General features: G+C 71.8%; 173 protein-coding genes, 5 tRNA genes, 3 pseudogenes and 1 riboswitch. Of the genes and pseudogenes, 127 read left to right on the forward strand and 54 right to left on the reverse strand.

From position 1 onward, the window contains the following. Window positions 1–686: pseudogene (locus IH80_RS0106530) on the reverse strand (PucR family transcriptional regulator); the annotation flags it as partial. A gap of 159 nt (window positions 687–845) precedes the next feature. Between IH80_RS0106530 and IH80_RS0106535 the strand changes: the two are divergent. From IH80_RS0106535 to IH80_RS0106550, 4 genes are all read left to right on the forward strand, one after another. After that, window positions 846–1,772 carry a proline dehydrogenase family protein gene (locus IH80_RS0106535; protein WP_030958462.1) on the forward strand — a complete coding sequence of 309 codons (927 nt, stop codon included), beginning with the start codon at window positions 846–848 and terminating at the stop codon, window positions 1,770–1,772. 32 nt (window positions 1,773–1,804) lie between these two features. Next, entirely contained in the window at window positions 1,805–3,436 is a 1,632-nt protein-coding gene (gene pruA / locus IH80_RS0106540; RefSeq protein WP_030958464.1) for an L-glutamate gamma-semialdehyde dehydrogenase, read from the forward strand. 253 nt (window positions 3,437–3,689) lie between these two features. Next, window positions 3,690–4,583 carry a hypothetical protein gene (locus tag IH80_RS0106545; protein ID WP_051808881.1) on the forward strand — a complete coding sequence of 298 codons (894 nt, stop codon included), beginning with the start codon at window positions 3,690–3,692 and terminating at the stop codon, window positions 4,581–4,583. Next, entirely contained in the window at window positions 4,580–4,798 is a 219-nt protein-coding gene (locus IH80_RS0106550) for a hypothetical protein (protein ID WP_030958467.1), read from the forward strand. The genes IH80_RS0106545 and IH80_RS0106550 overlap by 4 nt, the downstream gene beginning before the upstream one ends. Here the strand turns inward: IH80_RS0106550 and IH80_RS0106555 are convergent. Next, complete coding sequence (locus tag IH80_RS0106555; RefSeq protein WP_030958468.1) at window positions 4,782–5,492, reverse strand: nitroreductase family protein; 711 nt, start codon at window positions 5,490–5,492, stop codon at window positions 4,782–4,784. The two genes, IH80_RS0106550 and IH80_RS0106555, sit on opposite strands and share 17 nt — an antisense overlap. A gap of 195 nt (window positions 5,493–5,687) precedes the next feature. Here IH80_RS0106555 and IH80_RS0106560 point away from each other — a divergent pair, with 195 nt between their 5' ends. Beyond that, window positions 5,688–6,224, forward strand: coding sequence for a GNAT family N-acetyltransferase (locus IH80_RS0106560; RefSeq protein ID WP_030958469.1), 537 nt, complete (start codon window positions 5,688–5,690; stop codon window positions 6,222–6,224). 273 nt (window positions 6,225–6,497) lie between these two features. Here the strand turns inward: IH80_RS0106560 and IH80_RS0106565 are convergent, their stop codons facing one another. Beyond that, window positions 6,498–7,511, reverse strand: a complete 1,014-nt coding sequence (locus IH80_RS0106565) for an NADP-dependent oxidoreductase (RefSeq protein WP_030958471.1) — start codon at window positions 7,509–7,511, stop codon at window positions 6,498–6,500. A gap of 66 nt (window positions 7,512–7,577) precedes the next feature. Here IH80_RS0106565 and IH80_RS0106570 point away from each other — a divergent pair, with 66 nt between their 5' ends. The 4 genes from IH80_RS0106570 (at window position 7,578) to IH80_RS0106585 (ending at window position 11,328) form a co-directional block, all read left to right on the forward strand. Continuing rightward, on the forward strand, window positions 7,578–8,495 hold the full coding sequence (locus IH80_RS0106570) for a LysR family transcriptional regulator (RefSeq protein ID WP_420708763.1): 918 nt from the start codon (window positions 7,578–7,580) through the stop codon (window positions 8,493–8,495). 260 nt (window positions 8,496–8,755) lie between these two features. Continuing rightward, complete coding sequence (locus IH80_RS46785) at window positions 8,756–8,884, forward strand: hypothetical protein (RefSeq protein WP_257856696.1); 129 nt, start codon at window positions 8,756–8,758, stop codon at window positions 8,882–8,884. A 91-nt stretch (window positions 8,885–8,975) separates the two neighbouring features. Then, a complete protein-coding gene (locus IH80_RS0106580; protein WP_030664725.1) occupies window positions 8,976–10,016 on the forward strand; it encodes a 3-isopropylmalate dehydrogenase in 1,041 nt (346 codons plus the stop codon). Between the two features lie 226 nt (window positions 10,017–10,242). After that, entirely contained in the window at window positions 10,243–11,328 is a 1,086-nt protein-coding gene (locus IH80_RS0106585) for a branched-chain amino acid aminotransferase (protein WP_030958474.1), read from the forward strand. A 77-nt stretch (window positions 11,329–11,405) separates the two neighbouring features. On the opposite strand, the gene IH80_RS0106590 is transcribed toward IH80_RS0106585, so the two are convergent. Further along, entirely contained in the window at window positions 11,406–12,830 is a 1,425-nt protein-coding gene (locus IH80_RS0106590) for a cytosine permease (protein ID WP_030958476.1), read from the reverse strand. 156 nt (window positions 12,831–12,986) lie between these two features. Here IH80_RS0106590 and ureA point away from each other — a divergent pair, with 156 nt between their 5' ends. From ureA to IH80_RS0106625, 6 genes are all read left to right on the forward strand, one after another. Continuing rightward, window positions 12,987–13,724 (forward strand): urease subunit gamma, encoded by a 738-nt coding sequence (ureA, locus tag IH80_RS0106595; protein ID WP_051808883.1) that lies wholly within the window; start codon window positions 12,987–12,989, stop codon window positions 13,722–13,724. Then, window positions 13,721–15,463: an urease subunit alpha gene (locus IH80_RS0106600; RefSeq protein WP_051808885.1), complete on the forward strand. Its 1,743-nt coding sequence runs from the start codon at window positions 13,721–13,723 to the stop codon at window positions 15,461–15,463. The genes ureA and IH80_RS0106600 overlap by 4 nt, the downstream gene beginning before the upstream one ends. A gap of 29 nt (window positions 15,464–15,492) precedes the next feature. Then, entirely contained in the window at window positions 15,493–16,542 is a 1,050-nt protein-coding gene (locus IH80_RS0106605; RefSeq protein WP_037879075.1) for an agmatine deiminase family protein, read from the forward strand. Window positions 16,543–16,572: 30 nt separating this feature from the next. Further along, window positions 16,573–17,193 carry a TetR/AcrR family transcriptional regulator gene (locus IH80_RS0106610; protein ID WP_030958481.1) on the forward strand — a complete coding sequence of 207 codons (621 nt, stop codon included), beginning with the start codon at window positions 16,573–16,575 and terminating at the stop codon, window positions 17,191–17,193. Between the two features lie 331 nt (window positions 17,194–17,524). After that, entirely contained in the window at window positions 17,525–19,153 is a 1,629-nt protein-coding gene (gene cimA, locus IH80_RS0106615; RefSeq protein ID WP_030958483.1) for a citramalate synthase, read from the forward strand. Between the two features lie 243 nt (window positions 19,154–19,396). Then, window positions 19,397–20,737: a hypothetical protein gene (locus tag IH80_RS0106625; protein ID WP_030958485.1), complete on the forward strand. Its 1,341-nt coding sequence runs from the start codon at window positions 19,397–19,399 to the stop codon at window positions 20,735–20,737. Window positions 20,738–20,769: 32 nt separating this feature from the next. Here the strand turns inward: IH80_RS0106625 and IH80_RS0106630 are convergent, their stop codons facing one another. Next, the gene (locus IH80_RS0106630; protein ID WP_030958487.1) at window positions 20,770–21,378 is read right to left on the reverse strand and encodes a YceI family protein; all 609 of its coding nucleotides are present in this window, start codon (window positions 21,376–21,378) and stop codon (window positions 20,770–20,772) included. Window positions 21,379–21,654: 276 nt separating this feature from the next. Between IH80_RS0106630 and IH80_RS0106635 the strand changes: the two genes are divergently transcribed. Both IH80_RS0106635 and IH80_RS0106640 read left to right on the forward strand, forming a co-directional pair. Beyond that, window positions 21,655–23,238, forward strand: coding sequence for an acyl-CoA carboxylase subunit beta (locus IH80_RS0106635; RefSeq protein ID WP_030958489.1), 1,584 nt, complete (start codon window positions 21,655–21,657; stop codon window positions 23,236–23,238). 23 nt (window positions 23,239–23,261) lie between these two features. Then, complete coding sequence (locus IH80_RS0106640; RefSeq protein WP_030958490.1) at window positions 23,262–23,462, forward strand: acyl-CoA carboxylase subunit epsilon; 201 nt, start codon at window positions 23,262–23,264, stop codon at window positions 23,460–23,462. Between the two features lie 169 nt (window positions 23,463–23,631). On the opposite strand, the gene IH80_RS45285 is transcribed toward IH80_RS0106640, so the two are convergent. The 7 genes and pseudogenes from IH80_RS45285 to IH80_RS0106670 all read right to left on the reverse strand — a co-directional run bounded on the left by IH80_RS45285 (window position 23,632) and on the right by IH80_RS0106670 (window position 33,746). After that, window positions 23,632–24,213, reverse strand: coding sequence for an ATP/GTP-binding protein (locus IH80_RS45285; protein WP_199819225.1), 582 nt, complete (start codon window positions 24,211–24,213; stop codon window positions 23,632–23,634). A 15-nt stretch (window positions 24,214–24,228) separates the two neighbouring features. After that, window positions 24,229–24,552 (reverse strand): annotated as a pseudogene (locus IH80_RS46790) (DUF742 domain-containing protein); the annotation flags it as partial. Between the two features lie 192 nt (window positions 24,553–24,744). Then, a complete protein-coding gene (locus tag IH80_RS0106650; RefSeq protein WP_030037347.1) occupies window positions 24,745–25,158 on the reverse strand; it encodes a roadblock/LC7 domain-containing protein in 414 nt (137 codons plus the stop codon). A gap of 10 nt (window positions 25,159–25,168) precedes the next feature. After that, the gene (locus IH80_RS0106655; protein WP_030958492.1) at window positions 25,169–28,369 is read right to left on the reverse strand and encodes a nitrate- and nitrite sensing domain-containing protein; all 3,201 of its coding nucleotides are present in this window, start codon (window positions 28,367–28,369) and stop codon (window positions 25,169–25,171) included. Between the two features lie 296 nt (window positions 28,370–28,665). Continuing rightward, window positions 28,666–29,544: an ATP/GTP-binding protein gene (locus IH80_RS0106660; protein WP_078906355.1), complete on the reverse strand. Its 879-nt coding sequence runs from the start codon at window positions 29,542–29,544 to the stop codon at window positions 28,666–28,668. A gap of 152 nt (window positions 29,545–29,696) precedes the next feature. Continuing rightward, window positions 29,697–30,110: a roadblock/LC7 domain-containing protein gene (locus IH80_RS0106665; protein ID WP_030846990.1), complete on the reverse strand. Its 414-nt coding sequence runs from the start codon at window positions 30,108–30,110 to the stop codon at window positions 29,697–29,699. Between the two features lie 9 nt (window positions 30,111–30,119). Further along, a complete protein-coding gene (locus tag IH80_RS0106670) occupies window positions 30,120–33,746 on the reverse strand; it encodes a nitrate- and nitrite sensing domain-containing protein (protein WP_030958496.1) in 3,627 nt (1,208 codons plus the stop codon). Window positions 33,747–34,323: 577 nt separating this feature from the next. Between IH80_RS0106670 and IH80_RS0106675 the strand changes: the two genes are divergently transcribed. The 9 genes from IH80_RS0106675 to IH80_RS0106715 all read left to right on the forward strand — a co-directional run bounded on the left by IH80_RS0106675 (window position 34,324) and on the right by IH80_RS0106715 (window position 38,342). Next, window positions 34,324–34,512, forward strand: coding sequence for a hypothetical protein (locus tag IH80_RS0106675; protein WP_030029864.1), 189 nt, complete (start codon window positions 34,324–34,326; stop codon window positions 34,510–34,512). A 97-nt stretch (window positions 34,513–34,609) separates the two neighbouring features. Next, window positions 34,610–35,398, forward strand: coding sequence for a fumarylacetoacetate hydrolase family protein (locus IH80_RS0106680; protein WP_030958498.1), 789 nt, complete (start codon window positions 34,610–34,612; stop codon window positions 35,396–35,398). Then, entirely contained in the window at window positions 35,391–36,866 is a 1,476-nt protein-coding gene (gene gltX, locus IH80_RS0106685; RefSeq protein ID WP_030958499.1) for a glutamate--tRNA ligase, read from the forward strand. The genes IH80_RS0106680 and gltX overlap by 8 nt, the downstream gene beginning before the upstream one ends. Before the next feature lie 173 nt (window positions 36,867–37,039). Further along, window positions 37,040–37,768: an HAD family hydrolase gene (locus tag IH80_RS0106690; RefSeq protein WP_030958500.1), complete on the forward strand. Its 729-nt coding sequence runs from the start codon at window positions 37,040–37,042 to the stop codon at window positions 37,766–37,768. Window positions 37,769–37,854: 86 nt separating this feature from the next. After that, window positions 37,855–37,926 (forward strand) — tRNA-Gln (locus IH80_RS0106695). Window positions 37,927–37,953: 27 nt separating this feature from the next. After that, a tRNA-Glu gene (locus IH80_RS0106700) sits at window positions 37,954–38,026 on the forward strand. Window positions 38,027–38,089: 63 nt separating this feature from the next. Further along, a tRNA-Glu gene (locus IH80_RS0106705) sits at window positions 38,090–38,162 on the forward strand. A gap of 21 nt (window positions 38,163–38,183) precedes the next feature. Next, window positions 38,184–38,255, forward strand: a tRNA-Gln gene (locus IH80_RS0106710). A 14-nt stretch (window positions 38,256–38,269) separates the two neighbouring features. Then, window positions 38,270–38,342: transfer RNA gene (locus IH80_RS0106715), tRNA-Glu, on the forward strand. Between the two features lie 158 nt (window positions 38,343–38,500). Here IH80_RS0106715 and ndgR read toward each other — a convergent pair. Then, window positions 38,501–39,217 carry an IclR family transcriptional regulator NdgR gene (gene ndgR / locus IH80_RS0106720; protein WP_007266782.1) on the reverse strand — a complete coding sequence of 239 codons (717 nt, stop codon included), beginning with the start codon at window positions 39,215–39,217 and terminating at the stop codon, window positions 38,501–38,503. Window positions 39,218–39,399: 182 nt separating this feature from the next. Between ndgR and leuC the strand changes: the two genes are divergently transcribed. From leuC to IH80_RS0106740, 4 genes are all read left to right on the forward strand, one after another. Next, window positions 39,400–40,824, forward strand: coding sequence for a 3-isopropylmalate dehydratase large subunit (gene leuC / locus IH80_RS0106725; RefSeq protein ID WP_030958502.1), 1,425 nt, complete (start codon window positions 39,400–39,402; stop codon window positions 40,822–40,824). Between the two features lie 3 nt (window positions 40,825–40,827). Beyond that, complete coding sequence (gene leuD, locus IH80_RS0106730; RefSeq protein ID WP_030958504.1) at window positions 40,828–41,421, forward strand: 3-isopropylmalate dehydratase small subunit; 594 nt, start codon at window positions 40,828–40,830, stop codon at window positions 41,419–41,421. 137 nt (window positions 41,422–41,558) lie between these two features. Then, window positions 41,559–41,786, forward strand: coding sequence for a hypothetical protein (locus tag IH80_RS0106735; RefSeq protein WP_030009267.1), 228 nt, complete (start codon window positions 41,559–41,561; stop codon window positions 41,784–41,786). Window positions 41,787–41,930: 144 nt separating this feature from the next. Then, on the forward strand, window positions 41,931–42,608 hold the full coding sequence (locus IH80_RS0106740; RefSeq protein WP_030958505.1) for an HU family DNA-binding protein: 678 nt from the start codon (window positions 41,931–41,933) through the stop codon (window positions 42,606–42,608). A 309-nt stretch (window positions 42,609–42,917) separates the two neighbouring features. On the opposite strand, the pseudogene cofC reads toward IH80_RS0106740, so the two are convergent. Beyond that, window positions 42,918–43,520 (reverse strand): annotated as a pseudogene (cofC, locus tag IH80_RS0106745) (2-phospho-L-lactate guanylyltransferase); the annotation flags it as partial. A 242-nt stretch (window positions 43,521–43,762) separates the two neighbouring features. Here cofC and IH80_RS0106750 point away from each other — a divergent pair. Genes IH80_RS0106750 through IH80_RS0106760 form a run of 3 tightly spaced genes read left to right on the forward strand, consistent with a single transcriptional unit; the run spans window position 43,763 to window position 46,719 of the window. Then, window positions 43,763–44,515 (forward strand): lysophospholipid acyltransferase family protein, encoded by a 753-nt coding sequence (locus IH80_RS0106750; protein WP_030958510.1) that lies wholly within the window; start codon window positions 43,763–43,765, stop codon window positions 44,513–44,515. After that, complete coding sequence (locus IH80_RS0106755; RefSeq protein WP_030958511.1) at window positions 44,512–45,522, forward strand: NAD(P)H-dependent glycerol-3-phosphate dehydrogenase; 1,011 nt, start codon at window positions 44,512–44,514, stop codon at window positions 45,520–45,522. Before IH80_RS0106750 ends, IH80_RS0106755 begins: the two co-directional genes overlap by 4 nt. Before the next feature lie 39 nt (window positions 45,523–45,561). Continuing rightward, window positions 45,562–46,719, forward strand: coding sequence for a D-alanine--D-alanine ligase family protein (locus IH80_RS0106760; protein ID WP_030958512.1), 1,158 nt, complete (start codon window positions 45,562–45,564; stop codon window positions 46,717–46,719). A gap of 70 nt (window positions 46,720–46,789) precedes the next feature. Here the strand turns inward: IH80_RS0106760 and IH80_RS0106765 are convergent, their stop codons facing one another. Further along, entirely contained in the window at window positions 46,790–47,284 is a 495-nt protein-coding gene (locus tag IH80_RS0106765) for a DUF3515 domain-containing protein (RefSeq protein WP_030958513.1), read from the reverse strand. A gap of 23 nt (window positions 47,285–47,307) precedes the next feature. Beyond that, window positions 47,308–47,541, reverse strand: a complete 234-nt coding sequence (locus IH80_RS0106770; RefSeq protein ID WP_030958514.1) for an Lrp/AsnC family transcriptional regulator — start codon at window positions 47,539–47,541, stop codon at window positions 47,308–47,310. 245 nt (window positions 47,542–47,786) lie between these two features. Here IH80_RS0106770 and IH80_RS0106775 point away from each other — a divergent pair, with 245 nt between their 5' ends. Both IH80_RS0106775 and thiD read left to right on the forward strand, forming a co-directional pair. Further along, entirely contained in the window at window positions 47,787–48,770 is a 984-nt protein-coding gene (locus tag IH80_RS0106775; RefSeq protein ID WP_030958515.1) for a thiamine-phosphate kinase, read from the forward strand. Next, window positions 48,767–49,567, forward strand: coding sequence for a bifunctional hydroxymethylpyrimidine kinase/phosphomethylpyrimidine kinase (gene thiD, locus IH80_RS0106780; protein WP_030958517.1), 801 nt, complete (start codon window positions 48,767–48,769; stop codon window positions 49,565–49,567). The genes IH80_RS0106775 and thiD overlap by 4 nt, the downstream gene beginning before the upstream one ends. 118 nt (window positions 49,568–49,685) lie before the next feature. Here the strand turns inward: thiD and rpmB are convergent, their stop codons facing one another. Then, the gene (gene rpmB, locus IH80_RS0106785) at window positions 49,686–49,871 is read right to left on the reverse strand and encodes a 50S ribosomal protein L28 (protein WP_007266795.1); all 186 of its coding nucleotides are present in this window, start codon (window positions 49,869–49,871) and stop codon (window positions 49,686–49,688) included. Between the two features lie 243 nt (window positions 49,872–50,114). Here rpmB and IH80_RS0106790 point away from each other — a divergent pair, with 243 nt between their 5' ends. The 9 genes from IH80_RS0106790 (at window position 50,115) to mutM (ending at window position 59,108) form a co-directional block, all read left to right on the forward strand. Beyond that, window positions 50,115–51,791 (forward strand): DAK2 domain-containing protein, encoded by a 1,677-nt coding sequence (locus IH80_RS0106790; RefSeq protein ID WP_030958519.1) that lies wholly within the window; start codon window positions 50,115–50,117, stop codon window positions 51,789–51,791. Window positions 51,792–51,817: 26 nt separating this feature from the next. After that, window positions 51,818–54,022, forward strand: a complete 2,205-nt coding sequence (gene recG / locus IH80_RS0106795) for an ATP-dependent DNA helicase RecG (protein ID WP_030958520.1) — start codon at window positions 51,818–51,820, stop codon at window positions 54,020–54,022. Between the two features lie 75 nt (window positions 54,023–54,097). After that, window positions 54,098–54,676 (forward strand): 16S rRNA (guanine(966)-N(2))-methyltransferase RsmD, encoded by a 579-nt coding sequence (gene rsmD / locus IH80_RS0106800; RefSeq protein WP_030958521.1) that lies wholly within the window; start codon window positions 54,098–54,100, stop codon window positions 54,674–54,676. A gap of 14 nt (window positions 54,677–54,690) precedes the next feature. Further along, on the forward strand, window positions 54,691–55,170 hold the full coding sequence (coaD, locus tag IH80_RS0106805; RefSeq protein ID WP_030958522.1) for a pantetheine-phosphate adenylyltransferase: 480 nt from the start codon (window positions 54,691–54,693) through the stop codon (window positions 55,168–55,170). A 103-nt stretch (window positions 55,171–55,273) separates the two neighbouring features. Further along, a complete protein-coding gene (locus IH80_RS0106810; protein ID WP_030958524.1) occupies window positions 55,274–56,308 on the forward strand; it encodes an ATP synthase F0 subunit B in 1,035 nt (344 codons plus the stop codon). A 69-nt stretch (window positions 56,309–56,377) separates the two neighbouring features. Continuing rightward, window positions 56,378–57,088, forward strand: coding sequence for a YceD family protein (locus IH80_RS0106815; RefSeq protein WP_051808887.1), 711 nt, complete (start codon window positions 56,378–56,380; stop codon window positions 57,086–57,088). Window positions 57,089–57,090: 2 nt separating this feature from the next. Next, window positions 57,091–57,264 (forward strand): 50S ribosomal protein L32, encoded by a 174-nt coding sequence (rpmF, locus tag IH80_RS0106820; RefSeq protein WP_003965982.1) that lies wholly within the window; start codon window positions 57,091–57,093, stop codon window positions 57,262–57,264. A gap of 19 nt (window positions 57,265–57,283) precedes the next feature. Continuing rightward, window positions 57,284–58,123 carry a ribonuclease III gene (gene rnc / locus IH80_RS0106825; protein ID WP_030958528.1) on the forward strand — a complete coding sequence of 280 codons (840 nt, stop codon included), beginning with the start codon at window positions 57,284–57,286 and terminating at the stop codon, window positions 58,121–58,123. Between the two features lie 115 nt (window positions 58,124–58,238). After that, window positions 58,239–59,108 carry a bifunctional DNA-formamidopyrimidine glycosylase/DNA-(apurinic or apyrimidinic site) lyase gene (mutM, locus tag IH80_RS0106830; RefSeq protein WP_030958529.1) on the forward strand — a complete coding sequence of 290 codons (870 nt, stop codon included), beginning with the start codon at window positions 58,239–58,241 and terminating at the stop codon, window positions 59,106–59,108. Here the strand turns inward: mutM and IH80_RS0106835 are convergent. After that, the gene (locus IH80_RS0106835; protein WP_030958530.1) at window positions 59,081–59,485 is read right to left on the reverse strand and encodes a winged helix-turn-helix transcriptional regulator; all 405 of its coding nucleotides are present in this window, start codon (window positions 59,483–59,485) and stop codon (window positions 59,081–59,083) included. The genes mutM and IH80_RS0106835 overlap by 28 nt on opposite strands. A 126-nt stretch (window positions 59,486–59,611) precedes the next feature. Here IH80_RS0106835 and IH80_RS0106840 point away from each other — a divergent pair, with 126 nt between their 5' ends. Next, window positions 59,612–60,223, forward strand: a complete 612-nt coding sequence (locus tag IH80_RS0106840; RefSeq protein WP_030958531.1) for a flavodoxin family protein — start codon at window positions 59,612–59,614, stop codon at window positions 60,221–60,223. Between the two features lie 112 nt (window positions 60,224–60,335). Here the strand turns inward: IH80_RS0106840 and IH80_RS0106845 are convergent, their stop codons facing one another. Next, window positions 60,336–61,292, reverse strand: a complete 957-nt coding sequence (locus IH80_RS0106845; protein WP_051808890.1) for a CAP domain-containing protein — start codon at window positions 61,290–61,292, stop codon at window positions 60,336–60,338. A gap of 137 nt (window positions 61,293–61,429) precedes the next feature. Between IH80_RS0106845 and IH80_RS0106850 the strand changes: the two genes are divergently transcribed. From IH80_RS0106850 to IH80_RS0106865, 4 genes are all read left to right on the forward strand, one after another. Further along, a complete protein-coding gene (locus IH80_RS0106850; RefSeq protein WP_030708499.1) occupies window positions 61,430–61,711 on the forward strand; it encodes an acylphosphatase in 282 nt (93 codons plus the stop codon). A gap of 348 nt (window positions 61,712–62,059) precedes the next feature. Then, window positions 62,060–62,278 (forward strand): hypothetical protein, encoded by a 219-nt coding sequence (locus IH80_RS0106855; RefSeq protein ID WP_030032603.1) that lies wholly within the window; start codon window positions 62,060–62,062, stop codon window positions 62,276–62,278. Between the two features lie 184 nt (window positions 62,279–62,462). Continuing rightward, on the forward strand, window positions 62,463–66,479 hold the full coding sequence (locus tag IH80_RS0106860) for an AAA family ATPase (protein ID WP_030958535.1): 4,017 nt from the start codon (window positions 62,463–62,465) through the stop codon (window positions 66,477–66,479). A 184-nt stretch (window positions 66,480–66,663) separates the two neighbouring features. Next, window positions 66,664–68,097, forward strand: a complete 1,434-nt coding sequence (locus IH80_RS0106865) for a sugar porter family MFS transporter (RefSeq protein ID WP_030958537.1) — start codon at window positions 66,664–66,666, stop codon at window positions 68,095–68,097. A gap of 40 nt (window positions 68,098–68,137) precedes the next feature. On the opposite strand, the gene IH80_RS0106870 is transcribed toward IH80_RS0106865, so the two are convergent. Further along, window positions 68,138–69,124 (reverse strand): LLM class flavin-dependent oxidoreductase, encoded by a 987-nt coding sequence (locus IH80_RS0106870; RefSeq protein WP_030958539.1) that lies wholly within the window; start codon window positions 69,122–69,124, stop codon window positions 68,138–68,140. Window positions 69,125–69,186: 62 nt separating this feature from the next. Beyond that, complete coding sequence (locus tag IH80_RS0106875; protein ID WP_030958541.1) at window positions 69,187–70,653, reverse strand: cytosine permease; 1,467 nt, start codon at window positions 70,651–70,653, stop codon at window positions 69,187–69,189. Window positions 70,654–70,794: 141 nt separating this feature from the next. Here IH80_RS0106875 and ftsY point away from each other — a divergent pair, with 141 nt between their 5' ends. After that, window positions 70,795–72,006 carry a signal recognition particle-docking protein FtsY gene (gene ftsY / locus IH80_RS0106880; protein ID WP_030958542.1) on the forward strand — a complete coding sequence of 404 codons (1,212 nt, stop codon included), beginning with the start codon at window positions 70,795–70,797 and terminating at the stop codon, window positions 72,004–72,006. A 73-nt stretch (window positions 72,007–72,079) separates the two neighbouring features. Here ftsY and IH80_RS0106885 read toward each other — a convergent pair whose 3' ends face one another. Next, entirely contained in the window at window positions 72,080–72,748 is a 669-nt protein-coding gene (locus tag IH80_RS0106885) for a bifunctional DNA primase/polymerase (protein WP_030958543.1), read from the reverse strand. A gap of 442 nt (window positions 72,749–73,190) precedes the next feature. On the opposite strand from IH80_RS0106885, the gene IH80_RS0106890 reads away from it, so the two are divergent. From IH80_RS0106890 to ffh, 5 genes are all read left to right on the forward strand, one after another. Continuing rightward, window positions 73,191–74,681 carry a negative regulator NsdA gene (locus tag IH80_RS0106890; protein WP_030958544.1) on the forward strand — a complete coding sequence of 497 codons (1,491 nt, stop codon included), beginning with the start codon at window positions 73,191–73,193 and terminating at the stop codon, window positions 74,679–74,681. Between the two features lie 362 nt (window positions 74,682–75,043). Continuing rightward, complete coding sequence (locus tag IH80_RS0106895) at window positions 75,044–76,387, forward strand: ammonium transporter (RefSeq protein WP_030958545.1); 1,344 nt, start codon at window positions 75,044–75,046, stop codon at window positions 76,385–76,387. Then, window positions 76,384–76,722 (forward strand): P-II family nitrogen regulator, encoded by a 339-nt coding sequence (locus IH80_RS0106900; RefSeq protein WP_030650922.1) that lies wholly within the window; start codon window positions 76,384–76,386, stop codon window positions 76,720–76,722. Before IH80_RS0106895 ends, IH80_RS0106900 begins: the two co-directional genes overlap by 4 nt. A 16-nt stretch (window positions 76,723–76,738) precedes the next feature. Continuing rightward, on the forward strand, window positions 76,739–79,168 hold the full coding sequence (locus IH80_RS0106905; RefSeq protein ID WP_030958546.1) for a [protein-PII] uridylyltransferase: 2,430 nt from the start codon (window positions 76,739–76,741) through the stop codon (window positions 79,166–79,168). A 150-nt stretch (window positions 79,169–79,318) separates the two neighbouring features. Next, window positions 79,319–80,890 (forward strand): signal recognition particle protein, encoded by a 1,572-nt coding sequence (gene ffh, locus IH80_RS0106910; RefSeq protein WP_030958547.1) that lies wholly within the window; start codon window positions 79,319–79,321, stop codon window positions 80,888–80,890. A 91-nt stretch (window positions 80,891–80,981) separates the two neighbouring features. Here the strand turns inward: ffh and IH80_RS0106915 are convergent, their stop codons facing one another. After that, on the reverse strand, window positions 80,982–81,668 hold the full coding sequence (locus IH80_RS0106915; RefSeq protein WP_030958548.1) for a hypothetical protein: 687 nt from the start codon (window positions 81,666–81,668) through the stop codon (window positions 80,982–80,984). Window positions 81,669–81,799: 131 nt separating this feature from the next. On the opposite strand from IH80_RS0106915, the gene proS reads away from it, so the two are divergent. The 18 genes from proS (at window position 81,800) to IH80_RS0107005 (ending at window position 96,439) form a co-directional block, all read left to right on the forward strand. Next, on the forward strand, window positions 81,800–83,212 hold the full coding sequence (proS, locus tag IH80_RS0106920; RefSeq protein ID WP_030958549.1) for a proline--tRNA ligase: 1,413 nt from the start codon (window positions 81,800–81,802) through the stop codon (window positions 83,210–83,212). A 210-nt stretch (window positions 83,213–83,422) separates the two neighbouring features. Next, window positions 83,423–84,019, forward strand: a complete 597-nt coding sequence (locus IH80_RS0106925; protein WP_030958550.1) for a hypothetical protein — start codon at window positions 83,423–83,425, stop codon at window positions 84,017–84,019. 303 nt (window positions 84,020–84,322) lie between these two features. Further along, complete coding sequence (gene rpsP, locus IH80_RS0106930; RefSeq protein ID WP_030031059.1) at window positions 84,323–84,760, forward strand: 30S ribosomal protein S16; 438 nt, start codon at window positions 84,323–84,325, stop codon at window positions 84,758–84,760. Window positions 84,761–84,762: 2 nt separating this feature from the next. Continuing rightward, window positions 84,763–85,002, forward strand: coding sequence for an RNA-binding protein (locus IH80_RS0106935; RefSeq protein ID WP_030011889.1), 240 nt, complete (start codon window positions 84,763–84,765; stop codon window positions 85,000–85,002). An 83-nt stretch (window positions 85,003–85,085) separates the two neighbouring features. Further along, window positions 85,086–85,652: a ribosome maturation factor RimM gene (gene rimM, locus IH80_RS0106940; protein WP_030958551.1), complete on the forward strand. Its 567-nt coding sequence runs from the start codon at window positions 85,086–85,088 to the stop codon at window positions 85,650–85,652. Next, window positions 85,652–86,473, forward strand: coding sequence for a tRNA (guanosine(37)-N1)-methyltransferase TrmD (gene trmD / locus IH80_RS0106945; protein WP_030958552.1), 822 nt, complete (start codon window positions 85,652–85,654; stop codon window positions 86,471–86,473). Before rimM ends, trmD begins: the two co-directional genes overlap by 1 nt. A 134-nt stretch (window positions 86,474–86,607) precedes the next feature. Further along, window positions 86,608–86,958, forward strand: coding sequence for a 50S ribosomal protein L19 (rplS, locus tag IH80_RS0106950; RefSeq protein WP_030823745.1), 351 nt, complete (start codon window positions 86,608–86,610; stop codon window positions 86,956–86,958). Window positions 86,959–87,002: 44 nt separating this feature from the next. Then, window positions 87,003–87,746: a signal peptidase I gene (gene lepB / locus IH80_RS0106955; RefSeq protein WP_030958554.1), complete on the forward strand. Its 744-nt coding sequence runs from the start codon at window positions 87,003–87,005 to the stop codon at window positions 87,744–87,746. Then, complete coding sequence (lepB, locus tag IH80_RS38955) at window positions 87,739–88,809, forward strand: signal peptidase I (protein ID WP_037879115.1); 1,071 nt, start codon at window positions 87,739–87,741, stop codon at window positions 88,807–88,809. Before lepB (IH80_RS0106955) ends, lepB (IH80_RS38955) begins: the two co-directional genes overlap by 8 nt. Window positions 88,810–88,921: 112 nt before the next feature. Further along, window positions 88,922–89,818: a signal peptidase I gene (lepB, locus tag IH80_RS0106965; protein WP_051808897.1), complete on the forward strand. Its 897-nt coding sequence runs from the start codon at window positions 88,922–88,924 to the stop codon at window positions 89,816–89,818. Between the two features lie 41 nt (window positions 89,819–89,859). Beyond that, complete coding sequence (gene lepB / locus IH80_RS0106970) at window positions 89,860–90,639, forward strand: signal peptidase I (RefSeq protein ID WP_030958558.1); 780 nt, start codon at window positions 89,860–89,862, stop codon at window positions 90,637–90,639. Further along, window positions 90,629–91,135, forward strand: coding sequence for an NUDIX hydrolase (locus IH80_RS0106975; protein WP_030958559.1), 507 nt, complete (start codon window positions 90,629–90,631; stop codon window positions 91,133–91,135). The genes lepB (IH80_RS0106970) and IH80_RS0106975 overlap by 11 nt, the downstream gene beginning before the upstream one ends. A gap of 55 nt (window positions 91,136–91,190) precedes the next feature. Beyond that, window positions 91,191–91,499: a DUF2469 domain-containing protein gene (locus tag IH80_RS0106980; RefSeq protein WP_005311352.1), complete on the forward strand. Its 309-nt coding sequence runs from the start codon at window positions 91,191–91,193 to the stop codon at window positions 91,497–91,499. A 109-nt stretch (window positions 91,500–91,608) separates the two neighbouring features. Then, window positions 91,609–91,980 (forward strand): YraN family protein, encoded by a 372-nt coding sequence (locus IH80_RS0106985; protein ID WP_030958560.1) that lies wholly within the window; start codon window positions 91,609–91,611, stop codon window positions 91,978–91,980. Beyond that, window positions 91,980–93,611: a YifB family Mg chelatase-like AAA ATPase gene (locus IH80_RS0106990; RefSeq protein WP_030958561.1), complete on the forward strand. Its 1,632-nt coding sequence runs from the start codon at window positions 91,980–91,982 to the stop codon at window positions 93,609–93,611. The genes IH80_RS0106985 and IH80_RS0106990 overlap by 1 nt, the downstream gene beginning before the upstream one ends. Next, complete coding sequence (gene dprA, locus IH80_RS0106995) at window positions 93,608–94,783, forward strand: DNA-processing protein DprA (RefSeq protein ID WP_037879094.1); 1,176 nt, start codon at window positions 93,608–93,610, stop codon at window positions 94,781–94,783. Before IH80_RS0106990 ends, dprA begins: the two co-directional genes overlap by 4 nt. A 209-nt stretch (window positions 94,784–94,992) precedes the next feature. Continuing rightward, window positions 94,993–95,829, forward strand: a complete 837-nt coding sequence (gene whiG / locus IH80_RS0107000; protein ID WP_030958563.1) for an RNA polymerase sigma factor WhiG — start codon at window positions 94,993–94,995, stop codon at window positions 95,827–95,829. Between the two features lie 52 nt (window positions 95,830–95,881). Next, on the forward strand, window positions 95,882–96,439 hold the full coding sequence (locus tag IH80_RS0107005; RefSeq protein ID WP_030958564.1) for a TetR/AcrR family transcriptional regulator: 558 nt from the start codon (window positions 95,882–95,884) through the stop codon (window positions 96,437–96,439). Here IH80_RS0107005 and IH80_RS38960 read toward each other — a convergent pair. Next, a complete protein-coding gene (locus IH80_RS38960; RefSeq protein WP_063757253.1) occupies window positions 96,393–96,980 on the reverse strand; it encodes a M23 family metallopeptidase in 588 nt (195 codons plus the stop codon). The two genes, IH80_RS0107005 and IH80_RS38960, sit on opposite strands and share 47 nt — an antisense overlap. Window positions 96,981–97,232: 252 nt before the next feature. On the opposite strand from IH80_RS38960, the gene rpsB reads away from it, so the two are divergent. The 9 genes from rpsB (at window position 97,233) to IH80_RS0107055 (ending at window position 107,119) form a co-directional block, all read left to right on the forward strand. Next, window positions 97,233–98,114 carry a 30S ribosomal protein S2 gene (gene rpsB, locus IH80_RS0107015; protein WP_030958567.1) on the forward strand — a complete coding sequence of 294 codons (882 nt, stop codon included), beginning with the start codon at window positions 97,233–97,235 and terminating at the stop codon, window positions 98,112–98,114. A 135-nt stretch (window positions 98,115–98,249) separates the two neighbouring features. After that, window positions 98,250–99,086: a translation elongation factor Ts gene (gene tsf / locus IH80_RS0107020; protein ID WP_030958569.1), complete on the forward strand. Its 837-nt coding sequence runs from the start codon at window positions 98,250–98,252 to the stop codon at window positions 99,084–99,086. A gap of 162 nt (window positions 99,087–99,248) precedes the next feature. Next, complete coding sequence (gene pyrH / locus IH80_RS0107025) at window positions 99,249–100,028, forward strand: UMP kinase (RefSeq protein ID WP_030958570.1); 780 nt, start codon at window positions 99,249–99,251, stop codon at window positions 100,026–100,028. Window positions 100,029–100,110: 82 nt separating this feature from the next. Continuing rightward, entirely contained in the window at window positions 100,111–100,668 is a 558-nt protein-coding gene (gene frr / locus IH80_RS0107030; protein ID WP_030028670.1) for a ribosome recycling factor, read from the forward strand. After that, a complete protein-coding gene (locus IH80_RS0107035; RefSeq protein ID WP_030958571.1) occupies window positions 100,668–101,744 on the forward strand; it encodes a phosphatidate cytidylyltransferase in 1,077 nt (358 codons plus the stop codon). The genes frr and IH80_RS0107035 overlap by 1 nt, the downstream gene beginning before the upstream one ends. 132 nt (window positions 101,745–101,876) lie before the next feature. Beyond that, window positions 101,877–102,992 (forward strand): 23S rRNA (adenine(2503)-C(2))-methyltransferase RlmN, encoded by a 1,116-nt coding sequence (gene rlmN / locus IH80_RS0107040; RefSeq protein ID WP_030958573.1) that lies wholly within the window; start codon window positions 101,877–101,879, stop codon window positions 102,990–102,992. Window positions 102,993–103,050: 58 nt separating this feature from the next. Beyond that, window positions 103,051–103,160, forward strand: a riboswitch (TPP riboswitch). A gap of 85 nt (window positions 103,161–103,245) precedes the next feature. Then, complete coding sequence (locus IH80_RS0107045; protein WP_030958575.1) at window positions 103,246–104,346, forward strand: thiamine ABC transporter substrate-binding protein; 1,101 nt, start codon at window positions 103,246–103,248, stop codon at window positions 104,344–104,346. Window positions 104,347–104,459: 113 nt separating this feature from the next. Then, window positions 104,460–106,076: an ABC transporter permease gene (locus tag IH80_RS0107050; RefSeq protein WP_030958576.1), complete on the forward strand. Its 1,617-nt coding sequence runs from the start codon at window positions 104,460–104,462 to the stop codon at window positions 106,074–106,076. Continuing rightward, window positions 106,076–107,119 (forward strand): ABC transporter ATP-binding protein, encoded by a 1,044-nt coding sequence (locus IH80_RS0107055; RefSeq protein ID WP_030958577.1) that lies wholly within the window; start codon window positions 106,076–106,078, stop codon window positions 107,117–107,119. The genes IH80_RS0107050 and IH80_RS0107055 overlap by 1 nt, the downstream gene beginning before the upstream one ends. Before the next feature lie 7 nt (window positions 107,120–107,126). Here IH80_RS0107055 and IH80_RS0107060 read toward each other — a convergent pair whose 3' ends face one another. The 10 genes from IH80_RS0107060 to IH80_RS0107105 all read right to left on the reverse strand — a co-directional run bounded on the left by IH80_RS0107060 (window position 107,127) and on the right by IH80_RS0107105 (window position 116,928). Then, complete coding sequence (locus IH80_RS0107060; RefSeq protein WP_030958579.1) at window positions 107,127–108,383, reverse strand: cytochrome P450; 1,257 nt, start codon at window positions 108,381–108,383, stop codon at window positions 107,127–107,129. A gap of 39 nt (window positions 108,384–108,422) precedes the next feature. Continuing rightward, window positions 108,423–109,826, reverse strand: a complete 1,404-nt coding sequence (locus IH80_RS0107065; protein WP_030958581.1) for an NAD(P)/FAD-dependent oxidoreductase — start codon at window positions 109,824–109,826, stop codon at window positions 108,423–108,425. Continuing rightward, window positions 109,823–110,080, reverse strand: coding sequence for a ferredoxin (locus tag IH80_RS0107070; RefSeq protein WP_051808892.1), 258 nt, complete (start codon window positions 110,078–110,080; stop codon window positions 109,823–109,825). The genes IH80_RS0107065 and IH80_RS0107070 overlap by 4 nt, the downstream gene beginning before the upstream one ends. Window positions 110,081–110,213: 133 nt before the next feature. Continuing rightward, window positions 110,214–110,849: a hypothetical protein gene (locus tag IH80_RS0107075; protein ID WP_030958585.1), complete on the reverse strand. Its 636-nt coding sequence runs from the start codon at window positions 110,847–110,849 to the stop codon at window positions 110,214–110,216. A gap of 114 nt (window positions 110,850–110,963) precedes the next feature. Then, window positions 110,964–111,869 (reverse strand): hypothetical protein, encoded by a 906-nt coding sequence (locus IH80_RS0107080; RefSeq protein ID WP_030958586.1) that lies wholly within the window; start codon window positions 111,867–111,869, stop codon window positions 110,964–110,966. Window positions 111,870–111,949: 80 nt separating this feature from the next. After that, entirely contained in the window at window positions 111,950–113,041 is a 1,092-nt protein-coding gene (locus IH80_RS0107085) for an LOG family protein (protein WP_078906358.1), read from the reverse strand. 26 nt (window positions 113,042–113,067) lie between these two features. Next, entirely contained in the window at window positions 113,068–114,138 is a 1,071-nt protein-coding gene (locus IH80_RS0107090; protein WP_030958588.1) for a hypothetical protein, read from the reverse strand. Next, entirely contained in the window at window positions 114,120–114,875 is a 756-nt protein-coding gene (locus IH80_RS0107095; RefSeq protein WP_030958589.1) for an ABC transporter ATP-binding protein, read from the reverse strand. Before IH80_RS0107095 ends, IH80_RS0107090 begins: the two co-directional genes overlap by 19 nt. Window positions 114,876–115,060: 185 nt before the next feature. Then, window positions 115,061–116,440: an aspartate aminotransferase family protein gene (locus tag IH80_RS0107100; RefSeq protein ID WP_030958590.1), complete on the reverse strand. Its 1,380-nt coding sequence runs from the start codon at window positions 116,438–116,440 to the stop codon at window positions 115,061–115,063. After that, a complete protein-coding gene (locus IH80_RS0107105) occupies window positions 116,425–116,928 on the reverse strand; it encodes an Lrp/AsnC family transcriptional regulator (RefSeq protein ID WP_030651035.1) in 504 nt (167 codons plus the stop codon). Before IH80_RS0107105 ends, IH80_RS0107100 begins: the two co-directional genes overlap by 16 nt. 169 nt (window positions 116,929–117,097) lie before the next feature. Between IH80_RS0107105 and IH80_RS0107110 the strand changes: the two genes are divergently transcribed. The 3 genes from IH80_RS0107110 to IH80_RS0107120 all read left to right on the forward strand — a co-directional run bounded on the left by IH80_RS0107110 (window position 117,098) and on the right by IH80_RS0107120 (window position 120,360). Further along, entirely contained in the window at window positions 117,098–118,537 is a 1,440-nt protein-coding gene (locus tag IH80_RS0107110) for a gamma-aminobutyraldehyde dehydrogenase (protein WP_030958591.1), read from the forward strand. A 93-nt stretch (window positions 118,538–118,630) separates the two neighbouring features. Continuing rightward, window positions 118,631–119,809 carry a polyamine ABC transporter substrate-binding protein gene (locus tag IH80_RS0107115; protein ID WP_030958592.1) on the forward strand — a complete coding sequence of 393 codons (1,179 nt, stop codon included), beginning with the start codon at window positions 118,631–118,633 and terminating at the stop codon, window positions 119,807–119,809. A 77-nt stretch (window positions 119,810–119,886) separates the two neighbouring features. Further along, window positions 119,887–120,360: a hypothetical protein gene (locus tag IH80_RS0107120; RefSeq protein WP_030958593.1), complete on the forward strand. Its 474-nt coding sequence runs from the start codon at window positions 119,887–119,889 to the stop codon at window positions 120,358–120,360. Here IH80_RS0107120 and IH80_RS0107125 read toward each other — a convergent pair. From IH80_RS0107125 to IH80_RS0107145, 5 genes are all read right to left on the reverse strand, one after another. Further along, window positions 120,350–121,582, reverse strand: coding sequence for a serine hydrolase domain-containing protein (locus IH80_RS0107125; RefSeq protein ID WP_037879096.1), 1,233 nt, complete (start codon window positions 121,580–121,582; stop codon window positions 120,350–120,352). The two genes, IH80_RS0107120 and IH80_RS0107125, sit on opposite strands and share 11 nt — an antisense overlap. Before the next feature lie 149 nt (window positions 121,583–121,731). After that, window positions 121,732–122,403 carry a response regulator gene (locus tag IH80_RS0107130; RefSeq protein ID WP_030958595.1) on the reverse strand — a complete coding sequence of 224 codons (672 nt, stop codon included), beginning with the start codon at window positions 122,401–122,403 and terminating at the stop codon, window positions 121,732–121,734. Beyond that, window positions 122,400–123,608, reverse strand: a complete 1,209-nt coding sequence (locus tag IH80_RS0107135) for a sensor histidine kinase (protein ID WP_420708764.1) — start codon at window positions 123,606–123,608, stop codon at window positions 122,400–122,402. The genes IH80_RS0107130 and IH80_RS0107135 overlap by 4 nt, the downstream gene beginning before the upstream one ends. Continuing rightward, window positions 123,605–124,294 carry a glycerophosphodiester phosphodiesterase gene (locus tag IH80_RS0107140; RefSeq protein WP_030958599.1) on the reverse strand — a complete coding sequence of 230 codons (690 nt, stop codon included), beginning with the start codon at window positions 124,292–124,294 and terminating at the stop codon, window positions 123,605–123,607. Before IH80_RS0107140 ends, IH80_RS0107135 begins: the two co-directional genes overlap by 4 nt. Before the next feature lie 21 nt (window positions 124,295–124,315). Further along, window positions 124,316–125,341 (reverse strand): adenosine deaminase, encoded by a 1,026-nt coding sequence (locus IH80_RS0107145; RefSeq protein ID WP_030958601.1) that lies wholly within the window; start codon window positions 125,339–125,341, stop codon window positions 124,316–124,318. A 109-nt stretch (window positions 125,342–125,450) separates the two neighbouring features. On the opposite strand from IH80_RS0107145, the gene IH80_RS0107150 reads away from it, so the two are divergent. Then, window positions 125,451–126,143, forward strand: a complete 693-nt coding sequence (locus tag IH80_RS0107150; protein ID WP_030958603.1) for a DUF4190 domain-containing protein — start codon at window positions 125,451–125,453, stop codon at window positions 126,141–126,143. On the opposite strand, the gene IH80_RS0107155 is transcribed toward IH80_RS0107150, so the two are convergent. Both IH80_RS0107155 and IH80_RS0107160 read right to left on the reverse strand, forming a co-directional pair. Continuing rightward, entirely contained in the window at window positions 126,128–127,744 is a 1,617-nt protein-coding gene (locus IH80_RS0107155; RefSeq protein WP_030958604.1) for a TROVE domain-containing protein, read from the reverse strand. The genes IH80_RS0107150 and IH80_RS0107155 overlap by 16 nt on opposite strands. 545 nt (window positions 127,745–128,289) lie before the next feature. After that, window positions 128,290–128,844 carry an NADAR family protein gene (locus IH80_RS0107160; protein WP_030958605.1) on the reverse strand — a complete coding sequence of 185 codons (555 nt, stop codon included), beginning with the start codon at window positions 128,842–128,844 and terminating at the stop codon, window positions 128,290–128,292. Between the two features lie 194 nt (window positions 128,845–129,038). Between IH80_RS0107160 and IH80_RS0107165 the strand changes: the two genes are divergently transcribed. The 8 genes from IH80_RS0107165 (at window position 129,039) to IH80_RS0107200 (ending at window position 138,802) form a co-directional block, all read left to right on the forward strand. Beyond that, window positions 129,039–130,553 carry a gamma-aminobutyraldehyde dehydrogenase gene (locus IH80_RS0107165; protein ID WP_030958606.1) on the forward strand — a complete coding sequence of 505 codons (1,515 nt, stop codon included), beginning with the start codon at window positions 129,039–129,041 and terminating at the stop codon, window positions 130,551–130,553. Between the two features lie 47 nt (window positions 130,554–130,600). Then, window positions 130,601–131,851: a polyamine ABC transporter substrate-binding protein gene (locus IH80_RS0107170; RefSeq protein WP_030958608.1), complete on the forward strand. Its 1,251-nt coding sequence runs from the start codon at window positions 130,601–130,603 to the stop codon at window positions 131,849–131,851. An 82-nt stretch (window positions 131,852–131,933) separates the two neighbouring features. Continuing rightward, window positions 131,934–133,082: an ABC transporter ATP-binding protein gene (locus IH80_RS0107175; protein ID WP_030958610.1), complete on the forward strand. Its 1,149-nt coding sequence runs from the start codon at window positions 131,934–131,936 to the stop codon at window positions 133,080–133,082. Then, complete coding sequence (locus tag IH80_RS0107180; RefSeq protein ID WP_030958612.1) at window positions 133,079–134,008, forward strand: ABC transporter permease; 930 nt, start codon at window positions 133,079–133,081, stop codon at window positions 134,006–134,008. The genes IH80_RS0107175 and IH80_RS0107180 overlap by 4 nt, the downstream gene beginning before the upstream one ends. After that, window positions 134,008–134,814, forward strand: coding sequence for an ABC transporter permease (locus IH80_RS0107185; protein ID WP_030844429.1), 807 nt, complete (start codon window positions 134,008–134,010; stop codon window positions 134,812–134,814). The genes IH80_RS0107180 and IH80_RS0107185 overlap by 1 nt, the downstream gene beginning before the upstream one ends. Window positions 134,815–134,843: 29 nt before the next feature. Beyond that, window positions 134,844–136,262, forward strand: a complete 1,419-nt coding sequence (locus IH80_RS0107190; protein ID WP_030958613.1) for an NAD(P)/FAD-dependent oxidoreductase — start codon at window positions 134,844–134,846, stop codon at window positions 136,260–136,262. A 147-nt stretch (window positions 136,263–136,409) separates the two neighbouring features. Beyond that, the gene (locus IH80_RS0107195) at window positions 136,410–136,874 is read left to right on the forward strand and encodes a hypothetical protein (protein ID WP_030958614.1); all 465 of its coding nucleotides are present in this window, start codon (window positions 136,410–136,412) and stop codon (window positions 136,872–136,874) included. Between the two features lie 119 nt (window positions 136,875–136,993). After that, window positions 136,994–138,802 carry a chitinase gene (locus tag IH80_RS0107200; protein WP_030958616.1) on the forward strand — a complete coding sequence of 603 codons (1,809 nt, stop codon included), beginning with the start codon at window positions 136,994–136,996 and terminating at the stop codon, window positions 138,800–138,802. Here IH80_RS0107200 and IH80_RS0107205 read toward each other — a convergent pair. Together IH80_RS0107205 and gabT are read right to left on the reverse strand one after the other, a co-directional pair. Further along, window positions 138,762–139,547: a phosphatase PAP2 family protein gene (locus tag IH80_RS0107205; protein ID WP_030958618.1), complete on the reverse strand. Its 786-nt coding sequence runs from the start codon at window positions 139,545–139,547 to the stop codon at window positions 138,762–138,764. The genes IH80_RS0107200 and IH80_RS0107205 overlap by 41 nt on opposite strands. A gap of 165 nt (window positions 139,548–139,712) precedes the next feature. Further along, on the reverse strand, window positions 139,713–141,059 hold the full coding sequence (gene gabT / locus IH80_RS0107210) for a 4-aminobutyrate--2-oxoglutarate transaminase (RefSeq protein WP_030958620.1): 1,347 nt from the start codon (window positions 141,057–141,059) through the stop codon (window positions 139,713–139,715). Between the two features lie 248 nt (window positions 141,060–141,307). Between gabT and IH80_RS0107215 the strand changes: the two genes are divergently transcribed. From IH80_RS0107215 to IH80_RS0107265, 11 genes are all read left to right on the forward strand, one after another. Continuing rightward, complete coding sequence (locus tag IH80_RS0107215; protein ID WP_030958621.1) at window positions 141,308–143,689, forward strand: hypothetical protein; 2,382 nt, start codon at window positions 141,308–141,310, stop codon at window positions 143,687–143,689. A 152-nt stretch (window positions 143,690–143,841) separates the two neighbouring features. Beyond that, complete coding sequence (locus IH80_RS0107220) at window positions 143,842–145,422, forward strand: PucR family transcriptional regulator (protein ID WP_030958622.1); 1,581 nt, start codon at window positions 143,842–143,844, stop codon at window positions 145,420–145,422. A gap of 264 nt (window positions 145,423–145,686) precedes the next feature. Beyond that, on the forward strand, window positions 145,687–147,132 hold the full coding sequence (locus IH80_RS0107225; RefSeq protein ID WP_030958624.1) for an aldehyde dehydrogenase family protein: 1,446 nt from the start codon (window positions 145,687–145,689) through the stop codon (window positions 147,130–147,132). Window positions 147,133–147,716: 584 nt separating this feature from the next. Further along, window positions 147,717–149,675: an acyl-CoA dehydrogenase family protein gene (locus IH80_RS0107230; protein WP_030958626.1), complete on the forward strand. Its 1,959-nt coding sequence runs from the start codon at window positions 147,717–147,719 to the stop codon at window positions 149,673–149,675. Between the two features lie 96 nt (window positions 149,676–149,771). After that, window positions 149,772–151,100 (forward strand): hypothetical protein, encoded by a 1,329-nt coding sequence (locus IH80_RS0107235; protein WP_030958628.1) that lies wholly within the window; start codon window positions 149,772–149,774, stop codon window positions 151,098–151,100. Between the two features lie 20 nt (window positions 151,101–151,120). Beyond that, window positions 151,121–152,374 carry a 1-deoxy-D-xylulose-5-phosphate reductoisomerase gene (gene dxr / locus IH80_RS0107240; protein WP_030958629.1) on the forward strand — a complete coding sequence of 418 codons (1,254 nt, stop codon included), beginning with the start codon at window positions 151,121–151,123 and terminating at the stop codon, window positions 152,372–152,374. Further along, window positions 152,371–153,672, forward strand: coding sequence for a M50 family metallopeptidase (locus tag IH80_RS0107245; protein ID WP_030958630.1), 1,302 nt, complete (start codon window positions 152,371–152,373; stop codon window positions 153,670–153,672). Before dxr ends, IH80_RS0107245 begins: the two co-directional genes overlap by 4 nt. 175 nt (window positions 153,673–153,847) lie before the next feature. After that, window positions 153,848–155,005 carry a flavodoxin-dependent (E)-4-hydroxy-3-methylbut-2-enyl-diphosphate synthase gene (ispG, locus tag IH80_RS0107250; RefSeq protein ID WP_030958632.1) on the forward strand — a complete coding sequence of 386 codons (1,158 nt, stop codon included), beginning with the start codon at window positions 153,848–153,850 and terminating at the stop codon, window positions 155,003–155,005. A 154-nt stretch (window positions 155,006–155,159) separates the two neighbouring features. Beyond that, on the forward strand, window positions 155,160–156,005 hold the full coding sequence (locus IH80_RS0107255) for a GNAT family N-acetyltransferase (protein WP_199819224.1): 846 nt from the start codon (window positions 155,160–155,162) through the stop codon (window positions 156,003–156,005). A 62-nt stretch (window positions 156,006–156,067) separates the two neighbouring features. Beyond that, window positions 156,068–156,610 carry a GNAT family N-acetyltransferase gene (locus IH80_RS0107260; RefSeq protein WP_030958636.1) on the forward strand — a complete coding sequence of 181 codons (543 nt, stop codon included), beginning with the start codon at window positions 156,068–156,070 and terminating at the stop codon, window positions 156,608–156,610. 43 nt (window positions 156,611–156,653) lie between these two features. Next, a complete protein-coding gene (locus IH80_RS0107265; RefSeq protein WP_030958637.1) occupies window positions 156,654–158,363 on the forward strand; it encodes a proline--tRNA ligase in 1,710 nt (569 codons plus the stop codon). Window positions 158,364–158,531: 168 nt separating this feature from the next. Here the strand turns inward: IH80_RS0107265 and IH80_RS0107270 are convergent, their stop codons facing one another. The 4 genes from IH80_RS0107270 to IH80_RS0107285 all read right to left on the reverse strand — a co-directional run bounded on the left by IH80_RS0107270 (window position 158,532) and on the right by IH80_RS0107285 (window position 161,473). Next, entirely contained in the window at window positions 158,532–159,500 is a 969-nt protein-coding gene (locus IH80_RS0107270; protein WP_078906360.1) for a slipin family protein, read from the reverse strand. Window positions 159,501–159,628: 128 nt separating this feature from the next. After that, window positions 159,629–160,531: an aminoglycoside phosphotransferase family protein gene (locus IH80_RS0107275; RefSeq protein ID WP_030958641.1), complete on the reverse strand. Its 903-nt coding sequence runs from the start codon at window positions 160,529–160,531 to the stop codon at window positions 159,629–159,631. Window positions 160,532–160,565: 34 nt separating this feature from the next. Beyond that, the gene (locus tag IH80_RS0107280; RefSeq protein ID WP_030958642.1) at window positions 160,566–161,006 is read right to left on the reverse strand and encodes a ferritin-like domain-containing protein; all 441 of its coding nucleotides are present in this window, start codon (window positions 161,004–161,006) and stop codon (window positions 160,566–160,568) included. Further along, window positions 161,003–161,473: a hypothetical protein gene (locus tag IH80_RS0107285; RefSeq protein ID WP_234432146.1), complete on the reverse strand. Its 471-nt coding sequence runs from the start codon at window positions 161,471–161,473 to the stop codon at window positions 161,003–161,005. Before IH80_RS0107285 ends, IH80_RS0107280 begins: the two co-directional genes overlap by 4 nt. A gap of 250 nt (window positions 161,474–161,723) precedes the next feature. Here IH80_RS0107285 and rimP point away from each other — a divergent pair, with 250 nt between their 5' ends. The 9 genes from rimP to IH80_RS0107325 all read left to right on the forward strand — a co-directional run bounded on the left by rimP (window position 161,724) and on the right by IH80_RS0107325 (window position 171,222). After that, complete coding sequence (gene rimP / locus IH80_RS0107290; RefSeq protein WP_030958645.1) at window positions 161,724–162,236, forward strand: ribosome maturation factor RimP; 513 nt, start codon at window positions 161,724–161,726, stop codon at window positions 162,234–162,236. Between the two features lie 2 nt (window positions 162,237–162,238). Continuing rightward, window positions 162,239–163,249, forward strand: a complete 1,011-nt coding sequence (gene nusA / locus IH80_RS0107295) for a transcription termination factor NusA (RefSeq protein ID WP_030844386.1) — start codon at window positions 162,239–162,241, stop codon at window positions 163,247–163,249. Between the two features lie 147 nt (window positions 163,250–163,396). Next, on the forward strand, window positions 163,397–163,684 hold the full coding sequence (locus tag IH80_RS41885; RefSeq protein WP_078906362.1) for a YlxR family protein: 288 nt from the start codon (window positions 163,397–163,399) through the stop codon (window positions 163,682–163,684). A gap of 149 nt (window positions 163,685–163,833) precedes the next feature. Further along, window positions 163,834–166,926 (forward strand): translation initiation factor IF-2, encoded by a 3,093-nt coding sequence (infB, locus tag IH80_RS0107300; protein ID WP_030958647.1) that lies wholly within the window; start codon window positions 163,834–163,836, stop codon window positions 166,924–166,926. Between the two features lie 185 nt (window positions 166,927–167,111). Next, window positions 167,112–167,405, forward strand: coding sequence for a DUF503 domain-containing protein (locus tag IH80_RS0107305; protein ID WP_030651158.1), 294 nt, complete (start codon window positions 167,112–167,114; stop codon window positions 167,403–167,405). Window positions 167,406–167,439: 34 nt separating this feature from the next. Beyond that, window positions 167,440–167,889 carry a 30S ribosome-binding factor RbfA gene (gene rbfA, locus IH80_RS0107310; RefSeq protein ID WP_030030356.1) on the forward strand — a complete coding sequence of 150 codons (450 nt, stop codon included), beginning with the start codon at window positions 167,440–167,442 and terminating at the stop codon, window positions 167,887–167,889. Then, a complete protein-coding gene (gene truB, locus IH80_RS0107315) occupies window positions 167,886–168,794 on the forward strand; it encodes a tRNA pseudouridine(55) synthase TruB (RefSeq protein ID WP_030958650.1) in 909 nt (302 codons plus the stop codon). The genes rbfA and truB overlap by 4 nt, the downstream gene beginning before the upstream one ends. Before the next feature lie 542 nt (window positions 168,795–169,336). Then, window positions 169,337–170,365, forward strand: a complete 1,029-nt coding sequence (locus IH80_RS47110) for a hypothetical protein (protein ID WP_030958651.1) — start codon at window positions 169,337–169,339, stop codon at window positions 170,363–170,365. Next, on the forward strand, window positions 170,266–171,222 hold the full coding sequence (locus IH80_RS0107325) for a bifunctional riboflavin kinase/FAD synthetase (RefSeq protein ID WP_030958652.1): 957 nt from the start codon (window positions 170,266–170,268) through the stop codon (window positions 171,220–171,222). Before IH80_RS47110 ends, IH80_RS0107325 begins: the two co-directional genes overlap by 100 nt. A 94-nt stretch (window positions 171,223–171,316) precedes the next feature. Here IH80_RS0107325 and IH80_RS0107330 read toward each other — a convergent pair whose 3' ends face one another. From IH80_RS0107330 to eccE, 3 genes are all read right to left on the reverse strand, one after another. After that, entirely contained in the window at window positions 171,317–173,728 is a 2,412-nt protein-coding gene (locus IH80_RS0107330) for an SCO5717 family growth-regulating ATPase (RefSeq protein WP_063757254.1), read from the reverse strand. 141 nt (window positions 173,729–173,869) lie between these two features. Then, window positions 173,870–174,568, reverse strand: a complete 699-nt coding sequence (locus tag IH80_RS0107335; RefSeq protein WP_030958655.1) for a hypothetical protein — start codon at window positions 174,566–174,568, stop codon at window positions 173,870–173,872. Continuing rightward, a complete protein-coding gene (gene eccE, locus IH80_RS0107340; protein ID WP_030958658.1) occupies window positions 174,565–175,839 on the reverse strand; it encodes a type VII secretion protein EccE in 1,275 nt (424 codons plus the stop codon). Before eccE ends, IH80_RS0107335 begins: the two co-directional genes overlap by 4 nt. A gap of 258 nt (window positions 175,840–176,097) precedes the next feature. On the opposite strand from eccE, the gene eccB reads away from it, so the two are divergent. The 4 genes from eccB (at window position 176,098) to IH80_RS0107360 (ending at window position 179,876) form a co-directional block, all read left to right on the forward strand. Further along, window positions 176,098–177,675, forward strand: coding sequence for a type VII secretion protein EccB (eccB, locus tag IH80_RS0107345; protein WP_030958659.1), 1,578 nt, complete (start codon window positions 176,098–176,100; stop codon window positions 177,673–177,675). An 11-nt stretch (window positions 177,676–177,686) separates the two neighbouring features. Further along, window positions 177,687–178,964, forward strand: a complete 1,278-nt coding sequence (gene mycP, locus IH80_RS0107350; RefSeq protein ID WP_234432147.1) for a type VII secretion-associated serine protease mycosin — start codon at window positions 177,687–177,689, stop codon at window positions 178,962–178,964. A 213-nt stretch (window positions 178,965–179,177) separates the two neighbouring features. After that, on the forward strand, window positions 179,178–179,525 hold the full coding sequence (locus tag IH80_RS0107355; protein WP_030958664.1) for a WXG100 family type VII secretion target: 348 nt from the start codon (window positions 179,178–179,180) through the stop codon (window positions 179,523–179,525). A 45-nt stretch (window positions 179,526–179,570) separates the two neighbouring features. Then, window positions 179,571–179,876, forward strand: a complete 306-nt coding sequence (locus tag IH80_RS0107360; RefSeq protein WP_030844360.1) for a WXG100 family type VII secretion target — start codon at window positions 179,571–179,573, stop codon at window positions 179,874–179,876. Between the two features lie 89 nt (window positions 179,877–179,965). Here IH80_RS0107360 and IH80_RS0107365 read toward each other — a convergent pair whose 3' ends face one another. Both IH80_RS0107365 and IH80_RS0107370 read right to left on the reverse strand, forming a co-directional pair. Beyond that, complete coding sequence (locus IH80_RS0107365) at window positions 179,966–180,211, reverse strand: DUF397 domain-containing protein (RefSeq protein ID WP_030844357.1); 246 nt, start codon at window positions 180,209–180,211, stop codon at window positions 179,966–179,968. Window positions 180,212–180,339: 128 nt separating this feature from the next. After that, window positions 180,340–184,296 (reverse strand): type VII secretion protein EccC, encoded by a 3,957-nt coding sequence (locus IH80_RS0107370; RefSeq protein ID WP_030958666.1) that lies wholly within the window; start codon window positions 184,294–184,296, stop codon window positions 180,340–180,342. A 196-nt stretch (window positions 184,297–184,492) separates the two neighbouring features. On the opposite strand from IH80_RS0107370, the gene eccD reads away from it, so the two are divergent. The 6 genes from eccD (at window position 184,493) to IH80_RS0107400 (ending at window position 191,618) form a co-directional block, all read left to right on the forward strand. Continuing rightward, window positions 184,493–185,998 (forward strand): type VII secretion integral membrane protein EccD, encoded by a 1,506-nt coding sequence (gene eccD / locus IH80_RS0107375; RefSeq protein ID WP_030958667.1) that lies wholly within the window; start codon window positions 184,493–184,495, stop codon window positions 185,996–185,998. Window positions 185,999–186,179: 181 nt separating this feature from the next. Further along, window positions 186,180–186,467, forward strand: a complete 288-nt coding sequence (gene rpsO / locus IH80_RS0107380; RefSeq protein ID WP_030011220.1) for a 30S ribosomal protein S15 — start codon at window positions 186,180–186,182, stop codon at window positions 186,465–186,467. 305 nt (window positions 186,468–186,772) lie between these two features. Further along, window positions 186,773–188,995, forward strand: a complete 2,223-nt coding sequence (locus IH80_RS0107385; RefSeq protein WP_030958668.1) for a polyribonucleotide nucleotidyltransferase — start codon at window positions 186,773–186,775, stop codon at window positions 188,993–188,995. Further along, window positions 188,992–190,371, forward strand: coding sequence for a M16 family metallopeptidase (locus tag IH80_RS0107390; RefSeq protein WP_030958671.1), 1,380 nt, complete (start codon window positions 188,992–188,994; stop codon window positions 190,369–190,371). Before IH80_RS0107385 ends, IH80_RS0107390 begins: the two co-directional genes overlap by 4 nt. Window positions 190,372–190,397: 26 nt before the next feature. Continuing rightward, the gene (dapB, locus tag IH80_RS0107395) at window positions 190,398–191,150 is read left to right on the forward strand and encodes a 4-hydroxy-tetrahydrodipicolinate reductase (RefSeq protein ID WP_030958672.1); all 753 of its coding nucleotides are present in this window, start codon (window positions 190,398–190,400) and stop codon (window positions 191,148–191,150) included. A gap of 15 nt (window positions 191,151–191,165) precedes the next feature. Beyond that, window positions 191,166–191,618, forward strand: a complete 453-nt coding sequence (locus IH80_RS0107400) for a hypothetical protein (protein ID WP_030958673.1) — start codon at window positions 191,166–191,168, stop codon at window positions 191,616–191,618. Window positions 191,619–191,669: 51 nt separating this feature from the next. Here IH80_RS0107400 and IH80_RS0107405 read toward each other — a convergent pair whose 3' ends face one another. Then, entirely contained in the window at window positions 191,670–192,233 is a 564-nt protein-coding gene (locus tag IH80_RS0107405) for a hypothetical protein (RefSeq protein ID WP_030958674.1), read from the reverse strand. A 48-nt stretch (window positions 192,234–192,281) separates the two neighbouring features. After that, window positions 192,282–192,521 carry a hypothetical protein gene (locus tag IH80_RS0107410; protein WP_030958676.1) on the reverse strand — a complete coding sequence of 80 codons (240 nt, stop codon included), beginning with the start codon at window positions 192,519–192,521 and terminating at the stop codon, window positions 192,282–192,284. A gap of 213 nt (window positions 192,522–192,734) precedes the next feature. On the opposite strand from IH80_RS0107410, the gene thyX reads away from it, so the two are divergent. The 3 genes from thyX to IH80_RS0107425 all read left to right on the forward strand — a co-directional run bounded on the left by thyX (window position 192,735) and on the right by IH80_RS0107425 (window position 196,410). Then, window positions 192,735–193,475: an FAD-dependent thymidylate synthase gene (gene thyX, locus IH80_RS0107415; RefSeq protein ID WP_030958678.1), complete on the forward strand. Its 741-nt coding sequence runs from the start codon at window positions 192,735–192,737 to the stop codon at window positions 193,473–193,475. Window positions 193,476–193,701: 226 nt separating this feature from the next. Then, window positions 193,702–194,601 (forward strand): 4-hydroxy-tetrahydrodipicolinate synthase, encoded by a 900-nt coding sequence (gene dapA, locus IH80_RS0107420; RefSeq protein WP_030958680.1) that lies wholly within the window; start codon window positions 193,702–193,704, stop codon window positions 194,599–194,601. A 123-nt stretch (window positions 194,602–194,724) separates the two neighbouring features. After that, window positions 194,725–196,410, forward strand: a complete 1,686-nt coding sequence (locus tag IH80_RS0107425) for a ribonuclease J (RefSeq protein ID WP_030958682.1) — start codon at window positions 194,725–194,727, stop codon at window positions 196,408–196,410. Window positions 196,411–196,768 lie beyond the last annotated feature (358 nt).

Consider the following 196,768-nt stretch of genomic DNA (forward strand, 5'->3'; position numbering starts at 1 on the left):
GCCGGCCCCCCCGCCCCGCCGGTACCGGGAGCGTCGCCCGGCTCACCCGCCCCGCCGCCCCGCCGGGGCACGACGCACACCGCCGCGGCGCCCGGCACCGACGCCGGGGCCTCGCCGGGCCACGGCGCCACGCAGACCGCCACGTGCAGGCCGTCCCCGGCCGGGCCGAGGGCGGCCCGCAGCGCGGCCACCGCCATGTCCTGCTGCCACCCCCGCCCTGCCGTGAGGACCGCCTGGAACTCCCGCGACAGGTCCGCCCCCGCCTTCGCCTCCTCGGCGAGCAGCACCCCGATCCGCTGGGCCACCTCCATGGCCGCGGACAGCGCCGCGGGATCGGGGCCGGGCGTGCCGGGCTCCTGGTCGAGCAGCCACACGTACCCCTGCACGATGCCCCGGTAGCGCACCGGCAGACAGATCCGGCCCCGGAACACCCCCGCGTCGGGTGCCGCCGGGATGCGGACGGGGCCGGTGGCGCGGGCGATGCCGAAGCCCTCGAACCAGGACCGCACGGCCGCCGTCGACTGCCGGGTCAGGATCGAGCGGGTGCGCACCGGGTCCATCGCGAGATCGTCGTCGCTGTCGTGGGCACCGAAGGCGATGAGGCGGAAGTCCCGGTTCTCCAGGGTCGCCGGGGCGCCGAGCAGCGCCGAGATCTCGTCCACCAGGTCCTGGTAATCGCCCTTCACCCGGACATTCTCCCACCTCCGGCCCCGTTCTTCAGACAGATGTATGAGATCGCGGACAGGGATGCGTGACAGCTGTCGATGGCAGAGGATCAAAGCGATCCTTAGGTTTCACGGTGGTTTTACTTGAGCTTTTCTTCTGCCACCCGCTGGAGGTGCCCCGTGCTGGGTCCCGTGATCCTCGCCGCTTCGCGCAGCGACAAGATGCGCCGTATCGTCTCTGCCGCCCCGGTGACCAAGCCCGTGGTGAACCGGTTCATCCCCGGCGAGACGGTCGATCAGGTCATCCCGATCGTCGAGGACCTCACGCGGGCCGGCCTCGAGGTCACCCTGGACGTCGTCGGTGAGGACATCACCGAGGTGGAGCAGTCCTACGCCGCCCGCGACGCCTACCTCCAGCTCATCGAGCGCCTCGCGGAGCTCGGCCTCGGCGAGAAGGCCGAGATGTCCGTGAAGCTGTCCATGTTCGGCCAGGCGCTGGAGGGCGGCCACGAGCTGGCGCTCGCCAACGTCCGCCCGGTCGTCGAGGCCGCCGCCGCCATCGGCACCACCGTGACGCTGGACGCCGAGGACCACACCACCCTCGACTCGATGTTCGCCATCCACGAGGAGCTGCGGAAGGACTTCCCGCAGACCGGCTGCGTGATCCAGGCCTACCTCTTCCGCACCGAGGCCGACGCCCGCCGCCTGGCGGCCAACGGCAGCCGCGTGCGGATCGTCAAGGGCGCCTACAAGGAGCCCGCCGAGGTCGCGTACCTGGACAAGGCGGAGATCGACAAGGCGTACGTCCGCATCCTGAAGATCCTGATGGACGGCGAGGGCTACCCGATGATCGGGTCCCACGACCCGCGTCTGATCGCCATCGGCCAGGAGCTCGCCCGCAAGGCCGGGCGCAAGCTGGACGAGTACGAATTCCAGATGCTGTACGGCATCCGCAGCGAGGAGCACCTCCGGCTCGCCGCCGAGGGCCACCGGATGCGCGTCTACACCGCGTACGGGACGGACTGGTACGGCTACTTCATGCGCCGCCTCGCGGAGAAGCCGGCCAACCTGCTCTTCTTCGTCCGCTCGATGATCACCAAGAACTAGCCAAGAACCAGGTCTAAGGAGTTATCAGCCCCATGGATGCTGTGACCCAGGTCCCCGCGCCGGTCAACGAGCCGGTCCACTCGTACGCCCCCGGGACCCCGGAGCGCACGCGGCTCGAGGCGCAGCTCAAGCTGCTCGCCGAGAACCCGGTCGACCTTCCGATGACGATCAACGGCGTCAAGCGGATGGGCGGCGGCGAGCGTTTCGACGTGGTCCAGCCGCACGACCACAAGTCGGTGCTCGGCACCTACGCGAACGCCACCCAGGCCGACGCCCAGGAGGCCATCGACGCCGCCCTGGCCGCCGCCCCGGCCTGGCGCGCGATGTCCTTCGACGACCGCGCCGCCATCATCCTGCGCGCCGCCGAGCTGCTGTCCGGCCCGTGGCGCGAGAAGCTCGCCGCCTCCACCATGCTGGGCCAGTCGAAGACCGCCCAGCAGGCGGAGATCGACACCCCGTGCGAGCTCGTCGACTTCTGGCGCTTCAACGTCCACTTTGCCCGCCAGATCCTGGCCGAGCAGCCGGTCGCGAACTCCGCCGGCGTGTGGAACCGCAGCGACCACCGCCCGCTCGAAGGCTTCGTCTACGCGATCACGCCGTTCAACTTCACGGCCATCGCCGGCAACCTGCCGACCGCTCCCGCCCTGATGGGCAACGTGGTCCTGTGGAAGCCGTCCCCGACGCAGACCCACTCCGCGGTCCTCCTCATGGAGCTCCTGGAGGAGGCCGGCCTGCCCAAGGGCGTCATCAACCTGGTGACGGGCGACGGCATCGCCGTGTCCGAGGTGGCCCTGAACCACCCGGAGCTCGCGGGCATCCACTTCACCGGCTCGACCAAGACCTTCCAGTACCTGTGGAAGACGGTCGGCAACAACATCGAGAAGTACAAGTCCTACCCGCGCCTGGTCGGCGAGACCGGCGGCAAGGACTTCGTCGTCGCGCACCCGTCCGCGGACCGCGCGATCCTGAAGACCGCCCTGACCCGCGGCTCCTTCGAGTTCCAGGGCCAGAAGTGCTCGGCGTCCTCGCGCGCCTACGTTCCGGCCTCCATCTGGAACGACGGCTTCAAGGAGGCCTTCGCGGCCGAGGTCGACGGCATCACCATGGGCCCGGTCACCGACCTGTCCAACTTCATCGGCGCCGTCATCGACGAGCGGTCCTTCGCGAAGAACAAGGCCGCGATCGACCGCGCCAAGGCCGACCCGACCTGCGAGATCGTCGCCGGTGGCACCTACGACGACTCCGAGGGCTACTTCGTCCGCCCGACGGTCATCGTCTGCACCGATCCGGAGAACGAGGTCTTCACGACCGAGTACTTCGGCCCGATCCTGGCGATCCACGTCTACGAGGACGAGAACTACGACGCCATGCTGGCGCAGATGGAGTCCGTCTCGGCCTACGCCCTGACCGGCTCGATCATCGCCGCGGACCGCTACGCGGCGGCGGACGCGATGGAGAAGCTCCGCTTCGCGGCGGGCAACTTCTACATCAACGACAAGTCCACCGGCGCCGTCGTCGGCCAGCAGCCCTTCGGCGGCGGCCGCGCCTCCGGCACCAACGACAAGGCCGGCGCCGCGTCGAACCTGCTCCGCTGGACCTCGACCCGCTCCATCAAGGAGACCCTGGTCCCGCCGACCGAGTACGGCTACCCCCACATGGGCTGATCTCCGGCCCCTGCTGAACCCCGCCCCCGTTCCGGTACCCCCAAGTCCGGAGCGGGGGCGGTATCCATTTCCCCACCGGACAACTCCTGCTAGCCTGGCCCCAGTTGTCGTGTACGGCGACCAGCTCCGCTACCCGGGCCCGGTGACCCGGGGGAGCCAAGGGCTCTGACGAGTTCCCGTACGGGGTGGGAAAGACCGCTGGAGACATGCAACCTCTACGCGCCCGTACCGGGACCGGCGCCCGGGGAGACGTATGTCCAGGCGCACCGACAACCGCCACCGAGCCGCAGCCATCTGCCGCGCAGCCACCGGACTGCCGCACCGTACCTGCCTCGGCTGGGCCGAAGCGGGGCTGATCGACCACCGCCAACCGGTCCCGGACGCCGAGGACGAGGGGCAGCGCGTCCTCGAGTCGCTCATCCTGGCCGAGCTCGCCGACGGGCTCCGGGAGGGCGAGCACCGCGACGGGGCCCTCTTCGGGTTCACCTCCGCCCGCCCGGGCCGCACCGGGCTGGCCCTCGGACTGCACCCGGCCATGGCCGACCGGGTCCTCGCCACGGTGCTGCCGCGCATCGACCAGTACCACGGCGGACTGCGCGGGGTGCCCGGGCTGCGCATCGTCCCGACGGGCCGGACCTGGGCGCTGACCCTGCTGCGCGACCGGGCCGCGGTCCATCTGCTGCACCCCGACCCGGACTGGCGTCCGGCGCTGCCGGAGCACGGTGACGGACTGACGCAACTGTGGCGGCGCAACCGCCACCGGCTGCACCCCGCCGAGGCGGCGGAGCTGAGCGGGCGCGCCGGCGCAGGGGGCGACCCCGGATCGGTCGCGGCGCAGGACTGGCTGAACAGCAGGCTCCTCAGGCGCCCGCGCCTGCTGGGCGCGGCCGGGGCCGCCCACGGATCGGCGAACGTCTACACCCATGGCGGCGGGGACGTGGTCGTCGAGTGGTGCTGCTCCGTGGAACGGGACGAACTCGAACGCAGGCTGCGCCGGAGCGGTCTGGCGCAGCGGCCGGGCCGGATCCCCGAGCGGCTGCGGGACCAGCCGTGGTTCCCCGGCGAGATCGCCATGGGCGGAGCCTTCGTCACCCTGCGGCGCGGCCCCTGCTACGCCCCGGAGGCTTCGGCGCGGAGGCACGGATGATGCTGACCGCGGTGATCGTGACGGCCGCCGTGCTCGGGGTGGCCAAGGTGGTGCGGGACTGGCTGATCCTGCGGCAGGTACGGGCCGCCATGGAGGCGGGTACGTCCGAGGACCGGGTGCGGATCGGGATGCGGCTCGCGGAGGCGCTCGGCGGCGGGCAGCCCGGGCCCTCCCCGGAGCCGCCCGCCGCGGAGGCCGTCACACCTCGACCATGACCTGGTCGAGGGACTTGCGGACCAGGTCCGGGACCTCGCAGTCGTCCGCCGGATATCCGACGGGGATGACCGCGAAGGCCTTCTCGTTCGCCGGCCGGTCCAGGACGTGGCTCAGGAAGCGCATCGGGCTCGGGGTGTGGATCAGGGCGGCGAGGCCGCTCAGGTGCAGTGCGGACAGGAGCATGCCGACCGCGATGCCGACCGACTCGTCCACGTAGTAGTGCTTGTGCTTCGTACCGTCCGGGCCGAGCCAGTACCGCTGCTGGAAGACCACGATCAGCGCGGGCGCATCCGTCAGATGGGTCTTGACGGCGTCCGTGCCGAGCGGGCGCAGGGCCGCCAGCCATTCGTCGCCGAGGCGGCCGTCGTAGGAGAGCTCCTCCTCCTGTTCCGCGGCGGCGCGGATCCGGCCGCGCACGGCCGGGTCCTTGACCAGGACGAAGGTCCACGGCTGTTGGTGCGCCCCGGACGGCGCGGTGGCCGCGCACGCGATGGCGTCCCGCACGACCTGCTCGGGCACCGGGTCGGTCGAGAAGTGGCGCACGGTCCGCCGCTCGTCCATCCGGGCGCGCAACGCGGCGGCCCGGGCCAGGGATTCGTGCCGCGGCATCCGCTCGGGCCGGTAGGCGGTGGGACGGTACGGCTGGCCGTGGGTGGGGGTCCATTGCTGGGTATCGGGGGTATCGGGCGACATGGGGCGAGTCTGCCGACGTATTGGTCCAGACCGCTAGAGCCGCTTCGGCCGATGGCGGCCGGTGTACGGCGTTCGGCGTCCGCAAAGCGGTTCCCGGTCCTTGGTACGTTCGCGGGACGAGCGGCCAGGCCTCGGGTCCTGTCCGCCCGCGAGCCCCGGCATCCGTACCCGGTACACCGACTGGCTGGAGCAGTGATGGACACGCGGACCGCGCACACCTCGGAGCTGACCGCAGGTGAGCTCCGTGCGATCCGGGCGCTGCTCGACGACGCCTTCGAGGGCGACTTCGCCGACGAGGACTTCGAGCACGCGCTCGGCGGGATGCACGTCCTGATCGGCGTGGACGGCCGGCTCGCAGCCCACGGCAGCGTCGTGCAGCGGCGGGTCGTGCACCGCGGGCACGCCCTGCGCACGGGATACGTCGAGGCCGTGGCCGTACGGGCGGAGCTGCGCCGGCGCGGCCTCGGCGGGCGGGTCATGGCCGGGCTGGAGCGGATCGTGGCCCGGGCCTACGTGCTGGGCGCGCTGTCGGCGTCGGAGGAGGGGGCCGGGCTCTACCTGGCCCGCGGCTGGTCGGTGTGGTCGGGCCAGGTGGGTGCGCTCTCGCCGGACGGGCCGGTACGGCTGCCCGAGGAGGAGGGCTCCACCTACGTGTGGGCACCGCCCGGCGGAGCCCGGCCGGACCCCGCCGCGCGGCTCGACTTCGACTGGCGCGACGGGGACGTCCTCTAGGAGCAGGACCTGCGACCCCGTGATGCCGGCCGAGCCCGTCTCGATGCCCGTGGAGCGGCGCGACCAGGTGCCGTCGGAGTCGGCCAGGATCGTGAAGCCGTACCAGCCCTGGTGGTACGCCACCGCGTTGAAGAAGTCCTCGCGGGAGGAGTTCGCCGGGACGTGGAGGTCCGCAGGTCGCCTGGCCGATCACCGCGCCGGTCGACGGGAGGCCGGCGGGGGCCCCGTACACGGGCCGCGTGAAGAGTTCGGTGAACTTCGGTACGGCCGCGATCAGCCGCCGGCCCGCACGAGCATCTTGCCCACGTTCTCCCCGCGGAGCATGCCCCGGAAGGCGTCCACCGTGTGCTCGAACCCCTGCACGACGGTGGTGTCGGTCCCGATCCGGCCGCTGCGCAGATGAGGGACGAGGAAGTCCTCCAGCTCGTCCTGCAGATGGGTGTGATGGCGGACCAATACGCCTTCCATGCGCAGCGACTTGTGGACCACCTCGAAGAGGTTGCGGGGCGCGGCGGGGGAGCGGTCGCCGTTGTAGGTCGATACGGCGCCGACCCAGGCGATCCGCCCGAACTCGCGCAGCGCGCCGATCGCGCCCTCCAGGTGCTCGCCGCCCACGTTGTCCACGTAGACGTCGATGCCCTCGGGGGCGGCCTTCGCGAGCTGCTCGCCGACGGGGGCGTCGTGGTAGTCGAAGGCCGCGTCGAAGCCGAGGACGTCCGTGAGGTGGCGGACCTTCGCCGCCGAGCCCGCGCTGCCGATGATCCGCCGGGCGCCCAGCAGCCGGGCGATGTGTCCGGTGGCGGTGCCGACCCCGCCCGCGGCGGCGGAGACGAACAGGTCCTCGCCCTCGCGCAGCGCCGCCGTCCGGGTCAGTGCGGCGTACGCCGTCAGTCCGGTACCGCCGAGGATCGAGAGGTACGCCTCCAGCGGGACGTCCGCGTGGTCGCGCAGCCGGCGCGTACCCGCCTCGCCGAGGGTGACGAGGGCGTGGGTGCGCCATCCCTCGCGGTGGAAGACCAGGTCGCCCTCGCGCAGCCCCGGGTCGCGGGAGGCGATCACGCGGCCCACCGAGCGGCCCTCCAGCGGGGTGTTCAGCTCGAAGCCGCCCTCCCCGCCGTCCATCAGACCGCGGTGGTACGGGTCCACGGAGAGCAGCAGGTTCTCCACCAGGGCGGTGCCGGGCCGCGGCTCGGGGACCGGGGAGGTGACGTACGCGAAGTCGGAGGCGGCGGGGAAGCCCTCGGGGCGGGCGATCTGGTGGACGGCGTGAGCGGTGTTCGTGGTCATGGCCACGACGCTAGGAAGGAATCCGGCGGCCGGGCAGGGGGTTGGGCTCATGGAAGTCACACATCCATGAACAGCACTCATACGACGAGGTGGGCCCCGGTGTCCGAACTCCTCCCGCAGGAACTGCGGATCCTGGTCGCCGTCGCGGAGGCCGGCTCCTTCTCCGCCGCGGCAGCGGCCCTCGGCGTCACCCAGTCGGCCGTGTCCCACTCGGTGCGCGGCAGTGAGGCCAAGCTCGGCGCCGTGCTCTTCGAGCGGGGGCGGTCAGGGGCGTCGCCCACGCCGGCGGGGGAGCGGGCGGTCGGTCACGCCCGCCGCATCCTGCGGTCGTACGAGGTCATGGGCGCGGAGGTGCGCGGCGCGGCCCGGGAGGGGGGCCGCGGCGCACTCGGGGGCGTACTGCGGATCGTGGCGTTCCGCAGCGCCGCCCTGCACCTGCTGCCGCCGGCCCTGCAACGGCTGGCGGCCCGGCACCCCGGGATCCGCCCCGAGGTCCGCGTGGTGCGCGAGATCGGCGCGGGTGCGGCCGGGGAAGTGGCGGCGGGCCGAGCGGACCTGGGCATCGCCACGCTGGGCGGTGTCAGCGACGATACGCCGCCCGGCCTGCTGACCGGGGTGCTCGCGCAGGAGGCGTACCACCTGGTGCACCCGGCCGGTCATCCGGACCCGAGGTCGCTGCCGTTCATGGACTGGGACGAGAACTGCGGCTCCTACACCCGCGCCTGGTGGCGGGCCCAGGACTGGATCCCGCGGGCGACGGTCAAGGCGGAGGACGACGCGATGGTGCTGACCATGGTCGGCCGCGGGCACGGCATGGCGATCATGCCCGAACTGGCGCTGAGGGACGCGACCGAGGCGGTGGAGATCACCGGTCTGGGCCCGCAGGGGCCTGTGAGGCAGGTGGGATACGTCACTACGGCGGAATCCGCCGCAACCCTCGCCGTCAGGGCTCTGATCAGGGAACTTCGCTCGGAGAAGGGCTGAAGCGGACCTCCGGAGGGAGGCTTTTCGAGGGGGTTCGCGTCTCAGATAGTAGGAAGTCCGAGTAATTGCCGAGACATACAGCGGGACCTGGCCTAGCTTGGTAGGAGCCGAACGTCTCGCCGATCGGGCGAATGGCGGTCGAGAGCGCGTGCCCCTGGCAGGCAACCCCTGCGGCGCGCTGCTCCCCGCCTCTTCCGGCGCCTTGAAGGAACCCCTCATCCGTGGCCCCGCCACGCCGTGATCTCAAGGAGTCGATCACCATGACCGCCACCACCGCCACCCGTCGCGTCCGCCACGCCTCCGCCTCGGCCGACGAACGCAAGAACGCCGCCGCGGCCCTGCAGCGCGCCCTCGACCGCCGTGACAACGGCGGCTCGACCGGCCACTGACCAGCCCCCGCACAACGCCCGTCCGGGACATTTCACGTCCACATCGTGGACGTGAAATGTCTGAGGGCTGGACACGGAGTACGGTTTCGCCATGTCGACCAGCATCAATCTCGCAGTGATCCCCGGTGATGGCATCGGCCAGGAAGTCGTGGCTCAGGGACTCAAGGTCCTTACCGCGGTCCTGCCCCAGGATGTGAAGCTGGAGACCAGGCAATACGACCTCGGCGCCCAGCGCTGGCACCGCACCGGTGAGACCCTCCCGGACGCGGAACTCGAGGCCCTGAAGCACCACGACGCGATCCTGCTGGGCGCCATCGGCGACCCCTCGGTCCCGTCCGGCGTGCTGGAGCGCGGCCTGCTGCTCAAGCTGCGCTTCGCCTTCGACCACTTCATCAACCTGCGGCCGTCGAAGCTGTTCCCCAACACCGCCACCCCGCTGGCGGGCCGTCCGGACATCGACTTCGTCGTCGTCCGCGAGGGCACCGAGGGCCCGTACACCGGCAACGGCGGCAGCCTGCGCACCGGTACCCCCGCCGAGGTGGCCACCGAGGTCAGCGTCAACACCGCGTACGGTGTCGAGCGCGTCGTCCGGGACGCGTACGAGCGGGCCAACTCCCGCCCCCGCAAGAAGCTGACGCTGGTCCACAAGAACAACGTCCTCGTGTACGCGGGCCACATGTGGAAGAACATCTTCGACAAGGTCGGCCAGGAGTACCCCGAGGTCACCACCGACTACCTGCACGTCGACGCGGCGACGATCTTCTTCGTCACCCAGCCGGAGCGCTTCGACGTCATCGTCACGGACAACCTCTTCGGTGACATCCTCACCGACCTGGCCGCGGCCGTCACCGGCGGAATCGGCCTGGCCGCCTCCGGGAACATCAACCCGACCGGCGCCTTCCCGTCCATGTTCGAGCCCGTCCACGGCTCGGCCCCGGACATCGCCGGCACCGGCAAGGCCGACCCGACCGCGACGATCCTCTCCGTCGCCCTCCTGCTGCGCCACCTGGGCTACGAGGCCGAGGCCGTCCGCATCGAGGACGCGGTCTCCGCCGACCTCGCGGAGCGCGACGGCACCTTCCGCTCCACCGACGCGATCGGCGACGCCCTCGCCGCGCGAGTAGCCGGCTGACCCGGCCGCTCCACCCCAGGAAGCCGCCGGGTCACAATGGGACCTGGCGGCTTTTCCTGTGCGGCCCCGGGTGCCACCATCTCCCCTGGGCCGCAATCCCCCGCTTCTCCGAAGCCTGCCCGCGCGCGATAATCGAACGCGAGGCCGCGGAATGCGGGGAAGCTCGGACGTCCTAGTACGCCGTGAGCGCGGTCCGCCATACACAACCGGTGAAGGACAAGCACTCATGACGACGCCCACGATCGAGCTCAAGCCCTCCTCGAACCCGCTGTCCGACGCGGAGCGCGAGGCGATCCTGGCCAGCCCCGGCTTCGGCCGCCACTTCACCGACCACATGGTGACGATCAAGTGGACCGAGGGCCGCGGCTGGCACGACGCCGAACTGGTCCCGTACGCCCCGCTCTCGATCGACCCGGCGAACATGACCCTGCACTACGCGCAGACGATCTTCGAAGGGCTCAAGGCCTACCGGCAGCCCGACGGCACCGTCGCCACCTTCCGCCCCGAAGCCAACGCCGAGCGCTTCCAGGCCTCGGCGCGCCGCATGGCGATGCCGGAGCTGCCGGTCGAGCTGTTCATCGAGGCCTGCGACGCCCTGATCAAGCAGGACCGCGCCTGGGTCCCGGACTCCGGCGAGGCCTCCCTCTACCTGCGTCCGTTCATGTTCGCCTCCGAGGTCGGCCTCGGCGTCCGCCCGGCCAACGAGTTCCTCTTCATCGTCATCGCCTCGCCGGCCGGCGCGTACTTCCCCGGAGGGGTCAAGCCCGTCTCCGTCTGGCTCTCCGAGGACTACGTCCGCGCGGTCAAGGGCGGTACCGGCGCGGCCAAGACCGGCGGCAACTACGCGGCCTCGCTGGTCGCGCAGGCCCAGGCCGCCTCGCACGGCTGCGACCAGGTCGTCTGGCTCGACGCCGTCGAGCACCGCTGGATCGAGGAGATGGGCGGGATGAACCTGTACTTCGTGTACGGCGACCGCATCGTCACCCCCGAGCTGACCGGCTCGCTGCTCCCCGGCATCACCCGCGACTCCCTCCTCACCATCGCGCGCGACCTCGGCTACACCGCCGAGGAGGGCCGCCTGACCACCGAGGACTGGCAGCGCGACAACGCCAACGGCACCCTCACCGAGGTGTTCGCCTGCGGCACCGCCGCCGTCATCACCCCGGTCGGCTCGGTCAAGTCCGAGCGCGCCGACTGGACCCAGGGCGACGGCGAGCCGGGCGAGGTCACCATGCGCCTGCGCAAGGCGCTGCTGGAGCTCCAGACCGGCCGTGCCGCCGACACCCACGGCTGGATGCACCCCCTGGGCTAGTCGCCACCCGCCTACGGGAACGGGCCCGCACTCCGGATCTCCGGGGTGCGGGCCCGTTCGTGTACGGGGGAGGGGCCTCAGGCGTTCGCGGGCTCCTCGGCGGCGGCCCCCGGGGCCGGGGCGGGCGCGCGGCGGGCGGTGAGCGCGGTGTACACGAGGCCGCCGGTGAGGCCGGAGAGGACGAAGGAGCAGTCCACGCCGCCGGTGAGGGCGAGCAGCGGACCCTCGTGGAAGGGGGTGGTCACGGCGAGCAGGCCGACGACCGCGCCGATCGCCCAGGAGGCGGTGGCCGCGACGTTCCAGCCGGAGCGGTACCAGTAGGCCCCGCCCACCGAGCGGCGGTTGAAGACCTGCAGCGCGTCGGCGTCGTAGACCCCGCGGCAGCGCACGTGGCCGATCAGGGTGATCACGGCCCACGGGGTGCCGATCGCGGTCAGCACCAGCACGAACGAGGTCATCGCGGACTGCACGTCCCACTCGAAGGACCCGACGAACACGAAGGCGGTCGCGACGGCCGCGGCGATCACGGTGGCCGTGGTGCGGGTCGCCCGGGGGACGATCGCGTCGAGGTCCAGGCCCATGGAGTAGAGCATCAGCCCGGCGTTGCCTACCGAGCCGGCCGCGGCCGCCACCAGCAGCGGGAGCAGGTACCAGAAGGGCGCGGCCTCGACCAGCGGCCCGGCGTAGTCCAGGCCCGCCCGGGCGGCCAGCGCGGTGAAGGTGCCGAAGAGCTGCGGGATCAGCAGACCGATCAGCAGGCCGAAGGCGGTGGCCCACAGGACCTTGCGCGAGGTGTGCCGGCGCGGGGAGATGTAGCGGGTGTAGTCGCCCAGCAGGGTGATGAAGGCGACGGGGCCGCTGAGCCCGGCGGCGACGGCGGCCAGCAGCCATGTCGGCCAGAAGGAACCGAGCAGGTACGGGGTCTCGGGCGGAGCCGCGGTGGTGAAGTCCGGGGCGTAGGCGACGAGGCCGGCCGCCAGCAGCAGCACCATGGCGATGGACAGCACCTTGCTCATGCGCAGCAGCAACCGGTAGCCGAAGACGGCCGCGACGACGGTACACGCGGCGAGCAGGCCGTACATGACGGCCCGCGAAAGGCCGGTGTCCGGGAGCCCGGTGAGCCGCGCGAGGGTGCCGACCATGACGTCGCCGCCGATCCACAGCGTGAGCGCGGTGTAGCCCAGTGAGAGCAGCAGCCCCACCACCGACCCCACGAGCCGGCCGCGCACACCGAACTGCGCGCCGCTGGAGGTGGAGAGGTTGGTCGCGGTGCGCAGGGAGACGAGCGCCAGCGGCGCGGTGAAGGCGATGCCGACGAGGGTGCCGGTCACGATGGCCGTGACCGAGGGCCACAGGCCCAGTCCGAAGGACGGGGGCAGCCAGCCGAAGACGATCACACCGAGGCACAGGTTGGAGCCGAGGAGGATCGAGATCAGGTCACGGGGACCGCTGGTCCGCTCCTCCTCGGGGATGGTGTCGACTCCGCGCTGTTCGATGGGCATGGGGGACTCCCTTGGCAGGGCGGGGGGTGGTTGCGCTTGTGTTTGAGCGACACTCAATGTGACTCAAGCCCCGTGTTCAGGTCAATGATTCCCAGCCACGAAATGAAGAGTTAGAGTGATGCTCTAAGTCTTCGACTCAAGAGGTGGTGGATCGGCGTGCGGCTGACCCCTACGGAGCGCGACCGGCTGCTGCTCCGCAGCGCTGCGGAACTGGCCAGGGCCCGGCGGGCCCGGGGTCTGAAGCTCAACGTCCCGGAGGCCACCGCGCTGATCGCGGACACGGTCTGCGAGGCGGCCCGCGACGGCAAACGGCTCGCCGAGGCCATCGAGGAGGCCCGGAGCGTGCTGGGCCCCGACGACGTCCTGCCGGGCGTCGCCGACGTGGTCACCGAGGTGCACGTGGAAGCCGTCTTCGACGACGGATCCCGCCTCGCGGTGGTCTCGTCCCCCGTCCGGGGTGCGGTGCCGCTCGGCGACGACGCCCCGGGCGCCGTCGTCCCCGGCCCCGGCGTCCCCCAGCCGGAGCCGGTCCGGCACCTGCACGTGCGCAACACCGCCGCCGTGCCGGTGAGCGTGACCTCCCACTTCCACTTCTTCGAGGCGAACCCGCGCCTGGACTTCGACCGCGCCGCCGCCTACGGCATGCGGCTGTGCGTGCCGGCGGGCTCCTCCGTACGGTTCGACCCGCACGGGGAGGGCGACGTCGGGCTCGTCCCCATCGGCGGCGACCGCATCGCGATCGGCTTCGCGGGCCTGGTGGACGGCCCCCTCGACGCCCCCGGGGCCCGGGAGGAGGCCCTGCGCCGCGCGGCGGCCTGCGGCTACCTGGGCGCCACCCCGGCCGGGGACGGCCGGGCCGACACCACCGACCGCCCGGAAGGGACGACGGCATGAGCAGGCAGACGCCGCACACCGATCACAGCGCGCACTGCGCGCCGGGGAGCCGGCACATCGATCCCCACGAGTACGCGGCCGTGTTCGGCCCCCGGGCGGGGGACCGGGTCCGGCTGGGCGACTCCGGGCTGACCGTACGGGTGGAGTCGGACGCGCAGAAGCCGGGGGACGAATTCCTGGCGGGCTTCGGCAAGACCGCCCGCGACGGCCTGCACCTGAAGGCGGCCGCAGTCCGCGGGACCTGCGACGTCGTGATCAGCAACGTCCTGGTCATCGACGCCGTCCTCGGCATCCGCAAGGTCTCCATCGGCATCCGCGAGGGCCGTATCCACGCGATCGGCCGGGCCGGCAACCCCGACACCCTCGACGGAGTCGACGTCGTCGTCGGCACCGGCACCTCGATCGTCTCCGGCGAGGGCCTGATCGCCACCGCCGGCGCCGTCGACACCCACGTGCACCTGCTGTCCCCGCGCATCATGGAGGCCTCGCTCGCCGCGGGCGTCACCACCGTCATCGGCCAGGAGTTCGGCCCGGTGTGGGGCGTCGGGGTCAACTCCCCGTGGGCCCTGAAGCACGCCTTCAACGCCTTCGACGCCTGGCCCGTGAACATCGGCTTCCTCGCCCGCGGCTCCTCCTCGGACGCCGCTCCCCTCGTCGAGGCCCTCGCCGAAGGCGGCGCCTCCGGCTTCAAGGTGCACGAGGACATGGGCGCGCACACCCGGGCCCTGGACACGGCGCTGCGGGTGGCCGAGGAGCACGACGTACAGGTCGCCCTGCACTCGGACGGCCTCAACGAATGCCTCTCCGTCGAGGACACCCTGCGGGTGCTGGAGGGCCGGACCATCCACGCCTTCCACATCGAGGGCTGCGGCGGCGGGCACGTCCCCAACGTGCTGAAGATGGCGGGCGTGCCGAACGTCATCGGCTCCTCCACCAACCCGACGCTGCCCTTCGGCCGGGACGCCGTCGCCGAGCACTACGGCATGATCGTCTCCGTCCACGACCTCAAGCCCGACCTCCCCGGCGACGCCGCGATGGCCCGCGACCGGATCCGGGCCGGGACGATGGGCGCCGAGGACGTGCTGCACGACCTGGGCGCCATCGGCATCACCTCCTCCGACGCCCAGGGCATGGGCCGGGCCGGCGAGACGGTCCGCCGCACCTTCGCGATGGCCGCGAAGATGAAGGGCGAACTCGGCCCGCTGGAGGGCGACGGCGAGGGCGACGACAACGCCCGCGTGCTGCGCTACATGGCCAAGCTGACGATCAACCCGGCCATCGCCCACGGCCTGGCGCACGAGATCGGCTCCATCGAGGTCGGCAAGCTCGCCGACATCGTGCTCTGGCGCCCCCAGTTCTTCGGCGCGAAGCCGCAGCTCGTCCTCAAGTCCGGGTTCCCCGCCTACGGCGTCACCGGCGACCCCAACGCCGCCACCGACACCTGCGAACCCCTCGTCCTCGGCCCGCAGTTCGGCTCGTACGGGGCCACCGCGGCCGACATCTCCGTCGCCTTCGTCTCGGCCGCCGCAGCCGCCCTGGGCGAAGACGCCATGCCGACCCGCCGACGCCGGGTCGCCGTCCGCGGCACCCGCGGCATCGGGCCCGCGGACCTGCTCCTCAACTCCCGGGTGGGCGCGGTCGACGTGGACGCGCGCAGCGGACTCGTCTCCCTCGACGGGGAACCCCTGCGCTCCGAAGCCGCCGCATCGGTCTCCCTCAACCGCCTGTACTTCCTGTAAGCCAGCACAGCCGTAAGGACCTGCCTGCCATGACCGCCAAGCCCGTGCACAACGGATTCCGGATGCCCGCCGAGTGGACGCCCCACGAGCGCACCTGGATGGCCTGGCCCAGCCCGAACCCGACCTTCACCACCGAGCAGGAGCTCACCGAGGCCCGCGAGGCATGGGGGGCCGTCGCCCGCGCGGTGCGCGCGTACGAGCCCGTGACCCTCGTGGTCCGCCCGGGCGACGCCGAGAACGCCCGGGCGATCGCCGGCGCCGGCGACGGCCACCCGCTCGACGTCGTCGAGCACGCGCTCGACGACGCCTGGATGCGCGACATCGGCCCGACCTTCGTCACCGACGGCGCCGGTGAGCTGGCCGCCGTCGACTGGACCTTCAACGGCTGGGGCGCCCAGGAATGGGCCCGCTGGGAGCACGACGCGAAGATCGCCCGGCACGTCTCGGACGTGCTCGGCACCCGCACGTTCAGCACCCCGCTGGTCAACGAGGGCGGCGCGATCCACGTCGACGGCGAGGGCACCGTCCTGCTCACCGACACCGTCCAGCTGGGCAAGGGCCGCAACCCCGACTGGACCCGCGAGCAGGTCGAGGCCGAGATCCACGCCCACCTCGGCACCACCAAGGCGATCTGGCTGCCGTACGGCCTGGCCGGTGACTACGGCACCTACGGCACGCAGGGCCACGTCGACATCGTCGCGGCCTTCGCCCGTCCCGGTGTGGTCATGGTCCACACCCAGCCCGACCCCTCCCACCCGGACCACGAGCGCTGCAAGACCATCGCGGCGATCCTGCGCGCGTCCACCGACGCCGCCGGCCGGCGGCTGGAGGTCGTGGAGATCCCCGCGCCGACCGTGCTGGAGGAGGACGGCGAGTGGGTGGACTACTCGTACATCAACCACTACCTGTGCAACGACGGCGTCGTGCTGTGCTCCTTCGACGACCCCCGCGACGAGGAGGCGGCCGAGATCTTCCGCGGCCTGTTCCCCGAACGGACCGTGACCCTCGTCGACGCACGTACGATTTTCGCCGGGGGTGGCGGTATCCACTGCATCACCCAGCAGCAGCCGAAGGTCTGACCTACGGCGGACCTCACGAAGGAGCGGCGCATGGCGGCGGGCGGAGTACCGGTACGGGCGGCGCGCAAGAACGCGCCCCCGCGCGAGGACGTACTCGTCGCCGCCATGGCCACGATCGCCGAGCGCGGCCTGGACGGCCTGACCATGGCCGGCCTGGGCCGCGAGGTCGGCATGAGCAGCGGCCACCTCCTCTACTACTTCCGCAGCAAGGACGAGCTCCTTCTCCAGACCCTGGAGTGGAGCGAGGCCGAACTGGGCAGTGCGCGCCGCGCCGTGCTGGCCCGCCGCGGCCCGGTGGCCGAGCGACTGCAGGCGTACGTGGACCTGTACGTGCCCACCCGGGCCCGCGACCCGCACTGGACGCTGTGGCTGGAGGTGTGGAACCGGTCCCAGAACGCCGGTCCCCAGGAACGCGACCGGCAGGCGGCCATCGAGGGCGCCTGGCACCGCGACCTGGTGGCGCTGCTCGCCGAGGGCATCTCGCGCGGGGAGTTCCGCCCGGTGGACGCCGAACGCGTGGCGACCCGCATCCGGGCCCTCCTCGACGGATTCAGCATCCAGCTGGCGGTGGGCCTCCCGACGCTCGACCGGACGGCCATCCTGGCCCACGTCCGCGAGTTCCTCACCGACACCCTGTCCGTGCGGCCGTAGCCGTTCCGCCACGGACGGGCACTGCCCGCATCGTGAGATGCCCGTCCATCCGCGGCGAGGGGTGTGGCACACTGCGAGCGTGCCTGCTCAGCTCATGATTATCGCCAGCAGCGCGCCGGTCCCCAGTGGCCGCTGAACCGTGGAAGAACTTCGCGGAAGCGGCCACCGTGCCTCGGACCCGCGTGCAGACCTCTCGCTACCCGCGAGAGGTTTTTTCGTTTCCCGGACCATCCCAGCCGGGACCGTACTGCGCGCGATGATGGGGGCAGTGGCGGCGGCCTTCCCATGGGCGGGTTTCCGGAACCACTCATCCGACAGGAGTCAGATCAGCATGACGACGACACCAGAGGCGGCAACAGCGCTGTCCGGAGGCCTGGACGACAGCTTCCACGTCTTCGACACCACCCTGCGCGACGGCGCCCAGCGTGAGGGCATCAACCTCACGGTCGCCGACAAGCTGACGATCGCGCGCCATCTGGACGACTTCGGAGTGGGCTTCATCGAGGGCGGCTGGCCCGGGGCCAACCCCCGCGACACCGAGTTCTTCGCCCGCGCCCGCGCGGAGATCGACTTCAAGAACGCCCGGCTGGTGGCCTTCGGCGCCACCCGCCGGGCCGGCGGCTCGGCGGACCAGGACCCGCAGGTGCGGGCCCTGCTGGAGTCCGGCGCCCCCGTGATCACGCTCGTCGCCAAGTCCCACGACCGCCACGTCGAGCTCGCCCTGCGCACCACTCTGGACGAGAACCTGGAGATGGTCAGGGACACCGTCTCCCACCTGGTGGCCCAGGGCCGCCGCGTCTTCGTCGACTGCGAGCACTTCTTCGACGGCTACCGCGCCAACGCCGAGTACGCGAAGTCCGTGGTGCGCACCGCGTACGAGGCCGGGGCCGACGTCGTCATCCTCTGCGACACCAACGGGGGCATGCTGCCCGCCCAGGTGTCGGCGACCGTCGCCACCGTCCTCGCCGACACCGGCGCCCGCCTCGGCATCCACGCCCAGGACGACACCGGCTGCGCCGTGGCCAACACCCTGGCCGCCGTCGACGCCGGCGCCACCCACGTCCAGTGCACCGCGAACGGCTACGGCGAGCGCGTCGGCAACGCCAACCTGTTCCCCGTCGTCGCCGCACTGGAGATCAAGTACGGGCGCAAGGTGCTCCCCGACGGCGCGCTCGCCGAGATGACCCGGATCTCGCACGCCATCGCCGAGGTCGTCAACCTCACCCCCTCCACCCACCAGCCCTACGTCGGCGTCTCCGCCTTCGCGCACAAGGCGGGCCTGCACGCCTCGGCGATCAAGGTGGACCCGGACCTCTACCAGCACATCGACCCCGAGCGGGTCGGCAACACCATGCGGATGCTGGTCTCCGACATGGCGGGCCGCGCCTCCATCGAGCTCAAGGGCAAGGAACTCGGCGTCGACCTCGGCGGGGACCGCGCGCTGATCTCCCGGGTCGTGGAGCGGGTCAAGGAGCGCGAGCTCCAGGGCTACACCTACGAGGCGGCCGACGCCTCCTTCGAGCTGCTCCTGCGGGCCGAGGCCGAGGGGCGGGCCCGCAAGTACTTCCGCATCGAGTCCTGGCGGGCGATCGTCGAGGACCGCCCGGACGGCACCCACGCCAACGAGGCCACGGTGAAGCTGTGGGCCAAGGGTGAGCGGATCGTCGCGACGGCCGAGGGCAACGGCCCGGTCAACGCGCTGGACCGGGCCCTGCGGGTGGCGCTGGAGCGGTTCTACCCGCAGCTCGCCAAGTTCGAGCTGGTCGACTACAAGGTCCGCATCCTGGAGGGCACGCACGGCACGGCGTCCACGACCCGCGTGCTCGTCGCCACGACGGACGGGGTCCGTGAGTGGTCCACGGTCGGCGTCGCCCCCAACGTGATCGCCGCCTCCTGGCAGGCGCTGGAGGACGCGTTCACCTACGGCCTCCTGCACGCGGGCGTCGAACCGGCGGAGTAGGCACCGTCGGCGCAGGTCAGCACTGGTCGTCGCGGTACTCGCGGAACTCCTTCCGCCTCATGTCCCGGTCGCCCGCCCACACCTCGCCGGGCTCCGCCCCGGCGAGGTCGTCGGCGTCGAAGGACACCACGCCGCGGACGGTCCACCAGCCGGAAGGGCAGGCGAGGAGCCACGCCGTCCGGACCTGGGCTCCCTTATGCCCCTTTCACACGGGAAAGTACTGGTTCGGGTAGCGTCATGGATATGAGGACCAGGCTGATATCCGTACGTTGGGGATCGTTGCTCTCCGGTCTGCTGCTGGCCCTCGGCGCGACCACCCTGGCGGCCGCGCCGCAGGCATCGGCCGACACCGGAGTAGCCGCCGTGGCGGAGGCCCTCAAGGAGGGTCCCGTGTACGTCGACCCCCGGGCCGCGGCACAGCTGCCGAAGGCCGAGGCCGACGCGCTCGCCGAGAAGATCAAGGACGCCGGGAAGCCGGTCTTCGTGGCCGTGCTCCCGGCCACCGCGGACTTCCCGCAGGACAAGGTGCTCGCCGCGGTCCGCGCGGAGACCGGCATCACCGGGCTCTACGCGATCCGGCTCGGCGACGGCTTCGACGCCGGCGCGGACCGGGCGGTCATGCCGGCCAACGCCGTCCGCAACCTCACCGAGGCGGTCAAGACCGGCGTCCCGGTCGACGCGAGCACCCAGCTCAACAACTTCGTGGACCAGGCCCTGTCCCAGACCCGGGGCAGCGCCCCCGACTCCTGGGGCACCACGGGCGCCGACGCCGGCGTCCCGGTGGGCGGGCTGGTGACCCTCGGGGCGGTGGCCGCGATCGGCGGCGGCGGCGCCTACGCGCTGGTCCGCCGGAACCGGAAGCAGAAGGAAGAGGCTCGGCGCGAGGCCATCGAGCGGCTGAGCGTGGTCGTCGACGAGGACATCACGGCCTTCGGCGAGGAGCTGGAGCGCCTGGACTTCCACCCCGGCGAGCCCGGCGCCGACGACGCCATGCGCGCGGACTACGAGCGAGGACTCGACTCGTACGAGAAGGCCAAGCAGATCATGGCTTCCGTCGAGCGCCCGGAAGAGGTCACCGGGGTGACCCAGGCCCTGGAGGACGGCCGGTACGCCCTGGCCTGCCTGGACGCGCGCCGGACGGGCCGGCCGGTGCCCGAGCGCCGCGCGCCCTGCTTCTTCGACCCGCGCCACGGGCCGAGCACCGAGGACGCGACCTGGGCCCCGGCCACCGGGGCGGCCCGTACGGTGCCCGTCTGCACGGCGGACGCGGTGCGGCTGCGGGACGGACTCGACCCGGCCGTGCGCACGGTCGACACCGATCACGGACCGCGGCCGTACTACGACGCCGGCCCGGCGTACGGACCCTGGGCCGGCGGCTACTTCGGCGGCGGCATCCTGCCCGGCCTGCTCATGGGCACGATGCTCGGTTCGATGATGTCCACCCCCGCCTACGCCGCGGACTACGGCGGCGGCACGGACGGTGGCTACGAGGGCGGGGACTTCTCCGGGGCCGACTTCAACCCGTCCGACTTCGGGGGCGGGGACTTCGGCGGCGGAGGCGGATTCGACGGGGGCGGCTTCTAGACCGCGCCGCCCCCGGGTCGCCGTGCGGCCGGTCAGGCCTGCTTGATGGCGGAGATGTCGAAGGTCAGCTTCACCTTGTCGCTGACCACGACGCCGCCGGTCTCCAGCGCCGCGTTCCAGGTCAGGCCCCAGTCGGAACGCAGGATGTCCGCGCTGCCCTCGAAGCCGACGCGCTGGTTGCCGTACGGGTCGGTGGCGGAGCCGTTGAACTCCAGGTCGATGGAGAGCGGCCGGGTGACGTCCTTGATGGTGAGGTCGCCGGTGATCCGGTAGGTGTCCCCGCCGAGGAACGCGGCCTCGGTGGAGCGGAAGGTCATCAGCGGGAAGGCCTCGGCGTCGAAGAAGTCGCCGCTGCGCAGGTGGCCGTCGCGGTCGGCGATGCCGGTGTCCACGGAGGCGATCTTCACGTCGATCGACGCGGTGGAACGGGACGGGTCGGAGCCGTCCAGGTGCAGGGTCCCCTCGTGGTCGGCGAAGGAACCGCGGACGTTGGTCACCATCGCGTGGCGGACGGTGAAGCCGATGCTGCTGTGGGCCGGGTCGATAGCGTAGTCGCCGGTGAGGGCGGCGAGCGCCGGGTCCACCTCCAGGGTGGCGACGGCGGCGGTGTTGTCCTGGTTGCGGCGGTTGAAGAGGCCCATGACCTGCTCCTCGATAGGGGTTCCTGTGCGGGGGACGCCGAAGCTGTTGAATGTTCAACGACTTCGACACCCACGACAGTAGAGCGATTATGTTCAAATTTCAACCACCTCCCTGGGTGGCGGCGATTTCTGTGAAGGTCCTACAAACGCGGATGGCCCCGTCTGGCGGAGTCCTTAATTCCCAGGGCTGTTCTGTGCGGGCCGGACAGCGGAAGACTCCCGAGACTGTGCGGAATGAACGGAGGTTTTTCATCACGATCTTCGTAAGGTCGGTACATGACCGTTGTGGACCAGATCCCGAGCGAGCCGACGGACGCCCGTGGGCGCGTGGCCGAGCTGCACTCCCTGCGCGAGCAGGCGCGGCGTGGACCGAGTGACCGTGCGACCGAGGCCCAGCACGCGAAGGGCAAGCTGACGGCGCGCGAGCGCATCGCACTGCTCCTCGACGAAGGGTCCTTCAGGGAGGTCGAGCAGCTGCGCCGCCACCGTGCGACCGGCTTCGGCCTCGAGAACAAGAAGCCGTACACCGACGGTGTCATCACCGGATGGGGCACGGTCGAGGGCCGCACGGTCTTCGTCTACGCGCACGACTTCCGGATCTTCGGCGGCGCCCTGGGCGAGGCCCACGCCACCAAGATCCACAAGATCATGGACATGGCCATCGCGGCCGGTGCCCCGCTGGTCTCCCTCAACGACGGCGCCGGCGCCCGTATCCAGGAGGGCGTCTCCGCCCTCGCCGGCTACGGCGGCATCTTCCAGCGCAACACCAAGGCCTCGGGCGTCATCCCGCAGATCTCGGTGATGCTCGGCCCGTGCGCCGGCGGAGCCGCGTACTCCCCGGCCCTGACGGACTTCGTCTTCATGGTCCGTGACACCTCGCAGATGTTCATCACCGGCCCGGACGTGGTCCGCGCGGTGACCGGCGAGGAGATCACCCAGAACGGCCTCGGCGGCGCCGACGTGCACGCCGAGACCTCGGGCGTCGCGCACTTCGCGTACGACGACGAGGAGACCTGCATCTCCGAGGTGCGCTACCTCATCTCGATGCTCCCCTCGAACAACCGCGAGAACCCGCCCGTCCACGAGACGAGCGACCCGGCGGACCGCCGCAGCGAGGTCCTCCTGGACCTGGTCCCCGCGGACGGCAACCGCCCGTACGACATGCACAAGGTCATCGAGGAGCTCGTCGACGACGGCGACGTCCTGGAGATCCACGAGCGCTGGGCCCGCAACATCATCTGCGCCCTGGCGCGCATGGACGGACAGGTCGTCGGCATCGTCGCCAACCAGCCCGCCCACCTCGCCGGCGTCCTCGACATCGAGGCCTCCGAGAAGTCCGCGCGCTTCGTCCAGATGTGCGACGCCTTCAACATCCCGATCATCACGCTGCTGGACGTCCCCGGCTTCCTGCCGGGCGTCGACCAGGAGCACGGCGGCATCATCCGCCACGGCGCCAAGCTGCTGTACGCGTACTGCAACGCCACCGTCCCGCGGATCTCGCTGATCCTGCGCAAGGCCTACGGCGGCGCGTACATCGTCATGGACTCCCAGTCCATCGGTGCCGACATCACCTACGCCTGGCCCACCAACGAGATCGCCGTGATGGGCGCCGAGGGCGCGGCCAACGTCATCTTCCGCAAGCAGATCGCGGACGCCGAGGACCCCGAGGCCATGCGCGTGCGCATGGTCAAGGAGTACAAGTCCGAGCTGATGCACCCGTACTACGCGGCCGAGCGCGGCCTCGTCGACGACGTCATCGACCCCGCCGAAACCCGCGAGGTGCTCGTCAGCGCCCTCGCGATGCTCCGCAACAAGCACGCCGATCTGCCGTCCCGCAAGCACGGCAACCCGCCGCAGTAACCGCGAAGGAGATCTGCCACCCCATGACCAACACCTCTGCCACCCTGCTCCGCGTCGAGAAGGGCACCGCAGCGCCCGAGGAGCTGGCCGCGATCACCGCGATCCTGCTCGCCCGAGCTGCCGCCACCCCCGAGCAGACCGCTGTCCGGATGCCGCGCCAGGCCGGCTGGCGCCGCCTGGAGCGCACCCCGGGCTTCCGCGCCCCTCACAGCTGGCAGGGCTGAGCCCCCGGCTCACGAAAGCCGCCCAGAAGGCCCCGCACCCGTCCAGGGTGCGGGGCCTTCCGCGTACCGTCGCGTGCCTACCACCGCCCTACTGGGCCCCGGGGGGAGCCACCCATGGCGAAGGCCCCCGCGTCGTGGACACAGGGGCCTGTCGGATGCGCGGCGGTTCCTACCGCAGGCGCGCCATGAGGGCGTGCTCGACGAGCGTGATGAGCGCGCTCTTGGCGTCCGCGCGGTGGCGGGCGTCGGTGGTGATGATGGGAGCGTCCGGGCCGATCTGCAGGGCCTCGCGGACTTCCTCCGGCGTGTACGGCTGGTGTCCGTCGAAGCCGTTGAGCGCGATGACGAAGGGCAGGCCGCTGTTCTCGAAGTAGTCGACCGCCGGGAAGCAGTCGGCGAGGCGGCGCGTGTCGACGAGCACGACGGCGCCGATGGCGCCGCGGACCAGGTCGTCCCACATGAACCAGAAGCGGTCCTGGCCGGGCGTGCCGAACAGGTACAGGATCAGGTCCTGGTCGAGCGTGATGCGTCCGAAGTCCATGGCGACCGTGGTGGTCGTCTTGTCACCGGTGTGGGTGAGGTCGTCGATGCCCGCGCTCGCGGACGTCATGACGGCTTCGGTGCGCAGCGGGTTGATCTCGGACACGGCTCCGACGAACGTGGTCTTGCCCACGCCGAAGCCGCCCGCCACCACGATCTTCGCGTCGTCGCCGCCGGGCTGGTGAATGGCGACAAGGCCCGCCTCCGCCAGGTCGGCTACGAGGATGCGGGCGACACCAAGAGGAATGGAGAGGAGTGCCGAGATCTCCGCGACGGATTTGATCTCCTGGCACAGGCGGCAGATGCGCTGGTGCTCGGGCAACTGCCCTTGCAGACGAGCGGGATCCGCCGTGGTACTGACCAGCGCCTCGATGGCGAGCTGGTAGCGCGGCCGAGTACGGCCGCCGGTCATCGCGTACGGGCGCACCAGCGGGTTGTGGGCCTTCGGGGCCGACTGCCGCGCGGCGCGCGGAGGCGCCTGCGCGGGCATCTGGGGCTGCTGGGGCTGCTGGTGCTGCCCGTACTGCTGGTAGGGGTTCTGCTCCGGCATGGGCCGACTCGGCGCGGAGGGGAAGTTGAAGCGGTTCTGGTCGTGCCCACCCTGCGGCTGCTGCGCGCCGCCATAAGGATGTCCTCCGGGTGTTGTCACGTCTCCTCCTCCGACTCCAAGAACGCAGTACTCCCTGTGGAACCGCGCCACCGCACCCTACGGTGCGATGGCGCGAAACGCACTGCCTGTTTGCTAGTTGAGAAGGCTTCCCTGCAGTTCGGCGCGCAGGTCCGGGGTCAGGACACTGCCCGCACGATCCACCAGAAGGGCCATCTCGTAGCCCACGAGGCCGATGTCGCACTCCGGGTGCGCCAGCACCGCGAGGGACGATCCGTCGGAGACGGACATCAGGAACAGGAAGCCCCGGTCCATCTCGACCACGGTCTGGTTGACGGCGCCACCCTCGAAAATGCGGGAGGCACCGGCGGTCAGCGAGGTCAGTCCGGAGGCCACGGCCGCCAGCTGATCGGCGCGGTCGCGCGGAAATCCGTCGGACATCGCCAGAAGAAGGCCGTCGGCGGAGACCACCACCGTGTGCGACACCCCGGGGGTGTTGTCCACGAAATTGGTGATCAACCAGTTCAGGTTCTGTGCCGCCTGGCTCATCGGGCTCACACTAACGCTCCTGGTCATAGCTGTTACTTGACTGCTCAGTACCCGCGCTGCGTCCCTGCTGGACACCCCGCCGCAGGTTGCTCAACCTGCCGCGGACGTCCTCCGGAGCGCGGGAGACCTGGGGGCCGCCCTGCGGGGTCGTCTCCGCTGCGCCCTCGACCAGGTTGGCCTTGGGCACGCGCCGAGGGAGACCGGACGGGGTGACCCCGCCCGCCTTCGGCTCACGGAGTTTGGCGGCCTGCTGCCAGCGCTCGTCGTTGCCCGAGCGCCAACCCGTGCCACCGTCCTGGTCCTGCCCCGGCGCCGCGGCCTGCCGCTGACGCTGCGGCCGCTGCTCGAAGAGGGACCCGGGGGACTCCGCTTCCTGCTGTGCCGGCTGCCACTGCTGCTGGCTGCCGCGTCGCGGCAGGCCCGCTCCGGTCATTTCGTGACCGGTGTCGGCAGCGGCGCCCGGACGGTCGAAGCCTACGCGGTCCGCGGCCGGTTCGGGGACGGCCTGGGATTCCGATTCAGTCCCGTAATCCTGCTGGTAGGCAGCCGGATACGTGTTCTGCTCGGGCCACTCGGCCTGCGCCGACTGGGCTTCGTAGCCGCCGTCGTAGCCCTGAGTGCCCGACTGCTGGTCCGGGTAGCCGTCTTCCGTATAGGCGTAGTCCTGCTGCGGGTACGCCTCGTACCCCTGGTCCGGGCCCTGTCCGTCGTACGCGGGTTCGTATCCCTGCTCGGACTGCTGCTCGTAGCCCTGGTACGGCTGGTAGCGGTGTTCAGGCTGGGGTTCCGGATAGTCCTGGCCGCCGTGGGTGCCCTGGCCGTCCTGGTCGGGGTACTGCTGCTCCTGCGGGAAGCCGACCTGGGCCTCCAGCGCGGCGCGCCGCTCCTCGCGGCCGAGCGAACGCCCGACCGGGTCGAGGCCGCGCGCCTCGCCGCCCTGCTCGTAGCGCGAGTCGTCGAAGCCGAGCTCCGCGGCCGTGCGCATCGGGGCGGCCTGCTGGGCCTTCTGCTCCGGAATGATCTGCGAGACCGTGAAGTCGTCGTCCGGGATGCCCTCGCCGCCGCCACCGTGCGTGATGGCGTCGGGAAGCATGATCAGCGAGGTGGTGCCGGCCGCCTCGCCCGAGGGGCGCAGCTGGACGCGGATGTTGTGGCGGTCCGCCAGCCGGCCGACCACGAACAGACCCATGCGCTGCGAGATCGCGGCGTCCACGGTCGGCGGGTTGGCGAGCTTGTGGTTGATGTCCGCGAAGTCCTCGGCGGTCAGGCCGATGCCCTTGTCGTGGATCTCGACCATCACGCGGCCGTCGGGCAGACGCGTGGCGTTGACGCGGACCTTGGTCTGCGGGGAGGAGAACGTGGTGGCGTTCTCCAGCAGCTCGGCGAGCAGGTGCACGAGGTCGGTCACGGCCTGGCCGTGGATCTCGGCCTCGGAGACCCCGGAGAGCTCGATGCGCTCGTACTGCTCCACCTCGGAGGAGGCGGCGCGGAGCACGTCCACGAGGGGCACGGGCTGGTCCCAGCGGCGTCCCGGCTCCTCACCCGCGAGGATGAGGAGGTTCTCGCCGTTGCGGCGCATACGGGTGGCCAGGTGGTCCAGGCGGAAGAGGTTCTCCAGCTGGTCCGGGTCGGCCTCGTTGTTCTCCAGGTCGGTGATGAGGGTCAGCTGGCCCTCGATCAGCGACTGGTTGCGCATGGAGAGGTTCGTGAAGATCGCGTTGACGTTGCCCCGCAGGAGCGCCTGCTCGGCGGCGAGCCGGACCGCTTCCCGGTGGACCTGGTCGAAGGCGCGGGCGACCTCGCCGATCTCGTCCTGCGAGTCGATCGGGATCGGGTGGACACGGGTGTCGACCTTGCCCGGATCGGTGCGCGAGAGCTGGTCGACGAGCGACGGCAGGCGCTGCTCGGCGATGTCGAAGGCGGCGGTGCGCAGGCGGCTCATCGCACGGCCCATCTGGCGGGCCATCATGCCGGCCAGAATGAAGGCGGCGAGGAGGGCCACGACCACGATGGCGCCGTTGGTGATGGCGTCGGTGCGGGCGTCGTCGGAGACCGCGACGGCGTCGGTGACGGCCTTCTCGAGGAGTTCCTTCTCGATCTCGTCGTAGCCGTCGAACTTCGCGGTGGCCGCGTACTGCCAGGCCGCCGGCGTGGTGCCGCCCTCGATGACCTTCTTCTTGGGCTCACCGCTGGCGATGGCCTCGGTCATACCGGTCAGGATCGACTTGTTGACCGGCGAGACCGGCGGGGACTTGAAGGGGGTACCGGCCTGCTCGGCGGCGGCCTTGGCCTCGGCGAGCTTGGCGGCGCCCTCTTCGGACTTCTTCCCCATGACCGTCTTCAGGCGGGTCACGTCCTCCTCGGTACCCGCCGCGACGTACTCGCCGATGGCGATTTCCTCGAGGTAGGCGTAGGAGGAGAAGGCGACGAGCTGGGCCTTGCGGGTGTTCTCGTCGTTGCTCGGGCGCACCAGCAGGTGCGTGCCGACGGAGCGCTGGAGGGAGTTCGCCGCCTTGGCCAGCTGGATCGCGTAGACCATGCGACCGTACGAGGTCACGTTGCCGGTGCCGAGACCGAGCTCGTTGGCGAACTGCATCAGGTAGTGCTGGACCGTGACGTAGCCCTCTTCGGTCGGGATGGGGCCGAACGAAGCGGGCGGGTTCTTCTTGGGGCTCTCGATCCCGGCCTGGTACGCCGTCTGACGGACGTCCGTCAGCTTGGGCTCCTCGGTGCGGAAGAGCTCCAGACGCCGCTCCATGCCCTGGTTCTCGGGCAGGTCCTGGACGACCTTGTCGAACTTCTCCTTGGCCGCGGTGGTCGCCGCGTAGGCCTTGGTGACCTTGTCGTCCTTGGTGAGGCCGTTCAGGAGCGGCTCGGCCGTGAGGTCACGCTCGTTGAGCAGTGCCTGGCTGTATTCCGAGGCTGCCTGGACGACCCGGGCTATCTGCTCGGCGTCCTTGGCCTCGTTCCACGTGTCGACCGAGCCCTTCACCTGGAACCCGCCCATGACCAGGCCCACGAGGGCCGGTACGAGCAGGATGGCGTTCAGGCGGGTCGGCACGCGCCAGTTGCGGGGGGAGAACCGGCTGGTGCTCCCGCTCTTCACAGGCGGTTCCACGGGCACGTCGGCGGGCGACGCGGCCGCTCGCGGCGGCGGGGTGAAGTTGCCGCGCGCGGGTTCATCCGCGGGGCTTGCGTTGCTTCGCCTCACTCGACCAACAACCTCTCGGCGGTGCTACTAGCTAGTTCGTTGAATTCCAGCACGGTTGACGGTCCTGTTCCAAACAGTTGAAATCCGCGGGTTCCAGAGACTTACGCCTCACATAAACCGGACATAAAGAGCGTCCTGCGGCAAAAGCCGGGGTGGTTGTGAGCGCAGCGGTACCGTCCGAACGCATCCCGTTGCCGATCGGCTTCAATTCTCTGTCGAAACGTTATGAACGACAGGGGCGGGCCGTGTCATACGACACAGCCCGCCCCTCCCGTGCGGCAGTTGGAGCTGCTCCGCTACTTGAGCCGTGCCATGAGGGCGTGCTCGACGAGCGTGATGAGCGCGCTCTTGGCGTCCGCGCGGTGGCGGGCGTCGGTGGTGATGATGGGGGCGCCGGGGCCGATCTGCAGGGCCTCGCGGACCTCCTCGGGCGTGTACGGCTGGTGTCCCTCGAAGCCGTTGAGCGCCACGACGAACGGCAGGCCGCTGTTCTCGAAGTAGTCGACCGCCGGGAAGCAGTCGGCGAGGCGGCGCGTGTCGACGAGCACGATGGCGCCGATGGCGCCGCGGACCAGGTCGTCCCACATGAACCAGAAGCGGTCCTGGCCCGGAGTACCGAAGAGGTAAAGGATCAGGTCCTGGTCCAGCGTGATGCGTCCGAAGTCCATGGCGACCGTGGTGGTCGTCTTGTCACCGGTGTGCGTGAGGTCGTCGATACCGGCCGAGGCGCTGGTCATGACGGCTTCGGTGCGCAGCGGGTTGATCTCGGACACGGCTCCGACGAACGTGGTCTTGCCCACGCCGAAGCCGCCCGCCACCACGATCTTCGCGGGCGTGCCGCCGGCCTCTCCGTTGCCCGGCTGGTGGATGGCCACCATGCCGGCCTCCGCCAGGTCGGCGACGAGGATGCGAGCCACACCGAGCGGCATGGAAAGCAGCGCGGAGACCTCGGCGACCGACTTGACCTCACGGCACAGCGTGCAGATGCGCTGGTGCTCGGGGAGCAGGCCGGACAGGTGCATCGGATCGGCGGTGGTGCTGACCAGCGCCTCGATGGCGAGCTGGTAGCGGGGCCGGGTCCGGCCGCCGGTCATCGCGTAGGGACGCACCAACGGCTGATCGCCTTCCGAGTACGAATCTCCGTACGCATCGGGGTAGGCGGGGGGCGGGGTCATGGATCCTCCGGGCTGGACAGCAGTGGTCAGCGTGCCGTCTGACGGGGCGGCCGGTGGGGGGAACGGTATGACGGCCTGGCGGTGGTACTGGATTCCGGGGCGGGGGCCCCGGTCTCCCGGCCGGTAGTACCGTCCGGCCGGGAGAGGGGAAGTCAGCCGAGCAGGCTTCCCTGCAGTTCGGCACGCAGGTCCGGGGTGAGGACACTGCCCGCGCGATCCACCAGAAGAGCCATCTCGTAGCCCACGAGGCCGATGTCGCACTCCGGGTGCGCCAGTACGGCCAGCGAGGATCCGTCGGAGACGGACATGAGGAACAGGAATCCCCGGTCCATCTCGACCACCGTCTGGTTGACGGCGCCGCCCTCGAAGATGCGGGAGGCACCGGCGGTGAGCGAGGTCAGTCCGGAGGCCACGGCCGCCAGCTGATCCGCGCGGTCGCGGGGGAATCCGTCGGACATCGCCAGAAGGAGGCCGTCGGCGGAGACCACCACCGTGTGGGACACCCCGGGGGTGTTGTCCACGAAGTTGGTGATCAACCAGTTCAGGTTCTGTGCCGCCTGGCTCATCGAACTCAACTATCGCTCCTGCTGGTAAGTGGGGTCGATGTGGTAACTGCCGGTCGCCTGGCTGTTGTTGCCAGCCTGACGGCCCTGCTGGATACCGCGTCGGAGGTTGGTCAGACGGCCGCGGACGTCGTCCGGCGCCCGGGAGACCTGCGGACCCGCCTGCGCCTCGGCCTGCTGCTGCGCGGTGCCGGCCACGAGGTTCGCCCGCGGGACCCGGCGGGGCAGCCCCGAGGTCGTGATTCCGCCGGCGGCGGGCTGGCGCACGCGCTCGGCCTGCCGCATCAGCTCGTCGTTCGGCGAGGACTTCCAGCTGACGGTCGGCATGGCGCCGGTCGCCGTCTGGGAGGACTCGGCCGCCGGCTCCTGGCCGCGCTGCGGCAGCTGCTGCTGCGGAGCAGGGGCCGACGGAGCGGACTGCTGCGGCTGCTGGGGTACGGCCGGGACCTGCGCGGGGGGCTGCTGACCCTCCTCGCGGAACCAGTTCGACTCCAGCGTGTCGAAGATCGGGCTGCGGGCGTCGCCGGCGTTCTGGGCCGGGGGCAGCGCCTCCGGCCGGTGCGCCTGCGGCAGCCGCGGGGCCTCGGGCCGCGCCGGCGGTACGGGTGCGTACTCGCCGCCCTGCGGGGCCTGCGGCTGCTGCGGGGCCTGCGGCTGGCGCGCGAACCCGCCGACGCCGGGGCCGCCCGGCCGCTGGGGCTGGTAGCCGGGGCGCTCGAACTGGCCGGTGGAGGACGGGTCGATGGGGCCCCGTACGTCCGGACGCTCGAACTGGCCGGTGCTGCTGCCCGTGCCGTCGCCCTGGGGCATCGGCGCGTTGAAGTCCGGGCGCGCGAACTCGGCCGTCGAGCCGGGGCCCGAGAGCTCGTCGTGGCCCCGGGCCTGGTCGGAACCCCAGCTGGTGGTCTGCGGGCCGGGCAGCTCCGGACGGGCGCCGGCGGCGCCACCCCGCGGCGGCAGCTGCGGCCGCGGACCGCCCGGGGCCGCAGCCCCGGGACCGGGCTGCTGCTGGGCCTGCTGGGCCTGCTGGGCCTGCGGCTGCTGCGGCTGCTGCGGACGCTCGAAGCCGTTGCCCTGCTGGAAGGCGGAGGCACCGGAGGGCGCCGGACGGCCCTGGGGACCGTTGCCGAATCCCACGCTGGGCACCGGACCGCGGGTCGGCAGCGGAGCACCGGCGCCGAAGGCGCCCTGGCCCTGGCCGGCGGTGGTCGGACCGCCCTGCTGGGGGCGCGCACCGGGAGCACCGGGAGCACCGGGACCGCCCTGCGGGCGTCCGCCCTGCGGACGCTGGCCGGCACCACCGTCGCGGCCGGGCAGCGCGGCACGCTGACCGCCGCCGACCTGACCGCGCTGCGGGCCCTGGCTCACGGAGGGGCGTCCGCCCGGACCGGGCACGGAGGCCTGGGCACCGGGGCCGCCCTGGGCGCCGCCCGGGCCGCCCTGGCCCGGCGTCGGGCCCGGCTTCTTGCCGCCCTGGGCGACGTCCACCGGGAGCATGACGAGGGCCGTCGTACCACCCGAGTCGGAGGGGCGCAGCTGGATGCGGATGCCGTGTCGCAGGGACAGGCGGCCGACCACGAACAGGCCCATGCGCCGGGAGACGGAGACGTCCACGGTGGGCGGCGAGGCGAGTCGCTCGTTGATCGCGGCGAGGTCCTCGGGGGAGAGACCGATACCGGTGTCGTGGATCTCGACGAGCACGCGGCCGTCGGGCAGCGCGTGACCGGTGACCTTGACCTTGGTCTGCGGGGAGGAGAACGAGGTGGCGTTCTCCAGCAGCTCTGCGAGCACGTGCACGAGGTCGTTGACGACGCGGCCGGCGACGTCGGTGCCGGGCACCGAGGCCAGCTCGACGCGCTCGTACTGCTCCACCTCGGACGCGGCGGCGCGGAGCACGTCGACCAGCGGGACGGGGCGGGTCCACCGGCGGCCCGGCTCCTCGCCCGCGAGGACGAGGAGGTTTTCGCCGTTACGGCGCATGCGGGTCGCGAGGTGGTCGAGCTTGAAGAGGGAGGACAGCTGGTCCGGGTCGGCCTCGCGCGACTCCAGTTCGGAGATGAGCGAGAGCTGACGCTGGATGAGGCCCTGCGAGCGGCGCGAGAGGTTGGTGAACATCGCGTTGACGTTGCCCCGCAGGAGGGCCTGCTCGGCGGCGAGGCGGACGGCCTCGCGGTGCACGTCGTCGAACGCCGCGGCCACCTGGCCGATCTCGTCGCGGGTGTGCAGGCCGACCGACTCCACGGACGTGTCCACGTCCTGCGGGTCGGACTCGGAGAGCTGCTTGACGAGCTCGGGCAGACGGTCCTGGGCGACGCGCGTCGCGGTGTCCTGCAGGCGGCGCAGCGAGCGGATCATCGAGCGGGCCATGACGAAGGCGCCGACGAGGGAGACACCGAGGACGAGGAGGATCAGGGCACCGTTGATGATGGCGTCCTGCTGGGCCTCGTTCTTCAGCTCACGGGCCTTCTGCTCCATCTCCTCGAGCAGGGTCAGCTCGATGACCTTCATCGCCTGGAGCTTGGTGCCGTCCGCGTCGTACCAGTCCAGCCAGGACCGGTTCTTCTCGCGGAGGAAGGCGTCCTGGCTGGCCAGCACGCGGCGTGCGTAGTGGTCGGCGCTGGAGATCTCGGAGTTGCTGTCGCCCAGACCGGCCAGGAGCTCCTCGGTGCGGCCCTGGTAGACGAGCTCGAAGGTGGTCTTCGCCTGCTGCTCGCCCTTCTGCGCGGAGAGGGCGTAGAGGCGGTCGTTCTCCTCCAGCTTGCCCTGCTTGTCCGAGGTCTCGGGGAGCGAGGCGGCGATGATCGCGCGCTGGATGGAGGCGTATTCCTTGGCGGCGGAGAACGCGGCCAGGGCACGCGTACGCTTGATCATCTCCGGGTTGGAGGTGGCCTGCGCCATGTCCTGGGAGAGGGAGAGCAGCGAGACGATCATCGCGTTGTACTCGCTGACGGTCTGCTGGGCGCCGTTGATGTACGCCTTGTCCCGGACCGTCTGGATGTTCGCGATCTGACGGCCGATCTGCAGCACGTTGTTGCGGATCGACTTGAGGGTGTCGTCCTTCTCGCCGGTGCTGTCGACCTTGTCGGTCGCGGCGGCGAAGGCCTTGGCGGCGGTGTCGGTCTGCGCGCGGGCACCGTCGACGCTGCTGTTGCTCTTGCCCTTGGAGAGCGAGAGCGGACCCGCGGAGAGGTCGCGCTCCTCCTGGAGCATGGCGGCCAGGTTGGTGGCCTGCCGCGTCATCGTCGTCAGCAGCTGCATGTGCTCGAGCTGCGCGATGTCATTGAGCGAGTCGTTGATGCGGAAGCCACCGAGCGTGGTGGCGGCGACGACCGGCAGGGTCAGCAGCGACACGAGTCGCGTGCTGATGCGCCAGTTCTGCATGGCGAGGCGGGAGCCGGGCCCACTGGGGGCCTTCGGTATCGCCGCGTCCTGCTCAGCCGGCCCGGCCTTGTCCTTGGACTTGGCCTTCAGGCTCTTCACGCGGCCCTTCGCCTTCACCGCTGCCGAAGCGTCGGGGCTCGCGCCTTCGACAGCCGGCCCGCGGTTCTGGGCGTGCTGGGGCGAGGAGCCACGGTCGGTCCCGCCACGCGGCTCCTGCTCCGCCGCAGCGCTGCCATCCCTCTTGAATCGTCCCTGCACTAGCGTCGCAACCTCTGGACCAGGCGTCCCGCCGGGTGACCGGCGGAACGGTGTCGAGTCGTGGGGCACTTTCGGCCCCATGGTGGTCGTCGGTGACCGGCGCGTCTCCCTTTCTCTCCGCCGCTCGGCGCTGAAGTCGCGCCACCTGCGCGCCGGACTGAGTCCCGCGGCGGTCCCGCGAATTCCAGCACAGTGGCGGATCTCCAACAAGGTGCGCGTGTCGGCCCGGAGAGTCGGTCACGGCTCGTAACAGACGCACTACGCGATGTGCGACCGCATTCGGTTGAAATCGGACTTACGCCATCCAAACAACACGGCTGGCAAGGTGTCCCAGTCGCGATGATCAGGAGCGGAATGGCGCATTCAGTGGTGCAATGTCCGTTTCGGCGGGTGTGATCGGCTGTCCGTTATGGAATTAATGTCCGGTCACGGGTGAGCAAACTCACATAGCCGTGGCCATTACTTCCCGGTTCGCCAGGGGATTCAGATGTTTAGCCTTGCCCCTTGAAGGGTTGGGCCAGGGCTGGTGCCCGCGCCGGCCGACATCCACAGACCGAACCGAGGACCCCGAACTCCGATGAAGACGACGACGATGTTCCGCAACATAGCCAACCCCCGCCGCACCACCCTCGCGCACCTCAAGGACGCCGAGGAGCTGCAGGCGGCCCCGGCCACCCCGGAGCACGCCGTCGAGCTGCCGACGCAGACCGCCAACCCCCGGCGCACGGTCCTGATGGACGCGCCGGTCGCCGCCGCCGCGCAGTAAGCCGCCCCGCACGGAACGTGAAGCGCCGCTGCCCGCCGCGTTAGCCTGGGGACCGCAGACTCCAGCCAGCGGAAATACAGAGGGGCAGACGCAACACGTGCGCATCGCCAGGTTCTCGATCGACGGCAATGTCGCGTTCGGCGCGGTCGAGGGCGACGCCGCCCCCGGCAACGAAGCGTCGCTCGTGCTCGACATCATCAAGGGCATCCCGTTCGCGGACTTCGAGCTCTCGGGTACGAAGGTCCCGCTGAGCAAGGTCCGCCTGCTGCCGCCCGTGCTCCCGAACAAGGTCGTGGCCATCGGCCGCAACTACGCGGAGCACGCGGCGGAGCTCGGCAACGAGGTCCCCGACGCCCCCATCACCTTCTTCAAGCCGTCCACCTCCGTGGTCGGCCCGGGCGACCCGATCACCTACCCCTCCTTCTCCCAGGACCTCCACCACGAGGCGGAGCTCGCCGTGGTCATCGGCCGCATGTGCCGCGAGGTCCCCAGGGAGCGCGTCAAGGACGTCATCCTCGGCTACACCTGCGCCAACGACGTCACGGCGCGCGACGTGCAGCAGCGCGAGAAGCAGTGGGCCCGCGCCAAGGGCTTCGACAGCTCCTGCCCCCTCGGCCCCTGGATCGAGACCGACCTGGACCCGGGCGACCTGACCATCCAGTGCACCGTCAACGGCCAGCAGCGCCAGCTCGGCCGCACCAGTGACATGGTCCGCTCCATCGAGGACCTGGTCGTCCACATCACCGAGGCCATGACGCTGCTCCCCGGCGACGTCATCCTCACGGGGACCCCGGCCGGAGTCGGCCCCCTCAACGTCGGCGACGAGGTCGCCGTCACCATCGAAGGCATCGGCACTCTCACCAACAAGGTGATCAAGCGTGGTTAACGGACCTGTCCGCGTACGTTTCTGTCCCTCCCCGACCGGCAACCCCCACGTGGGCCTGGTCCGCACCGCCCTGTTCAACTGGGCGTTCGCGCGCCACCACGGCGGCACGTTCGTCTTCCGCATCGAGGACACCGACGCGGCCCGCGACTCCGAGGAGTCCTACGACCAGCTGCTCGACTCGCTGCGGTGGCTCGGCTTCACCTGGGACGAGGGCCCCGAGGTCGGCGGTCCGCACGCGCCGTACCGCCAGTCCGAGCGCATGGACATCTACGCGGACGTCGCGAAGAAGCTGCTCGACGGCGGCTACGCCTACCACTGCTACTGCACCACCGAGGAACTCGACGCGCGCCGCGCCGCCGCCCGCGCGGCCGGCAAGCCCTCCGGCTACGACGGCCACTGCCGCGAGCTCACCACCGTGCAGATCGAGGCCTACCAGGGCGAGCACCGGCCCGCGATCGTCCGCTTCCGGATGCCCGACGAGCCCATCACCTTCACCGACCTGGTCCGCGGCGAGCTGACCTTCACCCCGGAGAACGTGCCGGACTTCGGCATCGTCCGGGCCAACGGCGCCCCGCTCTACACCCTGGTCAACCCGGTGGACGACGCGCTGATGGAGATCACGCACGTCCTGCGCGGCGAGGACCTGCTCTCCTCCACCCCCCGCCAGATCGCCCTCTACAAGGCGCTGATCGAGCTGGGCGTCGCCAAGGGCACCCCCGCCTTCGGCCACCTGCCGTACGTGATGGGCGAGGGCAACAAGAAGCTCTCCAAGCGCGACCCCGAGGCCTCGCTCAACCTGTACCGCGAGCGCGGCTTCCTCCCCGAGGGCCTGCTGAACTACCTCTCGCTCCTCGGCTGGTCCTTCTCCAAGGACCAGGACGTCTTCTCCATCGAGCAGATGGTCGAGAAGTTCGACATCGACGGCGTGAACGCCAACCCGGCGCGCTTCGACCTGAAGAAGGCCGAGTCGATCAACGGCGACCACATCCGCCTGCTCGACCCGAAGGTGTTCGCGGACCGCTGCGCCCCGTGGCTGCAGGCCCCGCACGCCAACTGGGAGCCGGAGGACTTCGACAGGGAGGCCTGGGAGCGCATCGCGCCGTACGCCCAGACGCGCGTGGGCGTCCTGTCGGAGATCACCGCCAACGTGGACTTCCTGTTCCGCAAGGAGCCCGTCGAGGACCAGGCCTCCTGGGACAAGGCGATGAAGGGCGAGCCGGCGGCCCTGCTGACCACCGCCCGCGAGAAGCTGGCCGACGCCGACTGGTCGGACCCCGAGTCCCTCAAGCAGGCCGTCCTGACCGCCGGCGAGGCCCACGGCCTCAAGCTCGGCAAGGCCCAGGCCCCGGTCCGCGTGGCCGTCACCGGCCGCACGGTCGGCCTGCCGCTCTTCGAGTCCCTGGAGATCCTGGGCAAGGAGCGCTCGCTGTCCCGCATCGACGCGGCCCTGGCCAAGCTGGCCGGCTGACCCGCAGCAGCACCGTCCCGTCCCGCAGGGGGCGGCGCCCGAACCCGGGCCGCCGCCCCCTGCGGCGTTGTCCCGGGCGGGCTCGCCGGCCCACGCGCCCGCGTCGCTGCCTTTCCTGACGGACTTCCTGATCGTGCCCACCCCGCAGGCGCCCGCGGCGTAGGCTCGGGCACATGCCGATCCGCGCCGTGCTGTGGGACATCGACGACACCCTCTTCGACTACACGGGGGCCGACGCGGCCGGTCTCGCGGCGCAGCTGGAGGCCGTCCGGCTCGCGGAGCGGTACGGTACCCGCGCGCAGGCGCTCGCGCGCTGGCGGGAGATCACCGACCGCCACTGGGCGCGCTTCGCCGCCGGTGTGGGCACCTTCCAGGGGCAGCGCCAGGAGCGGGTGCGGGAGTTCCTCGACGAGCCCGCCATGACCGCGGCCGAGGCCGACGCGTGGTTCGACCAGTACGTCGAGCACTACAAGGCCGCCTGGACCCTCTTCCCCGACGTCGTGCCGGCGCTCGACGCCCTTGCCGCGGACTACCGGCACGGCGTGCTCTCCAACTCCTCCACGGCCAACCAGGACCCCAAGCTGCGCCGGCTCGGGCTGCGCGAGCGCTTCGAGGTGCTGGTCTGCGCCGTCGAGCTCGGCGTCAGCAAGCCCGAGGCGCAGGCGTTCCTCGCCGCGTGCGAGGCGCTCGGACTGCCGCCGGAGGACGTGGCGTACGTGGGGGACCAGCCCGAGATCGACGCGCGCGGGGCCCGCGACGCCGGGCTGCTGGCCGTCTGGATCGACCGGGACGGCCGCAGGGGGCCGGGCCCCGAGGGAGCACACCGGATCGAAGGCCTTGACCGGCTGCCTGAGCTGCTGGCACGGGATACCCGTTTTGGAGCACGGTCAGGCATCCGGTAATGTTCTTTCTGCGCCGCCGGAGCGGGCCGAAAGGCCGGACGGAGGCGCCACTCGAAAGAAAAATCCCCCAGGGGGTTGACTTTCGGTGGGGTATAGTGTAATTGGCAACACGAGGGTTTCTGGTTCCCTTATTCTAGGTTCGAGTCCTGGTACCCCAGCGCAATGCAGTAGTGACGCAGTGCTTAGCCCCCGTTGTGTAGCGGCCTAGCACGCCGCCCTCTCAAGGCGGTAGCGCCGGTTCGAATCCGGTCGGGGGTACAGATCCTTCCCGCAAGATCTCCTTTGGGTAGCTCCCGGACGTCTTGATGCAGGATCGCTAGGGCCCCCGTTGTGTAGCGGCCTAGCACGCCGCCCTCTCAAGGCGGTAGCGCCGGTTCGAATCCGGTCGGGGGTACTGGTCTGGTATAGACCACATTGGGCTATGGTGTAATTGGCAACACGAAGGTTTCTGGTTCCTTTGTTCTAGGTTCGAGTCCTGGTAGCCCAGCGCAGTACAAGCAAGCCCCCGTTGTGTAGCGGCCTAGCACGCCGCCCTCTCAAGGCGGTAGCGCCGGTTCGAATCCGGTCGGGGGTACGCACAGGAGAGGCCCTCCGCGTTCATCGCGGAGGGCCTCTTCGCTGTCTGCCCGCCCCTGCCGACGCAGGCACAAGTACGGGCCCGGAGGCGCGTGTTCGGACGTGTGCGGCGTCGAACGCGCCCCCGGGCCCGGGGGTGAACAGGTGGGGTCGGCGTCAGCCGGAGCGGCGCAGCGCCTCCGTGAGGCGGGCGGCCGCGTCGATGACGGCCTGGGCGTGCATCCGGCCCGGGTGGCGGGTCAGGCGCTCGATCGGCCCGGAGACCGACACGGAGGCCACCACGCGGTTCGACGGCCCGCGCACCGGTGCCGAGACGGACGCCACGCCGGGCTCCCGCTCGCCGATCGACTGCGCCCAGCCGCGGCGCCGCACGCCCGAGAGCGCCGTCGCCGTGAAACGCGCACCCTGGAGGCCACGGTGGAGCCGCTCGGGCTCCTCCCAGGCCATCAGGATCTGCGCGGCCGAGCCGGCCTTCATCGGCAGGGTCGAGCCCACCGGGACGGTGTCCCGCAGGCCCGACAGCCGTTCCGCCGCCGCCACGCAGATGCGCATGTCTCCCTGACGGCGGTAGAGCTGCGCGCTCTCGCCCGTCACGTCACGGAGGTGGGTGAGTACCGGTCCCGCCGTGGCCAGCAGGCGGTCCTCGCCGGCCGCGGCGGCGAGCTCCGCCAGCCGCGGACCGAGGATGAACCGGCCCTGCATGTCCCTCGCCACCATCCGGTGGTGTTCCAGTGCCACGGCAAGGCGATGTGCCGTGGGTCGTGCGAGCCCTGTCGCCGCGACCAGCCCGGCGAGGGTGGCCGGACCGGACTCCAGTGCGCTCAATACCAGAGCTGCCTTGTCGAGAACGCCGACGCCGCTAGAGTTGTCCATGAAACGATATTCGCGTCTCACACTGTGAAACGCAAGTTCAATTTTTCCAAGAACCAGCGAGTCTGTATGTGCGGGTCCACGAACCACTGGGTCCGAGCCGTCGTCCGGGACGTGGGGTACGGGCGTGTGGCGCACGAATCTCTATGAAGCGCCGGCACAACCCGCCGGCCGGAGGGAAAGCGATGGGTAGGACACTCGCGGAGAAGGTCTGGGACGACCATGTCGTCCGGCGCGCCGAAGGCGAGCCCGACCTCCTCTTCATCGATCTGCACCTGCTGCACGAGGTGACCAGCCCGCAGGCCTTCGAGGGACTGCGCCAGGCCGGCCGCAAGGTCCGACGCCTCGACCTCACCATCGCGACCGAGGACCACAACACCCCCACCCTCGACATCGACAAGCCGATCGCGGACCCGGTCTCGCGGGCCCAGCTGGAGACGCTGCGGGCGAACTGCGCCGAGTTCGGTGTCCGCCTGCACTCGCTGGGCGACGTCGAGCAGGGCGTGGTCCACGTCGTGGGACCGCAACTGGGCCTCACCCAGCCCGGCACCACCGTGGTCTGCGGCGACTCGCACACCTCCACGCACGGCGCCTTCGGCGCGCTGGCCTTCGGCATCGGCACCAGCCAGGTCGAGCACGTGCTGGCCACCCAGACGCTGCCGCTGGCCCGCCCCAAGACGATGGCGATCACCGTCACCGGCGCGCTGGCCGAAGGCGTCACCGCCAAGGACCTGATCCTGGCGATCATCGCCAAGATCGGCACCGGCGGCGGCCAGGGCTACATCCTGGAGTACCGCGGCGAGGCCATCGAGCAGCTCTCGATGGAAGCCCGCATGACCATCTGCAACATGTCGATCGAGGCCGGCGCCCGCGCGGGCATGATCGCCCCCGACCAGACCACCTTCGACTACCTCCAGGGCCGCGACCACGCCCCGGTGGGCGAGGACTGGGACGCGGCCGTCGCGTACTGGAAGACCCTGCGCACCGACGAGGACGCGGTCTTCGACGCCGAGGTCGTCATCGACGGCGCCGCGCTCTCCCCGTTCGTCACCTGGGGCACCAACCCGGGCCAGGGCGCGCCGCTGTCGGCGAACGTCCCCGACCCGGCTTCGTACGAGGACGCTTCGGAGCGCCTCGCGGCGGAAAAGGCCCTGGAGTACATGGGGTTGACCGCCGGGCAGCCGCTGCGCGACATCAAGGTCGACACCGTCTTCGTAGGTTCCTGCACCAACGGCCGCATCGAGGACCTGCGCGCCGTCGCCGGGATCATCGAGGGCCGCAAAGTCGCCGACGGGGTACGGATGCTGGTCGTGCCGGGCTCGGTCCGCGTCGCCCTCCAGGCCGTGGAAGAGGGCCTGGACGCGGTCTTCAAGGAGGCCGGCGCCGAGTGGCGGCACGCGGGCTGTTCGATGTGCCTGGGCATGAACCCGGACCAACTGGCGCCCGGTGAACGCTCCGCGTCCACCTCCAACCGCAACTTCGAGGGCCGGCAGGGCAAGGGCGGGCGTACGCACCTGGTCTCCCCGCAGGTGGCCGCCGCCACCGCCGTGCTGGGCCATCTGGCCTCGCCCGCCGACCTGTCCGCCGCCGACGCGACCGCCGGAGTCTGAACCATGGAAGCCTTCACCGTCCACACCGGCCGGGCCGTCCCGCTGCGCCGCAGCAACGTCGACACCGACCAGATCATCCCGGCCCACTGGCTCAAGAAGATCACCCGCGACGGCTTCGAGGACGGACTCTTCGAGGCCTGGCGCAAGGACCCGGAGTTCGTCACGAACCGCCCGGAGCGCGCCGGCGCGACCGTGCTCGTCGCAGGTCCCGACTTCGGTACGGGCTCCTCGCGCGAGCACGCCGTCTGGGCCCTGCAGAACTTCGGCTTCAAGACGGTCATCTCCTCCCGCTTCGCCGATATCTTCCGCGGGAACTCGCTGAAGAACGGCCTGCTGACCGTGGTGCTCCCGCAGGAGACGGTCGACCGGCTGTGGGAGCTGACGGAGGCCGACCCCGCCGCCGAGATCACGGTCGACCTGGTCGACCGCCAGGTGCGCGCGGAAGGCATCGTGGCCGAGTTCGAACTCGACGACAACGCCCGCTGGCGTCTGCTGGAAGGCCTGGACGACATCTCGCTCACCCTTCAGAACGAAGCGGACATCGCCACCTACGAAAGCGCCCGTCCGGCCTTCAAGCCGCGCACCATTCAGGCCTGATTCCTGCCTGATCAGCGGTTATTCACCCCCGGGTGATCACAACGACAACACTGTGCCCCCCGCCTTCCGGCGGGGGGCACAGCCGTTTGTTGAGGCCCCGTGAGGCGACAACTCGCCCCAGATGGCACAATCTGTGCATGGAACGCGACAGTCAACTCGAGCTCTACGAACTCGTCGCGGACCGGCTGAAAGAAGCACACACACGGGTGCGCTCACTGCAAGTCCCGGAGGGCGTAAGGATGGCGCTGTCCCGGAAGCTGTTGGTCGTCACGGCCGCGGCGAAGCATGATCTCGCCGATGCGGCAAGGCGCCTGGACAGGTTGATGAAGGACCTCGACGAGGGTCGATTCCCTGAAGGCGACTGATGCGAAGGAACTCCGTAACCGCCTCCGGCGTTGCGGCACTAGGGTGATTAGCCCGTTTCGTGTTTGATTTGCGGTATATATCCGCCTAACGTGCGAAATAAGCTTGAACACATTCGTTCTGGCGAAGTCTCCGAAGGGGAAGACGTGAACAAGGCGCAGCTCGTAGAAGCGATTGCCGACAAGCTGGGCGGCCGCCAGCAGGCCGCGGACGCTGTCGACGCGGTACTGGACGCCATCGTCCGCGCTACCGTCGCGGGCGACCGGGTCTCGGTCACGGGCTTCGGCTCGTTCGAGAAGGTCGACCGTCCGGCCCGTTACGCCCGCAACCCGCAGACGGGTGAGCGCGTCCGGGTCAAGAAGACGTCGGTGCCCCGATTCCGTGCCGGCCAGGGCTTCAAGGACCTGGTCAGCGGCACCAAGAAGCTGCCCAAGGGTGGCGAGGTGTCGGTGAAGAAGGCGCCGAAGGGCAGCCTCACCGGCGGTGCCTCCGCGACGGTCAAGAAGGCCGCGGCGAAGAAGGCCACGACTGCGAAGAAGGCCGCTGCGAAGACCACGGTCGCACAGAAGGCCACCGCCAAGAAGAGCACCGCGACCGCCAAGAAGACGGCCGTGAAGAGCACCGCCACGGCGAAGAAGACCACGGCGGCCGCCAAGAAGGCCACCACCGCCAAGAAGACCACGGCCGCGGCGAAGAAGACCACCGCCGCCGCGAAGAAGACCGCCCCGGCGGCCAAGAAGGTCACCGCAGCGACGAAGGCGCCGGCCAAGAAGACGGCGACCCGCAAGGCCACCGCGAAGAAGACCACCGCCCGCAAGAAGTAGGGGCACGAGTCACACACGCCGGGCCGGCTTCCCTCCGCTGGGGAAGCCGGCCCGCGGTGCGTTCGGGGCCCGTCGGCCGCCCCGTGGGCGTCCCGGCGGACCGGTTCAGAAGGTCTGGAGCGTGATCAGGGTGATCCGCAGGTCCGCGCCCTTGCCGTCCGTCTCGATCCGGACCCGCTGCCCGGGCCGCAGCAGCCGCAGGCCGCCCGCGTCGAACGCCGGGGCCTCGAAGGACACCGGGGTGCCGTCGTCCAGCAGCACGCTGCCGCTGCGGGTCTGGGAGTCGTACGTGTACGCGGTCGCCTGCATACCCGCACTGTATCGGGCCGTGTGACGCCCCACACCGAGGGCGAGCGCCGTGCGCAGGTCCGCCGCCGTGTCCACGTCGCGGCGCACGCTGTCCACGTCCGCCAGTGCGATTTCGACCGCCCCCGACGCGGAATGCCTGGCCCGCGACGCACCGCCGAAGGAAGGGGCCAATTCCACGTCGGGTGCAGCGGAAAGCAAGGTCGTACCGATTCCGGCCGCATCCGCCAGAAATGCCCGCGGAAATGCCGATGCGTTTTCGAGCACGCGTAGCAATTCGGAGGGCCGCAGCGCCGGCAGGTCCGCGTTCATCGCCGCGACCGGGGTGGCGGGACGCGCCTGACGGGCCGCCCGTGCGCCGTGCGCCAGCGCCGCGTTGAGCCCGGCCGCCGGGACGTCCGCGACGATCCGCGCCCCCAGCCCGGCCAGTTCCGCACCGGCCGCGGCGTCGTCCGTGACGACCACCACATCCGAGACCGCCGTGCAGGCCAGCGCCCCCGCGACGGTGTCCAGGGCGAAAGCCAGGGCCAGCCCCGGACGCGAGGCCCCCACGGCCGCCGCGAGACGGCTCTTGGCCACCGACAGGGGCTTCAGCGGAACCACCAGACTCCAGACGGCGTTCGTGACGGACCCCTTCCCTCCGGTACGCTCCGGCCCCTCCCCGGGCCAAGGCCGGGTCATGGCCCGGTCATGTGTCGGCCCATTGTCGCCCCCGCCGGGCAGCCCGGGGGTCCGGCGGGGTGAGCGGGGCGTACGGTGTTCTCGACAGAGACCGGGCCCGGGGTGACACTTGTCCGGCCGACGACGAGGTGCCCCAGCCGCGACCGGTCCTAGAGGAAGGTGTCCGAGTGTCCCGCCGCAGAATCGGCTTCTGGTACCGCCTGGCGGCGGTCATCGCAAAACCGCCGCTGGTAGTGCTCTTCAAGCGGGACTGGCGGGGAATGGAGCACATTCCGGCCGAGGGCGGTTTTATCACCGCCGTCAATCACAACTCCTATCTGGACCCGCTCTCCTACGCGCACTTCCAGTACAACACCGGCCGGGTGCCCCGATTGCTCGCCAAGGCCGCCCTCTTCAAGGTCCCCTTTGTCGGGTCGATCCTCCGCGGCAGCGGGCAGATCCCCGTCTACCGGGAGACCACCAACGCCCTGGACGCATTCCGGGCCGCCGTCGACGCCATCGAGCGCGGCGAATGCGTCGCCTTTTACCCCGAAGGCACCCTGACCCGGGACCCCGACATGTGGCCGATGGCCGGCAAGACCGGCGTCGCCCGCGTCGCGCTGATCACCAGGGCGCCCGTCATTCCGGTGGCCCAGTGGGGCGCGAACCTCGCCATGCCGCCGTACGCCAAGGAGAACAAGGTCCGGCTCCTCCCGCGCAAGACCCTCCAGGTGCTCGCCGGCCCGCCCGTGGACCTCTCGGCCTACTACGACCGGGAACCCACCCCGGACGTCCTCAAGGAGGCCACCGAGACCATCATGGCGGCCGTCACCCGGCTCCTGGAGGAGGTGCGGGGGGAGACCGCGCCCGAGCAGCCGTACGACCATCGCAACGCCAGGGCGGAACAGCGGCGCAAGGCCGCAGGGGAGGGCAAGAAGTGACACGTCCCATCAAGGCGACCGTCTTCGGAACAGGCTCCTGGGGCACGGCCTTCGCCATCGTGCTCGCCGACGCCGGCTGCGAGGTCACCCTGTGGGGCCGCCGCAGCGAGGTCGTCGACGCCATCAACACCGGCCGGACCAACCCGGACTACTTCCCCGAGGTCGAACTCCCCGCGAACATCCGGGCCACCGGCGACCCGGCCGAGGCCGCCGCGGGCGCCGACTTCACCGTCCTGGCCGTCCCCTCGCAGACCCTGCGCGACAACCTCGCGGCCTGGGCCCCGCTGCTGGCCCCCGACACGGTGCTCGTCTCCCTGATGAAGGGCATCGAACTCGGCACCGCCAAGCGGATGAGCGAGGTCATCGAAGAGGTCGCCAAGGTTCCCGCCGAGCGCATCGCCGTCGTCACCGGCCCCAACCTGGCCGCCGAGATCGCCGCCCGCCAGCCCGCGGCCTCCGTCGTCGCCTGCGTGGACGAGGCCGTCGCCCAGCGCCTCCAGGCCGCCTGCCACACCGCGTACTTCCGCCCGTACACCAGCACCGACGTCATCGGCTGCGAGCTCGGCGGCGCGGTCAAGAACGTCATCGGCCTCGCCGTCGGCATCGCGGACGGCATGGGCCTCGGCGACAACACCAAGGGCTCGCTCATCACCCGCGGACTCGCCGAGGCGACCCGTCTGGGCGTGGCCATGGGCGCCGACCCGCTCACCTTCTCCGGCCTCGCGGGCCTGGGCGACCTGGTCGCCACCTGCTCCTCCCCGCTCTCCCGGAACCACACCTTCGGCACCAACCTCGGCCGGGGCATGACCCTGGAGGAGACCATCGCGGTCACCAAGCAGACCGCCGAAGGAGTCAAGTCCTGCCAGTCGGTGGCCGATCTGGCGGGCCGGCACGGTGTGGACATGCCGATCACCGAGACCGTGGTGGACATCGTCCACCACGGCAAGCCGACCCTCGTGGCCCTGAAGGAACTGATGGGCCGCAGCGCCAAACCGGAACGTCGCTGACTCCTTCCCGGACGCTTGAGCGGGTACGCTCATGCCGATATGAGCAGCGAGAACCTCCCCCAGACCCCTGAGCAGCAGGGTCGCAAGCCCCGCGTGGCCGTCGTGTTCGGCGGCCGCAGCTCGGAACACGCCATCTCGGTCGTCACGGCGGGCGCCGTCCTGCGCTCCATCGACCGGTCCAAGTACGAGGTGCTGCCCATCGGCATCACCACGGACGGCCGGTGGGCGCTGACCGCCGACGAGCCCTCGCGGATGGCCATCGCAGACCGCAGGCTCCCGAGCGTCGAGGAGCTCGCCGAGTCCGAGGACGGCGCCGTCGTCCTCTCGGTCGACCCGGCCAGCCGCCAGGTCGTCTACACCGAGCCGGGCGCCGTCCCGAAGGCCCTGGGCGAGGTCGACGTCGTCTTCCCCGTGCTGCACGGCCCCTACGGCGAGGACGGCACCCTCCAGGGCCTCCTGGAGCTCTCCGGGATCCCGTACGTCGGCTCGGGCGTCCTCGCCTCGGCCGTCGGGCAGGACAAGGACTACATGAAGCGGGTGTTCACGTCCTTCGGGCTGAGCGTCGGCCCGTACGTGACCATCCGCCCCCGTGAGTGGGAGACCGACCGGGACGCCGCCACGGCCCGGATCCTGGAATTCGCCGCCGAGCACGGCTGGCCGCTCTTCGTGAAGCCCGCCCGGGCCGGCTCCTCGATCGGCATCACCAAGGTCGACGACGCGTCCGGCCTGGAGGCCGCCGTGAAGGAGGCCCGCCGCCACGACCCGAAGATCATCGTGGAGGCGCTGCTGCGCGGCCGCGAGATCGAGTGCGGCGTCCTGGAGTTCGAGGACGGGCCGCGGGCCAGCGTGCCCGCCGAGATCCCGCCGGTGTCCAGCCACGACTTCTACGACTTCGAGGCGAAGTACATCGACTCCGCCTCCGGGATCGTGCCCGCCCCGCTCACCCCGGAGCAGACCGCCGAGGTGCAGCGGCTCGCGATCGAGGCCTTCGAGGCCGCTTCCTGCGAGGGTCTCGTGCGCGCCGACTTCTTCCTCACCGAGGACGGCGAGTTCGTCATCAACGAGATCAACACGATGCCCGGTTTCACGCCGATCTCGATGTACCCGCTGATGTGGGAGAAGTCCGGCATCGCGTACCCGGAGCTGGTGGACCGCCTGATCCAGGCGGCCCTGCGCCGCTCCACCGGGCTGCGCTAGCAGCAGGTCGAGCCGCCGCCCGCCGGCCGCCCCGCACGGGGGCGGCAGGCGGGCGGCGGTGTGCCGGAGCTCAGTAGGAGGCGATGCCCGCGGGCACGGTCGCGGCGATCGCCGTGGACAGGCCGACGAGCATCCCCGCGTCCGTGGCATGCTCCTTGTCGACGCGGACCTCCGTGTAAGCCAGCCGCATCCCGGTGGTGAACCGGAATCCGCCGTCGTCACGCTTCTCCAGCAGCCAGGCCACGCCGTTCACCTCGACGCCGTCCTGCTTCGGATCCAGCATCTCGGGGGGCCTGGCGATACCGCACCGCAGTACGATCGCCGAGCCGCCCCAGGAGGCGGTCAGGTCGGACTCCGGTTCGGTCCGGGTCCGCGCCAGGCCGGCCACCGTCTCCGGGAGCTCCTTGTGCAGTGCCGCACAGAACCCCGCGACATCGCCCGGCGGCGCGGGCGGCGGTTCCACCCGGGCCTCGGAACCGTCCGGGGAGCACGCCGCCAGGGCGGCGGACGCGGCCAGGGCGACGGGCACGGCCAGGACACGGAGGGGCCGGTGGTGGAGGGACATCACCGGCCAAGAGTAGACGGGGGCTACAGATGGACCACCGGGCAGGTCAGGGTGCGGGTGATCCCCTCCACCTGCTGGACCTTGGCGACGACCATGCGGCCGAGTTCGTCCACGGTGTCGGCCTGGGCGCGCACGATCACGTCGTACGGCCCCGTCACGTCCTCGGCCTGGATCACCCCCGGGATCTGGGCGATGGACTCGGCGACGAACGACGCCTTGCCCACCTCGGTCTGGATGAGGATGTACGCCTGTACCACGGAACCTCCAGGGCGGCCACGAGGATCATTTCCCCTAACCTTCGGGTGAACCCCACACGATGGACAGGGCCGGGGGAAGAAGGGACGCCACGGTACCGCGTCGCCGTGCGCCACGGGGAGACCTGCGGGCCCGGCGCCACGCACAGCGGGGCGTACGGAGAGCAGAAGTTGACGTATCTGTTGACGGTACCCAGAGCTGTGACGGCTCGCGACCGCAAGCGGACTGGGCAAGAAGGGGCACAGCGATGAAGGGCACTGTCGGCGAGCTGGGGGAGTTCGGGCTGATCAGGGAGCTCACCTCACGACTCACCACCACCCCGGCGGTCCGGCTCGGACCCGGCGACGACGCGGCGGTCGTCTCGGCCCCCGACCGGCGGGTCGTGGCGAGCACCGACATCCTGCTGGAGGGCCGGCACTTCCGGCGCGACTGGTCCACGGCCTACGACGTCGGCCGCAAGGCCGCCGCGCAGAACCTCGCGGACATCGCGGCCATGGGGGCGGTGCCGACCGCGCTGCTCCTCGGCCTCGTCGTGCCCGCCGAACTCCCGGTCACCTGGCCCACGGAGCTGATGGACGGCATCCGCGACGAGTGCCAGGTCGCCGGCGCCGCCGTGGTCGGCGGGGACGTGGTCCGCGGAGACACCATCACCGTCTCCATCACCGCCCTCGGTGACCTGCGCAACCACGAGCCCGTCCTGCGTTCCGGGGCCCAGCCCGGCGACGTCGTCGCCGTCACCGGCTGGCTCGGCTGGTCCGCGGCCGGCTTCGCCGTGCTCTCGCGCGGCTTCCGCTCCCCGCGGGCGTTCGTGGAGGCCCACCGGCGCCCCGAGCCGCCGTACCACGCCGGTCCCGCCGCCGCCGGCCTCGGCGCCAGTGCCATGACCGACGTCAGCGACGGCCTGATCGCGGACCTGGGGCACATCGCCGAGGCCAGCAAGGTCCGCATCGACCTGCGTTCGGCCGCCGTCGACATCCCGACCCAGATGCACGACATCGGGCAGGCCGTCGGCGTGGACCCGCTCCAGTGGGTGCTCACCGGGGGAGAGGACCACGCGATCGTGGCGACCTTCCCGCCCGACGTGAAGCTCCCCGCCCGGTGGAAGGTCATCGGCGAGGTGCTCAACCGCTCCGCGCTGCCCCAGGTGACCGTGGACGGCGCGCCCTGGACCAGCACCGGAGGCTGGGACCACTTCGGGGCCGACCCGGCCCCCCAGGACGGCACGCTGTGAACACGGCACCGCCGCTGTGCCTGACCGTCGCCGGATCGGACTCCGGCGGCGGCGCGGGCATCCAGGCCGACCTCAAGACCATGCTGGCCCTCGGCGTCCACGGCATGAGCGTGGTGACCGCCGTGACCGCCCAGAACTCCCTCGGGGTACGGGGAGCCTGGGAGCTGCCCGCCGAGGCCGTCACGGCCCAGTACCGGGCCGTCGTGGACGACATAGGCGTGCACGCGGTGAAGACCGGCATGCTCTCCTCCGCCGCACTGGTGGAGACCGTGGCCGCGCTGCTCGCGGACACTGCGGCCCCGGCCGTCGTGGACCCCGTCGGCGTCTCCAAGCACGGGGACGCGCTGCTCGCCGCCTCGGCGCTGGACGCCGTACGCACGCAACTGCTGCCGCGGGCGACCGTGGCCACGCCCAACCTGGACGAGGTCGCCCAGCTCACGGGCATCGCCGTGGAGTCCGAGGACGACATGCGGCGGGCCGCCGACGCGGTCCTCGGCCACGGCCCCCGCTGGGCGCTCATCAAGGGCGGGCACCTCGCGGCGCACGGCAGCGAGGCCGTGGACCTGCTCACCGACGGCACCGAGGAACGGTGGCTGCGCGCCCCGCGCCACTCCAACCGGCACACCCACGGCACCGGCTGCACCCTCGCCAGCGCGATCGCGGCCGGACTGGCCAAGGGCCTGGCCGTCCCGGAGGCGGTCACGGCCGCCAAGGAGTACGTGACGGGCGGCATCGCCGCCGGCTTCGCACTCGGCGGAGGCATCGGCCCGGTGGATCACGCCTGGCGGCTGCGCTGACCCCGCCCGGAGTACCGGGGTCCAGCCCGCCGGGATCCCCCGGACAAGGCAAAAGGCCGGTCCACCAGAGGTGGACCGGCCTTCTTGGCAACCGGAAGGGGCTGCGCTACGACGGGCGTCAGCGCGAGACCTTGCCGGCCTTGATGCACGAGGTGCAGGCGTTGAGGCGCTTCGGCGTCCCATTGACCACGGCACGGACGCGCTGGATGTTCGGGTTCCAGCGACGCGAGGTGCGGCGGTGCGAGTGGGAGATGTTGTTGCCGAAGCTCGGCCCCTTGGCGCAAACGTCGCAGTTGGCAGCCACAGGTCACTCCAAAGACTTCAGATGCAATTACAGTGAATCCGGCGCACCGGATCAGAGGTCTGAAGTGGTTTGCCGGGGAAAAGACCCGACTCTCATCGGGCAACCGGAGCAGCATACAACGACTGCGCCCGTCCAAGAAAACTACCATGGCGGCCGGCGACCCCGTCCCGCGGTCCGGGCCCCGGGGGCGCGGTCCTTCGTTACCCTGCGGTGAACCCTGGCCCGCACGAGGAGGAACGCCCGGTGCCGCACGAGCCGCAGCCGCAGCCCGCCGACGAGCTCGACGCCGAGGCCGTGCGCACCTGGAGCTCGCTCGCCCTGGCAGCGCTGGGCCGGGCCCGCGAGGACATCGACGCGATCAACGTCTACCCGGTCGCCGACGCGGACACCGGCACCAACCTCTACCTCACCGCCGAGTCGGCCGACCGCGCCCTGGCCGAGGCCTTCGACAGCGCGGCCCACGCCGCGGGGACCCCCGCACCCACCTCGCTGTCCGAAGCCGTACGGGCCTGGGCGCACGGCGCGCTCGTCGGCGCCCGCGGGAACTCCGGCACGATTCTCGCCCAGTTGCTGCGCGGAGTGGCCGACGTGCTCGGCGCCGAGCACGAGGGGCGCCGGCACGGCCCCGGCGGGCTGCTCGCCCACGCCCTCACCCGGGCCGCGGAGGAGGCGTACGCCGCCGTGGCCCACCCCGTGGAGGGCACCATGCTCACCGTCGCGGGTGCCGCCGCGCGGGCCGGCGAAGCGGCCTCGGCGGCCGCCGGCACCGCGGGGGACGTGGCCCGCGCGGCCTACGACGGCGCCCGCGCCGCACTCGCCGAGACCCCCGGACAGCTCGCCGCGCTGGGCCGGGCCGGGGTGGTCGACGCCGGCGGCTGCGGGCTCGTCGCCGTCCTGGGCGCCCTCTGGCAGACGCTGTCCGGCCAGGAGCCGGCCGCCGAACCGCTCGCGGGGGCCGCCCGGACGGTGCCGCCCGCACCGCGGCCGGCCGACCCCTGCGAGCAGCACGCGGACGGCCCCGCCTACGAGGTGATCTACCTGCTGGAGGCCTCGGAGGCGGCGGTCGCGGAACTGCGCGCGACCCTCGACGGACTCGGCGACTCCCTGGTCGTGGTCGGCGGCGACGGACTGTGGAACGTCCACGTCCACGTCGACGACCCCGGCGCGGCCGTGGAGGCGGGCGTGGTCGCCGGGCGGCCGTACCGGATACGGATCACGCACTTCGGCGACGAGCGCCGGCGGGGCCGCGCCGAGCGTGCCCAGCGGGCCGTGGTCGCCGTCGTCCCCGGCGAGGGACTGGCGGGCCTGTGCGCCGAGGCCGGCGCGACCACCGTGCTCGTACGCCCCGGAGAGGTCCCGGCCACCGCCGAACTCCTCGACGCCGTCCGCCGGGCCCACGCCCGCGAGGTGGTGCTCCTGCCGGGCGGAGCCGAACTGCGCGCGGCGGCGGCCGCGGCCGCCGAGCAGGCCCGTGCCGAGGGCGTGCGGACGGCCGTGATCCCCACCCGCTCCGCGGTCCAGGGACTGGCCGCGCTCGCCGTGCACGACCCGGACGGCAGCTTCGACGAGGACGTGGTGGCCATGACCGCCGCCGCCGGCGCCACCCGTTACGGGGAACTGGCCGTCGCCGAACGCCAGTCCTTCACCTCGGCCGGCATCTGCCAGGCCGGCGACGTGCTCGGCCTCATCGACGGCGACGTCGCCGTGATCGGCGCGGGCCTGGCCGAGACCGCCGAGGCCGTCCTGGACCGGATGCTGGGCTCCGGCGGCGAACTCGTCACCCTGGTCCTCGGACCGGAGGTGCCGGACGGCGTCGCCGCACGACTGGAGGCGTACGTGCAGTCCGGCCACCTGGCCGTGGACACCGTCACCTACCTTGGCGGCCGGTACTCGGCGCCGCTCCTCATCGGGGTGGAATAACGGCCTTGTCAGCGCCATGGTGTGCAATGGAACACGTGCCCGCGCTCGACGAAGACCTCAAGAAGACGCTCGGACCCGCCACCGCCAAGGTGCTGGCCGAGCAGCTCGGCCTGCACACGGCCCTGGACCTGCTCCACCACTACCCGAGGCGGTACGCCGAGCGCGGCGAGCTGACCTCGCTGGCCGAGCTCGCCGACCAGATCGACGAGCACGTGACCGTCGTCGCGCAGGTCGCCGACGCCCGCGTCCTGACCTTCAACGGGGGCCGGGGCAAGCGGCTGGAGGTCACCATCACCGACGGCAGTGGCCGGCTCCAGCTGGTCTTCTTCGGAGCCGGGGTCCACAAGCCCCACAAGGAGCTGCTGCCCGGCAGCCGCGCGATGTTCGCCGGCAAGGTCTCCAGGTTCAACCACAAGCTCCAGCTCGCGCACCCGGCGTACGAACCGCTCGGCGCGGACGCCTCCGACCGGGACGCCGCCACCGCCTTCGCGAACCAGCTGATCCCGATCTACCCGGCCTGCGCGAAGCTGGAGTCCTGGAAGATCGCCAAGTGCGTGGACGCGGTGCTGCCCAGCGCCCGGGAGGCGGTGGACCCGCTGCCGCCCGCCCTGCGCGAGGGCCGCGGACTGGTCCCGCTCACCGAGGCCCTGCTGAAGATCCACAGGCCCGCCACCAAGGCCGACATCGACGACGCCCGCCAACGCCTGAAGTGGGACGAGGCCTTCGTCCTCCAGGTCGCCCTGGCCCGCCGCCGCCACGCCGACGCCCAGCTCCCTGCGGTCCCGCGCCGCCCCGCCCCGGACGGCCTGCTCGACGCCTTCGACGCCGAACTGCCCTTCACCCTCACCGAGGGCCAGCAGAAGGTGTCGAAGGAGATCTTCGACGACCTCGCCACCAGCCACCCCATGCACCGCCTCCTCCAGGGCGAAGTCGGAAGCGGAAAGACCATGGTGGCCCTGCGGGCGATGCTGGCCGTCGTGGACTCCGGAGGGCAGGCGGCGATGCTCGCGCCCACCGAGGTGCTCGCCCAGCAGCACCACCGCTCCGTCGTCGAGATGATGGGCGAACTGGCCGAGGGCGGCATGCTCGGCGGCTCCGACCAGGGCACCAAGGTCGTGCTGCTCACCGGGTCGATGGGGATGCCGGCGCGCCGTCAGGCCCTGCTCGACCTGGTGACCGGTGAGGCCGGGATCGTCATCGGCACGCACGCCCTGATCGAGGACAAGGTGCAGTTCCACGACCTCGGCCTGGTCGTCGTGGACGAACAGCACCGCTTCGGCGTGGAACAGCGCGACGCGCTCCGGTCCAAGGGCAAGCAGCCCCCGCACCTGCTGGTGATGACCGCCACCCCGATCCCGCGCACCGTCGCCATGACCGTCTTCGGCGATCTGGAGACCTCCGTCCTCGACCAGCTGCCCGCCGGGCGCTCGCCGATCGCGACCCACGTGGTGCCGGCCAAGGACAAGCCGCACTTCCTCGCCCGGGCCTGGGAGCGGGTCCGCGAGGAGGTCGAGAAGGGCCACCAGGCGTATGTGGTCTGCCCGCGCATCGGCGACGGGGAGGACGACGCCAAGAACGGCAAGAAGAAGACCGCCGCCGCGGACGACCCCGACAAGCGGCCCCCGCTCGCCGTCCTGGAGGTGGCCGAGCAGCTCGCGCGCGGCCCGCTCGCCGGGCTGAGCGTCGAGGTGCTGCACGGCCGGATGGACCCGGCCGACAAGGACGACGTCATGCGGCGCTTCACCGCGGGCGAGGTCAAGGTGCTGGTCGCCACCACGGTCATCGAGGTCGGTGTGAACGTCCCGAACTCCACCGTCATGGTGATCATGGACGCGGACCGGTTCGGCGTCTCCCAGCTCCATCAGCTGCGCGGCCGCGTCGGCCGGGGCTCCGCCCCGGGCCTGTGCCTGCTGGTCAGCGAGATGCACGAGGCGAGCCCCGCCCGGGCCCGGCTGGCGGCCGTCGCCGCCACCCTCGACGGCTTCGAGCTCTCCCGGATCGACCTGGAACAGCGCCGCGAGGGCGACGTCCTGGGCCAGGCCCAGTCCGGGGTGCGTTCCTCGCTGCGCATGCTCGCCGTCATCGAGGACGAGGAGGTCATCGCCCAGGCCCGGGAGGAGGCCACCCGCGTGGTCGCCGGGGACCCGGCGCTGGAGCGGCTGCCGGGCCTGCGGACCGCCCTGGACGCCCTGCTCGACACCGAGCGCGAGCAGTACCTGGAGAAGGGCTGACCGGTACGACCTATCGTTGGAGTGCCGCGGCGGACCGCCGCGCGCGCCCCCTACCGCCGTACCGAAGGACCCCAGATGACCCGCGTGATCGCCGGCAGCGCCGGCGGGCGACGGCTGGCCGTGCCCCCCGGCACCGGCACCCGCCCGACCTCGGACCGGATGCGCGAAGGCCTCTTCTCCACCTGGGAGTCGCTGCACGGGGTCGAAGGCGCCCGGGTGCTCGACCTGTACGGCGGCTCCGGCGCCGTCGGCCTGGAGGCCCTCTCCCGGGGCGCGGACCACGCCCTCCTGGTCGAGGCGGACCCCAAGGCCGCCAAGGCGATCCGGGACAACATCAGGACCCTGGGCCTGCCCGGCGCCGAATTCCGGGCCGGCAAGGCCGAGCAGATCGTGGCCGCCCGCGCGGGCGGGGAACCGTACGACGTCGTCTTCCTGGACCCGCCGTACGCCCTGGACAGCGCCGACCTGCGCGAGATCCTCCTCACACTCCGGTCCAATGGCTGGATCACGGACGACGCGCTCGTCACCGTGGAGCGCAGCACCAGGAGCGGCGCCTTCCCGTGGCCCGAGGGCTTCGAGCCGCTCCGGTCGCGGAAGTACGGCGAGGGCACCCTTTGGTACGGCCGCGCCGCCTTCACCAGCGAAGACTCATGAACGAGGGAGTTCAGTTGCGCCGCGCCGTCTGTCCGGGGTCCTTCGATCCCATCCACAACGGACACCTCGACATCATCGGACGCGCCTCCAGGCTGTACGACGTCGTGCACGTGGCCGTCGGGATCAACGAGTCGAAGCAGGGTCTGTTCACCGTCGAGGAGCGGATCGAGCTGATCCGCGAGGCCACGGCCGACTACGGAAACGTCCAGGTCGAGTCCTTCCGCGGACTGCTCGTCGACTTCTGCAAGCAGCGGGACATCCCGGCCATCGTCAAGGGCCTGCGCGCGGTCAGCGACTTCGACTACGAGCTCCAGATGGCCCAGATGAACCTGGGCCTGTCGGGCGTCGAGACGCTGTTCGTCCCGACCATCCCCACCTACAGCTTCCTGTCCTCCTCGCTGGTCAAGGAGGTCGCGGCCTGGGGCGGCGACGTCGCCCACCTGCTGCCGGCGCACGTCCACGCGGCGCTGCTGGAGCGGCTGCGCGACCGCTGACCACCTGACGTGCCATCAGGCGGTGTCGGGGGCCCGCCCGGTGGCCTTACAGTCGACCCGTCCGTCTCAGGAACCGCCTGAGGCCGAGAGAGTGCGAGCCCCCATGGACGTGCAGAAGAAGCTCGACGAGATCGTCGCGGCGGTCGGCGGCGCCCGCTCCATGCCCATGTCGGCCTCCTGCGTGATCAACCGCGCCGAGCTGCTCGCCCAGCTGGAAGAGGTCCGCCAGGCGCTCCCCGGCTCCCTCGCGCAGGCGCAGGAGCTCATCGGCGGCCGCGAGCAGATGGTCGAGGACGCCCGCCGCGAGGCGGAGCGGATCATCGACGCGGCGCACGGCCAGCGCGGTTCGCTGATCGCCGAGACCGAGATCGCGCGGCGTTCCCAGGCCGAGGCGGACCGGATCCTGGAGGAGGCCCGCCGGGAGGCGGAGCAGATCCGGGCCGAGGCCGACGACTACGTCGACAGCAAGCTCGCGAACTTCGAGGTCGTGCTGACCAAGACGATCGGCTCGGTGGACCGGGGCCGGGAGAAGCTGCTGGGCCGCGGCCCGGGCCTGGACGAGGACGGCTACCCGGACGCGGACGCCCCCGAGCGCAGCCACGACCCCGAGACGCAGCGGCAGCAGGCGGACGCCTACGTGGACACCAAGCTCGCCACCTTCGAGGCGGTGCTCTCCAAGACCCTGGAGGCCGTGGGCCGCGGCCGCCAGAAGCTGCTCGGCCGGGTCCCGACGGACGAGCTGGGCGTGCTCATGGCGGCCCAGGACGCGGCGGGCCAGTCCTCCCGCTCGGCGAGCGACTCGGACTTCCTGGCGGGCCTCGCGGAACCGGAGCCCGCACACGTGCAGGCGCCGGTCCCGGCGCAGGCCGAGCCGGTGTACGACTCCTACGGCTACCAGCAGCCCGCCGCCGCCCAGCAGGACGCGTACGGCTACCAGGATCCGTACGGGGCCTACCAGCAGCAGCCGGACCCGTACGGGACCTACCAGCAGCAGCCCGACCCGTACGCGGCCTACCAGCAGCCCCAGCAGGCCCAGCACCAGCAGCAGGCGCAGCAGCCCTCGCTCGACGAGACCAGCTTCTTCGACACGAGCATGATCAACCTGGACCAGCTGCGTCAGTACGAACAGGGTCGCTAGGGCCGGATTGGGCTCAGAGCGAAGCGCCGGGTATCCTGGCTCTTCGGTCGCGCGTATGCGCCGCGATCCATGCTGCCCTTCAGCGGCGGAATCTTTGATCTTCAGCGATCTGTGAAAGCAGGAACGGCCCTGAACACCCGCCTCGACCACCGCAACCCCCTCGTGTTCGACACGCACGAGCTGGGTCGGCGTCCTGGTGCCATGCAGCGGCTGTCCCGCGAGATCGACGCACCGGCGGACCTCGGTCTGGCCGGCGTGATCGGAGTGCCGGAGGGCGCCCCGGTGAAGCTCAACCTCCGCCTGGAGTCGGTCATGGAAGGGGTGCTTGTCACAGGCACCGTCCGTGCATCGGCGACGGGGGAGTGCGTAAGGTGTCTGGAGGCCGTCGAGCGTGAGCTCAAGGCGGACTTCCAGGAGATGTTCTCGTACCCTGACGCCGACGACCGGGGCCGCGCAAAGGCGGAGCCGGCCGACGACGCCGAGGACGACGAGGACACGCTCTTCCTCGAGGACGGATTGTTCGACCTCGAACCCGTGCTGCGCGATGCGGTGGTGCTCGCACTGCCGATGCAGCCGGTGTGCCGGGAGGACTGTCTGGGACTGTGCCCCGATTGCGGGGTCAGCCTCAACGACGACCCGGACCACCACCACGACGCCGTCGACATCCGTTGGGCGGCTTTGCAGGAACTCGTCGTGACCGATCAGGACGACGAGAAGGACAACATGAGCGGCACTGCATCTGACGACGTTCAGAGCGCCGCCGAGAAGCAGGAGAAGTAGCCGTGGCTGTTCCGAAGCGGAAGATGTCGCGCAGCAACACGCGCCACCGCCGGTCGCAGTGGAAGGCTGCGGTCCCCACCCTGGTTTCGTGTGAGCGTTGCCAGGAGCCGAAGCTCCAGCACATCGCGTGCCCGAGCTGCGGCACCTACAACAAGCGCCAGGTCCTCGAGGTCTGAGCGGCTGGTGAGAGGCGCAATGTCTGAGCTGTCCAACGCTGAGAAGCAGGCAGACAGTAACAACGCGGCCTCGTCCCACACGCTTCTGGAAGGGCGGCTCGGGTACCGACTCGAGTCCGCCCTTCTGGTGCGTGCTCTGACCCACCGCTCGTACGCGTACGAGAACGGCGGTCTGCCCACCAACGAACGCCTGGAGTTCCTCGGGGACTCCGTGCTGGGGCTGGTGGTCACGGACACGCTGTACACGACCCACCCGGACCTCCCCGAAGGCCAGCTGGCCAAGCTTCGGGCAGCGGTGGTCAACTCGCGTGCACTGGCGGAGGTCGGGCGCGGCCTCGACCTGGGCTCCTTCATCCGGCTCGGCCGGGGCGAAGAGGGCACGGGCGGCCGGGACAAGGCCTCCATCCTCGCCGACACCCTCGAAGCGGTCATCGGCGCGGTCTACCTCGACCAGGGCCTCGACGCGGCCTCGGAGCTGGTCCACCGGCTCTTCGACCCGCTCATCGAGAAGTCCTCGAACCTCGGGGCCGGCCTGGACTGGAAGACCAGTCTCCAGGAGCTCACGGCGGCCGAAGGTCTTGGCGTACCGGAATACCTGGTCACCGAGACCGGTCCGGACCACGAGAAGACCTTCACTGCTGCCGCCCGCGTCGGTGGTGTCTCGTACGGCACCGGCACCGGCCGCAGCAAGAAGGAAGCGGAACAGCAGGCCGCGGAGTCTGCGTGGCGCGGGATCCGCGCCGCGGCGGACGAGCGGATCGCGGCGGCTGCGGCCGCCGCTCCGGCGCAGGCCCCGGCTTCGGCCGAGGCCGCGGACGGCGGGGTGCCGACGCCCGCCGATCCGGCTCCGGACGCCTGACCTTCCTTCGCGTACACCATCGCCCGCCCCCGCACCGCAGGGGCGGGCGTTGTCGTCTCCGGGCGGCCGGTACGCTCGCGGCAGCGTCAGATCCGCACCCGACGGAGGTAATCCCGTGCCCGAGCTGCCCGAAGTCGAAGTCGTACGGCGGGGGCTGGAGCGCTGGGTGGCCGGACGGACCGTCGAGGCCGTCGAGGTCCTGCACCCGCGTGCGGTGCGGCGCCATCCGGGCGGCGGGGCCGACTTCGCGGCGCGGTTGCGGGGCGAGACCCTCGGGGTGCCGCAGCGGCGCGGGAAGTACCTGTGGCTGCCCCTGGCGGGGCGGGACCTGTCGGTGCTCGGGCACCTGGGCATGAGCGGGCAGTTGCTCGTGCAGCCCGAGGGCGCCGCCGACGAGAGGCACCTGCGGATCCGGGTGCGCTTCGCGGACGACGCCGGAACGGAGCTGCGCTTCGTGGACCAGCGGACCTTCGGCGGGCTCTCGCTGCACGAGACCGTCGCCGACAGCGCCGAGGGCCTGCCCGACGTCATCGCGCACATCGCCCGCGACCCCCTGGATCCGCTGTTCGACGAGACCGCCTACCACCTGGCGCTGCGCGCCAAACGGACCACCGTCAAGCGGGCCCTGCTCGACCAGTCCCTGATCAGCGGGGTCGGCAACATCTACGCCGACGAGGCGCTGTGGCGCGCCAGGCTGCACTACGAGCGCCCGACGGCCAACCTCACGCGCCCCCGGAGCGCGGAACTCCTCGGCCATGTCCGGGACGTCATGAACGCGGCCCTCGCCGTGGGCGGCACGAGCTTCGACAGCCTGTACGTCAACGTGAACGGGCAGTCGGGGTACTTCGATCGTTCGCTCGACGCCTACGGGCGCGAGGACGAGCCCTGCCGGCGCTGCGGCACCCCGGTGCGCCGCCGGCCGTGGATGAACCGGTCGAGCTACTTCTGCCCGCGCTGTCAGCGGCCGCCGCGCGTTTCCTCGTAGGTCTCCCGGGCGGTCAGGACCACCGACATGTTCTCCTCGAGGTGGTGGATCAGCGCGAGGAGCCGGTCCGCGACCTCGATGCCGAGAGGGGTCAGTTCGTAGTCGACGCGCGGCGGGTTGGTCGGCTGCGCCTCACGGTTGACTATGCCGTCGCGCTCCAGCGCGTGCAGCGTCTGCGAAAGCATCTTCTCGCTCACGCCCTCCACCCGGCGGCGCAGCTCGTTGAACCGGCACGGACCCTCGCGCAGCGCGCCCACGGTGAGGCTGCCCCAGCGGCCGGTGACGTGCTCCAGCGTCTCGCGGGACGGGCAGGCGCGAGCGAAGACGTCGAACGGCTGCTCGGACTCGTGGGCTTCGGTACAGGCGGGGATCTCCATGGAACAAGCGTACTCCCGGGCAGCGCTAACCCGCAGCTTGCGCTTTCGAAAAGTTAGTGATTCTCTTTTCCTCGTCGCAGCACGGCCCGTGCCGCGACGGGAGTCTTCCCGAGGGAGAGATCAGCCTTGTCCGGTATCACGCACACCCCCGTCGTCTCGATCGCCTACCACTCCGGCTACGGCCACACCGCCGTCGTCGCGGAGGCGGTCCGCAGCGGCGCCGTGGACGCCGGGGCGACCGTCCACCTGATCAAGGTCGACGAGATCGACGACGCGCAGTGGGAGCTGCTCGACGCCTCCGACGCGATCGTCTTCGGTTCCCCGACGTACATGGGCACCGCCTCGGGCGCCTTCCACGTCTTCGCCGAGGCCTCCTCGAAGCGCTGGTTCGGGGACGCCTGGCAGGACAAGGTCGCGGCCGGCTTCACCAACTCCGCCTCGAAGAGCGGCGACAAGCTGCACACGCTGCAGTTCTTCCAGGTCCTGGCCGCGCAGCACGGCATGAACTGGGTCAACCTGGGCCTGAAGCCGGGCTGGAACTCCAGCACGGCCTCCGAGAACGACCTCAACCGCCTGGGCTTCTTCTCCGGCGCGGCCGCCCAGTCCAACTCCGACGAGGGCGCGGACGCGGTGCACAAGGCCGACATCGCGACGGCGGAGCACCTGGGCCGCCGCGTGGCCGAGCACACCCGCGTCGTGCTCGCGGGCCGCGCGATCCTGGCGGCGGCGACCGCCTGAGGCCCTGCGCCTGCCGGCCCACGACGCAGCAGAAGAAGGGGCCGGGTCCGCGACCCGGCCCCTTCCGGGCGTTCGGGGCTGCGGCCGGTGGCCCCGCCCGCAGCGGGGTGCGTCAGAAGCCGAAGTCCTGGGTCCACCAGGGGCCGCCGACGGCGAAGTGCGCCCCGACGCCCAAGGTGCGGAACTCGCAGTTGAGGATGTTGGCCTTGTGGCCCGGGCTGTTCATCCAGGCCTTCATCACGGCATCGGCGTCGCCCTGGCCGCGGGCGATGTTCTCGCCGCCGAGGCCCGAGAGGCCGGCCTTGGCGGCCCGGTCCCAGGGGGTGTTCCCGTCGGGGTCGTCGTGGCCGAAGAAGCCGCGGGTGGCCATGTCCTTGCTGAAGGCGCCGGCCAGCGCCGCCAGCGGCGGGTTGGCGCGGACCGGTCCACAGCCCGCCTGGGCGCGCTCCTGGTTCACCAGGGCGACCACGGCGTCCTCCTCCGCGGAGTGCCCGTCCAGGCTCGGCCGGGTCGCGGTGGCGGTGGGGGTCGGCGCCGGTGCCGGCTCGGTGGTGGCCGGCGCCTGGGTCTTCTTCGGCGCCTCGGGGGAGGGGGCCGGCGCGGCAGGCGTCCTGCGCGCGGTGCTCGGCGACGCGGGCGGCGTGGTGCTGGGCGCCGCCTTGGGCGCCCGGGACGCGGAAGGGGTCGGCGAAGCCGACGGCGTGGGGGAGGCCGACGGCGAAGGGGAGGCCGACGGCGTGTGGGAGGCCGACGGCGTCGCCGGAGCGGTGGGCGCGCCGGACGTCGCGGGGGCGTGGCCCGACAGGCTCGCGAGGCCGCCCTGCCGCTGGAGCAGCGGGTCGGGGGTGGGGGTGGCCTTGGCTGCGGCCTTCGTGGCGGTGGCGTTCACGGCCGTGTCCGTGCCGCTCACCCCCACATAGGGGAAGGAGCCGCCGACCGGGACCATGCCGGTGGTGACGGCGGCGGTGCCGAGGGCGACGGCGACCGAGACCCCGAGCAGGCCGGTGCGCAGGGCGGTGCCGTGCATGCCGCCGCGGCGCGGCGGGGCGGGGAGCCGGTGACGTCCCATCGGTGTCGTGCCTTCCTGACCGGAGCAAGATCATCCCTTACCCACCCAAATGGGTGAGTTCGTTGGTGCGCGACTGTACGCCATGGGGACCCGGGGGCGATGTGACCGGAAAGTGGCCGCCCGGATAGCGTTCGCGCATGAACGAAGACGTCCGTCTGACCGCCTGGGTGCGCGGCCGTGTGCAGGGAGTGGGCTTCCGCTGGTTCACCAGGGAGAACGCCCTGGAGATCGGCGGGGTGGTCGGCTTCGCGCTCAACCTCGACGACGGGCGGGTACAGGTGGTCGCCGAAGGTCAACGTGAGAATTGCCACCGCCTGCTCGACTGGCTGCGCTCCGCCGACACGCCCGGCAGGGTGGACGGGGTGACAGAGATCTGGGGGACACCGCGCGGTGGCTACGACGGATTCGGGATGCGATGAGCGATCGACTGATCATGAACTCATCACATCTCTGATCGTCCGGACCCGGTCGGAACTGGGCATTCGTCGCCGACGCGTTGCCGCGGCGGACGATCCGTGGAAGGCTCGGAGATGAGGATGATCTCCACGCCCCTTGCGGGGCCCGGGCTGCCCGCCGATACGGGGCGTGATCGTGTTGACCGTCAAACTTTTTGGTGAGACGCTGGAAGCCCCGCGCACCTGAGCTGTTTGGCAGTGCTGGCAGTAGTAAGCGCAGTGACTGACAGTCGCTGCCGGACATCCGCGGGTGCGATTCCCTCACGACCCACACCGCTTCGGTCGGTCACTCAGTGTGGAGGACCATCCATCATGGCAAAGGCGCTTCTCGGTTACGTCGGCGGTTCCGACCCGCGACTCCTCGCCGAGATGCGACGGCTTCAGCAGCGCGTCCAGGACCTCGAGTCCGAGCTCGTACGGATTCAGTCCGAAAATGACGCGCTGAACGCGGCCGCCGCTCAGCACGACGGAGACTCGCTGCTGGACAGCATCGACATCGACGTACCCCAGGCGGAGCCTGCGCTCACCTGATCCGCGCTCACTCGTCGCTCGAATCCAGCCCGCATGATCTGCAAGGGACGCTCCGGCGTCCCTTCTTTCTTTGGACTCCGCACCAGGGACCACAGGGCCGGGTGGGGGGCCTGATGCCTTTGACGTCGATCGTGCCCTGCACCTTCATGGGTGAAACCGAACGTGAAAGGTAGAGTCCGGCGGCGTGCACCTCAAGTCCCTGACCCTGCGTGGCTTCAAATCCTTCGCCTCCGCCACCACCCTGCGCTTCGAGCCCGGCATCACGTGTGTCGTCGGTCCGAACGGCTCGGGCAAGTCCAACGTCGTCGACGCGCTGTCCTGGGTCATGGGCGAACAGGGGGCCAAGTCCCTGCGCGGCGGGAAGATGGAGGACGTCATCTTCGCGGGGACCACGGGACGCCCGCCGCTCGGGCGCGCCGAGGTCTCCCTGACGATCGACAACTCCGACGGCGCGCTGCCCATCGACTACGCCGAAGTCACCATCACCCGGATCATGTTCCGCGGCGGGAGCAGCGAGTACCAGATCAACGGTGACACCTGCCGGCTGCTCGACATCCAGGAACTGCTCTCGGACTCCGGCATCGGCCGCGAGATGCACGTCATCGTCGGGCAGGGCCAGCTGGACTCCGTCCTGCACGCCGACCCCATGGGCCGCCGGGCCTTCATCGAGGAGGCGGCCGGCGTGCTGAAGCACCGCAAGCGCAAGGAGAAGGCGCTGCGGAAGCTCGACGCGATGCAGGCCAACCTCGCCCGCGTGCAGGACCTGGGTGACGAACTGCGCCGGCAGCTCAAGCCCCTGGGCCGCCAGGCCGCGGTCGCCCGCCGGGCCGCCGTGATCCAGGCCGACCTGCGCGACGCGCGGCTGCGCCTGCTCGCCGACGACCTGGTCGCCCTGCGGCGCGCGCTCGACGCGGAGATCGCGGACGAGGCCGCGCTGAAGGCGCGCAAGGAGGCTGCCGAGGCGCAGCTGGCGGCGGCGCTGCGGCGCGAGGCCGAGCTGGAGGAGGCCGTACGGGAACTCGCGCCGAGGCTCGGGCGGGCGCAGCAGACCTGGTACGACCTGTCGCAGCTCGCCGAGCGGGTACGGGGCACCGCGTCCCTCGCCGACGCGCGGGTCAAGAGCGCGACGGCCCCCGTCGAGGAGGAGCGCAGGGGGCGCGATCCCGAGGACATGGAACGGGAGGCGGAGCGGATCCGCGAACAGGAGGCCGAGCTGACGGCCGCCCTGGAAGCGGCCTCCCGAGCCCTGGAGGACACCACCGGGCACCGTGCGGAGCTGGAACGGGAGCTGGCCGAAGAGGAACGCCGGCTGCGGGACGCCGCGCGGGCCATCGCCGACCGGCGCGAGGGGCTGGCCCGGCTGACCGGGCGGCTCGGCGCGGCCCGCTCCCGCGCCGGGGCGGCCCAGGCGGAGATCGACCGGCTCGCGCTGGCGCGGGACGAGGCGCGGTGCCGGGCCGAGGCCGCACAGGCCGAGTACGAGGCGCTGGCGGAGGAGGTCGGCGGGCTCGACGACCCGTCGGCGGAGACGGACCACGAGGCCGCGCGGGCGGAGCTGAAGGAGGCCGAGGCCGGGCTGAGCGCCGCACGCGAGGCGCTGGCGGCGGCGGAGCGCTCGCGCGCGGCGGTGTCGGCCCGCCGGGACGCGCTGGCGCTGGGGCTGCGCCGCAAGGACGGTACGGGGGCGCTGCTGGCGGCCCGCGAGCGGCTGGCCGGGGTGCTCGGGCCGGCGGCGGAGCGGCTGTCGGTCACCCCGGGGTACGAAGCGGCGGTGGCCGCCGCGCTGGGCTCGGCGGCTGACGCGCTGGCGGTGTCCTCCCCGTCGGCGGCGGCCGGGGCGATCCGCCACCTGCGCGACGCGGACGCGGGCCGCGCCACGCTCCTCATCACCCCGCCGACCGCCCTCCCGGGCGGGGGTGCGGGCATGCCGGCAGCCCTGCCGGTCCAGGGCTCCGGGCCCGGGGCTGCTCCGGCCCCGCCGGGGGCCGTCCCCGGAGGGCACGCCGCGGACGCGGGCGGACCGGCTGCGCCGGCTCTCCTCCCGGGCGGGGCCGCGGCCGAGGGCGCTCCGGCGGTGCCGGTGCAGGGGGCTGGGCCTGCGTCTGCCGCGGGCGGTCCCGCACCCCTGCCCGGCCGGGCTCCGGGGCCCGCCGCCGGAGTCCCGGAGCAGTGCCCCCGGGCCGGGGCGGCTCCGGTGGACGAGGCCCCGCCGGGGCCGGGGGCCGGGTCGGTGACCGCGGCTGCGCCCGGTGCCGCCGGCTTCCCGGGGAAGGGCCTGCCGGCCGGGGGCGAGGGGCCGGTACGGGTGCCCGCGGCGGACGCCGCGGCCGGCGCTCGGGCCGGGAACGGCGCGGCGGCGGCGCAGGCCCACGAGACGGGGGCTTCGGCCGGGGTGGCGCGGCCCGTACCCGTCGCGGCGCTGGTGGGTGGGGACGACGAGGTCCGGCGGGCGCTGGCGTGGGTGCTGCGCGACCACGTCGTCGTCGGCACCCTCGACGAGGCCGAGGCGTACGTCGCGCAGCGTCCCGACACCGTGGCCGTGACCGTCGAGGGCGACGTCCTCGGCGCGCACCTCGCGCACGGCGGGTCCGCCGGCGCGCCCAGCCTGATCGAGGTGCAGGCAGCCGTGGACGACGCCGCGGCGGAGCTGACCCGGTTGGGCGCGCGGTGCGAGGAGCTCGCCGCCGCCCAGGCCGGCGCGCAGACCCGACGGCAGGACGCGGCTGCCCTCGTCGAGGAGCTCGCCGAGCGGCGGCGCGCCGCGGAACAGGCCCGGGCCGGGGTGGCCCAGCAGCTCGGACGGCTCGCCGGGCAGGCGAAGGGCGCCGTCGGCGAGGCCGAGCGCGCAGCCGGCGCGGCGGCCAAGGCCCAGGACGCCCTGGAACAGGCGCTGGCCGAGGTCGAGGAGTGCGCGGAGCGGCTCGCCGTCGCCGAGGAGATGCCGGTGGAGGAGGAGCCGGACAGCTCCCGCCGGGACCGGCTCGCGGCCGACGGGGCCAACGCCCGCCAGACCGAGATGGAGGCCCGGCTGCAGCTGCGGACCCATGAGGAGCGGGTCAAGGGGCTGGCCGGGCGGGCCGATTCCCTCGACCGGGCGGCCCGCGCGGAGCGCGAGGCCCGGGCCCGCGCCGAACGCCGCCGGGCCCGCCGGATCCACGAGGCGGACGTGGCCCGAGCGGTCGCCGACGGGGCCCGCCAGCTCCTCGCCCATGTGGAGGTGTCCCTCCACCGGGCCGAGGAGGAGCGCACCCTGGCCGAACGGGCCAAGGGGCTGCGCGAGCGCGAGCTCGCCGACGCGCGCAACGGCGGCCGCGACCTGAAGGGGGAGCTCGACAAGCTCACCGACTCCGTCCACCGCGGCGAGGTGCTCGGCGCCGAGCAGCGGCTGCGCATCGAGGCCCTGGAGGCCAGGGCGCTGGACGAGTTCGGCATGGAGCCGCTCGCGCTCGTCGCCGAGTACGGCCCCGACCAGCCGGTCCCGCCGTCCCCGCCGGCCGACGGCGAGGAGCTGCCGCAGGACCCCGAGCACCCGCGCAACCGGCCCGGCCCCTTCGTCCGCGCGCAGCAGGAGAAGCGGTTCAAGGCGGCCGAACGGGCGTACCAGCAGCTCGGCAAGGTCAATCCGCTGGCCCTGGAGGAGTTCGCGGCGCTGGAGGAGCGCCACAAGTTCCTCAGCGAGCAGCTGGAGGACCTCCGTAAGACACGGGCCGATCTCCTTCAAGTGGTGAAGGAGGTCGACGAGCGCGTCGAGCAGGTCTTCACCGAGGCCTACCGGGACACCGCCCGGGAATTCGAGGGGGTGTTCTCACGCTTGTTCCCGGGCGGCGAGGGCAGGTTGGTGCTGACCGACCCGGACAACATGCTGACCACCGGGGTGGATGTGGAGGCCCGCCCCCCGGGTAAGAAGGTCAAGCGCCTGTCGCTGCTCTCCGGCGGCGAGCGCTCCCTGACGGCCGTGGCCATGCTGGTGTCGATCTTCAAGGCGCGCCCCAGCCCGTTCTACGTGATGGACGAGGTCGAGGCCGCCCTGGACGACACCAACCTGCAGCGACTCATCCGGATCATGGAGGAACTCCAGGAGAGCTCACAGCTGATCGTGATCACCCATCAGAAGCGGACGATGGAGGTCGCCGACGCGCTCTACGGCGTCTCCATGCAGGGCGACGGAGTCTCCAAGGTCATCAGCCAGCGGCTGCGCTGACGGACCTTTAGTTCAAGAAGTGAATTCATTGGGTGAGCTCTGCGCTCCATAAGAAGTTCATTCCAGGTATTGACTTCAAAAACTGAACGCATAGGCTCGCTCCGCTGTCCCCCGCCTTCGGGTGGTGCCCGATCTTGAACTGTGCGCCACTGTAAGGACGGACGAAACCCCCACGGAGCACACCTTGACCAGCAGCACTGCGCAGAACCCGGCGCCCGGCGGCGGATCCTCGCCCCGGCCCGACCACCTCGGCCACGTCATCTTCATCACGGCGGCCGCTGCCATGGGCGGCTTCCTCTTCGGGTACGACAGCTCCGTCATCAACGGTGCCGTCGTCGCGATCCGCGAGCGCTTCGACGTCGGCTCGGAAGCGCTCGCCCAGGTGATCGCCGCCGCGCTGATCGGCTGCGCCATCGGCGCCGCCACCGCGGGCCGGCTCGCCGACCGGATCGGCCGAATCCGCTGCATGCAGATCGCGGCCGTCCTCTTCACCGCCAGCGCCATCGGTTCGGCCCTGCCCTTCGCCCTCTGGGACCTCGCCATGTGGCGCGTGATCGGCGGCTTCGGCATCGGCATGGCCTCCGTCATCGGCCCCGCCTACATCGCCGAGGTCTCCCCGCCCGCCTACCGCGGCCGGCTCGCCTCCTTCCAGCAGGCCGCCATCGTCACCGGCATCGCCATCTCCCAGCTCGTCAACTGGGGCATCCTCAACCTCGCCGACGGCGACCAGCGCGGGGAGATCGGCGGCCTGGAGGCCTGGCAGTGGATGCTGGGCGTCATGGTCGTCCCGGCCGTGCTCTACGGCCTGCTGTCCTTCGTCATCCCGGAGTCCCCGCGCTTCCTGGTCTCCGTCGGCCGCACCGACGAGGCCAAGAAGGTGCTGGCCGAGGTCGAGGGCTCGAAGGTCGACCTGGACGGGCGCGTCCGCGAGATCGAGCACGCGATGCACTCCGAGACCAAGTCCACCTTCAAGGACCTGCTCGGCGGCCGCTTCGGCTTCCTGCCCATCGTCTGGGTCGGCATCGGCCTCTCGGTCTTCCAGCAGCTCGTCGGCATCAACGTGATCTTCTACTACAGCTCCTCGCTGTGGCAGTCCGTCGGCATCGACCCGAGCAGCTCGTTCCTGTACTCCTTCACCACGTCGATCATCAACATCGTCGGCACGGTGATCGCGATGATCTTCGTCGACCGGATCGGCCGCAAGCCGCTCGCCCTCATCGGCTCGGCGGGCATGGCCCTCTCCCTCGGCCTGTGCGCGTGGGCGTTCTCCTTCACGATCGGCACCGGCGACGACATCACCATGCCCGACGCCCAGGCCACGGTGGCCCTGGTCGCCGCGCACGCCTTCGTGCTCTTCTTCGCCCTGTCCTGGGGCGTGGTGGTCTGGGTGCTGCTGGGTGAGATGTTCCCCAACCGCATCCGTGCCGCGGCGCTCGGCGTCGCCGCCTCGGCCCAGTGGATCGCCAACTGGCTCATCACCGTCTCGTTCCCGTCCCTGTCGGACTGGAGCCTGTCCGGTGCCTACGTGATCTACACCGTCTTCGCACTGCTCTCGATCCCGTTCGTCCTCAAGTGGGTGCCGGAGACCAAGGGCAAGGCGCTGGAGGAGATGGGGTGACCATCCCCGCCACACCCCTTCTCCTCGGTACTGCCCCGGCTCAGCCCTTGAGCCGGGGCAGTACCCGTTCGCACAGCAGGTGCAGGCTGCGCCAGCCCTCGTCCAGCGGCATCCCGCCGCACAACGGGTGCAGCACCAGGTTGCCCGCCTCGCCCGCGCCCCGGCCGTAGGCGACCGCCTCGTCCGGGGTCAGTACCCGGTAGACGCCCTCCGCGCGCAGCTCCGCCACCGAGCGCGCCGCCGACCGCACGGCGCTGCGGATGTCCTTGGACTGCCACGACGCGTACGTGCCCGCCTCGTGCAGGAAGTGCTCCCCGTACTCGGCCCACACCCGGTCCGGGTCCTCCGCGATGTGCAGCAGCGGGGTCTGTGCCGCCGGCATCATGCAGAAACCCTCCGTGCCGTACTCCGCCAGCCGCGCCGTGTAGTACGCCTCCAGCTCCGGCAGGTGCGCGCTGGGGAAGAAGGGCAGCCCGAGCCGGGCGGCGCGCCGCGCGGCCGCTTCCGAGCTGCCGCCCACCAGCAGCAGCGGGTGCGGCCGGGTGAAGGGCGTCGGGGTGACCCGTACCGTCCGCCCGCGGTACTCGAAGGGTTCGCCGGTCCAGGCCTTCAGCAGGGTCTCCAGCAGCTCGTCCTGGAGCCGGCCGCGCCGGCCCCACTCCACACCGTGCTGCTCGTACTCCTCGGGGCGGTAGCCGATGCCCGCGACGGTGACCAGGCGTCCGCCGCTCAGCAGGTCGAGGACGGCGATGTCCTCGGCGGCCTTCAGCGGGTCGTACAGCGGGCCGATGATCGCCGAGACGGTGACGGCGATCCGGCGGGTCGCACCGAAGACCGCGCCCGCGAAGGCGAAGGGGGAGGGCAGCCAGTTGTTGTCCGTCCCGTGGTGCTCCTCGGTCTGGACGGTGTCGATCCCGCGGTCGTCCGCGTAGCGGGCCATCTCCAGCGCGGCCCTGTAGCGGGCGGAGAGGGACTCGGGCGTGCCGTTCGGGTCGACGAGATTGAACCGGGCCACGGTGATGGGCATGGAGAAGTCCCCCTTCGCCGGATGGATGGGGCCGGCGAAGGGGGACGGTAGCTGACGTGGCGTCAGTTGGACAGGGATCCGGCGGGCTCGGGCTCGGGCTCCCGCTCCGGCGCGGGGGCCGGACGGGTGGGCGCCGTCCGCGGCAGTACGGCGTACAGCGCGCCGGAGGTCACGATCCCGGCGACCCAGCCGAGGCCGTTCTGCCCGATCCAGGTGCCGGCGAGCGGCCCGCCGAACCAGTCCACCTCGGTGAAGAGCAGTCCCACCACCAGGGCGACCGCCCACGCCGTCATGGCCTGCCAGGCGAAGCCGCCCCTGTACCAGTAGGCGCTGGTCCGCGTGGTGTCGAGCAGCGCGGGACCGTCGTAGCCCGTGCGGCGCAGCATGTCCACGCCGAAGACGCCGATCCACGCGGAGAAGGCCACCGCCAGCAGGGTCAGGAAGGAGATGAAGGAGCCGAAGAAGCTGGTCGCGACCACCATCAGCAGGAAGCCGAAGACCAGGCTGATGACCGCGTTGACGCTGACCGCCCATGCGCGCGGGACCTTGATGCCCAGGGTCTGCGCGGTGAAGCCGGCCGAGTACATGGACATCGAGTTGATCAGCAGCATGCCGACCAGCGCGATCAGCAGGTACGGGACCGCGATCCAGGTGGGCAGCAGCTCGCCGATGAAGGAGACCGGGTCCTGGGCGGTGGCCAGGTCCGGGGTGCCCACGGCCATGACCGCACCCATCAGGACCATCGGGAGCACGACGATGCCGGCGCCGCCGATCGTCGCGCCGACCACGCCCCTCGAAGAGGCGGTGCGTGGCAGGTAGCGGGTGAAGTCGGGCCCCGAGGGCACCCAGCTGATGCCACCGGCCGCGATCGTGCCGATGCCCGCGACCATCATCGCGGTGGAGCCGGCCGGCTTGCCGAAGACGGCCGCCCAGTCCGTCGTGAAGAGCAGGTAGCCGAGGACGAGCACGCTGAAGCCGCCGAAGAGGTACGTCGACCACGTCGAGCACACCCGCAGGGCGCTGATGCCGAGGCCCGAGACCACGAAGGTGCAGCCCACGAAGAACAGCAGGGTCACCACGATGAGGGCGGTGTTGCTCTTGATCCCGAAGAGCAGGTCGAGCACGGTCAGCACGGCGTAGGCGCCGCTGACCGCGTTGATGGTCTCCCAGCCCCAGCGGGCCACCCAGATCAGCGCGCCCGGGAAGAGGTTGCCGCGCTGCCCGAACACCGCCCGCGAGAGGGCCATGCCGGGAGCCCCGCCGCGCTTGCCCGCGATCGAGATCAGGCCGACGATCCCGTACGAGACGACCGGCGCGGCGACGGCGACGACGAGCACCTGCCAGATGTTCAGCCCGTTGAAGATCACCAGCCCCGCGCCCATGGTCAGCAGCAGCACGCTGATGTTGGCGGCTACCCAGGTGGGGACCAGCTCGCGGACCCTGCCGCCGCGCTCGTCGTCCGGGACGGGCTCCAGACCGCGGGTCTCCATCGCGGTTTCGTTTCCGCCGTCGGCGGGCTCGGCAGGCATGCGGCTGCTCCCTGGGGGGTGTGAGGGGAAGTCGCTCATCATCGTAGATTTGCTGCTAAAACCACAAACGGAGGCTTACGTCCTGGTCCGAGCGCCCGGGTTCCCGGCTCCGAGGCGGCCGTGGCCGATACTGGGGGGGTTATGGACATCCTCATCCTTGCTCTAGTCATCGCCCTGGTCGCGGTCGGCGCGATCAGCGGGCTCGTGGTCAGCAGCCGCAAGAAGAAGCAGCTGCCGCCCCCGGCACCGCCGAGCACGCCGACCATCACTGCCCCGCCTGCCGAGCCGCAGGTGGGGGAGGACGCCGTAGAGACGGCGGAAGAGCCGCGCCGCACGATCGAGGAGGTCGGACTCCCGGAGGCCACGGCCCCCGTCGAAGCGCCGGTCGCCGAGCCGGAGGCCCCGGCCGCGCCCGCGATCGAGGTGCCCGAGCCCACCGCCGGCCGCCTCGTCCGGCTGCGCGCCCGCCTCGCCCGGTCGCAGAACTCCCTCGGCAAGGGGCTGCTCACGCTGCTCTCGCGCGAGCACCTCGACGAGGACACGTGGGAGGAGATCGAGGAGACCCTCCTCGTCGCCGACGTCGGTGTCGTGCCCACCCAGGAGCTCGTCGAGCGGCTCCGCGAGCGGGTCAAGGTCCTCGGTACCCGCACCCCGGCGGACCTGCGCGCCCTGCTCAAGGAAGAGCTGCTGACGCTGGTCGGCACCGACTTCGACCGCGCCGTGAAGACGGAGAGCGGCGAGGACACCCCCGGCGTGATCATGGTCGTCGGTGTCAACGGCACCGGCAAGACCACCACCACCGGCAAGCTGGCCCGGGTGCTCGTCGCCGACGGCCGCAGCGTGGTGCTCGGCGCGGCCGACACCTTCCGCGCCGCCGCCGCCGACCAGCTGCAGACCTGGGGCGAGCGCGTGGGCGCCCGTACCGTGCGCGGCCCCGAGGGCGGCGACCCGGCCTCGATCGCCTACGACGCGGTCAAGGAGGGCATCGCCGAGGGCGCCGACGTCGTGCTCATCGACACCGCCGGCCGCCTCCACACCAAGACCGGCCTCATGGACGAGCTCGGCAAGGTCAAGCGCGTCGTCGAGAAGCACGGCCCGCTGGACGAGATCCTGCTGGTCCTGGACGCCACCACCGGGCAGAACGGCCTGACCCAGGCGCGGGTCTTCGCCGAGGTCGTGGACATCACCGGCATCGTGCTGACCAAGCTCGACGGCACGGCCAAGGGCGGCATCGTCGTCGCCGTCCAGCGCGAACTGGGTGTCCCGGTCAAGCTCATCGGCCTCGGTGAGGGCGCGGACGACCTGGCCCCCTTCGAGCCCGAGGCGTTCGTGGACGCCCTGATCGGCGACTGAGCGAAGCCTTCCGTACGTACCGGTGCCCCCGCCTTCCCTGAGGAACGCGGGGGCACCGGCGCGTACGGGGCCCTCAGCGGCGGAACCGGTGGCAGATGTACGCCAGGGTGCCCAGCAGCAGCCGGGCCTGCGGCGGGCCCCCGGCGCAGTCGAGGGCGGGCGGCCGCAGCCAGCCGGACTGGCCGAGCCCGGCCCGGTCGGAGGGCGGGGCCGTCACGAAGGCCCCCGGGCCCAGGGCGCGCAGGTCCAGGTCGGCGTCGTCCCAGCCCATCCGGTACAGCAGCTGCGGCAGCTCCGCCGCCGCGCCGGGGGCCACGAAGAACTGCGCCCGGCCGCCCGCCGTGACGATGACCGGGCCGAGCGGCAGGCCCATCCGCTCCAGCCGTACCAGGGCCCGCCGCCCGGCCTCCTCGGACACCTCGATGACGTCGAAGGCGCGGCCCACCGGGAGCAGGATCGCGGCGCCCGGACAGTCGGCCCAGGCCTCCGTGACCTCGTCGAGGGTGGCACCGGCCGGGACCGTCGGGGCGAAGGGCAGGGGGTGCGCTCCGGGCGCGGCGCACCGGCCGTCCCCGCAGGAGCAGTCCCGGGAGGGCGCCGCGGCACGCGCCCCGGGGACCACGTCCCAGCCCCACAAGCCGGTGTACTCCGCCACCGCCGTGCACTCCGAGGTCCGGCCGCGGCGCCGGGTACCGGAACGGAACTCCTTGGTGCCGCGGCTGCTGCCGATCGTGAAGCCCATGCCCATGCCCCCTCCAACGGGTCGGACGCGCCGGTGGTTACGACGCCTGTGGTGAGGACGTCAGAGTGCCCGCCGCCGGCGCCGCGCACCGGTCCGCCGCGCGGTCGCCGGGGGAGTGCCCGCCGCACCCGCCCGGCGCACTCCTCGCCGCGCGCGCCCCGGGCGCACTCCAGTCCAACCGGTCCGTTTCGCCTTCGTGTCAAGTGAATCGCGCCTGGCCGGTGGCGAGTTCATTCGAAGGGGTGGCGAATGGTGGCGTTTCCGCGAACGACCTCGCCGAAGGGGTGATCGTAGGATTACTTTCGGTGCACGAACCCCGAGGCGGGCCCGTGCGTGGTTATGCCGGAGGCAATGCGTGAAGGACCTGTGAAGGTCCGTGGAGACGCTCGGCGTCCCGGCCAGGGTTTCGTAAGGAAGAGGCTGAGCGGATGGGGGCGTTCCAGTGAGCGGCAACGGCGCAAGCGGAACGATCGAGGGTGCTGCTGCGCGGAACGACCAGCTGACCTCGTGGTTCGTCCGCAGCGGCTGGTCGAAGGGCGAGCTCGCCCGGCAGGTCAACCGCCGGGCCCGGCAGATGGGCGCCCACCACATCAGCACGGACACCTCCCGGGTGCGCCGCTGGCTGGACGGCGAACAGCCCCGCGAGCCCGTCCCGCGCATCCTGTCCGAACTGTTCTCCGAGCGCTTCGGCTCCGTCGTCGCCATCGAACAGCTCGGCCTGCGCACCGCCCACCAGACCCCCTCCGTGTCCGGGGTGGACCTCCCCTGGGCGGGCCCGCAGACCGTCGAACTGCTCGGCGAGTTCTCCCGCAGCGACCTGATGCTGGCGCGCCGCGGCTTCCTCGGGACCTCCCTCGCGCTCTCCGCCGGTCCCGCCCTCATCGAGCCCATGCAGCGCTGGCTCGTCCCGGCCCCGGCCGCCGACCCGGGACCGCGCGGGGCGGGGCCGACGGGGGCCCTCGGCGGCCACCGCCCGCCCCGGCTCTCCGAACCGGAACTCGACCTCCTCGACGCCACCACGGTGATGTTCCGCCAGTGGGACGCCCAGTGCGGCGGCGGCCTGCGCCGCAAGGCCGTCGTGGGCCAGCTCCACGAGGTCACCGACCTGCTCCAGGAGAACCACCCCGCCCCCGTGATGAAGCGGCTGTTCAAGGTCGCGGCGGAGCTGGCCGAGCTGGCCGGCTGGATGAGCTACGACATCGGCCTGCACCCCACCGCGCAGAAGTACTTCGTCCTCGCCCTGCACGCGGCCAAGGAGGCCGGGGACAAGCCCCTGGGCTCCTACATCCTCTCCAACATGAGCCGCCAGATGATCCACCTGGGCCGGCCCGAGGACGCCCTCGAACTCATCCACCTCGCGCAGTACGGCAGCCGCGACTGCGCCGGCCCGCGCACCCAGGCCATGCTGTATGCGATGGAGGCCCGCGCCTACGCCAACATGGGCCAGCCCAGCCGCTGCAAGCGGGCCGTGCGGATGGCCGAGGACACCTTCTCCGACGTGGGCTTCGCGGACGAGCCGGAGCCCGACTGGATCCGCTTCTTCTCCGAGGCCGAGCTGAACGGCGAGAACTCCCACTCGTACCGGGACCTGGCCTACGTCGCCGGGCGCAGCCCCATGTACGCCTCCCTCGCCGAACCGGTCATGGAACGGGCCGTCGAGCTCTTCGAGAAGGACCAGGAGCACCAGCGCTCTTACGCCCTGAACCTCATCGGCATGGCCACCGTCCACCTGCTCCAGCGCGAACCCGAGCAGGCCGCGGCCCTCGTCGACCGGGCCCTCGACGTGGCGGGAAAGGTGCGCTCCGAACGGGTGAACACCCGCCTCCGCAAGACCGTCGACAGCGCCGCCCGTGAATACGGCGACGTCGCCGAGGTGGTCCGGCTCACCGACCACCTCGCCTCACGGCTCCCCGAAGCCGCGGAGGCCGTCTGACGGCCCGAGCGGCCGCCCCCAGGCTCCGGCCGCGGCAGTCACCCCGTGAAGCCCGATCAGGCTCCCCCAGCCAGGACGTCCGGGTCACTGCCGCGGCCGGTCCCACCACCCCTGTGCGGCTGAACCGCCGCCGCTCTCGCGGAGGCGGTTGCTCGCCGTCGCGGTCCCTCCCTGCGGGATCGCGGTCGTTCATGGTGCCGTAACACGGCAGACCTCTTCGTCATCGGAGCGAAACACCGAGCGGCGCCGCCGGAAACCGGCCTGCGCGAATCTCATGGCCAATAACCGGCCAGTTCCTTCTGCCGCCGCTCAGGTTTTCACGATCGCCCGCACGCGAACGTACCGACGACGAGGAGACGCCGATGGCATCAGCCATCACGACCCTCGCTGCAGACGCCCCGACGCTGTCTGCCGCGAACACCGGGTTCATGCTCATCTGCTCCGCCCTGGTCATGCTGATGACCCCGGGACTCGCCTTCTTCTACGGAGGCATGGTCCGCGTCAAGAGCAGCCTCAACATGCTGATGATGAGCTTCATCAGCCTCGGGATCGTCACGATCCTCTGGGTCCTCTACGGCTTCAGCCTCGCCTTCGGCACCGACTCCGGCTCCCTCATCGGCTGGAACTCCGACTACGTGGGCCTCAGCGGCATCGGGATCACCGAACTCTGGGACGGCTACACCATCCCGGTCTACGTCTTCGCCGTCTTCCAGCTGATGTTCGCCGTCATCACCCCGGCCCTGATCAGCGGCGCCCTGGCCGACCGCGTGAAGTTCAGCGCCTGGATCCTCTTCACCGCCCTCTGGGTCACCGTCGTCTACTTCCCCGTCGCCCACTGGGTCTGGGGCGCCGGCGGCTGGCTCTTCGAGATGGGCGTCATCGACTTCGCCGGCGGCACCGCCGTCCACATCAACGCCGGCGCCGCCGCCCTCGGCGTGATCCTCGTCATCGGCAAGCGCGTCGGCTTCAAGAAGGACCCGATGCGCCCGCACAGCCTCCCCCTCGTGATGCTGGGCGCCGGTCTCCTCTGGTTCGGCTGGTTCGGCTTCAACGCCGGCTCCTGGCTGGGCAACGACGACGGCGTCGGCGCGGTCATGTTCGTCAACACGCAGGTCGCCACCGCCGCCGCCATGCTCGCCTGGCTCGCCTACGAGAAGCTGCGCCACGGCTCGTTCACCACCCTCGGCGCCGCCTCCGGCGCGGTCGCCGGCCTCGTGGCCATCACCCCCGCGGGCGGCGCGGTCAGCCCGCTCGGCGCGATCGCCGTCGGCGCCATCGCCGGTCTGCTGTGCGCCATGGCCGTGGGCCTCAAGTACAAGTTCGGCTACGACGACTCCCTCGACGTCGTCGGCGTCCACCTCGTCGGCGGTGTCGTCGGCTCCCTGCTCGTCGGCCTCTTCGCCACCGGCGGGGTCCAGTCCGACGTCGCCGGCCTCTTCTACGGCGGCGGCCTGGAGCAGCTCGGCAAGCAGGCGATCGGCGTCTTCTCCGTCCTCGCCTACTCTCTGGTGGCATCCGCGGTGCTCGCCCTCCTCCTCGACAAGACCATCGGGATGCGGGTCCCCGAGGACGACGAGGTCACCGGCATCGACCAGAGCGAGCACGCCGAGACCGCCTACGACTTCAGCGGAGCCGGCGGCGGAGCCGCCGCGCGGAGCACCGCCGCCCCCACCCCCTCCGCCGCGAGCAAGAAGGTTGACGCATGAAGCTGATCACCGCGATCGTCAAGCCGCACAAGCTGGACGAGATCAAGGAAGCACTCCAGACCTTCGGAGTGCAGGGCCTCACGGTCAGCGAGGCCAGCGGCTACGGCCGCCAGCGCGGCCACACCGAGGTGTACCGGGGCGCCGAGTACCAGGTCGACCTCGTCCCCAAGATCCGCATCGAGGTGCTGGTCGAGGACTCCGACGCCGAAGAGCTCATCCGGGTCGTCGTGAGCGCCGCGTCGACCGGCAAGATCGGTGACGGCAAGGTGTGGAGCGTCCCCGTGGACTCGGTCGTCCGGGTCCGCACCGGCGAGCGCGGCGCGGACGCGCTCTAGCGACGGGAGCTCCTGGGTGACGAGCGTCGAAGACACCACGGACCACACGGCCGACTCGGGACCCAGCGGGTACGCCGCGGCCCGGCTGCGACTCCTCCAGGAGGAGTCGCGGTCCGGGCCCTCGCGGCGTTCCGCCCTGGCCGGGCTGACCGACGCATGGCTGAACGCCCTCTTCGCCACCGCCGCACGGGAGACGGGCGTCCGCGGCGCCACCCTCGTGGCCGTGGGCGGCTACGGCAGGGCCGAACTCTCCCCGCGCAGCGACCTCGACCTTCTGCTGCTGCACGACGGCAAGGCGGAGCCCGCGGCTCTCGGCGCACTGGCCGACCGCCTCTGGTACCCGGTGTGGGACCTCGGCGTCGCCCTCGACCACTCCGTACGCACCCCCGGCGAGGCCCGCCGGACGGCCGCCGAGGACCTCAAGGTCCACCTGGGCCTGCTGGACGCCCGCACGATCGCGGGCGACGCCGGTCTCCTCGCCGGCCTGCGGACCGCCGTACTGGCCGACTGGCGCAACCAGGCGCCCAAACGCCTCCCGGAGCTGCACTCCCTGTGCCGCGAGCGCGCCGAGCGCGCCGGGGAACTCCGCTTCCTGCTCGAACCCGACCTCAAGGAGGCCCGCGGCGGGCTGCGGGACGTCACCGCGCTGCGGGCCGTCGCCGCCTCCTGGCTCGCGGACGCCCCGCGCGAAGGCCTCGCCGAGGCCCGGCGGCGGCTCCTGGACGCCCGCGACGCCCTCCACCTGGTCACCGGCCGGGCCACCGACCGGCTCTCGCTCCAGGAGCAGGACCAGGTCGCGGCGCAGCTCGGGCTGCTCGACGCCGACGCACTGCTGCGCGAGGTGTACGAGGCCGCGCGCGTGGTCGCGTACGCCGGCGACGTGACCTGGCGCGAGGTCGGACGGGTGCTGCGGGCCCGCGCCGCCCGGCCCAGGCTGCGCGGGCTGCTGGGCGGCGGCCGCGGCGCCACCGCCGCCGCCCGGGCACCCCTGGCCGAAGGCGTGGTGGAGTCCGACGGGGAGGCCGTCCTGGCCCTGGCCGCCCGCCCGGACCGCGACGCCGTACTCCCCCTCCGTCTGGCCGCGGCGGCCGCGCAGGCCGGACTGCCCGTGTCACCGCACGCCGTACGCCGGCTCGCCCAGCAGGGGAAGGCACTGCCGGTGCCCTGGCCCGCCGAGGCCCGGGAACAGCTGCTCACGCTCCTGGGCGCGGGCGAGCCGACGGTGGCCGTGTGGGAGGCCATGGAGGCGGAAGGACTGATTACCCGGCTGCTCCCCGACTGGGAGCGGGTGCGCTGCCGCCCGCAGCGCAACCCCGTCCACACCTGGACCGTGGACCGGCACCTCATCGAGACGGCCGTGCGCGCCGCGGCCCTCACCCGCCGGGTCGGCCGCCCCGACCTGCTGCTGATGGCCGCGCTCCTGCACGACATCGGCAAGGGCTGGCCGGGCGACCACTCGGTGGCCGGGGAGACCATCGCCCGGGACGTCGCCGCCCGGGTCGGCTTCGACGCCCGGGACGCCACCGTGCTGGGCGCGCTCGTACGGCACCACCTGCTGCTGATCGACACCGCGACCCGGCGGGACCTGGACGACCCGGCCACCGTCCGCTCGGTCGCCGAGGCCGTCGGATCGGTGGGCACGCTGGAGATACTGCACGCCCTGACCGAGGCGGACGCCCTGGCCACCGGGCCGGCCGCCTGGAGCGCCTGGCGCGGCTCGCTCGTCGCGGACCTCGTCGCCCGCGTCGCCGCCGTGCTGCGCGGAGCGGCCCCCGCCGAACGGGAACCGGAGATCCCGAGCGCCGAGCAGGAACGCCTGGCGGTGGAGGCCCTGCGCACCCGGGAGCCGGTACTGGCGCTCCACACCCGCCAGGAGGAGGACGCGGTCGGCGTGGAACTCGTGGTGGCGGTGCCCGACCAGCCGGGGGTCCTCCCCGCGGCGGCCGGGGTGCTGGCCCTGCACCGGCTCACCGTACGGGCGGCTGACCTGCGCTCCGTGGAGCTCCCGGACCGCCTCGGCGAGGTCCTGGTACTGCGGTGGCGGGTGGCCGCCGAGTACGGGGCGCTGCCCGAGGCCGCGCGGCTGCGCACCGACCTGGTGCGCGCCCTGGACGGCTCGCTGGACGTCCCGGCCAGGCTGGCCGACCGTGAGGCGGCCTACCCGCGCCGCCGCGGGGTCGTCCCGCCGCCGCCCCGGGTCACCGTCGTGCCCGACGTCTCCTCACTGGCCACGGTGCTGGAGGTGCGGGCCCCCGACGCCGTCGGCCTGCTGCACCGGATCGGCCGGGCCCTGGAGACGGCGGGCGTCAGGGTGCGCAGCGCCCACGTCTCCACGCTGGGCGCCAACGCCGTGGACACGCTGTACGTGACCACCCCGGAGGGCAAACCCCTGGATGCAGCGGAGGCGGCCGCCCTGGCGGCCGCGGTGCAGTCGGCCCTCTCGTAGCAGGGTGCGCCGCCGCTGCGCGGGGCTCCGCCCCCGGACCCCGCGCAGCGGCGGAACCGTACAGGGAGCAGGCAGGTCCCCGGACGGGGGAAGGGCCCGATACCCTGGGGGACGACCACAACGCCCCCGACCCGAGGAATCGCGACCACCGTGTTCGATACGCTCTCCGACCGCTTGGCGAATACCTTCAAGGGCCTGCGCGGCAAAGGCCGGCTGTCCGAGGCTGACATCGACGCAGCGGCCCGGGAAATCCGTATCGCCCTCCTCGAGGCCGACGTCGCCCTCCCCGTCGTCCGCTCCTTCATCGCGAACGTCAAGGAACGCGCGCGCGGCGAAGAGGTCAGCAAGGCCCTGAACCCGGGCCAGCAGGTCCTGAAGATCGTCAACGACGAGCTCGTCACCATCCTCGGCGGCGAGACCCGGCGGCTGCGCTTCGCCAAGACCGCCCCCACCGTGATCATGCTCGCCGGTCTCCAGGGTGCCGGTAAGACCACCCTCGCCGGAAAGCTCGGTCTCTGGCTGAAGGGGCAGGGCCACACCCCGCTCCTCGTCGCGTGCGACCTCCAGCGCCCGAACGCCGTCAACCAGCTCTCCGTCGTCGCCGACCGCGCGGGCGTGGCCTTCTACGGCCCCCAGCCGGGCAACGGCGTCGGCGACCCGGTCCAGGTCGCCAAGGACTCCGTCGAGTACGCGCGCACCAAGCAGTTCGACATCGTCATCGTCGACACCGCCGGCCGCCTCGGCATCGACGCCGAGCTGATGCAGCAGGCCGCGGACATCCGCGACGCCGTCAGCCCGGACGAGATCCTCTTCGTCGTCGACGCCATGATCGGCCAGGACGCGGTCAACACCGCCGAGGCCTTCCGCGACGGCGTCGGCTTCGACGGCGTGGTGCTCTCCAAGCTCGACGGCGACGCCCGCGGTGGTGCCGCGCTCTCCATCGCGCACGTCACCGGCAAGCAGATCATGTTCGCCTCGAACGGCGAGAAGCTCGACGACTTCGACGCCTTCCACCCCGACCGCATGGCGGGCCGGATCCTCGACATGGGTGACATGCTCACCCTCATCGAGCAGGCCGAGAAGACCTTCTCGCAGGCCGAGGCCGAGAAGATGGCGGCCAAGCTCGCCAAGGGCCCCAAGGAATTCACGCTCGACGACTTCCTCGCCCAGATGGAGCAGGTCCGCAAGATGGGCTCCATCTCCAAGCTGCTCGGCATGCTGCCCGGCATGGGGCAGATCAAGGACCAGATCAACAACATCGACGAGCGTGACGTCGACCGCACCGCCGCGATCATCAAGTCGATGACCCCGGCGGAGCGCCAGGACCCGACGATCATCAACGGCTCGCGCCGCGCCCGTATCGCCAAGGGTTCGGGCACCGAGGTCAGCGCCGTCAAGTCGCTGGTCGAGCGGTTCTTCGACGCCCGCAAGATGATGTCCCGCATGGCCCAGGGCGGCGGCATGCCCGGCATGCCGGGCATCCCCGGGATGGGCGGCGGCCCCGGTCGGCAGAAGAAGCAGGTCAAGCAGGCCAAGGGCAAGCGCAAGAGCGGCAACCCGATGAAGCGCAAGCAGGAGGAGGCCGCAGCGGCGGCCCGCCGCGAGCAGGGCCCGCAGACGGTCGACCCGGCGGCCGCGTCCAACCCGTTCGGCCTTCCCGCCGGCGGACAGGGCGGTCAGGACTTCGACCTTCCGGACGAGTTCAAGAAGTTCATGAAGTAACAGGCCGACAGCCGCGACGAAGGGCCCCGACCGGGCGCGGGCACCAGCCCGCACGGTCGGGGCCCTTCGTCATGCCGTCACGTGGCGGCGGTTACGCCACCCGGGCGATCACGTACCGGAAGATGTTCGGCAGCCACACGGTGCCGTCGGGTCGCTCGAAGGGGTGAAGCGCCTCGGCGAGCTCCTTCTCCGCCAGCGAGGCATCGGACGCGCCGTCGTACAGCCCCGTCGACAGCAGCCCCCGCACCGCGCTGTCCACATCCGCGTAGCCGAAGGGGCAGAACACCCGCCCCGACCCGTCGGGACGCAGCCCGGCGCGCTCCACGACGGCGTCCAGGTCCCGGGGCGCGGGCCCGCCGCCCAGCACCGACGGCACCGTGCAGCGCTCCGCCGGACCCCAGTCGGCGAGCACCACGGCGCCGCCGCGTCTCACCGCCGGCAGGGCCGCGGCAAGGGTCTCCGGCGCGGGCGAGAAGGCCAGCAGGGCGTCGTAGGGGCGGGCCGCCGAGGACGCCGCCGGCGGCTGCGCCAGCACCTCCAGCAGCCGCTCGCGGGCCAGCGCCCGCCTGGCCGGATCCGCCTCCACGCCCGTGGCCGCGGCTCCCCGCGCGGCCGCCAGCAGCAGGGCCAGGCCGGCCCCGCAGTCGAGGCCCAGCAGCCGGTCGCCCGGCCCGACCTCCAGCCGGTCGTAGACCGCCTCGTACAGCGGTACCAGCATCCGTTCCTGGATTTCCGCCCAGTCCCGGGCGACGAGCGTCGCGGTCGGCGTCGGTGTCATCGAATGAGCGCTCCTGATTCCGTGTCGCCCCCCAGCCCCCGTTGCCAGAGAACTCCCCATTCGCCCCCGCGTCCAGAGGAGCGCGGCACCCGATTCACGCATCCTGTGCCGGGCGCCGTACGATTCGCGGCATGGCAAAGGCACCCGTTCTCACCCCGCAGGCGGAGGATTTCCCCCGCTGGTACCAGGATCTGATCAACAAGGCCGAGCTGGCCGACAACGGTCCGGTCCGCGGCACCATGGTCATCCGACCGTACGGCTACGGCCTGTGGGAGCGGATGCAGCAGGAGATGGACGCCCGCATCAAGGACCAGGGCGCCCAGAACGCGTACTTCCCCCTCTTCATCCCGCAGTCGTACCTGACGAAGGAAGCCGAGCACGTCGAGGGCTTCGCCCCCGAGCTCGCGGTCGTCACCCACGGCGGTGGCAAGGAGCTGGAGGAGCCGGTCGTCGTCCGGCCCACGTCCGAGACGATCATCAACGACTACTTCTCCAAGTGGGTGCAGAGCTACCGCGACCTGCCCCTGCTGATCAACCAGTGGGCCAACGTGGTCCGCTGGGAGATGCGCCCCCGCGTCTTCCTCCGCACGAGCGAGTTCCTCTGGCAGGAGGGCCACACGGCCCACGCCACCTACGAGGACGCCCGCGACTACGCCGCCCGCATCCACCGTGACGTCTACGGCGACTTCATGACGAACGTGCTCGGCATCGACGTCGTGCTCGGCCGCAAGACCGCCAAGGAGCGCTTCGCCGGCGCCATCAACACCCTCACCCTCGAGGGCATGATGGGCGACGGCAAGGCCCTGCAGATGGGCACCAGCCACGAGCTCGGCACCAACTTCGCCAAGGCCTTCAACACGCAGTACCTGTCGAAGGAGGGCAAGCAGGAGCTCGTCTGGCAGACCTCGTGGGGCGTCTCGACCCGCATGGTCGGCGGTCTGATCATGTCCCACGGCGACGACAACGGCCTGCGCGTCCCGCCGCGTCTCGCGCACGTCCAGGTCGTCGTCATGGCGATCAAGGGTGACGAGGCCGTCGCCAAGGTCCGCGAGCTGGGGGACCGGCTGAAGGCCGCCGGCATCCGAGTGCACGTCGACGACCGCGTCGACACCCCCTTCGGCCGCCGCGCCGTGGACTGGGAGCTCAAGGGCGTTCCGGTCCGCATCGAGATCGGGCCCCGCGACCTGGAGGCCGGCACCGCGATGCTGGCCCGCCGGATCCCGGGCGGGAAGACCCCGGTCCAGATCGACGCGCTCGTCGACCTGCTGCCCAAGGTGCTGGACGAGGACCAGGCGCAGCTGCTGCGCGAGTCCCGCGAGCGCCGCGAGGCCCGTACGTCCGACGTCGCCACCATCGAGGAGGCCGCCGAGGCCGCCGTCGCCGGCGGCTGGGCGCGGATCCCGTGGGCCGACCTCGGTCCGGAGGGCGAGGCGAAGCTGGCCGAGCAGGCCGTCTCCGTACGCTGCCTGGTGGCCGAGGACGGGTCCGTCCCGGACGCCGACGACGCTCCCGGTACCCTCGCGATCGTGGCGCGCTCGTACTGATCTCGCCGTCGAAGCCTTCCGGGCCCCGGCGTGCGGCGGGTGCCGCGCGCCGGGGCCGGTGCTTTTTGGTCGACGTTACGTACCGACTCCTCCTGAGTTCGGCGCACCCGTCCTCGTCGGGACGCATCAGACTGAACTGACTGGTACGTGCAAAAAATTTGGAATGGCCCGGAATCGGAACACCGGGGCACCTCGGCTCGTTGTCACGACGTGAGCACGACACCACCTGTTCTCGCCGCAGAGCTGGCGCAGGCGTGGGCCGACATTCAGCGGTACCACCCCGAGCTGCCTGACCTTGCCGCGCCCGAGTCCCTGATCGGAGAGTCCTCGTCCGCCTGTGGCGCCGAGCTCTCCTTCGAGCGACTGCTGCACGAGGCAGTCCACGGCATCGCGGCCGCCCGCGGTGTCCGTGACACCTCCCGCGCAGGCCGCTACCACAACCGCAGATTCCTCGCGATCGCCGAGGAGATGGGGCTGGACCACTCCGACGAGCCGCACGCCAGCAGCGGCTTCTCGCTGGTCACGCTCAATCCCGAGGCGAAGCGCCGCTACCGCCCCACCATGGAGCGGCTGCAGCGCGCGCTGAAGGCGCACACGGCCGCCACCGCCGCCGACACCAAGCGCTCCTTCCGCGGGCCCGCCGCCCGGCACGGTTCCTCGGGCGGCGGCGTGCGCGTCAAGGCGGTCTGCGACTGCGGGCGCAACGTGCGGGTCGTCCCCTCCGTGCTCGCCCAGGCGCCGATCGTGTGCGGCGGCTGCATGAAGCCCTTCCGGATCCCCGACGTCGCCATCGCAGCGGCCTCCTGACCGCCCTCCCGCCGGCCGACGGGACCACCGGTCCCGCGGGGCGGAGGCCGCCGGGCCCCCGCCCCCACCGGGGCGGCAGCCGCCGGCGCAGGCGCGGAGAGGTGAGCGGGCCGCCGGCGGCAGTCCGTCCTGCCCGCCCGGCCGAACGCGCCGCAGGCGTATGGCACAATGGCTAGCTGTACTCGACAGTCGCACAGGACCCCTCTCTCCTCCGGCTGACGCGTCCATCGGGCACCCGAGTACCGCAACCCCACGTGGCATCTCATGTGCCCAACCACGTCAAGTTCAGGAGACACCACTCCAGTGGCAGTCAAGATCAAGCTCAAGCGCCTCGGTAAGATCCGCTCTCCCCACTACCGCATCGTCGTCGCCGACGCCCGCACCCGCCGGGACGGCCGCGCGATCGAGGAGATCGGCATCTACCAGCCGACCTACAACCCGTCGCGCATCGAGGTCAACGGCGAGCGCGCCCAGTACTGGCTCTCCGTCGGCGCCCAGCCGACCGAGGCCGTTCTCGCCATCCTGAAGCTCACCGGTGACTGGCAGGCGCACAAGGGCCTCCCGGCCCCCGCGCCGCTGCTGCAGCCGGCCACGAAGGAAGACAAGCGTCGCTCCTTCGACGAGTTCGCCAAGGCCCTCGAGGGCATCGGCGAGGGCAAGGGCGAGGCCATCACGCAGAAGAAGAAGGCCGACAAGAAGGCGGACGAGGCTGAGGCCGCCGCCGAGTCGACCGAGGCCTGAGCATGCTCGAGGAGGCTCTTGAGCACCTCGTAAAGGGCATTGTGGACAACCCCGACGAAGTGCAGGTCGCCTCGCGCAACCTGCGCCGCGGGCAGGTGCTCGAGGTCCGGGTCCACCCCGACGACCTCGGCAAGGTGATCGGCCGCAACGGCCGCACCGCACGTGCCCTGCGGACCGTCGTGGGCGCCATCGGCGGCCGGGGGATCCGCGTCGACCTCGTCGACGTGGACCAGGTCCGCTGAGCAGTTGAAACACCGGCACGGGCCGGGGAGGGCACACGTGCCCGCCCCGGCCCGTCGTCGTCTGAACAGGAGAGGCACACACAGTGGAGCTGGTAGTCGCGCGGATCGGCCGCGCCCACGGCATCAAGGGTGAGGTCACCGTCGAGGTGCGCACGGACGAGCCGGAACTGCGGCTCAGCCCCGGTGCCGTGCTGCGCACCGAACCGGCTTCGGCGGGCCCGCTGACCATCGAGACGGGCCGGGTGCACAGCGGCCGGCTGATGCTGCGCTTCGCGGGCGTCAAGGACCGCACGGCCGCGGAGTCGCTCCGCAACATCCTCCTCATCGCCGACGTGGACCCGGCGGAGCTGCCCGAGGAGGAGGACGAGTACTACGACCACCAGCTGATGGACCTGGACGTGGTGCTCGAGGACGGCACCGAGATCGGCCGGATCACCGAGATCTCCCACCTGCCCTCGCAGGACCTCTTCATCGTCGAGCGCCCCGACGGCACCGAGGTGATGATCCCCTTCGTCGAGGAGATCGTCGCCGAGATCGACCTGGAGGAGCAGCGCTGCGTCATCACCCCGCCGCCCGGGCTGATCGACGACCGCGCCGAGATCGCCTCCGCCCGTGACGCCGAGGCCGCGAGCTCCGAGGACGACGCCTGATGCGGCTCGACGTCGTCACGATCTTCCCCGAGTACCTGGAACCGCTGAACGTCTCCCTCGTCGGCAAGGCCCGCGCCCGTGGACAGCTCGACGTGCACGTCCACGACCTGCGGGACTGGACCCACGACCGGCACAACACGGTCGACGACACCCCGTACGGCGGCGGCCCCGGCATGGTCATGAAGACCGGGCCGTGGGGCGAGGCGCTGGACGAGACGCTGGCCGACGGCTACGAGGCGGGCGCGCACGGCCCCGTCATGGTGGTCCCGACGCCCAGCGGCCGTCCGTTCACCCAGGAACTCGCCGTCGAGCTCTCCGAGCGGCCGTGGCTGATCTTCACGCCCGCCCGCTACGAGGGCATCGACCGCCGGGTCATGGACGAGTACGCCACGCGCATGCCGGTGTACGAGGTCTCCATCGGCGACTACGTCCTGGCCGGCGGCGAGGCGGCCGTCCTGGTCGTCACCGAGGCCGTGGCGCGGCTGCTGCCCGGAGTGCTCGGCAACGCCGAGTCGCACCGGGACGACTCCTTCGCGCCCGGCGAGATGGCGAACCTGCTGGAGGGGCCCGTCTACACCAAGCCGCCCGTGTGGCGCGGGCGGGACATCCCCGACGTCCTCCTCAGCGGCCACCACGGCAGGATCGCCCGCTGGCGCCGGGACGAGGCCTTCCGCAGGACCGCGAGCAACCGCCCCGACCTGATCGAGCGCTGCGAGGCCTCCGGCTTCGACAAGAAGGACCGCGAGATCCTCTCCATCCTGGGCTGGCAGCCGTCGCCGGACGGCCGATTTTGGCGCAGGCCGCAGGCCGTGGAAGAATAGGCGGCTGCTGTGTGCTCGCCGGACGCCCCTGCCACAGGGGGACCGTCGGCCGCCGAGTGGCACGGCTCCCGAATTCTCTACGGAAACCCGCACTGGCGACCTGTGGCGTCATGCGAAGAAAGCAGACGAAGAACATGTCTCACCTGCTCGATGGCGTCAACGCCGCCGCGCTCCGCTCGGACGTCCCGGCCTTCCGCCCGGGTGACACGATCAACGTGCACGTCCGCGTGATCGAGGGCAACCGCTCCCGTATCCAGCAGTTCAAGGGTGTCGTCATCCGCCGCCAGGGCGCCGGTGTCTCCGAGACCTTCACCGTTCGCAAGGTCTCCTTCAGCGTCGGCGTGGAGCGTACCTTCCCGGTCCACTCCCCGATCTTCGAGAAGATCGAGCTCGTCACCCGCGGTGACGTCCGCCGTGCGAAGCTGTACTACCTCCGTGAGCTCCGCGGCAAGGCCGCGAAGATCAAGGAGAAGCGCGACAAGTAAGGTCGCCACCGGTGTCCGGGGGCGGCCGGATAGGCTCGCCCCCGATGGACACCGAAGCACCTCACACGCAGCGCGGCCACTCTTCCCCCCGCGAGGGGGAGGGGTGGCCGCGTTCTGCGTTCTCCCGGACGACCGACGGGGCCGGGCCCGGACGGCGGCAGCCGAGCTGGCGCCGGGCCGGAGCGCTCGGCGTGATCTGCACGGTCTTCCTGCTGCTGTTCAGCAATTTCGTCGTCCAGCCCTTCCTGATCCCGAGCCGTTCCATGGAGCCCACGCTCCGGGTCGGGGACCGGGTACTGGTCAACAAACTGGCGTACCGTTTCGGCGATCAGCCGCGCCGCGGGGACGTCGTGGTCTTCGACGGCACGGGATCCTTCGTACGGGAGCGGCCGGACGGCAGCCCGGTCGGCGCCCTGGTGCAGGGCGCCGCCTCGGCGCTGGGGCTCGCGGAGCCCTCCGACACCGACTTCGTGAAACGGGTGGTGGGCGTGGGTGGTGACGACGTGGTCTGCTGCGACGCGGGCGGCCGGGTCTCGGTCAACGGCGTTCCGCTGGACGAGCCGTACCTGCACCCCGGGGACGTGCCCTCGACGGTGCCCTTCCGGATCGTCGTGCCGCTGGGGACCCTGTGGGTGATGGGCGATCATCGTTCCCAGTCCCGGGACTCGCGGGACCACCTCGGGGAACCGGGCGGGGGGATGGTTCCGGTGGAGAAGGTGATCGGGCGGGCCGACTGGATCGGCTGGCCGGTTTCGCGCTGGGGTGCCGTCGGCGGCGGCCATGGGTAGTCGCGGACGGCCGAGGGGCCGACGGGACCGGGAACCGGAGCCGAGCGGACGCCCGAGGACCCGACGGGAACGCGAGCCCGAACCCGACTTCTACGGCACGCCGCGGGACCGGTGGGAGCCCGAGCCCGAACCGGACTTCCGCGGTACGCCGCGGGACCGGTGGGAGTCCGGGTCCGAACCGGACCTGCGCGGCAGGCCGCGGGGCCGGCGGGAGCGGGAGCCCGAACCGGAGCCGCGCGGCAGGACCCGGGGCCGGCGGGAGCCGGAGCCGGAACCGGTCGCGGCGGAGGGGGGCCGGGCCCATCGGCGCCGGCTCGCCCGCAAGGTCCGGCGGCGCCGCCGCACGCGCCGGGCCGGCGAGCTGCCCCTGCTCGTGGTGGTGGCGCTGTGCATAGCCCTGCTCCTCAAGACCTTCCTGGTGCAGGCCTTCTTCATTCCGTCGGGCTCGATGGAGCAGACCATCCGGATCGGTGACCGGGTCCTCGTGGACAAGCTGACCCCGTGGTTCGGCTCCGAGATCGAGCGCGGCGACATCGTCGTGTTCAAGGACCCCGGCGGCTGGCTCAAGGGCGAGGCGGCCCGGCCCCCCAAGGACCCGATCGTGGTCAAGCAGATCAAGCAGACCCTGACCTTCATCGGCCTGCTGCCCTCGGCCGACGAACAGGACCTGATCAAGCGCGTCATCGGCGTCGGCGGGGACACCGTCAAGTGCTGCGACGCCCGGGGCCGGGTCACCGTCAACGGCTCGCCCCTCGACGAGCCGTACGTCAAACCGGGCAACACCCCCTCCGACATCCCTTTCGAGGTGGAGGTGCCGGCCGGGAGGCTCTTCGTGATGGGTGACCACCGAGCGAATTCGGCCGATTCCCGCTTCCATCTCGACGAGGCCTTCGAGGGCACGATCGACGAAAAAGGCGTCGTGGGGGAGGCCGTCGTGATCGCCTGGCCGTTCGGGCACTGGACCCGCCTGGAGCAGCCCGCGACCTTCCGCATGGTGCCCGATCAGGCACGCCGTGAGGGACGCGGCCGCAGGCGACGCCGGACGGGCACACCGTTCGCATAGTGTGTCCTCGGTCTCCCGAGCCTTAGGGAACTCCCGCTCGTTAAGGGAGGGGAGGGCCCGTGTCCGGTTCGGCACGGGCGGTGATCGTGAGTGAGGAGTGGATGTGGGGGACGTGGCGGTAGGCGCACGGTCCGGACGCGACGAGGGCGAGGAGCGGCCGGACGACGCCGTCGCGCGAGAGGCCGAGGAGGACGGCGCTCTGGAGAAGCCGCACCGCTCCTTCTGGAAGGAGCTCCCGCTCCTCATCGGCATCGCCCTGCTGCTGGCCCTGCTGATCAAGACCTTCCTGGTCCAGGCGTTCTCGATCCCCTCCGACTCGATGCAGGACACCCTGCAGCGCGGGGACCGGGTGCTGGTCGACAAGCTCACGCCGTGGTTCGGCTCCGAGCCGGAGCGGGGCGAGGTCGTCGTCTTCCACGACCCGGCGAACTGGCTCTCGGGCGAGCCCACGCCGGAGCCGAACATCGCCCAGAAGGCCCTCAGCTGGATCGGCCTGATGCCCTCCGCCGAGGAGAAGGACCTGATCAAGCGGACCATCGCGGTCGGCGGTGACACGGTCGAGTGCAAGAAGGGCGGACCGGTCGTCGTCAACGGCAAGGCGCTCGACGAGCCGTACATCTACCCCGGCAACACCCCGTGCGACGACGCCCCCTTCGGCCCGCTCAAGGTGCCCCAGGGCAAGATCTGGGTGATGGGCGATCACCGGCAGAACTCCCAGGACTCCCGCTACCACATGCAGGACTCCACCGGGGGCTTCGTGCCGGTCGACAAGGTCGTCGGGCGGGCCGTCGTGATCGCGTGGCCGGTCACCCGCTGGTCCACGCTGCCGGTCCCGGACACCTTCGACCAGCCCGGCATCGGCAACCAGGCCGCGGCCACCGCGCTCGGCCTCGGGGCCGCCGGACTGGCGCCGGTCGGGCTCGGCCCGGCCGCGCTGGGGCTCACCGGAGCGGTCCCGCTCGTCATGTGGCGCCGACGGAGGCTGACCGGCGGCCGTACCGACGGGTAGGGTGCCGCCCAGGTCGACGATCCCGATATGGGGGCGCTGGAATGGGCGGAACTGAAGCGATACGCAGGGGCGAGGATGGCCGCGGCGGTCTCGGCAACGTGTTGTCCGGGATCGTGGTGGCCATCGGCTTTGCGCTCTTCCTCGGCGGTTTCGTGTGGGGGGCGTTCGTCTACCGGCCCTACACGGTCCCGACCGACTCGATGATGCCGACGGTGCGGCCGGGAGACCGGGTGCTCGCGCAGCGCATCGACGGCGGTCAGGTGCGCCGTGGGGACGTCGTCATCTTTACTGATTCCATGTGGAGCGATTCGCCCATGGTCAAGCGGGTCGTCGGCATCGGCGGCGACACCGTCAAGTGCTGCGGCGCGGGCGGCGAGCTGACCGTGAACGGCACGCCGCTGGACGAGCCCTACGCCGACACCAGCCGGCCGGACCCGGGCCTGGCCATGCCGCCCGGGCAGGCCCCGCCCCCCGGGACCCCCTTCGAGGTGACGGTCCCCGAGGAGAACCTCTTCCTGCTGGGCGACCGCCGTGCCGCCTCGCTGGACTCGCGGGCCCACCTCCAGGAGGCCGGGCAGGGCACCGTGCCCCGGTCGGCCGTCAGCGCCCGCGTCGACGCCCTGGCCTGGCCGTCCGTGACGATGCTGGAGCGGCCGAGGACGTACGCGGCCCTGCCCGGCGGGATCTCGGGGCACGGGCCGCTGCGGCTCCAGACGGCGGCCGTGGCCGCCGGGGCCGCCCTGGTGGTGCTGGGAGCCGCCTACGGGCCCCTCGTACGGATCCTGGGGCGCGGGCGACGGGAGCGGGCCGGTGCCTCCTGAACCGGCGGGCGAGCACGGCCCGCGGCAGGTGTCCCGGGTGATCCTGCTGGACCCGGCGGACCGGATCCTCCTCCTGCACGGTTTCGAACCGGCCGACCCCTCGGACGACTGGTGGTTCACCCCCGGCGGCGGGCTGGAGGGGACGGAGACCCGCGAGCAGGCCGCGCTGCGCGAGCTGGCGGAGGAGACCGGGATCACCGAGGTGGAGCTGGGTCCCGTGCTCTGGCACCGCTTCTGCTCCTTCCCCTTCGACGGCCGTCGCTGGGAGCAGGACGAGTGGTACTTCCTGGCCCGGACCAGCCAGACCACGACGTGGATGGGCGGCCTGACCGAGCTGGAGCGGCGCAGCGTCACCGGAGCCAGGTGGTGGACCTCCGAGGAACTTCTCACGGCACGTGAGACGGTGTACCCGACCAGACTCGCCGAGCTGCTCCGCACGCTGCTCGACGACGGTCCTCCGGGCGCGCCGGTGGCCCTGGCCCCGGAAATCGTTTAGGGGCGCACGGCGCTGGCGCACAATAGGGGGACGCACGGCTGAAGGGGAACATGCCATGAGTGCCGAGGACCTCGAAAAGTACGAGACCGAGATGGAGCTGAAGCTCTATCGGGAGTACCGCGACGTCGTCGGGCTGTTCAAGTATGTGATCGAGACCGAACGTCGTTTCTACCTCACCAACGACTACGAGATGCAGGTGCACTCGGTCCAGGGCGAGGTGTTCTTCGAGGTCTCCATGGCCGACGCCTGGGTCTGGGACATGTACCGGCCGGCCCGCTTCGTGAAGCAGGTACGGGTGCTGACCTTCAAGGACGTGAACATCGAGGAGCTCAACAAGAGCGACCTCGAACTGCCCGGGAGCTGAGCCGCCTCACCCGGGAGGGTGACGGCTCCGTCCACAACGGCCGGGTTGTCCACCAAGATCCACAAGGTGGGCGGGTACGCGGGACCGTCGGTGCCGGAGGTGGTGCCGGATGGACGCGAAGAGCGTGGCACGGCAGGCATTGGGGCGGTACGGCGAGGAGCTCGCGGCACGACGGCTGACCGAGGCCGGGATGACCGTCATCGCACGGAACTGGCGGTGCCGCGCCGGGGAGATCGACATCGTCGCGCGCGACGGGGACGCCCTCGTCGTGTGCGAGGTCAAGACACGGCGCGCGGGCGACTTCGAGCACCCCATGGCGGCCGTACGGGTCGCGAAGGCGGACCGGCTGAGGCGGCTCGCCGGGCGCTGGCTCGCCGACCACGGCGGACCACCGCCGGGCGGGGTCCGCATCGACCTCGTCGGCGTCCTGCTGCCGCGGCGCGGCGCGCCCCTGGTGGAACACGTCAGGGGGGTGGCCTGATGGGGTTCGCGCGAGCCTGCTCCGTGGCCCTGGTCGGTGTCGACGGCGTGGTGGTCGAGGTCCAGGCCGACCTGGAGCCCGGGGTCGCGGCCTTCACGCTGGTGGGGCTGCCGGACAAGACCCTCGTCGAGAGCCGGGACCGGGTGCGTGCGGCCGTGGTGAACTCCGGAGCGGCCTGGCCGCAGAAGAAGCTCACGGTCGGGCTGAGCCCGGCGTCCGTGCCGAAAGCCGGCGCGGGCTTCGATCTGGCCGTCGCGATCGCTGTGCTCGGGGCCGCCGAGGTGGTCGATCCGGGGGTCATCGCCGACCTCGTGCTGATCGGCGAGCTGGGGCTGGACGGGCGGGTGCGTCCGGTCCGGGGGATCCTGCCCGCCGTCCTCGCCGCGGCCGAGGCCGGTTACCGGCAGGTGGTCGTGCCCCAGCAGTGCGCCGCGGAGGCCGCGCTGGTGCCGGACGTCTCGGTGCTCGGCGTACGCAGCCTGCGCCAGCTGATCGCCGTCCTGACCGACGGGGTGGTGCCCGAGGAGGAACCGATGGACCCGCCGGGCCGCCCGGACCCGATGCTGGCCGGACTGCTCGTGCCCGGAGCGGGCCTGGGCACCGGTCTCGCGCCGGGCGGCCCGGGCGGGAACTGCGCCGACGTCCCCGACCTCGCCGACGTGACGGGGCAGCACACGGCGCGCCGCGCCCTCGAGGTGGCGGCCGCCGGCGGACACCACCTGTTCCTGAGCGGACCGCCGGGCGCGGGCAAGACGATGCTGGCCGAGCGGCTGCCCTGGCTGCTGCCGCCGCTCAGCCGGCAGGACTCCGTGGAGGTCACGGCCGTCCACTCGGTGGCGGGAATCCTGCCGCCCGGCGAACCCCTGGTCTCCCGGCCCCCGTACTGCGCCCCGCACCACTCGGCGACCATGCAGTCCCTGGTGGGCGGCGGGAACGGGGTGCCCCGGCCCGGAGCGGTGTCCCTGGCCCATCGAGGAATCCTCTTCCTGGACGAGGCCGCCGAGTTCCACAGCCGGGCGCTGGACGCGCTGCGCCAGCCCCTCGAATCGGGGCACGTGGTCATCGCCCGCGCCGCCGGCGTGGTGCGGCTGCCCGCCAGGTTCCTGATGGTGCTCGCGGCGAACCCCTGCCCCTGCGGGCGGCACACCCTGCACGGATCGGGATGCGAATGTCCGCCCTCGGTGATCCGGCGTTACCAGGCCCGGCTGTCGGGCCCGTTGCTCGACCGGGTCGACCTGAGGGTGGAGGTCGAGCCCGTGACCCGCGGCGACCTGCTGGGGCAGGGCGGCCGGGGAGAGTCCACCGCGGTGGTCGCCGACCGGGTGCGCGCGGCCCGGGAGCGTGCCGCGGTCCGGTTCGCGGGTACCCCGTGGCGGCTCAATTCGGAGGTCCCGGGACAGGAGTTGAGGACCCGTTGGCAGGCGGCCCCGGGGGCTCTGGCGCAGGCCGAGCGGGAACTGGAACGGGGACTGCTGACGGCGCGCGGCCTGGACCGGGTCCTGCGGGTCGCCTGGACCGTCGCCGACCTGCGGGGGCGGGACCGGCCCGACGCGCTGGACGTGGCCGTGGCCCTGGAGCTGCGGACCGGCATCGCCCGCGGGGCCGTGTCGATGACGGGGGCCGGGACATGACCGGCGCAGGGGAGGAGGAGCTGCTGGCGCGGGCGGCGCTCACCCGGGTGCTGGAGCCGGGGGACGCGCACGGCGGGCGCTGGCTCCGGGAGCAGGGCGCCACCGGGCTGCTGAGGCTGCTGACCGACCCGGGGGCGCGGTGGCCGACGCCGCCCGGGGTGGGGCCCGAGCGGCTCGGCGCGTACCGCAGACGGGCGGCGCTGGCCGACCCCCGGCGGGACCTGGAGCTCGCCGCCGGGACCGGAGGCCGGTTCGTGCACCCCGGTTCGGCGGAGTGGCCGACGCAACTGGACGACCTCGGCGACGAACGGCCCGTCGGGCTCTGGCTGCGGGGCCGGCCGAACCTGCGTACCTGGGCGCTGCGTTCGGTCGCCGTGGTCGGGGCCAGGGCCTGCACCCCGTACGGCGCACACATGGCGCAGACCCTGGCCGCCGGGCTCGCCGAGCGGGGCTGGGTCGTGGTCTCCGGCGCCGCCTTCGGCATCGACGGCGCCGCGCACCGCGGAGCCCTCGCCCCCGGCGGCGCGACCGCGGCGGTGCTCGCCTGCGGGGTGGACGTCGCCTACCCCCGGGGACACGCCGGACTCCTCGGCCGGATCGCCGGCCAGGGACTCGTCCTCGGGGAGCTGCCGCCGGGCAGCCATCCCACGCCCCGCCGGTTCGTCCTGCGCAACCGGGTCATCGCGGCCCTCACCCGCGGCACCGTCGTGGTGGAGGCAGCCCACCGCAGCGGTTCCCTGGTGACCGCCCGGCGGGCCCAGCGGCTCGGGCGGTTCACGATGGGCGTCCCGGGGCCGGCCACCAGCGGGCTCTCGGCCGGGGTGCACGAACTGCTGAGGGGCGAGGCCGCGCTGGTCACCGATGCCGCGGAGGTGGTCGAACTCGTCGGCTCCATGGGGGAGCTGGCGCCCGAGCGGCGCGGCCCGGTGGTCGCCCGCGACCTCCTGGACCCGGACGCCGCCCGCGTGCTCGAGGCCCTCCCGGCCGGCCGCCCCGCCACCGCGGCCGAGGTGGCACTCGCCGCGGGCACCGGCACCGATGAAGTCATCGGCAGACTGTACGAACTTCACTCTCTGGGGTTCGTCGAACGGCAGGGCGACGGCTGGCAGTTGGGCGGAGATACGGCTGGAGAGGGCAGACAAACCCGGCCCACCCGGCGAGGCGGTCGTTGACCTGGGGACTTCCGGTGGAAGAGTGAAACCGATGAGAGACGCGGTCCTCCCGGTGACAGTCGCCGGGACCGTGCGCCAGGCGCCGGTCCCGGGTCGCCCGCGCGAGCCGGGGCGCTCCTCGGCCCCCGCGCCATCCCGTACTCTTCGCGCACCGCGACACTTCCGTCACGCTACGCTCCCAAGGAATCCGGCTCCGGCAAAGGCGACGCATGCCCCAGCACACCTCAGGGTCCGACCGCGCTGCGGTGCCCCCCGCTGCCCGCGGCAGCGTGCGGTCCACCGCGCCCTCGTCCCTGGAGGCGCTGTGGCGCTCGTACAAGGACTCGGGTGACGAACGGCTGCGGGAGCAGCTGATCCTGCACTACTCACCGCTGGTGAAGTACGTGGCCGGCCGCGTCAGCGTGGGCCTGCCGCCCAACGTGGAGCAGGCCGACTTCGTCTCCTCCGGGGTCTTCGGGCTCATCGACGCGATCGAGAAGTTCGACATCGACCGGTCGATCAAGTTCGAGACGTACGCGATCACCCGGATCCGCGGCGCGATGATCGACGAACTGCGGGCCCTGGACTGGATCCCCCGCTCGGTCCGGCAGAAGGCGCGGGCCGTGGAGCGGGCCTACGCCACGCTCGAGGCCCAGCTGCGGCGCACCCCGACGGAGACCGAGGTCGCCGGGGAGATGGGGATCGGAGTGGAGGACCTCCACGCCGTCTTCAGCCAGTTGTCGCTCGCGAACGTGGTCGCCCTGGAGGAGTTGCTGCACGTCGGCGGGGAGGGCGGCGACCGCCTCTCGCTGATGGACACGCTGGAGGACACCGCCGCCGACGACCCGGTGGAGGTGGCGGAGGACCGCGAACTGCGGCGGCTGCTGGCGCGGGCCATCAACACGCTGCCCGAGCGGGAGAAGACCGTGGTCACCCTCTACTACTACGAGGGCCTCACCCTGGCCGAGATCGGGAACGTGCTGGGCGTCACCGAGAGCCGGGTCAGCCAGATCCACACCAAGTCCGTGCTCCAACTGCGAGCAAAGTTGGCAGATGTCGGGCGGTGAGCTTGCGGTCCCTCCGTAGAGTGGACGTGTGCCCAGGATTCGAGCGGCCTCCGTGGCCGAGCACCGGTCGATGCAGCGCGGCGCCCTCTTGGACGCCGCGCGCTCCCTGCTGTCCGAAGGCGGAACGGAAGCGCTGACCTTCCCCGCCCTGGCGGAACGGACCGGACTCGCCCGGTCCTCCGTGTACGAGTACTTCCGCTCCCGCGCGGCCGTGGTCGAAGAACTGTGCGCCGTGGACTTCCCCGTGTGGGCCGCCGAGATCGAGGCGGCGATGGAGCGGGCCGATTCGCCCGAGGCGAAGGTCGAGGCCTACGTGCGCAGCCAGCTGGGCCTGGTGGGCGACCGGCGGCACCGGGCGGTCGTGGCGATCTCCGCCAGCGAGCTGGACGCGGGAGCCCGCGAGAAGATCCGCGCCGCTCACGGCGGCCTGATCGCGATGATCGTCGAGGCGCTGGCCGCCCTCGGACAGGAGCAGCCGAGGCTGGCCGCGATGCTGCTCCAGGGGGTCGTGGACGCCGCCGTGCGCCGCATCGAGCTCGGCGCGGCGGAGGATCCCGAAGTCATCACGGAGACGGCCCTGGCCATCGCCCTGCGGGGTGTCCGGGGCTGAGCCCCGCAGCACCGGCGGCCGCCGCCCCCTCCCGCGCGCCGGCCGGGCCGGGATCCGGCAGCAGGCGCGGGGTGGGCCGCGCCAGGAGCGTCAGCGGGTTCAGGTAGGCCTCGCCCGACAGCAGACCCCAGTGCAGGCACGGCCCCGGGCAGTGGGACCCCTCCGTGAGCACCGCCACCACCTGCCCCGCCGAGACCTCCTCGCCCTCCGTGACCAGCGGCCGGACCGGTTCGTAGGTGGTGCGCAGACCGTTCGGCAGCGCGAGCGAGAGCACCCCGCGCCCCGCGACCTGCCCGGCGTGGTGGACCCGGCCGGCGGCGACCGCCCGCAGTTCCGCGCCCACCGGGGCGGCCAGGTCCACCCCGCGGTGGCCGGCCGCGTACGGCGTCGGCGGCGGATCCCACCAGCGCGTCACCGACAGCGGCGCGGGGAGCGGGCGGACAGCGGGGCGGACCGCGGGGAGGACCGCGGGGAGGACCGGCCGGGCCGGGAGGGCCGCCTGGGACAGGGCCAGCAGCAGGCTGAGCAGCAGTTTCGTCATGCACCGAAGCGTCCCGCGCACCCCTGCGGCAGCGGGCCGGCCTGTGGACGGAGCGGGCGCTGTGGACAACGGCGTCACCCGGCATACCGCCGGGTCCCGTACACTTCTTGTGGCGATCCGGGTCACCGGGTCGACTTCGCACGCCCCGGCACCAGCCCGAAACGGCCAGGTGACAGCGTCTCTCGGTCCTCTCATGGGGGCAGGGCGCGGTGGGGCGTCAGGAACCAAAACCGAGAAACCAAGGAGATGGCCATGGCCGTCGTCACGATGCGGGAGCTGCTGGAAAGCGGCGTCCACTTCGGTCACCAGACCCGCCGCTGGAACCCGAAGATGAAGCGCTTCATCTTCACGGAGCGCAACGGCATCTACATCATCGACCTGCTGCAGTCGCTGTCGTACATCGACCGCGCCTACGAGTTCGTGAAGGAGACCGTCGCGCACGGTGGCTCCATCATGTTCGTCGGTACCAAGAAGCAGGCCCAGGAGGCCATCGCCGAGCAGGCGACGCGCGTTGGTATGCCGTACGTCAACCAGCGCTGGCTGGGTGGCATGCTCACCAACTTCTCCACCGTCTACAAGCGCCTCCAGCGTCTGAAGGAGCTTGAGGCGATCGACTTCGAGGACGTCGCCGCCTCGGGTCTCACCAAGAAGGAGCTCCTGGTCCTCTCCCGCGAGAAGGCCAAGCTGGAGAAGACCCTCGGTGGTATCCGCGAGATGTCGAAGGTTCCCAGCGCCGTCTGGATCGTCGACACCAAGAAGGAGCACATCGCCGTCGGTGAGGCGCGCAAGCTGCACATCCCGGTCGTCGCGATCCTCGACACCAACTGCGACCCCGACGAGGTCGACTACAAGATCCCGGGCAACGACGACGCGATCCGTTCCGTCACCCTGCTCACCCGCGTGATCGCCGACGCCGTCGCCGAGGGCCTCATCGCCCGCTCCGGCGCTGCGACCGGTGACTCGAAGCCGGGCGAGAAGGCCGCCGCCGAGCCGCTCGCCGAGTGGGAGCGCGACCTGCTCGAGGGTGACAAGAAGGCCGACGAGGCCGCCCCGGCCGCCGCCGAGGCCCCCGCCGCCGAGGCGCCCGCCGCCGAGGCCCCGGCCGCCGAGGCCCCGGCCGCCGAGCAGGCCTGACCCACTGAGAGCGCCCGGCGTTCACGCGCCGGGCACTCGCAGCACGGACGATGACGGCGGGGGAGCCGCGCCAAAAGCGCGGCGCCTCCGCCGTTCACCCGTAGATCTACGACTTCGAGAGAGAATCACAGACTCATGGCGAACTACACCGCCGCTGACGTCAAGAAGCTCCGCGAGCTCACCGGCGCCGGCATGCTGGACTGCAAGAACGCGCTCGTGGACGCCGACGGTGACGTCGAGAAGGCCCAGGAAGCCCTCCGCATCAAGGGTCAGAAGGGCGTCGCCAAGCGCGAGGGCCGTTCTGCCGAGAACGGTGCCGTCGTCTCCCTCATCACCGACGACAACACCTCCGGTGTCATCGTCGAGCTGAAGTGCGAGACGGACTTCGTCGCCAAGGGCGAGAAGTTCCTGGCCGTCGCCAACGAGCTGGCCGCGCACGTCGCCGCCACCTCCCCGGCCGACATCGAGGCGCTGCTCGCGTCCGAGATCAAGCCCGGCCAGACCGTCACCGCCTTCGTCGACGAGGCCAACGCCAACCTCGGCGAGAAGATCGTCCTGGACCGCTTCGCGCAGTTCACCGGCGGCTACGTGACCGCGTACATGCACCGCACGATGCCCGACCTGCCGTTCCAGATCGGCGTCCTGGTCGAGCTCGACAAGGAGAACGCCGAGGTCGCCCGCGGCGTCGCGCAGCACATCGCCGCGTTCGCCCCGCAGTGGCTGTCCGCCGAGGACGTCCCGGCCGAGAAGGTCGAGTCCGAGCGCCGCATCGCCGAAGAGGTCACCCGCGCGGAGGGCAAGCCCGAGGCTGCCATCGCGAAGATCGTCGAGGGTCGCGTCAACGGCTTCTTCAAGGACGCCACGCTGCTCGGCCAGGCCTACGCCCTGGACAACAAGAAGTCCGTCCAGAAGGTCCTGGACGAGGCCGGTGTCACCCTGAAGCGCTTCACCCGCATCAAGGTCGGCATCTGAGTCCGTCCGTACGCGACGGACACCGGACCCCGGTAGGGTCTGAAGCAGTCGTCCGCGCTTGCGCGAGGCGACCGCAGATCTGACGAGGAGGCCATTGCCGTAGAGGGAACCGCAAGGACCCACCGGCAATGGCCTTCTTCGTATGTGCACGAGGAGATCTCCATGAATCAGGGCGTGGACCCCCACACCGCATCCGACGACAAGAGCGACCAGTACAAGAAGGGCCGCCGCTTCATGCTGAAGCTGTCGGGCGAGGCCTTCTCCGGTGGCGGAGGACTGGGCGTCGACCCCGACGTCGTCCACGCCATCGCGCGAGAGATCGCCGCGGTGGTCCGCGACGGCGCGGAGATCGCCGTCGTGATCGGCGGCGGCAACTTCTTCCGAGGCGCCGAGCTCCAGCAGCGCGGCATGGACCGGGCACGGTCCGACTACATGGGCATGCTCGGCACGGTCATGAACTGCCTCGCCCTCCAGGACTTCCTGGAGAAGGAGGGCATCGACTCCCGCGTCCAGACGGCCATCACCATGGGCCAGGTCGCGGAGCCGTACATCCCGCTGCGCGCCGTGCGCCACCTGGAGAAGGGCCGCGTCGTCATCTTCGGCGCCGGCATGGGCATGCCCTACTTCTCCACCGACACCACGGCCGCCCAGCGCGCCCTGGAGATCGACGCCGAAGCCCTCCTCATGGGCAAGAACGGTGTCGACGGGGTCTACGACTCCGACCCGAAGAAGAACCCGGACGCGGTGAAGTTCGACGCGCTGGAGTACGGCGAGGTGCTCTCGCGCGACCTCAAGGTCGCCGACGCCACGGCGATCACCCTCTGCCGTGACAACAAGCTGCCGATCCTCGTCTTCGAGCTGCTCGCCGAGGGCAATATCGCCCGCGCCGTCAAGGGTGAGAAGATCGGCACGCTGGTCAGCGACGAGGAAACCCGGTCCTGAGCAGTCCGCTGCCGGACCGGGCGGCCCCGACCGGCCCACCCGCCCGCCTGAACCATCCATTCAAGACATGCAGGAGCACGTGGTGATCGAAGAAATCCTCCTCGAGGCCGAGGAGAAGATGGAGAAGGCCGTCGTCGTCGCGAAGGAGGACTTCGCCGCGATCCGCACCGGCCGTGCGCACCCGGCGATGTTCAACAAGATCGTCGCCGACTACTACGGCGCCATCACGCCCATCAACCAGCTCGCTTCCTTCGCGGTCCCCGAGCCGCGCATGGCCATCGTGACGCCGTTCGACGCGTCCGCGCTGCGCAACATCGAGCAGGCCATCCGCGACTCCGACCTCGGTGTCAACCCGAGCAACGACGGCCGCATCATCCGCGTGACCTTCCCCGAGCTGACCGGGGAGCGCCGCAAGGAGTACATCAAGGTCGCCAAGAACAAGGCCGAGGACTCCAAGGTCTCCATCCGCTCCGTCCGCCGCAAGGCCAAGGACGCCCTCGACAAGCTCGTCAAGGACAAGGAGGCGGGCGAGGACGAGGTCCGTCGCGCGGAGAAGGAGCTCGACGACACCACCGCGAAGTACGTCGCGCAGGTGGACGAGCTCCTCAAGCACAAGGAAGCCGAGCTCCTCGAAGTCTGATGAACGACTCTTCCTGGCAGCCGGAGCCGGTTCCGGCGGGTCCCGCATACGATGCGCAGGTGGGCCCGCACACTCGGCCCATGCCCATCGTGCCCGATGCCGCCGGCCGTGACTTCGACGACCGGGAAGCACGCGATCGGGGGGCCGCCTCGGACGGCGGCTCCCCGTTCCGCGCCGATACGCCGCCGCAGGAGCCCATGCCCAGCCCCCCGCCTCCGCATGCCGAGCACCCGCAGGACTCCTCCCCCCCGCCGCAGAAGAAGCGGGCGGGGCGGGACCTGCGTGCCGCGATAGGGGTCGGCGTCGGTCTCGGCGCGGTGATCTTCGCATCGCTCCTGATCGTCAAGGCGGTCTTCGTCGGCGTCATCGTCGTGGCCGTCGTCGTCGGTCTGTGGGAGCTCACCTCCCGGCTGCAGGAGAAGAAGGGCATCAAGGCCCCTCTGGTCCCGCTCGCGGTCGGTGGCGCGGCCATGGTCATCGCCGGTTACGTCCGGGGGGCCGAGGGTGCATGGGTGGCCATGGCGCTGACCGTGCTGGCCGTCCTGGTGTGGCGGATGACCGAGCCCCCCGAGGACTACCTCAAGGACGTCACGGCGGGTGCCTTCGCGGCGTTCTACGTGCCTTTCCTGGCCACCTTCGTCGCGATGCTGCTCACCCCCGACGACGGGCCGCAGCGCGTGATCACCTTCCTGCTCCTGACCGTGGTCAGCGACACCGGGGCCTATGCGGTGGGCTGGCGCTTCGGGAAGACCAAGCTCGCGCCCCGCATCAGCCCCGGCAAGACCCGCGAGGGCCTCTTCGGCGCGGTGGCCTTCGCCATGGTCGCCGGCGCGCTCTGCATGGAGTTCCTGATCGACGGCGGCGCCTGGTGGCAGGGCCTGCTGCTGGGCCTCGCGGTCGCGGTCAGCGCCACCCTGGGCGACCTGGGCGAGTCGATGATCAAACGGGACCTCGGCATCAAGGACATGGGCACCCTGCTGCCGGGCCACGGCGGCATCATGGACCGGCTGGACTCGCTGCTGCCCACCGCTCCGGTGGTGTGGCTGCTGCTGGCTGCCTTCGTCGGCACCGGCTGACCGTTCCCGGTCGGGTTATCCTGGAGGGCGCGCCGCGTGTACGCGGTGCGCCCTTTCCGTCCAGCGGCCGAGCCGCGGACCGGCCCTGCACGCGCGGGGTGACCCCCACCTCGTCGTACTGAGGAGTACCGCATGGCCCCCCGTCCCGCTCCGGGTGAGCTCACCTTCGTCGCTCCCCGCGGGGCCAAGAAGCCGCCCCGTCACCTCGCGGACATGACCCCGGCCGAGCGCCGCGAAGCGGTCGCCGCGATCGGTGAGAAGCCCTTCCGGGCCAAGCAGCTCTCCCAGCACTACTTCGCCCGCTACGCGCACGACCCGGCCGAGTGGACCGACATCCCGGCGGGCTCCCGGACCAAGCTCCAGCAGGAGCTCCTGCCGGACCTGATGAACGTCATCCGGCACATCAGCTGCGACGACGACACCACCCGCAAGACCCTGTGGAAGCTGCACGACGGAACGCTCGTCGAATCCGTGCTGATGCGCTACCCCGACCGGGTCACCATGTGCATCTCCTCGCAGGCCGGCTGCGGCATGAACTGCCCGTTCTGCGCCACCGGCCAGGCCGGCCTCGACCGCAACCTCTCCACCGCCGAGATCGTGCACCAGATCGTCGACGGCATGCGCGCGCTGCGCGACGGCGAGGTCCCCGGCGGCCCGGCACGGCTGTCGAACATCGTCTTCATGGGCATGGGCGAACCGCTCGCCAACTACAACCGCGTCGTCGGCGCCATCCGCCGCCTCACCGACCCGGAGCCCGACGGCCTGGGCCTGTCCCAGCGCGGCATCACCGTCTCCACCGTCGGCCTGGTCCCGGCCATGCTGCGGTTCGCCGACGAGGGCTTCAAGTGCCGTCTCGCCGTCTCGCTGCACGCGCCGGACGACGAGCTGCGCGACACCCTGGTCCCGGTGAACACCCGCTGGAAGGTCCGCGAGGTCCTCGACGCCGCCTGGGAGTACGCCGAGAAGTCCGGCCGGCGGATCTCGATCGAGTACGCCCTGATCCGCGACATCAACGACCAGGCCTGGCGGGGCGACCTCCTGGGCCGGCTGCTCAAGGGCAAGCGCGTACACGTCAACCTGATCCCGCTGAACCCGACGCCCGGTTCGAAGTGGACCGCCTCGCGGCCCGAGGACGAGAAGGCCTTCGTCGAGGCGATCGCCCGCCACGGTGTGCCCGTGACCGTGCGTGACACCCGCGGCCAGGAGATCGACGGCGCGTGCGGCCAGCTGGCGGCCTCGGAGCGCTAGCTTCCGCTTTCGGCCGGCCCCATTCGGCCACGGGGTACCCTGTGGCCGAACCAATTGCATATTCCGACAGGGGAGCGCCACAGCGCTGAGAGTGCGGTATCCGTCATCCGCAGACCCTCTGAACCTCGCCCCGGTCATTCGGGGTAGGAAGTTCGGTCACCACTCAAGCTGTTGCGCCCTGCCCGGCGTCCGCTCGCACAGAGCGCCGGGCAGGGCCGCGTCTTCTCCTGGTCATCCCAGGAGGAATTCACCAGTGAGCACCACCAAGAAGATCGCGGGCGCCGCGCTCGCGGCCGCGCTGGGCGTCACCACGCTCAGCGCCTGCGGCGGCGGCGACACCAAGGACAAGCCCGCCGGCGCGAGCGACGCCCCGAAGTCCAAGACCGTCACGCTCGTCTCCCACGACTCCTTCAACGTGACCGAAGCGGTCCTCAAGGAGTTCGAGCAGCAGAGCGGCTACACCGTCAAGGTGCTGAAGTCCGGCGACGCGGGCGCAGCCCTGAACCAGGAGATCCTCACCAAGGGCTCCCCCCGCGGCGACGTCTTCTTCGGCGTGGACAACACCCTGCTCTCGCGCGCCCTCGACAACGGCATCTTCACCCCCTACGAGGCCAAGGGCCTGGGCGGCGTGAAGCCCGAATACGTGCTCGACAAGGAGCACCGCGTCACCCCGGTCGACTCCGGCGACATCTGCGTCAACTACGACAAGGCCTACTTCGCCGACAAGAAGATCGCCCCGCCGCAGACACTGGACGACCTGGTCAAGCCGGAATACAAGAACCTGCTGGTGGTCGAGAACGCCGCGACCTCCTCTCCCGGCCTCGGTTTCATGCTCGCCTCCGTCGGCAAGTACGGCGAGGAGGGCTGGAAGGACTACTGGAGCAAGCTGAAGGCCAACGGCGTCGAGGTCGTCGACGGCTGGGAGCAGGCCTACAACGAGCGCTTCTCCGGCTCCGCCGGCGGCAAGAAGGCCAAGGGCGACCGCCCGCTGGTCGTCTCCTACGCCTCCAGCCCGCCGGTCGAGGTCCTCTACGGCGAGCCGCAGCCGGCCGAGGCCCCCACGGGCGTCTCCACCGGCACCTGCTTCCGCCAGGTCGAGTTCGCGGGCCTGCTGAAGGGCGCGAAGAACGAGGAGGGCGGCAAGGCCCTCGTGGACTTCCTGATCAGCAAGAAGTTCCAGGAGGACATGCCGCTCCAGATGTTCGTGAACCCCGTGACCAAGGACGCCGCGCTGCCGGAGCTGTTCACCCAGCACGGTGTGGTGGTCGACAAGCCGGAGAACGTGGCTCCGGAGACCATCGCCAAGAACCGTGAGCAGTGGGTCAAGGCATGGACCGCGCTCGTCGTGAAGTAAGCGGTACGAAGGAACCGGGCGCGGCGTCGCACGACGCCGCCCCGGCCCCCGGACCGGGGAGGACACCCGGACAGGGCGAGAGCGGCCGCGCCACCGCCGTCCGCCTCGCCCTGATGGCGGTCCCCCTCGCCTTCTTCGGGCTGTTCTTCGCCTACCCCGTCACCGCGATCGTCGGCCGCGGCCTCAAGACCGACACCGGCTGGCAGTTCGGCCGGTTCGGCGAGGTCCTGGCCCGGCCGGACATCGCCGACGTGCTGTGGTTCACCACCTGGCAGGCGCTCGCCTCCACCGTGCTCACGCTGCTGATCGCGCTCCCCGGCGCCTACGTCTTCGCGCGCTTCGAGTTCCCCGGCAAGCAGCTGCTGCGGGCGGTCGTGACCGTGCCCTTCGTGCTCCCGACCGTCGTCGTGGGCACAGCCTTCCTCGCCCTGCTCGGGCGCGGCGGACTGCTGGACGAAGCGGCGGGCGTCCGGCTGGACACCACCGTCTGGGCGATCCTGCTGGCCCACGTCTTCTTCAACTACGCCGTCATCGTCCGCACGGTCGGCGGGCTGTGGGCCCAGCTCGACCCGCGCCAGGAGGAGGCCGCGCGGGTGCTGGGCGCCGGCCGGTTCGCCGCCTGGCGGCGGGTGACGCTGCCCGCGCTGGCCCCGGCCGTCGCCGCGGCCTCCCTCATGGTGTTCCTCTTCACCTTCAGCTCCTTCGGCGTCGTACTGATCCTGGGCGGACCGGCCTACTCCACCCTGGAGGTGGAGGTCTACCGGCAGACCGCCCAGCTCCTGGACCTGTCGACGGCCGCCGTGCTGACGATGGTGCAGTTCGCCGCGATCGGCGCGATCCTCGCCCTGCACGCCTGGACCGTCCGCCGGCGCGAGACCGCACTGCGCCTCGTCGACCCGGGCCGCACCACGCACAGGCCGCGCGGCTGGGCGCAGCGCACCCTGCTGGGCGGGGTCCTGCTGACCATCGGGCTGCTGATCGTGGCGCCACTGGCCGTGCTCGTCGAGCGGTCCTTCGACGCCCCCGGCGGTTACGGCCTCGGCTTCTACCGGGCGCTGCAGGACGCGGGCGCCGGCGGCGGGACCTTCCTGGTGCCGCCGGTGGAGGCGATCTGGAACTCCCTGGAGTACGCGCTCGCCGCCACCGCGATCGCCCTGGTCATCGGGGGACTCGCGGCCGCGGCGCTGACCCGGCGCGGGGGCCGCTTCGTCCGCGGCTTCGACGCGATGCTGATGCTCCCGCTGGGGGTGTCCGCCGTGACGGTCGGCTTCGGCTTCCTGATCACCCTGGACGAGCCGCCGCTGGACCTGCGGACCTCATGGATCCTGGTGCCGCTGGCCCAGGCCCTGGTGGGCGTGCCCTTCGTCGTACGGACCATGCTGCCGGTCCTGCGCGCGGTGGACGGGCGGCTGCGGGAGGCGGCCGGCGTACTCGGCGCGTCACCGCTGCGCGCCTGGCGGGAGGTTGACCTGCCGCTGGTGCGGCGGGCGCTGCTGATCGCGGCCGGGTTCGCCTTCGCCGTGTCGCTGGGCGAGTTCGGCGCGACCGTCTTCATCGCGCGGCCGGACCGGCCGACGCTGCCGGTGGCCGTGGCGCGGCTGCTGGGCCGGGCCGGCGAGCTGAACTACGGGCAGGCGATGGCCCTGAGCACGATCCTGATGCTGGTGTGCGCGGTGTCCCTGCTGCTGCTGGAGCGACTGCGCCCCGACAAGACCTCCGGAGAGTTCTGATGACACTGCTTCAGCTGGAAGGGGTGTCGGTCCGCTTCGGCCAGCGCGCCGTCGTCGACTCCGTCGACCTGGCGGTGGCCGAGCACGAAACCGTCTGTGTCCTGGGCCCGAGCGGCAGCGGGAAGTCCACGCTGCTGCGGGTCGTCGCAGGACTCCAGCAGGTGTCCGGAGGGCGGGTGCTGCTGGACGGGGCCGACCAGGCCGCCGTCCCCGTGCACCGGCGAGGCGTGGGCCTGATGTTCCAGGACCACCAGCTCTTCCCGCACCGCGACGTCGGCGCGAACGTCTCCTTCGGACTCCGGATGCGCGGCGGCCGACGCGGCCGGGGGAGCCGATCGTACGCCGACCGGGTCGCCGAGCTCCTCGAACTGGTCGGGCTGCCCGGGGCGCAGGGCCGCGCCGTGGCCTCCCTGTCCGGGGGCGAGCAGCAGCGGGTGGCACTGGCCCGGGCGCTGGCACCGTCCCCGCGGCTGCTGATGCTCGACGAACCGCTCGGACAGCTGGACCGCGGGCTGCGGGAGCGGCTCGTCGTCGAACTGCGGGGGCTGTTCTCCCGGCTGGGGACGACGGTCCTGGCCGTCACGCACGACCAGGGAGAGGCCTTCGCACTGGCCGACCGGGTCGTGGTGATGCGGGACGGCCGGATCGCGCAGGCCGGGACCCCGCTGGAGGTGTGGCAGCGGCCCGCCTCGGAATTCGTGGCGCGCTTCCTCGGCTTCGAGAACGTGGTCCCGGCGACCGTGGCGGGCCCGGTCGCCGCGACCGCCTGGGGCAGGGTGCCGGTCCCCGCCGGCTCCCCCGAGGGGGAGCAGCGGCTGCTGGTCCGCCCGGCGGGAGTGGTGCTCTGCGAGGCCGGCCTGCGGTGCGAGGTGGTGTCCCGGACCTTCCGCGGCACGCACGTTGCCCTGCTCCTGCGGCCGGAGAACGGCCCGGTACTGGAGGCCGAGTGCGGTCTGGCGGGGGCTCCGGCCGTCGGCCACAACGTCGCCGTGACCTTCAGCCCCGCCGAGGTCCTGGTCCTGCCGCCGGAGAAGAAGCCCTAGGCGGGCCCTAGGCGGCCTTCGGCAGGACGCCGTCGCAGGCGATCGGCAGGTGCCGGGGCCCGCGCAGCACCGCGTTCTGGCGGTACGGAGGCGGGTCCTCCAGCAGCCGGGGGTTGACCAGCCGGCGGGCCAGCTCGCTCAGCGCCAGCTGCGCCTCCTGCCGGGCCAGCGGCGCCCCGAAACAGCTGTGGATGCCGCTGCCGAGCCCGAGGTGCTGGATGTCCTTGCGGTCCGGGTCGAAGCGGTCCGGGTTCTCGAACCGCTTCGGGTCACGGTTGCCGGAGGCCAGGACCAGCCACAGGGAGGCCCCCTTCGGGATGGTGACCCCCGCGACCTCGATGTCGGAGAGCGTCGTGCGCTGCGGCAGCAGCTGCACGGGCGGCTCGTAGCGCAGCAGCTCCTCCACGATCGGGACGGACAGGCCGGGCTCCTCGCGCAGCCGCTGGAGGACGTCCGGGTGGCGCAGCAGCGTCAGCATCCCGTTGGTGATCAGGTTGACCGTGGTCTCGTGGCCGGCGATCAGCAGCAGCGCGGAGGTGCTGAGCGCCTCCATGGTGGTCATCGCCCCGTCCGGGCCGTCCGCGGTGGCCAGCTGGGACAGCATGTCGTCACCGGGGTTCTTGCGACGCTCCTCGATCAGCCCGGCCAGGTACATGCCCAGTTCCATGCGCGCGTCCGTGGTGCCCTTGCCGCGCTGGGTGGGGTCCGCGTCCGGGTCGGGGTCCAGGCTGGCGGCGAGGGTCTCCGCCCAGACGTGGAAACGCGGTTCGTCCTCGTGGGGCACCCCGAGCAGCCGGCAGATCACCGTGACCGGGAACGGGTACGCGAACTGGTCGACCAGGTCGACGCGGTCGAGGTCGCCGGAGCCGGCGATGCCGTCGATGAGCCCGTCGACCAGTCCGTGGAGCTCGGCGCGCATGTCGTGCACCCGGTGCGGGGAGTGCGGAGGCCCGAACGGCCGGTTCGTCATGCGCCGCAGACGGTCGTGGTCCGGCGGGTCCAGTTTGAGGAAGGAGGGCGGCAGGGCCGTCCCCTCCTCGTCGGCCGACTCGCCCAGCGGATCGTCGCCGGTCGCCTTCAGATTGCGCGAATCGGAGCTGATCCGGGGGTCGTGCAGCAGGCTGTGGATCTCGTAGTAGGTGCTCACGACGTACGGGCCGTTCCCGTCGTGGGACACCGGGGTCCTGCGGAGCTCCTCGTACAGCGGGTACGGATTGGCCCGGTTCGCGTAGTCGATGATCTCCCGCAGGAGGGCTTGAGTCATGACGGGTCCTCGTGATCCTCGGGGGCGGTCGCGACGCGGTCAGTGCCCAGGGGTGAAGGTCATCTTCCGGTCGGCCGGCGAGTAGCCGCTGAGGGTGATGGTCGGGCCGTGGGTCGGCACCGAGGGGTCGGGGAAGTCCGCCGGCACCGGCTTGTTCCCCTCCGGCCTGCGGTCCACCGTGGAGTACGGCGGCGGGAACGGCGCGGTGCTCTCGATCTGCTGCTCGTAGAACGGCAGCCACCGGCAGTTGTCGAAGGTCACCGCCGCGATCACCCGCCCTTGGTAGCCGTAGACGGCCGCGAACCGGCGCTCGGACAGCGAGCCCTGCGTGACGAGGAGCTCGGTCCCCATCGGCGGTACCCCGACCGATTTGATGTTCACGCCGAACTGCGAGGACCAGAAGGCCGGCACCCACAGGTGGGGGCGGCGGTCCGCGCTCTCGCTGAGCATGTTGTGCGCCGCGGTGTCGGCCTGCGCGACGGCGTTGCCCCAGTGCTCCAGGGACAGGAACTGGTAGCCGAACAGGGCGTGCGGGGAGCGGGCCACGTCACCCGCCACGAAGATGTCGTCGGTGACGATGCCCCGGACGTCGAAGGCCCGGCAGCCCGCGTCGCAGGCGATCCCGCGGGGTCCTGCGCCCAGTCCGGAGCCGGCGAGCCACTCGGTGTTGCGCTGCGCGCCGAGGGAGACGACCACCACGTCGGCCTCCACGCTGGAGCCGTCGGAGAGGTGGGCGGCCCGCACCCGGCCGGCCGGATCGCCCTCCAGGGCGGTGACCATGACGCCGGTGCGCAGGTCGACCTCGTGCTCCCGGTGCATCTCGGCCGCGACCCGGCCGATCACCCCGCCGAGCGCGCCGACCAGCGGGGCCTCGCCCCGTTCTGCGACGGTCACGTTCAGGCCGCGTTCCCGGCAGGCGGACGCGATCTCGGACCCGGTGAACCCGGCTCCGATGACGAGCACCCGGCGGGGACCGGCGGCCAGGGCGCGTTGCAGTCCTTCGCCGTCGTCGCGGGTGCGCAGCACGAAGACCCCTTCGAGCTCGGCCTCCTCCGGGTTGGGCCAGGGCCGGGCGCGGACGCCGGTGGCGATCAGCAGCCGGTCGTACTCGACCTCGTCGCCGTTGCCGAGCCGGACCGTGCGGGCGGCCATGTCCAGACCCGTCGCGGGGACCCCGAGGCGCCAGTCGGCGTCGATGGCCCGGCGGCGGGGGAGCGCCGTGTGGTCCGCCACCGCGTTGCCGAGCAGGACCTGTTTGGACAGCGGGGGCCGGTCGTACGGCTCGTAGGGTTCGTCGCCGATCATCGTCAGCGAACCGGTGAACCCCTTGTCGCGCATGGTTTCGGCGGCCCGCAGACCCGCGAGCGAAGCACCGACGACGACGATGCGGCCTTCGCGCTTGAGCTGCTCCAGGGCCCCGTCGCGGGTGCGTTCACCGGTCACCGGGTGCCTCCGGACCCGGCCCCGGCCCCGGCACCCTGGGACACCACGTCCACCATGTCCTCGTCGGTGAGTTCGAGGAGGATCGCGCCGACGGGACAGGCCGCCACGGCGCGGACGACGTTCTCGCGCTGCTCGGCAGCCGCTTCCGGGTTGTACAGGAGCGACTCGTCGCCGTGCATGGCGAAGACGTCGGGAGCGAGGAAAGCGCACTGGGCGTATCCCTGGCAGCGATTGAGGTCGACGACAAGCCTCATGACGGATCTGCCTTTCCCTCGGCTGTTGATCCCCGTCGCCCCCGGGTACCCCCGCTTCATCCCCTGTCCACCAGCATGCACGCGCTGCCCGGAGGCCGCCTGCCGGAGCACGGACCGCCAGGTCAGGAGGGGCTCAGGGCGGTCCGGGGCGGTCCGTGGACGCGGCCGTGCGGCGGGCGCGCAGGATGTGGAGGCTGATCACCAGGGCCCAGGCCGGGAACAGCAGCTCGGACCAGGGGACGCCGGCGCCCACCACGATCAGGATCAGGCCCACCAGGGTGCCGAGCGCGGCCAGCGGCCGCGGGAAGGCGCCGAGCATCCGCCCGATCGTCGAGGTCGCGAGGACGAAGACCGCGGCCATGCGCATCGCGTACGTCGCGAGCAGGGTGTAGGCGTAGTGGCGGCCGAAGTCGGAGGGCGTCTCCTCGTTCAGCACGGTGCCGGCCGCAGCGGCGGCAGCGAACAGGGTGGCCACGAAGACGAAGCCGCTGCCGAGGAACACGGTGGCGACGAACCGGTCCTCGGCCCCACCGGTGTGGGCGCGCAGGGCGCCCATGAACCAGAGGAAGAAGATCCCGGCGAAGGGCACGATCTGCAGGGCCAGCTGGACCGCCCACCGGCGGTCCGGGTCGATGGTCGCGTCGGCGGCGTCACCGGCCGGGACGGAGATCCGCATCAGGACGATCGCCGCACCGAGGAGCAGGGCGAAGGCGACTCCGGCCATACCGGCGGCGCGGGGTGTCTGCAGCCGATCGGTCGTGGGCTCCACGGGCCCCTCGCTCTCTCCCCCCGGTCCAGCAAGCGACAGCCGTCGCCGCGTCACCAGCGGGGGACGGCCGACCGGGTGAGGGAGCGGGGACGCCCCGCCCGGCCGGCCGGCACGTCAGCCGACCGGCTCCGGCACCGGCGCGGGTGCCTCCTCCTCCGCACCCTCGTGCTTGCCGTACCAGGCGACGGCCACCGCGCCGGTCACCGCCATGACGAAACCGACGACCGCCAGCCAGGCCAGGCCCGGGCGCGACGCGTCGCCGAGCCAGAGCACGCCGATCGCGCCGGGGAGCACCGTCTCGCCGACCACGAGGGCCGCGGTGGCTCCGTTCACCGAGCCGATCTGCAGGGCGACGGTGTGCAGGTACATGCCGCCGACGCCGGCCAGCAGGATGGCGTAGAGCGCAGGGTCGGTGAGCAGGGTGCCGAGGTCGAACGGGTCCACGCCGTTCAGGATCCGCACGCCCACGCCGAGCGCGCCGAAGCCCAGACCGGACAGCAGACCCGCCAGGATCGCGGCCCCGCCGCCGAGGAGGCGGACGGCCACGGTGCCGCCGACCATGAGCAGCGCGGTGATCCCCAGCAGCCACCAGTGCGTCGACATCGGCGCGTGGTGGCCGCCCTCGTGGCCGGCCGCCGTCGCCAGCAGGACGAGCGCGGTGCAGACGACACCGATGGAGGCCCATTCCTTGCGGGTCAGCCGGATGCCGAGCATCTTCACGCTCAGCACGGCCGTGATCACCAGGTTCGCGCTGATGACCGTCTGGGAGAGGAAGAGCGGAAGGAGACGGGCGGCCAGGGCACCGAGCCCGAAGCCGACGAAGTCCAGGATCGTGCCGACGATGAACTCCCACGTCATCGCCGCCTTGGCGGTGGACGACAGGTTGGGGCCGCCGTGGGCGGTCACCCCGGCCGCCGCCGGGGACATCCGGGCGGCGCGGCGCGATCCGACGGCTTGCAGCACGGATCCCGTGCCGTAGCAGATGGATGCCGCGACAGCGGTCAGCAGGCCTATGAGCACCGATGGCTCCGTTCACGTCTGGCAGGTTTTGCGGTACCTCTGCCAGACGTGGGAATCGCCCCGGAAGTTGCCTCTGTAGCTCAGTTCATCGAAGCGAGCACGCCGGGGACCTCGTCCACCGAGTCGACGAGCGCGATCCGCGACTCCATCGCCCGCCCCCGGGCCAGCGCCCTGAGCAGGGGCCAGGCCGGGAGGTGCTCGGTCCAGTGGGTGCGGCCGACCAGGACCATCGGCGCGGGTTCGCCCCGGGACCCGTAGTAGTTGGGCGTCGCGTTGTCGAATATCTCCTGGACGGTGCCGGCCGCGCCGGGCAGGAACACCACGCCCGCGGTGGACCGGGCCAGGAGCCCGTCCTCCCGCGTGGCGTTGGCGAAGTACTTCGCGATGTGCGCGGCGAAGGCGTTCGGCGGTTCGTGACCGTAGAACCAGGTGGGGATGCCGACGGAGTCGCCGCCGCCGGGCCAGCGGTCCCGTACGGCGAAGGCCGCCCGCGCCCAGTCGGACACCGACGGCTCGAAGGACGGGGCCTTGGCCAGCAGTTCCAGGGCCTCGGCGAGGGCCTCGTCGGGGGCGGGCGCCAGGTAGGCGCCGAGGTTGGCGGCCTCCATCGCGCCGGGGCCGCCGCCCGTGGCCACGGTCAGCCCGGACCGGGTCAGGGCCCGGCCGAGTTCGGCCGCACCGCGGTATTCCGCGCTGCCCCGGGACATGGCGTGGCCGCCCATCACGCCCACCACGCGGGCCGTGGCGAGGTGCTCGTCGAGAGCGTCGGAGATCGCGTCGTCGTGCACGGAGCGCAGCATCGAGGAGAAGACGTCGCGGTCGGCCCCGCTCTCCCGGAACCAGGCGTAGGTCTCGGCGTCGGGGGTGGCCTCGTAGCCGCCGGGCAGCCCTTCGAAGAGCTCCTCCGGCGTGTAGAGCAGCCCCCGGTACGGGTTGAAGGGCAGGTCGGGGACGGGCGGGAAGACCAGGGCGCCGTCCGCGCGCACCTTCGCCGAGGCATCGGGCTCCATCGCGCAGCCCAGGAAGACGGCCGCCGAGGTGTCGGCGGCCAGCAGGGCGAAGGTCCGCTCCAGCAGGTTGACCGACTGGATCCGGTAGCCGCTGAGTGAGCCGCGTGCCACGACCTGGTCGAATTCGGCGAGCGTCTCGATCTCGATGTCTGCGTTGACCATTCGGCCCACCCTAAGGGCTGTACACCTCAGCGGGTCAGCGCCAGCGACGTCAGCTGTGCCACACCCCAGCTGACCGGTACGCACACGGCCACGAGCGCGGTGGCCCGCAGACCCGCCGCCGTACGCAGGACCTTTGCGGGAGCGGCCAGATCGAGCATCGCCCCGCGGCCGGCGGCCCCGGTGCGGCGGCCCTCCACCGCGGATGTGAGAAGGGTCGCGGCGGCGCACAGCGCCACGAGGGCGGCGGCCGGCCAGGCCAGCGGACCGAGCGGTACGTGCAGCCCGCCCCGGTCCCGCAGGGCCAGGGCGGTCAGGGCCCCGGCGGCGACGGAGCACAGCACGCCCAGCGACGGCCCGATGCGGGAGGCCTGCTCCTGCAGGGACCGTCCGGCCAGCAGCCGCAGGGCGCCCGGGCGCACGGCCTGGACCAGGCTCCCGCAGGCGTAGGCCAGGCCCGGTCCGGCGAGGGCGAGCCCGACGGCGGTCAGCGTCCAGCCGGCAAGGACCCCGCCGCCCCGGCCCGCATAGGCCTCGGTGGCGAGCCCGCAGGCGGTCAGCGAGATTCCCCAGGGCAGGGCGGTCTGCGGAGCCAGCGGCCGGTGCGGACGCAGCGCGAGGACGGTGGCGGCCGACGCGGTCAGCGGTACGAGTGCCAGCAGGGTCAGGGCGGCCGCAACGGGCAGCGGCTGCTCGGCGTGGAGCAGCCGGGCGCCGGAGCCGTCGAAGGGCAGGCCGGAGAGGTCCCCGCGCAGGTGGAGGAAGACGGCCAGGGCCAGGGCGCTGCCCAGGGTGCAGGCGACGGCCGTGGAGATCGCGGCGAGCAGGGCCAGGCGTACGGGTCCCAGCCCGGCGGCGTCCAGCCCCTCGCGGGGGCGGGTCGCGGGGTCGGCGCGGGCGACGGCGACGGCGAAGTGGACCGTCGCGGCCAGCGGGACCAGTGCCCACAGCAGGCGAGGGAACGATCCGGCGGGCCGTGCCACGGCTCCGGCGAGTACGTACAGCAGCAGGAACCCGGTCCCGGCCGAGGCGGCGGCGACGAGCAGCCGCCGCATCTGGACGAGGGGCCGGGAGCCGCGGCCTAGGCGGAGAGCGAGCACGCGGCCTGGCCCTCCGGGGTGTCGGGGAGCGGGGAGACGGCGCCGGTCCCCGCGAGCCGGCCGTCGACGAGGGTCAGGCGGCGGTCCGCGACGGCCGCGGTGTCCTCGTCGTCGGTGGCCAGCAGCACGGTGATCTCGTGCGAGCGGGCCGCGGTGGTCAGCGTCCGCAGCAGCAGGGCCCGGTCGGCCCGGTGCAGCGGGGCGGTGGGCTCGTCGGCGTAGATCACCGAGGGCACGGTGACCAGGGCCCGGGCCAGGGCGACGCGCTGGCACTCGGCGCGGGTCAGGGCCGCGGGGCGTTTGCGGGCGAAGGAGCCGATGTCGAGGCGGTCGAGCCATTCGCAGGCGGCGTGCTTGGCGGCGCGGTGGGAGGTGCCGGCGAGCAGCAGCGGCAGCGCGGCGTTCTCCCAGGCCTTCAGCTCGGGCAGCAGCTGCGGTTCGGGCCCGATCCAGCCGAAGCGGTCGCGGCGCAGCCGCTCGCGGGACAGGTCGCCCATGGTGTGCACGGGGACGCTGTTGAACCAGACCTCGCCCTCGGCGGGGCGCAGCTGCCCGGACAGGCAGCGGAGCAGAGTGGTCTTGCCGCTGCCGCGGGGCCCGGTCAGGGCCAGGATCTCGCCCTGGCGGACTCCGAGGGAGACGTCGACGAGGGCGGGGGCACCGTCGTGCGCGTAGTGAAGGGACCGAGCCCAGAGCACGTCGTTGTCCGGCGGGGCATTCTCCGGTGGGGCCACCATGGCGTACACCTCCGTCCGAGGGAACGAAACGGAGCCCTTCCGGTCACTGGCGCCGCACTGAGATGTAAAGAGATGAACCGCTTGGATGCCGACAGCACACGGCCCGGACCCCCGCGTTCTCACTCGAACGGAGGATCCGGGCCGTGTGTTCGGACGATTGCAGCCTCGGACGATTTACAGCCCGGTCACAGCTTGGTCCACGCCTCGGTGAGCACCGTGCGCAGGATGCCCTCGATCTCGTCGAAGGTGCCCTGGTCCGCGGTCAGCGGCGGCGCGAGCTGGATGACCGGGTCACCGCGGTCGTCGGCCCGGCAGTACAGGCCGTTCTCGAAGAGCGCCTTGGAGAGGAACCCGTAGAGCACGCGCTCGGTCTCCTCGTCCGTGAAGGACTCCTTGGTGGCCTTGTCCTTGACGAGCTCGATGCCGTAGAAGTAGCCGTTTCCGCGGACGTCGCCGACGATCGGCAGGTCGTGGAGCTTCTGCAGCGTCTGGAGGAAGGCGCTCTCGTTGTCCAGCACGTGCTGGTTGAGGCCTTCCTTGTCGAAGATGTCGAGGTTCGCGAGGGCCACCGCGGAGGACACGGGGTGTCCGCCGAAGGTGTAACCGTGCAGGAAGGTGTTGTCGCCCTTGTAGAACGGCTCCGCGAGGCGGTCCGAGACGATGCAGGCGCCGATCGGGGAGTAGCCCGAGGTCATGCCCTTGGCGCAGGTGATCATGTCCGGCACGTAGCCGAACTTGTCACAGGCGAACATCGTGCCGAGGCGGCCGAAGGCGCAGATCGTCTCGTCGGAGACGAGGAGCACGTCGTACTCGTCGCAGATCTCGCGGACCCGCTGGAAGTAGCCGGGCGGTGGCGGGAAGCAGCCGCCGGCGTTCTGCACGGGCTCCAGGAAGACGGCGGCGACGGTGTCGGCGCCCTCGAAGAGGATCTGCTGCTCGATCTGGTCGGCGCACCAGCGGCCGAAGGCCTCCGGGTCGTCGCCGTAGATCGGAGCGCGGTAGATGTTGGTGTTCGGCACCTTGTGCGCGCCGGGCACCAGCGGCTCGAAGGGAGCCTTGAGGGCCGGCAGGCCCGTGATGGACAGGGCGCCCTGCGGGGTGCCGTGGTAGGCGACCGCACGCGAGATGACCTTGTACTTCGTGGGCTTGCCCTGCAGCTTGAAGAACTGCTTGGCCAGCTTCCAGGCGGTCTCGACGGCCTCGCCGCCGCCGGTGGTGAAGAAGACCTTGTTCAGGTCGCCCGGGGCGTAGTTCGCCAGGCGCTCGGCGAGCTCGACGGCCATCGGGTGGGCGTAGGACCAGACGGGGAAGAAGGCCAGCTCCTGCGCCTGCTTGTAGGCGACCTCGGCCAGCTCCTTGCGGCCGTGACCGGCGTTGACCACGAACAGGCCGGCGAGACCGTCGAGGTAGCGCTTGCCCTTGTCGTCGAAGATGTAGGTGCCCTCACCGCGGACGATGGTGGGGACGGGGGAGTTCTCGTAGGACGACATGCGGGTGAAGTGCATCCACAAGTGGTCGTACGCGGTCTTGGAGAGGTCCTGGGTCACGGTTATCGGGTTCCCCACATGTAGGTCTGCTTCTTCAGCTTCAGATAAACGAAGCTTTCGGTAGATCGCACGCCGGGGAGCGTGCGGATCTTCTTGTTGATCGTTTCCAGCAGGTGGTCGTCGTCCTCGCAGACGATCTCCACCATCAGGTCGAACGAGCCGGCGGTCATCACCACGTACTCGCACTCGGCCATCGCGGTCAGTGCGTCCGCCACCGGGTCGAGGTCGCCCTCGACGTTGATGCCGACCATGGCCTGACGCCGCAGGCCCACGGTGAGCGGGTCGGTGACGGCGACGATCTGCATGACGCCCTGGTCGAGCAGCTTCTGCACGCGTTGGCGCACAGCCGCCTCCGACAGGCCGACGGCCTTGCCGATCGATGCATAGGGACGGCGACCGTCCTCCTGCAGTTGCTCGATGATCGCCAGGGACACAGCATCGACCGAAGGGGACGGTTGTCTGTTCCTGGAATCTGCGCTTCGACTGACCACGAGCCCACTGTGCACGAGGAGTCGTCTGTTCCGCAAGACGGAATCAATGAAATCCGTTGTTTGGCGACTCTGATCTCACTGATTTCGTAGTTGGTGCCCTTCGGGCCTGTCGAAAGCCTCTGCCGAGGGGCTAGGCTTGGTATTCGTCTCAATCGTTGGACATGTGATCAGGAGTGTGGCTGTAGTGACCACCGAACTGCGTCGTCTGCGCAACTACATCGGCGGGGAGTTCAAGGACGCCGCCGACGGGCGCACCACCGAGGTGGTCAACCCGGCCACCGGCGAGGTGTACGCGACGGCCCCGCTCTCGGGCCAGGCCGATGTCGACGCCGCCATGGCCGCCGCCGCGGCCGCGTTCCCGGGCTGGCGCGACACCACCCCCGCCGAGCGCCAGAAGGCGCTGCTGAAGATCGCGGACGCCTTCGAGGCGCGTGCGGACGAGCTCGTCGCCGCCGAGTCGGAGAACACCGGCAAGCCGCTGGGCCTCACGGCCAGCGAGGAGCTGCCGCCGATGGTGGACCAGATCCGCTTCTTCGCGGGTGCGGCGCGTCTGCTCGAGGGCCGCTCGGCCGGTGAGTACATGGACGGGATGACCTCGATCATCCGTCGCGAGCCGGTCGGTGTCTGCGCCCAGGTCGCGCCGTGGAACTACCCGATGATGATGGCCGTGTGGAAGTTCGCTCCGGCCATCGCGGCGGGCAACACCGTCGTGCTCAAGCCCTCCGACACCACCCCGGCCTCCACCGTCCTGATGGCGGAGATCATCGACTCGGTCCTGCCCAAGGGCGTCTTCAACGTCGTCTGCGGCGACCGCGAGACCGGCAAGGCCATGGTCGAGCACTCCACCCCGGCGATGGCCTCCATCACCGGTTCGGTGCGCGCGGGCATGCAGGTCGCCGAGAGCGCCTCCAAGGACGTCAAGCGCGTCCACCTGGAGCTCGGCGGCAAGGCGCCGGTCGTCGTCTTCGAGGACGCCGACATCCCGAAGGCCGTCGAGGACATCGCGGTCGCCGGCTACTTCAACGCCGGCCAGGACTGCACCGCCGCCACCCGCGTGCTCGTGCACGAGTCGATCCACGACGAGTTCGTGGCCGCGCTCGCCAAGGCCGCCGCCGACACGAAGACCGGCGCGCCGGACGACGAGGACGTGCTGTACGGCCCGCTGAACAACCCCAACCAGCTCAAGCAGGTCGCGGGCTTCATCGAGCGCCTCCCCGCCCACGCCAAGGTCGAGGCGGGCGGCCACCAGGTCGGCGAGAAGGGCTACTTCTACGCCCCGACCGTGGTCTCCGGCCTCAAGCAGGACGACGAGATCATCCAGAACGAGGTCTTCGGCCCCGTCATCACCGTCCAGTCCTTCACGGACGAGTCCCAGGCCCTGGAGTACGCGAACGGCGTCGAGTTCGCCCTCGCCTCCTCCGTCTGGACCAAGGACCATGGCCGCGCGATGCGCATGTCCAAGAACCTGGACTTCGGCTGCGTGTGGATCAACACCCACATCCCGCTCGTCGCCGAGATGCCGCACGGCGGCTTCAAGAAGTCCGGCTACGGCAAGGACCTCTCCGCGTACGGCTTCGAGGACTACACGCGCATCAAGCACGTGATGACCTCGCTCGACGGCTGATCGGCCGCATCGATCACAGCAGGGCTCTGAAGGGGCGGGCAGTAGACAAGATGTCTATTGCCCGTCCCTTCCGCGTTCGCCGAGGCTGTGGCCATGCCTCAACTCGCCTTCTCCCGCCGTGCCGCGCTCGCCGGACTCGGTGCCGCGGGCCTGTCGGCCGCCCTCGCCGGATGCGGCGTTCCCCCCGCCTTCGTCCCCGAGGAGGGGCGGGTGGGCCCCGACCGTTCGGACCGCGACCGCAGCGTCGCCTTCTCCAACTGGCCGCTCTACATCGACACCGACGAGGAGGACGAGGAGCGCCGGCCGACCCTGGAGGCCTTCTCCGAGCGGACCGGCATCGAGGTCCGCTACACCGAGGAGATCAACGACAACGACGAGTTCTTCGGCAAGGTGGGCCCGGCCCTGATGAACCGCCAGGAGACCGGCCACGACCTGGTCGTGGTCAGCGACTGGATGGCCGCGCGCTTCGTCCACCTGGGCTGGGCCCAGAAGATGGACCGCTCCGCACAGCCCAACGTCGCCGGTCACCTCGACCCGCAGCTGCGTTCCCCCGCCTTCGACGAAGGCAGGCTGCACACCGTGCCCTGGCAGTCCGGGATCACGGGCATCGCCTACAACCGCAGGGCCCTGGGCCGGGAGATCAGGTCCGTCAGGGACCTGTGGCACCCCGACCTGGCGGGCAGGGTCACGCTCTTCTCCGGGCTCGACGAATCCTTCGCCCTGCTGATGCAGGGCAACGGGGTCGACGTCACGCGCTGGACCGAATCGGACTTCCACCAGGTCTGCGACCACGTGGAGAGCCTGGTCGGGAAGAAGCACATCCGCCGCTTCACCGGCAACGACTACACCTCCGATCTCGGCAAGGGCGACGTCCTCGCCTGCCAGGCCTACTCCGGTGACGCCATCCAGCTCCAGGCCGACAACCCGGACATCGAGTTCGTGGTCCCCGAGGAAGGGGGCGAGCTGTGGGCCGAGAGCCTGCTCGTCCCCAACCTGGCCCGGCACAAGGCCAATGCCGAGGCCCTCATCGACCACTACTACGACCCGGAGGTGGCCGCGCAGCTCGCCGCCTCCGTCCACTACGTCTGCCCCGTCCCCGCCGCCCGGGAGGTCCTGGCGGGTTCCGACGACAAGGAGACCGCCGAACTCGCCGAGAATCCGCTGCTCTTCCCCGACGGCGCCCTGCGGCGGCGGCTCGCCGTGGCCCGGGACATCTCCTCGGCGGAGCGGCGCTCCCTCGCCAGGCGGTGGAACGCCATCGTCGGCCTCTGATCACGGTCCGGACACGGAACTGAACGCGTTCAGTCTTTTGGCTGAACGTGTTCAGAAACCGGCGTAGGCTTCCTTCCATGAGCGAGAGAAGCGCCCTTGAGCGGCGGATCCGTGCCTGGTTGATCCTCTTCGTCGTCTGCCTGGTACTCAGTGGCCTCACGGCCTTCCCGCTGGTCAGCGAGCTCCGCTGGTCCAACGCCCTGATCGACAACATATGGCTGCGGCGCGTGGGCGACGGGCTGGACCGGGCCGATGCCGAATACCCCTTCCTCCTGTACGGAACCGACTGGCTCGCCTTCGCCCACCTCGTGATCGCCGTCTTCTTCTACGGCGTGTACCGCGACCCCGTCCGCAACATCTGGATCATCGAAGCCGGCATGATCGCCTGCGCCGGAGTGATCCCCCTGGCGCTGATCTGCGGCCCCATCCGCGGCATCCCCTTCTGGTGGAGCGTCATCGACATCTCGTTCGGCGTCTTCGGGGTGATCCCCCTGCTGATCCTGCGCCGCATGATCAAGCGGCTGGAGACCGAGGCCGCCGCTACTTCGTGAAGGCCGCCATGACGATGCCGAGGGCCACCCGGTTCGTGTCCTGGCCCTTGGCGTCCGTGGCGTTCACCGAGTAGACGAGCGTGCGGGAGAGGTCCCGGGTCGCCCCGATCGCGGTGTTGTAGCCGTGCCGACCACCCGTCTTGCCCCAGGCCACCGTGCCGTCCGGCAGGACGATCCTGGACAGGCCCGCTGTCATCACCGCCGGCTTGCCGCTCACCCGGTCCCGCACGTCCGGCACCGTGAACATCTCCTCCAGCCGGTCCTTCGGCACCACCCGGCCGCCGAAGAGGGCCATGGTGAACCGCTCCAGGTCCGTCGTCGTCGAGATGATGTCGCCCGCCGCCCACCGGTCCGAGGAGTTCCATTCGGTCACGTCGCGCAGCTCGCGCGAGCCGTCCGCCTGCGGTATCGCCTGGTACCCCCGGTTGTGCGGACCGTGGATCCTCGTCCCGGTCCGCCCCGGGAACGATGTCCCGTGCAGCCCCAGCGGCTTCAGGATCCGCGCGCCGACAGCCTCCTCGTACCGCATGCCCGTCAGCTTCTCGATCAGTACACCGAGCACCGTGTAGTTGATGTTCAGGTAGTGCTGGGCGGTGCCGGGTGCGAACTCCCGCTCCTTCGCCACCGCGTTGGCTATCTGCGCGTGCGGATCGGCCACCTCGAACCGGTGCTCCCACTGCGCCTCGAAGGAGTCGCCGGGACCGTCGGCCGCCGGAATGCCGCTGGTGTGGTTCAGCAACTGCCGCACCGTGACCGCCCCGTAGCGGTCGGGCACGGTCCCGGGCAGATGGCGCCGGACCGGCCCGTCGAGATCCACCCGGCCCTCCGCCGCCAGCTGCAGGACGACCGCCGCCGTGAACGCCTTGGTCACCGACCCCGCCCGGAACCGGCCCTGCTCGACGGCATCGCGCCCCGTGCGGATGTCCGCCACCCCCGAACCGCCCTGCCAGCGGCCGGCCGTGCCGCCCACCCGGACCAGCGCGGCCGTCGCGTCCGGGTGCTGCGGACCGAGCCCGGCGATCGCCGCCCCCAGCGCCGCCGCGTTCGGTGGCGTCGAAACCGACGGCGCCGAAACCGACGGCGCCGAAACCGACGGCGCCGAAACCGACGGCGCCTTCCACTCCGAAGAAGCGGACGCCGGCGCCGCGTGGGCGACGGCCGGTCCCGACGCGGTCCCGACGACCAGGGCCGCGGCGACCAGTGTGCGCATCCTTGTGTTCATGGCGGTGTGCTCCCCCTGCGATCAGTCGGGGACCTCCGCCCCGATGACCTCAATGCTCCTGCTCACAGGGGTGGTTGCGGATCACCTTGGAGAGGGGTCTTCACCGGTACGACAACTCACCGGCGCGAGGGAGGCGACACGCCGTCCCCTCACTCCCCGGAGGGAGTACCCGCCGCGATCAGCCCCGTCTCGTACGCGCAGATCACCGCCTGGATCCGGTCCCGCAGTCCCAGCTTCGCCAGCACGTTCCCCACATGCGACTTCACCGTGTGCTCGCTCACCACCAGCGCCGCCGCGATCTCCGCGTTCGACAGCCCCCGCCCCAGGTGCAGCAGCGTCTCCCGCTCCCGCGCGGTCAGCACCTCCAGCCGCTCCGAGGGAAGCGCGGGCGCCCGTACCGTCGTCGCCGTGTACTCCTCGATCAGCCGGCGCGCCACCGAGGGCGCCAGCAGGGACTCGCCCGCCGCCACCACCCGTACCGCGTGCACCAGGTCGTCCCGCCGCACGTCCTTCAGCAGGAACCCGCTCGCCCCCGCGTGCAGCGCCTCGTACACGTACTCGTCCGAGTCGAAGGTCGTCAGCATCACCGTCCGGCACGCACCGCCCGCCGAGATCGCCCGGCACGCCTCGATCCCGTCCAGCACCGGCATCCGGACGTCCAGCAGCGCCACGTCCGGGACCTGCCGCTCCACGGCCGCGACCGCCGCCGCGCCGTCCCCGACCTCAGCCACCACCTCGATGTCCTCCTGGGCGTCGAGGATCATCGCGAACCCGCTGCGCACCAGCTCCTGGTCGTCGGCCACCACCACACGGATCGTCAACTCCCCACCTCCAGCGGCGAGGTTACAAGCACCGCCCGCACCTCGAACCCGGCGCCGTCGCGCCGCGGACCGCACTGCGCCGTCCCACCGTGGGCGGCCGCCCGCTCCCTGATCCCGATCAGCCCGTGCCCGCCGCCGCTTCCGCCACCGCCCGCCGGCCCCCGCCCGTCGTCCGCCGGCCCCCGCCCGTCGTCCGTCACGGTGATCTCCAGCTCCCGGTCCCCGTGGTGCAGCCGAACGCCCACCCGCCGGGCCCGTGCGTGCTTCACCACGTTCGTCAGCGCCTCCTGCACGATGCGGTACACGGCCGTGTCCACCGCCGACGGCAGCCCCCCGACCTCGCCCGTCACCTCGTACGCGATCTCCGGCCCGCCCCGCCGCACCCGTTCCAGCAGGGCCGGCAGCGCCGCCACCCCGGGCTGCGGCTCGCGCGGCGCCGGACCGTCCGCCTCGCGGAGCACCCCCAGCATCGTGCGCAACTGCGCCATCGCCTCCCGGCCGGTCTCCGAGATCGCCTCGAAGGCCGCCTCGGCCCGCTCCGGCGCCCGCCGCACCGCCACCGGCCCGGCCTCCGCCTGCACGATCATGATGCTGACGGCATGCGAGAGGACGTCGTGCATCTCCCGCGCGATCCGTGCCCGCTCCCGGGCCACTGCCTGCTCCGCCTCGATGCGCTTGGCCCGCTCCAGCTGCTCCGCCCGCTCCTCGACGGCCGTGGTGTAGGCCTGCCGGGTGAACTGCAGCCGGCCCAGCGCGTAGGCGGCGCCCGCGCAGAACAGGGTGAAGGACAGCTCCCTGGCCGTTCCCGTCCCCAGCCCCACGGACGCGGCGACGGCCCCCACCGAGCCCGCACCGACCACGGCCCGCACCCGGCCGGGACACTGCAGTGCGACCGTGTAGAAGGCCATCAGCCCGGCGTAGGGCAGCGGCTGGCCGGGCCCGTCCATCGCCACCCTGTAGACCCCGCCGATCAGCAGGATCGCCACCAGGACCCGCACGGGCCGGCGCCGACGCCACACCAGCGGCAGCACCCCCAGCGTGGTGACCGCGTACGAGGCCCAGGTCACCGGGGGCAGACCGGGCTCCCGCGGCAGCACGAACGGCATCGTGACGGCCAGCTGCACCAGCACGGTCAGGCCCAGGTCCACCACCCACGGGCGGGCCCCGCGCAGCCGCCGGACCGGACGGCCCAGCGCGGGTATCACCGGCCGAACTCGGCCCGTACGGCCGTCAGCGCGTCCACCCGGTTCGTAGTGATCGCGTCGGCCCCCGCCGCGATGAGCCCCTTCATCGTCCGCCTGGTGTCGGCGGTCCACGCCGACACCAGCAGGCCGTCCCGGTGCAGCGCGTCCACCAGCTGCCGGCTCACCAGCCCGAAGCGGTAGTTGAGCCAGCGGGGCGCCACCGCGTCGATCAGGACCCGCCGGGGCGGTGACAGCGTGGTCCAGGTCAGTGCGATCTCCGCACCGGGATCGGCCGCGCGCAGCGCCAGCATCGAGCCCGGTCCCGCGCAGTAGAACGTGCGCTCGCGGGCACCGCACTCCCGGACCAGGCCCACGACGGTGCGGACCGCCTCGGGCGTGGCACCCGGGAGGTCGAGCATCAGCCGGCCGTCCCCGGCCGCCATCAGCGCGTCCCGCAACGTCGGAACGGCTCCGTGCGTCAGCTCCTTGAGCTGTGCGGCCGAGACCTCGTCGAGCCGCACGTCGTGGTTCCACAGCCGCTGGAGCGACTCGTCGTGCAGGAGGACGGGCACCCCGTCACGGGTCAGCCGCACGTCGACCTCGACCGCGTCCGCCCCGCGGGCGAAGGCGGAGCGGATCGAGGGCAGGGTGTTCTCACGGACACGGTAGGGATCGCCGCGGTGGCCGACGGCTGTCAGGGTGCGCATGGTCCCATTCTCGGGGGGACTTCAGCCCGCGAGCCATTGCTCGGTGTACGTGTCGATCTCCGCGTTGAGCTTCGCCTTGCCGTCCGGGTCCAGGAAGGAGGCCTCGACGGCGTTCTTGGCGAGCCGGGCGAGCCCGCGCTCGTCGAGGTCGAGGAGGCGGGCGGCCACCGCGTACTCGTTGTTGAGGTCGGAGCCGAACATCGGCGGGTCGTCGCTGTTGATGGTGACGAGCACGCCCGCCGCGACCATCTCCTTGACCGGGTGCCGGTCGAGGTCGGTCACCGCGCGGGTGGCGATGTTCGAGGTCGGGCAGACCTCCAGCGCGATGCGGTGCTCGGCGAGGTAGGCGAGCAGCTCCGGGTCCTGGACGGAGCTCGTGCCGTGGCCGATGCGCTCGGCGCCCAGCTCGCGGATGGCGTCCCAGACCGTCTCCGGACCCGTGGTCTCGCCCGCGTGCGGGACACTGCGCAGGCCGGCGACCCGGGCGGCGTCGAAGTACGGCTTGAACTGCGGGCGCGGGACGCCGATCTCGGGTCCGCCCAGGCCGAAGGAGACCAGGCCCTCGGGGCGCAGGTCGACGGCGAGCCGCGCGGTCTCGGCGGCGGCCTCCAGGCCGGCCTCGCCGGGGATGTCGAAGCACCAGCGCAGGATGACGCCGAGTTCCTTCTCGGCGGCCTTGCGGGCGTCCTCGATGGCCTCCATGAAGGCCTTCTCGTCGATGCCGCGGCGGGTGGAGGAGTACGGCGTGATGGTCAGCTCGGCGTAGCGGATGTTCTGCCGGGCCATGTCACGGGCGACCTCGAAGGTCAGCAGCCGTACGTCCTCGGGGGTGCGGACGAGGTCGACGACCGACAGGTAGACCTCGATGAAGTGGGCGAAGTCCGTGAAGGTGAAGTAGTCGGCGAGGGCCTCGGGGTCCGTGGGGACCTTGGAGTCGGGGTGCCGGGCCGCGAGCTCGGCCACGATGCGCGGGGAGGCGGAGCCGACGTGGTGGACGTGGAGTTCGGCCTTGGGCAGCCCCGCGATGAAGGGGTGCAGGTCGGTCATGGGGGGTGCCTCCGGATGACGGGGTGCGGGTGGGTCGTCCTCATCGTAGGCACGGCCGTGACTGTCGGTGGCAGCGCTTAGCATGGCTGTACGAGAGGGGGGGCTCCGTATGACCGACAGCAGTCCCGAGCCGAGGGACCCGTGGGCGCCGCCGGAGCGGCCGGCGGTGGACCTGGGCAAAACGCAGGGCGCGCACGGCCCGCCGGGTGGGACGGGCCCGTCGTCCGTGCACGACCAGCCGACGCTCGCCGGGATGCCGGGCGACCGGGCGACTCCCGCCGCGCCGACAGGGCCCGTGCCCGGAGGTTCCGTGCCCGGCGGCGCGCCGGGCGCCGCCACGCCCGTGGCGCCCGCGGCCGGACCGGCCTCGGCGGCGTACGGCTATCCGACGCCCCAGCCCGGCTACGGATACCCCGGGTATCCCGGTTACCCCGCCCAGCAGGGGCACCCGTTCCCCGGTGCGTACCCGCCGTACGGGAGGCAGCCCAGCAACGGCTTCGGCGTCACCTCACTCGTCCTCGGCATCCTCGCCGTGGTCGGCTGCATCACCAGCTTCATAGCGGTCGCCCTCGGGATCGGCGCCGTCGTCTTCGGCGCCCTGGGCAAGGGCAAGGCCAACCGCGGCGAGGCCGACAACGGCGGGGTGGCCCTGGCCGGCATCATCCTGGGCGCGATCGGCATCGTGCTGGGCCTGCTGATGCTGTTCGCCATGTTCGCCGTCCCGTTCCTCGACGGCGATCGGGACGACAGCCCGCGCTACGAGAGCCCTTATTCGGACTCACGGCTTCACGAACGGGTCTGAAGCCACGGCCAGTCGGCGTTCCGGCCGGCCTCGATCAGCGACACCATCCGGAACGCCGCGTCCGTGAGCCCGCCGAAGGTGTGCCGGTTCGCGGTGCCGGAGGCCGCGTGCCCCACCCGGTAGCCGGCCAGGTTCCAGGTGTACACGGGCACCTCGGACGGCACGAGCTCCGCCGGATCCCCGCTGTAGCCGTAGGACGCGGCCTGCTCGTCCGTCACGATCAGCACCCGGTCGTGGTCCCGGTAGTGCTTCTTCACGGCCTCGGCCGTGTAGGTGCCCCCGAGGTCCCCGAACCGTTCGAGCACCTTCAGCACGGACTCGCCCCGGGTGTGGGGGACCACCGCACTGGTCGTGCCGAACTGCACGAGGTCGGCCCGCTCCGCCCGCAGCGCCAGCGCCGCCCCGAAGACGGCCGCGGCGTCGGCCCGGTTGAGCCGGGAGCGGTCCGACAGCGGGGACCACATCGAACCGGAGCGGTCGACGAGCACCAGCGTTCGGCCGGGCAGCGCCGGTACGTTCGCCAGCGAGTGGCCGAGCGCCTGCTCCAGCGGGTACGCCCAGCGCAGCGAGGGCGCGTGCTGGTACGCGGCCAGGTAGCGGAAGGGGAACTGACGGGACCGGGCGACGACCTCCGGGTCGGAGATCTTCGCCGCGACCTGCGCGGCCACCGCGTCCGAGACCCCGGCCTCGTCGAAGTTGCGCAGGTTGCGCAGCAGGGCCATCGCCCCCATGGACGGGATGACCGCCTCCCAGGCGGCCGCGTCCAGCGGCCCCTGCAGCCAGCCGGCCAGCGCCTCCCAGGTCATGCCCGCCGCCGCGAGCCGCTCCGCGCCGTCCGGGGAGAGCACCACACCGCGCCGTTCGGAGACCGGCAGCTCCATGAGAGCCCGGTGCGCCGCGAGGGTGCGGTTGCCCTCGGGGACCTGCGCGCTCTGCGGGTTGTGCCTGCGGTCCAGGGCGTAGCGGAACAGCTCGCCCTGCCAGGGCCTGTCCGGGTCGGGGGAGGCGTGCACGAGGTTGAGGACGTCACCGAAGCGGTAGGCCCTGGAGTCGGTGTCGTACTTCAGCAGCGAGGTGCCGGAGTAGAGCCGGCGCACGGCGTCGGCGATCCCGCGCTTGACGGGCTTGGGCACGTTGCGCCCGTAGGTGGCCGTCCAGTACGCCAGCAGCTCACCGGGCTCGTCCGCGCGCCGCAGTACGGAGTCCACGACCCGGCGGTTCGACGGTCCGCCGGTGCTGGTGGCGGTGCCGGTGGCGCCCACGTCGAGCCTGGCCTTCACGTACTCCGCGGCGCCGACGAGCGAGGCGGTGCGCATGTTCGCCTCCTGGCGCAGCCAGCCCAGCAGGCCGGCCGTCCACACGGGATCCTGCACGGCGAGGGTGCGCACGAGCGCGGCGAAGCGGTCGTCGCGCGCCTGACCGCTCTCGTACGCGGTGCGCTGCGTCACGAAGTTGGCGACGGCGAGCAGGAAGAGTTCGGAGCGCGGATCGCGCAGGTGGCCCGGGCCGCCCTCGGTGGTGCGGGCGCGTCCGGTGGAGCGCACCGGCGAAGTGGGCGCGGCGGGCGCCGACTTGGACGCACGCAGGTTGAAACGGGCCATGAGAATCCCCCCGAATTCGATGGAAGCGGGGGAGGCGTTGCGTGAGGGAGGCCCGAGATCAGAAGTCGGCGGCGGACTTTTATGCCCGGCGAGCTGCCCGACTGCTCCACCGGCCCGTTCCCTTGCGGGTGACGAGCCGGGTGGGATTCGAACCCACGACCTCCGGGTCCCCAGAAGTAACCGTCGCCTGCGCACCGGGCATCCCCCACGCGGGCCTCCCGAGATCAAGGTGGCGGCGGCGTGGGTTTCTTTGCAAAAGAAGGAGCCGCAGCCCGCGCACCGGGAGGTGCGTGACGTAGGTGTCCAGAGAACAAGGCCGGCGAAACCACATGGTGCTCTACCGACTGAGCTACACCGGCCCGAAGCCGGTGACGGGACTCGAACCCGCGGCCACCCGATCTGGAGTCGAAGTAGGTCTCGCCTTCGCACCTGGACGAGGAACACGTTAGGCGGCGCCCTCCCGGCTCCGCCAGCCAATTACGCCCGGCTCGGACCGTCTCCGCCGTCAGCGGCGTCGCCGCGGCCCCGCACGCGGCGGCGCTTCGTCATGCGCCGCCTTCGCGAAGCCGCTGCCTGGCCTCCATCAGGGCGAAGCCCAGCAGGTTCAGCCCGCGCCAGCGTGCCGGGTCCAGCGCGCGCTCGTCGTCGGCCGCCAGCCCGATGCCCCAGATCCGGTCCAGCGGGCTGGCCTCCACCAGCACCCGCTCCCCGGTACCCAGCAGGTAGGACCGCAGCGCCGGGTCCGAGCCGAACTTGTGCACACTGCCCTCCACGACCAGCGCGAAGCGCTCCCGCTCCCATGTCGCGTTGTCGAAGCCGCGCACGAGCCGGCCGATCTTCTTCGCCTCGGCCGGGCTCTTCGCCGCCACCGCGGCGCGCTCGGCCTCGGGGTCCCCGAACATCCGGGCCTTGCCGGCCATCATCCAGTGCTCGGCCGTCGCGTAACGGACGTCACCGACGGTGAAGGCGGAGGGCCACCACTGGCTGAGGCAGCTCGGGCCGAGCCTGCCGTCGGCCTGCGGCCGGTGCCCCCAGAACGGCAGGTACTTCACCCGCTCACCGCGGCTGACCTGCTCGATCAGGTCGTCGATCATCTCCATGCACGCGAGTCTGACACCCGCCACTGACACTTCGTACGGGATTTTCGGCATGCCTCGACACATGGTCGACCGATTCCGTCGCGTAATCAAAAGGCAACAACGGAATCACTTGGCCGAGGGCATCGGCTCTGTCAGGATCGGCACTCACTTCGAGCTGTAGCTCGAACTGTAGCTACGGAGAGCGTGAGAGCGTGATGGGCAACCGCTTCCAGGTCAAGGACCGCTTCGCAGAGGGCGCGCAGTACATCGACGGACAGCTCCGGGCCGGAACCTCCGGACGGTCACACACCGTGGTCGACCCGGCCACCGGCGAGGAGGTCCTGACCTACGAGCTGGCGGGCACCGCGGACGTCGACGAGGCCGTCGCGGCCGCCAAGCGGGCCTTCCCGGCCTGGTCCGGCGCCACCCCCGGGGAGCGTTCGGACGCCCTGCACCGGCTGGCCGCCGTACTGGCCGAGCAGGCGGAGGACTTCGCGTACGCCGAGTCCCTCCAGTGCGGCAAGCCCATCAAGCTGTCCACGGAGTTCGACGTACCGGGCACCATCGACAACACCGCCTTCTTCGCGGGCGCCGCCCGGCACCTCCAGGGGCAGGCAGCCGCGGAGTACTCGGGCGACCACACCTCCTACGTGCGCCGGGAGGCCATCGGGGTCGTCGGCTCCATCGCCCCCTGGAACTACCCGCTCCAGATGGCCGCCTGGAAGATCCTCCCGGCGATCGCGGCGGGCAACACCATCGTGCTCAAGCCCGCCGAGCTCACCCCGCTGACCTCCCTGATGTTCGCCCAGGCGGCCAAGGAGGCGGGCCTGCCCGACGGTGTGATCAACATCGTCACGGGCGCCGGCCGCGACGCCGGAGAGCACCTCGTGGGCCACCCCGACGTGGTGATGACCTCCTTCACCGGCTCCACCGCCGTCGGCAAGCGGGTCGCGGAGATCGCCACCGCCACCGTGAAGCGCCTGCACCTGGAGCTCGGCGGCAAGGCCCCCTTCCTCGTCTTCGACGACGCCGACCTGGAGGCCGCCGCGCACGGCGCCGTCGCCGCCTCCCTGATCAACACCGGCCAGGACTGCACCGCCGCGACCCGCGCCTACGTACAGCGGCCCCTGCACGACGCCTTCGTCGCCCGGGTCGCCGAGCTGATGGAGACCGTCCGCCTGGGCGACCCCTTCGCGCCCGGCACCGACCTCGGCCCGCTGGTCTCGCACGCCCAGCGCGACCGCGTCGCCGGCTTCGTCGAGCGCGCCCGCGGCTACGCCACCGTCGTCACCGGCGGCGAGGTCCCGGGCGGCGAGCTCGCCGACGGGGCGTACTACCGGCCCACCCTGATCAGCGGCGCCGCCCAGGACAGCGAGGTGGTCCAGTCGGAGATCTTCGGCCCCGTCCTCGTGGTGCTGCCCTTCGACAGCGACGACGAGGGCATCGCGCTGGCCAACGACACCCCGTACGGGCTCGCCGCCTCCGCCTGGAGCCGCGACCTCTACCGGGCGAACCGCGCCACCCGCGAGATCAAGGCGGGCTGCGTGTGGGTCAACGACCACATCCCGATCATCAGCGAGATGCCCCACGGCGGCTACAAGGCGAGCGGCTTCGGAAAGGACATGTCCGCCTACTCCTTCGAGGAGTACACGCAGATCAAGCACGTGATGTACGACAACACCGCGGTGGCCGCGAAGGACTGGCACCGCACGATCTTCGGGGACAGATAGCCGATCACCGCCTGACCAGCGGTACACATCCCGAAAGGCCACAGCGCATGGAGCAGTTCGAGCCCGACCGCCTCTCCGCGGCGCAACTCGCCGCGATGCGGCGCAGCCTCACCAGCGGGCGCGGCGCCCTCACCCGCCGCTCGCTGCTGCGCGCCTCCGGAGTCGGAGCGCTCACCCTCGGAGGCCTGTCCACCCTCTCCGGGTGCGGCATCCCTCCCGCCAAGCGGGAGGGCGGCACGGCCGCGGCCTCCGACGACCACTCGGACCGGGAGAAGGAGATCAACTTCTCCAACTGGACCGAGTACATGGACACCAGTGAGGACGAGAAGTCCCGTCCCACGCTGGAGGAATTCACCAAGCGGACCGGGATCAAGGTCAAGTACACCGAGGACATCAACGACAACGTCGAGTTCTTCGGCAAGGTCAAACCGCAGCTCGCGGCCGGCCAGGACACCGGCCGCGACCTGATCGTCGTCACCGACTGGCTCGCCGCGCGCATCATCCGCCTCGGCTGGGCGCAGAAGCTCGACCCCTCGCACCTGCCGCACGCCTACGCCAACCTCTCCCCGCAGTTCCGCAGCCCCGACTGGGACCCGGGCCGCGCGTACAGCTACCCCTGGACCGGTATATCCACCGTCATCGCCTACAACGAGAAGGCGACGGAGGGCAGGAAGGTCGACTCCGTCACCCAGATGCTCGACGACCCCTCCCTCAAGGGCCGGGTCGGCTTCCTGACGGAGATGCGCGACAGCGTCGGCATGACCATGCTCGATCAGGGCAAGAACCCCGCCTCCTTCACGGACGCGGACTTCGACGAGGCGGTCGGCCGGCTCCAGAAGGGCGTGGACAAGAACCAGATCCGGCGCTTCACGGGCAACGACTACACCTCCGACCTGGACAAGGGCGACCTCGCCGCCTGCCTCGCCTGGGCGGGCGACATCATCCAGCTCCAGGCCGGAAACCCGGACATCAAGTTCGCCATCCCCGCCGCCGGCTACATCACCTCCAGCGACAACCTGCTGGTGCCCGCCAAGGCGCGGCACAAGGCCAACGCCGAACGGCTCATCGACTACTACTACGAGCTCCCGGTCGCCGCGCAGCTCGCCGCCTACATCAGCTACGTGTGCCCCGTCGAGGGTGTGGGCGACGAGCTCGCGAAGATCGATCCCGAGCTCGCGGAGAACACCCTGATCGTCCCGGACAAGGCGATGACCGCCAAGTCCCACGCCTTCCGCTCCCTCACCAGCGAGGAAGAGACGGCGTACGAGGAGAAGTTCGCCAAGCTCATCGGAGCCTGACGCCGGCCCGACGCGCCTGCGGCCGCCCCGCGGCGGCCTTCCCCCCTTGACCTCTTCGCCCACCCAACCCCGGGACCCCTCCATGACTGACAAGACCGAAGGCGGCGACGTCCGCCTCTCCGGGATCAGCAAGCACTACGGCACCTTCACCGCCGTGCACCCGCTGGACCTCACCGTCCCCCAGGGCTCCTTCTTCGCCCTGCTCGGCGCCTCCGGCTGCGGCAAGACCACCACCCTGCGCATGATCGCGGGCCTGGAGGAGCCCTCCACCGGCACGGTCCACCTCGGCGACCGGGAGGTCACCCACCTGCCGCCGTACAAGCGCCCGGTCAACACGGTCTTCCAGAGCTACGCGCTCTTCCCGCACCTGAGCATCTTCGAGAACATCGCCTTCGGTCTGCGCCGCCGGGGCATCAAGTCGGTCCGGAAGCAGGTCGACGAGATGCTGGAGCTGGTCCAGCTCGGCCAGTTCGCCCAGCGCAAGCCGCACCAGCTCTCCGGCGGCCAGCAGCAGCGCGTCGCCGTCGCCCGCGCCCTGATCAACCACCCGCAGGTGCTGCTCCTCGACGAGCCCCTCGGCGCCCTCGACCTCAAGCTGCGCCGCCAGATGCAGCTGGAGCTCAAGCGGATCCAGACGGAGGTCGGCATCACCTTCGTGCACGTCACGCACGACCAGGAGGAGGCCATGACCATGGCCGACACGGTCGCCGTGATGAACGGCGGCCGCGTCGAGCAGCTGGGCGCCCCCGCCGAGCTCTACGAGAACCCGCGGACCACCTTCGTCGCCAACTTCCTCGGCACCTCCAACCTCATCGAGGCCTCCGTGGAGTCCGCCGGCTCCGATGTCGTCGTCTCTGCCTCCGGCACCACGCTGCGGCTGCCCGCCGCCCGGTGTTCGACCACGCCCCGGGCCGGCGGGAAGCTGCTCGTCGGCGTCCGCCCGGAGAAGGTGTCTCTGGTCCCGGCCGAGGAGGAGCAGGCCATCGCGGCCGGCCGCAACAAGATCACCGGCCGGATAGCCGCCTCCTCCTTCATCGGAGTCTCCACCCAGTTCGTCGTCGACAGCCCGGTCTGCCCCGAGCTGGAGGTCTACGTCCAGAACATCGAGCGCGACGCCCGCCTGGTCCCGGGCGCCGAGGTCGTCCTGCACTGGAACCCGGAGCACACCTTCGGCCTCGACGCGGCCCAGGACATCGACGCGGGCGTCGAGACGGTCGAGGAGAGCGCGTGACCGCCACCGCCGCGCCGCCCCAGGCGCCCGCCCCCGCCGGACCCCCGGTCCACAAGCCGTCGACCCGCAAGCGGCTGGTCCCGTACTGGCTGCTGCTCCCCGGCATCCTGTGGCTGCTGGTCTTCTTCGTCCTGCCGATGGTCTACCAGGCCTCCACCTCGGTGCAGACCGGCTCCCTCGAAGAGGGCTTCGAGGTGACCTGGCACTTCCGGACCTACTGGGACGCCTTCACCGAGTACCTGCCGCAGTTCCTGCGCTCCCTGCTCTACGCCGGCACCGCCACCGCGCTGTGCCTGCTGCTCGGGTATCCGCTGGCGTACCTGATCGCCTTCAAGGCGGGCCGCTGGCGCAACCTGCTGCTGGTCCTGGTCATCGCGCCGTTCTTCACGAGCTTCCTGATCCGCACGCTGGCCTGGAAGACGATCCTGGCCGACGGCGGCCCGGTGGTCGCCGGACTCAACGCGATCGGCTTCCTCGACGTCACCAGCTGGCTCGGCATGACCGAGGGGGACCGGGTGCTGGCCACGCCGCTCGCGGTCGTCTGCGGCCTGACGTACAACTTCCTCCCCTTCATGATCCTGCCGCTGTACTCCTCGCTGGAGCGCATCGACACCCGCCTCCACGAGGCGGCCGGGGACCTGTACGCCCGCCCCGCCACGGTCTTCCGGAAGGTCACCTTCCCGCTCTCCATGCCGGGCGTGGTCTCCGGGACCCTGCTCACCTTCATCCCGGCGAGCGGCGACTACGTCAACGCCGAACTGCTCGGCTCCACGGACACCCGGATGATCGGCAACGTCATCCAGTCGCAGTACCTGCGGATCCTCGACTACCCGACGGCGGCCGCGCTGTCCTTCATTCTCATGGCCATCGTGCTGATCATGGTCACCATCTACATCCGCCGAGCGGGGACGGAGGACCTGGTCTGATGCGCACCCCCCTCACCTGGCTGCGGCGCAACCTGGTCGTGATCGCGGGCCTCGGCACGCTCGCGTACATGATCCTGCCGAACGTCGTCGTCACCGTCTTCTCCTTCAACAACCCCTCCGGGCGCTTCAACTACGCCTGGCAGGAGTTCTCGCTCGACGCGTGGAAGGACCCCTGCGGCGTCGCCGACATGTGCGGGTCCCTCGGGCTGTCGCTCCAGATCGCCCTGTGGTCGACGCTCGCGGCGACCGCCCTGGGCACGGCGATAGCCTTCGCGCTGGTGCGCTACCGGTTCCGGGCGCGCGGCGCGGTCAACTCGCTGATCTTCCTGCCCATGGCCATGCCGGAGATCGTGATGGCGGCCTCGCTGCTCGCGCTCTTTCTCAACATGGGCATCCAGCTGGGCTTCTGGACGATCCTGATCGCCCACATCATGTTCTGCCTCAGCTTCGTCGTCGCCGCCGTCAAGGCCCGCGTCCTGTCCATGGACCCGCGGCTGGAGGAGGCCGCCCGGGACCTCTACGCGGGCCCGGTGCAGACCTTCCTGCGGGTGACCCTGCCCATCGCGGCACCGGGTATCGCGGCGGGTGCGCTGCTCTCCTTCGCGCTCTCGTTCGACGACTTCATCATCACCAACTTCAACTCGGGCAACACCGTCACCTTCCCCATGTTCGTGTGGGGATCGGCCCAGCGCGGTACGCCCGTGCAGATCAACGTCATCGGCACGGCGATGTTCGTCATCGCGGTGCTGGTGGTCCTCGCCGGCCAGATGGTCGGCAACCGCCGCAAGAAGGCACAACCGAAGTAGTTCCGTAGTCCCGTAGGGAGTTGGAAGACATGGCCCCAGTCGCCATGCGTAGTGTTGCGAAATCCCTTTCCGAAGCGAAGCCGGTCTCGTACTGGCTGGACGATCCCGGCAAGCCCGCCCCGCAGCCGGCGCTGACCTCGGACGAGCGCTGCGACCTGCTGGTCATCGGCGGCGGCTACAGCGGTCTGTGGACCGCGCTGCTCGCCAAGGAGCGCGACCCCGAGCGGGACGTCGTACTGATCGAGAGCAAGGAGGCGGGCTGGGCCGCCTCCGGCCGCAACGGCGGCTTCTGCGCGGCCTCCCTCACCCACGGCCTGGGCAACGGGCTCGCCCGCTGGCCCGGCGAGCTGGCGAAGCTGGAGGAGCTGGGCGCCCGCAACCTCGACGCCATCGAGGAGGCCGTCGCCCGCTACGGCATCGACTGCGACTTCGAGCGGACCGGTGAGATCGACGTCGCCACCGAACCGCACCAGGTCGAGGAGCTGCGCGAACTCCACGAGGAGGCCAAGCGCCTGGGCCTGGCCGGCGGCTCCGAATGGCTCGACGGCGACGCCGTGCGCGCCGAGGTCGACTCCCCGACCTTCCTCGCCGGCCTGTGGGACCGCGACGGCGTCGCCATGCTCAACCCGGCGAAGCTGGCCTGGGGCCTGAAGCAGGCGTGCCTGGACCTCGGGGTGCGGATCTACGAGAACACCCGAGGTCTGAAGCTCGCCCCGGCGGGGCGCGGGATGACCGTGCAGACGCCCTACGGCACGATCCTCGCCCGCCGGGTGGCCCTGGGCACCAACATCTTCCCGTCGCTGGTCCGGCGGATCCGCCCGTTCACCGTCCCGGTCTACGACTACGCGCTGATGAGCGAGCCGCTGGACGAGGCGCAGCTGGCCTCGATCGGCTGGAAGCGGCGGCAGGGCCTGGGCGACAGCGCCAACCAGTTCCACTACTTCCGGATCACCAGGGACAACCGGATCCTGTGGGGCGGCTACGACGCGATCTATCCCTACCGCGGCAAGCTCGACTCCGAGTACGACCACCGTCCCGAGACCTACCTCCGGCTCGCGGAGCACTTCTTCACCGCCTTCCCGCAGCTGGAGGGGCTGAGGTTCAGCCATGCGTGGGGCGGTGCGATCGACACCTGCTCGCGCTTCTCCGCCTTCTTCGGAACGGCGCACTCCGGCAAGGTGGCGTACGCGGCCGGCTACACCGGCCTCGGAGTGGGCGCCACCCGCTTCGGCGCGGACGTGATGCTGGACCTGCTCGACGGGCTCTCCACCGAGCGCACCCGGCTGGAGATGGTGAAGTCCAAGCCGATGCCGTTCCCGCCCGAGCCGTTCGCCTGGACCGGGATCGCGCTCACCAAGTGGTCGCTGGCCCGCGCGGACGCCCGGGGCGGACACCGGAACCTGTGGCTGAAGGCGATGGACAAGCTCGGCCTCGGCTTCGACAGCTGAGCAGGCCGCGCCCCCCGGCGCGCACCGCCCCCGTGGCCGTGTGACCTGATTCACCCACACGGGGCGGGGAAACCCGCGTCATGGCCGCGCCCGGCCCCGCTCTGTGCGGGTGAGAACCCCTCACCTACAGGGAACGGAGGCCGGGCGATGACGACCCCGGGGGAAAAGGCCGCAGTGGACTGGCTGGTATCGGCGGCGCCCGATCCGGAAGCCTGCCGGTCGGAGTGGGAGCGCGACCCCCTCGGGGTCGCCCTGCTGCCCGCGGGGCGGCTCTGGGACGTGCTGGTCCTGCCGGGGGAGCTGGGACGGGCCACCCTCGACGTGCTGGATCCGCTCACCGAACGGCCCGGCCCGGTGCTCGCCGACTTCGGCGCATCGCGGCTGGGCTTCTTCGTGCCCCCGGGCACCGCCTCCCACTGGATCGGCACGGGCGTACGGGGGGCCGGGCGCGGGGCGTGGATCGTGGTCCCGTACCCGGGCCGGGCGACCGGGGGAGTGCGCTGGGAGGTGCTCCCGGACGGCGGGGGGACCCTCACGGACCCGGTCCTGCTGGAGCTCGCCATGCACGAGGCGGCCGCACGCGCGGTGATGGGGAAGGTCAGGAGCCCTTGAAGGTCCAAAGCCCTTGAAGGTCCGGAGCCCTTGACAAGAGGATTGGTCTGGACCATCTTGGGCGCCGCTGTTCCCGTTCCGCCAGCCTGGCTCCATCCCCCCATGTTCCGGAGGCAGTTGTGCGCAGAGCCTGGTCCCTCCTCACCGCCGCCGCCCTCGCGGCGGCCGGTTTCCTCGCCGCGGGCCCGCCCGCCGCAGCCGCGGACGCCGACCTCGTCCGCAACGGCGGCTTCGAAGCCGGACTCGATGGCTGGAGCTGCCCGGCCGGCAGCGCGGCGGCCGTCACCACCCCCGTCCACGGCGGCACCTCCGCCCTCCGGGCCACCCCGGCCGGGCAGGACAACGCCCGCTGCTCCCAGACCGTCACCGTCAAGCCGGACTCCACCTACACGCTCGGCGCCTGGGTGCAGGGCGCGTACGTCTACCTCGGCGCGAGCGGCACCGGCACCACCGACGTGTCGACCTGGACGCAGAGCCCGGGCGCCTGGAAGCAACTGACGGCCACCTTCCGCACCGGCCCGTCCACCACGTCGGTGACCGTCCACACCCACGGCTGGTACGGCCAGCCCGCCCACGTCACCGACGACGTCACCCTGGTCGGCCCCGATCCCGGCGGCCCCGGCCAGCCCCAGCTCCCGGCCGCACCCACCGGCCTGACCGCCTCGGCGGCCTCGTCGAGCTCGGTCCTGCTGTCCTGGACGGCGGTGCCCGGCGCCACCTCGTACACCGTCCACCGGGACGGCGCCGCACCCCTGCCGGTCACCTCCGCCCCGGCCACGGTGACCGGCCTCGCCGCCTCCACCGCGTACACCTTCCGCGTCAGCGCGGTGAACGCGGCGGGCGAGTCCCCGCAGAGCGCCCCCGTCTCCGTGACGACGGGCAGCGGCGGCGGAGGGGGCGGCGGACTCCCCGCACACGCCCTCGTCGGCTACCTGCACACGAGCTTCGCCAACGGCTCCGGCTACGTCCGCATGGCCGACGTGCCCGCCTCCTGGGACGTCATCAACCTCGCCTTCGGCGAACCCACCTCGGTGACCTCCGGCGACATCCGCTTCCGCCTCTGCCCGGTCGCGGAATGCCCGAACGTCGAATCGCCGGCCGAGTTCAAGGCGGCCGTCAAGGCGAAGCAGGCCGCCGGCAAGAAGGTGCTGATCTCCATCGGCGGCCAGAACGGCCAGGTCCAGCTCCCGACCCCCGCCGCCCGTGACACCTTCGTCTCCTCCGTCGCCAAGATCATCGACGAGTACGGGCTCGACGGCCTGGACATCGACTTCGAGGGCCACTCCCTCTCCCTGGCCGCCGGCGACACCGACTTCCGCAACCCCACCACCCCGGGCATCGTCCACCTGATCTCCGCGGTGAAGGCCCTGAAGGCCCGCTACGGCCCCGGCTTCGTCCTGACCATGGCCCCGGAGACCTTCTTCGTCCAGCTGGGGTACCAGTTCTACGGCTCCGGCCCCTGGGGCGGCCAGGACCCGCGCGCCGGCGCGTACCTCCCGGTCATCCACGCCCTGCGCGACGACCTCACCCTGCTCCACGTCCAGGACTACAACTCCGGCCCGATCATGGGCCTCGACGACCAGTACCACTCCATGGGCGGCGCGGACTTCCACATCGCCATGACCGACATGCTGCTCACCGGCTTCCCCGTCGCCGGTGACACCGCCCGCGTCTTCCCGGCGCTGCGCCCCGACCAGGTCGCGATCGGGGTGCCCGCCACCACCAACGCGGGCAACGGCCACACCTCGCCGGCCGACGTCACCAAGGCCCTGAACTGCCTGACGAAGAAGACCGACTGCGGGACGTACCGGACCCACGGCACCTGGCCCGGCCTGCGCGGCCTGATGACCTGGTCGATCAACTGGGACCGCTTCGGGGGCCGGGAGTTCAGCCGGAACTTCGACGCGTACTACGGCAGGACCGCCTGACCGCCAGCAGCAGCGGCGTGCACATCAGCAGGCTGGCCAGCACGTCCAGCGGCCAGTGGAACCCCCGCAGCACGAGCCCGGCGGCCGTCGCCCCCGTGAGTACGAGGGCGGCCGCCGCCGGCCACCACCGGCCCAGGTACGGCCGCACGAGCAGGGCCGCGCCCGCGTACGCGACGAAGGCCGTCGCGGTGTGGCCCGAGGGGAAATAGCCGGCGGCCCACGGCTCCAGGGGCCCGGGGCGGGCGGTCCACACCTTCAGCGGGACGACGGCGGCCGGCACCAGGGCCATGGCCAGCACCGCGGCGACGGCGCCGCGGCGCTCGCCGCGGAGGGCGGCGTACCCGGCGGCGAGGAGCAGCACGGGCAGCGCGACCGGGACGTTCCCGAGATCGGAGAGGGACTCGGTGACCGCGTCGGGGACGGTGCGCACGAGCGCGGCGCTCAGCCGGGCGTCCCAGGACAGCAGCGGACCCCGCACCAGGACCTGCCAGGCGATCAGGGCGAAGAGGAGTGCGCAGAGCGCGGAGGGGGCGAATGCGCCGAGAAGGGTGGCCGGCCGTCCCGGAACAGGGGGGATGGTTCCGGGACGGCCGCCCGGACCGGGTTGCCGCACGCCCCGGGGGGTTTGGGGCGGCCGGCCGTCCGATCGGTGAGGAGTGTGCGCGAACGCATGCCCGGTACGGCGCTGGGGAAGCCCGGTACCGGTATCGCCCCCGGTTTCCCGGGAGCGGGCTGTTTCACTCATCTGCAGAAACCGTACGGCAGCGGGAAGGGGACCGACAGCAGGAACGCGCTCCCGCCATCGGCCCCCCACAGCTTCTTCACAGCGCCCGCCCGTTACCGTCGGTAGGTGGGGGTGCGCTGCGCTCGGACGTTCTAGACGTTCGAGCACGTGGTCGTGTCGACCGGCTCAGATGTCCGTGCCGATGGCCGCGAACGCGGCCTCGATCAGGTCCAGGCCCTCGTTCAGCAGGTGCTCGCCGATGACGATCGGCGGGAGGAAGCGGAGCACGTTGCCGTAGGTGCCGCAGGTGAGGACGAGGAGGCCCTCGGCGTGGCAGGCCTTGGCGAGCGCGCCGGCCGCCTCCGGGAACGGGGTCTTGGACTCCGGGTCCTTGACCAGCTCGATCGCGATCATGGCGCCGCGGCCGCGGATGTCGCCGATGATGTCGTACTTCTCCTGCATGGCCGACAGACGGGCCTTCATGATGGACTCGATCTTCTTCGCCTTGGCGTTGAGGTCGAGCTCCTTCATGGTCTCGATGGAGCCGAGCGCACCGGCGCACGCCACCGGGTTGCCGCCGTAGGTGCCGCCCAGGCCGCCCGCGTGGGCGGAGTCCATGATCTCGGCGCGGCCGGTCACGGCGGCGAGCGGCAGACCGCCAGCGATGCCCTTGGCGGTGGTGATCAGGTCCGGGACGATGCCCTCGTCCTCGCACGCGAACCACTGGCCGGTGCGGCAGAAGCCGGACTGGATCTCGTCGGCGACGAACACGATGCCGTTCTCGTTGGCGAACTTCACGATCGCCGGGAGGAAGCCCTTGGCCGGCTCGATGAAACCGCCCTCGCCGAGGACCGGCTCGATGATGATCGCGGCGACGTTCTCGGCGCCGATCTGCTTGGTGATCTGGTCGATCGCCTGGGCGGCGGCCTCGGGGCCGCAGTTCTCGGCACCGGTGGGCCAGCGGTAGCCGTAGGCGACCGGGACGCGGTAGACCTCGGGGGCGAACGGACCGAAGCCGTGCTTGTACGGCATGTTCTTCGCGGTCAGCGCCATGGTGAGGTTCGTGCGGCCGTGGTAGCCGTGGTCGAAGACGACGACGGCCTGGCGCTTGGTGTACGAACGGGCGATCTTGACGGCGTTCTCGACGGCCTCGGCGCCGGAGTTGAACAGGGCCGACTTCTTGGCGTGGTCGCCCGGCGTCAGCTCGGCGAGGGCCTCGCAGACCTCGACGTAGCCCTCGTACGGGGTGACCATGAAGCAGGTGTGGGTGAAGTCGGCGAGCTGCGCGGAGGCGCGGCGCACGACGGCCTCGGCGGAGGCGCCGACCGAGGTCACGGCGATGCCGGAGCCGAAGTCGATCAGCTGGTTGCCGTCGACGTCCTCGATGATGCCGCCGCCCGCGCGGGCCGTGAAGACGGGCAGCACGGAGCCCACGCCACCGGCCACGGTCTGCAGGCGGCGCGCCTGCAGCTCCTGCGACTTGGGGCCGGGGATCGCGGTGACGATCTTGCGCTCCTGCGGGACAGCAGTCATAGAGGGCTCCTGGGGGGTGTTTTCGGACGCACTTGTGTCTTTGTCCGCAGGCTAGGCCCGGGAGCGGGGGTCCTGCATGCTCCGTTCGGTAGTGATCTCAGCGTGTCCTTGTCCGCGACGGCCATAGGAAGGCCCCGGGGCCTGTCTCGTGGATCAGGACCGGGTACGGGCGTAGCGCACCCCCAAGGCCCGGGCCGGGCACTAGATTGAGCGCCGCAGGGCAAGGGATGGGCAGGGGGCAGGGGTTCATGGACACCGAGGGAACGTACGACGGGCAGGCGACCCGAGCGGGTCACGTACCAAGGCCTGCCACCTCGCCTGAACACCCTCCGAAACCGCTCCACGCACCCGGCGGCGCCCCCGGACAGCTGCTGCCCCTCGCCGAATGGATCAGCACCCCGCGCCCGGCCGCCGAGCCGGGCGTCTGGCGCTACGGCCACACCCCGCGGGCGGCGGCGGAGCCCGAGCGGACCCCGGACCGCGCCCTGGCGAGCGGCGCGCTCATCTCCTTCCTGGGCTGCGTTCTCGTCTGGTCCCTCATGCGCAACACCTACATCCCCTTCTGGGACACACCGCTGAAGCTGTTCACGCCCGACAGCTGGTGGGCGGCGGACGGCGAACCCGTCGCGAAGACGGGTGGCGTGCAGGCCAAGCCGATCTACGAGCTGCTCTTCGTCGCAGCGCTCCTCTACGGTTTCGGGAGGCTGGGCAACTGGCGGACCGTCTGGACGCGCCTGGTCGTCGCGCGGGGCCCCGTCGTCCAGGCCCTCGCGGTCGTTCCCCTGGCCTACGTGACGATCCTCCTCGTGCACAACTACCAGCTGCCGCTGCGGCAGCTCGCGGAGGGGTTCCTCACCTTCGAGGGCGATCCGGTGGCCAACCGGGCCCTCATGGACACCACCCGGACCGTGATCGACGTGGTCCTCCTCCTCGCCTTCTCCCTCCTCGGCGGTGTCGTGGGCCTGGTCCGCCGCCTTGCGGGCGTCGGCGGCGCGAAGGGACCGGCCACCCCCGACCGGCCGCCCGCGCCGGGCCCCGAGGCGGGAGGACTCGAAGACCCCGTGCGGTGGCCGCAGTTGCGGGGGGCCGGGCTGGGGGACGTGGCCGATCGGCTGGAGGGGGAGGCCGGGGGTGGGCGGATGAACGACGTGGACTACGCCCGCATCCGGCGGGCCTGGGACTCCGTCCGCGTCGACCCCTCCCGCATGCGCGCCTTCGCCGACTCCGTCCGCGACAAGGGCGCCGGGGCCTGCGTGCACCCCTCCGGGGACCGGGACCTGCCCGTGCGGGCCGCCCGGCACGACCTGCTGGCCCGGCAGGTGCTCCTCGGCACCGTCGAGGACGGCGTCCGCAACCCCTACGCCCGCCGCGGCACCTCCCTCGCGCTCGACCCCGATGTGCTCGGCACCTCCCTGCTCGCCGTCGGCCCCTCCGGCACCGGCAAGACGCAGCGACTGGTCCGGCCCGTCGTGGAGTCCCTCGCCCTCCAGGCCCTCGCAGGCCAGGCCGCCGTCGTCGCCGTCGGCGCCGCCGGGGCCCAGCTCGGGCCCGACGCCGCCTACGACGTCGTCGTCCGCATCGGCGACCCCGGCTCCGTCTACGACCTCGACCTCTACGGCGGGGCCACCGACCCCGACGAGGCCGCGACCCTGCTCGCCGAGGCCTTCGTCGGAGACGTCCCCGGCATCGACGTGCGCCGGGCGGCGACCGCCCTCGCCCAGCTCCTCGGGCCGTTCCGGACGGCGTACGGCCGCTTCCCCGCCGTGCCCGAGCTGCGCGAGCTGCTCGACCAGGTCCCGGCCGCCTTCGACGCCCTGCGCCGCGAGCTCGCCGCCGACGGCGCCGCGCACCACGCGATGCTGCGCGAGCTCGACGCCCGCACCCGCCAGCACGGGGCGCACGGCGATCCCGGACCGGCCCTCGCCGACCGGGTGGCCCTGCTGGACCGGCCCGCGTTCGCCGGCTTCTTCGACACCACCGGCCAGGGCCGGCCCTTCTCGCTGCGCGCCCTGGAGCACCCGATCCGGGTCCGTGTCGACCTCCCCGAGCGGGGCCACGCCGACGCCTCCCGGATGCTGGCCCGGCTGCTGCTCGCCCAGTTCAACGCCGCCGCGGCCGCCCGCGCCGACCGCTCCCTCTTCGCCTTCCTCGCCTTCGACGACGCCTCGCACACCCTGACCCCGGAGACCGTGCGCGGCGTCCAGCGGCTGCGCTCGGCGCACGCGGGCGTCCTGCTCACCCTGCGCACGCTGGACGACGTACCGGAGGCGCTGCGCACGCCGCTGCTGGGGGCGGTCGGCTGCCGGATGGCCTTCTCCGGGGTCACCACCTGGGACGGCAAGCGCTTCGCCGAGGCCTGGGGCACCGAGTGGGTGGAGACGCGCGACGTCACCCACCGCACCGTCTTCGCCGACCAGCCGCTGACCCGGGCGATCCACGCCTTCCGCAAGCTCGTCACCGGCAAGGCGGTCACCACGGACGCGGTGACCGTGCGGCAGGTGGAACGGGAACGGTGGTCCGCCTCGGACCTGGCACACGCCGTGCCCCCCGGGCACGCCGTGCTCTCGCTCACCTCCGTAAAGGGGGAGCGGGCGGCCCCGCTGCTGGTCCGGCTGGCCGGAACGGCCTGAACAGCGCCCCCGACCCGTACGAGGTGGCAGAATCGAGGGGAGTCGTTCGTACGACACGGCGAAAAGCGTCGGCGGCTCCTCCACCGCTTCCCTCCCGCTCACCCTCCCTCCCGCTCACGCTCCTCTCCCGCTCCGAAGGCCCCTGGTATCCGATGCCGCTGACCCTCGCCTCACTCGTCCAGCACTCGGCGCTCAAGCTCAGCGTCCGGGCGGGCGAGAGCCGCCTGGACACCCCCGTGCGCTGGGCCCACGTCAGCGAGCTCGCCGACCCCGTCCCCTACATGGAGGGCGGGGAGCTGCTGCTGATCACCGCGATGAAGCTGGACGCCGACGACCCGCAGGAGATGCGGGCCTACGTACGCCGACTCGCCGCGGCCGGAGTGGTCGGCATCGGCTTCGCGATCGGCGTCAACTACGAGGCGGTCCCCGAGGCACTGGTCGAGGCGGCGCGGACCGAGGACATGCCGCTGCTGGAGGTGCCGCGCCGGACGCCCTTCCTCGCGATCAGCAAAGCCGTCTCCGCGGCGCTGGCGGCGGACCAGTACCGGGCGGTCACCGCCGGGTTCGAGGCCCAGCGCGAGCTGACGCGCGCCGCGCTCTCCGCCGACGGGCCCGCCGAGCTGCTGGCGAGGCTCGCGGCGCACGTGCACGGCTGGGCCGCGCTCTACGACACCTCCGGCGCGGTCGTGGCGGCCGCCCCCGAGTGGGCCGCGCGCCGCGCCGCCCGGCTGACCCCGGACGTGGAGCGGCTGCGGGAGCGGCCGGCGCCCGCGAGCGCCGTGGTCGGGGGTTCCGAGGACCGCGTCGAGCTCCAGTCCCTGGGCACCGGCCGACGGGCGCGCGGCGCGCTCGCCGTCGGCACCGGCGCCCCGCTGGGCACCGCCGAGCGGTACGCCGTCCACTCCGCGGTGGCGTTGCTGACGCTCACCACCGAGCGGTCGCGGTCGCTGCACGACGCCGAGTCCCGGCTGGGGGCGGCGGTGCTGCGGATGCTGCTGGCGGACGAGCCGGACCACGCCCGGGCCGTGGCCGGCGACCTCTACGGGTCCCTGCTGGACGCGCCGTTCCGGCTGGTCGTGGCGGAGCCGGCGCTGGCGGGGACGGCGCAGCCCGAGGGGCTGGCGCTGCTGGCCGACACGGTGGAGTCCGCGGCGGCCCGTACCGGGGAGGCGCTGCTGGTGGTCCCGGAGGCGGGGCGGCTGGTGGTCCTCGCCTCCGACGCCGGGTCGGCCGTACAGGCGTGCACGGACCACGCCGAGGCCTTGGAGGCCCGGCGCGGCCGGGACGCGGCCGGGCCGGAGCCGGACGAACTGGTCATCGGGCTGTCCGCGCCCGCCGGCCCCGGCGGCGTCGCCGCGGCCCTCAAGCAGGCCGACCAGGCGCTCGCGGTGGCCCGCCGGCGCGGGCGCCCGATGGTGGAGCACGAGGACATGGCGGCGGGCTCGGTCCTGCCGCTGCTGGCCGACGACGCGGTGCGGGCCTTCGCGGACGGGACCCTGCGGGCGCTGCGGGAGCACGACGCGACAGGACGCGGGGACCTGGTGGCCTCGCTGCAGGCCTGGCTCTCCCGGCACGGCCAGTGGGACGCGGCCGCGGCCGACCTCGGCGTGCACCGGCACACCCTGCGCTACCGGATGAAGCGGGTCGAGGAGATCCTCGGCCGCTCCCTGGAGGACCCGGACGTCCGCATGGAGCTGTGGCTCGCCCTCAAGGCCACCTCCACCTCCGGCTAGCCCGCTCCCGGCCAGTGCGGGTCCGCTCCCGAGCCGTGTCCGCTGCCGGCCAGGGCGTGTCCGCTCCCGAGCCGTGTCCGCTCCCGGCAGGGCGGCCCCGCTCCGGAGCCGCCCTGCCGGGCAGGGCTGTCCCCCGGCGACAGTGACAAAGCGGCGCGGCTCCGACGGCGGGTACTACACCCCGGATAAACGCCGAATCCCCCGCGGAGTCCTACGGTGGAGGGGTCAGGACCCACCGCACACTTCCGAAGGGCCGGGATTCGCATGACTTCCACCCACGCCTTCTGGCTCGCCGGCCGCCAGGCCACCGGCGAGGACAGCTTCGACGTCCACTCCCCGTGGGACGGCCGACTGGTCGGCACGGTCAGCGTGCCCACCGACGCGCAGGTCGAAGAGGCCGTGGCCGCGGCGTACGCCGTGACGGCGGAGTTCTCCGCGACCCCCGCCCACGTACGGGCCGCCGCCCTGGACCACGTGTCCAAGCGGCTCGTCGAGCGCACCGAGGAGATCGCCCAGCTGATCTCCGCCGAGAACGGCAAGCCCATCAAGTGGGCCCGCGGTGAGGTCGGCCGTGCGGTGTCCGTGTTCCGCTTCGCCGCGGAGGAGGCCCGTCGCTTCAACGGCGGCGAGGCCCAGCGCCTCGACACCGACGCCGGCGGCGTCGGCCGTCTCGCGCTGACCCGGCGCTTCGTCAAGGGCCCGGTCCTCGGCATCGCGCCGTTCAATTTCCCGCTGAACCTGTGCGCCCACAAGGTGGCCCCGGCCATCGCCGTCGGCGCGCCGATCATCCTCAAGCCGGCCCCGGCCACGCCGCTGTCCGGCCTGATCCTGGGTGAGCTGCTCGCCGAGACCGACCTCCCGGCCGGCTCCTGGTCGGTCCTGCCGGTCGCGAACGACAAGATGCCCGCCCTGGTCAAGGACGAGCGCCTCCCCGTCATCTCCTTCACCGGTTCCGACACCGTCGGCTACGCCATCCAGCAGTCGGTGCCCCACAAGCACTGCACCCTGGAGCTCGGCGGCAACGCCGCGGCCGTGGTCCTGGACGACTGGTCCTCCGACGCCGACCTCGACTGGGCCGCGACCCGCATCGCGACCTTCTCGAACTACCAGGCCGGCCAGTCCTGCATCTCCGTGCAGCGCGTGATCGCCGACGCCTCCGTCTACGACCGCCTCGTCGAGAAGGTCGTCGCGAAGGTCCAGGCCCAGGTCACCGGCGACCCGAACGACGACGCCACCGACGTCGGCCCGCTCGTCTCCGAGGCCGCCGCCCAGCGCGTCGAGTCCTGGGTCGACGAGGCCGTGTCCGCCGGCGCCAAGCTGCTCACCGGGGGCAAGCGCGAGGGTGCCTCGTACGAGCCCACCGTCCTCGCGAACGTCCCCGACGGCGTCAAGCTCGCCACCGAGGAGGTCTTCGGCCCGGTCCTGACCCTCCTGCGGGTCGAGAACACCGACGAGGCCTTCGCCGCGGTGAACGACTCGAAGTTCGGTCTGCAGACCGGCGTCTTCACCCGCGACGTCCGGACCGCGTTCCGCGCCCACCGCGAGCTCGAGGTCGGCGGCGTGATCATCGGTGACGCGCCGTCCTACCGCGCCGACCAGATGCCGTACGGCGGCGTCAAGCAGTCCGGTGTGGGCCGCGAGGGCGTCCGCTACGCGATGGACGACTACACGTACGAGCGGGTCCTGGTCCTGACCGGCCTCGACATCTGATCTCGTACGGCCATTGAGCCGACGGCCGGAGCCCACTGTGCGGGGGCTCCGGCCGTCTTCTTTCCCAGGCCGTCCGACACGGGGGAACAGCAGGATCCCGGCTGGTTCCCCCGGACGCATCACCGCCGTTCGGCCGTGCCGTGCAGCAGGGAATGGACCGCCGCCACGTCCAGGACGGATGCCGTGCCGGGGACCAACCGGGCAGGCAGCGATGCGGAGCGGCGTCCGACTGCCGGAGCAGGGGTACGCCGCCTCCCGGAACGCCTCCCGCAGCCGTTCCCCGGTGGGCTGCCCGTCGCCCGCCGACGCGATGACGAGGAACCGGGCGAGGTGCCGGTCCAGGCGGTGGGCGTCCAACGGCCGGCGACCAGGTCGTGGGCCCGGACGAGGAAAGCGGCGCGCACGCACCCGGTCGGCGGCATCCCGGCGGTGGCGCCTGCCGGGCGTTCCCCGAGGGCGTCCGGGGCCCGTTCCCCCGACTGGTCCGTCCCGGCTTTTCCCGCGGAGCCGGGCGGGGTACGACTCACAGGTAGCACCGGCCAGTAGGCCGGTACACCGACTCCGGCGGCGAGGTGAGTCCCCTCATGTCCGCAACACAGCCCGTACAGCCCAGCGGCACACAGCCCAAGGTGACCGAGCGCGAGGCACGACAGGTCGCGGAAGCGGCCCGGGAGCAGGACTGGCGCAAACCCAGTTTCGCCAAGGAGCTCTTCCTGGGACGGTTCCGCCTCGACCTGATCCATCCCCATCCGCTCCCCGCCGACGAGGACGTCCGCCGGGGCGAGGCCTTCCTCGCCCGGTTGCGCGATTTCTGTGAGACCCGCATCGACGGCGCCCTCATCGAGCGCGAGGCGAAGATCCCCGACGAGACCGTGCGCGGCCTCAAGGAGCTCGGCGCCCTCGGCATGAAGATCGATCCCAAGTACGGGGGCCTCGGCCTCACCCAGGTCTACTACAACAAGGCGCTCGCCCTCGTCGGCTCGGTCAGCCCGGCCATCGGGGCCCTGCTCTCCGCCCACCAGTCGATCGGCGTGCCCCAGCCGCTCAAGATGTTCGGCACGCAGGCCCAGAAGGACGCCTACCTGCCGCGCTGCGCCACCACCGCCATCAGCGCCTTCCTGCTCACCGAACCCGACGTGGGCTCCGACCCGGCGCGCCTGGCCACCACCGCGGTCCCGGACGGGGACGATGCCTACGTGCTCGACGGCGTGAAGCTGTGGACCACCAACGGGGTCGTTGCGGACCTGCTCGTGGTCATGGCCCGGGTCCCGAAGTCGGAGAACCATCGCGGCGGGATCACCGCCTTCGTCGTCGAGGCCGACTCGCCCGGCATCACCGTCGAGCACCGCAACGCCTTCATGGGCCTGCGCGGCCTGGAGAACGGCGTCACCCGATTCCACCAGGTACGCGTCCCCGCCGACCAGCGCATCGGCGCCGAGGGAGCCGGCCTGAAGATCGCCCTGACCACGCTCAACACCGGGCGGCTCTCCCTGCCCGCCATGTGCGTCGGCGCCGGCAAGTGGTGCCTGAAGATCGCCCGCGAATGGTCCGGTGTACGCGAGCAGTGGGGCCGGCCGGTCGCGAAGCACGAGGCGGTCGGCGCCAAGATCTCCTTCATCGCCGCCACCACCTTCGCCCTCGAGGCGGTCGTCGACCTCGCCTCCCAGATGGCCGACGAGGACCGCAACGACATCCGCATCGAAGCCGCCCTCGCCAAGCTCTACGGCTCCGAGATGGCCTGTCTGATGGCCGACGAACTGGTCCAGATCCGCGGCGGGCGCGGCTTCGAGACCGCCGAGTCGCTGGCCGCCCGCGGCGAGCGCGCCGTCCCCGCCGAGCAGATGCTGCGAGACCTGCGCATCAACCGGATCTTCGAGGGCTCGACGGAGATCATGCACCTGCTGATCGCCCGCGAGGCCGTCGACGCCCACCTGTCGGTGGCCGGCGACCTCATCGACCCCGACAAGGCACTCGGCGACAAGGCCAGGGCCGGCGCCCGCGCCGCCGGGTTCTACGCCCGCTGGCTGCCCAGACTGGCCACCGGCCCCGGCCACGTCCCCGGCACCTACCGGGCCTTCCACCCCGGCGGCCACCCCGACCTCTCCACGCACCTGCGGTATGTGGAACGCAGCGCCCGCAAGCTCGCCCGGTCCACCTTCTACGCGATGTCCCGCTGGCAGGGCCGCATGGAGACCAAGCAGGGCTTCCTGGGCCGGATCGTCGACATCGGCGCCGAACTCTTCGCGATGAGCGCAGCCTGCGTGCGCGCCGAGCACCTGCGCGCCGCCGGCGAGCACGGCCGCGAGGCGTACCAGCTCGCCGACGCCTTCTGCGAGCAGTCCCGGCTGCGCGTCGAGGAGCTGTTCGGCCGGCTCTGGTCCAACACCGACGACCTCGACCGCAAGGTGGTCGCAGGCGTCCTGTCCGGGACCTACGCCTGGCTGGAGGAGGGCGTGCTCGACCCCTCCGGCGACGGCCCCTGGATCGCCGACGCCGCACCCGGACCCTCGAACCGGAAAAACGTACACCGCCCCATCCGCTGACCTGCGATCATCGCCGCACGTCGGACAGACGTACGAGGATGAGTACGCGTGCGGACCCGGCACGCGTACGCGCACAGCACGAGGCGGACGAGAACGATGTCGACGGCCGAGCAGGACCGCACCAGCCGACGGCTGGCCTGGTGCGTGGCGCACTTGCTGCGCCACGCACCGGACCACGTCGTCATCGACACGACCCGCCGGCTCGACCGGCCGACCCTCAAATACCTCTGCCGCGACGAATGGCTGGCGGCCTCGACGGTCACCCTGCTGCTGCGCCACGGGAGCGCGGCCGACCGCGGCTACATCGCCCGCAACCCCCGCGTCGTGGGCCGGCCGCTGCCCGGCCTGCCCGGACCCGCCCGCTACGCCCGCCGCCGCACCCCGCCCGAGCTCCTGCCCGTGCTCCGCGCCGAGCTCGGCCGGGACCCCGAAGCGGAACCCCTCACCGCCGCCGAGCTGATCGTGCTGCTGCGCCGCCACGGCCGCCGCGGACCACGCGTCCCCCTGGACGTCCTGGCGCTGCCCCATGCGGCGGATCCCGCGCTGCTGCTCGCCGAGCACGCCCGCCGGCCGCTGCCCGCCGGATCCGTCGAGGCCCTGCTGCTCGTCGCCGACCTGCCCCGCGAGACCGTCCACGGGCTGCTCTCCACCGCCGCGGCGGCGGCCGACGGCCGCACCTGGCACCGGCCCGCCGTCCGCGCCGTACGGATGGGCCGCCTCACGCACGAGGAACTCGTCGCCCACGTCGCCCCCGCCCGCCACACCCTGCTCCTCGGCCACCTGCCCCGGCGCCGCTCCCTGCGCTGGACCCTGCCCGAACAGGCCGGCATGCAGACCGCCGTGATGCGGGCCCTGCGCCCGCTGGGCGACGACCCGCGCCTGTGGGCGGAGCTGCTGCGGCACGCCCCAGGCCACCCCGGCCCGCTGCCCGGGCTGGTGGCCGGCGTCGTCGACGGGAGCCTGCCCGGACCGGACGGCGCGGGGGAGCCGGGCCCCGGCCTCGTCCCCGCCGTGCGCCACCTCGCCCCGACCGCCGCCGAGCCCTCCGGGGACGTGGAGCGCGAACTGGCCCTCGCGAGCCTCGCCGTGCCCATGGAGAGCGTGGAGGAGGACATCCGCTGGGTGCGCGACTGCCTCGACCGCGGCCTGATCACCGGCATCGACGTGATCCGGCACAAGCTGCCGGCCTGCTGGGCCCTCGACGAGGACCACTGGCTCGGCGACGTGGACCACCCCGACCGGCACGACCACCCGGACGCCGTCCTCGCCGCCCATGCCGAGGCGTACCGGCTGCTCACCGTCGCCCTCGGGGAGGACCCGGAGGCATGGTGGCGCACCGCCCGGACGCTCCCCGACTTCGCCGGAACGCTCCCGCACCTCCTCCTGCGGGTCACGGAAGGGGGCTCCGTGTCGGGCCGTCCCTGACTTGCGGCAACAATGGGGGCATGAGCGACCGTCCAGCCCCCCTCGCCGACCCGCACCTCCTCTTCGATGCCGCGGCCGGCCGCCGGGACATCGTGATCCTCGGGTCCACCGGCTCCATCGGCACCCAGGCCATCGACCTCGCGCTGCGCAACCCGGACCGGTTCCGGGTCACCGCCCTGTCCGCCGCCGGCGGCCGGGTGGCGCTGCTGGCCGAGCAGGCCCGGCTGCTGCGCGTGGGGAAGGTGGCCGTCGCCCGCGAGGACGTCGTACCGGCCCTGAAGGAGGCGCTGAGCGCCCAGTACGGTCCGGGCGAGACGCTGCCCGAGATCCTCGCCGGGCCGGACGCCGCGACCGAACTCGCCGCCTCCCCGTGCCACACCGTCCTCAACGGCATCACCGGCTCCATCGGCCTCGCGCCGACCCTCGCCGCCCTCCGGGCGGGCCGCACCCTGGCCCTGGCCAACAAGGAGTCGCTGATCGTCGGCGGCCCGCTGGTCAAGGCCCTCGCGCAGCCCGGCCAGATCATCCCCGTGGACTCCGAGCACGCGGCGCTCTTCCAGGCGCTGGCCGCCGGCACCCGCGCCGACGTGCGCAAGCTCGTGGTGACCGCCTCCGGCGGCCCCTTCCGCGGCCGCACCCGGGCCGAGCTCGCGAAGGTCACCGTCGAGGACGCGCTCGCCCACCCGACCTGGGCGATGGGCCCGGTGATCACCGTCAACTCGGCGACCCTGGTCAACAAGGGCCTGGAGGTCATCGAGGCCCACCTGCTCTACGACATCCCGTTCGAGCAGATCGAGGTCGTGGTCCACCCCCAGTCGTACGTGCACTCGATGGTGGAGTTCAGCGACGGCTCCACGCTCGCCCAGGCCACCCCGCCGGACATGCGCGGCCCCATCGCGATCGGCCTCGGCTGGCCCCAGCGGATCCCGGACGCGGCCCCCGCATTCGACTGGACCAAGGCCTCCACCTGGGAATTCTTCCCGCTGGACACCGAGGCCTTCCCCTCCGTTGGCATCGCCCGGCACGTGGGCGCCCTCGGCGGCACCGCCCCGGCCGTTTTCAACGCGGCGAACGAGGAGTGCGTCGAGGCGTTCCTGGCCGGTCGGCTGCCGTTCACAGCAATCATGGATACGGTCTCTGCCGTGGTCGACGAGCACGGGACGCCGGAGTCGGGAACCTCCCTGACCGTCCAGGACGTCCTTGAAGCAGAGGCCTGGGCCAGGGCCCGGGCGCGGGAGATGGCGGCTCGGGCCGCCGCGGAGGCGCGCGCATGACACTTCTGATGACGGTGCTCGGAATCGTGATCTTCGCGGTCGGCCTGCTGGTCTCCATCGCGTGGCACGAGCTGGGGCACCTCTCCACGGCCAAGCTGTTCGGCATTCGCGTGCCGCAGTACATGGTGGGCTTCGGCCCGACCATCTGGTCGCGGAGGAAGGGCGAGACCGAGTACGGGATCAAGGCCATCCCCATGGGCGGCTACATCCGCATGATCGGGATGTTCCCGCCCGGCGAGGACGGCAAGGTCACCGCCCGGTCCACCTCGCCGTTCCGGTCGATGATCGAGGACGCGCGTTCGGCGGCTTACGAGGAGCTCCAGCCCGGCGACGAGACCCGGCTCTTCTACACGCGCAAGCCGTGGAAACGCGTGATCGTGATGTTCGCGGGCCCGTTCATGAACCTGGTCCTGGCCGTGGCGATCTTCCTCACCACCCTGATGACCTTCGGGCTGAACACCCAGACCACGTCGGTCGCCACCGTCTCGGACTGCGTCATCCAGCAGAGCGAGAAGCGCGACAAGTGCCAGCCGGGCGACCCGGCCGCACCGGCCAGGGCCGCCGGCCTCAAGGCGGGCGACAAGATCGTCGCCTTCAACGGCCGCCCCGTCGACGACTGGTCCGCCCTCCAGAAGGACATCCGGGCCACCGTCGGGCCCGCCACGATCACCGTGGTCCGGGCCGGCGAGCGCCTCGACCTCAAGGCGAACCTGATCGAGAACAAGGTCGCCAAGACGGACGGCAGCGGCAAGTACGTCAAGGACGAGTACGTCACCGCAGGCTTCCTCGGCTTCGCGCCCGCCTCCGGCTACGTACCGCAGTCCTTCGGTCAGTCCGCCGAGCGCATGGGCGAGATGATGGAGGCCGGCGTGCAGTCGCTGGTCGCCCTGCCGTCGAAGGTCCCGGACCTGTGGAACGCGGCCTTCAACGGGGCCGAGCGCAAGCAGGACAGCCCGATGGGCGTCGTCGGCGCGGCTCGCGTCAGCGGGGAGATCTTCACCCTCGACATCCCAGCCCAGCACCAGCTGGTGTTCTTCCTCAACCTGCTGGCCGGCTTCAACCTCTCGCTGTTCCTCTTCAACATGCTGCCGCTGCTCCCGCTCGACGGCGGGCACATCGCCGGCGCCCTGTGGGAGTCCCTCCGGCGGGGCGTCGCACGGATCTTCCGCCGCCCCGACCCCGGCCCGTTCGACGTGGCGAAGCTGATGCCCGTCGCGTACGTGGTCGCGGGCCTGTTCATCTGCTTCACCCTGCTGGTGATGGTCGCGGACGTGGTGAACCCGATCAAGATCACCTAGTGCGCGGGGGGCATACCCCCGTCGTACCGGAGCCGGGCACGGATCGTGCCCGGCTCCCTACGTTCGGGTGGCGCACCCCCTCGGATGCACGGCCCGCGCCCGGGTTGGCGTAATCTCGAAGCCTGGAGCCCGCCGATCTCGGGACCTTGATCCACACCTTGGGGTTGCACAGCAGATGACTGCCATCTCTCTCGGAATGCCGGCCGTGCCGACGAAGCTTGCCGACCGCAGGGTCAGCCGCAAGATCCAGGTCGGCAAGGTGGCCGTCGGCGGCGACTCACAGATCTCCGTGCAGTCGATGACCACCACCAGGACCTCCGACATCGGGGCGACGCTCCAGCAGATCGCCGAGCTCACCGCCTCCGGCTGCGACATCGTCCGCGTGGCGTGCCCGACCCAGGACGACGCCGACGCGCTCGCCGTGATCGCCAAGAAGTCGCAGATCCCGGTCATCGCCGACATCCACTTCCAGCCGAAGTACGTGTTCGCCGCGATCGACGCCGGCTGCGCCGCGGTCCGCGTGAACCCGGGCAACATCAAGCAGTTCGACGACAAGGTCAAGGAGATCGCGAAGGCCGCGAACGAGACGCGCACGCCGATCCGCATCGGTGTGAACGCCGGCTCCCTCGACGCCCGCCTGCTCAAGAAGTACGGCAAGGCCACCCCCGAGGCGCTGGTGGAGTCCGCCCTGTGGGAGGCCTCCCTCTTCGAGGAGCACGGCTTCGGCGACATCAAGATCTCGGTCAAGCACAACGACCCGGTCGTCATGGTCAACGCCTACCGCCAGCTCGCCGCCGCCTGCGACTACCCGCTGCACCTGGGCGTCACCGAGGCCGGACCGGCCTTCCAGGGCACCATCAAGTCCGCCGTCGCCTTCGGCGCCCTGCTCTCCGAGGGCATCGGCGACACCATCCGCGTCTCCCTCTCCGCCCCGCCGGCGGAAGAGGTCAAGGTCGGCATCCAGATCCTGGAGTCGCTGAACCTCAAGCCGCGCCGCCTGGAGATCGTCTCCTGCCCGTCCTGCGGCCGCGCCCAGGTCGACGTCTACAAGCTGGCCGAGGAGGTCACGGCGGGCCTGGAGGGCATGGAGGTCCCGCTGCGCGTCGCCGTCATGGGCTGCGTCGTCAACGGCCCCGGCGAGGCCCGTGAGGCCGACCTCGGCGTCGCCTCCGGCAACGGAAAGGGCCAGATCTTCGTGAAGGGCGAGGTCATCAAGACCGTCCCCGAGTCGAAGATCGTCGAGACCCTCATCGAAGAGGCGATGAAGATCGCGGCCCAGATGGAGGCCGACGGCATCGCCAGCGGCGAGCCCACCGTCGCCATCGGCGTCTGACCCTTCCCGGCCCGCCCCGCCCCGCACGTGGCCCCGGCCCCGTTCCCGCAGTTCGGGAGCGGGGCCGGGGCCTTTTCGTGACCTGCGAACGCGGCATCGCCGGGCGCCGCCGGGTACAGTGCGGAGATCAGCAGACTTGCACGGTGAGGCCCCAGTGTTGACGCAGACCACCACCCGGGTCCTTGAGCCCAGTGATCTCGACGCCGCGCTCGACATCCTCGGACGCGAGCCGGTCGAGAACGCCTTCGTCACCTCCCGGGTCCAGGTCGCCGGACTCGACCCGTGGCGCCTGGGCGGCGAGATGTGGGGCTGGTACGCCGACGGCGAGCTCCGCTCCCTCTGCTACGCCGGAGCCAACCTCGTCCCCGTCTGCGCCGAGCCCGACGCCGTACGCGCCTTCGCCGACCGGGCCCGCCGCACCGGCCGCCGCTGCTCCTCCATCGTCGGCCCGGCCGCGCCCACCCGGCTGCTGTGGCAGCTGCTGGAGCCCAGTTGGGGCCCGGCCCGCGAGGTCCGCGCCCACCAGCCCCTCATGGTCATCGACCGTCCGTCCACCACGGTCGAGGCGGATCCGCAGGTCCGCCGGATCCGCAAGAACGAGATGGACCTGATCATGCCCGCCTGCGTGGCCATGTTCACCGAGGAGGTCGGCGTCTCGCCGATGGCCGGCGACGGCGGCCTGCTGTACCAGGCCCGCGTCGCCGAGCTCGTCGCCGGCGGCCGCTCCTTCGCCCGCGTCGAGGACGACAAGATCGTCTTCAAGGCGGAGATCGGCGCCGCCACGTCCCGCGCCTGCCAGATCCAGGGCGTCTGGGTGGCCCCCGAGTTCCGCGGCCGCGGGCACTCCGAGACCGGGATGGCCGCCGTCGTCGAGTACGCGCTGCGCGACGTGGCGCCCGTGGTCAGCCTCTACGTGAACGACTTCAACACCGCGGCGCGGGCCGCCTACCGACGCGTGGGCTTCCGTGAGGTCGGCGCGTTCATGAGCGTGCTGTTCTGAACCGTCAGGAGACTCGGGCTGCGGCATTCCGGCGCACCCTTACCGCGAAGTAGGGTCAGCGCATGCTGCCTTCCGGAGTCCGTATCGGCCCCCTCGACCTCGCCGGCCGCGTGGACGAGGCCCTGCGCGTGCAGGCCGTCGCCTTCGGCCTCAGCGAGGAGGAGGTCGGCATCCGGCGCTACATCGTCCAGCGCCACATGACCTGCAAGGGCGCCCGCGCCCTCGGGGCCTTCGCCGAGGACGGCGCGCTCACCGGATTCGTGTACGGCATGCCGAACGACCGCACCCACTGGTGGTCCACCATCGTCGAGCCCTACCTGCGGGCCGGCGGGCACGAGGACTGGCTCGACGGTTCCTTCGTCATCACCGAACTGCACGTCCACCCCGGCTTCCAGGGCCACGGCGTCGGCCGCGCCCTGATCACCACCCTCACCGACGCGGCGTCCGAGCCGCGCTCGATCCTCTCCGCCATCGACACCGAGAGCCCCGCCCGCGGCCTCTACCGGGCCCTCGGCTACGTCGACCTCGCCCGCCAGGTGCACTTCCCGAGCGCGAGCCTCCCGTACGCCGTCATGGGCGCCCCCCTGCCCCTGACCAGGCCCTGAAACGGGTTACCGGGGCCCGACGGCGCCCCGGTAACCTCCCGGCATGTCCACACATCACGTACAGCGCATGTCCCGTCTCATGGCCAAGACCCTCCGCGAGGACCCGGCCGACGCCGAAACCCTCAGCCACCGGCTCCTGGTCCGGGCCGGATACGTCCGGCGCAGCTCGGCCGGGGTGTGGACATGGCTGCCGCTCGGCAAGCGGGTCCTGGACAACGTCAGCCGCGTCGTCCGCGAGGAGATGGACGCCATCGGCGCCCAGGAGGTGCTGCTGCCGGCCCTGCTGCCGAAGGAGCCGTACGAGGTCAGCGGGCGCTGGTCGGAATACGGCGACCTGCTCTTCCGGCTCCGGGACCGCAAGGGCGCCGACTACCTGCTCGGCCCCACCCACGAGGAGATCTTCACCCTGGTGGTGAAGGACCAGTGCACCTCGTACAAGGACCTTCCGGTCATGCTGTACCAGATCCAGACGAAGTACCGCGACGAGGCCCGGCCCCGGTCCGGCGTGCTGCGCGGCCGCGAGTTCCAGATGAAGGACTCCTACTCCTTCGACGTGTCCGACGAGGGGCTGGAGGAGTCCTACCGCCTCCACCGCGAGGCCTACGTCCGCATCTTCGAGCGGCTGGGCCTGGACCACCGGATCGTCTCCGCGGTGTCGGGGGCGATGGGCGGGTCGGCGTCCGAGGAGTTCCTGGCCCCGGCCGGGGCGGGCGAGGACACCTTCGTGGACTGCCCCTCCTGCGACTACGCCGCCAACACGGAGGCCGTGACCTTCGCGCTGACCCCCGTGTCCGCGGAGCACCCGCCGCTGGAGGAGGTGGACACCCCTGACACCCCGACGATCGAGACCCTGGCGGCGCACCTCGGGGTCCCCGCCTCGGCGACGCTGAAGAACCTCCTGGTGAAGGTCGACGGCGAGATCGTCGCCGTGGGCGTGCCCGGGGACCGGGAGGTGGACCTCGGCAAGCTGGGCGAGCACCTGGCCCCCGCCGTCGTCGAGCTGGTCACGGCCGAGGACTTCACGGACCGGCCCGACCTCGTACGCGGCTACGTGGGCCCGCAGGGCCTGGAGAAGGTCCGCTACCTGGCCGACCCGCGGGTCGCGCCAGGCACCGCCTGGGTGACCGGGGCCAACAAGGCCGACACGCACGCCCGCAACGTGGTGTGCGGCCGCGACTTCGAGGTGGACCAGTACCTGGACGTGGTGGTCGTGGAGCCGGGCGACCCCTGCCCCTCCTGCGGCGCGGGCCTGCGGCTCGACCGGGCCATCGAGATCGGCCACATCTTCCAGCTCGGCCGCAAGTACGCGGACGCCTTCGGGCTGGACGTGCTGGGCCGCGAGGGCAAGCCGGTCCGGGTCACGATGGGCTCCTACGGCATCGGCGTCTCCCGCGCGGTAGCGGCCCTGGCCGAGCAGACCGCCGACGAGCGCGGGCTGTGCTGGCCGGCGGCGGTGGCGCCGGCCGACGTCCACGTGGTGGCGGCGGGCAAGGCGGTGCCGCTGGCCCTGGCGGAGGAGGCGGCCGCGGCCCTGGCGGGCTCCGGTCTCCGGGTCCTGCTGGACGACCGCCCGGGCCTCTCCCCGGGCGTGAAGCTCACGGACGCGGAGCTGATGGGCGTGCCGTGGATCCTGGTGGCGGGCCGCCGATCGGCCGATGGCGTGGTCGAACTCCAGAACCGCGCCACGGGCACCCGCGAGGAACTCCCCCTGCCCGAGGCCCTCGCGCGCCTCTCCGGCTCCGCCGGCGTCTGAGGCGCGGGGTCCGGGGCGGAGCCCCGGGGAACGGAGGACAGGGCGGGACCGGGAGCGGGCCCCGCGCCAGCGGTACGCCGTCCGGACCGGGGCCCGGAGCAGTGATGCCGACCCCGGCAGGCCCGGGGCCTTCGGAAGCCGGGCCGGCCGGGGCCGGGTCCTGGACGGCTACGGCGGCGACTCGTCCGGCAGCGGCGTCGGCTCCGGGGCCTCGAGGGCCGGCTCCTGCGCCGCCCGGTCGAGAGCCGCCGCCCCGTCCGCCCTCGCGGCGTCGACCGCGGCCGGCTCCGCAGCGGTGTCGACCTCGGCCGGCCCGGGGCCTTCGGAAGCCGGGCCGGCCGGGGCCGGGTCCTCCCGCGCGGCCGCCGCCGGAGGCGGTGGCGCGGCGCGCTCCAGGAAGCGCAGCAGCTCCACCGGGAACGGCAGCACCAGCGTGGAGTTCTTCTCGGCGGCGACCGCCACGATCGTGTGCAGCAGGCGCAGTTGGAGCGCGGCCGGCTGCTCCGACATGACCTCCGCCGCCTCGGCGAGCTTGTGCGAGGCCTGCAGCTCCGCGTCCGCATTGATCACGCGGGCCCGGCGCTCACGGTCGGCCTCCGCCTGCCGGGCCATCGACCGCTTCATCGTCTCCGGCAGGGACACGTCCTTGATCTCGACCCGGTCGATCTGCACCCCCCAGCCCACCGCCGGGCTGTCGATCATCAGCTCCAGGCCCTGGTTGAGCATCTCCCGGTTGGACAGCAGGTCGTCCAGGTCGGACTTGCCGATGATGGACCTCAGCGAGGTCTGCGCCATCTGCGAGACGGCGAAGCGGTAGTCCTCCACCGCCACGATCGCACTCGCCGGGTCGACGACCTTGAAGTACACGACCGCGTCCACCCGCACCGTGACGTTGTCCCGGGTGATGCCCTCCTGCGCGGGCACGGGCAGCGTCACGATCTGCATGTTCACCTTGCGGAGCCGGTCGATCACGGGAACGATCACCGTGAAGCCGGGAGGCCGTATCTCCTCCCGCAGCCTGCCGAAGCGGAAGACCAGGCCGCGCTCGTACTGCTTCACCACCCGGGCCGCGGCGCCCATGTAGACCAGGGCGCCCACACCCGCGGCGACCACTGCCGTCAGCAGTTCCTCGACCATGGCGCCCCCTGCCGGACATACCTTCCTATCTACGGTATGCCCCACTTCGTGCCAGGTCGATCAGGGCGGACCGGGACGAGGCGCGGCGCCGGGCGCCGCGGGCCCGCCCGAGCGGCCCGCCACCCCCTCTACAGCCAGGCCGCGAACTCCAGCAGCAGCTCCGCGTCCCGGCGGCGTCCGGCGGCCAGGGCCCGGTTGCCCGACTCCACCGCCCGGAAGAGCGTCCAGCCCCGCAGCCGGTCCCGGTCCACGTCCAGCGCGTCCGCCAGCTTGTTCACCCGGCGCCGGGCGCCCGCCGCGCCGGCCGAGGAGGCCATCTGGTCCTCCAGCCGGTCCCGGACCAGCCGCGCCAGGTCGTACGCCCGCTCGCCGACGAGCGGATCGGGGCCCACCGTCAGCCAGGGCGCCCGCTCGCCCGCCAGTACCTTGCCCTGCCGGAAGTTCCCGTGCAGCAGCAGCTCCTCCGGCGGGGCCGCCACCAGCTCCGCCCGCAACGCCAGAGCGGTCTCGGCCAGCGACCGGGCCTCCGCCGGGGCCGCCCGCAGCGCCTCCGACTGGCGCCCGGTCCGTTCGGCCACCGTCTCCCAGCCGTGCCCGGCCGGCGGGGCCACCCACAGCCGGCGCAGCGTGCCGCTCGCCTCCAGCAGCGCCTTCGCCTCGGGCAGGGACCGCAGCGACACCTCCGGGTGCAGGCGTTCCAGCAGCAGCGCCCCGTCCTCCTCGTGGTGCCGCGTGTCGAGGACCCGTACGGCGCCGAAACCGCCCCAGTGCGCCAGCGCGGCCAGTTCCCGGTCGGGCCGGGCGTGCGGGGGCGCCAGTTTCAGCGCGGCCGGCGTCCCGTCCGCGTAGGTGACGAGGACGACCAGACTGCTGCGGCCGCCCGGGGCCTGCACCCGCTGGGCCCGTACGCCCCGCCGGGACAGCGCGGCCTCGGTGAGCCCGGGCAACTGCCCCAGCCAGTCCGCGTCCTGCGCCGTCTCCGGCATCTCGCCGAGCGCCCGTACAAGCCGCTCCGGCGGTTCGAAAGCCATGCGTGGGTGGTCCCTTTCAGCTGGTGAGGGCTCGCTATGCGCGTTCCGTGAGCCCAGGGAAGGCTACGCCGACACCGCGCCAGCGTGCCGCGCGCACGGCCGCGGCGCTCAGCGCGTCGGCAGCCTCGCGGCGCAGCGGGCCCTCCGCCGCCCGCACCAGATCGGAGTACGCGCCGGCCACCCGGTCCTCGATCACCGCGGCCAGCCGCTCGGCGTCGGCCGGGCTGCGCACCTCGAACGGCAGGGCGTACGCGGCCTCCGAGGGCCGCGGTGCGCCGCCCAGCTCCCGCACGGTCCGGGCCAGCGCGTCCCGCCGCGCGAGGTGGCCGCCGTACGCCTCCCGAGCCTCCGTGGCGCGGGCGCCGGCGGTCCGCGCGCCGATCACCCCGTACCCGTACGCGGCCGCGTGCTCGGCGGCGAGGGCTGCCTGGGCGGCCTCCAGGGCCCGTCCGGCGGGGGAGGGTTCGGGCTTCACGGCTTGGCTCCGGGAGTCGAGGTCAGCAGATACACGTGCACGGCGCCGCAGGCGGCCACCGAGGCCAGCATCCGGGCCAGCTCCGCCGGCGCGCCGGCCAGGTCGATGGTCCGGGCCTCGGACAGGCTCCGCTCGGCGTCGGCGAGGGCCGTCAGGGCTTCCTCGGGCTTCGCGGGCACCGGCTCGCCGCTCGCCGCGGGCGCGGCGGCCCCCGTACCGCCGGACGGTGACGCCGAGGGGGACGGCGCACCCGGCGCGGCGGGCGACAGGGCGGACACGTGCGCGGCGACGGCGACGCGCAGCGGGGCGAGCCGTCCGGCCAGGGCCGGATGGGCGGCGGCGGTACTGTCGTAACGTTCCAGCAGTCGGGCGCTGTCACGAACGGCCGCCTCCCGCATCCGCCGTTCGAGTGAAATCGCCGGATCGGTCGCCTTCGGGCGGCCGTCGGTGCACCCGGTCAGCAGCACGGCACCGGCCGCGCCGGCGGCACCGGCGAGCAGGCTCCTGCGCGAAGGTCTCGGAGGTCTCGAAGGCAGGGTCCAGGGCACGGCGACGACCTCCGGGGTGATGACGGGGCTGGTGAGCGGGGCAAGGCCTGATCACGGTACCCGGGGCCCTCCTCGCAGGGCGGACGGCAACACCCTCCGACACCGGATACCCTTTGACCTGACACACGACGGAAACCACAACAGCACACGCGGCCGAGGAGTCACCCGGATGAGCACCACCCAGAGCGACAGGCTGCGCGGACTGCTGGAGCCGCTCGTCGCCGCCAAGGGCCTGGACCTCGAAGAGATCGAGCTGTCGCGCGCGGGCAAGCGCCGGATGCTGCGGATCATCGTGGACTCCGACGAGGGCGTGGAACTGGACGCGTGTGCCGAGCTGAGCCGTGAGGTCTCCGACAAGCTCGACGAATCCGACGTGATGGGCGAGGACGAGTACGTCCTCGAGGTGAGTTCGCCGGGCGCGGACCGCCCGCTGACCGAGCACCGCCACTACGTGCGGGCCATCGGCCGTCTCGTGAAGTTCCAGCTGTCCGCCGAGGACGGGAAGGGTGCCGGGGAACTGGTCGCCCGCATCCTCGACGTCGACGACGAGGGCATGGACCTCGAAGTACCGGGCGTGAAGGGCCGCAAGGCGACCGCCCGCCGCATTGCTTTCACCGACATCGCCAAGGCGCGTGTCGAGATCGAGTTCAACCGCAAGGACAAGAAGGAAGAGGAGGCGTAGCCGTGGACATCGACATGAGTGCCCTGCGGGGTCTGGTCCGGGAGAAGGAGATCTCCTTCGACCTGCTCGTCGAGGCGATCGAGTCGGCCCTCCTCATCGCGTACCACCGGACCGAGGGGAGCTTCCGCCGCGCCCGCGTCGTGCTGGACCGCACCAACGGTCACGTGGTCGTGTGGGCGACGGAAGACCCGAGAGATCTCGAAGAGGGCCAGGAGCCCAAGGAGTTCGACGACACGCCGTCGGACTTCGGCCGGATCGCCGCGACGACCGCCAAGCAGGTGATCCTGCAGCGTCTGCGCGACGCCGAGGACGACCTGACCTTCGGTGAGTTCGCCGGCCGTGAGGGCGACGTCATCACCGGCGTCGTGCAGCAGGGCAAGGACCCCAAGAACGTCCTCGTCGACATCGGCAAGCTGGAGGCCATCCTGCCGGTGCAGGAGCAGGTTCCCGGCGAGGAGTACCCGCACGGCCTGCGCCTGAAGGCGTACGTCGTGCGCGTGGCGAAGGGTGTCCGCGGCCCGTCCGTGACCCTTTCGCGCACCCACCCGAACCTGGTGAAGAAGCTGTTCTCGCTGGAGGTCCCGGAGATCGCCGACGGCAGCGTCGAGATCTCGGCCATCGCCCGTGAGGCCGGTCACCGCACCAAGATCGCCGTCCGGTCCACCCGTTCGGGCCTGAACCCCAAGGGCGCCTGCATCGGCCCGATGGGCAGCCGCGTGCGCAACGTGATGGCCGAACTGCACGGCGAGAAGATCGACATCGTCGACTGGTCGGACGACCCGGCGGAGATGGTCGCGAACGCGCTGTCACCCGCCCGGGTGAGCAAGGTCGAGGTCGTCGACTGGGACTCCCGCTCCGCCCGGGTGACCGTGCCCGACTACCAGCTGTCCCTGGCCATCGGCAAGGAGGGCCAGAACGCCCGCCTCGCCGCGCGGCTCACCGGCTGGCGCATCGACATCCGTCCCGACACGGAGGTGTCCCCGGACGCGGACCGGGACCGGGGCGGGGAATAAAACCGGTACCGGCCGGGGCTACCCCGACGGTAGACAGGTTCCACACGGCCGCTGTCCAGGCAGCGGATCAAGACAACACGACAGCCGTTCGATTTTTCCCCCGGCACTCGTCGGGGGAGAGGTCGGTGCGGGGAGGTAGACTTAGGCGTGTCTGGCCGGACGCAAGCCCGCGCACGCCCCGAACGCACCTGTGTGGGGTGTCGGGAGCGAGCGGCCAAGAGCGATCTGCTGCGGATCGTGGCGATCGAGGACGAATGCGTCCCCGATCCTCGCGGTACGCTGCCCGGCCGGGGTGCGTACCTGCACCCCGCCGTGGTCTGTCTCGACCAGGCGGTCCGCCGCCGGGCGTTCCCCCGGGCCCTACGGTCCGCCGGAGCGCTCGACACGACGGATCTGCGCAATGCCGTGGCCGGGAAAGCCGGGACCACAGCGTAAAGAAGTAGTACGGCACGGATACCCCGTGCGGTCAGGTACCTCGCGAGTTGGAAGTAGGTCGAGATTGCGATGAGCACTCGATGAGTACGCGATGAGTACGCCCATGAAGTAGCGACGGTCCGGCGTAACCCGGACCTAAAAGGAGCGAAGTGGCTAAGGTCCGGGTATACGAACTCGCCAAGGAGTTCGGGGTGGAGAGCAAGGTCGTCATGGCCAAGCTCCAAGAACTCGGTGAATTCGTCCGTTCGGCGTCCTCGACGATCGAGGCGCCGGTTGTACGCAAGTTGACTGACGCACTGCAGGGGCCCGGCGGCAACGCCGGCAAGTCCGCTGCAAAGCCCGGCGCGCCCCGCAAGGCCGCGCCCGCCAAGCCCGCAGCGCCCTCCCCGGCCGCTGCGGCACGTCCTGCTGCCCCGAAGCCCGGCGCCCCGGCCCCCAAGCCGGCCGCTGCCGAGGCCCCGGCCGCAGCCCCCGTGACGCCGGCCTCCCCCGGCCCGCGTCCCGGCCCGAAGGCTCCGGCCGCCCCGAAGCCCGCTCCGGCGGCGCCCGTGGCGACCGAGTTCTCCGCGCCTCCGGCGGCCCCGGCCGCCCCGGCGCGTCCCGCCGCGTCCCCCGGTCCCCGTCCGGCGCAGCAGCGTCCGGCGGCCCCGGGTCAGGGCGGTGCCCGTCCCGGCGCCCCGCGCCCGGCCGGCGCCACCCCCGGCGCCCCGGCGCGTCCGGCCGGCACCCCCGGTGCCCAGGCCCCGCGCCCGCAGGGTGCCCGTCCGGCCGGCCCCCGTCCGGGTAACAACCCGTTCACCTCCGGCGGCTCCACCGGCATGGCGCGCCCGCAGGCGCCCCGTCCGGCCGGCGCCCCGCGTCCCGGTGCCCCCGGCACCGGCGGCCAGGGTGCTCCCCGTCCGCAGGGCGGTCCCGGCGGCGCTCCGCGTCCGCAGGGTCCCGGCGGCGCCCGTCCGACCCCGGGCGGCATGCCCCGTCCGCAGGGCGGCGCTCCGCGTCCGGCCCCGGGCGGCAACCGTCCGAACCCGGGCATGATGCCGCAGCGTCCCGCTGCCGGTGGTCCCGGTCCCCGTCCCGGCGGCGGCCCCGGTGGCCGTGGTCCCGGTGCGGGCGGTCCCCGTCCCGGTGGTGCCGGTCGTCCCGGCGGCGGCGGCTTCGCCGGCCGTCCGGCCGGTCCCGGCTCGCGTCCCGCGGGCGGCGGCTTCGGCGGTCCCCGTCCGGGTGGCGGCGGCTTCGGCGGCGGCCCGGCCGGCGCCGGTGGCGGCGGTCGTCCCGGCTTCGGCGGTCGTCCCGGCGGTCCCGGTGCCCGTGGCGGTACGCAGGGTGCCTTCGGCCGTCCCGGCGGTCCGGCCCGTCGCGGCCGCAAGTCGAAGCGTCAGAGGCGCCAGGAGTACGAGGCCATGCAGGCCCCGTCCGTGGGCGGCGTGATGCTGCCCCGCGGCAACGGCGAGACCGTTCGCCTGTCGCGCGGTGCGTCCCTCACCGACTTCGCGGAGAAGATCAACGCCAACCCGGCGTCGCTGGTCGCGGTCATGATGAACCTCGGCGAGATGGTCACTGCCACGCAGTCCGTCTCCGACGAGACCCTCCAGCTCCTCGCGGGCGAGATGAACTACCAAGTTCAGATCGTCAGCCCGGAGGAGGAGGACCGCGAGCTCCTCGAGACCTTCGACATCGAGTTCGGCGAGGACGAGGGCGGCGAGGAGTACCTGCTGCCGCGTCCGCCGGTCGTGACCGTCATGGGTCACGTCGACCACGGTAAGACCCGACTGCTCGACGCCATCCGCAAGACGAACGTCGTCGCGGGCGAGGCCGGCGGCATCACGCAGCACATCGGTGCGTACCAGGTCTCCACCGAGGTCAACGACGAAGAGCGTCGCATCACCTTCATCGACACCCCCGGTCACGAGGCGTTCACCGCCATGCGTGCCCGCGGTGCCAAGTCGACCGACATCGCGATCCTCGTGGTCGCGGCCAACGACGGCGTCATGCCGCAGACGATCGAGGCGCTCAACCACGCCAAGGCCGCCGGCGTCCCGATCGTCGTCGCGGTCAACAAGATCGACGTCGAGGGTGCCGACCCGACCAAGGTGCGCGGTCAGCTCACCGAGTTCGGTCTGGTCGCCGAGGAGTACGGCGGCGACACGATGTTCGTCGACATCTCCGCCAAGCAGGGTCTGCACATCGACTCCCTGCTGGAGGCCGTCGTCCTCACCGCCGACGCCTCGCTCGACCTGCGCGCCAACCCGGAGCAGGACGCTCAGGGTATTGCGATCGAGTCCCACCTCGACCGCGGCCGCGGTGCCGTCGCCACCGTCCTCGTCCAGCGCGGTACCCTCCGCGTCGGCGACACGATGGTCGTGGGCGACGCCTACGGCCGCGTGCGCGCCATGCTCGACGACAAGGGCAACAACGTCGAGGAAGCGGGTCCGTCGACCCCCGTCCTGGTCCTGGGTCTCACCAACGTCCCCGGCGCCGGCGACAACTTCCTCGTCGTGGACGAGGACCGCACGGCCCGCCAGATCGCCGAGAAGCGTGCTGCGCGCGAGCGCAACGCCAACTTCGCCAAGCGCGTCCGTCGCGTGTCCCTCGAGGACCTCGACTCCGTGCTCAAGGCCGGTCTGGTCCAGGAACTCAACCTCATCATCAAGGGCGACGCGTCCGGTGCGGTCGAGGCTCTCGAGTCCTCGCTGCTCCAGCTCGACGTCGGTGAAGAGGTCGACATCCGGGTCCTGCACCGCGGTGTGGGTGCGGTCACCGAGTCCGACATCGCCCTGGCGATGGGCTCCGACGCCATCGTCATCGGCTACAACGTCCGTGCTGCCGGCCGCGCCGCGCAGATGGCGGACCGCGAGGGCGTCGACGTCCGCTACTACTCGGTGATCTACCAGGCCATCGAGGAGATCGAGGCGGCCCTGAAGGGTCTCCTCAAGCCGGAGTACGAAGAGGTCGAGCTCGGTACGGCGGAGGTCCGCGAGATCTTCCGCTCGTCCAAGCTGGGCAACATCGCCGGTGTCCTCATCCGGTCCGGCGAGGTCAGGCGCAACACCAAGGCGCGCCTGCTGCGCGATGGCAAGGTCATCGCGGAGAACCTCACCATCTCCGGTCTGCGCCGCTTCAAGGACGACGTCACCGAGATCCGCGAGGGCTTCGAGGGTGGTATCAACCTCGGCTCCTTCAACGACATCAAGATCGACGACGTCATCGCGACGTACGAGATGCGCGAGAAGCCCCGCGCGTAAGCGCGAGGCGGTTCGCACCGTGTCGTAACTCGTCACACCGGGGCCGGTCGGCGGAATATCCGTCGATCGGCCCCGGCCGTTGCGTGTACGGTTCTGGTGACCCGGCCGCGCGAGCGCCGGGTGATCCTGCCGGGCGACGGCCCGGCAGGCCACCGAACCCGCACCGGCGGGATATCCGGAACTGCATGTACGTGGGGACTCTGTCCTTCGACCTGCTCCTCGGCGACGTCCACTCGCTGAAGGAGAAACGCTCCGTCGTCCGGCCCATCGTCGCCGAGCTCCAGCGAAAGTTCTCCGTGAGCGCGGCAGAGGTGGGCGACCAGGACCTGCACCGCAGGGCCCGCATAGGGGTCGCGCTGGTGAGTGGGGACGCGGGGTTCCTCTCGGACGTACTGGACCGCTGCGAGCGGCTGGTCGCGGCACGTCCGGAAGTGGAGCTGCTGTCCGTACGACGGCGCCTCCACGGTGATGAAGACTGATTGCTTGTCTGCAAGAAAAGAAGGAGACGGACCAGTGGCCGACAATGCGCGGGCGAAGAAGCTGGCGGACCTCATCCGGGAGGTGGTGGCGGAGAAGCTGCAGCGTGGTGTCAAGGACCCCCGCCTCGGTACGCACGTGACCATCACGGACACCCGGGTCACCGGCGACCTGCGGGAGGCCACGGTCTTCTACACGGTCTACGGCGACGACGAGGACCGCGCCAGCGCGGCAGCCGGCCTGGAGAGCGCCAAGGGAGTCCTGCGCTCCGCGGTCGGCCGGGCGGCGGGGACCAAGTTCACCCCCACCCTGACCTTCGTCGCCGACGCCCTCCCGGAGAACGCCAAGACCATCGAGGACCTCCTCGACAAGGCGCGCGCCTCCGACGCCCAGGTGCGCGAGGTCTCCTCCGGCGCGCAGTACGCCGGCGACGCCGACCCGTACAAGAAGCCGGGCGACGACGACGAGGACGCAGCGGCGGAATGAGCACCAACGCAGGGAAGACTCCGGACGGCCTTGTCATCGTCGACAAGCCGTCCGGCTTCACTTCGCACGACGTGGTCGCCAAGATGCGCGGGATCGCCAAGACCCGCCGCGTCGGCCACGCCGGCACCCTCGACCCGATGGCGACGGGCGTGCTGGTCCTCGGCGTGGAGAAGGCCACCAAGCTCCTCGGCCACCTCGCGCTCACGGAGAAGGAGTACCTCGGCACGATCCGCCTGGGCCAGAACACCCTGACGGACGACGCCGAAGGCGAGATCACCACCTCCACGGACGCCACCGGGGTCACCCGGGATGCCGTGGACGCGGGCGTCGCCAAGCTGTCGGGCGACATCATGCAGGTCCCGTCCAAGGTCAGCGCCATCAAGATCAAGGGCGTGCGCTCCTACAAGCGCGCCCGTGACGGCGAGGACTTCGAGATTCCGGCCCGGCCGGTCACCATCTCGTCGTTCCAGGTGTACGACATGCGGGAGGCGGAGGCCGAGGACGGCACGAAGGTCGTCGACCTGGTCGTCTCCGTCGTCTGCTCCAGCGGTACCTACATCCGCGCCCTCGCCCGCGACCTCGGCGCCGACCTCGGCGTCGGCGGACACCTGACCGCGCTGCGCCGCACGCGGGTGGGCCCGTACAAGCTCGACCGCGCGCGGACCCTGGACCAGCTCCAGGAGGAGCTGACCGTCATGCCCATCGGCGAGGCGGCCGCCGCGGCCTTCCCGCGCTGGGACCTCGACGCCCGGCGGGCCTCGCTGCTCGCCAACGGCGTGCGGATCGACATGCCGGAGGAGTACGGGGACGGCCGTACGGTCGCGGTCTTCGGGCCACAGGGCCAGCTCCTCGGGCTCGTCGAGAGCAAGAACGGGAAGGCGAAGTCCCTCGCGGTCTTCGTCTGATCGTCGACGTGGAGCGGTGAGCGCACATGCCGTGCTGCTCACCGCTCCACGACCCCCCTCGGGTAGGTGTCTATCCACCCGGACCCCGCTATTCACCCGTCCGAGCAGGCGCTCGGAGTGAATGGAGGGAGCGTAAGGGGGCGCGTTCGCCGCGTGTGCTTTTCGTGCTGATCTTTACCTGCCTACCGTCGTGAGTACGGGGCGTTGCGGGGAGTGGTGCGGCCATGGCGGAGCTCGTCAAGCTCTGCGATCCGGCCGGGCGGGAGCGCGGCAGCGGGTTCGTCGCGGACGACCGGGGGGACGGTCGTCACCAGCCACGAGGCGGTCGACGGCCTGCCCCGGCTGGTCCTGCACGGCCCCGGACGGACCTGGCCGGCCGACGCGGCCGACGTGACCGCACTGCCCGGCCTGGCGCTGGCCCTCATCCGCACGGACGGCCTCGGGATCCGGCCGGTGCCCGTGGCACAGCGCGAGTCGATCGAACCGGGGACCTACGTACGGCTCCCGGCACGGGGCCGGCGACAGGCACGGGTACTGGGGGCGTGCAGGCCGCGTACGGGCCGGCCGGCCCGCTGCCCGCCGTGGAGCCGGCGATCGGCACCGACGGCCGCGACGCCCTCTCCGAGGGTGGGGAGGCCTGCGGAGGACCGGTCCTCGACGCCGCCACCGGGGCGGTGCTCGCGGTACTGGGCACCGCTCTGCGCGCGGAGCACCGCTCCGGCGGCTTCGCGGTGGCCCTGCGGGCTGCGGCGGGCTCCGACCCGGGCGAGGAGGAACCCTCCGTCCTGTGCCGGGCCGTCGACCGCTGGGCCCACGACGAACGGCCCGGGCGCAGGGTCGCGGCCGCCGCCTACGGCCTCGCCACCGCCCCCCACGTGCGCACCCCGGCCGACCGTGAGCTGCTGCGCCGTGCCGCCCGGGCACTCCTCGCCCGCCCCGCCGACACCACCCTGCACGACAGCGCCCTGGCCGTGCTGCTGCGCGACCCCCAGGTGCGCGCCCGCTACCTGCCCGACGCGCTCGCCTCCTTCGCGGAACCGGAGCCAGGCTCCCGGCTGCCCGCGGCCGCGCTGGTCGCGACCCTGCCCGTACTGCCGGACCAGGACGCGGTGTTCGCCGCCCTGCGGGCCCGGGCCGACGGGGAGAGGCTGTGCGCCCTCGCCCCCCTGACCACACCGACGCTGGCCCGGCGTGCGGCCGCGCTCGTACGGGAGCACCTGGCCCGCAGTCCCGGGGACGCGCGGCACGCCGCAGCCTTCGTCGACCGGCGGCTGGAGCAGGGGCCGGCCGCCGCTCCCGTGCTGCGCCCGCTGGTCCTGGACCGGCTGCGGACCGCGCCGGCCGGCGTACGGGCCGAGCTCGCGGCCGTACTGACGCCGATGCGTGGCACCGGCCCCCGGCATGGCAGTCTTAGACCTGCAATCGGCAATCAGTTCAAGGACCAACCGGGTTCGGGCGAGGAGCGGTCACAGTGCAGCGGTGGCGTGGCTTGGAGGACATCCCCCAGGACTGGGGACGCAGCGTCGTCACCATCGGCTCCTACGACGGCGTGCACCGGGGGCACCAGCTGATCATCGGACGGGCCGTGGCCACCGCGCGCGAGCTCGGCGTGCCGTCCGTCGTCGTCACCTTCGACCCGCACCCGAGCGAGGTCGTCCGCCCCGGCAGCCACCCGCCGATCCTGGCCCCGTACGACCGGCGCGCCGAACTGATGGCCGGGCTGGGCGTGGACGCGCTGCTGATCCTCCCCTTCACCGCGGAGTTCTCGCAGCTGTCCCCGGCCGACTTCATCGTGAAGGTGCTCGTCGACAAGCTGCACGCCCTGGCCGTCATCGAAGGTCCGAACTTCCGCTTCGGCCACCGTGCCGCCGGGGACGTCGACTTCCTGCGCGACCTGGGTTCCACCTACGACTACCGGGTCGAGGTCGTGGACCTGGTGGAGCGCGGTGAGGCGGGCGGCGGCATGCCGTTCTCCTCGACGCTGGCGCGCAGGCTGGTCGCCGAGGGCGACATGGACGGCGCGGCCGAGGTCCTGGGGCGCCCCCACCGGGTCGAGGGCGTGGTGGTGCGCGGAGCGCAGCGCGGGCGTGAGCTCGGCTATCCGACGGCCAACGTGGAGACGCGGCCGCACACCGCGATCCCGGCGGACGGGGTCTACGCGGGCTGGCTGACGGCGGACGGCGAGCGGATGCCCGCGGCGATCTCGGTGGGGACGAACGTGCAGTTCGACGCGACCGAGCGGACGGTGGAGGCGTACGCGATCGACCGGGTCGGGCTGGACCTGTACGGGAAGCACGTGGCGGTCGACTTCCTCGCGTACGTGCGGGGAATGGCGAAGTTCGAGTCGCTGGACGGGCTGCTGGAGGCGATCGCCGACGACGTGAAGCGGGCGCGGGTGCTGACCGACGCGTACGACCTGAAGCGCTGACGCTCAACGGGCGAGGGCCCGTACCGCCCCGGGATCCGATCGGATCCCGGGGTGGTACGGGCCCTTCCTGCAGTGCGGGGTGCGGCGCGGTCGGTCAGCCGAGGCGCGGATCGCGCGGCGGCTGCTGGGGCTGCTGGGGCGGGGCGGCCGGAGGCTGCTGCCAGGGCTGGCCGGGCTGCGGCTGCTGCGGGTAGGGCTGGCCGTAGGGCCCCGGCTGCTGCGGCGGCTGCTGGTACGGGGGCTGACCGTACGGCTGCGGCTGCGTCTGGTGGTGCTGCGGCTGCGGCTGCGGCTGCGCCTGCTGCGGCTGCGTCTGGTGGTGCTGCGGCTGCGGCTGCGGCTGCGCCTGCTGGGGGTGGGGCTGGTGGTGCTGCGGCGCTCCCCAGTGGTTCTGCGGGGCCTGCTGCTGGGCCCGGAGGAAGTCCTCGGCCACCAGGGCGGAGAGGTTGAAGTAGGCCTCACGGGTCTTGGGCCGCATCATGTCGAGGTCGACCTCGGCACCGGCCGCGAGGTGCTCGTCGAAGGGCACCACGACGACACCGCGGCAGCGGGTCTCGAAGTGCTGCACGATGTCCTCGGTCTTGATCATCTTGGCCGTCTCGCGGACCCCCGAGATGACGGTGATCGAGCGGGAGACGAGGTCCGCGTACCCGTGGGCGGAGAGCCAGTCGAGGGTGGTGCTGGCGCTGCTGGCGCCGTCCACGGACGGGGTCGAGATGATGATCAGCTGATCGGCCAGGTCCAGGACGCCGCGCATGGCGGAGTAGAGCAGGCCGGTGCCCGAGTCGGTGAGGATGATCGGGTACTGGCGGCCCAGCGTCTCGATGACGCGGCGGTAGTCCTCGTCGTTGAAGGTCGTGGAGACCGCCGGGTCCACGTCGTTGGCGATGATCTCCAGACCGGAGGGCGCCTGCGAGGTGAAGCGGCGGATGTCCATGTACGAGTTCAGGTACGGGATTGCCTGGACCAGGTCCCGGATCGTCGCGCCCGTCTCACGGCGGACACGGCGGCCGAGCGTGCCGGCGTCGGGGTTCGCGTCGATGGCCAGGATCTTGTCCTGCCGCTCGGTGGCGAGGGTGGCGCCGAGCGCGGTGGTGGTCGTGGTCTTGCCGACGCCGCCCTTGAGGCTGATGACGGCGATGCGGTAGCAGGACATGACCGGGGTGCGGATCAGCTCCAGCTTGCGGCGGCGCTCCGCCTCGGCCGCCTTGCCGCCGAAGCGGAAGAGGCCGCCGCCCCCGCCGTTGTTGTTGCTCTTGGGCTTCTGCTTGTTGCGCAGCAGCCGGTCCGAGGACAGCTCGACGGCGGCGGTGTAACCGAGCGGCGCGCCGCCGCCGGTGGGGCCGGCCGCGTACCGGGGGTCGTGCGGTTGCGGCTGCGGCTGCGGCTGCGGTGGCTGCTGGCCGGGGCCGACGTGCCACTGTCCGGCGGCGCGGGGGTCGTACGGGGGCTGCGGCTGCGGCTGCTGGGGCTGCTGCGGGGCGGGCGCGGGCGCCGGCTGCGGGAAGCCGTAGGAGCCCTGGGTCGCGAACGAGGGCGGCAGCGGCGGCAGTTCACCCGGAGGCACCCCGTACGGGCTGTCCCCGGCAGCCGGGGGCGCCGCCTGCTCGGCCGGGGGTACCACGGGCACCCCCTCGACGGGAGTGGCCCGAGGGCCGGGCCATCCTCCGGAGGTGGCCCCGTCCTCGGCCGGGGCGGCGGCGACGGCCGGCTGCTCGACCACGGGCGACGGTGCCGGCGTGGGCGCCGGCAGGTCCGCGGACGGCGCGGGCGCGGCGTCGGCCGGCTCCGGTGCGGCCTCCTCCGCCGGGGCCGGGAACGCCGGCTCGACCGGGGCGGGAGCCGCGTGGGGCGGCTCGGGTGCCGGAGCCGGGGGTGCCGGAGGCGTGGCCTCGGCCGTGGCCGGGGCCGAGAACGGCAGGTCGGGAGCGACGATCACCTCGGGAGCCGCGTGCGGCGGCAGCCCGTCCGCCGGGGCCGCAGCGGGAGCCGCAGCGGGAGCCGAATGCGGCAGCTCGGGAGCCGGAGCCTGGGGCGCCGGAGGGGTGGCCTCGGCCGTGGCCGGGGCCGAGAACGGCAGGTCGGGTGCCACGATCGGTTCGGGAGCCGACTGCAGGGGTGCGTCAGCCGGGGCCGGGGCCGCGTACGGCAGCTCGGGGGCCGAGATCGGCTCGGGGGCCGGGTACGGCGGCGGCGCGTCGGCCGGGCCGGCGAGCGGGAACGGCTGGGCCGTCCCCTCGCCGTCGGACGGGGGCCGCGGCGCCGGGGGAGCGATCCGCATCGTGGAGGGCGACTCCACGTCCGACGGACGGTGCGGCTCGAAGCCGCTCCCCTCGGGGAGCCCGGGCACCTGCGCGGCCGCGGCCGGCGGCGCACTCTGCGTGTACCAGGCCGGTGGTGTGTAGTCGATGGTGAACTCGCCCGTCATCTCGGGCTCCGCGTCGGACTGATCGTCCGTCGGGACGTCCCACGTCCCGCCGCGCCTCTCGTTCCGATCGCCGCTCACTGGTCCTCCTGGTCTGTCGAACACTGCTCCGGCGCCCACCCACGCCGCGCCGGCGTCCAGCCTAATCGGGGCACGTCGCCCCTGTCCGCCGCGTCCCGCTCCACGGGGAGGGCGGGCGGCCCGCCCGGGGTGCGCGCCCCGTCAGTCGATGCGGCGTGCCGGGCCCAGCAGGCCGGTCTCCGCCTCGGTCCCTTGTGTCATCACGAACTGCCGGTCCCGCGGGGTGCACCACAGGGTCACCCCGTCGCCCAGTGTCGGCAGGGAGGCCACGGCCTGACGGGGCAGCCGCATCAGGCGGCCGATCTGCTCCGCCTCGTCCGGGGACACCCGCTGCACGCCCACCAGCGACGCCTGCCGCAGCAACCGCGGCGCCGTCGGGCTCAGATACGGCAGCAGGGTCAGCACCGACTGCCACGGCCCGGCCACCACGCGACCGCGCGGCGGCCGCATCCCGCAGTCGCGGATCACCAGCACCGGACTGCCCGCGGACGCGCCCTGCGGCGGGACCCGGCCCACCTCGTGCAGGGTCACGCACTGCTGCCCGCCACCGGCGGCCTGGGCCAGCCCGGACCACACCTGCCCGCGCCCGGTCTCCACCGCGACGCGCGCACCCGTGGCCGCCGCGCGCAGCGCCAGCACCTGCGCCGTCCACAGCCCGCCGATCAGCGTCACCTCGTACGGCGTCGGCCGGTTGATGCCGAGCACCGCCGACCGCCCCTCGGCGTCCACACCGATGACGACCCCGTCGTCCCCGACGGGCACCGCCAGCGCGTCCAGGTCTGCCGCGGGCACCACGTGCCGCTCCCGCCGCGGGCCGACCAGTCCGAAACCGCCCCTCATCGCGCGCCTCCCAGTGGCAGCGAAGCCAGCAGCCCCGGTACCTGTTCGCGGTCGAGCCGGACCAGCCCGGTCTTCACACCCCGCGCCGTCCTCTCCAACTCCCGCCGTGCCGCGACCAGTTCCTCGTCGCTGCGTCCTGTCACCCGTACGTGCCCGGTGAGGGTCACGCCCTGCCGCTCCGACGGGGCCATCGTCAGGCTGAAGTTCGTGGCGAGCGCGGGCAGGGAGGTCAGCAGTGCCACGAACTGCGGCAGCGCCGCCGCCCCGGAGCCGCCCAGCTGAGGCCAGCGGCCTATCCAGTACGTCGTGTGCCGGCGGTCGTCGCAGCGCCAGGTCCGCGAGGTCTCCTCGGTGCGCCGCCCGGTGCCGGCCGACCGGCCGGCCTGGGTGATCGCCATCGGGTTCGCGCACGAGGACGTGGCCAGGGCCGCCGTGAGTTCCTGCTCGGTCAGCACGGTGGCCCTGAACCCGGCCCCGGTCAGCCGGCTCGCCAGCTGGTCCGCCGCTCGCACCACGCACCGCTGCGCGCCGGCCAGTCCACCGCCGCGGGCGGTGACCGCCTCGGGGCACAGCTCCGGGTCGAGCTTGAGTGCGATCCAGGTCAGCCGTACCGCGGGGGTGCCCGTCCGGGCCTGCAGCGGTGCGTAGTTGAGCGTGGCCATCGACCGGGCCGGCAGGTGCGGGGCCGGCGCCGGCTGGGTGTGCTGCACCAACTGCGCGGACTCCAGCCGGATGCCGTCCACTTCGAGGACGTCCCGCACGAGGGCGAGCGGCAGCGGCCGCGCCGCCCGGTCCGGCCGCAGCGCGGTGGCGTCCGTGTCCACCTGGACGACCGCGGTCAGGAAGGTCCCGTCGCCGACCATCCCCACCGGGCGCCGGTCGCGGTCGCTGAACGTCAGGGTGCGCAGGGCCGGATCGGCCTCGACCAGCGGTGCGAGCCCCGGCTCGGTGCCCGCCGGTACGACGGAGGACGCGGCGCGGCGGCGTCGTGCGCGCAGCGCCAGCACGCTGCCGATCCACTCGGGCAGGGAGCGCTGGTGGCGGCGTACGACCGCGAGCACCACCAGCACGAGCGCGAGCACGCCGACGGGGGCCAGGAGCAGCGGCTCGACCACCCAGGCCACGAGCAGCCCCGCCGCCGCGACCTGGAGCAGTACGAGTTGTTGCAGTCGAAACGGACCGAAGCGGCCGGGGCTCGACTTCGGGTGCGGCGTCACTCCGCCGCGTGCGGGTGCGGGCGCGCCGGTCTGCGGCTCCGTCGCCGTGGCCATCACTCGCGCACTTCCCCTCTCACGGGCAGGACCTCACGAGTTCCGGCGCTGCGCGACACCCGTCGCGGGGCCCCGGAATCTCCCCAATCCACCCCAACAAGCCCTGATTACCCCGGTGTGGAAGGCCCTGTGGGGCCGCCTCACCCTACCCGGCCCCTGCATACCGTCCGTCAAGAGGCATAGTAGGTGCCCGGTCCGACTATCGAGGCCCGGGGACCGTACTCACCGGCCGGGCCGTGCGGGGAGAAGCAGACGGTCATGGCATCACGACGTGATGAGCTCAACGCGTACACCTTTGCGAAGCGGCGGACGGTGGCTGCGTTCCTCCAGCCCTCCGCCACGGGTACCGAGGAGGGGGCCCCCCGCCCCCTGCGTGCCGTCCTGCCCGGGGTGATCGTCGGAGCCCTCGTGCTCGCCGGGTTCGGTGCCTGGGGCATGTTCAAGCCGACCGCCCCCAAGGGCTGGGACGAGCCCGGTACGAGGGTCATCGTCGGCAAGGACTCGACGACCCGGTACGTGGTCCTGACGACGAAGGTGGGCGGCAAGGACCAGACGCGTCTGCACCCGGTGCTGAACCTCGCCTCCGCCCGACTCCTGCTGGATCCGCAGAAGTTCAAGGTGGTCCAGGTCGAGGACAAGGTCCTCGACGCGGGCAAGCCGCCCCGCGGCCCCATCATCGGCATCCCGTACGCCCCCGACCGGCTCCCCTCCAAGGCCGAGGCCGGGAAGGCCAAGCGGTGGGCCGTCTGCCAGCAGCCCGGCGGCAACGGCCGCGGCGTGCAGACCGCCACCTTCGTCCTCGCGGACCGCGAGGCGTCCGTGACGGACGACGCCCGTCGGCTCACCGACGCCCAGTCGCTGTACGTGGAGAGCACCGGCCCGGGCAAGGAGCGCTACCTCGTCGACGCCACCGGCGCCAAGTACAGGTTCCCCGAGGGCACCCCGGCCGCCGGAACGATGACCAACGCCCTGGTCGGCACCGGAGCCACCCCGCAGCAGGTCAGCCCGGAATGGCTCGGCACCCTCAACTCCGGGGACGACCTGGCTTTCCCGGAGATCCCCGGCAAGGCCGGGGCGGGCGCCGACGTCAAGGGCCTGAGCACCGCCGACAACAAGGTCGGCATGGTGCTCAAGGCCCAGACCGGCTCGGGGACCCAGCACTACGTGGTCCTCCCCGGCAAGGTCGCCCCGGTCTCCGACTTCGTCGCCTGGCTGCTGATCTCGGCTCCGGCCACCGACGGCCTCAACATGCACGGCAAGGCCCGCGAGGTCGACCTCCAGTCGCTCGACCCGGACACCACGCCCTTCGCCGGCGACGTCAGGTGGCCGCAGAAGAAGACCGAGCGGATCAACCAGACCACGCCGCCCGCCGGTGCGCGGGCGAGCAGCCCCCACCACCGCGACACCGTCTGCAACGTCCTGCGCTCGGTCGACGGCCAGGGCAACCAGACCCTGAGCACCTGGGCCGGCACCGGTTACCCCGTCGACATCACCGCCAGCGGCACGAGCGCGTACGTCACCCCGGGCTCCGGCCTGCTCTACACCCAGGTCCAGGGCAAGCAGACCACGGCCGGCGGCTCCCTCTTCCTGGTCACCGACACCGGCCTGCGGTACGCCGTCCAGGCCAACGGCGACAGCGACTCCGAGCAGTCCAAGATCGGCGCCCCCGACCAGTCCAAGGCGGGCGGGGACGGGCGCCCGGAGGCCAGCCAGGCACAGGTCAGGCTCGGCTACGGCGGCGTCACCCCAGCCATGGTGCCCATCGCGTGGTCGGAGTTCCTCTCCAAGGGTCCCCGCCTGGACACCAACTCCGCTCGCCAGCCCCAGGGTTCGTGAGGATGCCGCCGATGCCCCAGAACCGCATGCCCCGGCGCGCCGTCCTCGCCGGCGCCTTCGTCCTCGCCCTGACCGCCGGCGGTGCGGCGGGGACGGCGGGGGCGGCCACCGGGGCCGCCCCGGCGGCAGCCACCGCGCCGCACCCCCCGTACGCCCTGCGCCTCGACGGCGCGGGGGAGTGCACCTTCCCCATGAAGAAGCAGATCGAGGACCGCCCCTGGGCCCTCCAACGGCTGCTCCTCGACGAGCTCTGGGCGCAGACCAAGGGCAAGGACAAGAGCGGCGCGAGCGTCCGCGTCGCCGTCATCGACACCGGTGTCGACCGAGCGAACCCGCAGCTCAGCGGCGCCCTCGACGTCGGGGCGGGCAAGGATTTCGTCGACCCCAAGGGCGGTGACGGCACGACCGACACCGTCGGTCACGGCACCAAGGTCGCCGGGCTGATCGCGGCGCGCCCCCAGCAGGGCACCGGCTTCGTGGGCCTCGCCCCGGACGCCACGATCATCCCCATCCGGCAGAACGACGGCCAGGGCAAGGGCAACGCCCTCTCCCTGAGCCAGGCGATCGACCACGCGGTGTCCAAGGGCGCCCAGGTCATCAACATCTCGCAGGACACCGACGCCCAGCTGTCCGCGGACTCGGAGCTCGGCAAGTCCGTCCAGAAGGCCGTCGCCGCCAACGTCGTCGTCGTGGCCTCGGCGGGCAACGACGGCCTGAGCGGCCAGAAGCGCAAGACCTATCCGGCGGCCTTCCCCGGGGTCCTCGCCGTGGGCGCCTCGGACCGCAACAACGAGCGCGCCGTCTTCTCCCAGCCCGGCGACTTCATCGGGGTCGCCGCGCCTGGCGTCGACATGGTCTCCACCGTCCCGGGCTTCGGCCAGTGCATCGACAACGGCACCAGCTTCTCCGCGCCCTACGTCGCCGGGGTCGCCGCCCTGCTGCGTGCCGAGCACCGCGACTGGTCCGCGCAGCAGATCGTGTGGCAGATCCAGAACACCGCCGAACGCGCCGTCAACGGCCGCGACGACTACGTGGGTTGGGGCGTGGTCGACCCGGTGCGCGCCCTCAGCCAGGACCAGGAGGCCCCGAAGCCGCCTGTACCGGACCCGGGTCCGCCCCCGGCGGCGGCGCCGCAGGCGGCGGCCCTCCAGCTCACCGAGACGGCCCAGGAACGTCAGGAGCGCTACGGCACGTACGCTCTCGGTATCGGCGCCGTAATGATCGCCGTCATCGCGGGCACGGCGACGGTCGTCCGGGATGCCCGGAGCCGCCGACGTCGTTTGCAGTGAACAGTCACAGTTCGTCTACGGAAGCAGCCCACCGGTGTTGGGACTGATCCACGAACTGACTAGAGTGACACCAGGCTTCACGAGTGTGATCGGGGGATCGCGTGAAGCGGAGGGGGACGGTCCGGAGCGCGTGACACACATCCGCGCCGGGCACGCCCGCCCCGCTGCGCAATCCGCCGGTTCTGCCGGCGAATTGAGAAGTGAGGAGCTTCGATGAGCACGAACACCTTCGGACTTGCGGACGATCCGGTCGTCCAGGCGAAGAACAAGATCCAGGAGACGGGCACCGCCGTCTCCAAGCAGGCCCGTGAGCTGGCCGACATCATCGCCACCGTGAGCGCGGGCTGGACCGGTGTGGGCGCCTCCGGCTTCATCACGGCCCAGACGACGCTCAACGACAGCCACGACGAGATCCGCCGGCTGCTCGGCGTCCTGCACAACGCCGTGGCGCAGACCAAGAACCTCAGCAACGCGCAGGACGACGAGGTGCGGGCCGCGTTCAAGAACGCCGTCCAGCCGACGTCCGGCACCGGCCCCCGCTCGGGCCTCGACGGCATCTGAGCAACGCCCCCCTTTCCATTCGTCCGCAGCGACAAGGAGAAGAACATGACGGCGAACGACGGGACCCGGGTCCGGTACGAGACCGTTCAGCAGATGGCCGACCGCATCCGGATCGTCTCCGGGAACATCCTCAAGGACCTGGACCAGATGGAGCAGGCCGTGAAGGTGGTCACGGACACCTGGGACGGTGAGGCGCACCAGGAGTACCTGAACCTCCAGAAGAAGTACAAGGCCAAGGCCGACGTCATGCACGCCGAGCTCGAGAAGGTCGCCAAGCTCATCGAGCGCGGCAAGGACGACTACCGCGCCACCGACAAGCGGGCCTCGACCCTCTTCACCGAGGCCTACTGAGCCCGCCCGGGCCCCGGGTCACCGGGTACCGGCACGCCGAAGGGGCGCGCCCGCCACGGGCGCGCCCCTTCGGCATGTCCTGCCGCCCCTCAGGGCTCCTGGCGGTCCAGGTCGAACTCGCCGTCCCTGGCACCGAGTACGAAGGCCTCCCACTCGGCGGCCGTGTAGCGCAGCACCGTCTCCCGGTCCAGCGAGGACCGCATCGCCACCGCCCCCTCGGGCAGCCGCGCGATCTCCACCCGCTCCTCCTCCGGACTGGTCCCCGGCGGTCCTTCCCACTCCACACCGCTGATGTCGAGCGCGTACAGCTCGTCCTTCTCCTGCTGGGTGCCCATGAGCGGCCTCTCCCTCGGTGGTGCGGTCTTCCCCGCCGATTATCGGGCCCGGGCCGCCGGCCGCGACCGGTTTCCCGCCGATCCGCCCGGCGACCGGCCGGCAAGCCGCGGCCGGCCACCGGCGCGGCTCACACGCCGCCCGGCATCCTGCCGAGCTGGACCAGCGACGTGCCCCGCCGGCGCGAGGCGAAGTAGCCCCGGCCCGGCGGCATCGGACGCGGCCGGACCGTGCCGACCAGATCACCTTCGGCCGGATCACCGGACAGGACGACGCCCTGCGCGCCCAGCTCCTTGATCCGCTGCATGAACGACTCGTACATCGAGCGGGAGGCACCCGCCGAGCTCCGCGCGATGATGAAGCGCACACCCGTGTCGCGGGCGAAGGGCAGGTACTCCACCAGCGGCGCCAGCGGATTGCCCTGGCTCGTGGCCACCAGGTCGAAGTCGTCGATGATGATGAACACGTCCGGGCCCGTCCACCAGCTGCGGTCGCGCAACTGCTGCGGCGTGACGTCCGCCGGGGGCTGCCGGCGCGAGAACACCCCGCCCAGCGCCTCCATGTGCATCTGCAGGGAGCTCGCCATCGGCGCGTACTCCAGCAGGTGCTCCTCCGGCAGCGACCCGAGCAGGGTCCGCCGGTAGTCGCCCACGACCAGGCGCGCCTGGTCCGGTGTGTACCGCTCCGCGATCTGCTTGGCGATGAGCCGCAGCAGGTTCGTCTTGCCCGACTCGCTCTCACCGAAGACCAGCAGGAAGGGGTCGGTCTCGAAGTCGACGAACACCGGCTCCAGATCGGTCTCGTCGATGCCGATCGCGATCCCGCGCTCGGGGAACTCCCCGCCCTTGGGCAACTGGTCGGAGTGGAGCAGCCGCGGCAGCAGCCGTACGCCCGGAGCCGCCGGCCCCGTCCAGTTCTGCCGGACCGCCTCCACGAAGGCCGCCGTGGCCTCCGACAGGTCGGCGGCCTCGTGCGAGCCGTCGATCCGCGGCAGCGCGCCCAGGAAGTGCAGCTTCTCCGGCACCTGACCGCGCCCCGGCATCCCCTGCGGGACGTTCGCCGCGACCTTGCGGTCGAACTCGGAGTCCATGGTGTCGCCGAGCCGCAGCTCCAGCCGGCCCAGCATCTGGTCCTTGAGTGCGGCCCGCACCTCCATGTACCGCGCCGCGGTGATCACCACGTGGATGCCGTAGCCCAGACCGCGGGCGGCGATGTCCGTGACGACCTGCTCCAGGCCCTCGTACTCGCCGCGGAAGTTGCCCCAGCCGTCGACGATCAGGAACACGTCGCCCCACGGCTCGTGCGGCAGGTCACCCGCCGCCCGCCGACGCCGGTACGTGCCGATCGAGTCGATGTTGTTCGCGCGGAAGAACTCCTCGCGGCGGTTGAGGATGCCCCCGACCTCCGCGACCGTGCGCCGCACCCGCTCCGGGTCCAGGCGCGAGGCGACACCGCCCACGTGCGGCAGGTCGGCGATCGCCGACAGGCTGCCGCCACCGAAGTCCAGCCCGTAGAACTGCACCTCGCGCGGGGTGTGCGTCAGCGCGAAGGACGACACCAGCGTCCGCATCAGCGTCGACTTGCCCGACTGCGGACCGCCCACCACCATCAGGTGGCCCGCCGCACCCGAGAAGTCGCGGTACAGCACCTCGCGCCGCTGCTCGAACGGCTTGTCGATGAGGCCGAGCGGCACGATCAGCCCGCCGGGCCGCGTGTAGCCGTCCGCGTGCAGCCCGCGCTCCGCACTCGGCGCCAGCGCCGGGAGCAGCTGGTCCAGCGGCGGGGCCTGGTCGAGCGGCGGCAGCCACACCTGGTGCGCCGGTACGCCCTGGCCCTCCAGCCGGCTCACGATCACGTCGAGCACGGTGTCCGCGAGGGCGTCGTCCTCCCGCCCCGACTGCGCCGCCAGGTACGCCGGGTCCGGGGCCGCGTACACCACCGGCACCGGCGCCGCCGTGAACAGCGCGGGGCGCCGCTCCACCGGGAACTGCCCCACCGACAGGTCCGCCCCGCCCGAGCGGTAGGTGCCCGAGACGTACGCCGCCTTGAAGCGCACCATCTCGTCCGTACCGAACTTCAGGTAGCCCGAACCGGGCACCGACGGCAGGTGGTAGGCGTCAGGCACACCGATCGCGGTGCGCGACTCCGCCGCCGAGAAGGTCCGCAGACCGATCCGGTACGACAGGTACGTGTCCAGGCCGCGCAGCTTCCCCTCCTCCAGCCGCTGCGAGGCCAGCAGCAGGTGCACACCCAGCGAACGGCCGATGCGGCCGATCTGGATGAACATGTCGATGAAGTCGGGCTTCGCCGTCAGCAGCTCGCTGAACTCGTCGATGACCAGCACCAGCGACGCCAGCGGTTCCAGCGGCGCACCGGCCGCCCGGGCCTTCTCGTAGTCGTGGATGTTCGCGTAGTTGCCCGCCGACCGCAGCAGCTCCTGACGGCGCTGCAGCTCACCGCGGATCGAGTCGCCCATGCGGTCCACGAGCGTCAGGTCGTCCGCCAGGTTGGTGATGACCGCCGCGACGTGCGGCATCTGGCCCATGCCCGTGAAGGTCGCACCGCCCTTGAAGTCGGCGAGCACGAAGTTCAGCGTCTCCGAGGTGTGCGTGACCGCCAGACCCAGCACCAGCGTGCGCAGCAGCTCCGACTTGCCGGAACCGGTCGCACCCACGCACAGACCGTGCGGGCCCATGCCCTCCTGCGCGGCCTCCTTCAGGTCCAGCATCACCGGGGCGCCGTCCTCGCCGACACCGATCGGCACGCGCAGGCGCTCACCGGCGGACCGCGGCCGCCAGGTACGGGCCACGTCGACCGCGGCCGCGTCGCCCAGGTTCAGCAGGTCCGTGAAGTCCAGGTTCGCCAGCAGCGGCTCGTCGTCGTCCCCGCCACCCGTGCGCAGCGGCGCCAGCTGCCGCGCCAGCGCCTCCGCCGCGGGCAGCGACAGGGTGTCCGGGACGCCCTCGTACGCGACCCCGCCGCCCGATTCCAGGCGCAGCCGGCCCGGCCGCACCACGACCGACAGACCACCGCGCGGCTCGTCCAGCTCGCCCGCGACCACCTCGATGATGGTGACGCCCTGCAGCCCCTCGGCCGCCGCGAACACCGAGTCCGGGGGCACCATGCCGCCGTCCAGCACGACCACCAGATGCGGCTGGTCCAGGACCGGCGACACGTCACGGCTGAACCGGGGCCGCCCCTCCAGCCGGGACGCCAGCATCCCCTCCAGCTCGGCGAGGTCGTCGCCGAACAGCCGCTTCGTACCGGCCCCGTCGACCTGCCCCGGCAGCTGCGTGTGCGGCAGCCACTTCGTCCAGTCCCACGAGGGCACCGCACCCGGCGCGGCCACCACGGCCACCATCAGGTCCTCGGGGGAGTGCAGCGTCGCCAGCTGCGCGACCATCGCCCGCGCCGCACCGCGCGCCGACTCCGGCTCCCCGGACACCGCCACGTGGTAGAAGGCGCGCATCGACACCGCCATCGGCAGCCCGTCCAGGGACGAGTGCACCTTCAGGAAGCGCTGCATCGCACCCGCCGTCAGCGGCTCCAGCTCGTCCACCGGCGCCGTCTCCGGCGCCACCAGCGGCGTCGACAGGCGCTGCGCGCCCAGCCCAAGCCTGGCCTGGCCGAAGTCAGGATCGCCCACCCGGCGCTCCCACAAACGTGAACCGTCCGCCACCACCGACCACAACTGCTCGGGGGCCGGGTGCAGGTACAGCTGCGCGTCGCGCTGCGCCCGCGCCGTCCGCCGCACCTGACGGCGCGTCTGGGCGAGGTACTTGAGGTAGTCCCGGCGCACGTCCGCCATTTGCCCCTGCGTACCCCGCCGGAAGCGCACCAGCTGCGCCACGACCATGCCCAGCGTCGACGCCAGCATCAGTACGCCCATGATGCGCATGAAGGGCGCCGCGCCCGGCATGAAGAAGAAGACGACGGAAGAGCCCATGCCGAGCATCGGCAGGAGCTGCATCAGCATGCCCTCCTGCTGCCCGCGCGGAAGTTCGGGAGGAGCCTCCAGCCTCAGCTCCTCCGAAGGAACCTCGGGCGGCAGGGACCGCGGCGGGCGTTTGACGACGATCTGGCTCACCGGAGCATCAATCCCTCGAAAACGGACGGGACGTCGCAACCGGCGCCCCCAAGTCCCGGGCGCGCAGGGGGTATCCCCAGCGCGACGGTGATCCTACTTGCCGACTGTCGCTCATACGCCCGGTAGGGTGTCGCGCGCAGCATGCGCATCCGCGAATCGAGCACGGGCGCGGACACCAACCAAGGGGGTCACGCAGGTGAGTACGGCCGGGACGACGGGTTTCTGCAGGGTCACCGTCGTGGCCCCCGACAGCCGCATCGACGTCGCCCTCCCCGAGGACATCGCCGTCGCCGACGTCTACCCCGAACTGCTGCGCCTCACCGGCCAGACCCAGCCCGTCGGCGCCCCGACCGGCTTCCACCTCGTGCGCCGTTCCGGGACCGTCCTCGACGGCGCCCGCACCCTCGCCGCCCAGCAGGTCCTCGACGGCGAGGTGCTGAGCCTGCGCCCCTTCGCCGAGTCCCTCCCGCCGGCCGTCTTCGACGACGTCTCCGACGCCGTCGCCTCCGCCGTCGTCCGCGACCGGCACCGCTGGAGCGACGACATGCTGCGCGGCGCGGGCCTCGCCGGCTCCGCCGTCCTGCTCGTCATGCTGGGCTTCGTCCTCTGGTACGCCGACCCCGTCCGCCACGACATGCACGGCCTGCCCGGCATCATCGCGGGCGCCGTCGGCGTCCTGCTCACCGCCGTGGCCGGGGTGCGCGCCCGCGTGTACCGCGACCGCCTCTCCGCCGTGGCCCTGGGCCTCGGAGCCCTCCCGCACCTGCTGATCGCCGGGTCCGGGATCGTCGGCCCCGCCGCCGGCCAGGGCCCCGGCCGGCTCCAGTTCCTCCTCGGCTGCGTCTGCGTCCTGGTGGCCTCCGTCGCGCTGGTCGCGCTCACCCCCAGCGGCGACGCCCCCTTCGTCGCGGCCACCTTCGTCGCCGCCACCGGCACCCTCGCCACCTTCGCCGCGATCGCCACCGAGGCCTCCGCGACCTACACCGCCGCGGTCTGCGCACCCGTCGCCATCGGCCTCGTCGCCTTCCTCCCCGGACTCTCCGCCCGCTTCGCCCGCCTGCCCATCGGCTACGCGGCCCCGACGAGCGCCACCGACGACTACGAGACCCCGGACCGCTACGAGACCGCCCCGTACGGCGACCAGGCCGACGCCGACCAGCCCGAGCAGGGCACCCCGCTCGACGCCGAGGCGATCGCCGCCCAGGCCCGCCGCGGCCACGAGATGCTCCTCGGCCTCGTCGGCGGCTGCGCCGCCGTCGCCGTCGGCGCCGCCGCGGTCCTCGGCTTCTCCGACAACACCTGGGGCCGCCTCCTGGCCCTGGCCACCGGCCTCGCCATGCTGCTGCGCGCCCGCCTCTTCCGCTACACCTCCCAGGTGGTCTGCGCCCTGACCGCCGGCCTCGCCGCCGTCGCGCTGCTGATCCTGGGCCTGTCCCTGCACCCGCCGCAGGCCCTGCTCGAAGCCTTCGTCGTGGAGCACGACCGCAGCGGCCTGGACCTGCGTACGATCTGGCTCACCGCGGCCGTCGCCGCCGGCGCGGCCCTCCTCGCGGGAATTGCGCTTGTCATCCCCCGCAAGGGCCTGTCACCCTTCTGGGGAAGGCTGCTCGACCTCACCGAGGCGGCGGTCCTGCTCAGCCTGGTGCCCCTGACCCTGGCCGTGCTCGACGTGTACGCCCGGGCCCGCGCTCTCACCAGCTGAGACGGGCCCGAGCGGCAGCCTGGTACGCTGTGTGACGGCCGTTTGTGTACGCGTCCCCCGGATTCCCTTCGAAGGGTCTGTGGACTGCGCCCAGCGGACCCCGCCTCCCGAGTAACGGAAGCTCCCCAGAGACTCAGACCTGGGGCACTCGGTGGCAACGAAGACCAAACGAGGAGTACGCGTGCCGCTCGACGCCGCTACGAAGAAGCAGATCATCACCGAGTTCGGTGCCAAGGAGGGCGACACCGGCTCCCCCGAGGTCCAGGTCGCGATGCTCTCCCGCCGCATCTCGGACCTGACCGAGCACCTCAAGACCCACAAGCACGACCACCACTCCCGTCGTGGTCTGCTGATCCTGGTCGGCCAGCGTCGCCGCCTGCTGCAGTACCTGGCCAAGAAGGACATCCAGCGCTTCCGTACGCTGGTCGAGCGCCTCGGCATCCGCCGCGGTGCGGCCGGCGCCAAGTAAGACGCCGTGAAGGGAGCGGTTCCCACAACCGGGGGCCGCTCCCTTTGCTGTACGTGCGGTACGGACCGGTCCCTTTGTAGTCTGGAACGGACGCACGTGTACGTCCGACGACGAGACGTGCACAACTGAAGAGGAGGAGCGCCCTCCCACGCCGCCGGTCCTCGGTAGTGGCACCCGGAATGCCCCACGGGCAACGAACCGGGTGCTTCGATCGAAGACCGGCCAGCACGCCAGGAGCGCTTCTCCGCAACCGTCCTCCGCCACACGGGCGGCGGACGGAGACGACGAAAATGGAGAAAACGCTAGTGGAGAACGAGACCCACTACGCCGAGGCCGTCATTGACAACGGTTCCTTCGGCACCCGCACCATCCGCTTCGAGACGGGCCGTCTGGCCCGCCAGGCCGCCGGCTCCGCCGTTGCCTACCTGGACGACGACACGATGGTGCTGTCCGCCACCACCGCGTCGAAGAAGCCCAAGGACCAGCTCGACTTCTTCCCCCTGACGGTGGACGTCGAGGAGCGGCAGTACGCGGCCGGCAAGATCCCCGGCTCCTTCTTCCGCCGTGAGGGCCGGCCCTCCGAGGACGCGATCCTCACCTGCCGCCTGATCGACCGCCCGCTGCGCCCGTCCTTCAAGAAGGGCCTTCGCAACGAGATCCAGGTCGTCGCCACCGTCATGGCGCTCAACCCGGACCACCTGTACGACGTCATCGCGATCAACGCCGCGTCCGCGTCCACCCAGCTGGCCGGCCTGCCCTTCTCCGGCCCGATCGGCGGCGTCCGCGTCGCGCTGATCCGCGGCCAGTGGGTCGCGTTCCCGACGCACACCGAGCTCGAGGACGCCGTCTTCGACATGGTCGTCGCGGGCCGCACCCTGGAGGACGGCGACGTCGCGATCATGATGGTCGAGGCCGAGGCCACCGAGAAGACCATCGCCCTCGTCAAGGGCGGCGCCGAGGCGCCGACCGAGGAGATCGTCGCCGCGGGCCTCGAGGCCGCGAAGCCGTTCATCAAGGTCCTCTGCAAGGCCCAGTCGGACCTGGCCGCCAAGGCCGCCAAGCCCGAGGGCGAGTTCCCGGTCTTCCTGGACTACCAGGACGACGTGTACGAGGCCCTCGCGGCCGCCGTCAAGGGCGAGCTCTCCCAGGCGCTGACCATCGCGGGCAAGCAGGACCGCGAGGCCGAGCTGGACCGCGTCAAGGAGATCGCCGCCGAGAAGCTCCTCCCGGCCTTCGAAGGCCGCGAGAAGGAGATCTCCGCCGCGTACCGCAGCCTCACCAAGGCCCTGGTCCGCGAGCGCGTCATCAAGGACAAGGTCCGCATCGACGGCCGCGGGATCACGGACATCCGTACCCTCGCCGCCGAGGTCGAAGCCATCCCGCGCGTGCACGGCTCGGCGCTCTTCGAGCGTGGCGAGACCCAGATCCTGGGCGTCACCACCCTCAACATGCTCCGCATGGAGCAGCAGCTGGACACCCTCTCCCCGGTGACCCGCAAGCGCTACATGCACAACTACAACTTCCCGCCGTACTCCGTCGGCGAGACCGGCCGCGTCGGTTCGCCGAAGCGCCGCGAGATCGGCCACGGCGCGCTCGCCGAGCGCGCGATCGTGCCGGTCCTCCCGACCCGCGAGGAGTTCCCCTACGCGATCCGCCAGGTGTCCGAGGCCCTCGGCTCCAACGGTTCGACGTCCATGGGCTCGGTCTGCGCCTCCACCATGTCGCTGCTGAACGCCGGTGTGCCCCTCAAGGCCCCCGTCGCCGGTATCGCCATGGGCCTGATCTCCCAGGAGATCGACGGCAAGACCCACTACGTCGCCCTCACCGACATCCTCGGTGCGGAGGACGCCTTCGGCGACATGGACTTCAAGGTCGCCGGCACCAAGGAGTTCGTCACCGCGCTCCAGCTGGACACCAAGCTCGACGGCATCCCGGCCTCCGTCCTGGCCGCCGCCCTCAAGCAGGCCCGCGACGCCCGCCTCCACATCCTCGACGTGATGATGGAAGCGATCGACACGCCGGACGAGATGTCCCCGAACGCCCCGCGGATCATCACCGTCAAGATCCCCGTGGACAAGATCGGTGAGGTCATCGGCCCCAAGGGCAAGATGATCAACCAGATCCAGGAGGACACCGGCGCCGAGATCACGATCGAGGACGACGGCACCATCTACATCGGTGCCGCCGACGGCCCGGCCGCCGAGGCCGCCCGCGCCACGATCAACGGCATCGCCAACCCGACCATGCCGGAGGTCGGCGAGCGCTACCTGGGTACGGTCGTCAAGACCACCACCTTCGGTGCCTTCGTCTCCCTGCTCCCCGGCAAGGACGGCCTCCTGCACATCTCGCAGATCCGCAAGCTCGCCGGTGGCAAGCGCGTGGAGAACGTCGAGGACGTGCTCGCGGTCGGCACCAAGGTCCAGGTCGAGATCGCCGAGATCGACCAGCGCGGCAAGCTCTCCCTGATCCCCGTGATCGAGGGCGAGGACGCCGCCGACGAGGCTGACAAGGACGACTCCGACAAGTGACGTCGCGTAGTTCCCGTGTGACGGCCCGCCCCTCCTCGGAGGGGCGGGCCGTCGCCCGTACCCAAACCCTGCTCAAGGGGCAGAACGGCATCGGCACCGTCCGCCGTACCGTCCTGCCCGGCGGACTGCGCGTCGTCACCGAGACGCTGCCCTCCGTCCGCTCCGCCACCTTCGGCATCTGGGCGCACGTCGGCTCCCGCGACGAGACGCCCACGCTGAACGGCGCCACGCACTACCTGGAGCACCTCCTCTTCAAGGGCACGCGACGCCGCAGCGCCCTCGACATCTCCTCCGCGATCGACGCGGTCGGCGGCGAGATGAACGCCTTCACGGCGAAGGAGTACACCTGCTACTACGCACGGGTGCTCGACACCGACCTGCCGCTCGCCATCGACGTGGTCTGCGACATGCTCACCGGCTCGCTGATCCGCGAGGAGGACGTCGACGCCGAGCGCGGGGTCATCCTCGAAGAGATCGCGATGACCGAGGACGACCCGGGCGACGTGGTCCACGACCTGTTCGCGCAGACGATGTACGGGGACACCCCGCTGGGCCGCCCCGTCCTGGGCACCGTCGACACGATCAACGCCCTCGGCGCCGACCGGATCCGCCGCTTCTACAAGAAGCACTACGACCCGACCCACCTGGTCGTGGCCGCCGCCGGCAACGTCGACCACAACAAGGTCGTACGCCAGGTCCGTGCCGCCTTCGAGAAGGCCGGCGCCCTCACCCGCACCGACGCCGAGCCGATCGGCCCGCGCACCGGCACCAAGCGCATCCGCACCGCCGGCCGCGTCGACCTGGTGAGCCGCAAGACCGAGCAGGCCCACGTGGTCCTCGGCATGCCCGGCCTCCACCGCACCGACGACCGCCGCTGGGCGCTCGGCGTGCTGAACACCGCCCTCGGCGGCGGCATGTCCTCCCGCCTCTTCCAGGAGGTCCGCGAGAAGCGCGGCCTCGCCTACAGCGTGTACTCCTACACCTCGGGCTTCGCCGACACCGGCCTCTTCGGCGTGTACGCGGGCTGCCGGCCCAGCCAGGTCCACGACGTCCTGCGGATCTGCCGCGACGAGCTCGACAAGGTCGCCACCGACGGCCTCGGCGACGACGAGATCAAGCGGGCCATCGGCCAGCTCTCCGGCTCGACCGTCCTCGGTCTGGAGGACACCGGCGCCCTCATGAACCGCATCGGCAAGAGCGAGCTGTGCTGGGGCGACCAGATGTCGGTCGACGACATGCTCGCCCGCATCGCCGCGGTGACCCCGGACGACGTCCGCTCGGTCGCACAGGATGTACTGGCCCAGCGGCCCTCGCTGGCGGTGATCGGCCCGCTGAAGGAGAAGCAGGCCGCCCGCCTCGACGAGGTCGTCGCCTAGATCCGTACGTAGGTAAGGAAGAGACTATGAGCAAGCTGCGCGTGGCAGTCCTCGGCGCCCGGGGCCGCATCGGCGCCGAGGCCGTCAAGGCGGTCGAGGCCGCGGAGGACATGGAGCTCGTCGCCGCGCTCGGCCGTGGCGACGAGCTGGAGACGCTGGCCGAGGCCGGCGCCCAGGTCGCGGTCGAGCTGACCACCCCCGCTTCCGTGATGGAGAACCTCGAGTTCCTCGTCCGCCACGGCATCCACGGGGTGGTCGGCACCACCGGCTGGACCGAGGACCGCCTCGCGCAGCTCGACACCTGGCTCGCCGCCTCCCCGAAGACCGGTGTGCTCATCGCGCCGAACTTCTCCATCGGTGCCGTCCTGACGATGAAGTTCGCCGCCCAGGCGGCCCGCTACTTCGAGTCCGTCGAGGTCGTCGAACTGCACCACCCCAACAAGGTCGACGCCCCCTCCGGCACCGCGACCCGTACCGCGCAGCTCATCGCGGCCGCCCGCGCCGAGGCCGGCCTCGGCGCACAGCCCGACGCCACCGCCACCGCGCTGGACGGCGCGCGCGGCGCGGACGTCGACGGCGTGCCGGTCCACGCCGTCCGCCTGCGCGGCCTGCTCGCGCACCAGGAGGTCCTCCTCGGAGGCGAGGGCGAGACCCTGACCATCCGTCACGACTCCCTGCACCACAGCAGCTTCATGCCGGGCATCCTGCTCGGCGCACGCCGCGTGACGCAGACCCCGGGCCTCACCTTCGGCCTGGAAAACTTCCTCGACCTGGGCTGACCGGACTGATTCACGATGCGCGCGAAGATCACGTACTTCATCACGGCCGCCGTACTGGTCGTCTACTTCGTCCTGGTCGGCAGCCGGGGCCTGCTGCTGATCCGGCAGGGAACCCTGCTCACCGTCACCTTCGGCGTGGCCGTGCTGATCCTGCCGCTCATCGGCATCTGGTTCCTCTGGAAGAACACGCAGTTCGTCACCAGGGCCAACCAGCTCGCCGGTGAGCTGGAGGCCGAGGGCGGACTGCCCGTGGACGAGCTGGAGCGCGACCAGTACGGCCGGATCCTGCGGGACTCCGCCGACGAGGTCTTCGCACGCCGCAAGGCCGAGACCGAGGACGCGCCGGGGGACTGGCGCAGCTGGTTCCGGCTCGCCGTCGCCTACCACGACGCCCGGGACACCCCGCGGGCGCGCAAGGCCATGCAGCGGGCGATCGCCCTGCACGACAAGAAGCCCGTACAGGTCTGACACCTGTACGGGCTCCACACGGCGCGTCCCGGCACCACCGGGACCCGGGTGTCAGGCGGGCACGGGCCGGTACTCCTCGGCCCAGGCCTCGACCGTGTCGGCCGCCCGGTCGAAGGCCTCGGCCCGCGACAGGAAGTCGGCGTTGTGGTCGGTCAGCAGCACCGGCGGCTCCGCGACGCCCCGGGCGGACACCGTCAGCGCCTGCCCCTGCACGGTCCTCGGCAGCCCCAGCCAGCGCACCGGCTGCTGCACCGTGCGGATCTCGGTGACCTCGTTCCACGCGATCGTGCGGGTCACGAAGAAGCCGACCCGGCGCAGACCCGTACGGCTGACCCACACGCCGACGCGCAGCATCTGCAGCGCGGACGCGAGGACGGCGAGAGCGGCGGCCAGGCAGGCGCCCGCTCCGCCCCAGCCGCTGCCCGCAAAGGCGACGATCATCGTGGCCAGCAGCATGAAGGCGGACAGCAGGAGCAGCACCGCGGAGATGGCCACCCGCCAGGGGCCGGGCCGGTAGGGCCGTCGCCAGCGGTCGTGGTCGGCGTGGGCCAGGACCTCGTCGCCGTCGTCGTCCGCATCGGACACGCCGTCGGCCGTCAGGAAGGGCAGGGGCACGGCTGGACCTCACTCACATGCACGTTCGGTAGGGCTGTGCCCGTGAGGCTACCGCCCCTCGGCCGCGGTCGACTGCTGCGACTTCTCCGGTGCCTTGTTCGGCTGAAGCGCCGGTATGCCGAAGAGCAGTGAGCCGGCGAGCCCCGCGACCACGGTCAGTCCGACCAGACTACGGGCGGCCAACTGGGCCTTGCCGAGCCGCTCGCGCGGCGGTGGGGTGACGTTGCTCCGGAAACGGTCGGCCTCGGCGACGAAGGCGAACGGAACGGGTTCGCGCCGGCGAAACATGAGAGGGAATCTCCTCGGGCTCGTTGCGGGTGCGTTCTGTTCCGTAGGACGTACGGGCCGCCCAATCGGTGCCGGATTTCACGACATCAACCAAAATTCATGGCTGTGCGTCAGCTGTGCGGATGCCCCGGTGACAGGTGAGCATGCGCAGCGACCCGTGAGGGGCGCCGTAGAGTGGGCGCGCCCCAGGACGCACGTTTGGAAGGACCCCCGGTGAGCGAGACCGCCGCTTCAGATCTGAAACCCAGCTTCCGCAGCGACGTGACGGTGGAGCTGGTGAAGCACTCCGCCGCCGACTCCGACGTGCTGTGGGCGGCCCGCGTCTCCACGGCCGGCGAGCAGTCCCTGGAGGAGCTGCAGAAGGACCCGGAGCGTTCCAAGGGCCTCATCAACTACCTGATGCGGGACCGCCACGGCAGCCCCTTCGAGCACAACTCGATGACCTTCTTCATCAGCGCCCCGATCTTCGTGTTCCGCGAGTTCATGCGCCACCGCGTGGGCTGGTCCTACAACGAGGAGTCGGGCCGCTACAGGGAGCTCGAGCCGGTCTTCTACGTCCCCGACGCGGAGCGCAAGCTCGTCCAGGAGGGCCGCCCCGGCAAGTACGTCTTCGTCGAAGGCACCCGGGCGCAGCAGGAGCTGACCGCCCGCGTCATGGAGGACTCCTACGTACAGGCGTACGAGGCCTACCAGGAGATGCTCGCCGCGGGCGTGGCCCGGGAGGTGGCCCGTTCGGTCCTGCCGGTCGGTCTCTTCTCCTCGATGTACGCCACCTGCAACGCGCGCTCGCTGATGCACTTCCTCGGCCTGCGCACGCAGCACGAGCTCGCGACCGTCCCGTCCTTCCCGCAGCGGGAGATCGAGATGGTCGGCGAGAAGATGGAGCAGCACTGGGCCCGGCTCATGCCGCTGACGTACGCGGCGTACAACAGCAACGGGCGCGTTGCCCCGTAAGGGCAGTTGCACCCATGGCGTACAGATGTACGGAGTCAAGTCCGAAGTGTCCGTATTGCCACGTTTCGTAAACTTCATCTAGGCTGATCAAACGGACCCGGCACTGCTTGAACCCCCGAGCAGGCAGTGCCGGCGTCCAACACTCCCGGTCACCGCCGGGAGGCATCCCCCGGTTGACGTCCCCCGAGGGGACACCGCGAGCATGGCAGCGAGTAGCGTGTTACCCATGGCTCCGATCTCGACTCCGCAGACCCCCTTCGGGCGGGTCCTCACCGCCATGATCACGCCGTTTACGGCGGATGGCGCACTCGACCTCGACGGCGCGCAGCAGCTCGCCGTCCACCTGGTGGACGCAGGCAACGACGGCCTGATCGTCAACGGCACCACCGGTGAGTCGCCGACCACCACCGACGCGGAGAAAAACGACCTCGTACGAGCCGTACTCGAAGCCGTCGGGGACCGCGCCCACGTGGTCGCCGGCATCGGTACCAACGACACCCGCCACACCCTCGAACTGGCCCGCCAGGCCGAGCGCACCGGCGCCCACGGCCTGCTCGCCGTCACCCCGTACTACAGCAAGCCGCCGCAGGAGGGCCTCTACCGGCACTTCACGGCGATCGCCGACGCGACCGGGCTGCCGGTCATGCTCTACGACATCCCCGGCCGCAGCGGCGTCCCGATCGAGACCGAAACCCTGGTCCGGCTGGCCGAGCACCCCCGTATCGTGGCCAACAAGGACGCCAAGGGCGACCTCGGCCGCGCCAGCTGGGCCATCGCACGGAGCGGCCTGGCCTGGTACTCCGGCGACGACATGCTGAACCTGCCGCTCCTGTCGGTCGGCGCCGTCGGCTTCGTCTCCGTCGTCGGCCACGTGGTCACCCCCGACCTGCGCGCCATGCTGGAGGCCCACCTCGCCGGGGACGTCCAGAAGGCGGCCGAGATCCACCAGAAGCTGCTTCCCGTCTACACCGGGATGTTCCGTACCCAGGGTGTGATGACCACCAAGGGCGCGCTGAACCTGCAGGGCCTGCCCGCCGGCCCGCTGCGGCTCCCCCTGATCGAACTGACCGACGAAGAGACGGCTCAGCTCAAGATCGATCTTGCCGCGGGCGGGGTACAGCTCTGACAACGGACTTCACAACTGAATAAGCACCACCGGACAAATACAGAGCAGACAACAGCAAGTGCACGAATGACATGCGCGCCACGTGCCTTCCGGGTACGTGGCGTGCGTGGTGAGGAGACACTTTTGAGCCATCCGCATCCGGAACTCGGTCCGCCGCCGAAGCTGCCCAAGGGCGGCCTCAGGGTCACCCCTCTGGGTGGTCTCGGCGAGATCGGCCGCAACATGACCGTCTTCGAGTACGACGGCCGCCTCCTGATCGTCGACTGCGGCGTCCTCTTCCCCGAGGAGGAGCAGCCGGGCATCGACCTGATCCTGCCGGACTTCTCGTCCATCCGGGATCGTCTCGACGACATCGAGGGCATCGTCCTCACACACGGTCACGAGGACCACATCGGCGCCGTTCCGTACCTCCTGCGGGAGAAGCCGGACATCCCGCTGATCGGTTCCAAGCTGACGCTGGCCCTCATCGAGGCCAAGCTCCAGGAGCACCGCATCCGTCCCTACACCCTCGAGGTGAAGGAGGGCGAGCGCGAGGCCCTGGGCCCCTTCGACTGCGAGTTCATCGCGGTCAACCACTCCATCCCGGACGCCCTGGCCGTGGCGATCCGCACCGGCGCGGGCCTGGTCGTCGCCACCGGCGACTTCAAGATGGACCAGCTCCCGCTGGACAAGCGCCTCACGGACCTGCACGCCTTCGCGCGGCTGAGCGAGGAGGGCATCGACCTCCTGCTGTCCGACTCCACGAACGCCGAGGTCCCGGGCTTCGTGCCGCCGGAGCGCGAGATCTCCACCGTCCTGCGGAACGTCTTCGCCAACGCCCACCACCGGATCATCGTGGCCAGCTTCGCCAGCCACGTGCACCGCATCCAGCAGATCCTCGACGCCGCCCACGAGTACGGCCGCCGGGTCGCCTTCGTCGGCCGCTCGATGGTCCGCAACATGGGCATCGCCCGGGACCTGGGCTACCTCCGCGTCCCGGCCGGCCTCGTCGTGGACGTCAAGACGCTCGACGACCTGCCGCCCGAAGAGGTCGTGCTGGTCTGCACCGGTTCCCAGGGCGAGCCGATGGCGGCCCTGTCCCGCATGGCGAACCGCGACCACCAGATCCGGATCGTCCCCGGTGACACCGTGATCCTGGCGTCGTCCCTCATCCCGGGCAACGAGAACGCGGTCTACCGCGTGATCAACGGCCTGACCCGCTGGGGCGCCAACGTCGTGCACAAGGGCAATGCCAAGGTGCACGTCTCGGGCCACGCCTCGGCCGGCGAGCTGCTGTACTTCTACAACATCTGCAAGCCGCGGAACCTGATGCCGGTCCACGGCGAATGGCGCCACCTGCGCGCCAACGCCGAGCTCGGTGCCTTGACGGGCGTCCCCAAGGACCGGATCGTCATCGCCGAGGACGGGGTGGTCGTCGACCTGATCGACGGCAAGGCCCGGATCTCCGGAAAGGTGCAGGCCGGCTACGTGTACGTGGACGGTCTCTCGGTCGGTGACGTCACCGAGTCCTCGCTCAAGGACCGCCGGATCCTCGGCGACGAGGGCATCATTTCGGTCTACGTCGTCGTGGACAGCACCACCGGCAAGGTGGTCAGCGGCCCGAACATCCAGGCCCGCGGTTCCGGGATCGAAGACGGGGCGTTCGGCCCCGTCGTCGCGAAGATCGAGGAGGCCGTCGCCCGCGCCGCGGCCGACGGCGTCGCCGAGCCGCACCAGATCCAGCAGCTCATCCGCCGCACGATGGGCAAGTGGGTCTCGGACAGCTACCGCCGCCGCCCGATGATCCTCCCGGTCGTCGTCGAGGTCTGATCAGGCCCTCGCCGTAGCGCCGTCACCGGAGCGGGGCAACCGGATTTGCATCCGGGGGCCCCGCTCCAGTACGTTTACGTCTCCACCCCGCAAGAGACCCCGGCACACACGTGTGTCCGGGCTGTGTCGTGCGGGCGGGTGGGAATCAGACACCGGGGAGACCTGATAAAGTCTGATCCGCCCGAAAGGGAAAGGCCCTCCAACGGCCACTGAATTCAAATCCGAGCTGGAAACGGCAAGGAAATGGTCTGGTAAGGTTGGATCCGCCGGAAAGGGAAACGCGAAAGCGAGAACCTGGAAAGCGCCGAGGAAATCGGACACGAAAGAGTCTGATAGAATCGGAAACGCAAGACAGCAG

This window comes from Streptomyces sp. NRRL S-378 (assembly GCF_000720645.1).
Taxonomy (GTDB): Bacteria; Actinomycetota; Actinomycetes; order Streptomycetales; family Streptomycetaceae; genus Streptomyces.

Bases quoted from the DNA above. Each gene is read 5' to 3' on its own strand.
- pruA (WP_030958464.1), top strand. From the start codon at position 1,805: ATGGATGCTGTGACCCAGGTCCCCGCGCCGGTCAACGAGCCGGTCCAC.
- IH80_RS0106545 (WP_051808881.1), top strand. From the start codon at position 3,690: ATGTCCAGGCGCACCGACAACCGCCACCGAGCCGCAGCCATCTGCCGC.
- IH80_RS0106550 (WP_030958467.1), top strand. From the start codon at position 4,580: ATGATGCTGACCGCGGTGATCGTGACGGCCGCCGTGCTCGGGGTGGCC.
- IH80_RS0106555 (WP_030958468.1), bottom strand. From the start codon at position 5,492: ATGTCGCCCGATACCCCCGATACCCAGCAATGGACCCCCACCCACGGC.
- IH80_RS0106560 (WP_030958469.1), top strand. From the start codon at position 5,688: ATGGACACGCGGACCGCGCACACCTCGGAGCTGACCGCAGGTGAGCTC.
- IH80_RS0106565 (WP_030958471.1), bottom strand. From the start codon at position 7,511: ATGACCACGAACACCGCTCACGCCGTCCACCAGATCGCCCGCCCCGAG.
- IH80_RS0106570 (WP_420708763.1), top strand. From the start codon at position 7,578: ATGAACAGCACTCATACGACGAGGTGGGCCCCGGTGTCCGAACTCCTC.
- IH80_RS46785 (WP_257856696.1), top strand. From the start codon at position 8,756: ATGACCGCCACCACCGCCACCCGTCGCGTCCGCCACGCCTCCGCCTCG.
- IH80_RS0106580 (WP_030664725.1), top strand. From the start codon at position 8,976: ATGTCGACCAGCATCAATCTCGCAGTGATCCCCGGTGATGGCATCGGC.
- IH80_RS0106585 (WP_030958474.1), top strand. From the start codon at position 10,243: ATGACGACGCCCACGATCGAGCTCAAGCCCTCCTCGAACCCGCTGTCC.
- IH80_RS0106590 (WP_030958476.1), bottom strand. From the start codon at position 12,830: ATGCCCATCGAACAGCGCGGAGTCGACACCATCCCCGAGGAGGAGCGG.
- IH80_RS0106600 (WP_051808885.1), top strand. From the start codon at position 13,721: ATGAGCAGGCAGACGCCGCACACCGATCACAGCGCGCACTGCGCGCCG.
- IH80_RS0106605 (WP_037879075.1), top strand. From the start codon at position 15,493: ATGACCGCCAAGCCCGTGCACAACGGATTCCGGATGCCCGCCGAGTGG.
- IH80_RS0106610 (WP_030958481.1), top strand. From the start codon at position 16,573: ATGGCGGCGGGCGGAGTACCGGTACGGGCGGCGCGCAAGAACGCGCCC.
- cimA (WP_030958483.1), top strand. From the start codon at position 17,525: ATGACGACGACACCAGAGGCGGCAACAGCGCTGTCCGGAGGCCTGGAC.
- IH80_RS0106625 (WP_030958485.1), top strand. From the start codon at position 19,397: ATGAGGACCAGGCTGATATCCGTACGTTGGGGATCGTTGCTCTCCGGT.
- IH80_RS0106630 (WP_030958487.1), bottom strand. From the start codon at position 21,378: ATGGGCCTCTTCAACCGCCGCAACCAGGACAACACCGCCGCCGTCGCC.
- IH80_RS0106635 (WP_030958489.1), top strand. From the start codon at position 21,655: ATGACCGTTGTGGACCAGATCCCGAGCGAGCCGACGGACGCCCGTGGG.
- IH80_RS0106640 (WP_030958490.1), top strand. From the start codon at position 23,262: ATGACCAACACCTCTGCCACCCTGCTCCGCGTCGAGAAGGGCACCGCA.
- IH80_RS0106650 (WP_030037347.1), bottom strand. From the start codon at position 25,158: ATGAGCCAGGCGGCACAGAACCTGAACTGGTTGATCACCAATTTCGTG.
- IH80_RS0106660 (WP_078906355.1), bottom strand. From the start codon at position 29,544: ATGACCCCGCCCCCCGCCTACCCCGATGCGTACGGAGATTCGTACTCG.
- IH80_RS0106665 (WP_030846990.1), bottom strand. From the start codon at position 30,110: ATGAGCCAGGCGGCACAGAACCTGAACTGGTTGATCACCAACTTCGTG.
- IH80_RS0106675 (WP_030029864.1), top strand. From the start codon at position 34,324: ATGAAGACGACGACGATGTTCCGCAACATAGCCAACCCCCGCCGCACC.
- IH80_RS0106690 (WP_030958500.1), top strand. From the start codon at position 37,040: ATGCCGATCCGCGCCGTGCTGTGGGACATCGACGACACCCTCTTCGAC.
- ndgR (WP_007266782.1), bottom strand. From the start codon at position 39,217: ATGGACAACTCTAGCGGCGTCGGCGTTCTCGACAAGGCAGCTCTGGTA.
- leuC (WP_030958502.1), top strand. From the start codon at position 39,400: ATGGGTAGGACACTCGCGGAGAAGGTCTGGGACGACCATGTCGTCCGG.
- leuD (WP_030958504.1), top strand. From the start codon at position 40,828: ATGGAAGCCTTCACCGTCCACACCGGCCGGGCCGTCCCGCTGCGCCGC.
- IH80_RS0106735 (WP_030009267.1), top strand. From the start codon at position 41,559: ATGGAACGCGACAGTCAACTCGAGCTCTACGAACTCGTCGCGGACCGG.
- IH80_RS0106760 (WP_030958512.1), top strand. From the start codon at position 45,562: ATGAGCAGCGAGAACCTCCCCCAGACCCCTGAGCAGCAGGGTCGCAAG.
- IH80_RS0106765 (WP_030958513.1), bottom strand. From the start codon at position 47,284: ATGTCCCTCCACCACCGGCCCCTCCGTGTCCTGGCCGTGCCCGTCGCC.
- IH80_RS0106775 (WP_030958515.1), top strand. From the start codon at position 47,787: ATGAAGGGCACTGTCGGCGAGCTGGGGGAGTTCGGGCTGATCAGGGAG.
- recG (WP_030958520.1), top strand. From the start codon at position 51,818: ATGGAACACGTGCCCGCGCTCGACGAAGACCTCAAGAAGACGCTCGGA.
- rsmD (WP_030958521.1), top strand. From the start codon at position 54,098: ATGACCCGCGTGATCGCCGGCAGCGCCGGCGGGCGACGGCTGGCCGTG.
- IH80_RS0106810 (WP_030958524.1), top strand. From the start codon at position 55,274: ATGGACGTGCAGAAGAAGCTCGACGAGATCGTCGCGGCGGTCGGCGGC.
- IH80_RS0106815 (WP_051808887.1), top strand. From the start codon at position 56,378: ATGCTGCCCTTCAGCGGCGGAATCTTTGATCTTCAGCGATCTGTGAAA.
- rnc (WP_030958528.1), top strand. From the start codon at position 57,284: ATGTCTGAGCTGTCCAACGCTGAGAAGCAGGCAGACAGTAACAACGCG.
- IH80_RS0106835 (WP_030958530.1), bottom strand. From the start codon at position 59,485: ATGGAGATCCCCGCCTGTACCGAAGCCCACGAGTCCGAGCAGCCGTTC.
- IH80_RS0106845 (WP_051808890.1), bottom strand. From the start codon at position 61,292: ATGGGACGTCACCGGCTCCCCGCCCCGCCGCGCCGCGGCGGCATGCAC.
- IH80_RS0106850 (WP_030708499.1), top strand. From the start codon at position 61,430: ATGAACGAAGACGTCCGTCTGACCGCCTGGGTGCGCGGCCGTGTGCAG.
- IH80_RS0106855 (WP_030032603.1), top strand. From the start codon at position 62,060: ATGGCAAAGGCGCTTCTCGGTTACGTCGGCGGTTCCGACCCGCGACTC.
- IH80_RS0106870 (WP_030958539.1), bottom strand. From the start codon at position 69,124: ATGCCCATCACCGTGGCCCGGTTCAATCTCGTCGACCCGAACGGCACG.
- IH80_RS0106875 (WP_030958541.1), bottom strand. From the start codon at position 70,653: ATGCCTGCCGAGCCCGCCGACGGCGGAAACGAAACCGCGATGGAGACC.
- ftsY (WP_030958542.1), top strand. From the start codon at position 70,795: ATGGACATCCTCATCCTTGCTCTAGTCATCGCCCTGGTCGCGGTCGGC.
- IH80_RS0106885 (WP_030958543.1), bottom strand. From the start codon at position 72,748: ATGGGCTTCACGATCGGCAGCAGCCGCGGCACCAAGGAGTTCCGTTCC.
- IH80_RS0106895 (WP_030958545.1), top strand. From the start codon at position 75,044: ATGGCATCAGCCATCACGACCCTCGCTGCAGACGCCCCGACGCTGTCT.
- IH80_RS0106900 (WP_030650922.1), top strand. From the start codon at position 76,384: ATGAAGCTGATCACCGCGATCGTCAAGCCGCACAAGCTGGACGAGATC.
- IH80_RS0106915 (WP_030958548.1), bottom strand. From the start codon at position 81,668: ATGACACCGACGCCGACCGCGACGCTCGTCGCCCGGGACTGGGCGGAA.
- proS (WP_030958549.1), top strand. From the start codon at position 81,800: ATGGCAAAGGCACCCGTTCTCACCCCGCAGGCGGAGGATTTCCCCCGC.
- IH80_RS0106935 (WP_030011889.1), top strand. From the start codon at position 84,763: ATGCTCGAGGAGGCTCTTGAGCACCTCGTAAAGGGCATTGTGGACAAC.
- trmD (WP_030958552.1), top strand. From the start codon at position 85,652: ATGCGGCTCGACGTCGTCACGATCTTCCCCGAGTACCTGGAACCGCTG.
- rplS (WP_030823745.1), top strand. From the start codon at position 86,608: ATGTCTCACCTGCTCGATGGCGTCAACGCCGCCGCGCTCCGCTCGGAC.
- lepB (WP_030958554.1), top strand. From the start codon at position 87,003: ATGGACACCGAAGCACCTCACACGCAGCGCGGCCACTCTTCCCCCCGC.
- lepB (WP_037879115.1), top strand. From the start codon at position 87,739: ATGGGTAGTCGCGGACGGCCGAGGGGCCGACGGGACCGGGAACCGGAG.
- lepB (WP_030958558.1), top strand. From the start codon at position 89,860: ATGGGCGGAACTGAAGCGATACGCAGGGGCGAGGATGGCCGCGGCGGT.
- IH80_RS0106980 (WP_005311352.1), top strand. From the start codon at position 91,191: ATGAGTGCCGAGGACCTCGAAAAGTACGAGACCGAGATGGAGCTGAAG.
- IH80_RS0106985 (WP_030958560.1), top strand. From the start codon at position 91,609: ATGGACGCGAAGAGCGTGGCACGGCAGGCATTGGGGCGGTACGGCGAG.
- IH80_RS0106990 (WP_030958561.1), top strand. From the start codon at position 91,980: ATGGGGTTCGCGCGAGCCTGCTCCGTGGCCCTGGTCGGTGTCGACGGC.
- dprA (WP_037879094.1), top strand. From the start codon at position 93,608: ATGACCGGCGCAGGGGAGGAGGAGCTGCTGGCGCGGGCGGCGCTCACC.
- whiG (WP_030958563.1), top strand. From the start codon at position 94,993: ATGCCCCAGCACACCTCAGGGTCCGACCGCGCTGCGGTGCCCCCCGCT.
- IH80_RS38960 (WP_063757253.1), bottom strand. From the start codon at position 96,980: ATGACGAAACTGCTGCTCAGCCTGCTGCTGGCCCTGTCCCAGGCGGCC.
- rpsB (WP_030958567.1), top strand. From the start codon at position 97,233: ATGGCCGTCGTCACGATGCGGGAGCTGCTGGAAAGCGGCGTCCACTTC.
- tsf (WP_030958569.1), top strand. From the start codon at position 98,250: ATGGCGAACTACACCGCCGCTGACGTCAAGAAGCTCCGCGAGCTCACC.
- pyrH (WP_030958570.1), top strand. From the start codon at position 99,249: ATGAATCAGGGCGTGGACCCCCACACCGCATCCGACGACAAGAGCGAC.
- IH80_RS0107035 (WP_030958571.1), top strand. From the start codon at position 100,668: ATGAACGACTCTTCCTGGCAGCCGGAGCCGGTTCCGGCGGGTCCCGCA.
- rlmN (WP_030958573.1), top strand. From the start codon at position 101,877: ATGGCCCCCCGTCCCGCTCCGGGTGAGCTCACCTTCGTCGCTCCCCGC.
- IH80_RS0107050 (WP_030958576.1), top strand. From the start codon at position 104,460: ATGGCGGTCCCCCTCGCCTTCTTCGGGCTGTTCTTCGCCTACCCCGTC.
- IH80_RS0107055 (WP_030958577.1), top strand. From the start codon at position 106,076: ATGACACTGCTTCAGCTGGAAGGGGTGTCGGTCCGCTTCGGCCAGCGC.
- IH80_RS0107060 (WP_030958579.1), bottom strand. From the start codon at position 108,383: ATGACTCAAGCCCTCCTGCGGGAGATCATCGACTACGCGAACCGGGCC.
- IH80_RS0107070 (WP_051808892.1), bottom strand. From the start codon at position 110,080: ATGAGGCTTGTCGTCGACCTCAATCGCTGCCAGGGATACGCCCAGTGC.
- IH80_RS0107085 (WP_078906358.1), bottom strand. From the start codon at position 113,041: ATGGTCAACGCAGACATCGAGATCGAGACGCTCGCCGAATTCGACCAG.
- IH80_RS0107095 (WP_030958589.1), bottom strand. From the start codon at position 114,875: ATGGTGGCCCCACCGGAGAATGCCCCGCCGGACAACGACGTGCTCTGG.
- IH80_RS0107115 (WP_030958592.1), top strand. From the start codon at position 118,631: ATGCCTCAACTCGCCTTCTCCCGCCGTGCCGCGCTCGCCGGACTCGGT.
- IH80_RS0107120 (WP_030958593.1), top strand. From the start codon at position 119,887: ATGAGCGAGAGAAGCGCCCTTGAGCGGCGGATCCGTGCCTGGTTGATC.
- IH80_RS0107125 (WP_037879096.1), bottom strand. From the start codon at position 121,582: ATGAACACAAGGATGCGCACACTGGTCGCCGCGGCCCTGGTCGTCGGG.
- IH80_RS0107140 (WP_030958599.1), bottom strand. From the start codon at position 124,294: ATGCGCACCCTGACAGCCGTCGGCCACCGCGGCGATCCCTACCGTGTC.
- IH80_RS0107145 (WP_030958601.1), bottom strand. From the start codon at position 125,341: ATGACCGACCTGCACCCCTTCATCGCGGGGCTGCCCAAGGCCGAACTC.
- IH80_RS0107150 (WP_030958603.1), top strand. From the start codon at position 125,451: ATGACCGACAGCAGTCCCGAGCCGAGGGACCCGTGGGCGCCGCCGGAG.
- IH80_RS0107155 (WP_030958604.1), bottom strand. From the start codon at position 127,744: ATGGCCCGTTTCAACCTGCGTGCGTCCAAGTCGGCGCCCGCCGCGCCC.
- IH80_RS0107160 (WP_030958605.1), bottom strand. From the start codon at position 128,844: ATGGAGATGATCGACGACCTGATCGAGCAGGTCAGCCGCGGTGAGCGG.
- IH80_RS0107165 (WP_030958606.1), top strand. From the start codon at position 129,039: ATGGGCAACCGCTTCCAGGTCAAGGACCGCTTCGCAGAGGGCGCGCAG.
- IH80_RS0107170 (WP_030958608.1), top strand. From the start codon at position 130,601: ATGGAGCAGTTCGAGCCCGACCGCCTCTCCGCGGCGCAACTCGCCGCG.
- IH80_RS0107175 (WP_030958610.1), top strand. From the start codon at position 131,934: ATGACTGACAAGACCGAAGGCGGCGACGTCCGCCTCTCCGGGATCAGC.
- IH80_RS0107185 (WP_030844429.1), top strand. From the start codon at position 134,008: ATGCGCACCCCCCTCACCTGGCTGCGGCGCAACCTGGTCGTGATCGCG.
- IH80_RS0107190 (WP_030958613.1), top strand. From the start codon at position 134,844: ATGGCCCCAGTCGCCATGCGTAGTGTTGCGAAATCCCTTTCCGAAGCG.
- IH80_RS0107195 (WP_030958614.1), top strand. From the start codon at position 136,410: ATGACGACCCCGGGGGAAAAGGCCGCAGTGGACTGGCTGGTATCGGCG.
- IH80_RS0107205 (WP_030958618.1), bottom strand. From the start codon at position 139,547: ATGAGTGAAACAGCCCGCTCCCGGGAAACCGGGGGCGATACCGGTACC.
- gabT (WP_030958620.1), bottom strand. From the start codon at position 141,059: ATGACTGCTGTCCCGCAGGAGCGCAAGATCGTCACCGCGATCCCCGGC.
- IH80_RS0107215 (WP_030958621.1), top strand. From the start codon at position 141,308: ATGGACACCGAGGGAACGTACGACGGGCAGGCGACCCGAGCGGGTCAC.
- IH80_RS0107220 (WP_030958622.1), top strand. From the start codon at position 143,842: ATGCCGCTGACCCTCGCCTCACTCGTCCAGCACTCGGCGCTCAAGCTC.
- IH80_RS0107225 (WP_030958624.1), top strand. From the start codon at position 145,687: ATGACTTCCACCCACGCCTTCTGGCTCGCCGGCCGCCAGGCCACCGGC.
- IH80_RS0107230 (WP_030958626.1), top strand. From the start codon at position 147,717: ATGTCCGCAACACAGCCCGTACAGCCCAGCGGCACACAGCCCAAGGTG.
- IH80_RS0107235 (WP_030958628.1), top strand. From the start codon at position 149,772: ATGTCGACGGCCGAGCAGGACCGCACCAGCCGACGGCTGGCCTGGTGC.
- dxr (WP_030958629.1), top strand. From the start codon at position 151,121: ATGAGCGACCGTCCAGCCCCCCTCGCCGACCCGCACCTCCTCTTCGAT.
- IH80_RS0107245 (WP_030958630.1), top strand. From the start codon at position 152,371: ATGACACTTCTGATGACGGTGCTCGGAATCGTGATCTTCGCGGTCGGC.
- ispG (WP_030958632.1), top strand. From the start codon at position 153,848: ATGACTGCCATCTCTCTCGGAATGCCGGCCGTGCCGACGAAGCTTGCC.
- IH80_RS0107260 (WP_030958636.1), top strand. From the start codon at position 156,068: ATGCTGCCTTCCGGAGTCCGTATCGGCCCCCTCGACCTCGCCGGCCGC.
- IH80_RS0107265 (WP_030958637.1), top strand. From the start codon at position 156,654: ATGTCCACACATCACGTACAGCGCATGTCCCGTCTCATGGCCAAGACC.
- IH80_RS0107270 (WP_078906360.1), bottom strand. From the start codon at position 159,500: ATGGTCGAGGAACTGCTGACGGCAGTGGTCGCCGCGGGTGTGGGCGCC.
- IH80_RS0107275 (WP_030958641.1), bottom strand. From the start codon at position 160,531: ATGGCTTTCGAACCGCCGGAGCGGCTTGTACGGGCGCTCGGCGAGATG.
- rimP (WP_030958645.1), top strand. From the start codon at position 161,724: ATGAGCACCACCCAGAGCGACAGGCTGCGCGGACTGCTGGAGCCGCTC.
- IH80_RS0107305 (WP_030651158.1), top strand. From the start codon at position 167,112: ATGTACGTGGGGACTCTGTCCTTCGACCTGCTCCTCGGCGACGTCCAC.
- truB (WP_030958650.1), top strand. From the start codon at position 167,886: ATGAGCACCAACGCAGGGAAGACTCCGGACGGCCTTGTCATCGTCGAC.
- IH80_RS0107335 (WP_030958655.1), bottom strand. From the start codon at position 174,568: ATGAGGGGCGGTTTCGGACTGGTCGGCCCGCGGCGGGAGCGGCACGTG.
- eccE (WP_030958658.1), bottom strand. From the start codon at position 175,839: ATGGCCACGGCGACGGAGCCGCAGACCGGCGCGCCCGCACCCGCACGC.
- eccB (WP_030958659.1), top strand. From the start codon at position 176,098: ATGGCATCACGACGTGATGAGCTCAACGCGTACACCTTTGCGAAGCGG.
- mycP (WP_234432147.1), top strand. From the start codon at position 177,687: ATGCCCCAGAACCGCATGCCCCGGCGCGCCGTCCTCGCCGGCGCCTTC.
- IH80_RS0107355 (WP_030958664.1), top strand. From the start codon at position 179,178: ATGAGCACGAACACCTTCGGACTTGCGGACGATCCGGTCGTCCAGGCG.
- IH80_RS0107360 (WP_030844360.1), top strand. From the start codon at position 179,571: ATGACGGCGAACGACGGGACCCGGGTCCGGTACGAGACCGTTCAGCAG.
- IH80_RS0107365 (WP_030844357.1), bottom strand. From the start codon at position 180,211: ATGGGCACCCAGCAGGAGAAGGACGAGCTGTACGCGCTCGACATCAGC.
- dapB (WP_030958672.1), top strand. From the start codon at position 190,398: ATGAGCAAGCTGCGCGTGGCAGTCCTCGGCGCCCGGGGCCGCATCGGC.
- IH80_RS0107400 (WP_030958673.1), top strand. From the start codon at position 191,166: ATGCGCGCGAAGATCACGTACTTCATCACGGCCGCCGTACTGGTCGTC.
- IH80_RS0107410 (WP_030958676.1), bottom strand. From the start codon at position 192,521: ATGTTTCGCCGGCGCGAACCCGTTCCGTTCGCCTTCGTCGCCGAGGCC.
- dapA (WP_030958680.1), top strand. From the start codon at position 193,702: ATGGCTCCGATCTCGACTCCGCAGACCCCCTTCGGGCGGGTCCTCACC.